The sequence below is a fragment of the Pseudomonas cremoricolorata DSM 17059 = NBRC 16634 genome, assembly GCF_000425745.1.
Taxonomy (GTDB): domain Bacteria; phylum Pseudomonadota; class Gammaproteobacteria; order Pseudomonadales; family Pseudomonadaceae; genus Aquipseudomonas; species Aquipseudomonas cremoricolorata.
On the sequence record NZ_KE384442.1, the window covers coordinates 233,257 to 456,931 of the forward strand.

Consider the following 223,675-nt stretch of genomic DNA (forward strand, 5'->3'; position numbering starts at 1 on the left):
CGATGGCGGATAACGGCAGCCTGCGCGGGCGCCTGCTGGGCAATCTGGCACTGTTGCTGGTGGTGCTGATGCTCGCCAGCGGCCTGAGCGCCTACTGGAACGGTCGCGAGGCGGCCGACACCGCCTACGACCGCACCTTGCTGGCCTCGGCGCGGACCATCGCCGCCGGCCTGTCGCAGCGCGACGGCACCCTCAGCGCCGATGTGCCCTACGTGGCGCTGGACACGTTCGCCTACGACAGCGCCGGGCGTATCTACTACCAGGTGCTGGACATCAACCAACGCTTGATCTCGGGCTACGAGCATCTGCCGCCACCGCCACCCGATACTCCGCGCACCGACGACTACCCGGCTCTGGCGCGGTTCTACAACGCCACCTACCAGGGCCAGGACGTGCGCGTGGTGAGCCTGCTGCGGGCCGTCAGCGAGCCGAACATGAACGGCATGGCCGAGATTCGCGTGGCCGAAACCGAAGAGGCGCGGGTCAGCATGGCCCGCGCCCTGGCCGGCGACACCTTGCTGCGCCTGGGCATGCTGGCGCTCGGCGCGCTGCTGATGGTGTGGTTCGCCGTCAGTGCGGCGCTGCGCCCGCTCGAGCGTCTGCGCAGCGCCGTCGAAGAGCGTCAGCCCGATGACTTGCGGCCACTGCCGTTGGTGCAGGTGCAGCGCGAACTGGAGCCGCTGGTGCGCGGCCTCAACCACTTCACCGAGCGCCTGCGCGGACAGTTCGAGCGCCAGGCGCAGTTCATCGCCGAGGCCGCCCACGAGCTGCGCACCCCGCTGGCAGTGCTCAAGGCACGGGTCGAGCTGGGCCTGCGCTCGCACGAGCCGCAGCAGTGGCGCCAGACCCTGACCGAGGCCGCCCAGGGCACTGATCGGCTGACCCACCTGGCCAATCAGTTGTTGTCGCTGGCGCGCATCGAAAATGGCGCGCGGGCGATTGCCGAAGGCGGCGCCCAGCCTCTGGACCTCACTCAACTGGCCCGCGAGCTAGGCATGGCCATGGCGCCGCTGGCCCATGCCCGCGGCGTGGCCCTGGCGCTCGAGGCGGAGGCTCCGGTGTGGCTCAAGGGCGAGCCGACCCTGCTCAACGAGCTGCTCAGCAACCTGATGGACAACGCCTTGGCGCACACGCCGGTGGGCGGCAATGTGATTCTTCGCGTGCTGGCGCCAGCGGTGCTGGAGGTGGAAGACGACGGCCCGGGGATTCCTGCGGACGAACGCGAAATGGTCTTCGAGCGCTTCTACCGACGCAGCGCCCAGGGCACCGGGCTGGGCCTGGCCATCGTCGGCGAGATCTGCCGCGCTCACCTGGCGCAGATCAGCCTGCACGAAGGCCACAGCGGCGGCTTGCGCGTGCGCGTCAGCTTCAACGCCGATACGCCGCTGGGCGGCGCCTGAAGCTAGCGCAGCAGGTTGCGCGCTTCGAGCAACTGCACCGCATCCAACTCGCTGCCGGGCGGCAGTTTCAAATGACGCCAGGCCGGCAGCGCCTGCAGGGTCGGCATGTCGTCGCGGCGCTGCAGGCCACGGGCGATCTGCACCACATCGACATAGTCGGCGCGCGCGGTTTGGCGCTGCAGGTCGTCGATCTGGCTCGGCAGGCTGGCCAACTGGTCGGGGAAATCCCAGGCGCTGAGCAGTTTGTCGCCAAGCACCGGCTGGATCTGCTCGATCACATACTGCAGGCACACCGGGTCGGACAGCAGTTCGTCGTGTTCCTGGGCGTAAATCAGCACCGGCAGGGCGCCGATCTGATGCACCAGGCCGCCGAGTGCGGCTTGGTCGGGTTTGAGGTCGGTGTAGCGGCGGCACAAGGCATAGCTGATGCCGGCCACCTCCAAGCTGCTCTGCCAGACCTCACGCAGGGTCTGTTCCACCGCCGGCGAGCGGGCGTGGAAAATCTGTTCGATGACCAGCCCGATGGCCAGGTTGCAGCTGTAGTTGATGCCCAGGCGGGTAATTGCCGTGTGCAGCTCGGTGACCTCCACCGAGGCGCGCAGCAAAGGGCTGTTGACCACTTTGATCAGCCGCGCGGCCAGTGCCGCGTCCTGGCCGATCACCCGGCTCAGGGCGGCCACGCTGATCTCGCTGTCTTCAGCGGCCTCGCGGATGCTCAAGGCCACCTCGGGCAGGGTCGGCAGCACGAGGTCGTCGTTATCGATGGCAGCAAGCAACTGCGCTTGCACCGTCCTGGCCAGCTTGTTCATCAGGAATCTCTACCGCGGTGAGGGAGCAGCCCCGCACGGGTGGCGGGGCTGGTTGATCAGCGTTGGATTTCCCGATCGCGGTCCAGTTCATAGGGAAGTGTCAGCAGCTCCAGACGCGGTCCGTCAGGCGCGCCCAAGTGCAGGTTGTCATCGGCCACCGAGTCGGCGCTGAGCACCGCCAGCAGCTCGGCGCCGGCGCCATTGCCGGCAGCCAGCACCACTTCGCCGACCGACGAGGCATGGGTGGGAGAGAACACTTCGGTGCCTGCCGCAGGCGCCTCGCCGCAGGCCAGCGCCAGACGGTACTGGCGCCGCTTGAGCTTGCCCAGGTACTGCATGCGCGCGACGATTTCCTGGCCGGTGTAGCAGCCCTTCTTGAAGCTCACGCCGCCGATGGCCTGCAGGTTGATCATCTGGGGAATGAACAGCTCGCGGGTGGCGCCGAAGACCTGGCCGATACCGGCGCGAACCTGGCCCAGCAGCCAGTCGTTGAGAATACCCTGGTTCAGGCTCGCGGCGAGTTGGTCGTGCACCTGGCTGGCCTGTTCGGTGACCACCCACAGCTCGGCGCGGCCGGGGCTGACGCGGGTGGCGATCAGGCCGGGCTGACGCACGGTGGCGCCAGCTTCATCCGGCAGGTCCAGGCCCAGTGCCTGCAAGGGCGCCTGCGCATCGTGCAGACCGAAACGCGACCACAGGGCGCTGTCGTCGCTCAGCACGGCCTTGGAAAACACCGCGTATTTTTTCAGGTCGGCCAGCTGCGCTTCCAGCAACTCGCTGGCCATTGCCAGGAGATAGCCGTTGCTTTCCGGCAGGATGCGAAAGCTCGACTGCATCCTGCCCTTGACCATGCAGCGGGCGCCGAGGCTTGCGTGTGCATCGTCGAGGTAGTTGAGGTTGCAGGTCAGTTGACCCTGCAGGAATTTGCCGGCGTCCGAGCCGCGGACGGCAAGCACGCCCTCGTGGCTGAGGGGGCAGTAGAAAGCGGTATCGGCCATGGGTCATCGCGGTAGCTGGAAAGTCTGGCGGCCATCATAGAACGGTGCTGCGCAAATAGGTAGGCGCGTGGCCTGGGTGGTAACAGTGTGCGACCAATGCCGAGTGTCGCGCTGTCGCGCAGGCTGTATACTGCCCGGCCATTCGAGGAGGGCCCCATGGTCGAACAAACTGAACTCAATCGCCTGTTCTGGCACAGCCGCCGCGGCATGCTCGAGCTCGACGTGCTGCTGGTGCCGTTCACTCAGGAGGTCTACGCGACCCTGGGCGAGAGCGACCGCGCGCTGTACCGGCGCCTGCTCGAATGCGAGGACCAGGACATGTTCGGCTGGTTCATGGAGCGCAACGAGTCGCAGGACCCAGAGCTGCAACGCATGGTCCGCATCATCCTGGACCGTGTCCAGCCCAAGTGACACCTTCGAGTGCCGTTGGCACGGCTCACGCCGCCTGCTGACGGCTTACCTGGCGTGCCAGGCACTGGCCGCGTGCGCCCTGGCGCTGAGCGCAGCGCCGGGCTGGCTGCTGGCGCTGGCCGTCGTGCTCGGCGCAGCGCACGCCTGCTGGGTCATCCCGCGTCGTATTCTGCTCACCCATCCCACCGCCATCACCGCTTTGCGCCGCAGTCCGCGTGGCTGGCAGTTGTTCAGCCGGCGCCATGGCTGGCAGCCGGTGCGCCTGTGCCGTGACAGCGTGGCGGTGCCCGGCCTTGTAGTGCTGCGCTATGTGCGCCAGGGCCGCAGGCTGAGCGAAAGCCAGTGTGTGATGGGCGACGCGCTGTGCCACGAACAGCACCGCCGCCTGCGCGTGAGGCTGACCTTCAGCCGGCGACGCTGGCAGGCACCCTGAGCGGTCAGTGCCGGCTGACGGTGGGGTCGAGCACCGTGTCGCGGGCGTCACTGAGCGGCTGCGGATAATCCAGGGTGTAGTGCAGGCCGCGTGATTCCTTGCGCTGCATCGCCGAGCGAATCATCAACTCGGCCACCAGGGCCAGGTTGCGCAGTTCGATCAGGTCGCGGCTGACCTTGTAGTTGCTGTAGAACTCATCGATCTCATCGAGCAGCATGCGCACGCGGTGGGCGGCACGTTGCAGGCGCTTGCTGGTGCGCACGATGCCTACGTAGTCCCACATGAAGCGCCGCAGTTCGTCCCAGTTGTGGGCAATGATCACGTCTTCGTCGGAATCGGTGACCTGGCTGGCGTCCCAGCACGGCAGGGTGCTCGGCATGCCGATCTGCTGCAGTTGGGCGATGATGTCGGCGGCGGCGGCGCGACCATAGACGAAGCATTCGAGCAGCGAGTTGCTGGCCATGCGATTGGCCCCGTGCAGGCCGGTGAAGCTGGTCTCGCCGATGGCGTACAGGCCGGGTACATCGGTGTGGCCCTGTTCGTCGACCATCACCCCGCCACAGGTGTAGTGCGCCGCCGGTACTACCGGAATCGGCTGGCGGGTGATGTCGATGCCGAAGCCCAGGCAGCGCTCGTAGACGGTGGGGAAGTGCGTCTTGATGAACTCGGCCGGCTTGTGGGTGATGTCCAGGTACACACAGTCGATGCCCAGGCGCTTCATCTCGTGGTCGATGGCGCGAGCGACGATGTCCCGTGGGGCCAGTTCTTCACGTTCGTCGAAGCGCGGCATGAAGCGCTCGCCATTGGGCAGGCGCAGCAGCGCGCCTTCCCCGCGCAGGGCTTCGGTGATGAGGAAGCTCTTGGCCTGGGGGTGGTACAGGCAGGTGGGGTGGAACTGGTTGAATTCCAGGTTGGCGACCCGGCAACCCGCGCGCCAGGCCATGGCGATGCCGTCACCGCAGGCGCCATCGGGGTTGCTGGTATAGAGGTAGACCTTGGCCGCGCCGCCGGTGGCGAGCACGGTGAAACGGGCGCCGAAGGTGTCGACTTCGCCGCTGTTGCGATCGAGCACGTAGGCGCCGAGGCAGCGTTGGCCGTTCAGGCCCAGGCGCCGCTCGGTGATCAGGTCGACCGCCACCCGCTGCTCGAGCAATTCGATGTTCGGGCGGCGCCGCGCCTGCTCCAGCAGGGCGGTGAAAATGGCCGCTCCGGTAGCATCGGCCGCGTGGATGATGCGCCGGTGGCTGTGGCCGCCCTCACGGGTGAGGTGGAACTCGAAGCCGCTGTCATCGCCGTTGGCCTGCTCGTCGCGGGTAAACGGCACGCCTTGCTCGATCAGCCACTCGATGGCTTCGCGGCTGTGCTCGACGGTGAAGCGTACGGCATCTTCATGGCACAGGCCGCCACCGGCATTGAGGGTGTCCTCGACGTGGGACTGCACGGTGTCGGTGTCGTCCAGTACGGCAGCGACGCCGCCCTGGGCCCAGAAGGTCGAGCCATTGGCCAGTTCGCCCTTGCTCAGCACCGCTACGCGCAGGTGCGCGGGCAAATTCAGCGCCAGGCTCAAGCCAGCGGCGCCACTGCCGATCACCAGGACATCATGTTGGAATTGTTGGCTCATGTCGGGACACTAGTAATCTGGGGAAGGGGAACGGCACAATAGTCATGCGTAGGTGGCATTGTGAAACTATCGTGAATCGTCACCGGGAAGCCTTTATAGCAGTCCCAGGTAGCTGATTTCCAACGGCGCTTGCGCTGGCGGAGGAATCTCTGTGGGAACTTTCCTACCTCTTGGGAAATCTCATGAAGGCTGCCCGCACGTCACAATTGCTGCGGCGACGCAGGGCAGCTGCTCTTATCGGGCGAAATCCTGCGTATTCAAGATCTAATGGCGATGCAGTCAGCGGTGCCCGACTGCCTCGCTCGTGCGCGCCGACCAAGGGCCGCAGGAAACTTGCTTGGAGGGGAGAACTTTTGCCTAAAGCCCGAGTCTATGTTTGCAAGCCTGAGCGATGGCTTTTGCAACACTCCTTCGAGTTCACTGAGGAGTGTTCATGCTAACCCAGGAAGAGGATCAGCAGCTTGTCGAGCGTGTTCAGCGCGGCGACAGGCGAGCGTTCGATCTGTTGGTGCTGAAGTATCAGCACAAGATTCTCGGGTTGATCGTGCGTTTCGTCCACGACACCCATGAAGCCCAGGATGTGGCGCAAGAGGCTTTCATCAAGGCCTATCGTGCCTTAGGAAACTTTCGCGGCGACAGTGCGTTCTATACGTGGCTGTACCGCATCGCCATCAACACGGCGAAGAACTATCTGGTGTCGCGAGGAAGGCGGCCTCCAGACAGCGATGTGAGTTCCGAGGATGCGGAATTCTACGACGGCGATCATGGCCTCAAGGATCTCGAGTCCCCAGAGCGCTCGTTGTTGCGGGATGAGATCGAAGGCACCGTCCATCGGACCATCCAGCAACTGCCGGAAGATTTGCGCACGGCCCTGACTTTACGCGAATTCGATGGTCTGAGTTACGAAGACATTGCGAGTGTCATGCAATGTCCGGTGGGTACCGTGCGCTCCCGAATCTTTCGCGCCCGGGAGGCCATTGATAAAGCCCTGCAACCGCTGTTGCAGGAATCCTGAGACAGCGGCGCTAGCCAAGAGAGGAACCGCCATGAGTCGTGAAGCTTTGCAGGAATCGCTGTCCGCTGTACTGGACAACGAAGCGGATGAACTGGAACTGCGTCGGGTGCTCAGCGCCCTCGATGATCAGGACACCCGCGCGACCTGGTCGCGTTACCAGGTCGCTCGTGCAGCCATGCACAAAGAGTTGCTGATGCCCAATCTGGACATCGCCTCGGCGGTTTCCGCGGCATTGGCTGAAGAGGCCGCGCCGGCTAAGGTCAAGCAGGGTCCATGGCGCAGCATCGGTCGTCTGGCCGTTGCCGCTTCGGTGACCGTCGCTGTCCTGGCGGGTGTGCGTCTGTACAACCAGGATGACATCACCGGTGTCGAACTGGCCGCTCAGCAACCTGCCCAGCAGACCTTGAGCGCACCTCAGGCGCAAGGCCCTGCGGTTCTGGCCGGCTACAGCGAAAGCAGCGAGCAGCCTACTGGCCCGATGGCCAATGGCGTCTTGCAGAACCAGGCCGGTTGGGATCAGCGTCTGCCCAATTACCTGCGCCAGCACGCCCAGGATTCGGCGTTGAAGGGTTCTGAAACCGCTCTGCCTTATGCCCGCGCTGCCAGCATGGAAGACGCCAAGTAAGCAGGCCCATGCGCGCGATATCCCTTCTGTCGTTGTTTATCGGCAGTTGCCTCGCAGTGCCAGCACTGGCTGCCAATTCCTCGCCACAAGCGAACGAATGGTTGCACAGGCTGGCACAGGCCGAGCGTCAGCAGAGCTATCAAGGCTCTTTCATCTACGAACGCAACGGCAGTTTCTCTTCCCACGAAATCTGGCACCGAGTCGCCGACGGTCACGTCAGCGAGCGCCTTTCGCAGCTCGATGGCGACGGCCAGGAGATTCTCCGGGTCAACGGCAAGGTCACCTGCGCCACAAGCGATCTGCTCGATGGAGCCGGCGCCCGCGCCGACACTGCCCACCGTACCCTCGATCCCCTGAAACTGATGAGCTGGTACGACCTCAAGGTCGCCGGCAAATCGCGCGTGGCCGGTCGCGAGGCGGTGATCATCAGTGTTATCCCACGTGACCAGCACCGTTATGGCTTCGACCTCGATCTCGACACGCGTACCGCTTTGCCACTGCGCTCGCTGATGGTCAACGAAAAGGGCCAGTTGCTCGAGCGCTACCAGATGATTGCACTCGATACCGATCGACCGCCAGGCGACAGCGATCTGCGTCCTCGCCCTGGCTGCAAACCCCTGACACCTGCAGTTGCGAAAAACACGGCTGCGCGGATTGGCTGGCGTTCCGACTGGCTGCCGCCGGGATTTGAGCTGATTGGCAGCAGTGCCCAGGTTCAAGGTGACGACAAAGGCGCGGGTAGCAGTCTGTTGTACGACGATGGTTTGTCGCGTTTCTCGGTGTTTCTGGAGCCGATCAAAGATGCCAACGAGTCGGATATTCGCACCCAGTTGGGCCCCACTGCCGCGGTATCGCGGCATCTGGTGACAGCCAAGGGTGCAATCAGGGTCACTGTGGTTGGGGAAATTCCGCTGGGCACCGCAGAGCGCGTGGCCCTGTCCATGAGGGCTCAGGATATCCAGGCCAGCCAGTGAAACAGGCCGGCCAGCGGTGCTGCGTGGCCATGCGCTGAAACGAAATTAAAGCAATGTCATTTGCAATCCATGGGCAAATTTCTTATAGGTCTGTCTTTCCATGCAGCTGGCCTGCCCATGGCCTGGCAAACCCTAACTGCCAACTGCGCTCGTTGTGACGGGAGTCGTATGTCGATACCACGCTTGAAACCCTATCTGTCGATGTTTGCTGCCGTGCTGATGCTCGGGCAGGCGCTCGTGGCCCAGGCCCAGGAAGCGCTGCCTGACTTCACCACCCTGGTCGAGCAGGCATCCCCAGCCGTCGTCAACATCAGCACCAAGCAAAAGCTGCCCGACCGGCGCATCGCCCAGGGGCAGATGCCGGATCTGGAAGGTCTGCCACCGATGTTCCGCGAGTTCTTCGAGCGCAGCCTGCCGCAGCAGCCGCGCTCGCCGCGTGGCGACCGTCAGCGTGAAGCGCAGTCGCTGGGTTCTGGCTTCATCATTTCCGCCGATGGCTACGTGCTGACCAACAATCACGTGGTAGCCGACGCCGACGAGATCATCGTGCGCTTGTCTGACCGCAGCGAGCTGCAGGCCAAGCTGGTCGGCACCGATCCGCGTACCGACGTGGCGCTGCTCAAGGTCGAAGGCAAGAACCTGCCCATCGTCAAGCTGGGCGACTCGCAGAAGCTCAAGGTCGGTGAGTGGGTGCTGGCCATCGGTTCGCCGTTCGGATTCGATCACTCGGTGACCAAAGGTATCGTCAGTGCCAAGGGCCGTACCTTGCCCAACGACAGCTACGTACCGTTCATCCAGACCGACGTGGCGATCAACCCGGGCAACTCCGGTGGGCCGCTGTTCAACATGGATGGCGAGGTGGTAGGCATCAATTCGCAGATCTTCACCCGCTCCGGTGGCTTCATGGGCCTGTCGTTCGCCATCCCGATCGATGTCGCCCTGGACGTTTCCAACCAGTTGAAGAAAGACGGCAAGGTCAGCCGCGGCTGGCTGGGCGTGGTGATTCAGGAGGTCAACAAGGACCTCGCCGAATCCTTCGGCCTCGACAAGCCTGCCGGTGCCCTGGTGGCGCAGGTGCTCGACGACGGCCCGGCGGCTAAGGGTGGCTTGCAGGTCGGCGACGTGATTCTCAGCATGAATGGCAAGCCCATCGTCATGTCCGCCGACCTGCCGCATCTGGTCGGCAGCCTCAAGGACGGCGACAAGGCCAAGCTTGAAATCATCCGCAACGGCAAGCGGCAGAACCTCGACATCGCCGTGGGTGCGCTGCCTGACGATGATGCCGACCTGACGCCAGGCGCGAAGAAAGACGGCGTCGAGCGCAGCAGCAATCGTCTGGGTGTGTCGGTCGCCGAACTGACCGCCGAGCAGAAGAAGTCGCTGGAGCTCAAGGGCGGTGTGATGATCAAGGAAGTGCAGGACGGGCCTGCGGCCCTGATCGGCCTGCGTCCGGGCGATGTCATCAGTCACCTGAACAACCAGGCCATCCTGTCGACCAAGCAGTTCACCGAGATTGCCAAGGAGCTACCGAAGAACCGTTCGGTGTCGATGCGGGTGTTGCGCCAGGGGCGCGCCAGCTTCATCACCTTCAAGCTGGCCGACTGACCGGCAATCAATCGACAAGGGCAGCCAAGGCTGCCCTTGTCGTATCTCCGGACATCCAGTGCCCCGGCCGATAGCCTGCTTCGGCGCTTTTGCGTAACAGCGGGTTGCCGGTTAACTGATCGGGAATCTCCCATAACCCTGCGGCTTGGGGTACAATTCCCGGCTATTTTTGGCGGGCGTCCGGCTCGCAGCCTTTTCGAGTGTTGACCCGTGAGTGATTTGAGTCATATCCGCAATTTCTCCATCATCGCCCACATCGACCATGGCAAGTCGACGCTGGCCGACCGTTTCATTCAGCTGTGCGGCGGCCTCACGGCACGCGAGATGGAAGCCCAGGTACTGGACTCCATGGACCTCGAGCGCGAGCGCGGCATCACCATCAAGGCCCACAGCGTCACGCTCCATTACAAGGCGCAGGACGGCAAGACCTACCAGCTGAACTTCATCGATACCCCCGGCCACGTCGACTTCACCTATGAAGTCAGCCGCTCTCTGGCCGCCTGCGAAGGCGCCCTGCTGGTGGTCGATGCCGGTCAGGGCGTCGAGGCGCAGTCGGTCGCCAACTGCTACACCGCCATCGAGCAGGGCCTGGAGGTCATGCCGGTGCTGAACAAGATGGACCTGCCCCAGGCCGATCCGGACCGCGTCAAGGACGAAATCGAGAAAATCATCGGCATCGACGCCACCGACGCCGTGGCCTGCTCGGCCAAGAGCGGCATGGGCGTCGACGAGGTGCTCGAGCGTCTGGTGCACACCATTCCTGCCCCCACCGGTGAAATCGACGCGCCGCTGCAGGCGCTGATCATTGACTCGTGGTTCGACAACTACCTGGGCGTCGTCTCGCTGGTGCGTGTGCGCCAGGGTCGGGTGAAGAAGGGCGACAAGATTCTGGTCAAGTCCACCGGCAAGGTGCACCTGGTCGACAGCGTGGGCGTGTTCAACCCCAAGCACACCCAGACTGCCGATCTCAAGGCCGGCGAAGTCGGCTTCATCATCGGCAGCATCAAGGACATCCACGGCGCGCCGGTCGGTGACACCCTGACCCTGGCCGCCACTCCGGACGTCGCAGTGCTGCCCGGCTTCAAGAAGATCCAGCCGCAGGTGTACGCCGGCCTGTTCCCGGTCAGCTCCGATGACTTCGAAGATTTCCGCGACGCCCTGCAAAAGCTGACGCTCAACGACTCGTCGCTGCAATACATGCCGGAAAGCTCCGATGCGCTGGGCTTTGGCTTCCGCTGCGGTTTCCTCGGCATGCTGCACATGGAAATCATCCAGGAGCGCCTCGAGCGCGAGTACGACCTGGACCTGATCACCACGGCGCCAAGCGTGATCTACGAGCTGGAACTGAAGACCGGTGAAACCATCATCGTCGACAACCCGTCCAAGCTTCCGGATGTCTCGGCGGTCACCGATTTCCGCGAGCCGATCGTCACTGCCACCATCCTGGTGCCGCAGGAGCACTTGGGTAACGTCATTACTCTGTGCATCGAGAAACGCGGCGTGCAGCGCGACATGCAGTTCCTCGGCAGTCAGGTGCAGGTGCGCTACGACATGCCGATGAACGAAGTGGTGCTCGACTTCTTCGACCGTCTGAAATCGACCAGCCGTGGCTACGCCTCGCTGGACTATCATTTCGACCGTTACCAGTCGGCCAACCTGGTCAAGCTGGACGTGCTGATCAACGGCGACAAGGTCGATGCCCTGGCGCTGATCGTGCACCGCGACAACGCGGCCTACAAAGGCCGTGCGCTGACCGAGAAGATGAAGGAACTGATCCCGCGGCAGATGTTCGACGTAGCGATCCAGGCAGCCATCGGCGGCCAGATCATTGCCCGAACGACCGTCAAGGCGCTCAGAAAGAACGTACTGGCCAAGTGTTACGGCGGCGACGTCAGCCGTAAGAAAAAACTGCTGGAGAAGCAGAAGGCCGGTAAGAAACGCATGAAACAGGTCGGCAACGTGGAAATTCCACAAGAAGCCTTCCTCGCCGTGCTCAGGTTGGATAGCTAGGTCCTATGTCGCTAAATTTCCCGCTGTTGCTCGTCATCGCCGTAGCTGTCTGTGGTCTGCTGGGGCTGATCGATCTGCTGTTCCTGGCGCCGCGCCGTCGCGCGGCGATCGCCACCTATCAGGGCAGCGTCAGCCAACCTGATGGCGCGGTGATCGAGCGCCTGGACAAAGAACCGCTGCTGGTCGAATACGGCAAGTCGTTCTTCCCGGTGCTGTTCATCGTGCTGGTATTGCGTTCGTTTCTGGTCGAGCCTTTCCAGATTCCGTCCGGGTCGATGAAGCCAACGCTGGAAGTGGGCGACTTCATTCTGGTGAACAAATTCTCCTATGGCATTCGCCTGCCGGTGATCGACAAGAAAGTCATCGAAGTGGGCGACCCCAAGCGCGGTGATGTGATGGTGTTCCGCTACCCCAGCGATCCGAACGTCAACTACATCAAGCGTGTGGTCGGCCTGCCGGGTGACCAGATTCGCTACACCAACGACAAGCGTCTGTTCGTCAATGGCCAGGCGATTGCCGAGCAACTGGTCGGCACCGAGCCCGGCACGCTGGGCAGCGCGGAGCTGTACAAGGAAAAACTCGGCGAAGCCGAGCACCTGATCCGCAAGGAAATGAGCCGTTACCGCATGCCGCCCGACCAGCAGTGGACGGTGCCCGCCGGGCACTACTTCATGATGGGCGACAACCGCGACAACTCCAACGACAGCCGCTTCTGGGACGATCCGAACATTCCCAAGGAGCTGCATGGCATGGTTCCGGACCGCAATATCGTCGGCAAGGCCTTCGCGGTCTGGATGAGCTGGCCCGAACCCAAGCTCAGCCATCTGCCCAACCTGTCACGGGTCGGCCTGATCCATTGATCCACCACGGCGCTGCCAGCCTGGCAGCGCCGAATGCATTTCTGACATAGGCTGTGTTCTTCAGGATCAGAGAATCCACCGCATCGGACGGTGGTCGCAGCCACGCAGTCTTCAGGACTTTGATTTGAACAACGCGTTGAATGACCCACAGGTGGCCGCATGAGTGCTCCACTTGCCCGCCTCGAGCGCAAGCTCGGCTACACCTTCCGGGATCAGGAGCAAATGCTGCTGGCCCTCACTCACCGAAGCTATGCCGGGCGCAACAACGAGCGACTGGAGTTTCTCGGTGACTCGATCCTCAACTTCGTCGCCGCCGAAGCGCTGTTCGCGCGTTTCCCACAGGCCCGCGAAGGCCAGCTGTCGCGGCTTCGCGCGCGCCTGGTGAAAGGTGAGACGCTGGCCCGACTGGCCCGTGGCTTCGACCTGGGCGACTACCTGCGCCTGGGCTCGGGTGAGTTGAAAAGCGGCGGTTTTCGCCGCGAGTCGATTCTCGCCGATGCCCTCGAAGCGCTGATCGGCGCCATCTACCTCGACTCCGACATGCAGACCGCCCGCGAGCGCATCCTCGCCTGGCTGGCCGGCGAGTTCGAGAGCCTGACCCTGGTCGACACCAACAAAGACCCGAAAACCCGCCTGCAGGAGTTCTTGCAGTCGCGTGCCTGCGAGCTGCCACGTTATGAAGTGGTCGACATCCAGGGCGAACCTCACTGCCGTACCTTCTTCGTCGAATGCGAAGTGGTGCTGCTGAACAACAAGAGCCGCGGCCAGGGCGTCAGCCGGCGTATCGCCGAGCAGGTCGCGGCAGCCTCGGCACTGATCGCCCTGGGCGTGGAGAATGGCAATGACTGAGAACACCCCGACCCGTTGCGGCTATGTGGCCATCGTCGGCCGGCCGAACGTGGGCAAGTCGACCTTGCTCAACCACATCCTCGGGCAGAAGCTGGCGATCACCTCGCGCAAGCCGCAGACCACCCGCCACAACATGCTCGGCATCAAGACCGAGGGTGATGTGCAGGCCATCTACGTCGACACCCCAGGCATGCACAAGGCCAACGACAAGGCCCTGAACCGCTACATGAACCGCAACGCCTCGGCTGCGTTGAAAGATGTCGACGTGGTGATCTTCGTCGTCGACCGCACCCGCTGGACCGACGAAGACCAGCTGGTGCTCGAGCGTGTGCAGTACGTCACCGGCCCGCTGATCATCGCCGTGAACAAGACCGACCGCATGGAAGAGAAGGGCGACTTGATCCCGCACCTGCAGTGGCTGCAGGAGCAACTGCCCAATGCCGAAGTGGTGCCGATCTCGGCCCAGCAAGGGCACAACCTCGATGCCCTCGAAGGCCTGATCGCCAAGCACCTGCCAGAGAACGAGCACTTCTTCCCCGAAGACCAGATCACCGACCGCAGCAGCCGCTTTCTGGCCGCCGAGCTGGTGCGCGAGAAGATCATGCGTCAGCTGGGCGCCGAGCTGCCGTACCAGATCACCGTCGAAATCGAGGAGTTCAAGCAGCAGGGTGCGGTGCTGCACATCCATGCGCTGATTCTGGTCGAGCGCGATGGGCAGAAGAAGATCATCATTGGCGACAAGGGTGAGCGGATCAAGCGCATCGGCTCTGAAGCGCGCAAGGACATGGAACAACTGTTCGACGCCAAGGTGATGCTCAACCTCTGGGTCAAGGTCAAGGGCGGTTGGTCCGACGATGAGCGCGCCCTGCGCTCACTGGGCTACGGCGACCTGTAACCCTTCGATGGCCCGGACTGCTCCGGGCCATTTTCTTCGTGGGTCTCGCTCATGGAACATCCCGTCGGCCAGCCGGCCTATGTACTGCACAGCCGCGCCTACAAGGAAACCAGTGCCCTGGTCGACCTGTTCACTCCGCAGGGGCGACTGCGCGCGGTGTTGCGTCGTGCGCGCGGCAAAGGCGGTAGTCAGATGCGCCCGTTCGTGCTGCTCGAAGTCGAGCTGCGCGGGCGCAGCGAGCTGAAGAACGTCAATCGACTGGACGCCGTAGGCGTGGCCGCCTGGCTGCACGGCGATGGCCTGTTCAGTGGGCTGTACCTCAACGAGCTGCTGATGCGCCTGCTGCCGGCCGAGGCGCCCCACCCGCAGCTGTTCGAGCATTACACCCTGACCTTGCAGGCCCTGGCCGCCGGGCGGCCGCTCGAGCCATTGCTGCGTGCTTTCGAATGGCGCCTGCTGGACGAACTGGGCTACGCGTTTTCCCTGACTCATGACATTAACGACCAGCCCATCGTCGCCGAGGGCCAGTACCGCCTACAGGTCGATGCCGGTTTGCAGCGTGTCGAGCTGGCGCAGCCTGGGCTGTTCACCGGTGTGCAGTTGCAGGCCCTGGCCGAGGCCGACTGGGACGCCCCCGGTGCTCTGCTGGCCGGCAAACGCCTGATGCGCCAGGCCCTGGCCGTGCACCTGGGGAGCAAGCCGCTGGTCAGCCGGGAACTGTTTCGCAAGCGCTGATCCCGACGTATGCTGTGCGGCTCAATCTTCAGGAGAGCCTTTCGTGACTCACAGCAACCGCATGCTTCTGGGCGTCAACATCGATCACGTGGCCACCCTGCGTCAGGCCCGCGGCACCCGCTATCCTGATCCGGTCAAGGCCGCGCTGGATGCTGAAGAGGCCGGTGCCGATGGCATTACCGTGCACCTGCGCGAAGACCGCCGGCATATCCAGGAGCGCGATGTGCTGTTGCTCAAGGACGTCCTGCAGACCCGTATGAATTTCGAGATGGGCGTCACCGAAGAGATGATGGCCTTCGCCGAACGCATTCGCCCAGCGCACATCTGCCTAGTGCCGGAAACCCGCCAGGAGCTGACCACCGAAGGTGGGCTGGATGTCGCCGGCCAGGAAGCGCGCATCAAGGCCGCGGTGGAGCGTCTGGCGCGCACCGGTGCCGAAGTGTCGCTGTTCATCGACGCCGACGAGCGCCAGATCGAAGCCTCGCGCAGGGTCGGTGCGCCGGCCATCGAGCTGCACACCGGCCGCTATGCCGACGCCCACAGCCCCAGCGAAACCGCCGATGAACTGCGCCGCATCGCCGATGGCGTCGCCTTTGGCGTCGCCCAGGGGTTGATCGTCAACGCAGGGCACGGTCTGCACTATCACAACGTCGAGGCCATCGCCGCGATCAAAGGCATCAACGAGCTGAACATCGGTCACGCGCTGGTGGCGCATGCTCTGTTCGTCGGTTTCAAGGCCGCAGTGGCCGAAATGAAGGCGTTGATTCTGGCAGCGTCGCGTTAAGGCCGGAACGCCCGCATGAACACGCCCACGGCGCTGCGCACGTGGGCGTCGGCCTGCTCACCGGTCAGCGCCGGCGCGTAGCCCAGCAGCAACCGGTAATCCGGCGCGCCCTTGACCAGGCAGAAGAAGTGCTCGGCGGCGCGGCGCCGGTCGTCGACACACAACCAGCCGCGCTCGACGAACTTGCCCAGCAACCCCTCCATACCCGCCAGAATCCGCTGCGGCCCGGCTTCGTAGAAGTAGGTGCCGAAACCAGGGTCGTGGTTGCCCACAGCCATGATCAGGCGGCTGAGCTGCACCGATTCGTCATCGCTGATCAGCGCCTGGAAGCTGCGCGCGATGCTCAGTAACACTGCCTCGGGCTCGGCATCTTCCGGCAGTTCGAACAGCAAGTCGGGCAGTTGCGCCTGGCAGGTCGCCATGACTGCGGCCTCGAACAGCGTCTGTTTGTCGGTGAAATGGCTGTACACCGTAAGCTTGGACACCCCGGCGGCGGCGGCGACGGCATCCATGCTGGTGCTGGCGTAGCCCTGGCTGAGAAACAGCTGCTTGGCCGCCTGCAAAATGGCCTCGCGTTTGTTCAGGTCCTTGGGGCGGCCGGGGCCAGTGGGGGATTCGCTGTGCATGGGTATCCGAATTGAAGTTGAGCGCAGACATCTGTTCGCGGGGTCGCGCATCTTAACGGGTTGCTCGGTGCAAGGCTGTAGGCACGTGCGCAAGTGGGTACTGATTTCTCTGTGACGCGGGCTTCCCGGCCAGGGTTCCCTGATTTACTATACCGGCCGGTATAAATATTCGAATCGCCCCGCGCATAAGGACTTGCCCATGTCGTCTCACCCGTTGCGCCTGCTGTTGGCTGTCGTTGCCTGTGTGTCGTTGCTGGGCTGCGGTGAAGACGCCGCGGTCGCCCAGGCGCCGCGCCCGGCGCTGGTCGTGCAACCCTTCGTTGCCGTTGCCGGCAGTGAAAGCTACCCCGGTGAAGTGCGCGCGCGACTCGAGCCGCAGCTGGCCTTTCGCATTCCAGGCAAGGTCAGCAAGCGCCTGGTGGAGGAAGGGCAGCGGGTCAAGGCCAACCAGCCCCTGGCCGAACTCGATCCGCAGGATGTGCGCCTGCAGTTGCAGGCCAACCGCGCGCAGGTGGCCGCCGCCCAGGCGAACCTGGCGCTGGTCGGTGCCGAGCGCGACCGCTATCAGAAACTGCTCGACCGGCAGATGGTCAGCCGCTCGCAGTACGACAACGCCGAGAACCTCTATCGCGCGGGTCAGGCGCGTTTGAGCCAGGCCAACGCGGAATTCGCGGTGGCCGGTAACCAGGCCGACTATGCGGTGCTGCGCGCCCCGCAGGACGGTGTCATTGCCAGGCGTCAGATCGAAGTCGGCCAGGTGGTCGCGGCGGGGCAGACGGTATTCAACCTGGCGGTGGATGGCGAGCGCGAGGTGCAGATCAGCTTGCCCGAGCAGCAGTTCTCGCGTTTTGCCGTGGGCCAGCGGGTGAGCGTGGAGTTGTGGTCGCAGCCCAACGCTCGCTACGAAGGACGTATCCGCGAACTCTCACCTGCGGCCGATGCGCATTCGCGCACCTTCCCGGCGCGTATCGCCTTCACCAGCCAGGCTCCGGCACAGCTGGGCCAGAGCGCACGGGTGTTCATCGACGGCAGCCCCAGCAGCGAGCTGTCGTTGCCGTTGGCCGCCGTCAGTGCCGAGCAGGGCCAAGGCTACGTATGGCGGGTCACGTCGCAGAGCCGGCTGCAGCGGGTCAATGTCAAGCTCGGCGCCTACGGCAGCGACAGCGTGCCGGTGCTCGAAGGCATCGCTGCCGGCGACTGGATTGTCGCCGCAGGTGGCCATGTGCTGCGTGAAGGCCAGCAGGTGCGGCCGGTGGATCGCAGCAACCGCACCGTCGATCTGGCCGGCAAGGAGTAAGCCTGGATGTCGTTCAACCTTTCCGCCTGGGCACTGCGCAATCGCCAGATCGTGGTGTTCCTGATGATCCTGCTGGCCTTGGCCGGCGCGTTGTCCTACACCAAGCTCGGACAGAGCGAAGATCCTCCGTTCACCTTCAAGGCCATGGTCATCCGCACCTTGTGGCCGGGGGCAAGTGCCGAGGAAGTGTCGCGCCAAGTCACCGAGCGCATCGAGAAAAAGCTCATGGAGACTGGCGAGTACGAGAAGATCGTCTCGTATTCGCGTCCCGGTGAGTCGATGGTGACCTTCATGGCCCGCGATTCACTGCATTCGGACGCCATCCCCGAGCTGTGGTATCAGGTGCGCAAGAAGATCAGCGACATCCGCCACACCTTGCCACCCGAGGCACAAGGACCGTTCTTCAACGACGAGTTCGGCACCACCTTCGGCAACATCTACGCGTTGACCGGCACAGGCTTCGACTACGCCGTGCTCAAGGACTACGCCGATCGCATTCAGGTGCAGTTGCAGCGGGTCAAGGACGTCGGCAAGGTCGAGCTGCTGGGGTTGCAGGACGAGCGTATCTGGATCGAGTTGTCCAACCTCAAGCTGGCCACCCTGGGCGTGCCGTTGGCGGCGGTGCAGCGGGCGCTGGAAGAGCAGAACGCGCTGAGCAGCGCTGGCTTTTTCGAAACTCCCAGCGAGCGCGTGCGCTTGCGCGTCAGTGGGCGCTTCGACAGCGTCGAGCAGATCCGCCAGTTCCCCATCCGCGTTGGCGAACGCACCCTGCGTATCGGCGACATCGCCCAAGTGCAGCGCGGTTTCAACGACCCACCCGCGCCGCAGATGCGCTTCATGGGTGAGGATGCCATTGGCCTGGCCGTGTCGATGAAGGACGGCGGCGACATCCTGGTGCTGGGCAAGGCACTGCAAAGCGAATTCGCCCGCCTGGCGCAGAACCTGCCGGCAGGCATGGAGCTGCGCAAGGTGTCGGATCAGCCCGCGGCGGTCAAGGCCGGGGTCGGTGAGTTCGTCAAAGTGCTGGTCGAAGCGCTGGTGATCGTGCTGCTGGTGAGTTTCTTTTCCCTGGGCCTGCGCACCGGCCTGGTGGTCGCCCTGGCCATTCCGCTGGTACTGGCCATGACCTTCGCCGGCATGCAGTTCTTCGGCATCGGCCTGCACAAGATTTCCCTCGGCGCGCTGGTGCTGGCCCTGGGCTTGCTGGTGGACGACGCGATCATTGCCGTGGAAATGATGGCTATCAAGATGGAGCAGGGCTATGACCGTCTCAAGGCCGCCAGCTTCGCCTGGACCAGCACCGCGTTTCCCATGCTCACCGGCACGCTGATCACTGCCGCAGGCTTTTTGCCGATCGCCACGGCTGCATCGAGTACTGGCGAATACACCCGTTCACTGTTCCAAGTGGTGACCCTGGCGCTGCTGGCCTCTTGGGTGGCGGCGGTGCTGTTCGTGCCGTACCTGGGCGATCGCCTACTGCCAGACCTTGCCAAGCGCCACGCGGCGCGGCCTGCGGCGCACGGGCATGATCCTTACGCCACGCCGTTCTACCAGCGCGTGCGGCAGGTGGTGGAGTGGTGCGTGCGGCGACGCAAGACGGTCATCGTACTGACCCTCGCTGCATTCGTCGGCAGCCTGCTGCTGTTTCGCTTCGTGCCGCAGCAGTTCTTCCCGGCCTCGAGCCGTCCCGAGCTGATGGTCGATCTGAAACTTGCCGAAGGCGCTTCGCTGAGCAACACCGCCGAACAGGTCAAGCGCCTGGAGGGCCTGCTCAAAGACCGCGCCGGCATCGACAACTACGTGGCCTACGTCGGTACCGGTTCGCCCCGCTTCTACCTACCGCTCGACCAGCAACTCCCGGCCACCAGCTTCGCCCAGTTCGTGGTGCTGGCCCATTCGCTGGAGGACCGCGAGCAACTGCGCAGTTGGCTGATCGACACCCTGCAAGAGCAGTTTCCGGATCTGCGCTCGCGGGTGACCCGCCTGGAGAATGGTCCACCTGTAGGCTACCCGGTGCAGTTCCGCGTCACCGGCGAGCACATCGAGCAGGTGCGCGCTCTGGCCCGACAGGTGGCCGAGCAGGTACGGCAGAACCCGCATCTGGTCAACGTGCATCTGGACTGGGAGGAACCGAGCAAGAGCGTGTTCCTGCAAGTCGATCAGGATCGCGCGCGGGCGCTGGGGGTGAGCACGGCGCAGTTGTCGCGCTTTTTGCACAACACCTTGACCGGCGGCACGGTGAGCCAGTACCGCGAAGACAACGAGCTGATCGAAATCCAGTTGCGCGGTACCGCCCCCGAGCGTGCCGACCTGGGCAGCCTGGCCAGCCTGGCGATTCCCACCGACAACGGCGCCAGCGTGGCCCTTTCGCAGGTGGCGACCCTCGAATATGGCTTCGAAGAGGGCATCATCTGGCACCGTGAGCGGTTACCGACCGTGACGGTTCGCGGCGACATCTACGATCAACAGCAACCGGCCACGCTTGTCGCGCAGATTCTGCCGAGCCTTGAGCCGATACGCGCGCAATTGCCCGATGGCTATTTGCTGGAAGTGGGCGGCACGCTGGAGGATTCCGAGCGCGGCCAGGCCTCGGTGAACGCCGGTATGCCGCTGTTCATCGTCGTGGTGCTGACTCTGCTGATGCTGCAATTGCGCAGTTTCTCACGCACGCTGATGGTCTTTCTTACCGCGCCTCTGGGCTTGATCGGCGTGACCTTGTTCCTGCTGCTGCTGCGCCAGCCGTTCGGGTTCGTCGCCATGCTCGGCACCATTGCCCTGACCGGGATGATCATGCGCAACTCGGTGATTCTGGTCGACCAGATCGAACAGGACATCGCCGCTGGCCTGGATCGCTGGCAGGCCATCATCGAGGCCACGGTGCGGCGCTTCCGGCCCATCGTGCTCACCGCGCTGGCGGCGGTGCTGGCGATGATCCCGCTGTCGCGCAGTGTGTTTTATGGGCCGATGGCTGTGGCGATCATGGGCGGGCTGATCGTTGCGACGGCGTTGACCCTGCTGTTCCTGCCAGCGTTGTATGCGGCATGGTTCAAGGTCAGGAAGGGGTAGGGGCGAGAGACGCCTCGCCCCTTGCGCTTCAAAGCAGCCCGAAGACTTTCTTGGCCAGGCTGGTAGCGGCCTGGGCAGGATTCTGGCGGATACTTTGTTCCTGCTTGGCGATCATCTCGAACAGGCCATCGAGGGCTTTCTCGGTGACGTAGTTCTCGATGCTGACATTCTTGCCTTTGCCCAGCCCAAGCGCTGCGGCTTGACCTGCGAAGGCGTTGTACTGCTGAACCACGCCGACCTGATCGGTGGCCTGCTTGACGATCGGCAGGAACTTGGCGCGGATCTGCTCGCGGCTGCTGGTATTGAGGTACTGGGTGGCCGAGTCCTGGCCACCTTGCAGAATGCCTTTGGCGTCAGCCACGCTCATCTTCTTCACCGCATCGACGAGAATCGCCTGGGCTTGCGGCACTGCGGCTTCGGCAGCCTTGTTCATGCTGGTTTCCAGCGCTTCGACCTGCTCACCCTTGCCGAACATCTTCATGGCCTTGGCGGCCTTGCCGAGGTTGCCTGGCAGCTCGATGCGCACGTCCGGGTTGTCGTTGAAGCCGCCTGGGGTGCCCAGTTGCTTGACGGCGATCTGCGCGCCCTGGGTCAGGGCATCTTTCAGGCCGCCGGCGGCATCGTTCTGGCTCAGGTCACCGAGCGACAGCGCCAGCGCGCTGGCCGACAGGAGCAGGCCGGCGCACAGGGTGGTCAAGCGAGCAGAGAAACGAATCATGGAAATATCCTTTGCTGGAGAAACGGGAAGTCAGTGGACCTGGTCGAGTTTGATCCGCAGCGGCTGCGGGTCGTGGCCATCGAGCTGGACCGACTGTTGCTGGGTGTTTGTGAACAGCAATTTGCCCTCCAGTTCAATGCGGGCGTTGATTGCATAGCGGTGACCGGGCTTGATCTGGCTGGGGTCGTAGTTCAGCTGGAAGGGCAGCGGTACGTTGCCCTGGACCGGGCCGGCCTGGCGGGCCAGGGTGGTGGCGGGGGCGTCGGCGAGCGACACGTCCTGCAAGCTGACATTGAGCGTCGCAGCCGGGGGCAGGGCGATGCGTTGCAGGTAGAACACTTCACCAGCGAGGCTGGCGGTCGGGGCAGGAGCGTTGCTGGAGCAGGCAGCTAGCAACGAGGCGCAGCACAGCGCGAGGAGCTTTTTCATGGGGTCTCCGAGAGTCCTTGGGGCGGGGTCAGGCCACCCCAGGGACTTTAACGGATAGATGCGACGTCGGCATCAGTCCATGAGGTTGCCACCGTGGATGCCTTGGGTGGCCTGATCGATCAGGTTGCCGCCATGGATACCCGGCGTTGGCGATGGGTTGGCGACCGGCTCGACAATCACCAGGGGGCGGGCATCGACCTGCTCAGGGTCGAAGGCGTGCTGCTGGGTGTTGATGAACAGCAACTCGCCGTTGTGGGTGATCGAAACGCTCAGTGCATAGTCACGCCCCTTGTGCAGCCGGGCTTCGTCGTAGCTCAGGGCCAGGCCCAGGCGTAGCGGCCCGCCGAGCAGCAACTGACTGGTAGCCAGGCTGACTGCGGGTGCATCGGCCAGGCTGACGTCGTCGAGGCTGAGGCTGACCAGCGAGTCGGGGCTGAGCATCGCGGCGCCTTCGCTGCTGGCGATGTCGACCGTGAGGGTCTTGATGAGCTGTGGCTGAATGTTGCAAGGCATGGAAACTCCAGTGCCGATGACCAAGGGGGGGGCGTTAGTGCCAGGTGTCTTCGGCCTGTGGACCATAGAGATCCAGCATCACCGGGTGCACTTGGAAGCCCCACCTGCGCTACTCAACTGATCGCCAGCGTCCCCAACTCTTCCCGATGCGCCGCCACCTGACGGATCGACAGCCGCAGTTCGGCCGACAGGACGCGCTTGGCCACGCCCTCGCTAAGCTCGGCCAGACGCGGGTGATAGCCCAGGCGCCCATTGTCGTCCGGCTGCAGCACGCCTTGCTCGATCAGAGTTTGGATGAAGTGGCGGAACAGTGTCTTGTCGAAGAACTCGGGCGCGTTGAGCCCATGCAGAATCGACAGGCGCTGGGCCATCATCACGCACAGCTCTTCCAGAGCTTCGGCACTGAGGCTGTGCTGGCCGTGGTTGAGCAGCAAGGCGGTGGCCATGTAGAAGCGTTGCAGGGTCTGGGTGATGGCTCGGGCCAGCAAGGTCAGCATGACGAACTGCTGCGAGCTGGGCGCCGGGCGGATGTACACGTCCTGCTCCTGGCGCAGCAGGCCGTGCTCGACCAGCGCCGTCAGCCATTGATCGATGGCCTCGGGCAGTTGCTCGGGCGTCCAGCGCAGGAACAGCTCGGCTTGCAGGAACGGATACAACGCCGCGACATACTGGCCGATCTGTTCGCGGCTGATACGCGAGCTGCTGAGGAAGAAGCTGGCCAGCAGTGCCGGCAGGGCGAAGATGTGCAGCACATTGTTGCGGTAGTAGGTCATCAGCACGGCGTTGGCTTCGTCCAGATACAGAATGCGCCCCAGCGCGTCGTTCTGCTCGGCCAGGAACTGCATGTCCTTGACGTGTTTGATCAGCGCCAGACCGTCGCCTTCCGGCAAGGTCGTGTGCGCCGAATACGGCACCTGGCGCAGCAGCGACAGGTACAGGTCGAGCACACGGCAGAGCGCGGTTTCGTCCAGCGCATGGCGGCTGGTCGAGAGCAGCGCCAGCGCCACCAGGTTCACCGGGTTGATGGCGGCGGCCTCGTTGAGATGACGCGCCACGGTGTCGCCCAGACGGGTGGTGGTCGCGCTCAGCCACTCGGGCCTGAACTGCGGCGCCAGCGACTGCTCGCGCCAGCCCGGTTGCTGCTGGTCGAGGAACTGCGCCAGGCGGATCGGCTCGCCGAAGTTGACGTAGACCTGGCCAAAACGCTGCTTGAGCGCGCCGAACACCTTGAAGATGTCGAAGATCGATTCCTTCTTCTTGCTCGCCCCGCGCAATTCGCCCAGGTAGGTACGGCCTTCCAGAACACGTTCGTATCCGATGTACACCGGCACGAAGGCAATCGGCGTGCGTGACGAGCGCAGGAAGCTGCGCAGGGTGATGGCCAGCATCCCGGTGCGTGGTTGCAGCATGCGCCCGGTGCGCGAGCGTCCGCCCTCGACGAAGTACTCCACCGGAAAGCCCTTGGTGAACAAGGTGTGCAGGTATTCGTTGAACACCGCGGTGTACAGCGGATTGCCCTTGAAGGTGCGGCGCATGAAGAAGGCACCGCCGCGGCGCAGCAGGCCGCCGACCACCGGCATGTTGAGGTTGATGCCGGCCGCCACGTGGGGTGGGGTAAGGCCGTTGCGGAACAGCAGGTACGACAGCAGCAGGTAGTCGATGTGGCTGCGATGGCAGGGCACGTAGATGATTTCGTGATCAGGGGCGATGGCCTGCACCTGCTCGATGTGGTTGACCTTGATGCCGTCGTAGATCTTGTGCCAGAACCAGCTCAGCACCACCTCCAGAAAGCGGATCGCGGTGTAGGTGTAGTCCGAGGCGATCTCGTTGCCATAGCGCAGCGCCTGGGCTTCGGCCTTGGCCGGGGTGATGTGCTGGCGCTCGGCTTCTTCGTCGATGGCCTGACGCACCAGGGGCGCGTGGATCAGGCCTTTGACCAGGTTGCGCCGGTGCGAGACGTCAGGGCCGATGACGGCACTCTTGAGGTTGCGAAAATGCACGCGCATCAGCCGCTGGGCCATGCGTACTGTGCGCTCATGGCCCTTGTTGTGCTGCACCAGCTCGCGCAAGTGGATGGGCGCCGAGAACTGCACACGGGTCTTGCGCCCCAGGATCAGCACCGTCAGCAGCCGGCGCAGGCGTCCGGTGACCGCCCAGCTGTCGGCGAACAGCAGCTTCCACGGGCTCGACTCGCTGTCCGGCGACTGCCCCCAGAACACACTCACCGGAATGATCTGCGCATCTTCCTCGGCATGCTCGCTCAGCACCTGCACCAGGCGCTCCAGGGTCGGCGGCGCGCCGCGTTTGTCCTGGCGGCCCAGCCAGTCGGGGTCGGGGGTCAGGTAGAAGAACGCTGCCGGCTCATGCAGTGGGCCGACCGTGACCGGCAGCACCGGGCGCGGCAGCCCGGCTTTGGTGCATTCGCGGTCGAGCACCGCCAGATCGGTGAGCGCCGGCGAGGGCAGGGCGTAGAACACCGGGCGGCTGCGGTCGAGGTTGAGCGTGGTCGACGACTGGTTGATGGTCTCGGAACGGACCCAAAGGTAGAGAACGCGGCGCAGGGCACTGAAGAGCAGGCGGCGCAGAGGGGAACGTGTCATCGAGAAGGCCCTGGGAGCAGATTTTTCGGAGATGGCGCAGTGGTTTAGTCTGCGGCAAAGGCAGAAGTTCAGCAAAACGCGGGAGGACGCTTTGTCCTGTCATATCTTTCTTCAATACGGATCGGATTATCGGCCTGAGGCTTGCAGGCTTTTTCTGCAAGCCGTGTCGTCAGACTCCACTGATCGTGTGACGACCGGCGTTTTTCACAATAAAAATCCGGAGTATGCAGATGTCGTCTCGTGAGACTGGGAATGTCAAATGGTTCAACGATGCCAAGGGCTTTGGCTTCATCCAGCGTGAAGGCAGCGCTGATGTGTTCGTGCATTACCGAGCGATTCGCGGTGAAGGCCATCGTTCATTGGTCGAGGGACAACGTGTCGAATACGCACTCGTTGAGGGTCAGAAAGGCCTGCAGGCGGAAGACGTCGTAGGCCTGTAACACCCGCCCTTGAGGCATCAGCCTGCCATGTGCAACGCATGGCAGGCTGACCGGCTGGCAGCGTGTTTCAGGACGTGCGCCAGGTGATTTCTTCTTCACCGTCGGCGCTGACCCTGATCCAGCGGTCGGCATCTTCCTCGCCATCGGCTTCGGTCCAGCTGCCCGGCGCGCAACGTACTTCCACAGCCAGTGCGGCGTAGGCTGCCCGCGCGCAGGAGACGTCGTCTTCCCAGGGTGTCTCGTCACTTTCCAACAGCAGGCTGTTCCATTTTCCTACAGCTTTGGGTACCCAAGTGACCGGGATGTTACCGGCTTGGCACTTCCAGGTCTGACCACGTTGTTGCCAGGCACTGCACGGGCCAAGGGCCTGTTGCAGCCACTTGGCGATCAGCGTGTGGTCGACGTCGGCGTCTTTGAGGTAGATCTCGATATCAGGTTGGCGCATTGGAAACTCCAGGGTGTGCTCAGGCTTGGCGCACGAAATAGTCATAGCGCATGGATACCGTGACCTCGAACGGTGCGCTCTGTTCGATGACCCGGGTGCGCCGCTCGGCGCTGGCGCGCCAGCCGTGGGGGGTCATCGCCAGCAGATCGGCGCGTGCCTTGGGCTCGGCCAATTGCAGACGAAACTCGAGCACCTCGCTGTGCTGGTGCTGCATGCCCTGCGGGACCAGCGCCAGGTGCTTGTCGTCGGCGTAGGGGCGTACTTCGTCGTACAGCGCCTCGCGCAGTTCCATCAGGTGGCCTTGGGTCGGGCCGACCCGCATCAGGCCGCCACCGACACTGAGCAGGCGCTTGGCTTCGGCCCAGTCGAGGGGGCTGAACACGCTGGCGATGAACTGGCAACTGGCATCGGCCAGTGGTACCCGGGCCATACTGGCGACCATCCAGGTCAGCGCCGGTGCGCGACGGCAGGCACGTTTGACGGCTTCCCGGGAGATGTCCAGGGCATAGCCGTCGGCCGCTGGCAGCGCCTGAGCGAGCAGGGCGGTGTAATAGCCCTCGCCGCAGCCGATGTCGAGCCAGCGTGCCGGCGCCCGCTCGGCGGCCAGTTGCGCCAGACGCTGGGCCACCGGGGCGTAATGGCCGGCGTCGAGAAAATCTCGCCGGGCTTGGACCATGGCCTGGTTGTCGCCCGGGTCGCGGCTGTTCTTGTGCTGCACCGGCAGCAGGTTCAGGTAGCCCTGGCGGGCGCGGTCGAAGCTGTGTCCGGCTGTGCAGCGCACAGCGTTGTCGAGCCGCGTCAGCGGCGCCTGGCAGAGAGGGCAGGCGAGCATCAGGCGAGCAACCGAACCAGGGTCTGGTAGTAGATCTCGGTCAGCAGATCGAGGTCGCTGGCGAGGATGCGTTCATCCACCTGGTGGATGGTGGCGTTGACTGGCCCAAGCTCGACCACCTGGGTCCCCATGGTGGCGATGAAACGGCCATCGGAGGTGCCGCCGCTGGTGGATGGCTGCGTTTCGCGGTCGGTCACCTGGCGGATGCTCGCAGCCACTGCATCGAGCAGTTCACCGGGTTCGGTCAGGAACGGCAGGCCCGACAACGCCCAGTCGATCGACCAGTCCAGCTGGTGGCGGTCGAGAATTTGTGCCACACGCTGTTGCAGCCCTTCGACGGTCGATTCGGTCGAGAAACGGAAGTTGAACAGCGCGACCAACTCGCCCGGCACCACGTTGGTGGCACCGGTGCCGGCGTTGAGGTTGGAAATCTGGAAGCTGGTCGGCGGGAAGAATGCATTGCCTTCGTCCCAGTGTTCGGCGGCCAGTTCTGCCAGAGCCGCCGCGGCCAGGTGAATCGGGTTGCGTGCCAAGTGCGGGTAGGCCACATGGCCTTGCTTGCCGCGCACGGTGAGGGTAGCGCCGAGCGAGCCGCGGCGGCCGTTCTTCACCACATCGCCGAGCAGGTGAGTGCTCGACGGTTCGCCGACGATGCACCAGTCCAGCCGCTCGTTGCGCGCTTTGAGGCGCTCGACCACCGCCTTGGTACCGTGATGCGCCGGGCCTTCTTCGTCACTGGTGATGAGGAAGGCGACCTTGCCGCGGTGGTTGGGGTAGTCATGCACGAAGCGCTCGCTGGCCACCACCATCGAGGCCAGGCTGCCTTTCATGTCGGCAGCGCCACGGCCGCAGAGCATGCCGTCGGCGTCGATCAGCGCATCGAACGGCTCATGCTGCCACTGCTGCACGGGGCCGGTGGGCACCACGTCGGTATGGCCGGCAAAGCAGAGCACCGGCCCATCCTGGCTGCCGTGGGTGGCCCAGAAGTTGTCGACGTCCTCGATGCGCATGGGCTCGAGCTCAAAGCCCACGGCGCCCAGGCGGTTCATCATCTGCGCCTGGCAGTCGGCGTCGACCGGTGTGACCGAGGGACGGCGGATCAGGTCGCACGCCAGTTGAAGGGTGGGTGAGCGCTCGGCTGGGGCGGTCATGGGGAACTCCGGGGGGCAAGGCTTGGGCGAAAACGGGGGCGTTATCTTATAGCAATATGCCGATTGCCGCCGTAATCGTTATTCGCCCGCCGCCTTCAGGCTGACTCCTTCGGTTTAGGCAGCGACGACAGCAACGCCATCACCAGCGCCGCCAGGTAGGGCAGTGACTGCACCAGCAGCATCGCCACCCAGAAACGCATGTCCGAGCTGGGCAAACCCTGCACCAGGTAGATACCTGCCGCCGCGCCCCACAGCAGCAGCATGATGAACACTTCTTCGCGGGCTTCGGCCAGGGCCTTGAACAGGCCGTGGCTGTCGGCGTGCTTGGGCGTGCGGATGAACGGCATGCTGCTGGTGAAGAAGCCGTACAGCACCGCCTTGGCGATGGTGTGCGACAGCGCAAGCCCGGCCAGCGCCGCGGCGAAGGCATCGCGCAGGTCGACCCCCACCGCACGGCGGTAGAGGAAGACGATCTTGCCGACCTTGAAGAAGAACAGCGCCAGCGGGGGGATGGCGAAGATCATCAGCGGCGGATCGACCCGGTGCGGCACGATGATCATCGCCGCCGACCACAGCAGCGCGCCGACGGTGAAGAAGATGTTCATGCCGTCGGCCACCCAAGGCAGCCAGCCGGCGAGGAAGTGATAGCGCTGGCCGCGGGTCAGCTCGCTGCCCTTGCCGCGCAGCAGCGCCGATGCATGGTGCTTGATGATCTGGATGGCGCCATAGGCCCAGCGGAAACGTTGCTTCTTGAAGTCGATGAAGGTGTCGGGCATCAGCCCTTTGCCGTAGCTGTTGTGCGCATAGGCGGCCGACAGGCCTTTTTCGAACACCCGCAGGCCCAGTTCGGCATCTTCGCAGATGCACCAGTCGGCCCAGCCCAGCTCTTGCAGCACCGAGCGGCGAGTCATGGTCATGGTGCCGTGCTGGATGATCGCGTCGCGGTCGTTGCGGGTCACCATGCCGATGTGGAAGAAGCCTTTGTACTCGCTGTAGCACAGTTTCTTGAAGGTGCTCTCGTGCTGGTCACGGTAGTCCTGCGGCGACTGCACCACGGCGATTTTCGGGTCGGCGAAGTGCGGCACCATGTGCTTGAGCCAGTTGCGGTCGACGCAGTAGTCCGAGTCGATCACCGCGATCACCTCGGCATCCTCGGCGGTGTGCGGCAGCAGGTAGTTGAGCGCGCCGCCCTTGAAACCGGCCAGCGGCGCCACGTGGAAGAACTTGAAGCGCTCGCCCAACGCTTCGCAGTGGGCCTTGAGCGGCTCCCACACGCCTGGGTCCTTGGTGTTGTTGTCGATCACCAGCACCTCAAAGTCGGGGTAATCCAGCGCGGCCAGGGCGTCGAGGGTCTGCTTGACCATTTCCGGCGGCTCGTTGTAGCACGGAACATGCACCGAAACCTTGGGCCGGTAGTGCGAGTCGCCTTCCACCGGCAGGAACTCGCGCCGGCGTTTGTGCGTCCAGACCGCCTCGGCCAGTTCGTGGGCCTCAGTCAGCAAGACAATGAACACACCCAGCGCACCGAGCGCCAGCAGCACCCCCACCGACAGGCTGAACCAGGTGCTGTACTGCTGGCTGTAGTCATAGGCGATCCACACCAGCACCGATCCGCAGAGGAAGGTGATGAAGGTCAGGAAGGTGCGGCCACGCTGGCGCAGCGCCGAGCCGTCGATCAGCAGCACGGTCAGGGCGATCATCGCCAGCACCACCGATGCCACCGCCAGGGCGCGCCATTGGGGAATCGCCACCACCGGCCCTTCGAAGTTGAATTTCTGCTGCCGCGCGGCGTTGAACACGCCCCAGTAAGCGCCCACCGAGCCTTCGTCGCTGGCCTTCCAAGGCTGGTCGTAGGCCTCGATGACGAAGTAGTTGTAACCCTGACGGTTGAGGGTATTGACCAGGGTGCGCAGGTAGATGGCCTGGTCGGCCTGGGTGGCGTCGGCGCCGCCGCGCATGCGCCCGTTGCTCGGCCAGCCGACCTCCGAGAGCAGCAACGGCTTGCGTGGGAATTGCAGCTTGAGGTCGCGCGCGCGGTCGAGCACGAAGGTCACCGACTCGCGCATCGGGATGAACTCCCAGTACGGCAGGATGTGCGCGGCGATCAGGTCGACATGCCCGGCAAGCTCGGGGTTCTCCTTCCAGATGTGCCACTGCTCACTGGTGGTCACCGGCACCTTGACCGCAGCGCGCACGCGATCGAGGTACTGAATCAGCGCCTCGGCGGTGATTTCCTTGCGGAACAGCGCTTCGTTGCCGACCACCACCCGCACCACGCTGCGCGAGGTATTGGCCAGCTCGATGGCCTTGTTGATTTCCCGTTCGTTGCGCTCCTGGTCGGGGCTGATCCACACCCCCAGGGTCACCCGCAGTCCCAGTTCCTCGGCCAGCCGCGGAATATCGGCCTGGGTACCTTCGACGGTGTAGATGCGGATGCTGTCAGTGAGCTTGCTCATCTGCTCCAGGTCCTGGCGCATCTCGTCGTCGGTGGGGTATTGGCCGCGCTGCGGGCTTTCGCCAAGGCGGAACGGCGAGTAGGAGAAGCCCGAGATCTGCTCAGGCCAGGCAGGGGCGGAGACCGGGCGGTTGATCAATGCCCAGAAGCCGGTGAACAGGGCAGCGATGGCCAGGACCACCACCAGGTTGAGGCCGAATTTGCGTGAGGGCATAACGGTTTTAGGGTTCCGAATGAAGCGGGTGGCTGAGTGGACAAGCACCTGCATACCTGACAAAAAGAGCCGGTATCCCGCTTTGCTGTCGTCCATGTCTTATTTCAATGAGGCATTAAAGCAGGGTTCGTGCCGTCTTTCCTAACCGGCGACGCTCGGCACCGCCTTGTGGTGGGTGTCTCGCAGGCGTGGCTGCCCTATACTGCGCGGCGTTTTTTGCAGAGGTGAGCCATGAGCACAGAAGATCCCCGCTTTGCCGGCGTTGCCCGGCTGTATGGCGATGACGGCCTGCAGCGCTTGCGTGAGGCCCACGTCGGTGTGGTCGGCATCGGCGGCGTCGGCTCGTGGGTCGCCGAGGCCCTGGCGCGCAGTGGCGTGGGCGAGATCAGCCTGTTCGACCTCGACGATGTCTGCCTGAGCAACACCAACCGCCAGGCCCACGCCCTGCAGGGGCAGATCGGCCGGGCCAAGGTCGACTCCACCGCCGAGCGGTTGCGGGCCATCAACCCCGACTGCCGGGTGCATGCCGTGGCCGATTTCGTCACCCGCGAAAGCATGGCCGAGCACATCACCGAGCACATGGACTGCGTGATCGACTGCATCGACAGCGTAATGGCCAAGGCCGCGCTGATCGCCTGGTGCCGGCGGCGCAAGATCGCCATCGTCACCACCGGCGGCGCAGGCGGGCAGATCGACCCTACGCAGATACAGATCGCCGACCTGAACAAGACCTTCAATGATCCACTGGCCTCGCGGGTGCGCTCGACCCTGCGCCGCGACTACAACTTCTCGCGCAACCAGAGCCGCAACTACGGCGTGCCCTGCGTGTTTTCCAGCGAACAGCTGCGCTACCCGAAAGGCGATGGCAGCGTGTGCCTGCAAAAGAGCTTCGTCGGCGAAGGTGTGCGCCTGGACTGCTCGGGCGGTTTTGGTGCGGTGATGATGGTCACCGCCACCTTCGGCATGGTGGCGGCGAGCAAGGCGGTGGAAAAACTGGTGGCCGGCGCCCGCCGCCGATCCGAGCGGGCCAAGCCATCGGCGTAGGTGCCGCCGCGCTTACGCAGTGGCCTGCGACATCCTTTGCAGCACCGCATGCAGGCCATTGCTGCGCGAAGGCGAGAGCTGACGCTCAAGGCCCAGCTCAGTGAACCAGGCGCGCAGATCCACCTGCGCCAGCTCCTCGTGAGTCAGCCCCTGCACCCTGACCAGCAGCAGCGCCAGCAGCCCACGCAGCAGCCGCGCTTCACTGCCGGCCTTGAAGTGCCAGTGCTTTGCACGGGGCTCGGTTACCAGCCAGACCACACTTTCGCAGCCGTGCACGCGGTTGGCCTCGACCTTTTCCGCCTCGCTCAGTGGCTCCAGCGTGTCGCCCATCTGCATCAGCAGGCGCGCACGCTGTTCCCAGCCCTGTGCCTCGGCGAAGCGCAGCAACGCTTCGGCGGCTTCAAGCGGCAGGCTCATCGCAATAGCTCCAGGCCCTGATCGAGCGCATCGAAGAAACGCTGCAAGTCGTCACTGTCGTTGTACAGGCCCAGCGATACGCGGATCGCGCCGTCCAGCCCCAGGTGCTGGAGCAGCGGCATGGCGCAATGATGCCCGGCGCGCACGGCGATACCCTGCTCGGTCAGGACATGGGCGATATCGGCGTTGTGCACGCCTTCGACGACGAAGCTGACCAACGCAGTTTGCGGTGCACCGAGCACGCGGATGCCTTGGCGTTCCTGCAGACCGCCCAGCAGCAGGGCGTGCAGGCGTGCTTCGTGGCTGGCGACCGCCTTTGCGTCCAGACTGGCCAGGTAATCGAGGGTCGCGCCCAGGCCGATGACCCCGGCGATCGGCGGGGTGCCGGCTTCCAGCCCCAACGGCGCAGGGCGGAAACTCGCCTGCTGATACTCGGCCAGGTGCACCATCTCGCCGCCGAACTGCCAATGGCGTACGTGCGCCAGTGCCTGGCTGCGACCGTACAGCACGCCGACGCCGTCGGGCCCATACAGCTTGTGGCTCGACATCACGTAGAAATCGCAACCCAGTTGCTGCAGGTCGGGGCGAGCGTGCACCACCCCTTGGGCGCCGTCGACCACGCTCAGCGCGCCTTGCGCGCGGGCATGGGCGAGCAGTGGCCCGAGTGGTTGCCAGGTGCCGAGCACGTTGGACAACTGGCTGACGGCCAGTAAACGCGTACGCGGGCCGATCAGTTGCATGGCCGCATCGAGGTCGAGCTGGCCTTGCTCATCGATTGGCAAAATCACCAGGCGCAGGCCGCGACGACGCGCCAACTGCTGCCAGGGCAGCAAGTTGGCGTGGTGTTCCAAGGCGCTAACGGCAATTTCATCTCCCGCCTCGAAGCCATGTTCCAGACCGTAAGCCAGCAGGTTCAGCGCCGAGGTGGCGCCGTGGGTGAAGACGATCTGTTCGGCGCTGCCGGCGTTGAGCCAGGCGGCAAGCTTGGCGCGGCAGTTTTCGAACGCCTGGGTCGCCAGGGCGCCGGGCACATGCTGGGCGCGGTGGACATTGGCCGCGCCATGGCCGTAGTAGTGGGCGAGGGCGTCCAGCAGGGCCTGGGGCTTCTGACTGGTGGCGGCGCTGTCCAGGTAGGTCTGCTGCTGGCGATGCAGGGCGGCGATGGCAGGAAAATCGTCGCGCCAGGGGGAGGGCTGGAACATGGTCGCGGGGCCTGGAAAGAAAAACGGGTCTGGCATTACGCCAGACCCGACCTTCGCACTGCAACCGCGGGTGCAACCGCGCGACGGTTTCAGTTGTGCGCGTGCAGCGCCTCGTTCAGCTCGATGGCCGACTTGTGGGTCTTGCATTCCACCGCGCCAGACTCTGAATTGCGGCGGAACAGCAGGTCGGTCTGCCCGGCCAGCTCACGCGCCTTGACCACCTTGACCAGTTGGTTCTGTTCATCGAGCAGTTGCACCTTGGTGCCGGCGGTGACGTACAGGCCCGATTCCACGGTGTTGCGGTCACCCAGCGGAATGCCGATGCCGGCGTTGGCGCCGATCAGGCAGCCTTCGCCGACGGTAATGACGATGTTGCCGCCGCCCGACAGGGTGCCCATGGTCGAGCAGCCGCCGCCCAGATCCGAGCCTTTGCCGACGAATACACCGGCCGAAACACGGCCTTCGATCATGCCAGGGCCTGCGGTGCCGGCGTTAAAGTTGACGAAGCCTTCGTGCATGATCGTGGTGCCTTCGCCGATGTAGGCACCCAGGCGCACACGGGCGGTGTCGGCGATGCGCACGCCGGCCGGTACCACGTAGTCGGTCATTTTCGGGAATTTATCGACCGAGAACACTTCCAGCAGCTCGCCCTTGAGACGCGCTTCGAGTTGCCGCTCGGCCAGCTCGCCCAGATCGATCGCGCCCTGGTTGGTCCAGGCGACGTTCGGCAGCAGCGGGAAGATGCCGGCCAGGGACAGGCCGTGAGGCTTGACCAGACGATGCGACAGCAGGTGCAGCTTGAGGTAGGCCTCAGGGGTCGAGGTCAGCGCGCTGTCTTCACCGAGCAGGGTGGCGACCAGCGGCTTGTGGCTTTCGGCCAGGCGGGTCAGCAGGGCGCCTTGCGCGGCGTCGATCGGCTTGACCACTTCAGCCAGTTGCGCGGCTTGCGCAGTGCTGAAAGCGATGGCCTGGTTGCCGCCCTCGTAGCCGAGGATCGGCGCGATGGCATCGATCAGCTCGGCACTAGGGTTGAGCAATGGTTGGGCGTAGAAGACTTCCAGCCAGTTTTCCTGACGGTTCTGGGTGCCGACGCCGAAGGCCAGGCTGAACAGGGTAGTGGACATGCAGTTACCTCATGCGAAAGGGGGTGGGCGGGTGGCGCTCAGGCCAGTGCCGCGGCGTAGGTTTCAGGCTTGAAACCGACCAGGGTGCGGTCACCGAGGTCTAGCACCGGGCGCTTGATCATCGAAGGTTGGGCAAGCATCAGCTCGACGGCTTTGGCCTGGTCGAGGTCGGCCTTGCTGGCCTCGTCGAGCTTGCGGAATGTGGTGCCGGCACGGTTGAGCACCACTTGCCAGCCGTGCTCGTCGCACCAGCGCTCGAGGCGGGCACGGTCGATGCCTTGGGTCTTGTAGTCATGGAAGCTGTACGCTACCGGCTTCTGGTCGAGCCAGGTGCGGGCTTTCTTCATGGTGTCGCAGGCTTTGATGCCGTAGAGGGTGTAGGCCATTGAATGCTGAGGGCAGTGCCAGACGGACCAGCGCTTACCCGCGATCTCCGGAAAAAATGAATCGGGCGATTATGCGGCAATGGGGTGGCGAGCGCCACGGGGCAGGGGAGCCCATGTCGCTCGCCTCTACAGGCTCCGGCCGTCGCCCGAGCCTGCGTCCACGTCACTGGCGGTATGTGCCGGCTCCGCCAACGTGTCAGCGTCTTGATCGGTATGAAGACCCAGCTTCATGCAGTCTGCCCATGCATGATGCGTAACGTGCTTACTCCTGAACTTTGGATGCAACAACAGCGTGGGCAGCTTGAACCCTTCCGAAACCCTTTACTGCTGCGACGACCAGTAAAGCGCCGGCAAAGGTAACCCACGTCACCCTGTTTCCGAATACGAGATAATCAAGCAGCATCGTGAGCACTGGCGTTATATAAAACAGCACGCCGACCTTGCTTGCTGAATGCTTCGCGAGCATGCGAAACAACAGCAGTGTGGCCAAGGTGGATACCACGACGACCATCCAGGCAGCGGATGCCAGAAAAGTGGGTGTAATCTTTAACTCTACGTCGGTAAGCGGAAGCACTGCCAGGAAAATACAGGAAGCGGTCATGGCTTGATAGAACGCCGATGTCACAGGATCAATCACACATTTCTTCTGCATCACTGAGCCTGCACTTATCGCAATCACCGAGGCCAGGCCGCAGAGTACTCCGGCTGCGGTGATGGCTCCCAGTTCACGAGCGCCAACGACCGCAATGGTCAACCCGGCCAAACCCAGGATCAGATAAAAATACCCCAGTCGTCCATTTTTTTCGTTTGCAAACAGCGGCGTCAAAATCGGTTGCAGGCCCAAGATTATCGCTAGCACCCCCGGTGTCAATTGGTAGTCGAGCGCCAGAAAATAAGTCGTCTGATAAGCGACCTGCAGCAATATACCGATGGCGATTGCTTTGATCAGCAGGTCTTTCGGCATTCGTAGTCGCGCCCTGAGCCCCTGGTGGCGGGCAATCCATAAGGAGACGAGCATCAGCGCGAGGCTGGCGCCCACTGAGCGTACCGTCAAGAAAACCGAGGCGGAAGCATCCTCGAGCCCGAGCTTCACGAATATCGCTCCGCTACTCCACATCAAGAGGAATAGCAGAGGTGAATATTTTTCAAGTGTATTCATCGTTATGTCACGCGTTCCAGTAATGGGTCATACAACGCTCACTCATCCTTCATGTTTCGACAAATTGCCGATGCATACACCTAGTCGCTGCGCAGGCCTTGGAATTTGTCTGAATGTTTTACTGCTCGAATCAGTCAGTTGACCATGTTCTTGGTGTCAACCCTTATGGGGTGATTGAATCTGATGTTTTCATAAGTTGCTAAGAGCTTAATGCCTGAGCGAAGGTCTTGATCGTTGGCATTGATATGTCCAATAATGATTGATCGCCAGGTGCTTTTTGTGCGTCAAGTTTTGATACTAATTCACAAGTTGACCAGGCGCGCGCCAATAATTATGATGCGGCCTATCTCAATGTGTGATAGCGAACTTTAAAATGGCTCTGAATCTTGATATGAATCAGTTGCGCGCCTTCGTCACCGTTGCCGAGCTAGGGAGCTTTTCAAAAGCGTCGCAAAAACTCTGTCGCGTGCAGTCCGCCGTCAGTCAGCAAGTTCAAAAACTTGAGGTTAATTTAGGCTCCGCGCTTTTTGCAAGAGGGCCGCGAGCACTGGAGTTGACCGCTCAAGGTGAGCGCATGCTCGCTTACGCTATTAATATTCTTGATATTAATGATCAGGCGGTCGCAAGGATGACCGACACATCCTGCAAGGGCGTGGTGAAGGTCGGTACTTCCGACACGTACGCTTCCAACTATTTTCCGGGCATCTTGAAGCGTTGCGCCGACCGTTTTCCGGATATCGAAATCGAAGTGCATTGCGGATACAGTGTTCAGCTGTGGCAGCGTTATGAGGCGGGTGAGTTGGATGTCGTGCTGACCCAGGGATGCCCGCCCAGCATATCGTCGGAGCTTCTGCATTCAGAATCTCTGCAATGGGTGTGCGCTTGTGAAAGCACGATTGTTGACAAGAGTCCTCTCCCGCTCGCGCTGTTTACCCAAGGCTGTGCAGACAGGAATTTGATATTGAATGCGTTGAATAGAGTGAATAAGGCGTATCGTGTTAGTTACCACAGCACCAGCCATGCGGGGATTCTGGCGGCCTTCTCCTCGGGTTGCTTTGTCTCTGCCGTATTGTTGAGTACGGCCCAGGGAGGACTTCGTATCCTGGATCACTCTGAAGGCTTTCCTGTGATAGGCAACTTGGATATCTCGCTTGCTTATCATGATAAAGCGAAAGATTCACCCTCCCATCGCTTTGCTGATACAGCAAGAGTCTATTTCCAATCATTGAGCGCTGTGGGAAGGGAACCGAACCTGTGAGACTAGCCTCTACACGCTTCGACCGCTGTTACCCGCACGCGTATACGACGAAGGTGCAGCAGTGTCGGATGTGCCCCCAGCGCTAGGCTTCGATGCGCAGGCATTGATCGGCGTCGTTCAGTCACGCCGCTCTACCAACCGTGTTACCCGTAAGGAACTCCGTACCCATGCAGTCCGCTTACACCGTCCTGATCCTGCTGACGCTGGTGAGCCTGTCGAAACTGCTCGGGCGCATGATTCCGTTGCCTGTGCCGTTGCCGCTGGTGCAGATCGCCGCGGGGGCGCTGCTAGCGTGGCCGACGTTGGGTCTGCATGTGGCGCTCGATCCGGAGCTGTTTCTGTTTCTGTTCCTGCCGCCGCTGCTGTTCGTCGACGCCTACACCCCATTTGGGGTGACAAAATGGACACCATTTAATCCATATAAATCAATAGGTTAGGATTTTGAGTGGTGTCCATTTTTTTTCAAATTAAAATGGACACCGATGGACTGCAGAGCATGGAGCGAGGGCAGGCAGGGTTCATTCTGGGTTTTTCGACCTCACTGTTCATCTAGATTTGCACGCATAGGCGAGCATGCTCCAGAAAAAAAGCATGCCCTAAACCCCAGTCAATCTTCGAAACGTGGTGGAACGAGCTTTTCTCCATCTCGCCATTCTTCGGCCAGGCTCACGCCTTCAATGCCTCCCCAGACTTCGCTGCCGGCGTGGTCGAGTACGATGATCTGCAAGTGACCCTTAGCGCGCTTCACGCCTCTTGCCAGGACGCTGAAGACCTTCCGAACGGCGTCACGGTCTTCGTCATCCAGAATGGGTTCAACCTCTTCTGCCCCTTCATCATTGCCCTTCCTCACAGCGCTTTTCACAGGGAAGTAGACTTGGCTCGGCTGGTCGAAGATAAGCAGGTGAGGAACTGAGTGATCTGGTTTTTTCAGGAAATAGAGTTGGAGCGCTAGCAGCGTTGCGATGTGATAAGCCAGCCAGTTGGCTCCACTGCCGATTTCCCAAAGGAAATCCTCTCGACCATCGTGCTTCACCTTGATCGCCAGATCTGGAATCGACAGGGTAATTTTTGCCTCTGCCCACTCGGCATCGAGATGGGGAGTGATCAGCGCGCAGATGTCGCTAATTTCCTGCAGACTGTTCGTGGTCTTCAGCTTAACCGCCGCGTCAGAGACCTGTGGCTCCAATGCCTTGATCCGGGCTTCTAGAGCCTTTACACGCTCTGTGAGCTCCGAATCTGAGCGGGCTTCGGTGTAGGTCTTGATGGACTGCTGCATGCTACCGAGGAAGCGGTCAATCTCGGTCATCCGCAGTGCATGTTTGGCGCTGAGCTCATCCTTTGCCTCAATGCCCTTGATCTCGGTGCGGATGGCGGCCAGTGTTTCGCTGTCCTGCCGGATAAGGTTGCGAATCCGTACGATCTCTCCTTCCACTGAAGCCGATACTTTAGGCGCTGATCGGGCTACCCGCTCGATGTCTTCCAGTGCGTTGCACAACTCGGAGAGCTGTGACGATGGGTCGACTGTTGGAAAGGCCAAGGGATTTACGCTGTGGTTATTTTCGGCTAGCTCTCTGAGCCACTTCGAAAGAGAAAGACGCTCTTCCATCTTCACCAGAGATGATGAGTAGTTTGTCGCTTCGTCCTTGATCTCCTTGAGGTCATCAAGTTTTAACTTAGCTATGAGGATGTTCTCCGCAATCAATGTTTCGCGATTACGCAGCGCAATCAACACCTCTGTTGATGATTCGATAGCCATGGGAGTGACAACTGCGTCACGCGAAGATTTATAAGCTATTCCTCTAAGCTGTTCCAGCAAATGCAACCACTCACTGTGTGGCTGGGTATCCTCCGCAGTCAGGCCGTATTCGCGGGAGCGGTAGAACCACACGTTGGCCTCGGCTTTCCACTGTTTCGACACAGCGTCAATTGCTGTGAGTTCGCTTTGAAGGATCTTAAGTTGCTTTCTCAGCTCCTTCAGCTCCCAGACGATCTGTAGCGTTTTCGATTCAATAGCGCCGAGAATGAATGGGAATATACTTTTAAGCTTTTCTCGATTCCCGTAGCTATCTGCTTTATAAAAAAGCACATCGGGGTTTGCTACGATATTTTGTGGCTGAAAAGTAAATGCCATTAAATCTCGGAAGCTTGGGCGGTTTTTGAAACCAAATTCGGACATGTCATCACCAAACCCAATGTTAGGCAGGCCTGACAGCCTGTTGAGTATCTCCTTGACATTGTTTCGGTTGGTATTTTTGTGTTCGATTATCTCGGGTATCTCAATTACCTGCCCCTCGATAATAAACATATCGTCGGTAGAGCGCTGGCTGCCAGGTTCAATCCGAGCTATGAGCTTTTGCCCTTCGTCAGTCTCTACCAATATCCCAAACCATTTGCAGGTCTTGCGTATCGTACCAACTGGGATTGCGCAAAGCTCGGAGCATAGGCAGTAATCAATAATAGGGATTACGGCTGATTTGCCAGCCTTGGATGAGCCACTGATGACGTTTACGTTACCTGGCTTGAACTCCAGTTCTCTGTATTTTCCGCCGTTTTTAGGCCAGAGAATTAGTTTTCGGATCTGTAGTTTCATCAGAGCTTAATCCTTAAAATTGCTTGGACTTCCTGTAGGGTCAACGTCTTGCACCAGTGGCCCAGCTTTTGTGCGGCCTTCATCATGTCTGCTGTCTTTTTTTGCAGGTCTGCGGGAGCTTTAGGTCGTAGACTCTCAACATGCGCATCAGATGTATTCAGGGATATCAAATTGCTTTGTATGGCGATCGATATTGATGCCAGGCTAACATCCCTTAGTTTGAGCATTCGCCCCTGAATGCCAAATAAGATTTCTTGTTCCGATTTAAACTTTCCAGCAAATACGCGCAGCCCAGACGAAGGGTTGGTTGTTATGGCTGCATTTCGAAGCTGCTCGTGAAATAGAATGGGTAGTACGATGAACAACAGTAGCATGGTTGGTAGTTGACCTTGCCCTTTTGGAGCGTAGCCTTCAGTGAATCTCCATATAAGTGCTGCTCCTATTGCCGGATTTTGCATCAGATAGATTTCGCGAAAATCCTGCTTGGGTCTAATAATCTCTTCCATGGATTAATCATCTTTTGAATTTGTATGGTTAGTCTAAGCCTGATATTTCGGCAGAAGCGATCTATAGGAGGGATGCCAACCGATGACTTGTTCGTCTGCCAAATATTGGAAGGTGCCCCTGGACATATATTCTGGGGTCGCCTTTCCGTTAATTTGAGGGGTCAGGTTGTAGCATCGTAAGTATACGGACTCACCCTGTTCTTCGGGGGTGAGATTTGCAGAGTTTCCTTTGATGTCCAGGAAATTTGATCTCCACAAATTTTCAAGGGTATCTATGAAGTCTTCAAACTGTGATTCGACTACAAAACCAATCTCACCCCAACGCGTCTTGCCTGTTTTTGAACGCATGAAGTTGGCCATTGCCTTGATCTTGTCACGTTCGCCGCGCCCAATTAGTTCGAGCTGACGCATCATTATCGGATGCTTCAGGATATTGGCCGCTACCTCAAGTGGGTCGGGTTCTGGTACGGAGTAAGTTAGGAGGTAATCGTATGATAACTTAGAACAATGCGTAGATAGCCAATCTGCAAATTCATCCTTGTGAATAGTTGCAAGCTTGCGTGCTCCGATTAGTTCGTCAGATCGAATCTTGATCCAACCAATCACTGATCGGCATACATCGTCTAAGGCTGGCTCGGCCACGGTGTTGGAAAGAAAATCTTTGATTGGCTTGATGGGGTCGCTGTCGCCACACTCACAGGAGAACTTTATGATCAGCTGGCTGAGTTTCTCAGGGTCGTAGTTGAGAAACTTTTTTAGATATTGCTTGCAGCCGTCCGGCTTTTCCTTGTTGAACCTCTTCCTTATTGTCTTGACTGCTTCGAGCGCAAGCTCTGTTGTGTGAGAGAAATGCAGCAGTTCCGCTAGCTTCCCTGATTTTTGCTGAACAATATGTAGGCGGAAACGGGTTCGACTCAGATCGATGTGACCACTCTCAATGGCGTCGATCCAGTTGGAGAACGTCTTCCATAGATCTATTGACCAGTCTGAAATGGGATTGGTAGCGAGCCCGCTCTTTGCCTGTTCAACTTGGACGTGATTGTCCGGCTGAATCACATCAGTGTCGTCCAATACTTCCAATGACACGACGGATCCGGAAGGCGCCTGGAGGAGGTGGAAGCAGAGCCGTGTCGGCTGGATAGAAAATCCGTAGTACTGTCCAGGTGCCGAGGTAGGGTTCGATGAAAGGTTTTGCATGCCTCAGTGCTCTTCCTTAGCGAGTCGTGCCGTATCTAGGCAGCATTAAGCAGCTCTGATGAAAGCAGCTGTCATCGACATGCATGATATCAGATTGCTACTCTTGGATTCATCCGTGTCCGCTTCACTTATCTTTTGTGAATAGCATGCTGAACGTGCTGAGTCTCGCCAGGCGAGCAAGTCCCCATCCCCTCGGGCTACTCGAAGGAGGTGAGCCCGCTGGGCGTGTTCAGTCTTCCGCAGGCACCGTCCTATCCCACAGGTAGCCGACAGTAGAGCGGGTGAGATTTAGCTGCCTCGCGGTCTCGGCCTTACTCAAACCAGCGCCCCTGCACTCAAGTACTTTTCGCAGCTTCAGGATGTCGGCTGGCCGCGCGGCAGGCCGCTTCTGAATGCTCATGCCCGCCAGGTGCGCCCTGATGTCATCAGTGCTGATCCTACTCTCAAGGACTTTCAAATCTTCGGTAGCTTTGGCGAGAACATCGGCGGCGGTGATCTTGTCGCGGGTCGAGAGAACGAGCGCCATCAGTGCCACAGGGTTCAATCCGAGCGCCTCGGCCAGCTCTGCGAATTTCTCGATGGTCGGATTGGTCTCGGCGTTCTCGATCCTGCTCAGGTATGTCCGCGATGCCGCGTGAGCCAAGCTCTCCTGGGTGAAGCCCAGATTCTCCCGGATCGTCCGAATGACTGCCGCAAGCGCTTGCTTCAACAAGGCGATGTCCCCAAAAAGCGAGGATATAGCCATGTTAGCGTGTACAGTTACACATCATATAATGTATAAAACCGTACTTTGTGGTGTCGGCGGGAACTCTTGCGTTTCCTAGAGCGCCAGCCAATGACGTCTCAAGGCATGACGGGCTTACGCCGCGCAGCCCTGGCTTTGAAGATCGTCATACGGGGCGTGGCTCCGGCTGGAGCTGCACGAGCGGCCCGCTCAATTATTTGCTAAATCGCATCGCGCCCCGTCGGCCTATCGATCGGAGAAGGCGGTGCGGCTAGGTTGCATCCGCAGTGGTTTTGAATTGTCGGGAACGAAGCAGATGTCAAATCGTGAGTGGCCGGAGAGCCTCCAGAGGGGCGAAAAACGGCAGAGCGCCTATCAAGGTTTGCCCTGTGAGGTCGTTCGGGCCCAGGCCGTCAATTGGTCAGTACATGTCGACGCTTACCTTTTCAGCGCGGCAAGAGTAGGGGAGCGATACGTCGCGCTCGTTTACAACGACCAATCGAGGAAGTCGGAGGACGGAATGACAGTTGCCACGCCCCCCGTTTGGTGTGTTGAAGAGAGGGAGGGCTTCAAGCTGGTGCGTACCGCCGGAGGAGATCATTACGTGATCTCCAGCGAGCAGAGCTCGTGACAGCCTTTTACCCAGGTAGTCCTCGTGGCAATGGGAGGCGATTCCAGTGGCCGGTCGCCCCAGTCTCAGCCAGTGCCCCGTGAGCACGCCACCTGGCTGCTCATGATGGTTTGTACAAAAAAGTCGCGCCTGCCTAAAACTAATGCCTTAAGGACGAAAAATGGCTGACCTCGAAAAAATAACGGTGATTATCAAAAATTATGACGTACAAGCACTTAGCGATCTTGATGCGCTTTATAATCGCGTGAGACTTGAAGATGAGCAAGGCAATACATTCTATTTTAAACAAGTGGTAGTTCCAAAGTACCTAAAAAATCATGGTGCCATGGCAACTGAAACTCCACGAACCTGGTATTTTAAGAGGCTCTCGAAAAAGACCATCGTTGTTTTGGCTTTTGAAAACAAAAATGGGAAAGTCGAATACGACCTGGATGACATCCGTTTGATTGCAAGATCAACAGTGTTAAAAGGTGTAGTATTTTCGCTTGCTTCAGTTCCAGCAGCTATTATTGCCGCTACGGCCACGTTTGGCATAGGGTTAGTGCTGCTCCCTATGGGCCTTTGGTATGGATACAGGAACGTCTTCAAGCTACCCGCCATGTTGAGTCGCAAGACACTCTTAAGCGACTTCGCGCAGCATGGAATCGTAGTTCGCTAAATTTACGCTGATGGCTTTTCTTAAGGCATGGGTGCGGCCTTTACAGGCCGCTGACTTTTTGATTGATTACTCATCCTCAAGCGCCGCACGGTGCTGCTCCACATGTGCGAGATCGCGTTGCCAGGCGTCGAGAAAATCAATCCAATCCTGTAGGTAAAATCCCTCCTCGACCCTGCCTGCGGGGCCGAGCGCAATGACAAAGCGGGATTTCCATGGTTCTGGGATGTCGCCTTCTCGCACGACCCAACAGCCTACGGGATGAGCTTCCCTAGGCAGCTCTGCCAGTTGATCCGGATCGAGATGGCATTCGCTCAGTGGGGCGTCATGATCGAGTCGCTCAAGCTCTTCCAGCCTCTTCAAGACTGCCTGAGCGCCCCGGTCACCAGGCATCAGATCAGCCAGTTGCCAGAGGGCCTTCCTTCTTTCTTGTTCTCGCAACCAGATGTCGTTCATGAGCAAGTCCATGAGGAGTACAAATGTATCCCTAGTGATTGGAGAGGGATGCTGGTCATAGGATACCCATGCTTGAAGCTGTGAATCCAGGCTGCATAATCCATGCGCAGATCAGAGGGGGTTGGGGAGTGTCCCGCGACGCCCTGGCGAGTTTCCAAGGGGGGCGAGATGTGAAGAGGGGGCTACCCGGTTCACAGCGTCCCACTTCGGCCTCTAGTCGTGCCACTTCACTGCGCCGCTCTATTGTGTACCTACTTGCTAAAGAAAAGTGCTTCTCAGCACCCATGATCACCAGCGCAGCGAATAGGCAGTCGATTTTTAAATGCTAAAATTATAAATTATCCGTCGTTGCCTTCAATGCTGTCCCAGTACATCGATACATCCATAAGTCCATGCCCAATAGACTTGGTCTCTGGGTCATAGAAAGCCTGGTAAAAGTTAAATGTTTTCCTTTTTGCGTTTTCGCAATGACCTTTGATTATTCGTATAGCTTTCAATCTGTCCTTTAACGGCGTCTTTATGCCAAATATCAACCCATCTAGGTTTTTGAATCTGTACTTTAACAGCCTATCCTTAACAGCGGACAAATTTATGTGAGACTTGAGTAGGATTCTGTATTCTTGCTCAGCATGCCACTGGTTGATTTTTGTGGTGAGCGCTCTATCGAATGTTTTCCAGTAACGTTCTCTATGATGGTGGTCATCGGACAAAAACCACTTGGCTGAGCTGCTAAACTCCCCATCAAGGCCTTGATACCAAAAGGTACTTTTCTCAGGGTTGATATTGCCAAGTGAAGTAAAGAAGTTGGTCTCAACATGCTCTCGATTATAGTGCACTTTCTCAAGGGGCATTCCCTGGAAGGACTGTGCGATGCCCTTTCGATCAAGGCCGACCGGTTTGTATAACTCTAAGTGCATGTTGTCCTGAGCGCCAGAAACTCTGTACTTCAGGCAGATTCCCGTATGATTTTCCCCATAAGTTCCCCAGATAGATGAGTTGCTGGCGTCGTCCATGAAGCACGCTACATACCAATCAGGGTACATCAGTCGCTCTATGCTTTCGCAGTAGCGCGCAGGAAAGGTGGTAATCAGCTGATTGTACTCTTTGTATCGAGGGTCTCCAATCAGTGAGGAGTTGATACGATACGCTGCAGCTGAAACCGCGATTTTGCAATGAGCTTCAGTCTTCTGGCTTTTTGATAATGGCTTTCCTATATTTTTGAGTATGCCGAGACTAAGCTTGTGCCATTCCTCAACTGTATATGAAGGGTCGGTGGCCGATACAGATGTCAGATCGTGATAATGATTAGTTTCAAATACGATATTCAAAAAGCGCAAGTGAAGCCATTGCAGGTAATTTAGCAGTTCTGGCTTGAAGCACTTTCGTCGTTTCTTTGCTAAAGCCTCTGCAAAGCTGTTAATCATGTAGTCTGATGTGAGCTGCTTATCCATATCATCGAAAGCAATCCTGAACTCTTCTTGAAGATCCTGAGGGCTAACGTGAACATCCAAATCCTCAGGAACTTCCTCTTGATAAAATTCGGCTTCGACCTGCCAGCTCCGAATTGCTAAGGTCAACAGATAGTGGCGGAAAAGGTTCATCCATACAATTTTGTCCCCCGACCAGTACATCTCACGATATCCTTCGAGGGGATCGTTAAGTTGGCTGGGTGGTGAAAAATAAATATGCAGCTTTTCAAGCTCACCAGGTTTAGCTGGATTATCGCCCTCAGCCTCTTGACCCAAAAGTCTTTCGATAGATCGGAATCTGTAAACGAACTTTTCCATGCGCGCTCTCAGAAAGGGCCCCGCAGGGCCCGTTGGCACTCAAACTGACATCATACTGCCGGTACAGCCTGGCCAGCCATCCGAGCTAGCACCAGAGTCATGAAATGCTTCTCGTCCAGAGACAAGATTGCAGCGCGGTCGTGCTCTTCGAGATGCCGGATGTTTTTGGCGGGATCACGTTGGGCTATCACTCTCATCTCATCGGCCTTCGGATCGAAAGCCGCCAGCCGCTCCGGCTCCGGTTAAGATTCACGTGCCAAGTGCAAATGAGCGCTTGGCCATGTGTGCTGTAATTACTCAGACAGCCGGCGTGCTGGGCGTCGTATCAACTAGGAGGGGCAATTATGGAGATGCGCATGGTCGCGTTGGAGCGCCACAACCTACCTGAGCTGGAGATCATCGAGCGCCTGGCAGCGACAGTAGGCCCTGAGGCGTTTGAGGCCGACGTGCGACGCCTATCGGAGCTGCATACTGTCGATCCTGAGTCAGCCATTCAATCAATCAGGCGCCTTACTCACCCCTCCATCATTGGGATGAGCGACACACCCTTTCAAATATTTCAGCGGTTGAGTGACGACCTGGTCATGCGAGCGCCTGCGTTGCTGCAGCGGCCAAGTTATCGGTACCGGCATGGCGATAGCACAGCTGTCCCTTTCGAGCTCTGGTTGTCGATCGTCCGGCATGCCCGATCGCATTTTGACCCTGCGGGGTTGGATGCAGAATTCTTGATCACAAGAATGCGGGAGGGGCTTTCGAGTCAGGAGGCCTTCGATGCTCTTATTGCTTCAAAGCGCCGCAAATGATGCCAGGGATCGATAGAGGGCGGTAAGCCACGCGGACGTTGTCCCGCCACTACTCCATCGCTATGACCCTGAGGTTGGCCAAGAGAGGTCATCTCCCGCGCTGCAATGGCGTGATGACGATGCTCCACAGCGCTTCCGCAGCACCTTCTTGAGACAGCTTCTGGTCGTGACCGGCATAGTGGGACATGCCCAGGGTTTTCAAGTACAGGGCTTGATCATCAGCGTTCACCGAGAGGGACTCGTTGTAGCTGTTGCCAGCAAACGAGTCGCCTTGGCTGTAGTAAATTCCGGCACCCAGCTGACCCCCTGTAAATACCGTCCCCTTGGCAACGTCTTGTCCGTCCTTATAGATCACTGCGGAAAAGCGATTGGCATCGATTCGACGGTACACCCCTTCATAGCCAGGATTGCGGGCTTGAAGCTCATGAAGCGAGTTCTCGAAGTAGCGAGCGATGTACTCGAAGCTGTCGAGCAAGAACTGATCTTTGTCCCGCTGGGTAAAGGTCTTAGCAACTCGTAGGTTACTCGACCGAGGGCCGGCAGGAGTTGACTGGCTTGACGGCTGTGGAATGACTGACGCCACGCGCTCGATTTGCGATGCAGGACTGGGCACAGCCTGGCGGCATCGTTCTGCAGCCTTGCGTACCGCCTGCGCCACCTGCAGGAAAGCTACATCCCGGTCGGGCCAAAGGGTGACCGGTTTACCATCCTCAGGCGTGGCAAGCAGCTTTCCGAAGGGAGCATGGTGCCAATCACACGCGCGCAGAATCACAGGGATGACGATCGCGTCCTTAGCCGCGTGGCGCTCCATGGCACGAGCCATCTCGATGTTGTAGCAATAATCTGAGGCGATGAAGTCCGGGCTCACTAGAAGAAGGATGATTTCGTCACTGTTGATGTGGTTGTCGATGGCCGCATCAATTTCCTGACCTGCACCAATCCGGCGGTCATGCCACGTGTCGATCACGCCCTGACGTTTGAGCATCGAGAGCTGCTTTTCCAGCTGATCACGAAGCGCTTCATCGGCATGGCAGTATGAGAAAAATACGCTCGGCAAGATCGGCACTCCCTGGATTTGTGATGGCTTTAGATCTTAGGGGCTGTCCTATGACGAAGTACAGGCCCTAGCCTCACTGGCGCGTGGGATTAGCAGCACGCCAATGAGCCAGTAGCTCCCCATTCCACTCTGGCCTGCGTAGATAGCGTGCCGTGGCCCCGAGCGAGCGCACTCGGGAGTCAGCTGTGGAGAGCTTTGGTAGAACCCCGCAAACCCCGGCCACCGTCATCCAATTCTGGTCAGTCGGAGTGAAAAGTGTGATGGAGTCGACACTTCCGATCAGCAAGTGGGATTTTTATTCACCCCCCCCCCCCTCTTGAAAATTTTTTGAGGCGAAATTTTTATACGGTGTTGGCCTCGCCGCCTGAGGCTGGATCACGGCGAGGGGTTGAAAGCTGATCTTCGGTTTTGATCTTTCGGTTTTTGAGCCCTTCCAGGCCTTGCCGTGAGGCAAAGGGAGGGGCTGGCAGGGGGATCGTCGTTTCGGCCAAAGGCCGCTGCTTCAGCTTTGGGTACAAAACACAGCGCTGTCGCCAAAATTTTTTGGCCAGGGTTATTCCGCCTTGCATCTTTCCCATGTCAGACAACAACGAGAATGAGTGCCACTGAATGACCTCACCACCATCCGCGCTCTAGCTTTCCAGCGGCCAGTTGATCGTCTGCAGCCACCTTACAGGCAGCCTTCATGAAAAGGCTGCGCGCAACCTAGTGCTCACTGAGCAAAACCAGAGGTTTCGATCGGTGTGTTTTTGGCTCTCGCCATGGCTCTGATTATGATTGGGCGTCAGCTGTCATTAGCGCTTCCACTAATGTGGTCAACGCGTCCATCAAACGTGCATCTTCGCGAGGATCTCCGCTTGCTGGCACATGAGTCTGGCAGTGGCGCAGTAGCGCTTCTGCGTCATTCACATTCAGATCAAATTCGATATGCATTTGCGTCCTTTCTGTGCAGTCAAGGGTGGCCGCCAGGGGGACGATCGCGGCGCGATGTGATAGGTGAGGGTAGGCGTTGCAGGATGAAGTAGAAAGCGGCTGTGGGAACAGGCGTGGCGGGTCTTCGGGGACTCCCTGGGCGTGGTGCTGAGCGAGACCTTAGCTGGGTATAAGCGCAGCGCCGGGTTTGATGAGATGCAGCGCTTGTACCCAAGTACGATTGGTGCCGAGGCTTTTCAGGTTCTTCGGCAAGCGTTAACGCGTCAGTGGCCTACAAGCAACATTGGCGGATCACAATCGTTTATCGAACTGCGCTCCCGTCTCAGAGAGCATCTAAACCAGTCACTGCTTCGCCGACTCGTCCATGAGAACCGCGCGACACCTGCGCTCCGCGATGCCCTGTTCGCTAGGGACTTGGGCGTGTGGCGGGGTGGCGATCATGGGGCTGTTAGTCATCGCCCCAAGGATCGAATGTGTCCTCATACCTTGCCCGTAAGGCGCGATTGCGCTCAATCCTGCTGATCCACGGATCGTAATCCTCGGGCAACGCTGCAAGCCTAGCGCTTATGATCATCTGCACCGCTGCGTCACGCAGCAACCTGCTGGTCAGCTCGCGGCATTCCCCACGCGTAACCGCACCATAGTTGGCGTGGTTGTCTTTGACATAGAGGTCGGTCATTCCCACACGCATATGGCCATATTTATCAACGTCATCGGGGTAGACGTCCTCCAGGCTGAGGTGTCCCATACTGAACTCCTGATTGAAGATGAGCTCGCTGAAGAGCCGTATCTGCGTAAGCGTCCGGTGAACTCACCTTGCGTAAGTCAGGCCGGCACCCACTGATGCGGCAGCAGTTGCCCGATTTCACTGGCTCGCTGCGTCGGCAGCCGCGTCAGCACATCTTTGAGATAGGCATACGGATCATGCCCATTCATGCGTGCCGATTGTGTCAGAGCAGGCGCGAAACGACGACAAACAGACCGGCCTAATGGCCGGCGGTTACAGCATGCTGATCACACCGCCCGAACCGACCCGCTGCTACGGCAGGCTAGGCGCCTGGAGTTGTTCGCTGTCGAGTTCGATTTCGAAGCCATGGCGAATGCCGGGCCAGTGAAGCTTGCTTTGATTCAGGCGCCGCGCGGCAAGCCAGACTTGAGCCCAGCGAGGATCTCTTCGATGAGCAACTACTGCAAGTGCGTCTGCACTTGGTTTATTGAATTGTCTGCTAGTTAGGTGCGGCAGCGCCGATAACTTCAGGCTCAGTTCATAAGCGAGAAGGCTCGATTAGATAGATTCGGCAAGTAGGTTGTGCAACTTTATGTCGCTAATTTGACGCTGATCTACTGTCGGTTTTCAGGCGCTCCTTTCGTTGCGTCATAACTCGTCGCACCGAGAAAATCTCAGACAGATCTGAGTTTGTAACAATTTATTACGCCCTCTTTTCTGTTAAGCCCTTGAAACATCAGGGCTGTGCATCCGTACAGTTGAAAAATGGGATCCAACCGTACATGGGTGCGCAAGCTACTCGTGCGACAGGCACTTGCGGTCGGGCGTTGTTTTGAATATGTTGTAGCTGTACTTTGTGGAAGGCACTAGATGTAGTGTTTTCGGGGCGGCCTCGAAACGGATTTCTTGGGGTTGTGCTAGGTGATATACGGTTGGGCCATGGCTCATCCTAGTCACCGTGGCCAGCGAAGATCGGGTGGTGATGTGCGGTTGAAGTGGCGTCCTAAGCTCGCCGGTTAGGTTGTCCAGGCAGCAGGAAACGAGCATATCAACATCCCCCCCGATTCTCTTGAAATCTGACCTCAGCACGTGTTGCGTAAATATTACTCACCAAAGCGATGAATCATTTGCGTCCCGTTTTATAAACGGCGCGATGGTGCATAAAACATAAACGTTTTTCAGTGAATGGAAGATGACGCTCAGCTATGGCCTGAGGGTTATTTTGCAGATAGCGCATGGAGGTAAGAGTGCCCGCTAAATTTACTTTTTTCCAAGTCGGTAACGGGGATATGACGCTCGTACGCTTGGCAGACTTCAATGTCACAAGCATCTTGATCGATTGCCACATCCGGGGAAAAGCCGACGACCCGAACGATGACACACCCGATGTGGGGCGAGCACTGCGCGAGCGGCTGTTGCGGGATGACAAGGATCGTCCGTACGTTGATGCCTTCATGCTGAGCCATCCGGACAAGGATCACTGCGGCGGGCTGAGCAAGCATTTCTGGCTGGGCCCCCCCGATCAGTATCCGGATGATAAAAAGGATCGCTGGGAAAAGCGCATCATCATTCGCGAGCTCTGGTCTTCGCCTCTGGTCTTTCGGCGTCGGTCGCCAAATCACACGCTGTGTGATGACGCGAGCGCTTTCAACAAAGAGGCGCGTCGGCGCGTCCAGTATTGGCGTGACCACCGCTGGGCAGCTAGCGGTAACCGCATCAAGATCATGGGTGAAGACGTTGATGGCAAGACTGACGATCTGCGCGCGATCCTGGTGAAGTCTGGCGAATGGTTCAGCGACATCAATGGCTCTTCTTCGTCAGTGTTCAGGGCCCAGCTCCTGGCTCCTGCACCTCATGAAGATGATGCTGCGCTGGAGGAAGAGCTGACCAAGAACGAGTCGAGCATCGTCATGAACATGCACATCTCACCGTCTCAATTCAGCTCCAAGCGCACCCGGTTCTTCGTAGGTGGTGATGCTGAAGTTCTCATCTGGGAGCGGATGTGGAAACGCTTTGAGGATGACCCAGAAACGCTCGCTTACGACTTGCTCCTCGCGCCACACCACTGCTCGTGGCACACCCTGTCCTGGGACAGCTGGTCGGGCAAAGGCGAAGACGCCAGGGTTTCCGAGGCAGCGCGCAATGCTCTGGGCCAGGCAAAACAGGGCGCGACGATTGTCTCCAGCAGCAAAAAGATCGTTGACGACTTCAACGATCCACCTTGCATCCGCGCCAAGCGTGAATACAGGTCGATTCTGCGCCCAGTGGATGGGTGGTTCGCCTGCACGGAAGAGAACGGTTCCAAAGGCGTGCTCGAATTGGAGTCGGCCTCTGACGGTACAGTGATCAAGGCTGCGGTAGCGGTTGCCGCAGCTGCGACCTCGGCTGCGGCTGCTGCGGCTCCTCGCGCAGGCGCTCCTAGAAAATGACCGGTTTCTATGCGGTCGGTGACCCAATGGGCGATCAGCCCGAGCCTATTCATGCCTGCACCCGAGCGTTGGTGAAAGCATGCAAGGGGGCCTCGGGCGTCGAGTTCCTGGAGCTTCGGCAGGAAGCTGAGGCAGGCGGGGTAACCGAGTACGTCGTCATCGAGGCGGGCGACGGCACGATTGCCAAGTGTAACCCTGGGGGAATCCACCGTGTAGAGACGTTAGCCATTGCTGTAAATCCACGGCTTCGTGTTCCAGTGACTGTGCATGCGCTTCGCACAGATTTTCCTGCGCTGTCACATCTTCATGGCTCGGCGCCGGGTACGCCGAAGATCCTGTGCCTCTACGATGTGGAGTGGAGTGGCGTTGAGCGCATCTGGACTGCTGAACGGTTTCTTGAGCGTCTGTTCTGGTGGCTGCGTGAGTCATCGGAGCTACGCCTGCACCGTGAAGATCAACCGCTGGAGCAAATGTTCTACGCGAGCCCGTTCCAGCTCATCCTGCCAGCGCTAACTCCGGCGCAGCTGGCGAGTGACGATTGCAAACTGCACGTCCTGATGACAGACAGAAGCGACAAAATAACGCTGCGTGCGGTCATGGATTCCAGTGGAACGACCCAAAGCAATTACCGCTTACTCAATATCATGGTGCCGCCCGTTGAGCCGACGTCGGTGGCCATGTTCCCGTTTAACCTTGGGGAGTTGCATGACCAGTTGGTGGAGTGGGGCAGCGAGCTGTCTACGCAACTTTCAAATGCTGTGCGTGAAGCAGCTTCTGGCGGGCTAAGTCGGGCGGCTCAGAACGACAACCAGGGCATCTTGATCCTGGCTTGGGTACCCAGACTTCGCAATGGCGAAGCGGATCGGATGGATGTCAAAGGCTACATGCTGGAGATCAATCTCTTTGATCTGGCAGCCTCTTTCGAGATGCTGGCCCCGCCGAACGCGGACGGTGTTTGTTATCCCGCCGTGCAGTTGGGAGGTTACACAGGGGAGACATGGAAGGGGCTTGGCCTCAGGCCTGTGGAGGTGCGATCTTCGCTGAGCGCGGCGTTTGCCCGAGACCTCTCTGCTGTCGATCCCGATACTGCAACTTTCAAGGGTGTGTTGGCTGGGGTAGGTGCGCTAGGAGGCATGCTTGCCGACATCTGGGCTCGCTTGGCCTGGGGCACATGGACGTATGTAGACCCGGATCTGCTCCTCCCTCACAACTTGGTCAGGCATGTCGCAAACGACAGATTTGTCGGTTTACGCAAAGCGGATGTGCTTCGGAGGATGGTAGGGCAGATCTATCCGGGCGAACCGGTACCTGCTGCGATCTGCGACGGCATTCTCGCTGACGATCCCCGCATCAATGAGGCCATAGAGGACGCTGAGCTTTTGATCGATGCCACCACGACGCTGGCTGTGCCTCGTGATCTGGCGCGACGGGATCATTCAACACGGATGGCCAGTGTTTTCCTTACTCCATCAGGAATGTCGAATGTCATTCTGCTCGAAGACTCGGCGCGGTTGCAGCGTTTGGATGCCCTTGAAGGGCAGTATTACCGCGCAATCTTGAACAACCCTTGGGGTGAAACCCATCTCGTCAACCACCTTGGCGATCGGTGGGTAGGTGGCGGATGCCGGGATATTTCGTTCCGGATGTCGAATGAAAACATCCATGTCCACGCGGGACTAATTTCCCGGAGGCTGCGCAAGGTCGTAACTGGTGCCGAAGCCAAGATCATGATATCGGCGCTGGATGATGAGTCGGGCAGTGTGGGATCACATGAGGCCCTGGTACATCCCGTCACCTGCGCAACGATTGGAGATTGGTCGGTAACGTATGACAGTGGCCTTATTGACAAGATCAAGGCACAGCGGCTTGCGGCGCTTCCCAACGAAACCGGTGGATCCATTCTCGGTATCACTGACTTGAAGACGAAGACCATCGTCCTGGTCGATACCCTGCCACCTCCACCCGACAGCGAGTCGAGCCCAACCCATTTCATCCGGGGCAAGGAAGGTCAGTTAGAGGCACTGAGGAAGGTGCACGATCTGACTGCTGGCACCGTTGACTATGTCGGGGACTGGCATTCCCATCCGAACGGTTGTTCCGTCAAGCAGAGCGCAGACGACCTTGTCTTGTTTGCCACGCTGGTCAGCCGGATGCAGATAGAGGGTTTACCGGCACTGATGCTGATCGTTTCCGATGCTGATCTCGGCATTTATGTGAGGTGAGCCTTGGGGTAACGGGTTTCACCTTTGGTTAGTTGTTGGCGAGCGGCGAAATTGCGCGATACGCCTAGATGATCGACGTGTGTTTGTTCGATTGATGCCCAAATACCATGCACTGCGTGAGGGGTTGGTATGGATTTCAGCAAGGTTTTTGATGCGTATAAGTACAAGGCCAGGGTAAAGCCTGCTTTGCTGTTGGTGTTGCCGGTAGTCATTTACGTCATGGCTTTCTTCGAAGCTGCGCGATCCTTGAACGGGGTGATCGCAACCTTCCTTGTATCGTTCGGTGTGGTCGCCTTTGCCGCGAGCCAAATGTCCAGCAAAGGCAATAAGCTCCAGGAGAAGCTGTTCAAGGCGTGGGGTGGTGCCCCGACCACCATCGTGCTGAGGCACTCCGACGACACGTTGGAGCGGCCCACGAAAAAACGCTACATGCAGCGCCTGGCGGATCTCATAAAGGATTTCACCGTCGTCACGGAAGAGGAAGAAAAAACTGACCCGAAGGCCGCAGATGATGTGTATCGGTCTGCGGCGAACTTCCTGCGTGAACAGACGAGAGACACGAAAAAGTACGCCATGATCTTTGACGAAAACGTGGAGTATGGATTCGCCCGGAATCTCACGGCTTGCAAGTCGACAGGCATCCTAGTGGCCCTAACCTGCGTCGCGCTCTGCCTGGTGACTCTGTATCACACGATAGGTTTGCCCCTGCAAGAATTGAGCTTCGAGGCGTTAGCGAAACATCCAGTCCTGCTCGCAGCCACAGGAGTCGAACTGGTCATCTTGCTTTGCTGGGTTTTCCTGGTGAACCACGATTGGGTTCGAGTTAGAGGCTTTGCTTACGCACAGCGTCTGTTCGCTAGCTGCGAACAAGTCAGCTAGAGGATGCCGACCTGCAGTCTCCACAGCCAACGTCCAGCCAGGGAGCAGGGCGAGAGCTAGTCGACGGCCAAACACTCAAGGCGTCTTTCGCAAGGTTGGGTTGGCTGCGCCTCTATGATTTAAGATGGATGCCACCGTCTGGTTTTTTGAGGAGTCATCGATGTCCCGTTTAGCTGAGTTTCGCGCTCTTGAACAAAAATTGGCTGCCCAATTGGCTGAATTGGAAACCTTGAAGGGCTCATCGGAGCTGCAGAAAGAAATCGAGTTCGAGAAAAAGCTCCGTGACTTGTTGAGCCACTATGGATTCAGCCTGCGCGACATCATCAACATTCTTGATCCCCAGTCCGGGCAGCGTGCGGCCACGCCTGGTGTCCACGAAAGGAACCAACGTCGAGCCCGTCAGTTGAAGCAGTACAAAAACCCGCACGACGGCACCATCGTTGAAACCAAGGGAGGCAATCACAAGCTTCTTAAGGCGTGGAAGGTCAAATACGGCGCTGAACAAGTTGAATCGTGGTTGGTCAAGTAAACCAGCGGCTTCCTGGTCTAGAGGAGCAGCGAAGCTCGACGCTCAAGCTTTGTTCAGACCTAGACCAGGGAGCGGTACAAGCGCTGGACGTCAAGCGCCTGATTGATCGGTTGATGACGTATCAAAATTGCATCAGCCTTTGAAGCATGGTGTAAGGCACAGCAACGCGATCCATCGACGGAGTAATCTTGTGAAGATCATTGCTCCTTTCCCCACAAGATAGAGCTGTCCTAGCCTGTCTATCTTGGGCCTTTTGCCGGTTTACAGGCCGGTTCAATCCCGATTATAAACGTACCTCCTGTGAGGCCTGGCACTAAGGCGAAATTACCTTGGGCGAGTTAGGGCTTCGCCATCAAGATAGGACGTCAGGGAATGCCCGCAAAGATTCAAGTCTCGGAAGCTTACTGCGTAGAGCTTGGGGAAGTCGTTTCCATTACAGATGCACGCAGGGCCTACTTCTCGCAGCCTGAGCCCAGAGCTCGCTTTACGTTTCAGTGTTCCTACGCGGATTGCATGGCGTTGACCAAGCGGCCCACGATCACGGCAGTGAACTATGCAAGCTTGCCACAGGATACCTATCGGGCAGCGCATTTTCGCGACCCCGGTGTGGGTCATGCGCCTGGTTGCCACTGGCAGGATGAGGAACCCGCCGTAAGCGATCAAGAACAGAGTGGAGAGGCTGCCTATAAGGATCGAGAGGCCAAACGTAAGCTCCATGATTTCATTGATGAGTTCGATCCCACCGCCGTCAAACCGAAGGATGGAGATGGGGTGTCAGGGAGTGCTGGATCAAAGTCAGCCCATGGTCGTGGCCAAGGCAGCAGTGGTGTTGCGAAAGGCAGTTCCTTCTCAACCAGAAACCGCACTAGCAGTTTCGAGCGACTCGTCGAGTACTATCGCAATGCGCACAAGGATCTTCCGAGCACCGAGTTCTTTGGCCTGCAGCTGAAGGTTACCGGTGAAGGGGAGATGCAGCTTATCTCCTACTTTCCAAGCATATCGAAAGCGGCACCCGACTCACCTAATAGGGTTATCCATGGCGGGGCTCGGCTGGAACCCCGCAAGGGTAGTGGGTTCATGTTTTGGTTCATCGATCGTGTCGATGGGAAGGGCGTTTACCTGAAGGTCACCAAGCAGGAAATGGATGCTTACCGGTTCCGAGGCTTCTTTAACGACATCCTCGCCGAAGATGACGCTGACTATTTCCGCGTGTTCGGTCTGGGTCGCCTGGTGCTTTCTGAGACCAAGAAAAGCTACAGGCTTGAGATCGAAGACCTCAACCGTCTGACGATTTTTGCGGTCAAGAAAAAGCAGCTTGCGTAATTTTTGACGGGCGGGATCGCTGGTAGTCGGCTGATAACCTAAGCGTTGTGTTTGGCGGGTAGCGTGATGTCTGTGGGTTGTGGCATACAGGCAGTCGGCGCTTACCGTTGGGCTCTGTCACTCATGAATACGCCAGGGACGAAATGGAAGATATTGAACGTCGGATAGCTGAGAAGCACTTCAAGACAGGCGAGGGGTTTCTGCAGATGTATGCTGAAGACCCAGATGGTGAGATGTATGACCTGCTTCTGCGCCAGGGCAGAAAAATGTGCGCTTCACTGCCAGGCGATAAAGTGCGTCTCTACTTTGTCGATGGGGTGAGGTGCCAAGCCGGTGCGGATTCAGAGCTCAAGGTAGTGATGGTATGGAAGGGTATGCTTGATTTGATATTCAAGCTGGCGTCCTTAGTGACCGTTCATGCCAGGCCCATACCTTCAACCTACCAGGCTGCGCCTTTGCCCTGGCGTAACAACGTCAAGGTCTGGCTTAAAGATGGCGTCTTCGACTGGGAGAGCCCGGACTATTGGTGGTTACACGATCCTGAATACCGGGCAACCTTCGAAACATTTACGTTCGCTATCTTCTGTTTCATCGTTCTGCATGAAATCGGTCATTTTCATAACCTCCACGCGGTTCGCCGGATGGAGCGAGGCGCACCACTGGAAGCTGAGTCGGCAGCCGATCGAGACCGGCTGGAGCGGCACGCGAGAGAGGTCATCGCCGATACCTACGCGATGCAGTTCCTGATGGATGAGCTGAAGCAGAGGCTCTTTGCCGACGAAGCGCACTACCATCCTCAGAGACACATTGGGATTACCCACGCGTGCTTCACTTTCGCGCTCATTTCGATATCAGCAACATTCTGGGGCTTCAGCGTAGCCATCCCCATGGGTGAATCGCACCAGGAGAACTTCTATCCTGGCCATGCCTTCAGGCTTCGTGCGATTCAGAGCACAGCGCTGGAGCATGGAATAAATGGGCTCGAACCCAGCCAGGCTTACTTCGTCGTTTCAGAGGCGATGAAGCAGTGTTTTGAGATTATGTCGGTTATCTCTGATGGTGATTTCGTAACGTGGGATCAAGCCCTTCAAAACCCTATCCATGGCGCTCATTATGAAAAGGTGTGCGAAGAGGTCAGAAACTGGTCGAACCCGTTTTACGGCAGCAAAGATTGACTTGCCGCCCTCGACCGTGAACGCCCCGGGGCCGGAGACGTAGCAGGCATTCCCAGATGCCTTGAGCACCTTCGAATTCAACTTCGTTGACGCCTGGTGATGTTGCGACCCACCACAGGTTGCTAAACCTAGCTAGTGAGGCGCGGCGGGTGCGTAATGGCGCCGAGCGACTGCTTCAGCCTTGGGGCGATTGTGTCAGCGATGGAGTAGTAGAAAGATTTGCAGGCTGCTGGTTTGCCTGGTTAGACGCTTGCTTGGCCATGCCCTCCAGGCCTCCCTGCTGCTGGTACATGTTGTACAGCGAGAAGCAGCCGAAAATCAGCAGTGCGACGATGACAGAGGCTAGGCCACTGAGCATGTGATTGCCAAAAGCAGGCCAGAATTTCCATTTCAACCCGTCAACCTTGCTGGTGACAATTGTTTCCAGCGTGGAGGCTTTCGTATGAAGGGCATCATCCAAATCTTGGATCTTGCTGATCACCTCGCCCTCCATGATTGAGCTACGCATCTCAGCTTCCAACTGATCAAGCGAGACGTCGATGAAGCTTTTAGCCATCTGCTCGGCCTGGTAACGGTACATCCCCAGCTGCTGTGGCGTGCACGCGACCTTCTTAAAAGCCTCATGATCGTCATCTGGGTGCGCTTCGATCCACTCAATCTTGTGGCGTTTGTAGAGTGAGTAGGCGAGCAATCCCAGGAAGTCGTCCGGTGACTCGACGAGCTTGCGGAAGACGTCGAAAGGGATCTCTGAACGCAAGGACGCCGACTCGGGTTCAGGCGCCTGGTGAGGCGTGTGACCGTAATCGGCGTCTTGGGTGATTGACCGTTGAGGGGCGTCGCCTAGGGCGCTGGTTTGATGGTGGCTCAAGAGGCGACGATCCGTGGTCAGCGTGACAGGCGATTGAACGCCTTTTTCATCATGTTGTTGATCGTGTCAGATGACAGCTTCGAGGAACGAGCAGCAACGGCCTTCTTTGCAGACGCGGAAAGCATTTTGTTGCTTTCTTTGATCAGCGCAATCGAGACGTTCGACATTATACCTCCTTGTTCAGCGTTGAAACTCCATCCGAAACGAACGGAGCTGTAGCGATTCTTTGATCATTTTTGATCAACGGGCGAATCAGTGTCAAGGAACACCTGGATATTCACGTTGTAGGAAAAGGCCGTCGTTTGCCCGGAAACTATAGTCGATCAGGTGCGAGTCAGCTTCGCAACGTGACGGAATTTTGAAACCGAACCTCGAAGCCAAAAATTCCTTTTCGTCGATGGCAGAATCCAGCAGCGGCGCTGCCCGCAGGAACTCTGGTGCCATGGCTGGCCCGGAGCTTTTATGGGCTCACATTGCGCCCACCGCCAGTGACCCACCTTGATTGCCGTCGTCATGGGATTGACTCGTGGACTGAGCGGCGTAAATGGCGGCCTATTCCCAACCACCATCGGTAGCGCTTCTGCTCGATCTTTTGTCTCGATCACCACAGAATGATGCACCGTCACCGGCGCTCGGTTCTGCCTGAGCACAAAAACCTTCTGCCAGAGTGAAGTGGAAACTCTATGCAATCTGACGACCAACTCAATACCGTAGACGTGCTTGACCCCGCCCAGCTTAAGCGCATCGAGTCTCTGCACAGGGGTTTCCTGTATCAGCACCTGTATGGTGTGGGCTGCTTGTTTTTGGCGCAGGCTGCGGGTGTCAAAGAGGTGTTGGTCGAACTGGATGAAGATATCGAACTCAGCACTGATGCCGGGAAAGTCTATATCCAGGTCAAAACACGTTCTCAGCCGCTGATGCCTGGCGACGTTGCAGGCGCATTGGAGCGCTTCGAGCAGATTCGGCAGTCGCATGGGCCTGAGGGGCGTTCTGGGAATCCAGAGTTCGTGATCGTTGCGAACCAGCCACTCGGCAGAACGCTTCAGGCGGAGGTAGACGAGAAAACGACGCCCTCGGATCTGACCTATATCTATCCCGGATCGAAGGCCCCGCCCCCCGAATACCTTCCGCCTGCGTGGGTGAAATTGGAGGAGGCGGCCCAGTGGTGCGTAGACCTGGCTGAAAAGCTGCAGTTCTCTCTTCTCTCACCTTCCGCGCTGACTTGGAAAATGGCGGGGTTGGTGATGCTGGCGTCCGCAGGCGGCAACGGAAACGCCAAGCACGTATTCCGCACTTCGGACTTGCCGGGCTTGTTCGAGCAACTGATCGTGCAGCTGCAAGATTTTCCTACGCCGCCTGCCTCCTATAGGCCTCAACAGAACGAACCTGTACTCGTATCGGCGGAGCGGGTACGGATCATTTGCGGTTTGTCCGGTGCCGGGAAAACGACTTGGGCAGCCTACGCGGCTCTGCATAGCCCTGAACCATGTGCCTACTACGACGTTGGTGACCTCCCAGGGCCCGCGATTGCGAGCTCGATTGTGCGCGAGCTTGCCTCCAAGTACTCCCAAAAAGACCCCGAAGGTATTCGGAAGATTCTGTTGCCTGGTGCTAGCGGTTACGAAGCCATTCGGGCATTCGACCGATTTTTGGAGCAGGCTCAGGCGCCCTTGGTGGTTGTGATCGACAACGCACACCGCGTTCCAGTCGCCCACCTGCGAGATTTGCTGAACGCGACGCGCCACATCCGTTTCACTCTTCTGTGCCAGCCTCATGAAAACGTCCGTGAACTTGAAGCGGTCATGACGTTGCGGCGTGAGACGCTTCTCGGGTGGGATCTGGATACCGTGGCGCGGGTGGCTAGTGACGCCGGCGCGTTCGGCAGTGCTCAGGCATTTGAGGAGCTCCGAACATATTCCGGTGGGTTGCCGCTATACGTTGACAGCGCCGTTGCGGTTGCCATGTCGGAATATGGCGGCGACATCGAAGCGCTTTGTGTCGATCTCGGCCAGCAATCGAACGTAGTGGAAACGGCCCAGGAGGTCATCCTGGCTCGCGTTTACGATGGTTTCGATGAGGTTACCCAGAACACGTTAGCCATTGTCAGCCTTGCAGATACAGGGCTCACGCATGAGGAAGTCGTCCGTTTGCTATCGGCTACGCTCAAGCTGTCCCAAGGCGGCGCAGCAGCGGCCATCAAAAAAATCCAGGCGACAGGGACAGTTGAGGTGTTTGGCGCCAAGACACTCAAAGTCCATGACGCTGTCCGTACTTTAGGCCTACGTCACCTGGAGCTCATGGGCGAGCCCGTGATTACTGAGGCATTGGTAGCGCTGAAGGAGCTGCTGATCCGAAGCCTGGAAAAGAGTCGTGATGTTTCGCGGTTTTCGCTACTCACGCGTGTTTTCATCAGGCTCCACGATGTGATGACCCTGATCGGCCTCGCAGGCGAGGAACTGTTTTACGAGATGGGGATATCGGTCGACATCACCTCCAGCTTGAAGCGGGCACTTGATGCGGACGAACTCAACCCACATGAGGCGTTCTGGGCGCTTGATGCCCTTGTGTTTTCCTACATGCGAGAAGGGCGCTTTGACGAGGCGGCTGAACCTCTCTCGATGATGCAGCAGCTTCTTGATACTCACGGATTCGAGGCCCGCGAGCAGATCGCATGGGCGATGCGAAAAGTGCTGCTGTCGTCCGACCAGGGCCGTGCGGACGAGGTTGAACAGGCGGTAGCGTACGCCACCCCGAAAATCCCTGACCCCGACTACCGCCGAGTATTCGATTACAACCACGCAGTCGCACTGTGGAAATTGAAGCGCCACAAAGCCGCTGAAGCGATGTGCGAGAAAGTGGTCAATGAATACTTCGAGATCTTGGGGCTGACGCCTAAAGCTGTGATGGGCAAAAATTCGGATGTCCTGTGGGAGGTCATCAAGCGACCACCAAATGTCCATGAACACATCAAGCACCTTGCGGACGCCCTGGAAGTGTACGCCAAAGCTCGCGAAGGCCAGGGATTGAAAGCGCCCTTGCAACGTATCCATGCCATGAAATTTTATGGAATGGTGGAGGGGTACGAGTCGATTGTGCGGGTCGGGCAAGACCTGGCCGATGAGTTTGTGGGGATCAAAGACTTCGTGGGTGCAAAGGAGGTCATGGAACAGCATGTCCTGCCGGTCGTTACTGGGGCAGGTCTTATCGGAAGGCTGGTTCAGGTCAGAAGTCAGTATGCGGTGATACTGGCTCGGTGTGGTGATCACCAAGGTGCAATCTCTGAAATCAGGCGGCTAGACCCCTACCTGGAAGGTGTGGAAGATTGGCAGAAGCAGGAGCTGCATGGCCAAACTCTACTGATTGGCAGCATCATCAGTGAAAGCAGGCGTGTGGCGTTCCGTTCCCAGGTGGGGGCAGTAGGTCGCAACGAGCAGTGTCCGTGTGGGTCAGGGCGGAAGTTTAAAAAGTGCCACGGGACATAAGCCCGTCGAGGACTGATGTGCCCGATAGCTACTCGGGCACGCATCTCTTGCCAAAGTTGGTCAGCTCAGGCTCGCTGACCAGTCGATCCGCAAATGGCGCATTTGGGGCTCCCAGTCCTCTCGCGGTTTTCTGGCAGCCGGCATACATGGAACCCAGCGAGCCAGGCGCTGCTCCGTCAAGGTGTACAAATGGAAAAAAAAATTGATCCTGTCCTTCTAGAGGCCGCAATTCGAGTGTTCGGTAACGAAGCGCTTGCAATGCATTGGCTGATGACCAAAGCACACGCTTTAGCCGACAAAAGGCCGGTGGATGCGACCGTTGAGGATGCATTGGAGTTACTGGCGCGTTTGGAGCATGGTTTGGGCGCTTAACAAATCGAGCCTACGGATACGACAGGTTCTGACCAGGACGCCGATCGATTGACCGACGCCCCGCCGGAACTCGTAAATTCAGGCTTGTTCGCCTGGCCATCAAAGTCGGTAGAAATGATGTAGCGGGCCATGCCCTTTTCCGACCTCCAAGTCTTCGCTAGCTGCGAGAGACCCATCAATTCGGCTCGGTCTTTCATGACCAGGCTCAACTCCCGGCGCAGGAACACCTGGGGGTCGATATTCAGACCCGTTTCCATGTCGAGGATTTCGGTCAGAAGCATCGTGTCGGTAGGCTGTGCCATTTCGTGGGTGTACATGCTGCGTCCTTACAGGGGGTATGTACCCTCAGCATCTTGATTGCGGCTGGGCCTCGCCACCGAACCTCTTACACTTGCTATCACCCACCCGAGTCGACGGCGCAAGGGGAAGTGGTCGTGGAGGTCTCGTCAAAAAGGTACGGGGTCAGCTTCTCTGAGCGCGGCCTCAATCCTGCGCCTGACATCCAATGCAAACTCACTTACGGTGTCGATGGCCTGATCCACCTCTGCTGGTGATAGCTCGATAGGCTTGTCATCGACCGTCTTGCCATTGCGATGGACGATGTCATGTCGCTTGCTACAAATACGGCCAACTCCCGCCAGGTCTAGGTCTTTCATGTGATCGCCAAACATCACGCCCAAGACCTCCTTGATGGTGGCGACGTTGTGAAAGGTTTGCTCGGCCAAAATTCTAAGGACGATGGTTTCCACCACCTTCGGGTTTTCAGCGATCTCCTTCAGAGACACGGAGACAACGTTCACCTTTTTGTAGCCTGCAGCCAGTGACCTCAGCAGGTTTTCATCGCTTACGACAAGCTTGCGTACCACCGAGCTAATCAGCGCTTCCATGAGAGTAACGGTATGCGCATAGACGAGCTTGAAGACAGTATTGGCGTTGGGAGTTTGGGTTGCAGCAGCCAACAGGCTAGCCGTGGCCGCCAGCTCAGTTTCGAATTCTTTGAAGAATTCCTGGTGAGAGTGACGATTCAGCCATTGGATCTCGGCTTTGGCGTCGAGCATGTCTGAATATTCGGCTGCCAGCTTTTCCCATAGCTCTGGTTCTTCGTCCGGGTCGATCTCAAATCCGTATATCTGGCGACCCCATTCAATAAAGGCTTCCTGTTGAACCTCGAAAAAATAGTCCTTGATCGAGCTCACGGCGTGTCCTCTGACGTGTAGGGGAGTGGTGATCGCGGCCACGCAATCATCGGTCATGAGTGGCGAACGAGGTGTTGGTTTGCCGAAGGCGATCAGCGATCATCATCGGCCTCCGCGCAATTGTACTTTGCCACCATTATGCAGAAGGATGACAGAACCGCCATGACAGCCGAGCAATACGTGTGCTTCAAATGCGCCACGGATCCTTTCCTGGCTCGGCAGATTCAACGCAACGGCATATCTGTTACATGCTGTCTCTGTGAAACCAAACGCAAGTCGATCTCGCTACCGAATCTAGTGAGTCGCGTAGAAAAAATTCTTGAGGCCTATGTCTGCCCAGGGGAGCACCATTTCACGTGGAACGATGCTCACGGCTCGTTCCAGCGTCAGTACGGGGAGCTGATCGACGTCTGGGTGGGCGAAATTTTCGGTTGTGACAATATCGACCCTGTCGTAGAGCTCGTCTGCCGAAACCTGACCCAATACAGCGACGACGTGAACTACGCTCACTTGCCCTATTTGCCTAGCGACTTCAGATACCAGTGGGGCGAATTCCAAGAGGGACTGGCACACGGGAACCGCTTCTTCAATGAAAGCGCGAAATCGTTCCTGGACTGGCTGTTCAAGGATCTGGCGAAGTATTCCGCCTCATCAAGCGACCATGCTGTGGTGCGGATTCTGTCGCCGGAAGAAGCCCCTTCGATCTATCGCGCCCGTTCATGCGCAACCGCCGGAGACGTCAGCAAGATCAGTGCTGACCCCGCGTGCAATCTATCGGCGCCGCCCAAGGAAGTCGCGGGTGAAGGGCGGATGAACCCTGCCGGCGTGCCGGCTTTCTATGGCGCGTTTGAGCGCAAAACCTGCGTTGCTGAGTTACGCCCTCCAGTGGGTGGTACAGTTGTCAGTGGTGAGTTCAAACTGACCGGCTCGATCAAGGTTTTGGATTTTGGCCGGTTCGAGAGCGCTGACCTAGGGCCAGAGCCTAGTTTTTTCGAGTCCAACTACTTCGAAAAGCGTGGCCGTCGTCAATTCCTGAAATACCTTCATAACCTGATCACAGTCCCGGTGCTTCCAGGCTCCGAGCGCAACTACCTGACATCACAAGCCGTCGCCGAATACCTCGCCACGCACTGCAAACCTCGCATCGACGGTCTCATTTTCAAATCTGTTCAGGCACCGATGGGCAACAACATCGTTCTTTTCTCCCATGTGGCATGTGCACCAACGCCAACGTTCTGGAGTGTGGATGGCGCAATGGGAGTGATGGGAGCCAAGCCATTCAGCGGGTCTTGCATTGAGTACGTAGCTGACAGTCTTGTCTACCATGACGTGCGCTGCGTGGCATACGAAACGATTGATGAGCCATTGTCGGAAGATAAGCCAAAGAGAAAACCCGAGCCTGTTTTCGAGTTCTGACACAGTAGATGAGATGCTGGTGTCGGAGCCAAACCAGGCTAAGCCTGTTCCCATCTAAGAGCTGTAAACTGTTCCAACCTTTTTGACTTCAGAGGTGGCGAGATCCTATGGCGCGCGATGACTTCAAATTGAGCACCATCAAAAAGCTTCGAGATAGGGTCGCACATCGGTGCTCGAACCCGAGCTGCAGAGTCGCCACATCAGCCCCACAGGATGAGGAGGGGGTGACCAATGTCGGTAAAGCGGCGCACATATGTGCCGCCTCGCCTGGCGGTGCCCGGTTCGACGCTGGCATGACCAGTAACGAGAGGAAAGCCTTTTCAAATGGCATTTGGCTCTGCGCGAATCATGCAGATGAAATCGACCGGGACGTCAACACCTACACGGTCGAGTTGCTCAAAGCGTGGAAGAAACAAGCCGAAGCCACTGCTAAGGCCGAGCTCGGCAAACGCCAGCCCTCAGCTCAAGACGCACCCGATCTCTTGGCCATGACTCTGACGGGATTGCCAAAAAGCTTCTTGCCCACTGCGATTCAGAATGCCCATACAGCGACTGCACAAGTCCTGTCACAGACTGATCCTCGCTTCGATGTCATCACCAAGTACGATCCTCATCACGGTACCGTCTTCCAAGTGAATGCGAAGGAAAACGTGCAGCTTGCTATGACGGTAGGGGGAAAAGATGCCCCAGTGGCTGCTACAGGTTTCAACGCGCTGTTTGAGCATGGCCAAAGCCTAGAGCTGGACATGACCAACGTCGCCATCCAGGGATCGCCACTGTTCGACGCGATCGTGGACATGACCAAAGGCGCGGGGGGAAAGATGCAGTTTTTTCGCCCTCCTACCCGTGTGATTCAGAAGATCATTCTGACGGATCCGGACACCCTAGAACCGCTGGTGTTGGACGATATGCCTGGAGAAATCGTGTGGGGCACCAAGTCGTTCCGCCTCAGGGGGGAATCCATGGCAGGGATGCTCAAGCTCGTTGCCGAGGTCGACGATGGGGGCGCGGTTTCCAATGTGAACTTCAACATCAGCGTTGAATGCTGGCAGTCGCGCCCGGTCAACCAACTGCCCTGGTTCTCGAAAATCGCGCAATTTGCTGAAGCTGCGCTCAACGGATGGAAGGTCTCCCTCATAGTTGAGCTCGATGGTGAGCGACTTTACGTCATGTCGATCAATTTGCGGCCTGAAGGCTTCAAGCGACTGACGACTTTGATGACCTATTTACAGTGGGCGAGGCGCCTCACGGAGTTTCTGGGTATATCGATCAATGTTGACCTGACCTCTGGTCTCACAGATGAAGACTACGTTGAGCTGAAAGACAGCGTTTATGCCATTGATGGGTTCTACAAGCCGCTGGAGAGCATCAAATTCCCTATTCGAAGCGCGACGAGAATGGGTGAAGACGAGGCCAGCCAGTTCCAAAACCAGCGATATCGCTTCAAAGAATTCGACGCCTCGGAGCAGAAAGACATCAACGTATTTGGCCAGGCGGTTTCTTTACCCCCGGTTCACATCATGATCAGGAACGGGCTCTTGGAGCTGGTGAGGTACGAGAATACGATCGCCAGCTTTCATATCTATCCACTGGAGGACTTCGACGCGTACTGCCGGTTTGCACAGAAGCCATGAGAGGCGGCTCAGGGCTTGCTGATGCTTGGTCAGTCACCAAGGGCAGGAAGCAGACGAAATCTTGAATCGGCCTGTGCTTGCGAGCTGGAGGCTTTATTTACGGAGCCGTTCGCAAGCAGCTCGCGGCTGGAAGTGCTTGGTAGCCCATTACAATCTGAAAGCCTTTAGCACCATGCTCTCGACAAAGGCATGAACCGCATCATCACCCTCTTGCCGATCCAAAAGGTAGTTGGTGCTAACGTCGATTTCCTCAAAGGCGCAGGCGTAATCGGGCTTCAGTGCTCGACGACCCTCCGGCACTTCGTACTCCACGCGAATGATGACTTTCTGGTCGTTAGACAGATTCCAGAACTCAGAGAATGTCTGGGCTCGCGACTCGAACCAGAAGCGCACCCAGTTCGCGCGCAAAGGTTTTTTGCCTTTGCCTGCTACCGGTTGGAAGTCGCTGATCAGCATCAAGACGATGATGACCTCGTGCTCTTGGAGTGCGCGGTAGCGCCACACGTGTTCCTTATCGGCCACCTTACCTGCCGGTCAAGGCGTACCCGTGCGCTGGTCAAATCCGATGCAAATGGCTGGTCAAGTCGAATGCAAACAGGTGGTCAAGTGGGATGAAAACGCTTGGTCAAGCCAGGTGCAATTTCTCATCCTTGGAACGATCTGGAAACTCAAGGCGCATAGGTGGCTGTCAGCCCTATGATAGAGCTGTTGGTGACCCAAGCCGAAGGTCGCTGCTCAGGAGTAGCCTCAGCCGCGTCACTTTCTTCCTCAGCTTACGTGCTGGCGGTGCAGTTAGGCCTACGCTTTCGTATCTGGATTCGCTTGAGACCAAAGCACACATCACCAGCACAGAGCAGCTCTGCAATAAATGGTTACAGATCCCGATTGCAGCTGCGACCATGGTGCAGCGGCCAAGCCGGGGCATCCGACTTAACATATTGTTTCAAATGGCGATCCGACCTATTCGATCTCGCCGAGTTGTACTGGATTCAGAGGAAAATGCCGTATGCAGTCAGCCTACACCGTCCTAATCCTGCTGACGCTCGTGAGCGTCTCAAAGCTAGCTGGTCGGCTGCTCCCCATTCCGTTGCCACTGGTGCAGATCGGGGCAGGTGCTCTGCTGGCTTGGCCTAATCTGGGCCTACATGTCGCCCTCAACCCAGAACTTTTCCTTTTTTTATTCCTACCTCCGCTCCTTTTCGTCGATGGCTGGCGAATGCCGAAACGTGAGCTCTGGCGGTTGCGGGGCCCCGTTCTGACCCTCGCCGTGGGATTGGTGTTGTTCACCGTAATCGGGGCGGGCTACTTCATTCACTGGATCCTTCCAACTATCCCTTTGCCAGTGGTGTTCGCCCTGGCAGCTGTGCTCTCACCCACAGATGCGGTGGCCGTATCGGCTATTACTCAAGGCAGGCTGCCCAAGCCCTTGATGCATATGCTGCAGGGCGAAGCGCTCCTCAATGATGCGTCGGGCCTGGTAACCTTCAAGTTCGCCTTAGCCGCAGCCATTACCGGCGTGTTCTCCCTTACCGATGCAAGTATCACGTTCTTCCTTGTCGCGTTGGGCGGCCTGGCGGTGGGCGTCGCACTGAGCTGGCTGCTTGGGCGCCTGCGTATGTGGATGATTGCCCGTGGATGGGATGACCCGGCGACCCACGTGGTGTTCATGCTTCTGCTGCCATTCGCCGCCTATGTGCTGGCTGAGCGCTTGGGTGTTTCGGGCATTCTCTCGGCAGTGGCTGCCGGCATGATGCAGAGCTGGCTCGATCTATTGCCAAGACAGACCAGCACCCGGTTGCTCAACCGTAGCGTTTGGTCACTTCTCGAATTTGCTTTTAACGGGCTCATATTTTTACTGTTGGGCTTGCAATTGCCCGACATCATCAAGGCCGTGGTCAGCCACGAATCATCGCTGTGGCCCACGCTTGCATATCGCTGCCTGGACGTAATCGCGATATTTGCGGTGCTGGTATTGCTGCGCTTCGTTTGGGTGCAAAGCACCTGGCGGGGTGTCGGTAAGATCCGTCGCTGGAGCGGGAAGCCCGAACTGGCGTTGTTACCAACAGCGCGTTCTTGCTGGCTACTGACTTTGGGTGGTGTGCGTGGGGCCGTAACCCTGGCGGGCGTTATGTCGGTACCGCTGCTCATTTCTCCTGGCGCGTCATTCCCCGAGCGCGATCTGCTGATTTTCATCGCTGCTGGCGTGATCCTGATGTCGCTGGTCTCGGCCTGCAGTGCGCTGCCTTGGTTGCTCCGTGGGGTAGACAGAGGCCCGGATGAGGCCCTGGAGCAGGAAGTGCAGGAAACTTGGAAACTCACTGCTGAAGCTGCCATCCACGCATTGGAGGCAGAAGACGTAGCTGTGCCAGGCGCAGCCCCAGATGCCGCTCAGGCTGCCATGGCTGCAGAGCTGAAAGGGCGCTTGATGGCTGAATACCGGGAAGAGCTGGAGAGCTACAACGACACTGCAGAGGCGCGCGCCTTGGCTCAACAAATGGATCAGCTTGAGCGCCGCCTGAGGTTGACGGCGTTGCGGGCGCAGCGCTTGGAGCTCTATAGCCTCCATCGTAAGCACCTGGTCGGGGATGACGTGGTGCGCAAGGTACTGGGCGAGCTGGACATGAGTGAGGCGAATCTAGGGCAGGGTTGATGATTATCGGATACCTCGCAAGGTCAGAGTGACACTGGACAGCCTCCAGATGTCACTCAGGCATATCACGACTTACCGCCTTTATCATTGCGAGTAGGTAGTCGGACAATTTTGGACGATTTGTATAGCTGCAACTCAGCCTCAAGCTCGTGGAGCTTGTTGTGGAGCATTATCTCACGGCCAATTGAAGCTTCTAGTAATGCGCGTTGATGTTCTGCTTCAGATTTGTAGTCCTTTTTCACTGCAGGCTTAGTTTTTTTTAAGGTGCTCGCCTGGATTGCACGGGCCTCATCAATGGCTTGGATCAACAGGGTGTTGGACTCTCTGCCGCTTTTTATTGCACCAGGCTTACGTCCTGCCTCGACGGCAACGGAGTCATTGTTTATCACAGTACCTTTAGGCACAACTATAGTGGTGTTGCTAAGCATTCGGCTTATTGCTTGGTAGTAGTGGCCATGCTTTCTAGTGTTCTCGATCACTGGGTGACCTCTGCGTAGATTCGCTCTAAGTCGTTAAGTTGTGCGATCTCTGAGCGATACTCTAAAGAGGTTACGTCCAGAACAGAAATGAGTTTCTGTTGCTGAGTCATAACAGATTTTATCTTGTCAGGAAGTATCGCAGCGTCGGGGCATCCATTGCCCGACACGCATCGTGTTAGGGTAGGGTGTGCTACCATTTCACAACCATTGATACTCGTACACCCGCCTGTAAAAGTCGGGCGCCACGCTTTCCTACCATTTTTGAATTCAGATAGAGTCTTTTCTTTGTCCGAGAGCGTGATCAGGATCGGCGCCCCATAACCTTCTGCGTGTAACACCTTAGCGTGTCCTCCTTTGACCTCATCATGACGCATAAGAACATCCCTGATGTACATGATAGAGTCCAGCTCCGCCAGGTTGTCTTTTGAAAAGTCGTGCATGATATGGTCAGGCGACGGGTTAAAAACGCTACGCACCCTGGACGAGCCGCGAGCATAATAAAGAGACATTTCTACCGAGAGGTGCTTGAGCTGCCTTCTGAGTGAGGAGTGCCGTACCAAGCCACTTTTAGCAGCGTAAACTGCTAGGGAGCGCCGTAGCTGGTGCAACGTAAATGGCCAGGGTTGCCCGACTGCAAAGTTTCCACCAATGTCCCAGTCCTGGAATGGTGCAACCTCTTTCAATTCGTCCAGATCGGCTTGCTGAATGATGATTGGCGGTAGATCTGAATCGTGGTCGATTGAGTTGAGCTTGGAGACTTTGTAGTCCCCAACAATGGATTGCTCAGATCGCGAATTGAGTGTACTGAAATTCAGATAACTCCTGCTAATAAACAGGGGTAGGTCATCGAGATCTGAGTCTTCGATATAAAGCGCTCGTGCTGCGAGCCGGCAAATAGACTGACTGGCCTTAATCGCTGGAACCACGTGTTTGCAGGTGATCCAAGAGGTTAAGAAGCGATGTCGTGTTAACTTCGTACTGATCCCGATTAGGTGCCGGATTCTTCCATAGGGACGCTTCTTAACCCTCAAGCAATTATACTTCAAGCTCTGGGCTTCGCCTCGGCGCATACCGGAATATGCCATTACCTGGAGTGACGCGCAGTACTGTACCAGGCCGAGGAAACCGCTTAGGCTGGCGGCAGAATTAATATTGTATTTTTCTGTCAGTTCAGTTAGCCCGAGTTCAATGGCGACACGCTGAAAGTTAGTTGCAGATTTCACCATTGTGTCCGGCACATCGTAATGCCACTCATAGCCGGTGAGGTAGGAATGACAAAGAAGTGAGATGTTATTGACGCGAACAATCGCTTCTTCGTTTCGAAGGTAGTCGTCAATTACCTCTTGAATGGAGGTCAGCTTTTCGAAAAGTATTCGTGATGGAATGACGGGGTGTTGAAAACCTTCTTGCTTCGGAGATTTCAGATATGGGATGACTTGTCCGGCATTAAAATAATGGCCGAAATTCTCTATGGTGGCCCCACTGAGCCTAGTCAGAATGCCTCGGAGTGTTGCGAGATCGCCGGCATATAATCCTTTAGTGATCTTGGTAAGCACGCTTGCGTCGGACAGTACCTCGTACAAGTTGAGACCTGATTCGAAGCAACGCTTCTTCAAACGGTTCAAAACACCATTTGCTGTATGCATGTAGGCGGCGGACAGGTGCTCGTGCCATGGCGAGAATTTCGATAACTGGATTGCGGCCAATATTGTCTTCTGCTGGTGGGTCAGGGCATCCCACTCTAGAGATTTTGGTGATTCTGGCCTTTGAAACCAGCAATTATTGGGGCCGTTAGCAGTAGGGGAGTAAGCCGCGTAGCTCCAGTAGTTATTAACGAATCTGGATAGCGGCTGACCCTCTCTGTCATAAGTCATTACGAAGTCAGGGTCAGGGTTGAAAAAATCAAACCCCTCGGCAGACGCATATACCAGCGACGCCCCAGTCAGTTCGGTCTTGCGTTTGGTATTTGCCCTGCTCACTGTATGACCTCCATCTGGACAAGCATATCGAGTTTGAACTGCCAGTATTCCGTAATCGCCTCGTGCTGAAAAACGTCATGCCGGATATCTTGGACAAGTTTATTCCGGGCTTCGTCGATCGAAGATATTTCTGTGAGTATCCAGTCGACTTTGCGTAGCAGCCCGGAGAAAGCGTAATCGAAGCTCTCTTTTGACTTGGCTGCTGGTTCGGAAGCAAGAATCACATATTGCATGCTGATAATTTTACGGATGTCCTCGGCGTCTGCATGCAGCGAAAACTTATCACAGTTCAGACACCCTTCGAAATGTAAGCAGTCCGGTTGAAGAGATACTGTCGGTATTAACGACTTCGGGTCGTTTTCAGCGTTACAATGGCCAATTGGGATGGCTTTCTTTTTGAACTTTCTGAATTCTTTCGAGAAGGCGTTGAAGTATTCCGAAAAATCCTTCTCCCAGTTTTCAAAGGTTCCCTTCGAATAGCTTCTGATGACGCTCCTTGGCGAATTTTGAAGTATGGTCGAAGCGGTTTCGGCGCCAACAGCATCGAAGGCGGTACTTCCGTTAATCGCTCGCCACTCGCGGTAATCAATGCCTACAAAATCTGGATAAAGCTGGGCCTGGATGCGCCGGTAGTGCCGGCGTAAAGCATTAACGGGAAGGCGCCGGACTTCGTTGTTCCGATACAGAGAAAGAAAAAGATATTTGTGCTCTCTTCCGTTGAGCAAAAACTTTCGTAGCTCCAGAAATTTTTCAAATGAGCTAAGAGTCTTGGCTCTGATTTCAAAGGAAACCTCTTTGCCATGGGCCCGATACTTTATGGTGCGTAGCTTAGGGGTCTTCCTGTAAATGCAATCCTTGAGTAGTAGGGAGTCGTCCCAAGTAAATGATATAATGGATTCTTCGTTGGCCGAGGTGTTTGCCGTAAACACTGTTAGGTAGGCATCATGCGCCCATTGAGCCAGGGTCACCCGTTGCCAGCAGGAAAAGTCACTATTGGCTTCTTTGAGCTTGAGGCTCTCTTTCTCTAACTTCCCAATGCACCGATCTGTTGGTCGTTCCGAAGAGGTGAATGCCCATTGGGTAGCCTCCTCTAACGAATAGATTTGTCCCGTCTTGTAATTCCAGAATTTGCTCTTTCCCCATTCGGGAAGATTCGCGAACATGCACTCCGTGGCGCCCCAAGATTTGTTGGGTAAAACCCAGACTTTTTCCCTGGGTAACGTAATCTGATGCGGAAATGATCTTTTATTTATGAGAAAGTCGGTGAGCTGATCAAACAGCTTTATGTTTAGAGCGTAGGATTCCTTTATGTCATGATAAGAGGGTGGCTCGGTGATTGAGTCAAGGTTCTTTCTGGATCGTTTGATGCGTTTGACGCCCTCCTGAAAATATGACATGGGCAAATCAAATATCCAGGAACCTCCCATCATGCAGTGAGTTGTTTCAGTGGCCACCGTATGCTCACCTAATTTCCCATTCAGCAGTTCTTTGCGCAGGTGGCTCACCCGGCTGTCAACCGCATTTTTGTAGGAAGTTGCGTTTGACATTAGGTCAGGAAGATTATTGTTGTCAGCCCATCTTACTAGGTTGCAGAGATTGGAGACGATACCGGGTAATGACTTAGGCCTGTGGGCGCCTGTCAGAAACGATATGGAAATTGAAACCAGTAGTCTTCTTACTGCGTTGAATCTAGAGGGGCTCGAAGGCCTTTGATTGTCCGCAGCCTCAAAAGCGAAAAGGTAGGTGGGCAGCTTGACATCTTCAAATACTAGGTATGATTTTGTGAGGTTAAGGGTGTTGATTAAATCCTCAATGTCCGCTAGCCCATGATGGGCTGGGCTGAATTCAATTAGTTTTTTGTAATAAGTTTGCTTGGCCATCTAGAATGATTCCATCAGCGTGGTTTCAATGGCCTCGTAGCCGGCGTTCAAATCTGCAGAAGTAATTCGGTAATTCAGGTATAGTAGAGTTGTCTCAATTTTTGAGTGCCCCATTCTGTCCTTAAGATTATTTAAGGCGCTAATAAAGCTCAATTCGTCCTTATTGATTCTCGCCCAGAGATCCTCTGCGTAGTTCATTCCAAAGGTGGCTCTCAGATCGTGGAAGCGAAATTTAAAGGGAGTGGGGCACTGATCGAGAAGGGGCTGAAGCTCTCGGCGTATGGTTTGTCTAAGCGCATCACCTTTGGGTATGTTCGTATAATCAGCCGTCGCGGCATCATCTTTCGCTGAATAATATGGGATGCCGTCATTGGTGATAAAAATATAATCGTTCTCTTGGACGCTAGCCGACGCCTTGTTTTTTCGCATTAGGTATCTAGGCGAATCGATGTATACAGCAAGTCGATAATGTAACCACTCAGGAATGTAGAGTACATGTCTCTTGCTTTTCTTTGTGTCAATACCAGTCCCCCGCCCTACTGGCAGTGCAAATTTCCTAGTGCCGTTTTCCTTTGCGTCTCGACGAATATGGTGGGTTCTCAGCGTCAAAACGGTCTGAATTCGTCCACCACTAATGAGGCTAATTACGCACATCAACTGTAGTTCAGTATTGCCTGTCTGAAGAAGGCAGTTAATGAGGTTCAGCTGTTCCTCTCGGGTGTGTGGTCGCAGAACTCCACCATCGTTAATAGTTCCGTCCTCGGAGGATTTTGCAATTGTCGACTTGGAGCCTCTTAGGCTGTTTTTTGTTATGACTTTTTGATGCTCAAAACCTTTGTCATCCAGATAGCTAACTATCTTCGTGGTTTCGTCCCAGAGCGAGTTTTCTGGTGAGAAGTCGTGCTGTCTACGAAGCCAAGTGTAGAATCCAAAAACGCATCCTAATTTCTTTTCTTTGGTGGACTCCCCCATCTCTCCCGCGTCAACTTTCCTGTTCAGTAAGGCGGCGTAATAGTAAGTCGGTCTTCTGAGTTTGCGAGTCGGGAACTCAAGGTAATTTAGCCCTGCGTCGTTCATTTCGGCCATGAATAGGCGTAGTTCGCGAGCGATGGTCATCAGCGTCTGGGCGTCCACCGTGCCGTTGTGATGGCTCGCTTCGATTTTGCTGAGGAGATACAAATTTCCGTGATGCCAAGGAGCGCCATTGCTCATCAGGAGGGCAGGGTAATGGGTGTACTCCGGTAGCTCTTCTCCTAGCCAGCTCGCGAAGGGAAAAGGCTCTCCAGCTGTCCTGGGAAGCGGGTGCCCGTCAGCATCACGCGTCATCGCTGTGCTTAGCGCTAGTCGCCGTAGCTTGAGGATATTGAGCTGGATGGGTTCGACGGACATTTTGGCTCCTCCTGAGGTGTCCATAATGGCAGCACAGAATGGAGTACGATTCAAGGCCTCCTAAACTGGGGTGTGGCTGGCGCATGCCCAAGCGCGAGCTGTGGCGCCTGCGCGGTCCGGTGGTGGCGTTGGCGGTAGGGCTGGTGCTGTTCACCGTGGTCGGTGCCGGTTACTTCATTCACTGGATTCTGCCGAGCATTCCCTTGCCGGTGGCCTTCGCCCTGGCCGCGGTGCTGTCGCCGACCGATGCGGTGGCAGTTTCAGCGATCACCCAGGGGCGGCTGCCGACGCCCCTGATGCACATGTTGCAGGGCGAGGCCTTGCTCAACGACGCATCGGGCCTGGTGACGTTCAAATTCGCCCTGGCCGCGGCCATCACCGGTGTGTTTTCCCTTACTGAGGCGAGCCTGACCTTCGTGCTGGTGGCCTTGGGCGGCCTGGCGGTGGGTGTGGCGCTGAGCTGGTTGGTGGGCCGTCTGCGCAGGTGGATGATCGCCCGCGGCTGGGACGATCCGGCCACCCACGTGGTGTTCATGCTGCTGCTGCCGTTCGCCGCCTATGTGCTGGCCGAGCGCCTCGGTGCCTCGGGCATTCTCTCGGCGGTGGCAGCGGGCATGATGCAGAGCTGGCTCGACCTGCTGCCGCGCCAGACCAGCACGCGCCTGCTCAACCGCAGCGTCTGGTCGCTGCTGGAATTCGCTTTCAATGGCCTGATCTTCCTGCTGTTGGGCTTGCAACTGCCGGATATCGTCAAGGCCGCAGTCAGTCATGAAACCACCTTGTGGCCAACCCTGGCCTACCGCTGCCTCGACGTGCTGGCGATCTTTGCGGTGCTGATCCTGCTGCGCTTCATCTGGGTGCAAAGCATCTGGCGGGCCATCGGCGTGATCCGTCGCTGGCGTGGCAAGCCTGAGCTGGTGCTGCTGCCCACGGCGCGCTCCTGCTGGCTGCTGACGCTGGGCGGGGTGCGCGGCGCAGTGACCCTGGCCGGTGTGATGTCGGTGCCGTTACTGATTGGCGCGGGTACCGCGTTCCCCGAGCGCGACCTGCTGATCTTCATCGCCGCCGGAGTGATTCTGCTGTCGCTGGTATCGGCTTGTGTGTCGTTGCCGCTGTTGCTGCGTGGGGTCAGCCAGAGCGCCGACGAAACCCTGCAGCGCGAGGTGCAGCAAGCCTGGAAACTCACTGCAGAAGCGGCCATTCATGCCTTGGAAGCCGAGGATGTGGTAGACGCCGAGGCGCCTCAGGATGCGGCGCAGGCGGCGATGGCCACCGAGCTGAAAGGGCGCTTGATGGCCGAGTACCGCAATGAGCTGGAAAGCTACGATGACACCGCCGAGGCGCGGGCGCTGGCCGAGCAGATGGAGCTGCTCGAACGGCGGCTGCGGCTCAAGGCGCTACGGGCGCAGCGCCTTGAACTGTACCGCCTGCACCGCAAGCACCTGATCGGCGATGACGTGGTGCGCAAGGTCTTGAGCGAGCTGGACATGAGCGAAGCCAACCTCGGGGCGGTTGGCTGAACCCACGGCGGCGTTGGCTATCGGGGCCTGCCGCGTAGGGCAGGCCCGCAGCGCTGCTCAGCGCTGGCTGAGGAAGTGACGAATGCGCTCGGCCGCCTCGATGCACTCGGCCAGCGGCGCAACCAGGGCCATGCGCACACGGCCAGCACCTGGATTGACCCCGTCGACCTCGCGCGACAGGTACGAGCCCGGCACCACGGTAACGTGCTCGGCTGCGAACAGATCACGGGTGAACTCGGCATCGCAGCCCGGCACCTTGGCCCACAGGTAGAAGCTGCCGTCTGGGCGCTGCACGTCCATCACCGGTTGCAAAATCTGCAGCACAGCGTCGTACTTGGCGCGGTATTGGTCGCGGTTGTCGCGTACGTGGGCTTCGTCCTGCCAGGCGGCGATGCTCGCCAGTTGCGTCTGCACCGGCATCGCGCAGCCGTGGTAGGTGCGGTAGAGCAGGAATGGCTTGATGATCTCGGCGTCGCCTGCGACGAAGCCTGAGCGCAGCCCCGGCAGGTTGGAGCGCTTGGACAGGCTGTGGAACACCACGCAGCGTTTGAAATCACTGCGACCCAGTTCTGCGCAGGCGCTGAGCAGGCCCGGCGGCGGTGCATCTTCGTCGAAGTACAGCTCGCTGTAGCATTCGTCTGCGGCGATGACGAAATCGTATTGGTCAGCCAGGGCGATCAGCGTTTTCAACGTCTCCAGCGGCACCAGTGCGCCTGTGGGGTTGCCCGGTGAGCAGAGGAACAGAATCTGGCAGCGCTGCCAGACCTCGGCCGGTACGGCCGCGAAATCCGGGTTGAAGCCGTTGTCTTCAAGGCATGGCAGGTAGTGCGGGGTGGCACCGGCGAGCAGGGCTGCGCCTTCGTAGATCTGATAGAACGGATTGGGGCTGACCACCAGGCCATCGGCGCTGCGGTCGACCACTGCCTGGGTGAAGGCGAACAGCGCTTCACGGGTGCCATTGACCGGCAGGATGTGCTGGTCGGCCTGCAGCCAGCCGGCCGGCACACCGAAGCGCCGCTCGCACCACTGGCCGATGCTCTGGCGTAGCGCCGGCAGGCCGAGGGTGCTGGGGTACACCGCCAGCTTGTCGAGGTTGTCGCTCATGGCCTGGGCGACGAACGCGGGCGATGCGTGTTTCGGCTCGCCGATCGACAGGGCGATGGCGCGCTTGTCGGCGGCAGGCGTGACGCTGCCGAGCAGGGCACGCAGTTTCTCGAACGGGTAGGGCTGGAGCTGGGTCAACGCTGGGTTCATCGGCGCAAGGTCTCGGCAATCGTTAGAAGTTCACCCGGGCAGGGCTGGCGTCGCTGGCCTGGCCGGCCTGCAACTGCTGAATGATGGCTTCCTGCAAGCGCAGGCATAGCTGCGGATCGGACAGCGGCTGGTTGTCGGCGTCGGTGACGAAGAACACGTCTTCGACGCGCTCGCCCAGCGTGGCGATCTTGGCGTTTTGCAGTGAAAGGTCGAACTCCAGGAAAATCCGCCCCAGCCGCGCGAGCAGGCCCGGGCGGTCGGGAGCAGTGATTTCGAGGATGGTCACCGGCCGCTGGGCATCATTGTGGATGGTCACCTGCGGCGCGAAGGTAAAGTGCTTGAGCTGGCGCGGCACGCGGCGCTGGATGATCGTCGGATAGTCCTCTGGGGTGCGCAGCGCCTCGCTCAGGCCGTCGCGAATCTGCCGCACGCGCTGCGGGTTGTCGCCGATCGAGCCGCCGTCGTTGTCCAGCACGATGTAGGTGTCGAGGGTGAACTGGCTGCTCGAGGTGATGATGCGCGCGTCATGGATGTTCAGGTTGAGCTGGGCCATGGCGGCCACCGTCACTGCGAAGAAGTCGTGCTGGTCGGGTGCATAGATGAAGATCTGCGTGCCGCCCTCGAATTCGCGCTGGGTGGTTTCCTTGATAAGCACCAGCGGGCCGCCATCGGCCGGCTGCTGCAGGATCGCATCGGTGTGCCAGGCGACATCGGCTGCGGTATGGCGCAGGAAGTAATCGTCGCCCAGTTGCGACCACAACTGCTCGACGTCATCGGGGTCGGTGCCTTCGCGAATCAGAATGTCCAGCGCCGAGCTTTGCGTCTGGCGAATCAGTTCTTCACGGTCGAGCGGGTTTTCCAGGCCGCGGCGCAGGGCGCGCTTGGTCTCGCTGTAGAGCTGGCGCAGCAGGCTGGCGCGCCAGGAGTTCCACAGGCTCGGGTTGGTGGCGTTGATGTCGGCCACGGTCAGCACATAGAGGTAATCGAGGCGCGTCTCGTCGCCCACCAGCAGGGCGAAGTCGTTGATCACCTGCGGGTCGGAGAGGTCCTTGCGCTGGGCGGTGGTGGACATCATCAGATGGTTCTGCACCAGCCAGACGATCAGCCGGGTGTCCCAGGTCGGCAGTTGGTGGCGTTCGGCGAAGGCCTGTGCGTCTATCGCGCCCAGATCGGAGTGATCGCCCTGACGGCCCTTGCCGATGTCGTGATACAGCCCGGCCAGATAGATCAGCTCAGGCTTGGGCAAACGCCCCATGAGTTTGCTGGCCAGCGGGAATTTCTCGGAGACCGGGGTATAGCTGAGCTTGCGCAGGTGCTTGATCAGATTGAGCGTGTGCGCATCGACCGTATAGATGTGGAACAGGTCGTGCTGCATTTGCCCCACGATGAAGCCGAACTCCGGCAGGTAGCGGCCGAGGATGCCGTAACGGTTCATGCGCCGCAGGTTGCGGTGGATGCCCACCTCGCACTTGAACAGCTCGATGAACAGGCTGGTGTTGCGGATGTCGCTGCGGAAACTGTCGTCGATCAGGTGCCGGCTTTCGCGTAGCAGGCGCACGGTGTCGGCGCGTACCCCTTTGATTTCCGGGTGCTGGGCCATCAGCACGAAGATTTCCAGCATGGCGAACGGTGTACGCTTGAACACGTTGGCGTGGGCGGCTTCGATATAGCCATCGTGCAGGCGGAAGCGCGCGTTCAGCGGTTGCGTGGTGCCGCTGTCTTCGTCGGCGAGGATGACTTCTTCGAAGTGCTGGATGATCAGGTCGCACAGCTGGCTAATGCTCATCACCACCCGGTAGTACTGCTGCATGAACTGCTCGATGGCCTGCTTGGGGCTCTCGTCGCTGTAGCCGAGCAGCGCGGCGACGCTGCGCTGGTGATCGAACAGCAAACGGTCTTCGGCGCGCCCGGCGAGCATGTGCAGGGCGTAACGCACCTTCCACAGAAACGCTTGGGACGAGGCCAGCAGCTCGTTCTCGCTCTCCAGCAGAAACCCTTCGCCGGCCAGTGCGTGCAGGTTGAGCGTGCCGTACTGACGACGCGCCACCCACAGCACGGTCTGGATATCGCGCAGACCGCCGGGCGAGCCCTTGACGTTGGGTTCGAGGTTGTATTCGGTGTCGTTGTACTTGTGGTGACGAGCCTGCAGCTCGGCGCGCTTGGCCAGGAAGAAGGCCTTGCTCGGCCACAGGTGCTCAGTACTGGTGGCCTCGAGCATGCGCCGGCGCAGAGCCTCGGGGCCAGCGATGGTGCGGCTTTCCATCAGGTTGGTGATGATCGTGAGGTCGGCCTCGGCCTGTTCGGCGCATTCTTCGATGCTGCGCACGCTTTGCCCGACTTCCAGGCCGATATCCCACAGCAGGGTCAGGAAGCGCTCGATGGCCTCGCGGTACTGCTCGTGGTGCGCGCCGCCAAGCAGAATCAGCAGGTCGATGTCGGAGTGCGGATGCAGTTCGCCACGGCCATAACCGCCGACCGCCACCAGTGCGATGCCGCTGGTCTCTCCCCAGTCGAACTGCAGCCAGGCCTGCTGCAACACGTTGTCTACCAGCCAGGCGCGGTCTTCGATCAGCCGGCGAATGTCGCGGCCTTCGCGAAAGCGCCGGTCGAGCACCTCACTGGCCTGGCGAATAGCCTTCTTGAAAGCCGCGATGGGGCTTGTCTTGAGCGCCAGCTCCGCCTGGAACTGGCCACGGTCGAACAGCTCGGGGTCCACCTGGGGCATCGAATCGCGTTCCTGTGCTGGAAGGGCCTGGCCGGGGTCAGGCGGAGGTGCGAGGAATGGTGTCGTCCTTGCGCAGGGTGAAGATCTCGTAGCCGGTCGCGGTCACCACCAGGGTGTGCTCCCACTGCGCCGAGAGCTTGCGGTCCTTGGTGATGGCGGTCCAGCCATCGCCGAGCACCTTGGTGTCGGCCTTGCCCTGGTTGATCATCGGTTCGATGGTGAAGGTCATGCCTTCGCGCAGCGCCATGCCTTCGCCGGCCTTGCCGTAGTGGACGATCTGCGGCTCTTCATGGAACACCTTGCCGATGCCATGGCCGCAGAAATCGCGGACCACCGAGAAGCCGTTCTTCTCGGCATGTTTCTGGATCACTTCGCCGATGTCGCCCAGGGTGCAGCCAGGTTTGACCAGCTCGATGGCCTTGTACAGGCATTCCTGGGTGACCTGCGACAGGCGCTCGGCCCACGGCGCGACGGTGCCGACATGGAACATGCGGCTGGTATCGCCGTGGTAGCCATCCTTGATGACGGTGACATCGATGTTCAGGGTGTCGCCGTTCTTCAGCGGCTTGTCGGCCGGAATGCCGTGGCACACCACGTGGTTGATCGAGGTGCAGATGGACTTGGGAAAGCCTTTGTAATTGAGCGGTGCCGGGATGGCCTGCTGCACGTTGACGATGTAGTCGTGGCAGAGACGGTCGAGCTCTTCGGTGGTGACACCGGGCTTGACGTGCGGCTCGATCATTTCCAGCACGTCGGCGGCCAGGCGGCCAGCGACGCGCATCTTTTCGATGTCTTCTGCGGTTTTGATGGTGACGGTCATTACAGGCTCTCTACGGCGCGGGCTGGGCGCAGGCGAACGGGAAAGGGGCGATTCTACCAGAGCGGCAGGGCGTGGTTGCGATGAAACGGAAACAGCCACTGGTGGCGTATTTTGCGACTTCACTGCCGGCTCTGCAAAACGTCCTGACGGGCGCGTCAGGTTGTGTGTTCCGTTTGCGCGAGGCCTGTGGTATAACATGCGCCGCTTTCGGGGGCGTCCCCGCGAGCATAAACCCACACACGTGTCGACACGATGGCCTGGGTGCCCGGAATCCGCAGGATTCTCGGGTTGGTCATTGGGATACGTGGAGGCCCAACCCGACTTATCAAGGAACTATCATGTCCCAAGTCAACATGCGCGATATGCTGAAGGCCGGTGTGCACTTCGGCCACCAGACCCGTTACTGGAACCCGAAAATGGGCAAGTACATTTTCGGCGCGCGCAACAAGATCCACATCATCAACCTGGAAAAAACCCTGCCAATGTTCAACGAAGCTCTGGCTTTCGTAGAGCGTCTGGCTCAGGGCAAGAACAAGATCATGTTCGTCGGCACCAAGCGTTCCGCCGGCAAGATCGTCGCCGAGCAAGCTGCTCGTGCCGGTTCGCCCTACGTTGATCACCGCTGGTTGGGCGGCATGCTGACCAACTACAAAACCATCCGTGCTTCGATCAAGCGTCTGCGCGACCTGGAAACCCAGGCCGAAGATGGCACCTTTGCCAAGCTGACCAAGAAAGAAGCCCTGATGCGCTCGCGTGATCTGGAAAAGCTGGACCGCAGCCTGGGTGGTATCAAGGACATGGGCGGCCTGCCTGATGCCCTGTTCGTGATCGACGTCGACCACGAGCGCATCGCTATCACCGAAGCCAACAAGCTGGGCATCCCGGTCATCGGCGTTGTCGATACCAACAGCAGCCCGGAAGGTGTTGATTACATCATCCCAGGCAACGACGACGCCATCCGCGCCATCGAGCTGTACATGACTTCGATGGCTGACGCCATCATCCGCGGCCGCAACAACGTTGCTGGCGGCACCGAAGTCTACGCTGAAGAAGCGGCTGCACCTGCTGCTGAGTAAGTGACGCGTCGCGTCTGACTTGGCACGCAAAAAGGGGGCTCTGCCCCCTTTTTGCCACCTTGAAATCCTGCTGTCAGCATGTCCCGCGCATCATCGGCGTGCTGAACCAACACAGCGGATGAGCAGAATTGAACGCCCGTGATGAGCGGGTGGAATGGTTGAAAAACTTTCCAAGAGGATTTTGAAATGGCAGAAATTACTGCAGCGCTGGTCAAAGAACTGCGCGAGCGTACCGGCGAAGGCATGATGGATTGCAAGAAAGCCCTGACCAAGGCTGGCGGCGACATCGAAAAAGCCATTGATGACATGCGTGCTTCGGGCGCCATCAAGGCTGCCAAGAAAGCAGGCAACGTCGCTGCTGAAGGCGCCATCGCGGTCAAGACCGACGGTAAAGCCGCCGTTCTGCTGGAAGTGAACTCGCAGACCGACTTCCTCGCCCTGCAAGACGACTTCAAGAACTTCGTCGCTGAAAGCCTCGAAGAAGCCTTCGCCCAGAAGCTGACCGACGCCGCGCCGCTGATCGCTTCGCGCGAAGCTGCTCGTGAAGCCCTGGTCGCCAAGTGCGGCGAAAACGTCAACATTCGTCGCCTGGCGCGCGTCGAAGGCGACGTGGTCGGTGCCTACCTGCACGGCAACAAGATCGGCGCTGTCGTCGTTCTGCAAGGCGGTGACGTCGAGCTGGCGAAAAACATCGCCATGCACGTTGCAGCGTCCAACCCCGAGTTCCTGGATTCGTCGGAAATCTCCGCCGAGGCCATCGAGCGCGAGAAGAGCGTGTTCCTGCAACTGAACGCCGACAAGATCGCCGGCAAGCCGGAAAACATCGTTGAAAACATGATCAACGGCCGCATCACCAAGTTCAAGGCTGAAGCCTCGCTGAAAGAGCAGGCCTTCGTCATGAACCCGGAAGTCAAAGTCGGCGAACTGGCCAAGAAAGCTGGCGCTGAAATCGTTTCCTTCACCTACTTCAAGGTCGGTGAAGGCATCGAGAAGCCGGTCGACGACTTCGCTGCCGAAGTTGCCGCACAGGTCGCTGCTGCCAAGCAGTAAGACAGAGACATCTGTCGCCCCGAAGAGGCTGCCCGCTCACGCGCGCAGCCTCTTTGTCAAAGCGGGCAGGGGTTTATCCAATCCCGAGCCGCTGGCGCCCAAACGGCGCCGCGCTAAAGTAAGCAGGCCGGCAACGGCCCGCACGAATTTCTAGAAAACGCCGCAGGAGAGACACGCAATGGCTCAGCAGGTGAGTGGTCGCCAACCTCGCTATAAACGCATTTTGCTCAAACTTAGCGGCGAGGCCCTGATGGGCTCCGAAGACTTCGGCATCGATCCGAAGGTGCTCGATCGCATGGCTCTGGAAGTAGGGCAATTGGTGGGTATCGGTGTGCAGGTGGGCCTGGTGATCGGCGGCGGCAACCTGTTCCGCGGCGCAGCGCTGAGTGCCGCTGGCATGGACCGCGTCACCGGTGACCACATGGGCATGCTGGCAACGGTCATGAACGGCCTGGCCATGCGCGATGCCCTCGAGCGTTCGAACATCCCGGCGCTGGTGATGTCGGCCATTTCCATGGTCGGTGTCACCGATCATTACGATCGCCGCAAAGCTATTCGCCACCTCAACTCGGGGGATGTGGTAATTTTCTCCGCCGGTACCGGCAACCCGTTCTTCACCACCGATTCCGCAGCCTGTCTGCGTGGCATCGAAATCGATGCAGATGTGGTGCTGAAGGCGACCAAGGTCGACGGTGTGTACACCGCCGATCCGTTCAAGGATCCATTGGCCGAGAAGTTCGATCACCTCACTTATGACGAAGTGCTGGATCGCAAGCTCGGTGTCATGGACCTGACCGCAATCTGTCTGTGCCGCGACCACAAGATGCCATTGCGCGTATTCAACATGAACAAGCCAGGCTCGCTGCTCAACATAGTGGTAGGTGGCGCCGAAGGCACCTTGATCGAGGAAGGCCAAGCATGATCAACGAAATCAAGAAAGATGCTCAGGAACGCATGAGCAAGTCGCTGGATTCGCTTCAGCACGCATTCAGCCGTATCCGTACCGGCGTAGCGCACCCAAGTATTCTGGAAGGCGTGATGGTGCCTTACTACGGCGCCGATACGCCGATCAAGCAGGTGGCGAACATCACCGTCAAGGATTCGCGCACACTGCAGGTCGTTGCGTTCGAGCGCAACATGCTCAATGCCGTCGACAAGGCCATCGGCAGTGCAGGTCTCAATCTGAACCCCACCAACCTGGGCGAGCTGCTGTTGATCACGATGCCTGCGCTGACTGAAGAAACGCGCAGAGGCTTCACCAAGCAGGCACGTGATGCGGCGGAAGATGGTCGAGTGGCTGTGCGCAACATTCGTCGCGATGCCATGAGTCAGCTCAAGGATCTGGTCAAAGAGAAAGAGATCAGCGAAGACGAAGAGCGCCGCGCTGCGGATGATATTCAAAAGCTGACCGACAAGTTCGTCGCGGATATCGAGGTTGCAGTCAAAGCCAAGGAAAAGGACCTCATGGCTGTCTGAGGCCGAGGCTCTTCAATGGAAAAGACCAAGCTGGCGGCACCGTCTTCGGTGCCGCGACACGTTGCGATCATCATGGATGGCAACAACCGTTGGGCGAAGAAGCGCTTGTTGCCCGGGGTTGCCGGGCACAAGGCCGGCGTCGATGCGGTCCGTGCGGTGATCGAGGTCTGCGCCGAGGCCAAGGTCGAAGTGCTGACCTTGTTCGCCTTCTCCAGCGAGAACTGGCAGCGTCCGGCCGAAGAGGTCGGCGCGTTGATGGAGCTGTTCTTCTCGGCCTTGCGCCGAGAGGCCAGACGCCTCAACGAGAACCATATCTGCCTGCGCATCATCGGTGACCGATCGCGTTTTCATCCCGAATTGCAAGCCGCCATGCGCGAAGCCGAAGCGCTGACCGCGGGCAACCGTCGTTTCATTCTGCAAGTCGCCGCCAACTACGGTGGTCAGTGGGACATTGCCCAGGCTGCGCAGCGTCTGGCGCGCGAGGTTCAGGCCGGACATCTGCGCCCCGACGACATCAGTCCCGAGCTGTTGCAGACCTGTCTGTCGACTGGCGATCAACCATTGCCCGACCTGTGCATCCGCACTGGCGGCGAGCATCGCATCAGCAATTTCCTGCTGTGGCAGCTGGCTTACGCCGAGTTGTACTTCTCCGACCTGTACTGGCCGGACTTCAAACACGAGGCCATGCGTAGTGCGCTGGCCGATTTCGCCTCGCGCCAGCGCCGCTTCGGTAAGACCAGCGAGCAGGTCGAAGCTGGAGCCCGTGCCTAATGCTTAAGCAACGCATCATCACTGCATTGATCCTGCTGCCGGTCGCCCTGTGCGGCTTCTTCCTGCTCGACGGCGCGGCGTTTGCCCTGTTCATCGGTCTGGTAGTGACCCTGGGCGCCTGGGAATGGGCGCGCCTGGCCGGCCTGATCGCCCAGCCGCTGCGCATCGCCTACGCCGCCGTAGTGGCTGGGGCGCTGATGCTGCTCTACCTCATGCAGGACCTCGCGCCCTGGGTGCTGGGCGCTTCGGTGATCTGGTGGGCCCTGGCCACCTGGCTGGTGCTGACCTACCCGCGCAGCAGCGAGCTGTGGGCCAGCGCTGCATGCCGCTTGCTCATCGGCCTGCTGGTGCTACTGCCAGCCTGGCAGGGGTTGCTGCTACTCAAGCATTGGCCTGAAGGCAACTGGCTGATCCTGGCAGTGATGCTGCTGGTATGGGCGGCCGACATCGGTGCGTATTTTTCCGGGCGCGCCTTCGGCAAGCGCAAGCTGGCGCCGCAGGTCAGCCCTGGGAAAAGCTGGGAGGGCGTGTATGGCGGTCTGGCCGTCAGCCTGCTGATCACCCTGGGCGTGGCCCTGTACCGCGACTGGAGTGTCGGCAGCCTGCTGCTCGGCCTGCTGGGTGCGGCGGTGGTGGTGATGGCCTCGGTGGTGGGTGACCTTACCGAAAGCATGTTCAAGCGCCGCGAAGGCATCAAGGACAGCAGCAACCTGCTGCCGGGCCATGGTGGCGTACTGGATCGAATCGACAGCCTGACCGCCGCGATCCCGATGTTCGCAGTACTGCTGTGGGCCGCCGAATGGGGTGTCATGTGAGTGGTGTGCAACAGGTCACCGTGCTGGGGGCCACCGGTTCGATCGGTCTGAGTACTCTCGATGTCATCGCCCGGCATGCCGAGCAGTATCAGGTGTTCGCGCTCAGTGGCTATTCGCGCCTCGAACAACTGCTCGAACTGTGCGTGCGTCATCGCCCACGCTTCGCGGCGGTTCCCACTGCCGCTGCTGCCGCGCAACTGCGCGCCGGCCTGCGCGAGCACGCTTGCAGTACCGAGGTGCTGGAGGGCGAGGCGGGCCTGAGCGCGATCGCCAGCGCTGCCGAGGTCGACGTGGTGATGGCGGCCATCGTCGGCGCCGCGGGTCTCAAGCCGACCTTGGCCGCCGTCGAGGCAGGCAAGAAGGTGTTGCTGGCCAACAAGGAGGCGCTGGTGATGTCCGGCGCATTGTTCATGGATGCCGTGCGTCGCAGTGGTGCGGTGCTGCTGCCCATCGACAGCGAACACAATGCGATTTTCCAGTGTCTGCCCGGCAACTACGCCCATGGTCTTGAGGCGGTCGGTGTGCGGCGCATTCTGCTCACCGCATCCGGTGGGCCATTCCGGCAGACGCCGCTGGCGCAGTTGGCTGAGGTCACCCCGGAGCAGGCCTGCGCGCACCCCAACTGGTCGATGGGGCGCAAGATTTCGGTCGATTCGGCGAGCATGATGAACAAGGGGCTGGAGTTGATCGAGGCCTGCTGGTTATTCGACGCAGCCCCGTCCCAGGTCGAGGTGGTGGTACACCCACAGAGCGTCATTCATTCGCTGGTCGACTACGTCGATGGCTCGGTGCTGGCGCAACTGGGCAACCCGGACATGCGCACCCCCATCGCCAACGCTCTGGCCTGGCCGCGGCGTATCGATTCCGGTGTGGCGCCGCTCGACCTGTTCGCCATCGCCCGGCTCGACTTCGAAGCCCCCGATGAACAGCGTTTCCCCTGTTTGCGCATCGCTCGGCAGGCGGCCGAGGCGGGCGACAGCGCGCCGGCTGTGCTCAACGCTGCCAACGAGGTCGCTGTGGAGGCGTTTCTGGCCGGCCGTATCCGCTTCCCGGAGATCGCGAGTATGATCGAGCGCGTTCTCGATCAGCAGCCTGTGGTGCAGGTCGCGTCACTCGACGCGGTGTTCGCCGCCGACCAGCGTGCCCGTCAGCTGGCAGGCGAGTGGCTGAGTCGCCACGACCGCTAGCCGGTCGTCGGCGCGAACGGTTTTTCGGAGAAGTCTATGTCTGCGCTTTACATGATTGTCGGCACGTTGATCGCGCTTGGGGTGCTGGTCACCTTCCATGAGTTCGGTCACTTCTGGGTCGCACGTCGCTGCGGCGTCAAGGTGCTGCGCTTTTCGGTAGGCTTCGGTACACCGCTGATTCGCTGGCATGACCGCCACGGCACCGAGTTCGTGGTCGCGGCCATTCCGCTTGGCGGCTACGTGAAGATGCTCGATGAGCGTGAAGGCGATGTGCCGCCGGCTTTGGCGGAGCAATCATTCAATCGCAAGTCGGTGCGCCAGCGCATCGCCATCGTCGCAGCTGGCCCTATCGCCAACTTCCTGCTGGCGATCGTGTTCTTCTGGCTGGTGGCAATGCTTGGCAGTCAGCAGATTCGTCCGGTCATCGGCGCGATCGAGCCAGGCAGCCTGGCTGCCCAGGCCGGCCTTGCGGTGGGCCAGGAAATCGTCTCCATCGATGGCAAACCGACCAACGGTTGGTCGGCGGTCAATCTGCAACTGGTGCGCCGTCTGGGCGAGACCGGCACGCTGCGAATTGGCGTGCAGGATGAAGGCGCGAGTGTCGAGCGCAGCCATGAGGTCAGTCTCGACCAATGGCTCAAGGGCGCCGATGAGCCTGATCCGATCCAGTCCCTGGGGCTGCGCCCATGGCGTCCGCAGATCGCCCCGGTGCTGGCCGAGCTCGATCCCAAGGGTCCGGCTGCAGCTGCCGGGTTGAAAAGTGGCGACCGCCTGATTGCACTGGATGACGTAGCGCTGGCTGATTGGCAGCAGGTCGTCGACGCGGTGCGCGGGCGTGCCGACAGCAAGGTGCAACTGCGCATCGAGCGCGAGGGCAAGCTCATCGAACTGCCTGTCACCTTGGGTCATCGCGGGGAGGGCGCCAGTGCTGGCGGCTATCTCGGGGCTGGGGTGAAAGCCGGTGAATGGCCTGCCAACATGGTCCGTGAAGTCAGCTATGGCCCGCTTGAGGGCTTTGCCGAAGGGCTCGCACGGACCTGGAACATGAGTGTCCTGACCCTCGAGTCGCTGAAGAAAATGTTGTTCGGGGAGCTCTCGGTAAAAAACTTGAGCGGACCGATAACCATTGCTAAAGTGGCGGGCGCTTCAGCCCAGTCCGGCTTGGGAGATTTTCTGAACTTCCTCGCCTACCTGAGCATTAGCCTGGGGGTTCTGAACCTGCTGCCCATTCCTGTACTGGATGGGGGGCATTTGCTGTTCTATCTGATCGAGTGGGCGCGCGGTCGTCCGCTATCTGATCGGGTGCAAGGTTGGGGGGCTCAGATCGGTATCAGTCTGGTCATCGGCGTGATGTTGCTCGCCTTGATCAACGATTTGGGTCGACTTTAACGCTTAGCTCAATTGCGAACCTGCCGCCCCGTGCGGCAGGTTGTTTATTGCCAGTTGGAATAAAAGGACTTCATGAAACGTCTGCTGCTAACTGCGGTGCTTTGCGCACTGATGACCACTGAAGTTCACGCCGAGTCCTTCACTATCTCCGATATTCGTGTCAACGGCCTGCAGCGGGTGTCCGCTGGCAGCGTGTTTGGCGCGTTGCCGCTCAATGTCGGCGATCAGGCTGATGATCGGCGTCTGGTCGAATCGACCCGCTCGCTGTTCAAGACCGGCTTCTTCCAGGACATCGAGCTGGACCGCGACGTCAATGTCCTGATCATCAACGTGGTCGAGCGCCCGTCGGTGTCGAGCATTGCCATTGAGGGCAACAAGGCCATCAGCACCGACGACCTGATGAAAGGGCTCAAGCAGTCCGGCCTGGCCGAGGGCGAGATCTTCCAGCGTGCGACCCTCGAAGGTGTGCGCAACGAGCTGCAACGCCAGTACGTCGCCCAGGGCCGCTACTCGGCCGAGGTCGATGCAGAGGTGGTGCCCGAGCCGCGCAACCGCGTTGGCCTGAAGATCAAGATCAACGAAGGCACCGTGGCGGCTATCCAGCACATCAACGTGGTCGGCAATACCGTGTTCGACGACGACGAGCTGAACAGCCTGTTCGAGCTCAAGACCACCAACTGGCTTTCGTTCTTCAAGAACGACGACAAGTACGCCCGCGAAAAACTGTCCGGTGACCTCGAGCGCCTGCGCTCCTACTACCTGGACCGCGGCTACATCAACATGGACATCGCTTCCACCCAGGTGTCCATCACGCCAGACAAGAAACACGTGTACATCACCGTCAACATCAACGAAGGCGAGAAGTACACCGTTCGCGACGTCAAGCTTTCGGGCGACCTCAAGGTGCCGGAAGACCAGATCAAGTCGCTGCTGCTGGTGCAGCCTGGCCAGGTGTTCTCGCGCAAGGTGATGACCAGCACGTCCGATCTGATCACCCGTCGCCTGGGCAACGAAGGCTACACCTTCGCCAACGTCAACGGCGTGCCCCAGCCGCACGATGAAGACCACACCGTCGACATCATGTTCGTGGTCGATCCGGGCAAGCGCGCCTACGTCAACCGCATCAACTATCGCGGCAACACCAAGACCGAAGACGAAGTGCTGCGTCGCGAAATGCGTCAGATGGAAGGTGGCTGGGCCTCGACCTACCTGATCGATCAGTCCAAGACCCGTCTTGAGCGTCTGGGCTTCTTCAAGGAAGCGACCGTCGAAACCCCACCGGTGCCGGGCACCGATGACCAGGTCGACGTCAACTACGCGGTTGAAGAACAGGCCTCGGGTTCGATCACCGCCAGCGTCGGTTTCGCCCAGAGCGCCGGTCTGATCCTCGGTGGTGCGATCAGCCAGAGCAACTTCCTCGGTACCGGTAACAAGGTGTCCGTGGGCCTGACCCGTTCGGAATACCAGACCCGCTACAACTTCGGCTTCGTTGACCCCTACTTCACTGCCGATGGCGTGAGCCTGGGCTACAACGCTTTCTACCGCAGCACCAACTACGACGACCTCGACGTCGACGTGGCCAGCTATGCGGTAGATAGCCTGGGTGCCGGCGTCAGCCTCGGCTACCCGATCAGCGAGACCTCGCGCCTGACCTACGGCCTGACCGTGCAGAAGGACGAGATCAAGACTGGCAGGTACACCGTCGATGAAATCTTCGATTTCCTCGACAAAGAGGGTGATAACTTCCTCAACTTCAAGGGCTCGATCGGCTGGTCGGAATCGACACTCAACAAAGGTGTGCTGGCCACCCGTGGTCACTCGCAAAGCCTGACCCTGGAAACCACACTGCCAGGCAGCGACCTGTCGTTCTACAAGGTCGACTACCGTGCCCAGCTGTTCAAGCCAATCACCACCGACTACACCCTGCGTCTGCACACTGAACTGGGTTATGGCGACGGCTTCGGCGGCACCTCTGGCCTGCCGTTCTACGAGAACTACTACGCTGGTGGCTTCAACTCGGTACGTGGCTTCAAGGACAGCAGCCTCGGTCCACGCAGTACGCCAAGCCGTGGTGAGGGTAACCCAGGTGGACGTCCCACCACCGAGCGAGACCCGGACCAGGATCCACTGCCATTCGGTGGCAACATCCTTGTACAGGGCGGCGTGGAGCTGCTGTTCCCCCTGCCGTTCGTCAAGGATCAGCGCTCCCTGCGTACCTCGGTCTTCTGGGATGTGGGTAACGTCTTCGATAGCAATTGCGAATCCAAGTTGACGGCCGATGGCAAGAAGGTTCCATGCGCCAAGCTCGGCTTCTCCGACATGGCCAGCTCGGTCGGTCTGGGCGTAACGTGGGTCACGGCACTGGGTCCGCTGAGCTTCAGCCTGGCGATGCCAGTCAAGAAGCCTGACGATGCCGACACTCAGGTGTTCCAATTCTCTCTGGGCCAGACCTTCTAAGGTCGGCCCGTGCTCAACGACAACGGTTTATCCAGGAGTGCATCGTGCGTAAGTTGACCCAACTGGCCTTCGTGGCTGCGGCGCTGGTCGCCACCCCCGCTTTCGCCGAAATGAAAGTGGCCGTACTGAACTATCAGATGGCCCTGCTCGAATCCGACGCCGCCAAGCGCTACGCCGTGGATGCCGAGAAGAAGTTCGGCCCGCAACTGACCAAGCTGAAAAGCCTGGAAAGCAGCGCCAAGGGTATTCAGGACCGTCTGATCAAGGGCGGCGACAAAATGGCCCAGCCTGAGCGCGAGCGTCTCGAGCTCGAGTTCAAGCAAAAGGCCCGTGATTTCCAGTTCCAGTCCAAGGAACTCAACGAAGCCAAGGCCGTTGCCGATCGCGACATGCTCAAGACCCTCAAGCCCAAGCTCGATGGCGCCGTGGAAGAAGTCATCAAGAAAGGCGGCTTCGATCTGGTACTCGAGCGTGGCGCGGTCATCGATGTCAAGCCGCAGTACGACATCACCCGCCAGGTCATCGAGCGCATGAACCAAGCGCGTTGATATGACCCAGTCCATGACCCTCGGCCAGTTGGCCGAGACGCTCGGCGCCACGCTGCAAGGCGCCGCAGCGCAGCCCATCACCGGCCTCGCCACCCTGCAGGAAGCGGGGCCGGGGCAGTTGAGCTTTCTGGCCAACCCGCAATACCGCAAGTACCTGGAGACTACCCAGGCCGGCGCGGTGCTGCTCAAGGCCGCTGATGCCCAGGGCTTTTCCGGAAACGCCCTGATCGTCGCCGACCCGTACCTGGCCTACGCGCGCATCTCGCACCTGTTCGATCCCAAGCCCAAGGCTGTAGCGGGTGTTCATCCCAGCGCCGTTGTGGCAGACGATGCCGACGTGGATGCGAGTGCCAGTGTGGGTCCGTTCGCGGTGATCGAAAGCGGTGCGCGGATTGGCCCGGGTGTGACGGTTGGCGCGCATTGCTTCATCGGTGCGCGCAGCGTGGTGGGCGAGGGTGGTTGGCTGGCGCCGCGGGTCACGTTGTATCACGACGTGATCATCGGCAAGCGCGTGGTGATTCAGTCAGGCGCGGTCATCGGTGGCGAAGGCTTTGGTTTCGCCAACGAAAAAGGTGTATGGCGCAAGATCGCGCAGATTGGTGGTGTGACCGTCGGCGATGACGTCGAGATTGGCGTCAATACCGCAGTCGACCGCGGTGCGTTGTCAGATACGCGTATCGATGACGGTGCCAAGCTCGACAACCAGATCCAGATTGCCCACAACGTACACGTCGGCGCCCATACGGCAATGGCGGCCTGTGTGGGCATTTCCGGCAGCACCCGTATCGGCAAGCATTGCACCATCGCCGGCGGTGTCGGCATGGTGGGTCACATCGATGTCTGCGACAACGTCTTCGTCTCCGGCATGACCATGGTGACCCGCTCCATTACCGAGCCGGGCGCCTACTCATCCGGTACGGCGATGCAGCCGCTGGGCGACTGGCGCAAAAGTGCGGCACGCATTCGTCAACTCGACGACATGGCCAAGCGCTTGCAACAGCTGGAAAAACGGGTCGATACCGTGACCTCGGAAGGCCAGCCGGCATCAGATGGCTGACAGCAACTTCTGAGCAAGCATGATTCGTCGCTAGCTGGCTCCTCTTTGGATGGCAAAAGGAGCGTGTGGTCAGCGCCTACGCTCCCTATTCTTATTACAGGCTTCCCCCCGAAATGATGGACATCAACGAGATTCGCGAATACCTGCCTCACCGCTACCCGTTCCTGCTGGTGGATCGGGTGACGGATCTGGACTACGAGGCCCAGAGCATTCGTGCCTACAAGAATGTCAGCATCAACGAGCCCTTCTTCAACGGCCACTTCCCGGCGCACCCGATCATGCCTGGCGTGCTGATCATCGAGGCCATGGCCCAGGCCGCCGGGATTCTTGGCTTCAAGATGCTTGACGCCAAACCTGCCGACGGCACCCTGTACTACTTCGTCGGCTCCGACAAGCTGCGCTTCCGTCAGCCGGTTCTGCCGGGCGACCAGTTGGTGCTGGAAGCTACTTTCCTCAGTCGCAAAAGCATGATCTGGAAATTCGAATGCCGCGCGCTGGTCGACGGCAAGCCTGTATGCTCGGCTCAGATCACCTGCGCGGAACGCTCCCTATGAATTCGATTGATCCACGGGCCATCATCGACCCGTCGGCCAGGTTGGCCGACGGCGTCGAAGTGGGCCCATGGTCGATCATTGGCCCTGACGTCGAGATCGGGGAGGGCACGGTCGTCGGCCCACATGTGGTGCTCAAGGGGCCGACGCGCATCGGCAAGCACAACCGTATTTTCCAGTTCTCCTCGATCGGCGAAGACACGCCGGACCTCAAGTATCGAGGCGAACCCACGCGTCTGGTGATCGGCGACCACAACGTTATCCGCGAAGGCGTGACGATTCACCGTGGCACCATTCAGGACCGCGCGGAAACCACCGTGGGTGACCACAACCTGATCATGGCCTACGCCCATATCGGGCATGACAGCGTTATCGGCAGCCACTGCATTCTGGTCAACAACACTGCCCTGGCCGGGCATGTTCACGTTGGCGACTGGGCGATTCTTTCCGGCTTCACCCTGGTCCACCAGTACTGCCACATCGGCGCTCACGCGTTTTCCGGTATGGGCACGGCGATTGGCAAGGACGTTCCAGCCTTCGTTACCGTGTTCGGCAGCCCTGCCGAAGCGCGCAGCATGAATTTTGAAGGCATGCGCCGTCGTGGCTTCAGCACTGAAGTGATCCACGCACTGCGCCGCGCCTACAAGACCGTCTACCGTCAGGGGCTGACCGTCGAAGTGGCGATCGCCGAACTGGCCGAGATGGCCGGCAAGTACGCTGAAGTCGAACTGTTCCGTCAGTCCATCGTGACCTCAGCCCGCGGCATCACCCGCTGATATGGCCCAGCTCTGCATAGCCCTGGTCGCGGGTGAGGCCAGCGGCGACATCCTCGGTTCCGGTCTGATGCGTGCGCTCAAGGCGCGCCACCCCGATGTACGCTTCATCGGTGTTGGTGGCCCGCTGATGGAAGCCGAAGGTATGCAGTCGTACTTTCCCATGGAGCGCCTGGCGGTCATGGGTCTGGTGGAAGTGCTGGGCCGTCTGCGCGAACTGCTCAAGCGCCGCAAGGAGCTGATCGCCACACTGGTCGACGAAAAGCCCGATGTGTTCATCGGCATCGACGCGCCCGATTTCACCCTCAATATCGAACTGAAGCTGCGTCAGGCCGGCATCAAGACCGTGCATTACGTCAGCCCCTCGGTGTGGGCTTGGCGGCAGAAGCGCGTGCTGAAGATTCGTCAGGGCTGCGACCTGATGCTGACCCTGCTGCCGTTCGAGGCGCGCTTTTACGAAGAGCAAGGTGTGCCGGTGCGCTTCGTTGGCCATCCGTTGGCAGACACCATCCCGCTGCACGCCGATCGCGACGCCGCACGGCAGAGCCTGGGGTTGCCCGTCGGTCCAGTGGTAGCGCTGATGCCGGGCAGTCGCGGCGGCGAAGTCGGGCGGCTTGGGGCGCTGTTCCTGGATGCGGCTGAGCGGCTGCGCCAGCAAGTGCCGGGTGTGCGCTTCGTGCTGCCCTGCGCCAACGATGCACGCCGCGCCCAGGTCGAACAGATGCTCGAAGGCCGTGAGCTGCCGTTGACCCTGCTCGACGGCCAGTCGCACCTGGCCCTTGCTGCCTGCGATGCTGTGCTGATCGCATCCGGCACCGCCACCCTCGAAGCCTTGCTGTACAAGCGGCCGATGGTGGTGGCGTATCGTCTGGCGCCGCTGACCTTCTGGATTCTCAAGCGCATGGTCAAGAGCCCGTACTTGTCGCTGCCCAACCTGCTGGCCCAGCGTCTGCTGGTGCCCGAGTTGTTGCAGGACGATGCGACCAGCGAGGCCCTGGCCGCGACTCTGGCACCCTTGCTCAAGGATGGCGCGGTGCAAACCGAGCCCTTCGATCAGATTCACCGAACCCTGCGCCGCGATGCCTCCAATCAGGCAGCCGATGCGGTGCTCGCCTTGCTGGAGCCACGCTGATGCAAATGGGCCTGGATTTCACCCTGGTCGAGGAACTGGTCGCGGGCGTCGATGAGGTCGGCCGCGGCCCGCTGTGCGGCGACGTGGTCACCGCGGCGGTGATCCTCGATCCGCATCGGCCCATTCTCGGCCTCAACGACTCCAAGAAACTCACCCAGGCCAAGCGTGAAGCGCTGTTCGATGAAATCTGCGAAAAGGCCCTGAGTTTTTGCATCGCCCGCGCCGAGGTTGCGGAAATCGACCGCCTGAACATCCTCCACGCCACCATGCTGGCCATGCAGCGCGCAGTCGAAGGGTTGCAGGTCACGCCCAGGCTGGCGCTGATCGACGGCAATCGCTGCCCGACCCTGTCGGTGCCCTCGGCAGCGGTGGTGCAGGGTGACAGCAAGGTCCCGGCCATCGCCGCGGCCTCGATACTGGCCAAGGTCACCCGTGACCGCGAAATGAGCGCGTTCGAGGCGCTGTATCCGGGGTATGGCATCGGCGCACACAAAGGCTACCCGACCCCTGTGCACCTGGAAGCGCTGGCCCGCCTGGGTCCAACGCCGATTCACCGCCGCTCGTTCGCACCCGTTCGGGTCGCCTACGAGCGGCAGTCGAGTACCCTCGCCACGTTGTTGTAAGCCAACCCCAGCACAGCGTCCCTGGCTCAGGTCGGTCACCCGGCATGGCACGCTCGTCCTCGTGCGCGGCATCGGCCTGACCGTTGCGCTACAATCGCGCCCTCGTGTTTCACACTGCTACAGGAACATCCATGCCGGTCTCTTTCGTTCACCTGCGCGTTCACTCCGAATTCTCTCTGGTCGATGGCCTGGTGCGGGTCAAGCCGCTGGCTAAGGCGCTGAGCGGGATGAACATGCCGGCGGTGGCGATAACCGACCAGAGCAACATGTGTTCGCTGGTCAAGTTCTACAAATCGGCCATGGGCGCCGGGATCAAGCCAATCTGTGGCGCCGACCTTTGGCTGGCCGGCAGCACGGCGGATGCGCCGCTGTCGCGCATCTGCCTGCTGGCGATGAATCCCGAGGGCTATCGCAACCTCACCGAGCTGATTTCCCGCGGTTGGGTCGAGGGGCAGCGCAATGGCCTGGTGATCATCCAGCGCGATTGGATCGCGCCGGCCAGCGCCGGCCTGATCGGCCTGTCGGCCGCGCGTGAGGGCGATATCGGCATGGCCCTGCTGGCCGGGCGCCAGGCTGAGGCCGAGTCGTTGCTGCGCGACTGGATGCAGATGCTGCCTGAACGTTTCTACGTCGAGGTGCAGCGCACCGGGCGTCCGAACGAGGAAGAGTACCTGCACGCTGCGGTCGCTTTGGCCGATCAGATGGGCGCTCCGTTGGTGGCCACCAACGACGTGCGCTTTCTCAAGCAGTCCGACTTCGACGCCCATGAAACTCGCGTCTGCATCGGCGAGGGGTGGACCCTCGACGATCCGCGCCGGCCTCGCCACTACAGCGACGAGCAGTACCTCAAGAGCGCCGAGCAGATGGCCGAGCTGTTCAGCGACCTGCCCGATGCCATCGCCAACACGGTCGAGATCGCCAAGCGCTGCAACATCCAGGTGCAGTTGGGCAAGGCGTTTCTGCCGGACTTCCCTACGCCCAACGGCATGGGCATCGACGATTACCTGCGCCATGTGTCCCACGAAGGTCTGGAAGAGCGCCTGGCGGTACTGTGGCCCAAGGACAGCACGCCCAACTATGAAGAAAAGCGGCAGGTCTACCTCGACCGACTGAAGTTCGAGCTGGACATCATCATCCAGATGGGCTTCCCGGGTTACTTCCTGATCGTCATGGACTTCATCAAGTGGGCCAAGAACAACGGCGTGCCGGTCGGCCCCGGTCGAGGCTCGGGTGCCGGCTCGCTGGTCGCCTACGTGCTGAAGATCACCGACCTCGACCCGCTGGCCTACGACCTGCTGTTCGAGCGCTTTCTCAACCCTGAACGGGTCTCGATGCCCGACTTCGACGTCGACTTCTGCATGGACGGTCGTGACCGGGTCATCGAATATGTCGCCGACGCCTATGGGCGCAACGCCGTCAGCCAGATCATCACCTTCGGCACCATGGCCGCCAAGGCGGTGGTACGTGACGTGGCGCGGGTGCAGGGCAAGTCCTACGGCCTGGCCGATCGCCTGTCGAAGATGATTCCCTTCGAAGTGGGCATGACCCTGGAGAAGGCCTTCGAGCAGGAAGAGATTCTCCGTGACTTCCTCAAGAGCGATGAGGAGGCCAAGGAAATCTGGGACATGGCCCTCAAGCTCGAGGGCGTCACCCGCGGCACCGGCAAGCACGCCGGTGGTGTGGTCATCGCGCCGACCAAGCTCACCGACTTCTCGCCAGTGGCCTGCGATGAAGAAGGCGGTGGCCTGGTCACTCAGTTCGACAAAGACGACGTCGAGGCCGCTGGCCTGGTCAAGTTCGACTTCCTTGGCCTGCGTACCCTGACCATCATCAAGTGGGCGATGGAGACCATCAACCGCGAGCAAGCCAAGGCCGGCTTGCCCGACCTGAACATCGACTTCATCCCGCTGGACGACCGCAAGACCTACGAACTGCTGCAGAAGGCCGAGACCACCGCGGTATTCCAGCTCGAATCGCGTGGCATGAAGGAGCTGATCAAGAAGCTCAAGCCCGACTGCCTGGAAGACCTCATCGCCTTGGTGGCGTTGTTCCGGCCGGGTCCGTTGCAGTCCGGCATGGTCGATGACTTCATCAACCGCAAGCACGGTCGTGCCGAGCTGGCCTACCCGCACCCCGATTACCAGTACGACGGTCTGCAACCGGTGCTGGCGCCGACCTACGGCATCATTCTGTACCAGGAACAGGTGATGCAGATCGCCCAGGTCATGGCCGGCTACACCCTGGGTGAGGCGGACATGCTGCGCCGCGCCATGGGCAAGAAGAAGCCCGAGGAAATGGCCAAGCAACGCGGCGGTTTCATCGACGGTTGCAGCAGGAATAACATCGAAGCGGATCTTGCGGGGAACATCTTCGACCTGGTAGAAAAATTCGCAGGTTACGGCTTCAACAAGTCGCACTCGGCAGCGTACGGGCTGGTGTCGTACCAGACCGCCTGGCTCAAGACTCACCACCCGGCACCGTTCATGGCCGCGGTGCTGTCGGCGGACATGCACAACACCGACAAGGTCGTGGTGCTGATCGAAGAGGTGCGCAGCATGAAGCTGCGCCTCGATGCGCCGGATGTGAACAGTTCGGAGTTCAAGTTCACCGTCAATGACGATGGCCGCATCGTCTATGGCCTGGGCGCCATCAAAGGGGTGGGCGAGGGGCCGGTGGAGGCCATCGTCGAAGCTCGCGCAGAGGGTGGCCCATTCAAGGACCTGTTCGATTTCTGCGAGCGTGTCGACCTCAAGCGCATCAACAAACGCACCCTCGACGCGCTGATTCGAAGCGGCGCGCTGGATCGTCTGGGGCCGCACTTCCACGACGAGATCAAGGCCTACCACGCCAGTATCGACATCAATCGTGCGGTGCTGGTGTCGGCGCTGGAAGAGGCGATCAAGTCGGCCGAGCAGACCGCCCGCACCGCGCAGAGCGGCCATGTCGACCTGTTCGGCGGGGTGTTCGTCGAGCAGGATGCTGACGTTTATGCCAATCACCGCAAGGCCCGAGAGCTGACGCTCAAGGAGCGTCTGCGCGGCGAGAAGGACACGCTCGGCCTGTACCTGACCGGTCACCCGATCGATGAGTACGAGAGCGAGATCCGCCGTTTCGCGCGCCAGCGCATCATCGACCTCAAGCCCTCGCGTGAGGTGCAGACCGTGGCCGGGATGATCATTGCCCTGCGCGTGATGAAGAACAAGAAAGGCGACAAGATGGGCTTCGTCACCCTCGACGACCGTTCCGGACGTATCGAAGCCTCGTTGTTCGCCGATGCCTTCATGGCTGCGCAGGCCCTGTTGCAGACCGACGCCATGGTGGTGATCGAAGGCGAGGTCAGCCACGATGACTTTTCCGGCGGCCTGCGCTTGCGGGTCAAGCAAGTGATGACCATGGAAGATGCGCGCACCCGGCTCGCTGAAAGCCTGCGCCTGAAAATCACCCATGACGCGCTCAAGGGCGACCGTCTGAGCTGGCTGGGTGAGCTGATCACCCGTCATCGTGGCGGTTGCCCGATCACCCTGGAGTACACCGGAAGCGACGCCAGGGCCATGTTGCAGTTCGGCGAGCAGTGGTGCATCGACCCGGCAGATGGGCTGATCCAGACGCTGCGTGACCAGTTCGGACGTGAGAACGTCTTCCTGCAATATCGTTGAACCGACCAATTAAACTCGACCTCAACGCGCCTGATCCCTTAAGGTATGGCGCCAAACGGATCAACCGGCCGGCCGCCTGGCCGTAGACCCAAGACGGATGCTTATGAACCCGAATTTCCTTGATTTCGAACAGCCGATTGCCGACCTGCAAGCCAAGATCGAAGGCCTGCGCCTAGTTGGCAACGACAATTCGCTGAACATCAGCGATGAAATTGCCCGTCTGGAAGACAAGAGCAACAGTCTCACCGAAAGCATCTTCGGTAATCTGACCAGCTGGCAGATCGCGCGTCTGGCGCGTCATCCACGTCGTCCCTACACCCTCGACTACCTCGAGCACATCTTCACCGAATTCGAAGAACTGCACGGCGACCGGCACTTCTCCGATGACGCTGCCATCGTCGGCGGCACCGCGCGCCTGGATGGCAAGCCGGTGATGGTCATCGGTCATCAGAAAGGCCGTGAAGTGCGTGAGAAGGTGCGTCGCAACTTCGGCATGCCGCGTCCCGAGGGCTACCGCAAGGCGTGCCGCCTGATGGAAATGGCCGAGCGCTTCAAGATGCCGATCCTGACCTTCATCGACACCCCGGGTGCCTACCCAGGTATCGACGCCGAAGAGCGCAACCAGAGTGAAGCCATCGCCTGGAACCTGCGGGTCATGGCGCGTCTGAAGACGCCGATCATCGCCACCGTGATTGGCGAAGGCGGCTCGGGCGGTGCACTGGCGATCGGCGTGTGCGATCAGCTGAACATGCTGCAGTACTCCACCTACTCGGTAATTTCCCCGGAAGGCTGCGCGTCGATCCTGTGGAAAACCGCCGACAAGGCAGCCGATGCGGCCGAAGCCATGGGCATCACCGCCGAGCGCCTGAAGAGCCTGAACATCGTCGACAAGGTCATCACTGAACCGCTGGGCGGCGCTCATCGCGACCCAGCCCTGATGGCCGAGCGCGTACGCCAGAGCCTGGTCGAGCAGCTCGATGAGCTGAGCACCTTCGATCACGACGCGCTGCTCGCGCGCCGCTACGAGCGCTTGATGAGCTACGGTCTGTAATCGCCGTCTCACTCGGCAGAGGCTGCACCGCCACGGCGGTGCAGCCTCTGCAAGCAGGGCACCATGTTCGATCTTCCTTCCCTGTTCAGCCCCTGGCTGAATGCCCGTCGCTGGTACGTCGCCCTGTCGGGCGGGCTTGATTCCAGCGTTCTGCTGCACCTGCTGCACACCCTCTCGCACAGCCATCCCACGCCGCCGCTTTACGCCGTGCATGTCCATCACGGCCTGCAATCGATCGCCGATACCTGGCCGCAGCATTGCCGGGCGTTTTGCGCGTCGCTGGGCGTCGAGTTGCGGGTGGTCGAGGTGCAGGTGCCGGCCGGCGCCAGCGTCGAGCAGGCGGCGCGCAACGCGCGCTACGCTGCGTTCGCCGCGTTGCTGGAGGAGGGCGACGTGCTGTTCACCGGCCAGCATCAGGATGACCAGGCGGAAACCTTGCTGTTGCGCTTGCTGCGTGGCGCAGGGCTGCGCGGGCTTACCGCCATGCCGGTGCAGCGCTCGCTGGGGCAGGGGCAGGTGGTTCGGCCATTGCTCTCGATGTCGCGAAGGCAGTTGCTGGTCTACGCCCAGGGCCATGGCCTGCAGTGGGTCGAGGACCCATCCAACCAAGACCCGCAGTTCGCACGCAATTATCTGCGCGGGGCGGTGATGCCGCTGCTGCAGCAGCGCTGGCCGCAGAGCAGCCTGAGCCTGGCGCGTAGCGCGGTGCATCTGCGCGAGGCGCTGGGCCTGCTCGATGAGGTGGCGGGTGACGATCTGCACGCCGCTCGTGGTGAAGCGGCTTTCCCGTGGCTCAAGCTCGATTCATTGGATGTGCAGGCGCTCGGTCGCCTGTCACCGGCGCGCCAGCGCAATGCCTTGCAGCACTGGCTGAGCACGCGCACCCGCCTGCCGGACACCCGGCACTGGGCCGGCTGGGACGCTCTGCGTGACGCCGGCGCCGATGCCCAGCCCGTGTGGCGGCTGACCGATGGCCTGTTGCAACGCAGCCAGGGCCGGGTCTGGTGGCTGAGCGGCGAGTGGTTGCAGCAGCCGGCCGGCGCGCAGGCATGGGAAGCGCCGACGCAGCCATTGCCATTGCTCGGCAACGGTCAGCTGAGGGTTGTCGGACGGTGCCCACCCGGCCCGCTGCGGGTGTCTTATCGTCAGGGTGGCGAAGTGCTCGATCTGCCGGGGCGTGGCCATCGCGATCTCAAGCGCTTGCTAAACGAAAGCCATCTGCCGCACTTCGTTCGCCAGCGCCTGCCCCTGCTGTGGCAGGGTGATCGACTGCTGGCGGTGGCCAATCTGCCGGCACTTGGCACAAGCGACCTGCAACTGCTGTGGCAGCCGCCGACCTGCGCGCAAGGTTTGAGCTGATGTGGACATTCCGGTAGACTACCCTCCCTTCTCTGATACAACTTCTGTGGCTTCTTCGAAAACGCAGCAGTTGCCGATTACCAAGCAGTTTTTTGCTGAGCTGATTTCTGAAAATGACAAGCGAGCTCCATGCCGGGGTTACCCCGGTCTGTACAGACGCGGCAGTTTTTCGAGATGCACTGTGATTGACGCAGGTGATCGGGGGCTTCGGCCTTCCTTCGCTTTCTCCGGCGGCGCTGGCCGCTTTAACGCAGACTTCTAGGGTTTTTCATGACGCGCTACATATTCGTCACGGGCGGTGTTGTTTCTTCATTGGGGAAAGGCATTGCCTCGGCTTCCCTGGCGGCCATCCTGGAAGCGCGGGGACTCAAGGTCACCATGCTCAAGCTGGACCCGTACATCAACGTCGATCCAGGCACCATGAGCCCGTTCCAGCATGGTGAAGTGTTCGTCACCCAGGATGGCGCCGAGACCGACCTCGACCTGGGTCACTACGAGCGGTTCATCCGCACCACCATGACCCAGAACAACAACTTCACCACCGGCCGTGTCTACGAGCACGTGCTGCGCAAAGAGCGCCGTGGTGATTACCTGGGCGCGACCATCCAGGTCATTCCGCACATCACCGACGAAATCAAGCGGCGCATCATCAAGGGTGCCGGCGATGCCGACGTGGCCCTGGTGGAAATCGGCGGTACGGTCGGTGATATCGAGTCGCAACCGTTCCTCGAGGCAATCCGCCAGTTGCGCGTCGAAGTCGGCTCCAAGCGCGCCATGCTCATGCACCTGACGCTTGTGCCGTACATCGCCACTGCCGGCGAAACCAAGACCAAGCCTACCCAGCACTCGGTCAAGGAACTGCGCTCCATCGGCCTGCAGCCTGACGTGCTGATCTGCCGTTCCGACCACCCGGTCGATGCTTCGTCGCGGCGCAAGATCGCCCTGTTCACCAACGTTGAAGAGCGTGCGGTGATTTCCCTGGAAGACGTCGACACCATCTACAAGATTCCGGGTGTGCTGCATGCACAGGGTCTGGATGACTTCGTCACCGAGCGCTTCGGCCTGCAGTGCAACAGCGCCGACCTGTCCGAGTGGGACAAAGTGGTCGACGCCAAGCTCAACCCCGAGCGCGAAGTCACCATCGCCATGGTCGGCAAGTACATGGAGCTGCTCGATGCCTACAAGTCGCTGATCGAAGCGATGAGCCATGCCGGCATCCAGAACCGCACCAAGGTCAACCTGCGCTACATCGACTCCGAAGACATCGAGAACCAGGGCACCAGCCTGCTGGAAGGCGCTGATGCCATCCTGGTGCCGGGTGGCTTCGGTCTGCGCGGCGTGGAAGGCAAGATCCAGGCGGTGCAGTTCGCCCGTGAAAACAAGGTTCCGTACCTGGGCATCTGCCTGGGCATGCAGGTGGCGGTCATCGAGTTCGCCCGCAACGTGCTGGGCTGGAAAGATGCCAACTCCACCGAGTTCGACCGCAACAGCGGCCACCCGGTAGTCGGTCTGATCACCGAGTGGGCCGACAACACCGGCGCAGTCGAAACCCGCACCGAAACCTCCGACCTGGGCGGCACCATGCGCCTGGGCGCCCAAGAGTGCCAGCTGGTGTCCAGCTCCAAGGTTCACGACTGCTATGGCAAGGACGTGATCGTCGAGCGTCACCGTCACCGCTATGAGGTCAACAACGTTCTGTTGCCTCAGATGGTCGAAGCTGGCCTGGTGATTTCCGGTCGCTCCGGCGATGGTGCACTGGTCGAAGTGGTCGAGTCCAAGGACCATCCGTGGTTCGTCGCCTGCCAGTTCCACCCCGAGTTCACCTCCACCCCGCGCGACGGTCACCCGCTGTTCAGCGGTTTCGTCAAGGCGGCACTGGCGCAGAAAGACAGGGCCTGAGCCAATTCGGTGGGCGCGGCGCTGCGCTGCTCCCACCGGGCTAGCCTTGCTGTCACCCGCTTATCGGTTGGCGCGGGTGAAAGTTTTCCGACGGTAGAAACCACATGCCGCGGGTTTCTCCGGTAAAGTACCGCCCGTTCTTGCGCTGACCCTTCGGTCAGTGGATTGCCGGCGCCAGGCCTGCCGCTGCATCACCCGCCTGGCCCATGGCCGAAATTTCCTAGCTGCGTTGTTTTCGTCAATTCTGGAGTGCTTAGAACAATGGCAAAAATCGTCGACATCAAAGGTCGTGAAGTTCTCGATTCTCGTGGCAACCCCACCGTGGAAGCCGATGTACTGCTCGACAACGGCATCATCGGCAGCGCCTGCGCGCCGTCCGGTGCTTCCACCGGCTCGCGCGAAGCGCTGGAGCTGCGTGATGGCGACAAGAGCCGTTACCTGGGCAAAGGTGTATTGAAGGCCGTCGCCAACATCAACGGCCCGATCCGCGAGCTGCTGCTGGGCAAGGACCCGTCCGACCAGAAAGCCCTCGACCGCGCCATGATCGAACTGGACGGCACCGAGAACAAGGCATCGCTGGGCGCCAACGCCATCCTCGCGGTTTCCCTGGCCGCGGCCAAGGCCGCTGCCCAAGACCAGGACCTGCCGCTGTACGCGCACATCGCCAACCTCAATGGCACCCCAGGCCAGTACTCCATGCCGGTTCCGATGATGAACATCATCAACGGCGGCGAGCACGCTGATAACAACGTCGACATCCAGGAATTCATGGTGCAGCCAGTCGGCGCCAAGACCTTCTCCGATGGCCTGCGCATGGGCACCGAAATCTTCCATCACCTCAAGGCGGTTCTGAAGGCTCGCGGCCTGAACACCGCAGTGGGCGATGAAGGTGGCTTCGCGCCGAACCTGGCCTCCAACGAAGACGCCCTGGGCGCCATCGCCGAAGCCGTGGAAAAAGCTGGCTACAAACTGGGCACCGACGTCACCCTGGCGTTGGACTGCGCGGCGTCCGAATTCTATGAAGACGGCAAGTACAACCTCTCGGGTGAAGGCAAGTCGTTCGACGCCGAAGGCTTCGCCGACTACCTCAAGGGCCTGACCGAGCGTTTCCCGATCATCTCCATCGAAGACGGTCTGGACGAATCCGACTGGGCCGGCTGGAAGATCCTCACCGACAAGATCGGCGAGAAGGTGCAACTGGTCGGCGACGACCTGTTCGTCACCAACACCAAGATCCTCAAGGAAGGCATCGACAAGGGCATCGGTAACTCGATCCTGATCAAGTTCAACCAGATCGGCTCGCTGACCGAAACCCTGGAAGCCATCCAGATGGCCAAGGCTGCCGGCTACACCGCGGTGATCTCGCACCGTTCCGGTGAAACCGAAGACTCGACCATCGCTGACCTGGCCGTCGGTACCGCTGCTGGCCAGATCAAGACCGGCTCGCTGTGCCGTTCCGATCGCGTGTCCAAGTACAACCAACTGCTGCGCATCGAAGAGCAACTGGGTGCCAAAGCGGTTTACCGCGGTCGCGACGAGTTTCGCGGTTGAGCAAGAAGTGGTAAAAGAGGCGGCAACCGAGCGTGCCTGACGTTTTTTCAAGCGATCAGGCACTCATACGGGTTTCTGTCAACGAAGCCTGGCCTTGGCCAGGCTTCGTGCTATCTGAAGCATGCGTCCGCAGCCTTTCGAATCCCTGGATACCTTGATGCGCAGTCCTTACTGGTTGTTCCTCGTTCTGCTCCTGCTGCTGGCCGGCCTGCAGTACCGCCTGTGGGTGGGTAACGGCAGCCTCGCCCAGGTCGCCGAGCTCAAGCAGCAGATCGACGACCAGCACGCCGAGAACGAGCGGCTGCTCGAGCGAAACCGCGTTCTGGACGCTGAAGTGCTGGAACTGAAAAAGGGCATGGAGACCGTCGAAGAGCGCGCTCGGCATGAGCTGGGGATGGTCAAGGAGGGTGAAACCCTCTACCAGTTGCCGCAGAAATGAGCACTCCGATGCCGACCTTCTGGGCCGTGATTCCGGCTGCGGGCGTGGGCGCGCGGATGGCTGCCGACAGGCCCAAGCAGTACCTGCCGCTAGGCACCCGCACACTGATCGAACATACCCTCGACTGCTTCCTCGACCACCCCCTGCTCAAGGGGGTGGTGGTCAGCGTTGCCGAAGACGACCCATTCTGGCCAAGCCTGGGCTGCGCCCGCGACCCGCGCGTGCAGCGCGCCAAGGGCGGACAGGAACGCGCCGATTCGGTGCTCAACGCCCTGTTGCTGCTGCATGCTCAAGGCGCCGCAGACGACGACTGGGTGCTGGTCCACGATGCCGCACGGCCAAACCTTGCCCGCGATGACCTGGACAAATTACTGACCGAGCTGGCCGACGATGCGGTCGGCGGGCTGCTTGCAGTGCCGGCCAAAGACACACTCAAGCGCGCTGACGCGCACGGACGGGTGAGTGCCACGGTAGATCGCAGCACCATCTGGCAGGCCTACACCCCGCAGATGTTCCGCCTCGGCATGCTGCACCGGGCACTGGCCGAGTGCCTGGTGTCGGAGGTGAAGGTGACCGATGAGTCGTCTGCCATCGAATGGGCCGGGCATGCGCCACGGCTGGTCGAGGGGCGCAGCGACAACCTCAAGGTGACCCGGCCCGAGGATCTGGAATGGCTGCGCCAACGCTGGGCTGGCCGGCGCTGATCCATTCTCGGGCGATGGCTCAGCCTTGGCGATACTCTGGCAGCTCCGCCAGACCTTCTTTCAGGTAATCCACCAGACGCCGTACCTTCGGTGACAAGTGCCGTTGCTGTGGGTATAGCGCCCACACCGCGGTATTGGGCGGCTGATGGGCGTGCAGCAGCGATACCAGCGCGCCACTGCGCAGGTGTTCCAGCACGTAATAATCAGGTAGCTGGGCCAGCCCCATGCCCTGCAATGCAGCGTCGAGCACCGCCTGGCCGCTGTTGCAGCGCCAGTTGCCTTGCACGCGCTGACTCAGTTCGCGACCCTCCTGTTGCAACACCCAGATGTCCGAGCTGCCGATCAGGCAGTTATGCCTGGCCAGCTCAGACAGGCTGTGCGGCCGTCCGTAGCGCTCCAGGTACGCGGGTGACGCGCAAACGTACATGCGCCGCGGCGCCAGACGGCTGGCCACCAGCCGTGAGTCCTGCAGGCGACCCAGGCGAATGGCCAGGTCCATGCCTTCGTGCAGCAGGTCGAGTGTGCTGTTGCTCAGTTCCACCTCGATGCGTAGCTGCGGATAGTGCGCCATGAAGCGGGTCACCAGCGGCACGATGAAGCGCTCGCCATAGGCCACCGCGCAGGTCATGCGCAGCAGACCCTTGGGCTCGCTGGCCAGATCGCCCATCGCCCGCAGCGCTTCCTCGCGACCGTCCTGCAGACGCTGGCAATGATGCAGAAACGTCTGCCCGGCCTCGCTCAGCGTGACCCGACGGGTGCTGCGATACAGCAGGCGCGTCTGCAAGCGTTCCTCGAGCCGGGCGATCTGCCGACTCACATGCGATGACGACACGCCAAGGCGCTCGGCAGCGGCGGTGAATTGCCCGGACTCGGCTACCGCCACGAATTCGTCGATGCCTTCCCAGCGACTGCTCATGGATTATCCCTGTACAGCAAGAATGTTTTGTTTGTGGCCGGATTATTCATCAAAGCCAGGTGAATTACACTCCGAGGCTGAACTGACCCCTCCCTGGAGAGCTTTTTGATGATCAAGTCCCGCGCTGCCGTAGCCTTCGAAGCCAAGAAACCCCTGGAGATCGTCGAAGTCGACGTGGCCATGCCCAAGGCTGGCGAAGTGCTGTTGCGGGTGGTCGCCAGCGGCGTCTGCCATACCGATGCCTACACCCTCTCGGGCGCTGACCCGGAAGGTATCTTCCCCTCCATCCTCGGCCACGAAGGCGGCGCCATCGTTGAAGCCATTGGCGAGGGCGTGACCTCGGTGGCCGTCGGCGACCACGTCATCCCGCTGTACACCCCTGAATGTGGCCAGTGCAAATTCTGCCGCTCGGGCAAGACCAACCTGTGCCAGGCCATTCGCGCCACCCAGGGCAAGGGTCTGATGCCGGACGGCACCACGCGTTTCTCGTACAAAGGCCAGCAGTTGTTCCATTACATGGGCACCTCGACGTTCTCCGAGTACACCGTGCTGCCGGAAATCTCCGTGGCCAAGATTCAGAAAGAAGCGCCGCTTGAGAAAGTCTGCCTGCTCGGCTGCGGTGTCACCACCGGCATTGGCGCGGTCCTCAACACCGCCAAGGTCAAGCCCGGTGACACCGTTGCCGTGTTCGGCCTGGGCGGCATTGGCCTGTCGGCGATCATCGGCGCGGTCAAGGCCAAGGCCTCGCGCATCATCGCCATCGACATCAACCCGGCCAAGTTCGAAATCGCCAAGCAGCTCGGCGCTACCGACTGCATCAACCCCAAGGAATACGACCGCCCGATCCAGGAAGTCATCGTCGACCTCACCGACGGCGGTGTGGACTTCTCCTTCGAGTGCATCGGCAACGTGCAACTGATGCGTGCGGCGCTGGAGTGCTGCCACAAGGGCTGGGGTGAGTCGGTGATCATTGGCGTGGCCGGTGCCGGCCAGGAAATCGCCACCCGTCCGTTCCAGCTGGTGACCGGTCGCGTCTGGCGCGGTTCGGCGTTCGGTGGCGTGCGTGGTCGCAGCGAGCTGCCAAGCTACGTCGAGATGTCCGAGAAGGGCGAGATTCCGCTGGATACCTTCATCACCCACACCATGGGTCTGGAAGACATCAACAAGGCTTTTGACCTGATGCACGAAGGCAAGAGCATCCGCAGCGTGATCCACTTCTGAGGTCTGCCATGAGCCTGGAAAATATCTCCTGTCAGAAAAGTTTCGGTGGCTGGCACAAGCGTTACCGGCACAGCTCCAAGGTGCTCGGCTGCGACATGGTGTTCGCGGTCTATCTGCCGCCACAGGCCGAGCAGGGCGAGAAACTGCCCGTGCTGTACTGGCTCAGCGGCCTGACCTGCACCGACGAAAACTTCATGCAGAAGGCCGGCGCCCAGCGCCTGGCTGCCGAGCTGGGCCTGATCATCGTCGCACCGGACACCAGTCCGCGTGGCGATCAGGTGCCTGATGATCCGGACAACGCCTGGGACTTCGGCAAAGGCGCAGGTTTCTACGTCAATGCCACCCAGCAGCCGTGGGCACAGCACTACCGCATGCACGATTACGTGGTCGATGAGCTGCCAGCGTTGATCGAGGCGCACTTCCCGGCCTCGCAACAGCGCAGTATCAGCGGCCATTCCATGGGCGGACACGGGGCGTTGGTCTGCGCCTTGCGCAACCCGGGGCGTTATCAGTCGGTGTCGGCGTTCTCGCCGATCAGCAACCCGATGGATTGCCCGTGGGGCGAGAAGGCGCTGTCGCGCTATCTGGGTGAAGACCGTGCACGCTGGCGTGAGTGGGATGCCAGTGTGTTGCTGGCCGAGACCCCGTCCGGGCAGTGTCCGGCGCTTCTGGTCGACCAGGGCGATCGCGATGATTTCCTCGACAACCAGCTCAAGCCCCATGCCCTGGAGCAGGCCGCGCGTAAAGGCGGCCATAGCCTGACCTTGCGTCTGCAACCTGGCTATGACCACAGCTACTTCTTCATCGCCAGCTTCATCGACGAGCACCTGCGCCACCATGCCGTGGCCCTGGGCCGCGTCTGAGCACAGGTGTGCTGCTAGACCCACACCGCTGCAAAGCGGGTAGAATCACGCCCTGACTTAATCGGGGCGTTTTTCTATGCGTATTGGCCATGGCTACGATGTGCACCGTTTCACCGACGGCGACTTCATTACCTTGGGTGGGGTGAAGATCGCCCACCGCTTCGGATTGCTGGCGCACTCGGACGGTGATGTGCTGTTGCACGCGCTGAGCGACGCCTTGCTCGGCGCGGCTGCACTGGGCGATATCGGCAAGCATTTCCCTGACACCGACCCACAGTTCAAGGGTGCCGACAGCCGTGTGCTGTTGCGCCATGTGCTGAAGATCGTGCACGCCAAGGGCTGGAAGGTCGGCAATGTCGACGCCACCATCGTTGCCCAGGCCCCGAAGATGGCGCCGCACATCGAGGCCATGCGCCAATGCATCGCCGCTGATCTGCAGGTCGAGCTGGACCAGGTCAACGTCAAGGCCACCACCTCTGAAAAACTGGGCTTCACTGGCCGTGAGGAGGGCATCGCCGTGCACGCGGTCGCCCTGTTGCTGTCGGCATGACCGAACTCGAACTGCTGGGCCCGCGCGCAACCGGCGAGGCTCTCGGCACGGCGGTGCTCAAGGCCGTGGCCGAGGATTTCCAGGTCGACGAGGTACTCGACATTCCGCTTTCGGGGCAGGGCGAGCATCTGTGGCTGTGGGTGGAAAAACGCGACCTCAACACCGAAGAAGCCGCTCGCCGGCTGGCCCGCGCCGCAGGCGTGCCGGTCAGGTCGATCAGCTACGCCGGCCTCAAGGACCGCCAGGCGCTGACCCGTCAGTGGTTCAGCCTGCACTTGCCGGGCAAGGCCGATCCCGACCTTTCGCGCGCGCAAGACCAGACCCTGCGCATCCTCAAGCAGACCCGCCATCAGCGGAAGTTGCAGCGCGGCGCCCACGCGGCCAATGGTTTTACCTTGCGCCTGACCGCACTTCAGGCCGATCGCCAGGCCCTCGATGCCCGCCTGGAGCTGCTCAAGGCGCAAGGCGTGCCGAACTACTTCGGCGCCCAGCGCTTCGGCTTCGCCGGCGGCAACGTGCACGACGCCCTGGATTGGGCGCAGCGTCAGGCTTTGCCTGAACAGCGCAACACCCGCTCGCGGCTGCTCTCGGCGGCACGCAGCTACCTGTTCAACCAGGTGCTCGCCGCGCGCGTGGCCGACGGCACCTGGCAACAGGCCCAGGTCGGTGACCTGCTGGCCTTCACCGACAGCCGCAGCTTCTTCATGGCCGGCGAGGCTGAATGCGTCGATCCGCGCCTGGCGATTCTCGACCTGCATCCCACCGGCCCGTTGTGGGGCATGGGCGAAACACCGGCAGGCGGAGCCGCTGCAGCACTCGAGCGCGCCACGGCCGACGCGCACGCGGCGTTGTGCCAGTGGCTGGCGCGTGCGGGCATGGATCACGAACGGCGTATCCTGCGGCTCCCTATTGGCCGCCTGACGTGGCATTATCCCGAGCCTGATCTCCTGCAACTGGAATTCGTCCTGCCGGCCGGATGCTTCGCCACCGTGGTGGTGCGTGAACTTGTCGATCTGGTGCCAGCGGGGCAGACGGACAGCCCATGCGTATTCTGATTTCCAACGACGACGGTGTAACAGCACCGGGCCTGGCGGCGCTGCACGCTGCGCTGGCCGATTACGCCGAATGCGCGGTGATCGCCCCTGAGCAAGATAAAAGCGGCGCCGGCAGCTCGCTGACCCTCGACCGGCCGCTGCACCCGCAGCGCCTGGCCAATGGCTTCATCAGCCTCAATGGCACTCCGACCGACTGCGTGCACCTGGGTCTGAACGGGCTGCTCGAACAGACGCCGGACATGGTCGTCTCGGGCATCAACCTGGGCGCCAACCTGGGCGATGACGTGCTGTATTCCGGCACTGTCGCAGCGGCCCTGGAGGGGCGCTTCCTCGGCGGCACCTCGCTGGCGTTCTCGTTGCTGTCGCGCCAGCCCGACAACCTGCCGTGCGCCGCCTACATCGCTCGGCGTCTGGTCGAGGCGCAGGCACGCCTGAGCCTGCCTGCGCGTACCGTACTCAACGTCAACATTCCCAACCTGCCGCTCGATCACATCCGCGGCATCCGCCTGACCCGCCTGGGCCATCGGGCGCGGGCCGCGGCACCGACCAAGGTGGTCAACCCGCGCGGCAAGGAAGGCTACTGGATCGCGGTGGCCGGCGACGCCGAGGATGGCGGGCCCGGCACCGACTTCCATGCCGTGATGCAGGGCTACGTGTCGATCACGCCGTTGCAGCTCGATCGCACCTTCAGCGATGCCTTCGAGCCGCTGCAAGGCTGGTTGGAGGGCGTGCTCTGATGCGTGAGCAGGACGATCTGATGCGCCGTGGAATCGGCATGACTTCCCAGCGCACCCGTGAGCGCTTGATCCAGCGTTTGAGCGAGGAGGGGGTCAGCAACCCCAAGGTGCTCGAAGTGATTCGCCGCACGCCTCGTCACCTGTTCGTCGACGAGGCCCTGGCGCATCGCGCCTATGAAGACACCGCGCTGCCCATCGGCCATAACCAGACCATCTCGCAGCCGTATATGGTCGCGCACATGAGCGAGGTATTGCTGCAGGACGGTCCGCTCGACAAAGTCATGGAAATCGGCACCGGTTCGGGCTACCAGACGGCGATTCTCGCGCAGCTGGTCGAGCGTGTGTTTTCGGTCGAGCGCATCAAGAGCCTGCAGGATCGAGCCAAGGAACGCCTGGTCGAGCTGAACCTGCGCAATGTGGTGTTTCGCTGGGGCGATGGCTGTGAGGGCTGGCCGGCACTGGCACCTTACAACGGCATCATCGTCACGGCGGTCGCCAGTGAAGTGCCGCAGGCGCTGCTCGATCAGCTGGCGCCAGGTGGGCGCCTGGTGATTCCGGTAGGGCCGGCAGGCGAGGTGCAGCAACTGCTGTTGATCGTGCGTGAAGAGCATGGCTTCTCACGCACGGTACTCGGCACCGTGCGCTTCGTGCCGCTGGTCAATGGCCCGATAGCCTGAGCCCGGCGACAGGATTTTTTCCCGCGAAGGCGAATTCTCGACGGGCCACCCTGTCTATCTGGCGTGTAGCTGCCAGACTACGGTCCGACGTGGCCCACGTTTCAGCCTCAGGGCTCGGCTGGGCAGAGATACAATCACAACATCATTGCCTGTGTTTTGGCATTTCATTTTGGCAGGGTGAGGGGAGCGGCGGGTGGTTCACACAGTCATGCGGCAGCGCAGGGAACGGGCGGGATTCAAACTTCTGGTGATTGCGCTGGCCATGGGGACGTTGCTCGCCGGTTGTTCCAGCACCAGCTCCAACAGTGCGCGCGTGGTCGACCGCAACAGCGCTGCCGCAGCCAAGCGCCCCGCCGTTACTTCCGGTCAATATGTCGTCAAGCCTGGCGACACGCTGTTCTCCATCGCCTTCCGCTACGGCTGGGACTACAAAGAGCTGGCCGCGCGCAACGGCATCGCTGCGCCCTATACCATCCGCCCGGGGCAGGCCATACGCTTCAGCAGCGGTTCGGGTGCCACCACTGTGGTGACGAGCCCGTCGTCTTCCAGCAAAACCACTGTCACTCGCCGCCCGGCAGGCGCCGCAGCCCCCGCGCCGACTGTCACCAAAACGACATCTACGCCATCTTCGAGCACGACCACGACAGTCACTCAGGTGCCTGCTGCAGAGCGCACCGCAGGCGGCTGGATGTGGCCGGCCAATGGCGTGGTGATCGGTAAATTCGCTTCAAACGGTAGTTTGAATAAAGGCATTGATATCGCCGGTGATTTGGGACAGCCTGTTTTTGCTGCGTCGAGCGGTTCGGTCGTTTACGCCGGTAGTGGTCTGCGCGGTTACGGCGAACTGATCATCATCAAGCACAGCGACACCTACGTCAGCGCCTACGGACATAACCGCAGGCTTTTGGTTCGGGAAGGGCAGCAGGTCAAGGCGGGGCAGACGATTGCTGAAATGGGCTCTACGGGTACCGACCGTGTGAAACTGCATTTTGAAATTCGCCGTCAGGGTAAACCCGTCGATCCGCTACAATTCTTGCCACGCCGTTGATTGTTGTACCTGGCCTGTTCCTTGGAGATCAAATGGGGACAGGCTCCAGTACTACCAGGGATAGAGGTGGTGCTCGAGTCTGAGTTCGAACTCAGCAAAGGACTATAACAATGGCTCTCAGTAAAGAAGTGCCTAGGTTTGACATCGACGATGACGTACTCCTGATGGAGACCGGCATCGTTTTGGAAACGGATGTGGTGTCAGACGAACCTGCTGTATCTTCGGTTCGGACCAAGTCGAAACAGAGCGCTACGCTCAAGCAACACAAGTACATCGATTACAGTCGGGCGCTCGACGCTACCCAGCTGTACCTCAATGAAATCGGTTTTTCTCCGCTGCTCACCCCCGAGGAAGAAGTCCATTTTGCGCGTTTGTCGCAAAAGGGTGATCCGGCTGGGCGCAAGCGCATGATCGAAAGCAACCTGCGGCTGGTGGTCAAGATCGCCAGGCGTTACGTCAATCGCGGGCTGTCGCTGCTCGACCTGATCGAAGAAGGCAACCTGGGCCTGATCCGCGCCGTCGAAAAATTCGACCCCGAACGCGGCTTCCGCTTTTCGACCTACGCCACCTGGTGGATTCGTCAGACCATCGAACGGGCGATCATGAATCAGACACGTACGATTCGTTTGCCGATTCACGTGGTCAAAGAGCTCAACGTCTACCTCAGGGCCGCTCGCGAGCTGACCCAGAAACTCGATCACGAACCCTCCGCTGAAGAAATCGCCACGTTGCTGGAAAAGCCGGTGGCTGAAGTCAAGCGCATGCTCGGTCTCAACGAGCGCGTTTCCTCCGTCGATGTGTCGCTCGGCCCTGATTCAGACAAGACCCTGCTCGACACCCTCACCGACGACCGTCCAACCGACCCGTGCGATCTGCTACAGGACGACGACCTGTCGCGCAGCATCGATCAGTGGTTGGGCGAGCTGACCGAGAAACAACGGGAAGTGGTGATCCGCCGCTTCGGCCTGCGCGGCCATGAAAGCAGCACCCTCGAGGACGTTGGCCTGGAGATTGGCCTGACCCGAGAGCGTGTGCGGCAGATTCAGGTCGAGGGGCTCAAGCGTCTGCGTGAGATCCTTGAAAAGAATGGGCTCTCCAGCGAGTCGCTGTTCCAGTAAACGTACATGGGTAGGCCACAAGCCCCGATCCGTTCGGGGCTTTTTATTGGCCAGTGAAAAATCCTGCACTGCATCCGCTTACTGGCGCTGCGTGTAAGCATTTTCCTAGTCGTTCTGTAAGTCGTTGAACGCTCCACGGGTAAATTACAGCGCCATACAGCTGGGGATTTTTCCTAAGTCTATGAAAAATATAGATTTTTAAGGTGTTTGTTTCTGTGTCAGCTGTATTGTTTTGAGAGACATGCCGATTGTGCAGACGCTGGGAAACGTTACTATCTGCACTGTGTCTACGGACAGGCACAGGCCCTTAGGGAAAAGAGCCAAGGACGTCGCGGGATGCGACTCATCAGGATGATGATAGGAATACAGGGAAAATGGAGAAAATGTGGGCGGGTAACTCCGCCCCTTTTTTTTGCCCGGTAAAAACTGAAAAAGGCCCTTGCGGGCCTTTTTCATGTCGACATGGGCGTGTCAGCGTTCAAGATCGCTAACTTTGCCAGTCTTGCCATCCCACTCGGCGGCATCAGGCAGAGCGTCTTTCTTCTCGGTGATGTTGGGCCAGATTTCCGCCAGCTCGGCATTCAGCTCGATGAAGTTCTCCATGCCGGCAGGAATTTCATCTTCCGAGAAGATGGCCTGCGCGGGGCACTCGGGCTCGCACAGCGCACAGTCAATGCACTCGTCGGGGTGAATGACCAGGAAGTTCGGGCCTTCGTAAAAGCAGTCCACCGGGCAGACTTCTACGCAGTCGGTGTACTTGCACTTGATGCAGTTGTCGGTGACGACGAAGGACATTTCTAATTCTCTCCTCAGGCGACGGCAGCTTGCCCTTCCTTATCGGGGCAGCACGGTTCACGAAATATGGCCGCAGGCCAGGCCAGGCCCCATACGAAAAACCTTGATACTCGTTCATGCTGCGTTGAAAACAGCCTCGCAATGCTCATGTACACCCGTACACTGCGCTTGCTCGGCTGTTTTCGCCTTGCCTGACCTTCGTCTCAAGACTTTTCATACGGCGCCTAATAACCTGCGGCACTCGCAAACCGCGCCGGATTCTACCAGCTTGCGCGGCGCGGCGTTATAACAGGTTTTTAAGTTGATATAGCATTTCGATAGCTTGACGCGGGGTGGTGTTGTCCAGATCCAGCTTGCCCAGTTTGTCGATAGCCGGGTGCGGCAGGCTGGCGAACAGATCGCTCTGGTGCGGCGTCTGTGGCTTGGCCGTTCGCGAAGCGACAGGTGCCTCCTGTGGCAGGCTGGCGGTTTCCAGTCGGCCCAGGTGTTCCCGCGCCCGCTGGATGACCTGGCCGGGAACCCCAGCCAACTGGGCTACCGCCAGCCCGTAGCTCTGGCTCGCCGGGCCTGGCAGCACATGGTGCAGGAAGACGATCCGTTCGTTGTGCTCGGTGGCGTTCAGGTGCACGTTGGCCACCAGCGGCTCGCTTTCCGGCAGTACCGTCAGCTCGAAGTAGTGGGTGGCGAACAGGGTATAGGCGCGCAACTGGGCCAGGCGCTCGGCAGCCGCCCAGGCCAGCGACAGACCGTCGAAGGTGCTGGTTCCGCGACCCACTTCGTCCATCAGCACCAGGCTGCGGTCGGTGGCGTTGTGCAGAATATTGGCGGTTTCGCTCATCTCCACCATGAAGGTGGAGCGTCCGCCGGCCAAGTCATCGCTCGAGCCGATGCGGGTGAAAATGCGGTCTACCAGGGACAGCTCACAGCTGGCCGCTGGAACGAAGCTGCCGATATGCGCCATCAGCACGATCAGCGCGGTCTGGCGCATGTAGGTCGACTTACCGCCCATGTTCGGGCCGGTGATGATCAGCATGCGTGTGCTGTCGTCAAGGCTCAGGTCGTTGGCCACGAAGGGGGTGGTCAGGACCTGTTCGACCACCGGGTGGCGGCCTTGCTCGATGCGCAGGCACGGCTCGTCGACGAAGCTCGGGCAGTTCAGGTCGAGGTTCAGTGCGCGCTCGGCCAGGTTGCTCAGCACATCCACTTCAGCCAGGGCCGCAGCGCTGTCCTGCAAGGGCGCGAGGTGTTCGATCAGGGTTTCCAGCAGCGCTTCATACAGCTGCTTTTCCCGCGCCAGCGCGCGGCTCTTGGCCGACAGCGCCTTGTCTTCGAAGGCTTTGAGCTCCGGGGTGATGAAGCGCTCGGCACCCTTGAGGGTCTGCCTGCGGATGTAATCGCCAGGGGCCTGCTCGGCCTGCTTGCTGGGCAGCTCGATGAAATAGCCGTGTACTCGGTTGTAGCCGACCTTGAGGTTGGCCAGGCCCGTACGGGCTTTCTCTCGTGCCTCCAGATCGATCAGGAACTGACCGGCGTTTTCGCTGATGGCCAGCAGGTCGTCCAGTTCGCTGTCGTAACCCACCTTCAACACGCCACCGTCGCGGATAACCGCCGGTGGGTTATCAATGATTGCCCGCTCCAGCAGGCTTGCCAGCTCAGGGTAGGTGCCGGTGATGGCGGCCAGCCGCGCCAGGTGCGGCGCTTCCAGTTCAGACAAGGCATTTTGCAATTCTGGCAGTGCGCCCAGGGCATCGCGCAGGCGCGCCAGGTCGCGCGGCCGCGCATTGCGCAGGCCGATCCGCGCCAGGATGCGCTCGATGTCGCCGATTTCCTTGAGCTGCGGCTGCAGCTTTTCAAAGCGGAAGCCGTCGAGCAGGCAGCGGATCGACTCTTGCCGAGCCTTGAGTACTTTGGGGTCGCGCAATGGGCGGTTCAGCCAGCGCGACAGCAGGCGGCTGGCCATGGCCGTCTGGCAGCGGTCGATCACCGACTGCAGCGTGTTGTCACGGCCACCTGCCAGGTTGATGTCCAGCTCCAGGTTGCGCCGGCTGGCACCATCGAGAATGACCGTGTCGTCCAGGCGCTCATGGCGCAGGCTGCGCAAGTGCGGCAGGGTGGTGCGCTGGGTTTCCTTGGCGTAGGTCAGCAGGCAGCCGGCAGCACCGATGGCCAGGGTCAGCTTGTCGCAGCCAAAGCCCTTGAGGTCTTTGGTCGCGAACTGCTGGCACAAGCTCTTGCGCGCCGAGTCCCGGTCAAAATCCCACGGCGCCCGGCGCCGAGCGCCGCGGCGTTTCTCTGCCGGCAAGCCCTGCGGCCAGTCGTCCGGAAACAGCAGCTCCACCGGGTTGATGCGCTCGAGCTCGGCGAGCAGGTTTTCCCAGCCCTTGATCTCCTGCACCGAGAAACTGCCGCTGGTGATGTCCAGCACCGCCAGGCCAAACAGCCGTTCATCGCCCAGCAGCGCGGCAATGAGGTTGTCGCGTCGCTCGTCGAGCAACGCTTCGTCGCTGACCGTACCTGGGGTGATGATGCGCACCACCTGGCGTTCCACCGGGCCCTTGCTGGTCGCAGGGTCACCGATCTGCTCGCAGATCACCACCGACTCGCCCAGCTTGACCAGCTTGGCCAGATACCCTTCTACCGAGTGGAAGGGAATGCCGCACATGGGAATCGACTGACCCGCTGACTGCCCACGCGCTGTCAGCGTGATGTCCAGCAATTTGGCGGCCTTCTTCGCATCTTCGTAGAAGATCTCGTAGAAGTCGCCCATGCGATAGAACATCAGCTGGTCCGGGTGCTGATTCTTCAGTCTCCAGTACTGCTGCATCATGGGGGTGTGTGCGGTGAGGTCGGACATTCAAGGGCCTTACAGCGGTGATTCGGTGGGCTTGGATGAAGGTCGCGAATGTTACAGACTTTTCGCGCCGGCTGCAGGGACGTGGCGCTGCTAGATGCGCGCCGGCAGCGACTGCAACCAAGCCCGGTAGCGCTTGTCTGAGCAGGCAGGAGTGATAGGGTAGCCCGATTCCCTTCAGGAGCATTGGCCGTGGATGCCATCACGTTACTGAGCACGCGTCTGGGTGAGCACCTGCAGCGCTTGAAGGCTCAGGTCGCAACCGCCGAATCCTGCACCGGTGGCGGTATCGCCGAGGCGATCACCCGCGTACCTGGCAGTTCTGCATGGTTCGAAGCCGGTTACGTCACCTATTCCAACCAGCAGAAAACCCGTCAGTTGGGCGTACCCGCGGCGTTGTTCGAGCAGGTCGGTGCGGTCAGCCAGGAGGTCGTCGAAGCCATGGTGCGCGGCGCCCAGGCCGCCAGTGGTGCGCGCTTCGCGGTGGCGGTGAGTGGTGTGGCCGGCCCCGGCGGCGGTTCGCCGAGCAAGCCGGTGGGTACGGTGTGGCTGGCCTGGGGCGATGGCGCTCGGGTGCACACTCAACGACACCAGTTCGACGGTGACCGCGACGCTGTGCGCGAGCAGTCGGTGCGTGCAGCGCTAGACGGCTTGTTACAGCTTGGCGTCGAGTAAATCACGGGCGGGGGTATGCGGAACTGCATCCCTGTGAAATAATACTGGCTACTTATACAGTGTATGGCCATCAGGGCCAGTCGATCACGTGAGGATTTCAATGGACGACAACAAGAAGCGCGCCTTGGCTGCGGCCCTGGGTCAAATCGAACGTCAGTTTGGCAAAGGCGCAGTCATGCGCATGGGCGACCATGAGCGTCAGCGTATTCCCGCCATTTCCACCGGCTCGCTGGGCCTGGACATCGCGCTGGGCATCGGCGGCCTGCCAAAGGGCCGTATCGTCGAGATCTACGGTCCGGAGTCGTCGGGTAAAACCACGCTGACCCTGTCGGTCATCGCCGAAGCACAACGCGCTGGCGCCACCTGCGCCTTCGTCGATGCCGAACACGCGCTTGATCCGGAATATGCCGGCAAGCTGGGCGTCAATGTCGACGATCTGCTGGTCTCGCAGCCTGACACCGGTGAGCAGGCGCTGGAAATTACCGACATGCTGGTGCGTTCCAACGCGGTCGATGTGATCATCGTCGACTCCGTGGCGGCACTGGTGCCCAAGGCCGAGATCGAAGGCGAGATGGGCGACATGCACGTGGGTCTGCAAGCGCGCCTGATGTCTCAGGCTCTGCGCAAGATCACCGGTAACATCAAGAACGCCAACTGCCTGGTGATTTTCATCAACCAGATCCGTATGAAGATCGGCGTCATGTTCGGCAGCCCGGAAACCACCACCGGTGGTAACGCGTTGAAGTTCTACGCGTCGGTACGTCTGGACATTCGCCGAACGGGCGCGGTCAAGGAAGGCGACGAGGTCGTGGGCAGTGAAACCCGTGTCAAGGTCGTCAAGAACAAGGTTTCTCCGCCGTTCCGTCAGGCCGAGTTCCAGATTCTCTACGGCAAAGGCATCTACCGGAACGGCGAGATCATCGACCTGGGTGTCTCTCAAGGCCTGGTCGAGAAGTCCGGTGCCTGGTACAGCTACCAGGGCAACAAGATTGGCCAGGGCAAGGCCAACGCTGCCAAGTACCTGGCCGAGAATCCGGCCATCGGCTCGGAAATCGAGAAGCAGATCCGTGACAAACTGCTCAATGTCGGCGCAGTCGCTGAAGCAGGCAAGGCTGCAGCGCAAACCGCGGATGCCAGCGATGTGGCTGATGCCGAGGCAGGTCACTGAGTCAACGTATGACTGTTGTGCTGGACACTCCTGTCGCCGTACGGCGCACCGCCATGGACCTGCTTGCACGCAGAGAGCATGGCCGGGTCGAGCTGACGCGCAAGCTGCGTCAGCGGGGGGCCAGCGATGAGCTGATCGAGCTCGCACTCGATCGGCTCGCCGAAGAGGGGCTTCTCAGCGAAGCCCGTTATTTGGAGAGCTTCATCCGCTACAAGTCCAACGCCGGTTATGGTCCTGCACGCATTCGTGAGGATCTCGGCCAGCGCGGCCTGGACCGAGCCGATGTCGAGCAGGCGTTACGAGAATCTGGGGTGCACTGGTCAGAGAAGCTGCGGGAGGTATGGCAGCGTAAATTCTCTGGGCAACTGCCTGAAGATGCACGTAGCCGCGCCCAGCAAACTCGGTTTCTCGCCTACCGCGGCTTCTCGATGGGAATGATCGGCCGTTTGCTCAACGGCCGTGATCTGGACGACTGAACGTCAGCGGGTTCTCAGTACTTCCTGAGCATCATCCTGTAGGACTGGGGCAGCAGGCTGTTCCCAGTTTTCCGCCGTGTTGACGAAGTCGATCAATGCGCGCAGACGCCCTTGATTGCGACCGCCAAAGGCGAAGGTCAGGCGGGTCAACTCCTGGTACTCCTCTGGCTCATTGGCGATGCGGCTATCAGCCGTCTGGCTGAAGCTGCCACTGAGGCGCAGGTCGGCGAACTGTTCCTCGAGTTCACGCAGTGCGTTGTCACTCAATGGGCGGCGCAGGCGAATCATGAACTCGTGTTGCATCCAGCGACTTGAATGGTAGTTGCTGTAAAACTGCTCGATTTCTTCGACCGCCTCTTCGGCGCTGTACACCAGGCGCATCAGTTTTAGGTCGTCGGGCAGGATGTAGTGGTTGTCTTCCAGTTGGCGTTGCAGGAACGCCAGGCAATCCTTCCAGAACGTACCTTGCGGCGAATCCAGCAGCACTACCGGCACCAAGGGGCTCTTGCCAGTCTGAATCAGGGTCAGCACTTCGAGCGCTTCATCCAGTGTGCCGAAGCCGCCGGGGCAAAGCACCAGGGCATCGGCCTCCTTGACGAAGAACAGCTTGCGGATGAAGAAGAAGTGGAATGGCAACAGTTTGTCCGTGCCGTCGACGGTGGCGTTGGCGTGTTGCTCGAAGGGCAGAGTGATGTTGAAGCCCAGGGCGTGGTCACTGCCTGCCCCTTCATGGGCGGCCGCCATGATCCCGCCCCCGGCGCCGGTGATGACCATCATCTCGGAACGGGCGAGCTCGGCACCCAACTCGCGAGCCAGGCTGTACAGCGGATGCTCCAGCGGCGTACGCGCCGAGCCGAACACGGTCACTTTGCGCCTGCCCTTGTAGCGCTGCAGGCTACGAAACGCCTGGTCCAGCTCGCGCAGGGTCTGCAGGGTGATCTTGGCATTCCAGCGGTCGCGGTCGTCATGGGCCATGCGCAGAATGGTCAGCATCATGTCGCGGTACAGCGGCAGGTTGGGGCTGTCCGGGGCGACCTGCTGCAGCTGCAGGTCGAGGCTGCTCAGGTCGATGCCATTGTCGCGGAAATGGCTGAGCAGGTGGTCATTGGGCTGGTAGGGCATTCAAGGTCTCCTTCTGCAGCGGGCAGTGCGGTGCAAGACGAGTCGCTGGAGCTCACTCGCTCAAGGCCGCGTGCCTTCACGATAAGCGCTCTAGTATGCATGCCGAAGGTTGCTGCGGGGAGGTAAGCGTGTGCCGGCTTGCCTGAGAAAGTGGCCTCTGAGCATCGTCGGACGACGTGCATCGAGCGGATTCAAGGCGCTAGCGCAGTGCAGCGCGCCGGGCGCGCCGCACAAAGGCCGGTGGGCGAAGCAGGCTTACTTCTTGCCGGCCATGCCGCAGCTGGCTGCATTGAAGGCCTGGTCGCCGATCTGGCGGTTGGTCTTGTATTCGCTGAAGCGATAGACCATGACCGCGCCCTTTTTCATCAGTTGGCGATAGCCACTGTTGTTGCAAACGCTGGCGCCCAATTGGTCACGGACTTTTTCCGGGCTCATGGCCATTTCCCGAGCCTGACCCTCACGCACGCTGAGGTGGTTGATCAACGCCCGACCCTCGACCGTGTAGCCTTGGTCGAGGATGTCTTCGTTGATGGCGCGAGGCGTGCCTTTGCTGCTTTCCTTGGCGACCTTCTGCAGCTCCTGGTTGAGCTCGTAGTCCTGCTTGGAGGCAGCCTGGGCAGCCAGGGGCAAGGCGAGCAGCAGGCTCAGGGTCGGGACGATAAAACGCAGCATGGGGTTCTCCTGATTCGATGACTGGTCGGTTGGACCCGTGTGAAAGTAGGGCGTTCCCTGAGCCCGAGCCGCAAAGGGCAAGCAGGGAGGGTAGGTGGCGCTGATTATAGAGGGCGGCGGGCGCAGGCCACACGGCAAATCCATCGGCCTCTGGTAAACTCCGCGGCTTTTCTGCAAGCGAGTGGCTTCCGTGTTCGTTTCTCTATCCTGTCGCGGGCTGCAACCATGAGCCACGCCGTCGCGCGCCTGCGCGCCGAGCGCCTGGCGCGCAGCAACAAGCCCTTCGTCGCCCGCGGTTCGCGGGCCGTGCGCTGCGCGAGCTGCCGGGTCATCGCCAGCCACTGCCTGTGCGCCTTGAGGCCGCAGGTCGAGGCGGGCGCAGGCATGTGCCTGATCATGCATGACACCGAGCCGTTGAAGCCGACCAACACGGGCTGGCTGATCGCCGACCTGATCAAAGATACGTTCGCTTTCGGCTGGCAGCGCAAGGAGGTCGACGCGACATTGCTGGAATTGCTGGCGCAGCCCGATTGGCAGCCATACCTGGTGTTTCCAGGTGAGTTCGTTGCGCAGGAGCGGGTGGTCAGTGAAGTGCTGCCGGCGCCGGGCAAGCGGCCGTTGTTCATTCTGCTGGACGCGACCTGGACCGAGGCGCGCAAGATGTTTCGCAAGAGTCCTTACCTAGACCGGTTTCCGGTACTGAGCCTGCAACCAGAACAGATGTCGCGCTATCGGCTGCGCCGTTCCAAACGCGACGATCATTTCTGTACTGCGGAAGTTGCTGCCATGTGCCTTGAACTGGCTGGCGACCGCCAGGCGGCGCAGGCCCTGGATGCCTACCTGGATGTGTTCAGCCTGCACTATCTCAGCGCCAAGCGGCATCTGCCGCTGGACCTGGACGATGCCGTGCATCGACAGCTCAAGACCTTCCTTTAGTACAAAGGGCATCGTTCACGAATTGATTCATACTAGGCGGGCTGGCGGGCGAGGGGGTTAATTGGCTTGACCACCTGTACCGTGCTCGGCATCCTTGGCGCCGTTTCTGGGCCAGCCTGGCCCTGGCGATGCTTTGCGTCAGATGCCCCCGCCATTCATGCCGTGAGTTGCCCGCCAGGCGACGTGATAGCTGCCCTGCATACCTGGCACAGAACAGGATCAACAGATCGATGGCCACATACGAAGTCCTGATAGCCGATGACCACCCGCTGTTTCGAAGCGCCTTGCGCCAAGCCATTACCCTGGGGCTGGGCGAGGGTGTGCGGATCGTTGAGGTGGCGACCATCGCCGAGCTGGAAACCCGCCTTGCCGAAAAGGCCGATTGGGATCTGGTGCTGCTGGACCTGAACATGCCAGGTGCCTACGGCTTCTCCGGCCTGGTCCTGCTGCGCGGGCAGTATCCGCAGATTCCGGTGGTGATGGTTTCGGCACAGGAGGAAGCCGCGGTAGTGGTGAAGTCCCGCGAGTTCGGCGCCAGTGGTTTCATCCCCAAGTCCAGCCCGCTGGAAACCTTGCAGGATGCGGTGCGCAAAGTGCTCGACGGCGAGGTCTGGTGGCCGCCCCAGGCGTTCGACAAGGTCGATGTCTCGGCAGAAGCCAAGGCTGCCAGCGAAGGCCTGGCGAGCTTGACGCCGCAACAGTTCCGGGTCTTGACCATGGTCTGTGAGGGCCTGTTGAACAAGCAGATCGCCTATGAGTTGAGTGTTTCCGAAGCCACCATCAAGGCCCATGTAACGGCCATCTTCCGCAAGCTCGGCGTGCGTACCCGCACCCAGGCAGCCTTGCTGCTGCAACAATTGGAGTCAGTGGCTGGCAGCTGATTGGCCACCGTTGCACTCCTGACTTTTCTGCCCGCATGGGCGTATATCCATGAAGTGATCGTCATGTCGCCATTCAAGGGCCAGACCGGCCTGAAACGTATTTTCAACGCAGCCAGCTATTCGCTCGACGGCCTGCGCGCGGCCTTCAAAGGTGAGGCCGCATTCCGCCAGTTGGTGCTGCTCAACGTGATTCTGATTCCGCTGGCCTGCTGGTTGTCGGTCAGCCGTGCCGAGCGAGCCGTGCTCATCGCCGTATGCCTGCTGGGGCTGATCGTCGAGTTGCTCAACTCGGCCGTAGAGGCGGCCATCGACCGTATTTCCCTTGATCGTCACCCGTTGTCGAAGAATGCCAAGGACATGGGCAGCGCGGCGCAGTTGGTGGCGCTGAGCATGGTCGCGGTGGTCTGGGGTGTGGTTCTGCTGTAACGCTCAGGCGATGCTGGGCAGCACGATTTCATCGCTGCGCGTCACCCCACGGGTGAAACTGCGGCACAGCTCGAGGAATTCGCGCATTGCTGAAGTCTGGTATTTCTGTTTGTGCCAGATGAAATAGAACTGCCGGCGCAGGTCGAGTTGTGGCGTCTCAAGCGCCACCAGGCTGCCACGACGAAACGCGTCGCGCAGCGCCAGGCGCGAAATACAACCGATGCCCAGGCCTGACTCAACGGCCCGTTTTATGGCTTCGGTGTGTTCCAGTTCGAGCCGTACGTTGAGCGTTGAGCGGTGATGGCGCATGGCCTGATCGAACGTCAGTCGAGTGCCGGAGCCTTGCTCGCGCAAGATCCACGCTTCATTGGCCAGGGCGGGCAATTCAGCTCGGCCGACTCTGGCCAGCGGGTGTTGCGGTGCGCAGAACACCACCAGTTCGTCTTCGACCCATGGCTGGATTTCCAGGTCGGGGTGGATGCAGTCGCCTTCGATCAGGCCCAGATCAATTTCATGGTGCGCCACTTGTTGCACGATATGCGCGGTGTTCTGCACGTGCAATTTGACCTGGCTTTCCGGGTGCTGCTGCATGAAACTGCCGATCAGCAAGGTGGCCAGATAGTTGCCAATGGTCAGTGTGGCGCCCACCGAAAGCGAGCCGAAGCCGGACTTGCCATGCAGCAGGTCTTCGATTTCCTTGGCCTGGTCGAGCAGGGCCACAGCCTGGGGCAGCAGTTGCTGGCCGAGCGCGTTGAGCGACAGGCGTTTGCCGGAGCGGTCGAACAGCTGGCAGCTGGACTGGCGCTCCAGTTCGGTGATGGAGGTGCTGGCGGCCGACTGCGACAGCGCCAGCACACCCGCTGCGCGGGATACACTTTGCTGTTGGGCGACTGCCACGAACACCTGAAGTTGACGAAGAGTAAATCGCATATCGATATAACCGATAACACATATCTTGATAATTCAGTTAACAGATATTCTCTCTGCCAATACACTATCGCGCAACTATGCGCTCAGTCCGCGCTGCGTCTTTTTTCAGGAGCCCCACTCGATGAGCAACATGAACCACGAACGTGTCCTCAGTGTTCACCACTGGAACGACACCCTGTTCAGCTTCAAGTGCACCCGTGACCCGGGTCTGCGCTTCGAGAACGGTCAGTTCGTGATGATCGGCCTGCAACAGCCCAACGGCCGTCCGCTCATGCGAGCCTACTCCATCGCCTCGCCCAACTGGGAAGAGCACCTGGAGTTCTTCAGCATCAAGGTTCCGGATGGTCCGCTGACCTCGCAGCTGCAGCATTTGAAGGAAGGTGACGAAGTCATCATCAGCAAGAAGCCCACCGGCACCCTGGTGCTCGATGACCTGAATCCGGGCAAGCACCTCTACCTGCTGAGCACCGGTACTGGCCTGGCGCCGTTCATGAGCGTCATCCAGGACCCGGAAACCTACGAGCGTTTCGAGAAAGTCATTCTGGTGCACGGCGTGCGTTACGTGAACGAGGTGGCCTACCGCGAGTTCATCACCGAGCACCTGCCGCAGAACGAGTTCTTCGGTGATGCCGTGCGCGAGAAGCTCATCTACTACCCCACCGTGACCCGTGAGCCGTTCGAAAACCAGGGCCGTCTGACCGACCTGATGCGCAGCGGCAAGCTGTTCAGCGACATCGGCCTGCCGCCGATCAACCCGCAGGACGACCGCGCGATGATCTGCGGCAGCCCGAGCATGCTCGATGAAACCAGCCAGGTGCTCGACAGCTTCGGTCTGAAAATCTCGGCCCGTATGCGCGAGCCAGGCGACTACCTGATCGAGCGCGCATTCGTCGAAAAGTAATCGTTGCCGGTATGAAAAAACGCAGACGTTGTCTGCGTTTTTTTTTGCTCTGTGGTCAGCGCTCCAGCGCCACTTCGATCACCCGAATGCTTTCGGGAGTCGGGTATTGCCAGCGCACCTGCACGTCCCAGAACCTGACGCCGTAGACGCGCTCGGCGGGTGGCACCTGGTACGCCGGGCGCGGGTCTTGCGCCAGGCATTGCTCGATCAGCGCCACCAGCGGTTCACCGAGGCGCAGGCCATTGGCGCGGGCCTGCTCCAGCGCAGGCTCCTGCCAGCTCACCTCGATCAGGGCGGGCGCGGCACTGGCCATGCCGTTCACGGCTTCAGGCACGCTGTCGGCATAGGGCACGTAGGGTTTGATGTCGAGCACCGGGGTGCCATCGAGCAAGTCGATGCCAGAGAGCAGCAAGCGCCCAGGCTCGACCCCTTCAAGGCGCACCACTGACTGACCGATACCGTTGGGTCGATGGGTGGCGCGGGTGGCGAACACGCCCACGCTCTTGTTGCCACCCAGGCGCGGTGGACGCACCTTGAGCCGCGGTTTGTCTTCCAGTGCCTGGTGGAACAGGAACAGCAGCCAGACATGACTGACCTGTTCCAGCCCCGCTACCGCTTCGCCGGTATCGAACGGTGGCAGCAGCTCCAACACGCCCCGCGCAGCCGGTGCCAGCTGCGGCTGCCTTGGGATGGCGAACTTCTCTTTGAAGCAGGAGCGGACGATACCCACCGGCGCGACGCTGTGCTGCATATCAGCCGCGCACGCGCTGGGTCAGGCCCTTGAGGAAGTTACGCAGCAACTGATCGCCGCACGGGCGGTAGTTGTCGTGGCCGACCTTGCGGAACAAGGCGCTCAGTTCGGGTTTGGAGACGGGGAAGTTCACCGCCTTGAGCAGCGCATGCATATCGTCTTCCTTGAGCTCGAAGGCAACGCGCAGCTTCTTCAGGACGGTGTTGTTGGTCACCGGCAGTTCCACCGGCTGTGGCGGACGGCTGTCATCGCGGCCGCGACGGTGAATCACCAGACCGTCGAGAAAATGCGCCATCACCTCTTGCGGGCACAGCACGAAGCCGGCTTCGTCCTCCTTCTTGACGTAGTTGGCAATCGCCGCCGGCGACACGCTGAAACCTGCCAGGCCAGCGATCTCGGCCATCTTGGCGTCGTTGGCCTTGAGCAGGTAACGCAGGCTGCGCAGAACATCGTTGTGAGTCATGGGTGAAATGATCCTGTCAGGAGCCGGGCGATGCGGCTCAAAAGCTTAGAAACGTTCAGTGCCGGCCACGTAGCGCCATTGGCCGAGCGGCAACTTGCCCATCGACACACCGCCCAGGCGAATGCGACGCATGCTGACCACCTCCAGCTTCACCGCAGCACACAGCTGCCCGATCAGCCCAGGGTAGGGGTTCTTCAAGGCCAGGCGCAGGTGGTTCTCGTTCTGCCAGCTGGCCTTGGCTTTGGGCAGCTCACGGTCGTTGCGGGTGATGCCGCGGGCCAGGCGCTCGAGGGCGGTGCTCGATGCCTGGCCGCGCACTTCGATGATGTATTCCTGTTCGAGCTTGCGCATGTCGGCTTCGATCTTGCGCGTTACTCGCCAGTCCTGGGTGAACACCTGGAGGCCGCTGGCGCCGTTTTCGAGCGGAGCCACACATGACAGCCGGGTGAAGTGACCATGCAGGGCGCGAACCTGGCCACGTTGCGCTTCGCTGAGGCTGGCCATGGCGATGCTGGTGCGGGCTTCTTCGCTGTCTTGATTGGCGGGCTGATTGAGCAGCAGGGTAACCGGTTCGAGCGGCGCGGCGCGGGCACCTGGGAGCAATTCGACGCGCTGCTCGGCGACCTTGAATTGCGGCTGCTCGATGACTACGCCGTCGACGGTGACCCAGCCACCCTCGATGTACAGCTCGGCATCGCGGCGGGAGCAGCCAAGTTGCTCGATCAGGCGTTTGGAAAGGCGGACGGGTTCAGACATGGGGTGTGTTTCGCAAGACGGATTTGAGCGCCATTGTACCCGCCCTGGCAAGGCCAGGGCGGGGAATCTGCCGTCCGTTGCCACCGATGGACAAACCGTCGCAGCTACTTCGAAGCGCTCAGGCGCAGATGCAGCAGCGGGTACGGCTGTCCCAGCCCGTCGGTCTCGGAGCGCCCGATCACCTCGAAGCCTTGGTGCTGATAGAAGGCCAGGGCTTGCGGGTTCTGCTCGTTGACGTCGAGCCGCTCGGCGCCCAGCACCTCGATCGCGTGCTGCAGCAGGCGCTTGCCGACCCCGCGCCCGCGCTGTTCATCGGCAACGAACAACATGTGCACATCCTGGTTGGCGACACCGACGAAGCCGCAGATGCGCTGGCGTTCGTCCTTGCAGCAGACCAGGGTCACTTCCGGCAGGTACTGCGGCAACAGCTTGTCGCGCAAGACCACCAGGTAGTGCTCGGGCAGAAAATCATGGGTGGCCCGCACCGACGACTCCCAGACGCGGATCAGTTCCGGGTATTCATCGACGCTGGGGGTCAGCAGTTTCAGCGTGGGTTGCATGATAGCTCCTTGCATGAAAGCTCCTTGCATGACATCAGGCGACCCGCGGTAAACGTGGCATTCGCCAGGCAAAAAAATGCCCCGCCCAGCGGCGAGGCAGTTCAGTGACGCGTAGATCAGACAGGCTCGGCCCAGAGGTCGTATTCGTCCGCATCGACCACCCGGCAGCGAACCTTGTCGCCTGGCTTGAAACCATGATCGCCATCGATGAACACGCTGCCATCGATTTCCGGGGCATCGAAGAAGCTGCGGCCCACCGAACCTTGCTCTTCCACTTCGTCGATCAGCACCTCGATTTCCTTGCCGATGCGCAATTGCAGGCGTGCACTGCTGATGGCCTGCTGGTGCGCCATGAAGCGGTCCCAGCGCGCTTGCTTGACGTCGTCCGGCACCTCGGCCAGGCCCAGATCATTGGCCGGTGCGCCTTCGACCGGCGAGTACTGGAAGCAGCCGACGCGATCGAGCTGAGCTTCGGTCAGCCAGTCGAGCAGGTACTGGAAGTCTTCTTCGGTTTCGCCGGGGAAGCCGACGATGAAGGTCGAGCGGATGATCAGCTCGGGGCACTGCTCGCGCCAGTTCTTGATGCGCGCCAGGGTGCGGTCTTCGAAGGCCGGGCGCTTCATCGACTTGAGCACCTTGGGGCTGGCGTGCTGGAACGGGATGTCCAGGTACGGCAGGATCTTGCCGGCGGCCATCAACGGAATCACGTCATCGACGTTCGGGTAGGGGTAGACGTAATGCAGGCGTACCCAGGCGCCGAGGCTGCTCAAGGCTTCGCACAGTTCCAGCATGCGCGTCTTGACCGGGCGGCCATTCCAGAAGTCGGTCTTGTACTTGACGTCCACACCGTAGGCGCTGGTGTCCTGGGAGATCACCAGGATTTCCTTGACCCCGGCCTTGACCAGCCGCTCGGCCTCGCTCAGCACTTCGCCCACCGGACGGCTGACCAGCTTGCCGCGCATCGACGGAATGATGCAGAAGCTGCAACTGTGGTTGCAGCCTTCGGAAATCTTCAGGTAGGCGTAGTGGCGCGGGGTCAGCTTGACGCCCTGCGGCGGCACCAGGTCGATCAACGGGTTGTGGTCGGTACGCGGTGGCACCACCTCGTGCACCGCGTTAACCACCTGCTCGTACTGCTGCGGACCGCTGACCGACAACACGCTAGGGTGCACGTCACGGATATTGCCTTCCTCGACGCCCATGCAGCCGGTGACGATGACCTTGCCGTTTTCCTTGATCGCTTCGCCGATCACTTCCAGCGATTCGGCCTTGGCGCTGTCGATGAAGCCGCAGGTGTTGACCACCACCACGTCGGCGTCCTCGTAAGTCGGCACGACTTCATAGCCTTCCATGCGCAGCTGAGTGAGGATGCGCTCGGAATCGACCAGGGCCTTGGGGCAGCCCAGGGAAACGAAGCCGACCTTGGGCGTGGTGGTCGCGGGGGTGGTGGACATGACTAACCTCGGTATTGAAGACAGGTGCGCCGCTGGCAGCGGGCATTCCCGGCGGGCGCTGAGGCGCCTCTGATCAAAAAGTGCGCAATTCTAGCGGCAGCCGCCGCCCTTGACCAGAAAAAAAGCGTGTCGCCCGACGTGCTGAACAGGCGGCGTTTGCAGGCGTGAAAAGCGTCGTCAAGGCAGATTTGCCGACAGGCTCCAGCAGAAAATCCGTCGACGCTGCGCTATGCTTCGCGGCGTTTCGCCTGGGGCTGGAAAAGTCCTCGGTGCGGCGTGGTCCGGGCGTTGCCTGCCTGGTGCGTAGTCTGTCGGCCGAGTGGTCGAATGCGGGAGTGGTGAATGGTTCAGGCGAGCAGTCACGCCGAGAGCGGGCAGGGGGCGACGCGGTCGATGGGCCTGCTGATCGCCGCGGTCGGGGTGGTCTATGGCGATATCGGTACCAGCCCGTTGTACACCCTCAAGGAAGTGTTTTCCGGGGCCTATGGGGTTCCGCTCAATCACGACGGGGTGCTGGGCATTCTCTCGCTGATTCTGTGGTCGCTGCTGTGGGTGGTGTCGTTCAAGTACGTGATGTTCATCCTGCGCGCCGACAACCAGGGCGAGGGCGGCACCATGGCCCTGACCGCACTGGCGCGCCGCGCCGCGGCGCCGTATCCCCTGCTGCGCAAGGCGATCATCGCCTGTGGCCTGATCGGCGCATCGCTGTTCTATGGCGACAGCATGATCACGCCTGCGGTGTCGGTACTGTCGGCGGTCGAGGGCATGGGCCTGGCGTTCGACGGGATCGACCATTGGGTGGTGCCGATTTCCCTGGTGGTGCTGGTAGCGCTGTTCGTGGTGCAGAAGCACGGCACCGAGAAGATCGGCAAGTTGTTCGGCCCGGTGATGGTGACCTGGTTCGTGGTGCTGGCCGCCCTCGGGGTGCATGGCATCAGCCAGAGCCCGGAAGTGCTCAAGGCCTTCAACCCGGCCTGGGCGGTACGCTTTTTCGTGGTCCATCCGGGTATCGGCGTGGCCGTGCTTGGCGCTGTGGTGCTGGCCCTGACCGGCGCCGAGGCGCTTTACGCCGACATGGGCCATTTCGGGCGCAAGCCGATCGCCCGTGCCTGGTTCGCCCTGGTGCTGCCGGCGCTGGTGCTCAACTACTTTGGCCAGGGGGCGCTGCTGCTGCAAAACCCGGAAGCGGCGCGCAACCCGTTCTACCTGCTGGCGCCCAGCTGGGCGCTGTTGCCGCTGGTGGCGCTGGCCACCCTGGCGACGGTGATCGCCTCGCAGGCGGTGATTTCCGGTGCGTTCTCCCTGACCCGGCAAGCGATTCAGCTGGGTTACATCCCGCGTATGCACATTCAGCACACCTCCAGCGACGAGCAGGGGCAGATCTATATCAGTGCCGTGAACTGGGCGCTGATGGTCGGGGTGGTGCTGCTGGTGCTAGGCTTCGAGTCTTCGAGCGCGCTGGCTGCGGCCTACGGCGTTGCGGTGACCGGCACCATGCTGATGACCACCTTGCTGGTGGCGGTGGTGATGCTGTTGCTGTGGAAGTGGCCGCCGCTGCTGGCGGTGCCGATTCTGCTGGGCTTCTTGCTGGTCGACGGGCTGTTCTTCGCCGCCAACCTGCCCAAGGTCTTGCAGGGCGGGGCATTTCCAGTGCTGGCGGCGATTGTCCTGTTCGCCTTGATGAGCACCTGGAAGCGCGGCAAGCAGATTCTGGTCGAACGCATCGACGAGGCCGCGCTGCCATTGCCGATCTTCATCGCCAGCATCGGCGTGCAACCGCCGCATCGGGTGGAAGGTACTGCGGTCTTTCTCACCGCCCGTCCAGATGCCGTGCCCCATGCGTTGCTGCACAACCTGTTGCACAACCAGGTTTTGCACAAGCAGGTGGTGCTGCTCACGGTAGTCAGTGAGGACCGTCCGCGGGTGCCGACCCATGAGCGTTTCGAGGTTGAGGATTACGGCGATGGCTTCTTCCGCGTGCTGCTGCACTACGGCTTCATGGACGAACCGGACGTGCCCCAAGCATTGACCCTGTGCCCGTTGCAGAATCTGGACTTCAGCCCGATGCGCACCACCTATTTCCTCAGCCGGGAAACGGTGATCGCCTCACGCCTGGAGGGGATGATGCGTTGGCGTAGCAACCTGTTCGCCTTCATGCTGAAAAACGCCAACGGCAATCTGCGCTTCTTCAACCTGCCGCTGAACCGGGTGATCGAGCTGGGTACTCAGGTAGAAATCTGACCCACATTCGGCCAGCGCCCGTCGCAGCGATGCTGCGTGGGCGCTGGCTGAGGTTCAGGGCTGGGTCGCGACGCTCGACTTGCCCTGGCGCACCTCGATGGCATCGATCAGGCGCTTGGCCAGGGCCGGGTAGTTTTCGTCGAAATGGTGCCCGCCGGGCAGCTTCATGCGTTCACCCACGGCGCTGGCCTCGGTGCAGCCGCTCTCGTCGGTTTCCTCGACGCCATAGATGCACACCACTTTGTCTGCCGGCAGCTTGGCCATTTCCGGTCCGGTCGGCGCTTCCTGACCTTCCTTGCCCAACCAGCCCTCGACTTCGATCTCGAAACTGCCGCTGCGGGCGAAGGCCAGCAGGATGACGGCATCGATCCGCTGCTGGTCTTCGCTGGACAGGCGGTTGAAGATGGCCGGCAGCACGTCGGCGCCGAACGAATAGCCGGTCAGCACGAAGCGCTTGGTGCCCCATTTCTGACGATAGTGATGCATCAGTTCAGACAGGTCGGCAGCGCTTTGCTCGGGGGTCTTGTGTTGCCAGTAGTAACGCAGGGTATCGATGCCGACCACCGGGTAACCCAGCTTGGCCATCTCGCCGGCCACGTCGCGGTCCAGATCACGCCAGCCACCATCACCGGAGAGGAACAGCGTGACCGTGTCGGTGGCCTGGCCTGCCGGCACTTCCACCACAGGTATGCTCAGCGCAGTGCCATCCTGGCCGACCAGCACCTGGGTCAGCTGCGACTTCAATACCTGCGGCAGATGGATGTCGTAATCGGCGATGCTGGTTTCGGCATTGGCCTGATCGCGCACGAAGCCCGCGCTGGCGTCGTCCGGGTTGTCGTTCCAGGCCACGTTCCAATGGCCGTGGGCTGCAGATTTGGGCAGCGGTGAGCTGCAGCCGGGCTGCTCCAGAGTGAAGTCGACCGAAATGGCCCGGGCCTTGTCGTCGTTCTGCGTGGCCAGCCAGCGCCAGGCCTGCGCCGCACCTGGGCCGATACCGGCAACCACGGTGGGCGCGCCGGGCAGTTGCGCGATGGCCTGGGTCATCGCCTGTTGCTGCTGGGTGCAGTCGCCGGCAGGCAGAATCACCTGCACCAACTGCGCTTCGCCGGCCTGGCTCAGGTCGAGCAGTTGCTTGTCGCTGAGCGCCTGCTCCTGCGGTACACCGATGGCTACCAGGGCCTTGGCGTGAACGCCAGGGGTGGCGCGCACCGCGCTGCTGCCATCGCTCAAGGTGAGGTGCTCGGCATGGGCTTCGGGAGCCGGACGAGTCCACAGCCAGAACGCCAGGCTCGCCGCCGCAGCGGCCACGGCCAAGGCAATGACCAGGTACAACCAGTAACGTCGAATCATCAGCGTTTCACCAATCCAGTCAGGCCGCCTGCAATCAGGGCAGCGGTATCAGCCAGTGCCACCAGCGGATCGAGTCCGGCGGGCACTGCCATGTAGCGGGGTTCCCAGTCGGGCTGGAACTTGTCCTTGAAGCGTCGCAACCCCTGGAAGTTGTAGAGCTGCTCACCGCGCTGGAACACCATTGAACCCAGGCGCTGGGTCAGCGGTGCACCGCGGCGTGGCTGCAGTCCGGACAGCGGCACCATGCCCAGGCTGAAGCGCCCGTAGTCATGGCTTTTGTAGTGCAGGATCAGGCCGATCATCATGAACTCCATGGTCGACTTGGGCGCGTCGGGATGCGCGCGCATCAGGTCCAGACTGGCCAGTTCGTTGCTGTGGGTTTCCAGCAGGTTGGCGAAGGCCACCGGACGGCCCTGGAAACGGATCAGGGCGATGCGGAAATACTTGAGGTACTCGGCGCTGAAGCGCCCGAGCGAGAAGCCTTTCTCACGCACGTTCTTGCCGCTGAGCCAGGCGTCGGAGATTTCCTTGAGCGCCTCCATCGGCGCCTGACCCGGCTCGTGCACCTCCAGCGTCAGGCCATCACGCCCGCCGCGGTTCCAGGTGTAGCGCAGGTCTTTCATCTCCTTGCCCTTGGCTTCGAGGTCGAAGCGGCGCAGATCGACGCGTGCCTCTTCGCCCAGCTTGATCGCGGTCAGGCCGATGTCCATGTAGAACGGCAGGTTCTCGGCGCGTACCTGGTAGAACACCGGGCGGGCGTGGTGCAGGTCGCACAGGTCACGGAACTGCCAGATCATCTCGGCGCGTTCCTGCGCCGGGCCGATCGGGTCGTACAGCGCCACCAGGCTGCGACCGCGGCGGGCGTACATGAGGAAAGCGTCGTCATCAGGATGGAACAACAACGCCTTGTCGCCGGTGAGCGCCAGGCCGCCATCAGGCTGATCGGAGGCCATCAGGATGTTGCTGGCGCGTTGCAGTTCGGCCTGGTCAGGCAAGTGGATGACCGGGCGCGCGGTGCGCAGCAGCCAGGTCAGCGCGACGATCACCAGCAACACCGCGCTGCCCATGGCCGCCCGCAGCGCCCGCGGGGCATCGGCGTCGAGGGTGAACTGCCACCACAATTGCGAGTTGTAGGGCACGTCCTGATAGGCGAACAGCAACAGCCAGATCGAAGCACCGACCGCGCAGGCGCTGGCCACCAGGTACACCGGTGAGAACGGCAGCTCGAGCAACCGGCTGGGGCGATAGAACGAGCGGCGGAACAACGCCAGCAGGGCGGCGGTGGCGATCAGGATGCAGGCTTCTTCCCAGTCGAAACCTTTGAGCAGCGACAGCAGTGCGCCCATCAGCAGCAGCACGGTGGTCAGCAGCCAGGCCGCCGACAGGCGTCGGCGCAGGCCCTGGGCGAGCAGCAGGCAGAGCACGCCGATCAGGCTGGCGCCGAAGTGCGAAGCGTCGATCAGCCGGTGCGGTACCAGAAAGCCCATGTGCTCCAGGCGGGTGTCGATCTCAGGCGTGGCACCGGAGAACAGCAGCACCACCCCGGACAGAAACACCAGAATCGCCAGTACCGGCGCGGCCAGGCCGGACGCTGCCCGAATCGCGTGCTGGGCGAACAACAAGCGGCGAGCTTCGTTGATCAGCAGCGCCACGCAGGCCAGCAGCAACGGCAGCACGACGTAGATCAGGCGATACAGCAGCAACGCTGCGGCCAGCGGTGCGGCGCCCAGTTGATTGGCGAAGGCGGCCAGCAGGATGGCTTCGAACACACCCACGCCGCCAGGTACATGGCTGAGCACGCCGGCGGCCAGAGCCAGCAGGTAGACCATCAGGAAGGCGCCGAAGGGCGGTGCTTCTGGCAGTAGCAGGTAAAGGACGGTGGCCGCAGCCGCGACATCCAGCGCAGTGATGAGCAACTGCAGCACTGCCAGACGGCCGCTGGGCAGGCGCAAGGTGCGCCGGCCCAGGGCCACCAGCAGATTATCTTTCGACGGTTGCTCGGCCAGGCGGCGGCGATACAGGCCCACCACCAGCACCACGCTGAGCAGCAACACAGCCGTTGCGATGCTGCCCAGCAACACCGGTGAAAGCCGCAGCGCAGCCGACGCCGCGCCCAGGTCACTGAGGGTCGCCAGTGCTGCCAGAGGCGGTAGCGCACCACCGAGCGAAAGGCTGGCGAATACCGTCATCCGCGCCACTTCCGCAGCCCCCAGGCCATGGCGGGCATACAGCCGATAACGCACCGATCCGCCCGAGAGCATCGACAGGCCGATGGCATTGCCGATGGCGAACGCGCTCAAGCCGCCCATCACCAGCGTACGCGCAGGCAGTGCGCAGCCGGCATAGCGTGCAGCTGACCATTCATAACCGAGCAAGATGATGAAGCCCGCCACCGTCGCCAGCAGTGCACCGGTCAGTGCACTGCCGGGCACGCTAAGCATGGCGTCATGCAGCGCGTAGATATCCAGCTCGCTGAGCAGGTGCCGGCAAGCGACCAGGGCCATGGCGAACAACACCAGGGTCAGCGCCAGGCCAAGCGGTTGGCGGTATTTGCTCATGCGCTCCAGCCACGGCAAACGCTGGGCAGCGGCCGGTAGTGCCGCAGTCAGCGGCGTCGGCGATTCTGGGGTAGGGGAGGTCATGAATAGCCTCGTGCTAAGCGCGCGAGTGGGGGGCATGGTGCGGCCAAGTGAAAGTCCCTTTGAAAAAGTATCCAGATACTACTCCGGCTCTAAGTCGGCAGCGTTAAAGATAGTTCATTCATCCAAAGGATGGTGCTGCGTGCTGGTTATGGCCCCGTAAAGCGGCCACAACGAAAAGCCCCGCACTGTCTTGCGACAGGCGGGGCTTGTTCTGACGAATATGGTTGCGGGAGCCGGATTTGAACCGACGACCTTCGGGTTATGAGCCCGACGAGCTACCAGACTGCTCCATCCCGCGTCAGAGGGGCGAATTCTACGGATTCTTGTGCGCTTGTCAAACGCTTTCCTCGCAGATGCTATCAAGTGGTGCTATGGACAGCTGCCTACCCACAAAAGAAAAGGCCACTGCATGTGCAGTGGCCTTTCTATATTTGGTTGCGGGAGCCGGATTTGAACCGACGACCTTCGGGTTATGAGCCCGACGAGCTACCAGACTGCTCCATCCCGCGTCTGTGGGGCGCATTCTACAGGTGTGCGACGCTGTGGCAAGAGTTATTTGCTTGATTTATCAAGACTTTTTCGCCAAGCCAATAAAAAAGGCCACTGCATGTGCAGTGGCCTTTTCTTGAATCTGGTTGCGGGAGCCGGATTTGAACCGACGACCTTCGGGTTATGAGCCCGACGAGCTACCAGGCTGCTCCATCCCGCGCCTGTGAGATCGAATTTTACGGATATCTTTCCCTGTGTCAAGCAATATCGCTTGAAAACTCTTTCTCCGTCAGTCTGTTAGCGATCCTGCCTAACAGTGCCCGGGCGTGCGGGGGCTGCCCAGGCGCGCTTGTGCAGGTGACTGAAGCGCTGGTGTGGCAAATGGCCCCTGAGCTAGTATCTGTATGAATTTACAGTGTCGGTTGTCATCCATGTCTCTGCGCAAGATCATCCACGTCGATTGCGACTGCTTCTATGCAGCCATCGAGATGCGTGACGATCCCAAGCTCGCCGGTCGCCCCATGGCGGTCGGTGGCTCGGCCGATCGGCGTGGGGTGATCGCCACCTGCAACTACGAGGCAAGGGCCTACGGCGTGCGCTCGGCCATGTCGTCCCGGCATGCGCACAAGCTGTGCCCCGATCTGATCATCGTCAAGCCGCGCTTCGGGGCCTATCGCGAGGCATCCCGCGAGATCCAGCAGATTTTCCGCGACTACACCGAGCTCATCGAGCCATTGTCGCTGGACGAAGCCTATCTGGATGTCACCGACAGCCAGTGGTTCGCCGGCAGTGCCACACGCATTGCCGAAGACATCCGCAGGCGCGTCTCGCAGACCTTGCATATCACGGTGTCCGCAGGCGTTGCGCCGAACAAGTTCCTGGCCAAGATCGCCAGTGACTGGCGCAAGCCCAACGGACTGTTCGTGATCACCCCGGGCGAAGTCGAGGCGTTCGTGGCGGCGCTGCCGGTGGCGCGTCTGCACGGGGTCGGCAAGGTAACGGCCGATAAACTCAGCCGCCTGGGCATCGATACCTGTTCGGACTTGCGCGAGTGGACGCGTCTGGCGCTGGTGCGCGAATTCGGCAGTTTCGGCGAGCGGCTTTGGGGGTTGGCGCGGGGAATCGACGACCGCGTCGTGCACAGCGACAGTCGGCGCCAGTCAGTCAGTGTGGAAAATACCTACGACACCGACCTGCCGGACCTTGCCAGCTGCCTGGCGCGCTTGCCTGAACTGCTCGAAAGCCTCAACGAGCGCATCGCGCGCATGGACAGCAGCTACCGGCCGAGCAAGCCGTTCGTCAAAGTCAAGTTCCATGACTTCAGCCAGACCACCCTGGAGCAAGCCAATGCCGGTCGCGACTTGCACAGTTATCAGCAGTTGCTCAGCCAGGCCTTCGCCCGCGGCTCGAAGCCGGTGCGCCTGTTGGGGGTGGGGGTGAGGTTGCAGGACTTGCGCGGTGCCCATGAACAGCTGGATCTGTTCACCGACCTTACATAAGAAAGCGAGGGCTGCATCGCAGCAACCCTGCTTGCAATCTAGCTACTGCGCGCCTGGATCGGCGACCAGGCGACCTGTCTGTTTTGCCAGTGTGCGGACGAATTCGCTCTGCAGTTCAGGATCGTTGCGGGTCAGCTCGATCAGGCTCTGCTCCAGCTCGCTGGCTTCTTCTTCCAGGCCAAGCTCGGAAAGCCGCTTGACCCGGTGTACCCACTGGCCAACGTCATCGTCTTCGAGGTCGTCGAAAATCAGTTCGTGAGCCTCTCGCAGTTTGCCGCGCAGGCCGCTGCTGACCAGCAAGCTGGCATCGCCGCGCACGCCGTTGTCTTCGTCGAATACCTGCAGATGCAAGGTGCCGACCTTATTCAGGTTCTGCTCCGAGAACGGGCTGTCCAGCAGGTTCAGGCGCAGGATGCCTGCACGGTCGGTGGTCAGGGCGTGGGTCGTCCTGCCTGCCTTGACGTCCACCAGGCGCTCGCTCCAGGGCAGGCGGGTGAACTCCTCGCGCTGATCCTTGCGCACCTCGCTGATACCGGCCAGGTTCTGCTGCGCGCGGCCGTTGGACTGCACGTTCATGAACGGATTGACGCCAGCGATGCCGTACTCGAGCCAGTCGTGGGTCACGCTTTCGGGCAGGTTGCCCAAGGCGATCACGTTGACGACGTTGGCCCCGACCCCGGCCACGATGGCCACCGCGCCCAGCGGAATCTCATAGAGTTCGCGCCAGGGTTGGTAGGGCGTGTAGCGGTCATAGCGGCGGGTCACCTCGAACTCGGTGACTTCGAAGCGTTTCTGCTCGCTGACGCGCACCCGTCGCTGAGGCAGTTCCAGCACCTTGGGTTCGCCTACATCGATCTGCAGGCTGTGCTCGAGCAGTTTGCGCTCGACACGTTCCTCGTGTTCGCTGCGCTGCGACATCTGATTGGCGCAGCCGCTGAGCAGCAGCGCACCGCTGAGCGCGGCGCCGCCAACGGCGGCCCGGCTCAGCTTGAAGGTACTTCGCTTGAACATGTTCACTCGAGCATTGGTTATCAGCGGCGGATGCGCGCTTGCAGGAAGGTCAGCACTTCGTTGACGGCCAGCGGTTGGGCATCCTGTTCGGTACGGTGCTTGTACTCCAGGTTGCCTTCGGCCAGCGAGCGATCGCTGATGACGATGCGGTGCGGAATGCCGATCAGCTCCATGTCGGCGAACTTGATGCCGGGGCTGGTCTTCTTGTCGCGGTCGTCGAGCAGAACCTCGAAACCGGCGGCGGTCAGCTCGGCATAGAGCTTGTCGGTGGCTTCGCGAACGGCTTCGGTTTCATAGCGCAGTGGTACCAGGGCGATCTGGAAGGGTGCCAGGGCATCGTTCCAGATGATGCCTTTGTCATCATGGCTCTGTTCGATGGCGGCCGCGACCACTCGCGATACACCGATACCGTAGCAGCCCATGGACAGCACCACCGGCTTGCCGTTTTCACCCAGCACCTGGCACTTGAGCGATTCGCTGTACTTGGTGCCGAGTTGGAAGATATGCCCCACCTCGATGCCACGCTTGATGACCAGAGTGCCCTGGCCATCCGGGCTTGGGTCGCCTTCGACCACGTTGCGCAGGTCAGCTACCTGGGGCACCGGAAGGTCACGCTCCCAGTTGACGCCGAAGTAGTGCTTGTCGTCGATGTTGGCGCCCACGCCAAAATCGCTCATCAGCGCTACCGAACGGTCGATGACGCACTCGAGCGGCAGGTTCAGCGGGCCCAGCGAACCGGCACCGGCACCGATGGCCTGGCGCAGATCGTCTTCGGTGGCCATGACCAGTGGCTCGGCGACTTGCTCGAGCTTGACGGCCTTGATTTCGTTCAGCTCGTGGTCGCCACGGATCACCAGAGCGATCAGCTTGCCTTCTTCGGCGCCGCGCACGATGAGGGTCTTGACCGTCTTCTCGATCGGCAGGCCGTGTTGCTCGACCAGTTGCGCGATGGTCTTGGCGTTCGGCGTGTCGACCAGACGCAGCTCTTCGGTCGGCGCCGGGCGCACGCTTTCACGTGGAATGGCTTCGGCTTTCTCGATGTTGGCCGCGTAATCGGAGCTGTCACTGAAGATGACATCGTCTTCGCCGGAAGAGGCGAGGACGTGGAATTCGTGGGAGTAACTGCCACCGATCGAACCGGTGTCGGCTTGCACGGGGCGGAAATCCAGGCCCAAGCGGGTAAAGACGTTGGTGTACGCCTGGTGCATGCGGTCGTAGGTTTCCTGCAGGGAAGCCTGGTCGGCATGGAAGGAATAGGCATCCTTCATGATGAACTCGCGACCGCGCATCAGGCCGAAGCGCGGACGGATTTCGTCGCGGAATTTGGTCTGGATCTGGTACAGGTTCAGCGGCAACTGCTTGTAGCTGGACAGCTCGTTGCGGGCGAGGTCGGTAATGACCTCTTCGTGGGTCGGGCCCACGCAGAATTCACGGTTGTGGCGGTCTTTGATGCGCAGCAGCTCGGGGCCGTATTGCTCCCAGCGGCCGGACTCCTGCCACAGCTCGGCTGGCTGGATGCTGGGCATCAGCACTTCCAGAGCGCCGGCGGCATTCATTTCCTCGCGCACCACGTTCTCGACCTTGCGCATTACCCGCAGGCCCATCGGCAGCCAGGTGTACAGGCCGGAGGCCAGCTTGCGGATCATGCCGGCACGCAGCATGAGCTGATGGCTGATGACCACCGCGTCGGCAGGGGTTTCTTTCTGGGTGGCGAGCAAATAGTGACTGGTGCGCATGGGGAGCCGTGTCGATTGCCTGAGGGATTGAGATGACCCGCTAGTGTACGGGGTCGAGGGGAAGGCGTACAGGATGCCCCATGGGGGCGGGCTTTGTCAGCCCAAGAAAAAGCCCGGCGAGTGCCGGGCCCTTTCGACTGAACGATGCAAGCGCTGGCTTACAGGATGCTCAGTGGGTACTCGACGATCAGGCGCAGTTCGTCGATCGAAGCCGAACCGTAGTAGACGCCATCGGACGAGCGATAGGTGGCCTGACGGACACGGAAGCTGAGGTCCTTGGCCGGGCCTTCCTGCAGGACATACTTGATGTCCACGTCGCGTTCCCATTCCTTGCCTTTGCTGCTGTCTGCGACGTGAGCGTCGTAGCCATAGACGTAGCGAGTCATGAAGGTCAGGCCTGGAACGCCGAACTGAGCGAAGTTCAGGTCGTAGCGAGCTTGCCAGGATTTCTCGTTCTCGGCGTTGAAGTCCGAGCGTGCCACGGAGTTGGACAGGAAGATGGTGCCGCCACCGTCTACGCCGTAAGCGTAGTCGCCGTCACCTTTGACGCGTTGGTGCGCCAGGGTGAAGGTGTGCGGGCCCACTTTATAGGCTGCCGACAGGCTCATGGCGGTGTTGTTGAGCTTGTCGCCGTCGTAGGCGCGAACTTCGTTGGCGCCTTCGCCGCGGGTGTTGTAGATGTTGAAGTCGAACACCAGGCCCTGGTCGTCGGAGATCGGCAGTGCCCAGTTCAGGTTGCCGTACCATTTACGCCAGTAGTCTTCGACCTTGGAGTAGTAGACGCTGGCGCTGAGTGCGTCGTTGATGGCATAGGTGCCACCGAGGACGTCGGCTTCTTTCAGGTTCAGGCTGTCGTGACCAGTGCGGTTTTGCGCGTTCAGGCCGGTGAAGCGACCTGCGTGCAGGGTCAGGCCCTTGATTTCGCTGCTGGTGATCAATGCGCCTTCAGCGACTTCAGGCAGCAGGCGGCTGTCGTCGGTAGCGAAGACCGGCAGTGCGGTGAACTGGTTGCCGACTTTCAGTACGGTGTCGGATACGCGGAACTTGATGGCAGCGCCGCCCTCGGAGAACTCATCCTGCGAACGTCCGTCGGAGCCGGTAGGGAACTGGCCAGTGCCTGCGCGGCCCTTGCCGCTGTCCAGTTTCAGGCCAAGCATGCCGATGGCATCGACGCCGACACCGATGGTACCTTGGGTGAAGCCCGACTCGTAGGTGCCAAGGAAGCCCAGGCCGGTTTCTTCAACGCGGCTTTTGCCGGAATCGTTGTTCCGGAAGTCGCGGCTGAAATACAGCATGCGGGTCTTGACGTTGAGCTTGCTGTCTTCGATGAAACCCTTGGATTCGTCTTGGGCAGAGGCGAACGCCATCTGCGAGGTCCCCGCCGAAACGGCCAGGGCGATCATGCTCCACTTCATCACGCGCATCGTGATTTGCTCCTTTGGTTTTAGGAAGAGTACCGCTGCACCCGGGTTTTTAGTTATTGGGGCAGCTCTTTCTTGTTATGTCGGCGTGGAGGTATAGCACGCCGACTTGTACTTGGCGATACGGCTAAATCAACCTTTTTGTAGCTGAATTCGGTTGTCGCTCACGGTGTTGCGGTACTGCAAATCGCCGCGACTTTTCGCGGTGCAAAACTGACATTGAGACTTGTGGTGGTGACGCATTCAATGCCTGCAGCGACGTCACACCTCACCCCCACGAATCAGCCGACGCGTTGCCCCGATGTTCGAAGCAGCAACCTGGGCAGTCTGGTTTCAAGGCAATGCAACAAGCGTGCTCATTTTCACGTTTTGTTGATGTATTTTTCACATCTGCCCGGCAGGAGGGCCGTAAGCGCCGTGGTTACTGGTGTCGCGCGGTCTTCTGGTGTACCAGGATTTCCCCGCACGGCCGTCGGGCACGTGCCTTGGAAAGTCAGTGTGTTACCTGTGGTTATTGAAGTTGAGTAGTTTGTGCTCCGTCATCGCCAAGCGGTGACTCTCGGCGCGCCATCGTGGTGCGAAAAGTAGCGCTGTGTTACTGGCACGTGATCATCGGCACGTTTTCGTGCGCTCGCAGGGTGCGCAGGTCGACTGCGCGATGTTTAGGCGATGCCATCGCGCAGTCGTCGCGGTATCCTTCGCGCTTCATCACCCCGCGTGGCGGGCATCATTGAGGAGAGTGCCGTGTTTGTCATGGATTCGCGCCTGCAGCAGGATTCCATCGAGCTGGGTCGGCTCACGCTGTGCAGCGTCTTGCTGAGCAAGGACGCTAACTACCCCTGGTTCATTCTGGTGCCGCAGCGCGCCGAGGTCAGCGAGATCTTCGATCTTGACGAAGCTGATCAGCAGCAGCTCTGGGCCGAGACCAAATACCTGGCCGAAGCACTCAAGCGCGCCTACGGCGCTGACAAGATGAACGTCGCGACCCTGGGTAACGTCGTCAGCCAGTTGCACATGCACGTCATCGTGCGCATGCGTGATGACGCTGCCTGGCCTGCGCCGGTGTGGGGCCGTGTTCCGGCCAAGGCCTATGAAGCCGAGGAGCTGGCGCAGGTGCGCGCGCGCTTGCGCGAAGCGCTGGGCAGTCAGTTCACCGAGGTTGCCCATGACGCTTGAAACGCAGTTGGTCGAGCTCGAAAGCCGTCAGGCGTTTCAGGACGACACGCTGCAATCGCTCAATGAAGTGGTGTTCGAGCAGGGTCGGCAGATCGAGCGCCTGCAAGCGCAGATGCTGCAGTTGCTCAAGCGCTATGACGAGTTGGTAGGGCAGGTGGGCGGTGAGGAAGATGAGGCGCCGCCGCCTCATTATTGAGCAAGGTAGTGAAAGGGCGCAGATCACGAATGCTCTGCGCCCAGCCTGATACTGCCGGTCAGCGCCGGTTGATGGCGACCACGTCTTCAGCCTGCAGGCCTTTGTCGCGGTGCATCACCGAGAACTCCACGCGCTGGCCCTCGACCAGTACCCGGTGGCCTTCGCCGCGGATCGCACGGAAGTGCACGAAGATGTCATCGCCCGAATCGCGGGAAATGAAGCCAAAGCCCTTGGACGTGTTGAACCACTTCACCGTGCCAGTATCGCGAGTGCTGTCGGCGCTGGCCGCCGACTGAGGGTGGTGTGAGGTGCGTGGGGTGCGGGCCAATGCTGCTGCCAGGTGCACGACCACCGCCAGGGCGGCGCACAGCAAGGCGGGCAGGGTGCCCAGGTCTGGGCGGGCAAGCAAGGTAACGGTCTGCAGGATCACTGCAATCACCAGCAGGGCGCTGGCTAGACGTTGCAGCTGTTGCCGCCCTGCGCGGTAGTACAGCGGCACGACCGGGGCGAGGAGCAGGTTGAGCAGGCCCAGCAGGGCCAGGTAGACGGCTTCGGGAAGTTGCAGGAAGGGAATCGCCTCGGTTCTGAGGCTTGGGATCGAGGCGAGTAGCAAAGCTGCAACGCCCGTCACCAGATGGACGATCTTGAACATGGGTTGGCTCACATAGATAAGGTCAATCACAGGAAGAGCTGGTGACGCGGTGCGCAGGTGTAGGCGCGATCACGTGACGGTCCAGCCTATGCACCCGGCATTTACAGTCCGCACGGGTGACACGCTGCCTATTTAACAGTAAAGGCGCAGGCTTCTCAAACCAGCCAGGCCGACTCACCGCATGCGTTGCGCAGCCCGGCACGGCCGTGCAAGTCTTGATACAGTGTGCGTCGCCTGCTTGATCATCAAGCTTTCATGCAAAAGGGGAGATTCATGGCAATTGATATCGGCATCAGTGAAGAAGATCGCAAGTCCATCGTCGATGGTCTGTCGCGTCTGCTGTCCGACACCTACGTGCTGTACCTGAAAACCCATAATTTCCACTGGAACGTCACAGGGCCGGCTTTCCGTACCCTGCACCTGATGTTCGAGGAGCAATACAACGAACTGGCCCTGGCGGTCGACGCGATCGCCGAGCGCATCCGCGCGCTGGGCTTCCCGGCGCCGGGTTCCTACGCGTTCTACGCTCGCCATTCCTCGATCAACGAAGAAGAGGGCGTACCTTCAGCTGACGAGATGATTCGCCAGTTGGTGCAAGGCCAGGAGGCCGTCACGCGCACCGCGCGTAGCGTCTTCCCGGTGGTCGAGAAAGTCAGCGACGAGCCGACTGCCGACCTGCTCACCCAGCGTATGCAGGTTCACGAGAAAACCGCCTGGATGCTGCGCGCGCTGCTCGAAGGCAAGTAATTCCAGATAGCACTGCAAGTGCCCGGCCTGAGCGATCAGGTCGGGCACTGTCGTATCTGGCGCAAGCGCTTCCCGCTGCATTGCCAGACGGCTTGAAGGCCTCATGGAGGGACGCCCGCGTTTGCCGCGGGCTTCTTGACTATGGAGGTAGGCGATGGAGGCAAGGGTTGGAATCCCCCGTCCGGCAGCGTTGCAGCGCAATTGGCCTGGCAAGCAGTGCATCGATCCGTTCACCACGGATTTCGACATGCAGCGTGCCTGTCCGGTCTCACGCTCGGTAAGACTCAACGGCTTTTCCACCTGCTTGAGGCTGGAACGTGTGTATTGGCATATCCTTGAGCGGATCGCCGAGGCCAACCGCTGCTCGGTCAGCGCGGTACTCTCGTATCTGGACCGTGAGGTGCATTTGCGCCACGGTGGCGTGCGCAACTTCAGCGGGCTGGTGCGCGTGGTGTGCGTGGCCTGGTTGCTGGACCCACCCAATACACCTTGATCGGCGGGCTGCACTGCTCTCTCTAACCATATATAATCGCGGTTTTTGGCTGCTTCGGCAGCCGGCGTTGTGGTTGACGAGAGACATCGATGCCCCTTTATGACTATCAATGCGCCGCCTGCGGTCATCGACTGGAGGCGCTGCAGAAAATCAGCGCAGCGCCACTGACCGACTGCCCGGTCTGCCAGGCGCCCGAACTCAAGAAGCAACTGTCGGTACCGGGTTTCCGCCTGGGCGGAGCCGGTTGGTACGAAACCGACTTCAAGACCGGGGCGAAGAAGAATCTTGCCAGCGGCGACACGTCCGACTGAGCTCAATTGGCAGTGACCTGGTCTCGCAGTACCGGCCTTCGGCCTGAGACCTCACCGAATACACGATCACGAGAAGCGAACCACCATCATGATGCGCAGCCACTATTGCGGCCTACTGAACGAGAGCCTGGACGGCCAGGAAGTCACCCTTTGCGGCTGGGTCCATCGTCGCCGCGACCACGGCGGGGTGATCTTCCTCGATATCCGTGACCGTGAAGGCCTGGCCCAGGTCGTCTTCGACCCTGATCGCGCCGATACCTTCGCCGCAGCCGACCGCGTTCGCAGCGAATACGTCGTGCAGATCACCGGCAAGGTGCGCCTGCGTCCGGCCGGCGCCGTCAACGCCAACATGACCTCCGGTGCCATCGAGGTGCTGGGTTATGAACTGAAGGTGTTGAACGAGGCGGAAACCCCGCCGTTCCCGCTCAACGAATACTCCGACGTGGGCGAAGAAACTCGCCTGCGCTATCGCTTCATCGATCTGCGTCGCCCCGAGATGGCGGAAAAGCTGCGCCTGCGTTCGCGTATCACCACCAGCATCCGCCGCTTCCTCGACGACAACGGCTTCCTCGACGTCGAAACGCCGATCCTGACCCGCGCAACGCCGGAAGGCGCTCGCGACTATCTGGTGCCGAGCCGCACCCACGCCGGCAGCTTCTTCGCATTGCCGCAGTCGCCGCAGTTGTTCAAGCAACTGCTGATGGTCGCCGGCTTCGACCGCTACTACCAGATCGCCAAGTGCTTCCGTGACGAAGACCTGCGTGCTGACCGCCAGCCGGAATTCACCCAGATCGACATCGAGACCAGCTTCCTCGGCGAAGACGAGATCATGGGCCTCACCGAGAGCATGATCCGCAAGCTGTTCAAGGAAGTGCTCGACCTGGAGTTCGGCGAATTCCCGCACATGACCTTCGAAGAGGCCATGCGTCGTTACGGTTCCGACAAGCCTGACCTGCGTAACCCGCTGGAACTGGTGGATGTCGCCGACCAGCTCAAGGACGTCGACTTCAAGGTCTTCGCGGGCCCGGCCAACGATCCCAAGTGCCGTGTCACGGCCCTGCGCGTGCCTGGCGGCGCGGCCATGCCACGCAGCAAGATCGACGAGTACACCAAGTTCGTCGGCATCTACGGTGCCCGTGGCCTGGCGTACATCAAGGTCAACGAGCGTGCCAAGGGCGTCGAAGGCCTGCAGTCGCCAATCGTCAAGAACATCCCTGAGGCCAACCTCAACGTGATCCTCGATCGCGTCGGTGCGGTCGATGGCGACATCGTGTTCTTCGGCGCCGACAAGTTCAAAGTGGTCAGCGAGGCCCTGGGCGCACTGCGTATTCGCCTGGGTCACGATTTCGAGCTGCTGACCTGCGAATGGGCGCCGATGTGGGTGGTCGACTTCCCGATGTTCGAAGAGAACGAAGACGGCAGCTTCACCGCGCTGCACCACCCGTTCACCGCGCCCAAGTGCTCGCCAGAGGAGCTCGAAGCCAACCCTGCCGGCGCACTGTCGCGCGCCTACGACATGGTCCTGAACGGCACCGAACTGGGCGGCGGCTCGATTCGTATCCACCGCAAGGAAATGCAACAGGCGGTGTTCCGTCTGCTGGGTATCGAGGCGGCCGAACAGGAAGAGAAATTCGGCTTCCTGCTCGACGCCCTGAAGTTCGGCGCACCGCCGCATGGCGGCCTGGCGTTCGGTCTTGATCGTCTGGTGATGCTGATGACCGGCGCTCAGTCGATCCGCGAAGTGATCGCCTTCCCGAAAACCCAGAGCGCCGCGTGTGTCATGACCCAGGCGCCTGGGTTGGTGGACGCCAAGGCCCTGCGTGAATTGCACATCCGTCTGCGTGAGCAGACCAAAGTCGAGTAAGCGTGGCGACAGGGGCGCGTGCCTGGCAGGCGCTCCGTGCAATCTCGCAGGTTTCCCGTACCGCCCCGTCAAGGGGCGGGACTGTTTCTGTATGAAGGATTTGGAGTCGTTATGGCTGGTCATTCCAAGTGGGCGAACATCAAGCACCGCAAAGAGCGCCAGGATGCCAAGAGAGGCAAGGTCTTCACCAAGTGGATTCGTGAGCTGACCGTCGCGGCCAAGCAAGGCGGCGGCGATCCGGCCTCCAACCCGCGCTTGCGCCTGGCGCTGGACAAGGCGCTGGGCGCGAACATGAGCCGCGACATCATCGACCGCGCGGTTGCTCGCGGTGCCGGAACCAACGAAAGCGACAACGTCGAAGAGCTCAGCTACGAAGGCTACGGCCCTGGCGGCGTGGCGATCATGGTCGAAGCCATGACCGACAACCGCAACCGTACCGCCGCCGCCGTGCGCCACGCGTTTTCCAAATGTGGCGGCAACCTGGGCACCGACGGCTCGGTGGCCTACCTGTTCGAGCGCAAGGGCCAGATCAGCTTCGCAGCAGGCGTCGATGAAGATGCGCTGATGGAAGCGGCCATGGAGGCCGATGCCGACGACGTGGTCGCCAACGACGACGGCTCGTTCGATGTCTTCGCTTCGTTCAACAGCTTTTACGCCGTGCGCAACACCCTGGAAGAAGCAGGCTTCAAGGCCGCCGACGCGGAAATCGTCATGCTGCCGACCACCAGCGCCGAGCTGGACCAGGACGGCGCGGAAAAAGTCCTCAAGCTGATCGACATGCTCGAAGACCTCGACGACGTGCAGAACGTCTATTCCAACGCGCAGATCTCCGATGAGGTCATGGCGCAGCTAGGCTGATCCCACTGCCAGATGCGGTGTATGCCCAGCGCCTCGGTCGGCGCCGGTCACTGCAACGCCTCTGGCAGCCTTTACCTTTGCCTGGCGCACCCTCGCGCCGATCTCGCATTGCAGGCGCTATGACTCTGATTCTTGGTATCGACCCCGGCTCGCGGATTACCGGCTACGGTGTGGTCCTCCAGACCGCGCGTGGCTGCGAATACGTAGCCTCGGGGTGCATTCGCACAGGCTCTGGTGAATTGCCTGAGCGACTGCAGGTTGTGTTTCGCAGTGTCAGCGAGGTAATTCGCCAACACGGGCCGGTGACCATGGGCATCGAACGGGTGTTCATGGCGCGCAACCCCGACTCGGCGCTCAAGCTCGGGCAGGCCAGGGGGGCGGCGATCGTCGCCGCCGCTGAAGCGGGGCTGGAAGTGGCTGAATACAGTCCGACACAAATCAAGCAGGCGGTGGCCGGCACCGGAGGCGCCAACAAGGAACAGGTGCAGTTGATGGTCATGCACCTGCTCAAGCTGACCCAGAAGCCACAGATCGACGCTTCCGATGCGCTGGCCATCGCGCTTTGCCACGCCCATACCCGCTCCAGCCTGGTACCCCATGGCCTGAGTACGGCGCGGCGGCGCGGCGGGCGCTTGCGCCTGTAATGGCTTAATGCGCTGATACATATTTTGTGTCCAGGGAACGCTTACCCTGGGCATTTGCTGATAGGGTGAGGCGTCGCACAGTCGCCCCCACGATTGAAGGAATGACACGTGATTGGACGTTTGCGCGGCACCTTGGCGGAAAAGCAGCCGCCGCACCTGATTATCGACGTCAATGGCCTGGGCTATGAGCTGGAGGTGCCGATGACCACGCTCTATCGACTGCCCAAGCTCGGCGAAACCGTAACGCTGCACACCCACCAGGTGGTGCGTGAAGATGCTCACCTGCTGTACGGCTTTTTCGAAAAGCGCGAGCGCGAGCTGTTCCGCGAGCTGGTCCGCCTCAATGGCGTCGGGCCGAAGCTGGCCTTGGCGTTGATGTCCGGGCTCGAAGTGGATGAACTGGTTCGCTGCGTGCAGGCACAGGATGCGTCGGTGCTGGTGCGGGTGCCTGGGGTCGGCAAGAAAACCGCCGAGCGTCTGCTGGTCGAACTCAAGGACCGTTTCAAGGCCTGGGAAACCTCGCCGGCCATGTTCACGCTGGTCTCCGACGGGCCATTGCCGGCAGCAGCCGACTCTAGCGCCGAGGCCGACGCGGTCAGCGCGCTGGTCTCGCTGGGCTACAAACCTCAGGAAGCGAGCAAGGCCATCGCTGCCATCAAGGACAAATCCGGCCTGAGCAGCGAAGAGCTGATTCGCCGTAGCCTCAAGGGGATGATCGTCAAGTGATCGAAGCCGACCGACTCATCGCCGCCAGTGGCCGCGACCGCGAAGAGGTGCAGGATCGAGCGATCCGTCCGCTGCGGCTGGACGACTACATCGGCCAGCCCGTGGTGCGCGACCAGATGGGGCTGTTCATTCAGGCAGCGCGAGGGCGCAACGAGTCACTCGATCACACCTTGATCTTCGGTCCTCCGGGGCTGGGCAAGACCACCCTGGCCAACATCATCGCCAACGAGATGGGTGTATCGGTAAAGAGCACTTCGGGGCCTATCCTCGAGCGGCCGGGCGACCTGGCGGCAATGCTCACCAACCTCGAACCCCACGATGTACTGTTCATCGATGAGATCCACCGGCTTTCACCGGTGGTCGAGGAGGTGCTGTATCCGGCCATGGAAGACTTCCAGCTCGACATCATGATCGGCGAAGGCCCTGCGGCACGCTCGATCAAGCTCGATCTGCCACCGTTCACCCTGGTCGGCGCCACCACCCGTGCCGGCATGCTGACCAACCCACTGCGCGACCGCTTCGGTATCGTTCAGCGCCTGGAGTTCTACGGCAACAAAGACCTCACCACGATCGTCAGCCGTTCGGCCGGCATCCTCGGGCTGCCGATCGACACCGAGGGCGCCTTCGAAATCGCCCGCCGCGCCCGCGGTACGCCGCGCATCGCCAACCGCCTGTTACGGCGGGTACGCGACTTCGCCCAGGTGCGCGGCAAAGGCCATATCACCAAGGCTATCGCCGACATGGCGCTGAACCTGCTGGATGTCGACGAGCGTGGTTTCGACCATTCCGACCGGCGCCTGCTGCTGACCATGATCGAGAAGTTCGACGGGGGTCCGGTCGGGGTCGACAACCTGGCCGCAGCGATCAGCGAAGAGCGTCACACCATCGAAGATGTGTTGGAGCCGTACCTGATCCAGCAGGGCTACATCATGCGTACACCGCGCGGTCGGGTCGTGACCCGTCACGCCTACCTGCACTTTGGTCTGAACATTCCCGGGCGCTTCGCCGAGGGGGGAGAGTTTTCCGATCCTGAAGACCAATGACTGATCAAAACGCTTTTTTCGTGGTCCTACCGCTGGCAGTGCGAGGCGGGGCTGGCAATCCGACATGATCGGCGAAAAAACAGTTGTCTCGCCGGATTGGCAAGCTGAGGAGTAAGCACTAGAGTATGCGCGCGCAAAATGAGCTGACACCGTTCGCACACCGCTGTCGCGTCTATTACGAAGATACTGATGCCGGCGGAGTGGTGTATTACGTCAATTACCTCAAGTTCATGGAGCGTGCGCGCACCGAGCGGCTGCGTCATCTTGGTTTTTCCCAATCACAACTGGCAGAACAGGATCTTCTGTTCGTGGTCCATTCGAGCGAGGCGCGCTATCTTGCGCCGGCGCGACTGGACGACGAATTGCGGGTAACTGCGCACGTGTCGGAGCTAGGCCGGGCCAGTCTGCGTTTCACTCAGCAGGTGTGGCGTGAGTCAGATCAGACGCTGCTGTGCGAAGGGCAATTTCTGATAGCGGCCGTGCGCGCCGAAACTTTCAAACCCCGGGCCATCCCCCCAGTGCTGCGTGATGCCTTTGTGGCAGACGTCTCGGGTAATCAATCGAACGCAGGAGAATAAGCGTGGAAGCAAACGTCGTCGACCATACCTCCATGTGGAGCCTGGTCGCCAATGCCAGTGTCGTGGTGCAGCTGGTCATGCTGACCCTGGTGGCCGCCTCGGTGACCTCGTGGATCATGATTTTCCAGCGCAGCAACATGCTGCGCGCCGGTCGTCGTGCGCTGGACGCGTTCGAAGAGCGCTTCTGGTCTGGCATCGACCTGTCCAAGCTGTACCGTCAGGCTGGCAGCAATCCTGACCCGGATTCGGGTGTCGAGCAGGTATTCCGCGCCGGCTTCAAGGAGTTTTCCCGTCTGCGCCAGCAGCCAGGCGTCGATCCCGATGCGGTCATGGAAGGTGTAGGCCGGGCCATGCGTGTGGCCATCTCCCGTGAAGAAGAAAAGCTCGAACAAGGCCTGCCGTTCCTGGCTACCGTCGGCTCCACCAGTCCCTACATCGGCCTGTTCGGTACCGTCTGGGGCATCATGAACTCGTTCCGCGGTCTGGCCAGCGCCCAGCAGGCGACCCTCGCCACCGTGGCGCCGGGTATCGCCGAAGCCCTGATCGCCACGGCGATCGGTCTGTTCGCAGCCATTCCAGCGGTCATCGCCTACAACCGTTTCGCTGCGCGCAGCGAGACGCTGATCGGTCGTTACTACACGTTCGCCGACGAGTTCCAGGCCATCCTGCACCGCAAAGTACACACCAGCGAAGAGTAATCAGGTAGAAACCCATGGCCCGAGTTCGCCACAAACGCAAGCCGGTCGCCGAGATGAATGTGGTGCCCTACATCGATGTGATGCTGGTGCTGCTGGTCATCTTCATGGTGACTGCCCCCATGCTCAACCAGGGCGTGAAGGTAGACCTGCCGAAAGTATCCAGTGAGGCTCTGCCTCAGGACAACAACGTGCAGATCCTGACCATCTCGATCAAGGCCGACAAGACCTACTACTGGAACCTTGGCAGCGAGGTCGACACCGACAAGCAGATGGATCGGGCGATGACCCTGCCCGACATGACCAATGCCGTGACCAAGATCATTGCCGCCGGCCGTGATCAGGGCAAGCAGACGCAGGTGTTCATCCGTGGCGACAAGGCCGTTGACTATGGCTCGGTAATGGGTGCCATGGGCGGGCTGCAGAAAGCCGGTGTCGGTAACGTTGGCTTGATTACCGAGGCCCCCTGATGCAGCAGCGAGAGCCCTCCGCCTCGGAAAGCTACTTCTGGCCCAGCGTCTGGGCCATTGGTCTGCACGTGCTGGTGTTCGGCATGCTGTTCGTCAGCTTTGCCATGACGCCTGAATTGCCGCCGTCCAAACCCATCGTTCAGGCTACGCTCTATCAGCTCAAGTCCAAGAGCCAGGCCACCACTCAGACCAATCAGAAGATTGCCGGGGAGGCCAAGAAGACTGCCTCGCGCCAGACCGAGGTCGAGCAGCTCGAGCAGAAGAAGGTCGAGCAGGAGGCCGTGAAGGCCGCGGAACAAAAGAAAGCCGACGCTGCTCAAAAAGCCGAAGAAGCCGCCAAGGCTGCTGAAGCGAAGAAGGCCGAAGAGGCTGCCAAGGCCGCCGAGGCCAAGAAAGCGGCCGAGGCCAAGAAGGCCGATGACGCCAAGAAGGCCGACGAGGCGAAGAAGGCCGCGGAAAAACAGCAGGCCGACATCGCCAAGAAAAAGGCTGAGGAAGAGGCCAAGAAAAAAGCCGAAGAGGAGGCCAAGAAACAGGCCGCCGAAGAGGCGAAGAAGAAGGCTGCAGAGGACGCCAAGAAACAGGCGGCCGAAGACGCCAAGAAGAAAGCTGCAGAGGACGCCAAGAAGAAAGCGGCGGCCGAAGACGCGAAGAAAAAAGCAGCTGAAGAGGCCAAGAAAAAGGCCGCTGCAGATGCGCAGAAGAAAAAGGCCCAGGACGCGGCACGCAAGTCGGCTGAAGAAAAGAAGGCGCAGGCTCTGGCCGAGCTGCTGTCCGATAACACCGAGCGCCAGCAGGCTCTGGCTGACGAGCAGGGTGATCAGGTTGCAGGTGATTTCGACGATCTGATTCGTATGCGAGCGGCAGAAGGGTGGGCTCGACCACCGTCGGCGCGCAAAGGCATGACGGTCGTTCTGCAGATCAACATGCTGCCTGATGGTACGGTAACCGGCGTCAAGGTGTTGAAGTCCAGCGGCGATGGTCCGTTCGACAGCTCTGCCGTGGCGGCCGTCAAGAACATTGGTCGTCTGACCGAAATGCAAGGCTTGAAGCCGAACGAGTTCAACCCGTATCGGTCATTCAAGATGACATTTACACCTGAGGATCTTGCGTTGTGATTAAACGTCTGAGAGGACTGCTTGTCTTGCTCTGCTGCGTAGCAGGCATGGCAGTGGCAGATGAAAAGAACATCCTGGTCACCAGCGGTAGCGACCGGGCCACTCCTATCGCAGTCGTGCCGTTCGGTCTGCAGGGCGGCAGCGTGTTGCCTGAAGACATGGCCGAGATCATCGGCAATGACCTGCGCAACTCGGGCTACTACGCGCCGATTCCACGGCAGAACATGATCAGCCAGCCGAGCCAGGCAAGCGAAGTCATTTTCCGTGACTGGAAAGCGCTCGGTGCACAGTACGTCATGGTCGGCAGCATCACCCCGTCGGGTGGTCGTCTGCAGGTCCAGTACGCGCTGTTCAACGTCGCCACCGAGCAGCAGGTCATGACCGGCAGCGTCTCCGGCACCGTCGATCAGCTGCGCGACATGTCGCACTACATTGCCGACCAGTCGTTCGAAAAGCTCACCGGCATCAAGGGTGCGTTCTCTACCCGCATGCTGTACGTGACCGCCGAACGCTTCTCGGCCAACAACACCCGCTACACCCTGCAACGTTCGGACTACGACGGTGCCCGCGCAGTGACCCTGCTGCAGTCGCGTGAACCGATCCTGTCGCCGCGTTTCGCGCCCGATGGCAAGCGCATCGCCTATGTCTCGTTCGAGCAGAAGCGTCCGCGCATCTTCGTTCAGCACATCGACACCGGCCGCCGCGAGCAGATCACCAACTTCGAAGGCCTCAATGGTGCTCCGGCCTGGTCGCCTGATGGTTCGCGCCTGGCGTTCGTGCTGTCCAAGGACGGTAACCCGGACATCTACGTGATGAACATGGGTTCGCGTCAGATCAGCCGTGTCACCGCAGGTCCTGGCATCAATACCGAACCGTTCTGGGGCAAGGATGGCAACACCATCTACTTCACCTCCGACCGTGGTGGCAAACCGCAGATCTACAAGAGTTCGGTTTCCGGTGGTGGCGCCGAGCGTGTCACTTTCGTGGGTAACTACAACGCCAACCCGAAACTTTCCGCCGATGAAAAAACCCTGGTAATGATCCATCGCCAGCAAGGTTTCACCAACTTCAAGGTGGCGGCACAAGACTTGCAGCGCGGAAGTGTAAAGATTCTCTCCGAGACCAGTCTTGATGAGTCGCCTACTGTTGCGCCCAACGGCACCATGCTAATCTACGCCACCCGCCAGCAGGGCCGGGGAGTCTTGATGCTCGTGTCCCTAAACGGACGCACGAGGCTCCCGCTTCCTACCGCTCAAGGCGAAGTCAGAGAACCGTCCTGGTCCCCTTACCTGAACTGATTGCGGCGTAATACTTTTGCTTAACACACTGGGGTTTCATTAGGAGTTTCACGATGGAAATGCTGAAGTTTGGTAAATTCGCTGCGCTGGCTCTGGCCATGGCCGTAGCTGTAGGTTGCTCCTCCAAGGGCGGTGACAACGCAGGTGAAGGCGGCGCTGCTGTTGATCCTAACGCTGGCTACGGTGCCAACACTGGCGCGGTCGACGGCAGCCTGAGCGAAGAAGCTGCTCTGCGCGCAATCACCACCTTCTACTTCGAATACGACAGCTCGGACCTGAAGCCAGAAGCCATGCGCGCTCTGGACGTTCACGCCAAGGACCTGAAAGCCAACGGCAACCGTGTCGTTCTGGAAGGTAACACCGACGAGCGCGGTACCCGTGAGTACAACATGGCTCTGGGCGAGCGTCGTGCCAAGGCCGTTCAGCGTTACCTGGTACTGCAGGGCGTTTCCCCTGCTCAGCTGGAGCTGGTTTCCTACGGCGAAGAGCGTCCAGTTGCTACCGGCAACGACGAGCAGAGCTGGGCCCAGAACCGTCGCGTAGAACTGCGTAAGTAAGTTCCTATGCGTAAGTGCCGCCTTGCTCTAACCGTCCTCGCCCTCAGCCTGCCGCTTTCTGCGCTGGCTGCGGTTCCTATCGTTGATGACAACGCCGGTGGCTATCCACCTGCGGGTTATGGCACGAGCGGCGCTTATGCCGGCGCAGGGGCTTCGACCCCTGCTTCGGCACAAGGGCAGCTGTTCATGCAGTTGCAACAGATGCAAGACCAGATCTCTCGCCAGCAGGGCATCATCGAAGAGCTGCAGAACGATGTTGCACGCATGAAGCAAGAGGGTCTGGAGCGTTATCAGGATCTGGATCGACGCATCAGCAGCGCACCCGCGCCTGCGGCGGCATCCGATAATTCTTCTGCCGGCGGCGCTGCCGCGGGCTCGGCGAGTGGTGACTCGGGCACCAACGCCAAACCGTCTGCCTCCAGCAATGAGGCCGGCGATCCTGCGAAAGAGAAGCTGTATTACGACGCTGCTTTCGATCTGATCAAACAAAAGGATTTCGACAAAGCCAGTCAGGCTTTTGGCGCTTTCCTGCGCAAGTACCCAAGCAGCCAATATGCCGGCAACGCGCAATATTGGTTGGGTGAAGTGAATCTGGCCAAAGGTGATCTGCAAGGCGCCAGCCAGGCTTTCGCCAAGGTCGCCCAGGCCTATCCGAAACACAGCAAGGTGCCTGACTCGCTGTACAAACTGGCCGACGTCGAGCGACGTCTGGGCCACACCGACAAGGTCAAAGGCATTCTGCAGCAAGTGGTCAACCAGTACCCCGGCACTTCCGCCGCGCAACTGGCGCAACGCGACCTGCAGCGTCTGTAAGCAGTACCGTTGGAAAGAAACCCGCGCCTGTCGCGGGTTTTTTCGTTAGACTCTGCGCCCTTTTTAACCACCACGCTGCTGCGGATAACGCGATGTCGAGTCCGCGACAGTGCCTTATGGAGGCGGGCAGCCTGTGTAGCTGTCTTGCCCTAGGCGGACCATGCAAGACACATTACGTATCACCGAAGTCTTTTATTCGCTTCAGGGCGAAACACGCACCGCAGGCCTGCCAACGGTTTTCATTCGGCTGACCGGCTGCCCGTTGCGTTGCCAATACTGCGATAGCGCCTACGCATTCACCGGTGGCACGCAGCGTACTCTCGATTCGCTGATGGAACAGGTGGCTGCCTTCAAGCCTCGCCATGTGTGCGTAACGGGCGGTGAGCCCCTCGCCCAGCCAAACGCGCTGCCGTTGCTGCAACGGCTTTGCGATGCGGGCTATGAGGTCAACCTGGAGACCAGTGGCGCGTTGGATATTTCTGCCACCGACGTAAGAGTCAGCCGAGTGGTTGACCTGAAAACGCCGGGTTCGCTGGAGTGTCATCGCAATCGCTATGAAAACATCGAGCACCTCACCGGCAATGATCAGGTCAAGTTCGTCATCTGCTCGCGTGAGGACTACGACTGGGCGGTGTCGAAACTGATCGAGTTCGATCTTGCCCAGCGTGCCGGTGAAGTGCTGTTTTCGCCAAGCCATGGACAGGTCAATGCGCGTGAGCTGGCTGACTGGATCGTAGCCGACAACCTTCCCGTGCGTTTCCAACTGCAACTGCACAAGTTGCTGTGGAATGACGAACCCGGCCGTTGATAGAGGATTACCTGATGAACACTGAAAAACGCGCAGTCATTCTGCTTTCCGGTGGTCTGGACTCGGCGACCGTGGTGGCCATGGCCCAGGCGCAAGGCTACAGCTGCTACACCATGAGCTTCGATTACGGCCAGCGTCACCGCGCCGAACTGAACGCCGCTGCGCGGGTTGCCCGCGACATGGGTGTGGTCGAGCACAAAGTGATTGGTCTGGATCTGAATGGCATGGGTGGCTCGGCACTTACCGACAGCAGCATCGAGGTGCCTGAGTCGCCCACCGAAGGTATTCCGGTGACCTATGTACCAGCACGCAACACTGTGTTTCTGTCGCTGGCTTTGGGCTGGGCAGAAGTGCTGCAGGCACGCGATATCTTCATCGGCGTCAATGCGGTGGACTATTCAGGCTACCCAGACTGCCGTCCGGAGTTCGTCGAGGCTTTCGAAACCATGGCCAACCTTGCTACCAAAGCCGGTGTGGAAGGGCAGGGCTTTCGCATTCGCGCGCCACTGCAGAACATGAGCAAGGCGCAAATCATCCAGGCAGGCATCGAGCGCGGGGTGAATTACGCCCTGACCGTATCGTGCTATCAGGCTGATGATCAGGGGCATGCCTGCGGCAAGTGCGACAGCTGCCGCCTCCGTGCCGAAGGCTTCCGCGCTGCTGGGGTAGAAGACCCAACACCTTATTTTTGATTTTTTGCGCGTAGGGTATTGATTTAGCTCTGAAATTCTATATTATACGCGCCATCCAACGGGTCGTTAGCTCAGTTGGTAGAGCAGTTGGCTTTTAACCAATTGGTCGTAGGTTCGAATCCTACACGACCCACCATATCTGCAACGGCTGACGGAATGCGTTCAACGCTGAAGCATCCCGCAAGCCTGTGAAACGGCAGTCAATGTCGCTTCTCTGCACAGAAAGCCCGCCTTGATGGCGGGCTTTTTTTGTGCCCGCCGTTTTGACCGTAATCGATACGAAGCGGCCTACGTCAGAGGACGTCGACCTTGTGCCGATCCAGACGCAGTGCGCGATATGTCGCCTTGGGTAATAGCGGCTGCGCCTTCAGTCTCTCGAGAAACTGCTCGGGGTGCGCGCCATCCAGGGTCGTCAGCATGGCGCTTTGCAGCGTCCACCACTCGCTGGCAAGCAGCCGCTCGATCAACTCGGGCGAGTGGCGAAACCTGATGACCCTTGCAGGATTGCCGGCAACGATGGCATACGGCGGCACGTCTTTGGTTACCACTGCTCGGGTCGCGACGATTGCGCCGGTGGCGACGTTGACCCCAGCGAGAATGGTCGCGCCTTCACCGATCCACACATCATGGCCAATGGTGCACGGGACTTCTTCAGGCCTGTACGCCTGCGCCTGCACCCCTTCGTACTGGAAGGGGTGGGTGCTGACCCAGTCAGTGGGGTGGGTGTGTTTTTCCTGGCCGATCACACAGTCGCTGCCGATGGAGCAGAAACGTCCAATGGATGAAACGACGTCCAGGCGGCAGCGACTGCGAATGTAGGTATGGGCCCCGATGGTCAGATGCTCGGCGCGGATACGCACATGCCCAAGCTCGACGAAAGCTTCGAGGGTGGCGCTAGCCTGGCCTTTGAATGCGCCAGGCCCGGCCGCCAGTTTGCCGCCGTGAGCGCGGATGGCGCGCTGGTAGCGACGCTGTTTGAATGACTGCAGCAGTTTGATCATGAGTAGGCCCTGGAGCGGTGGTATCGTCGCTTCGCTAAGGGGCCTTATCATGTGCAAATATCTGCGTTCGTCTGTAGGAAAGCTCTGTAGCTGCTTCGCCGGTGCTGCTCGGCACGGCGCAGGCTTTTCGTTCGTCTTGCCCTCGGACCTGACCCATGCTCCCCGATAGACTGCACCCCACAACCTCACCGCGCGCCCGCCTTCGCCGAATCAACGGCCGTGTCGGCCTGGGCCTGGTGGCGGCGTTGTCGTTTCTTGCCGGGATGACCGATGCCGTGGGTTTTCTCGCCACCGGCGATTTTGTGTCGTTCATGAGTGGCAACACCACACGTCTGGCCGTGGCGGTCAGCGTCGGCGACGCGACGGCGCTGGCGCGTCTGGCGTTGGCAATCGTCTGCTTCGTGGTCGGCAATGCGCTGGGCGTCATGCTGGCGCGCAGCCTGCGTCGGCGCGCAGCACCGTTGCTGCTGCTGATCACGGCCATGCTGGCCATCGCAGCGCTGCCTGGAATGTGGACGGCACTGGCGTTGGCGCTGGCGATCATCGCCATGGGCATGCTCAATGCAGTGGTCGAACAAGTGAACGGCCTGCCGATTGGCCTGACCTACGTGACCGGTGCGCTGTCACGCTTCGGTCGTGGCCTGGGGCGCTGGCTGATGGGCGAGCGGCGCAGCGGCTGGCGCGTCCAGTTGGTGCCGTGGGCCGGCATGCTGTTGGGCGCAGTGCTTGGCGCCTGGTTGCAGGCGCGGCTGGGTATCGCTGCGTTGGCCGGGTGCGCCGGGCTGACTCTGGTGCTGGCCTGCGTGACGCTGTTCATTCCGCGGGCCTGGCAGCGCGGTTACATGCCGCGTTAGGGGGGCTGGTTATCACGCCCCTGTACTTCGGTGCCTCTGAAGTTACACATGCACTTGGATTTTGCCACCGTGCCCGCAACGGGCGATGCGCCGTAAGCGCTGAGTTCGAAGAGAATGTAAGCGCAGCGGCTCCACGGAAAGTATATGCCGATGCCGTGGACATGGATAAACCGCTCATCGCCCTAGATAAAATGCCTGCGAACCTGCTTTTTAAACGATGATGATTTAGCTGCATTGTGGTCGATTGGATGAATAAAATCGTCAAATTCTGATTTCAGTGAAAGCTCGTGAGAACCCGTTATGAAATCAATTTCCTTACAGTCCCTACATGATGCCGAAATCGTAAGGGTAGACTCGGCGGCCGCTCCGGAGCGCTTGGAAATATGCGTTAGAGATTATGAAGGCACGTTCATCATACTTGCGTTTGAGCATTGCCGAGGCTATCGGGTAAATGATTTTATCGGTCAGAACGTTATATCTCGAGTGCTCGTATTTGACGATGCGGCGGGCACAGACGCCTCGATAGGGGAAATCCTCGAGTGGCTAACCAGTCTGACTGACTCCACCTCTTATTTGAGCGATGCTCGGTGCACGGAGCTGATTCGTTTGGTTCGCGCTGGAGACTTGAGGTTGTTTTATTTTGAGCCGAGTTGGGGAGCGGAAATAGCGATATTGTGCGAAGACTTCAAAATGTCAGTGCTTTCTGAGGCTGAGCTTTCCAGCTAGGTACTCTTCGGCCAAGTCAGCCTAGGCCGCCCGGGCTTTACTGCTCCATGATTCGGCCATGCAGGCACCACATCCAGGAGAGCAGCGATCCATAGCCTGGCGGAGTGCCGTCGTCGGTTACCGGGCTGACCCTGATGCTGGCGTGCGCGACGCTGTTCATCGCGCACGCCTTGCAGTGCGGATGTATCCAGAATCAGGTAAGCGCAGCGTACCGATATGCCTGAGCCGCTTGCCAGGCCGGCGCGATGCATGCAGATTTGACCCTTTCTCAATGACGGGCCCTGCTGCATCAGGCCCTTAGGACCCTGCACGATGAGTCAGTCTTCGCAGTTCAGCCTGCTCGGCACCCGGCGTTTTCTGCCGTTCTTCATTACCCAGTCGCTGGGTGCGTTCAACGACAACCTGTTCAAGCAGTCGCTGATCCTGGCGATTCTCTACAAGATCAGCCTGGAGGGCGACCGCTCGATCTGGGTCAACCTCTGCGCGCTGCTGTTCATTCTGCCGTTCTTCCTGTTCTCGGCGCTGGCCGGGCAGTTCGGCGAGAAGTTCGCCAAGGACAAGCTGATTCGTGTGATCAAGCTGGCGGAAATCGTCATCATGGCCATCGGTGCCACCGGCTTCGTCACCAGTCACCTGGAGCTGATGCTGTTGGCGTTGTTCGCTATGGGCACGCATTCGGCGCTGTTCGGCCCGGTGAAGTATTCGATTTTGCCGCAGACGTTGCGCGACGAAGAGCTGGTCGGCGGCAACGGGCTGGTGGAAATGGGCACCTTCCTGGCGATTCTGGCCGGCACCATTGGCGCCGGGATCATGATGTCGTCGGGCAGCTATGCCGTGGCCGTGGCGATCGGGGTGGTCGGCACTGCCGTGCTGGGTTACCTGGCCAGCCGCTGGATCCCCCATGCGGCGGCGGCTGCGCCGCAGATGAAACTGGACTGGAACATCTTCAAGCAATCGTGGCTGACCCTGCGTCTGGGGCTGGGGCAGACCCCTGCAGTGTCGCGCTCGATCGTCGGCAACTCCTGGTTCTGGTTCGTCGGCGCTATCTACCTGACGCAGATTCCGGCCTACGCCAAGGACTGGCTGCACGGTGATGAAACCGTAGTGACGCTGGTGCTGACCCTGTTCTCGGTGGGTATTGCCCTGGGCTCGCTGCTGTGCGAACGGCTCAGCGGACGCAAGGTCGAGATCGGCCTGGTGCCGTTCGGCTCGTTCGGCCTGACCCTGTTCGGCTTGCTGTGGTGGTGGCATTCGGGCGATGTGCCGAACACCGAGGTGCCGTACGACTGGCTGGCGCTGCTGGGCCTGAGCAAGGCCTGGTGGATCATGCTGTCGATCGTCGGTCTGGGCGTGTTTGGCGGTTTCTACATCGTGCCGCTGTATGCGTTGATTCAGGCACGCACGCCGGTCGAGCAACGGGCGCGGGTGATCGCTGCCAACAACATCCTCAACGCGCTGTTCATGGTGGCCTCGGCGCAGGTCACCATCGCTCTGTTGAGCCTGGCCGATTTGAGCATCCCGCAGCTGTTCCTGGTAGTGTCGCTGCTCAACATCGCAGTCAACGCCTACATCTTCCGCATCGTGCCCGAGTTCACCATGCGCTTTCTCATCTGGCTGCTCAGCCACTCGATGTATCGCGTCGAGCACCGTGATCTGGAGCGCATTCCGGATGAAGGGGCGGCGCTACTGGTGTGCAATCACGTGTCGTTCGTCGACGCGCTGTTGCTCAGCGGTGCGATCCGTCGACCGATCCGTTTCGTCATGTACTACAAGATCTATCGCATTCCGCTGCTCAACTTCGTCTTCCGCACGGCCGGGGCGATTCCGATTGCCGGGCGTGGCGAAGACGCGGCCACCTACGAGCAGGCCTTCGCGCGGATCGCCCAGTGCCTGCAGCAGGGCGAGCTGGTGTGCATCTTCCCCGAGGGCAAGCTGACCGGTGATGGCGAGATCGATGTGTTCAAAAGTGGCGTGAAGCGCATCCTGCGGGAAACCCCGGTGCCGGTGATTCCGCTGGCGCTGCAAGGCCTGTGGGGGAGTTTCTTCAGCCGTGACCCGAACAAGGGCGTGTTTCGCCGGTTGTGGTCGCGGGTGACGGTGGTGGCTGGCGCCGCCATCGAGGTGGAGGCGGCGCAGCCTGAGCTGTTGCGTGAGCGGGTCAGCGCCTTGCGCGGCGACCGCCGTTGAAACCAGGTGAAGGCCTGAAGGTCAGCTGGCGCTGACCTTCAGGCCAATCAACCCGGCCACGATCAGCGCGACGCTGACCAGGCGAATCACCGCCATCGACTCACCGAACAGAATGATGCCGGCGATCACCGTACCGACCGCACCGACGCCAGTCCATACGGCATAGGCCGTGCCCAGTGGCAGTTCCTTCACCGCCATGCCCAACAGGCCGATGCTGATGACCATGGCGCCGATGGTCAGCGCCGTGGGCAACGGCCGGGTGAAGCCGTCGGTGTACTTCAGGCCGACCGCCCAGCCAATTTCGAACAGGCCCGCGCACAACAGAATGAACCAGGACATAAAACACCTCCATCGATAAGCCAATGATGGGGCCGTCCCCGGATGATCACGCAGTGCGTCGTGAGGTCGTCCTCAACTGTGGTTGCCTATCCTGCCGATGCTCGGCGGCGACGGCAACCCCTGCCTTCACTCCGCGCGCGGTTGTGCCTGCGCAGTGTCAGCCGGATCTTCGAGCTTGCGGAACCAAGTCGAGAGCAGCGCGCCGGAAATGTTGTGCCATACGCTGAACAACGCGCTGGGCACTGCCGCCAATGGCGAGAAATGTGCCGCTGCCAGCGCTGCGCCGAGCCCTGAGTTCTGCATGCCCACTTCCAGCGCCAGCGACTTGCGTTGGGCCAGCGGCAGCTTGCACAGCTTGCCGGTGAGGTAGCCGAGGAGGAAACCGAAGCCGTTGTGCAGCACCACCACCGCCATGATCAGCAGGCCGGATTCGGCGATCTTGGCCTGGCTGGCCGCCACCACCGCGCAGACGATCAGCACGATGCTCACCACCGACACCAGTGGCAGCACCTGCACCGCCGCCTGAACCTTGCTGCCCAGCAGGCGCTGCGCCAGCACACCGAGCACGATGGGCAGCATCACCAACTGCAGGATCGACCAGAACATGTCCATGAACGAGACCGGCAGCCAGGCCGAGGCGAGCATCCAGATCAGCGCCGGGGTCAGCAGCGGTGCGAGCAGTGTGGTGACCCCGGCGATGGCAACGGCCAACGCCAGATCGCCCTTGGACAGCCAGACCATCACGTTCGACGAGGTGCCGCTCGGGCAGCAGCCGACCAGAATCACCCCAACGGCGATTTCCGGCGGCAGGTGAAACACCTGGCACAGCAGCCAGGCCATGCCCGGCATGATCACGAAGTGCGCGACCACACCCAGCATCACCCGCCAGGGCTGGCGGGCGAGGGCGGCGAAATCGTCGAGCTTGAGGGTCAGGCCCATGCCGAACATCACCAGCCCCAGCAGCGGCACGATGGCCACCTTCAGGCCGACGAACCATTGCGGTTGCAGGAACGCCAGGCAGGCGAACAGCAGCACCCACAGGGCGAAAGTATTGCCGACGAAGCGGCTCAGAGCAGCCAGTGCACGCATGGCGGATTCCTTGTTGTTATGGGGCGGGGCGCCTTGTCGCGGCGCTTGCGCAGTCGGGGCAGGGCGGGCCAGGCGCAGAACGCTGGCCCGCAGCCTTCAAGGCCGGGTCAGACGCCTTGCGGAATGTCTTCGCCGCCCAGGGCTTCGAACAGGGCCGGGAGGAACTCGGTGAAGGTCATCATCATCAGCTGGAAGCTGGCATCGAACTGCTGAGCCGCTTCTTCGCCGCCGTTCTGTTCAGCCTCCTCTTGCAGCAGCTCTTCGAACTTCAGGCGTTTGATGACGGTTTTGTCGTCGAGCACGAACGACAGTTTGTCCTGCCAGCCCAGTGCCAGTTGCGTGACCACCTTGCCGGTGCTCAGGTGCAGCTGGATTTCTTCGCTGGCCAGGTCCTGGCGCTTGCAGCGCACGGTGCCGCCGTCTTCATGGGTGTCGCGCAGTTCGCATTCATCCTGGATATGGAAGTCGGCGACCGGCTGTTGCGACTTGACCCACTCGGTGAGGGTGGCGCTTGGGGCGATCTTGACCGTGACCGGGCGTACCGGCAGCGAGCCCATCACTTCACGCAGGGTCGACAGCAGATCTTCGGCACGCTTGGCGCTGGCCGAGTTGACCAGCACCAGGCCCAGGCGCGGGGCGATGGCGGCGAAGATCATCGAGCGGCGAATGAACGCGCGGGGCAGGAAGGCCTGGATGATCTCGTCTTTGATCTGCTCGCGCTCTTTCTTATAGACCTTGCGCATCTGCTCGTTTTCGATCTCTTCGATCTTTTCCTTCACGGCATCGTTGACCACGCTGCTGGGCAGGATGCGTTCTTCCTTGCGCGCAGCGATCAGCAGGAACTCGCCGCTGACGTGGACCAACGGGGCATCTTCGCCCTTGCCGAAGGGCGCGACGAAGCCATAGGTGGTCAGCTCCTGGCTGGCGCAGGGCCGGGCCGGTTTGCTGGCAAGTGCCGCTTCCAGCGTTTCAGGCTCGAATGCAACGTCCTGGGTCAGGCGATAGGTCAGCAGGTTCTTGAACCACATGAGCGGGTGTCTCTCCTTTAATACATAAGCCGGGCATTATTCTCCGAGGGGCGATCTCGCACCAGCCCTGTCACCGAGCCATCAGCGGTAACTGCGCGACATAAATAGGTGCTCCGCTAGGTCATTGAAAAGGATCGAAAATTTTTTTAAAAAAGTGCTTGCCAGGGTAGAGCCTCCTCCGTAGAATGCGCGCCACACCGAGACGAAAGGGTGATTAGCTCAGCCGGGAGAGCATCTGCCTTACAAGCAGAGGGTCGGCGGTTCGATCCCGTCATCACCCACCACTCTCTGAGATGTTCCTGAATCTGCCGTCACCTTCGGGTGGTCGTCAGTAGAGAGGGGCACATGCGCAGCGGTAGTTCAGTCGGTTAGAATACCGGCCTGTCACGCCGGGGGTCGCGGGTTCGAGTCCCGTCCGCTGCGCCATATTGAGCTTCAAGGGCCCACTGAACACCCTTGAAGCAACAGAGAAAGCGACCTTAGGGTCGCTTTTTTTGTGCCCGAAAATTCCCAGCGCTGCAGGGTTTGCTGGCGAAACCGCGCCAACTGTCAGCGCCATCTGTGCGCGATGCCTTCACCTGCTGTTGTCATTGCGTCACAATCGACCGGGTTCGCCGGTCGCGCCCGTCGTCACCGGCCTCTCACCGCAAGCCAGAGACCGACTCATGCAGGATGCCAGTACCCCCGACACACCGACCTCCACGCCCGCCACGCCACTGCTGGGCATCGACCTGGGCACCACCAACAGCCTGATCGCCATCTGGCAGGACGGCAAGGCGCAGTTGATCGCCAACGCCCTGGGCGAGGTGCTGACGCCCTCGGTGGTCAGCGTCGACGATGACGGCAGCATCCTGGTGGGCAAGGCTGCGCGGGCGCGATTGACCACTCACCCCGAGCGCACGGCTGCTGCGTTCAAGCGTTTTATGGGCAGTGACAAGCATTTCCAGCTGGGCGACCAACGCTTCACTCCAGAAGAGCTGTCCGCGCTGGTACTCGGCGCCTTGAAGCAGGACGCCGAGGCGCACCTGGGCTGTAGCGTCAGTGAGGCGGTCATTTCGGTGCCGGCCTATTTCAGCGACGAGCAGCGCAAGCGCACCGTCTTCGCCGCCGAGCTGGCAGGGTTAAAGGTTCAGCGCCTGATCAACGAACCGACCGCCGCGGCCATGGCCTACGGCCTGCACGAGCAGAAGTTCGAGCGCACGCTGGTGTTCGACCTGGGCGGCGGCACCTTCGATGTGACGGTTCTCGAATACGCCCTGCCGTTGATCGAGGTGCATGCTTCCACCGGCGACAACTACCTGGGCGGGGAAGACTTCACCGACGCTTTGCTGAAAGCCTGCCTGCGTGAATGGGGCCTGAGCCTGGAAACTCTGTCGCCGCAGGCGCTGGCCAGCCTGCATGACGCCATCGAGCAGTTCAAATGCCAGGCGGGCGAGGGCAGCCGCGTGCTGCACTGGAACGGCGACGGCCAGGCGCATGAGTGGCAGGTCGACGACAGCACGCTGCAGAGTATCTGGGCGCCGTTGCTGGCGCGGGTGCGCACACCGATCGAGCAAGCCTTGCGCGATGCCCGGCTGAGCCCGCGTGAACTCGACAGCCTGGTGCTGGTGGGCGGTGCCACGCGCATGCCGCAGGTGCAACAACTGGTGGCCAAGTTGTTTGGCAAGCTACCGTACCGCCACCTCGACCCGGATACCATCGTCGCCCTCGGCGCCGCCAGCCAGGCGGCCTGCAGGGCGCGCGACGCGGCCATCGATGAGCTGATCCTCACCGATGTCTGCCCGTACACCTTGGGTGTGGCCTCGCAGCGGGGCGAAGATGCGCCGGGCGCGTTCTCGCCGATCATCGAACGCAACACCATCATTCCCACCTCCAAGGTGCAGCGCTTCTACAGCGCTCATCCCGAGCAGAAGAGCGTTCGCATCGCGGTGTACCAGGGCGAACGACCCTGGGTGCGTGACAACATTCTGGTCGACAGCTTCGATATTCCGTTGCAGCCGACCGGGGAAGTGCAGTCGCTGGACGTGCGCTTCAGTTACGACATCAACGGCCTGCTGGAGGTGGACGTCACCTTCATCGAAACCGGCCTCAAGCACAGCCACAGCATCGACCGCAGCCCCACCGGCCTAGACTCCGAAGCGCGTCAGGCCAGTCATGAGCGTTTGTCGGGGCTGAAAATCCACCCGCGCGATACCTTGCCCAACCGCACCTTGCTGGCGCGCCTGGAGCGCGCCTGGATGCAGGCGCTGGGTGATGAGCGGGAGTTGATCGGCAGTTGGCTGGATACCTTCAACGGGGTGCTGGCCGGGCAGCAAAGCAGCGAGATCACTCGCCAGCGCCAGGCCCTGAGCCAGGCGCTGGACGAACTGCGCTACTGACCGTTGAGCCGGCGCAGGGCGGCTTGCAGGCCGTCCTTCAACGGCTCGGGGTCGCCCGGCGGCGGGCCGTACTGGTTCGGCAGTCTGTCGCCAGGAATCGCCATGACCACTAGCGCCAGGAAAGGTAACAGACGGCTGAGCGCCAGTACCCCAAGCATCGCCCACACGCCCTGGCCAAGGTCGCGCATCCTGCGCAGCAAGGCGCTGATCAGCAGCAATACGATCAGCACTCTGCCGGCATCACCGAGCATTACCGGTATGCCAAGCTCAGGGACAAAGCCCGGTGCCAAGGCGCCGACGATGACCGCCGCAAGGCTCAACGCATAGCCTTTGCGATCGAGCCGACTGCGCAGCTTCCACGCCTGCCAGGCTGGCACCGCAGGTTGTTGCGCGCAGTTGCGCAGCATGCGCTCCGACCAGCTCAGAATCGCCATCAGCGCACAGCGCATACCGGGGTTCTGATGCTCGTCGTCCTTGGCTTTCTGCAACGCACGTAACATGCGTGTCGAAGGCGGCTTGCCGTGGTTGATCAAATGATCGAGCGCTTCCAGAGTCTGTTTCAATAGTTGGGCACTGACGCCCACTGCAGCGATATCCTGAGCCTTCGGCGCTTTCGGCTTGCCGTCGATCAGACTCTGGCGGAACCCGTCGAACCAGGCGCCGAGCATGTAGACCCCTTGCATCCGATCGCGCAGCTTGCCGCGCTGCTCGCTGTCCAGCGACAGATCGTGCATCAGCACCGCGCACAACAGCACATAGCCCAAGGGGTAATCATTGATCAGCACGGTGTCCTGTTGCAGGCAGGCGTAAAGCTGCGCAGTGCTGGGCAGGCGCGCCAGCTCCAGGGCGTTGCCGAAATGCAGCAGACGCCCAGCGACCATTTCCTGAACCGGATCGTTGTGATCGAGCCATTGCAGCAGGCCGCCCTCGGCGTGGGCCTGGGCGCTGATCAGTTGTTGGTGCAGGCCATGGAACGGGTGTTCGGGCGGGTAGTGGAGCTGCTGCGAGACCTGCGCCGAGACCAGTTCCATCCAGCGCGCTGGCTGATCGAGCATGGCCAGCATGAACAACTGCTGGCGGTGCCAGTCCCATAGCGCTTCGCCGCTGGGCATCGGTGGCAGGACGATGTCGCGCTCAGCCAATTGCCCCTGCAAGGCCATGGCGAAGGGCACGGTGAACATCTGGCGCATCTGGAACTGGCGGTTCAGGCCAAGCAGTGCAGGTGCCGAATAGACGCGCATGCGCCGCAGCCATTCACGGCAGGCGGGGTGCACTTCGAGGGTCAGCAGGCTGCCTGGCAGATCGAGGCTGGCGTCGTCGCGGTCGCTGTACTCGGTCAGGGTCGCGGCGACCTCTGACTGATACAGCCAGTGCAATTGCTGATTGGCCTGACGCTGGAAGCCTTCGAGGATCAGTGCATCCAGTACGTCATCGGTCGGCGTGGCGCTGATGATCTGTTGCAGCAGCCCGGCTTCGCCACGCTGCAAGGCCCAGGCCTGCCAGTAGCGGCGTTGCAGCAGGGCGTCGTCCTGGTCCTCGAGCAGCCAGGCAAGCAGCGGCAGTTCATCGTCGCCGTCCAGACGCCAGTCGATGAAGGTCGCGGCAATACCACCCAGACCTTCGCGGGAGGCTTCCGACCAGCGCGCCAGCGTCTGCGGGTTCTGCGCCGGAATGCCCAGCAGCGGGTCGGTCAGTTCGGTCGGCCAGGTGTCGGGCAATACTTGCTGATCGAGCGACTGGATCAGCAACGGCAGCCATTGCGGCTGATGGCGTGCACAGTATTCGAGCAGCCAACGCTCGGCCTGGGGGTAGTCATGTTCACGCAGCAGGCGCAGGTTGCATGTGAGCGCCTGCGCCTGGTCGCCGAGCAGTTCGGCCTGGCGGCCGACCAGGTAAAGCAGGTCCGGATCGTCCGGACTGGCCTCCAGCTCTGCCTGCCAGTGCGCATGCACCGACGGGCTGGCGATACCGGCCATGCTCAGTTGCATGTACAGGCGTTCGATCAGGGACGGGTCGTTGGGCATCGCTACGCAGGTGTGTTGTTCGACGAACTGCTCGAACTCGAACAGCGGCCGGCTCTGGAAGATGAATTCCAGACTGCGGAAATACCACAGTGCCTCCATCTGCAACATAGGCGGCCAGTCGCGCATCAGTGCGGTGTCGAACGGGTCGGGTGTTTGCAGGCGTTGCAGCAGGGCTTCGGTTTCCTGCGGATTTTCCATGCGCAGCAACTGATCGGCCCAGCCCAGGCGGGTGGCCAGCAGGCCCACGCAGCGGTGCGAGATCGGCCCGCAGTCGCGCAGGCCGGCGAGTATCTGCCAGCTGACGTCGTCCAGTTGCTCCAGGGGCAGTTCGTCTAGCTGGTCGATCAGCTGCTGCCAGGCCTGTGGGTCGAAGCGCAGGCTCGGCTCTTCGAGCAGGTGATGGAAGGCTTGCAGGGTCGGATGCAACGCCTCGCCAGTAGGGCTTGCATCGTCGACCGGTGCATCCGTATTAAACGCCTCGTGCTCGCGGGCCAGGCGCAGGGCCTCTTCGTAGGCACTGCGCAGCGCCTGGAAACCCTCCGGATCGGTCTCGGGGTGGTGCGACGGCAGCTGCGTGCGATAGGCCAGGCGAATGGCGTCGAGGTCTTGAGTGGGTTCCAGACCCAGGCGAATCCAGCAACTCATGACCAGCAATCCTCTTCCAGGGAACTAGGGCGGTACGGCTCGGGCAGGGGCATGTCCCAAGGGATGTCAGCCAGCAGTTGCTGAGCACTCAGGCGCAGATTGAGCGCGATGCAGCGGTTCCAGTGCTCATTGCCCTGGCGCTGCAACTCGGCCGCCAGTTGCTCGTCGGGACAGTCGGAAGCATTCCACAGCGCCTTGCCGAACAGGTAACCGGCGATGTAGGCGTCCCAGTGGTTGTAGTAATGCCGCGCACGCAAGGCCAGGCGGTAGTGCAGCCACAGGCTTTCTTCGTAGGTGATCCAGGCTTTCTTCACGCCATTGCGCAGCAGAAAGCTCATGCGCCCCAGATCCCAGGCGCGGGTGCCACCGGGTCCGCATTCGGGAAAGGTGCGCGCGGCGTACTGATACTTGACGCGCTCGCGCAGCGGCAATTCGGCCAGGCGCCGTTGCCATTGCTGCGGCAGGCAGCGTTGGAACTGCCAGTAGGCATCGGCCAGTTCCAGGGCGTGGCCGTTGTCGGCCATGCTGAGGATATCGAGCAGTTGGGCGCGGTTGCTGATGCCCCACCAGCGCTCCAGGTCGGTCTTGTCTTCGCCTTCGTGGTAGTCGGGGGCGGTCAGGCTGGCACCGTTGAGGGCGGCCATGGGGGCGGACAGCAGGTGCAGCCAGTGCTGCGCGGATTCGTCCATGAGCGGGCTCCAGGCGAGGCTAAAACATAAGGCAACGGAAAACAGGGATGGCGCCAGGCCAGCAAGGCCATGGCACCTCGGTCAGACCGTCGCAGGCCGACTTGGTGCCGTGGCCGCGTGGGTTTCAACCGGTGATGGGCAGCACGTCACGTTCTTCTTCGCGCCAGGTCAGCACCTCGAAGCCGCTGTCGGTCACGGCCACGGTGTGTTCCCACTGCGCTGAAAGTGCGCCATCACGGGTGACCACTGTCCAGCCGTCACGCAGGGTGCGCGTGCCGCGCTTGCCCTGGTTGATCATCGGCTCGATGGTGAACACCATGCCCGGTTTCAGGCGCATGCCCATGCCAGGCTGGCCGTAGTGCAGCACCTGCGGGGCTTCGTGCATCTGTTTGCCGATACCGTGCCCGCAATATTCACGCACCACGCTGTAGCCTGCAGCTTCGGCATGGCTCTGGATGGCATGGCCGATGTCCCCCAGGGTGGCGCCGGGGCGCACCTGTTCGATGCCTTTGCGCAGGGCCTGGTAAGTGGTGTCGACCAGACGCCGCGCCTCGCTGCCGATCTTGCCGATGCAGTACATCTTCGACGAATCGGCGATGTAGCCGCCTTGCTCGAGGGTGATGTCGACATTGATGATCGAGCCTTCGAGCAGCACTTCATCGAGCTTGGGCATGCCATGGCAGACCACGTTGTCCACCGAGGTATTGAGCGCATAGGGAAAGCCATACTGACCCTTGCTCGCCGGTCGTGCCTTGAGCTGCTCGGTGATGAACGCTTCGGCGCGGTCGTTGATTTGCAGGGTGGTGACGCCTGGGCGGATGAAGGTGTCGAGGTCAGCGAAGACGTGCGCCAGCAGGCGCCCGGCGTGGCGCATCAGCGCCAGTTGCGCGGCATCTTTGACGATCACGTTGCTCATTGCAGCAATTCCTTGAGGTTGGCCTGTTCCTCGCGCAGCAACTGGCGCAGCAGTTGCTGGTAGGTGCAGTCGGGGTGCAGCTCGGCCAGCATGCCCAAGCGAATCCAATGTTCGGCCTGGGCGTTGATCGAGCGTGACAGGGCGGTGCTTGCCACGCGCAGGTCCTGGTGCAGCGCGTCGCAGATCTTGACGATGCCCATCGAAGTGCTCTCCCGGTATATGAAACGTATGCGAAGCATATAGCCTGGGATGCCTGACACGCCACTGCCGGTTGACTGGCGGCCGTTCCCATGAAGAAGCCTTCACCCGAGGAACTTCGTGGCTGCAAGCGGCTCTCATGCCGGTAGCCATTGGTCATGACCGCCTGCTAAGCTCGCGGCTTTACCTGATTTGCCCCTCTGGCGCATGAACAAGGAATCAGCATGAAACAACATCGTCTGGCGGCTGCGGTTGCCCTGGTAGGTCTGGTGCTTGCAGGTTGCGACGCGAAGACCAGCGACGTCGAGCTCAAGACGCCTTCGCAGAAAGCCTCGTACGGCATCGGCCTGAACATGGGCAAGAGCCTGGCTCAGGAAGGCATGGATGATCTGGACTCCAAAGCGGTAGCGCTCGGCATCGAAGATGCGGTCGGCAAGAAAGACCAGCGCCTCAAGGACGAAGAGTTGGTAGAAGCGTTCACCGCCCTGCAAAAGCGCGCCGAAGAACGTCTGGCCAAGGCCAGCGAAGAGGCCGCCAGCGCTGGCAAGAAATTCCTCGAAGAAAATGGCAAGAAGCAGGGTGTCGTCACCACCGCTTCCGGTCTGCAGTATGAAGTGATCAAGAAAGCCGATGGCCCACAGCCCAAGCCGACTGACGTGGTCACCGTTCACTACGAAGGCAAACTCACCGACGGTAAGGTCTTCGACAGCTCGGTCGAGCGCGGCAGCCCTATCGATCTGCCGGTCAGCGGTGTGATTCCAGGCTGGGTCGAAGGCCTGCAACTGATGCACGTTGGCGAGAAGTACAAGCTGTACATCCCGGCTGAACTGGCCTACGGCGCGCAAAGCCCAAGCCCGCAGATTCCGGCCAACTCGGTACTGGTGTTCGACCTCGAACTGCTCGGTATCAAGGACCCGGCCCAGGCTCAGGAGCAGGCGCCAGACGCGCCGACTGCCGAGCCAGCCGCTCCGGCTCAGTAAGACCAACGCTTCAGCGCAACGCCCCGTTCCGACGGGGCGTTTGCATATGGGGGTCACATCAGTTGTGGCGAACCCTGCTCGCCAGGCACTGTCCCACACAGTGCAGCCAGCTCGCTGGCGTTGACGGTCGGTCGCAAAAGCTTTGCGCGGCTGAAATCACTGTGTAAAAAATACCCGATCTAAGCGCGGCCCTTGTTCTGTGGGCGCATCGCACGCAAAACGCCCCCCTGTTCACAAGGTTATCCACAATAAATGTGGATAACCTTCCTGCCTACCGGAGGCCCCATGAGCGCACCGTGGAATTTCGCCCGTTTTCTGCCGTTGGCTGAACGTCTGCTCAGCCGTGGACGCTTGCCGGCTCTGCTCTTCGCCGTCGCGCGCAAGGGCCCCAAGCTTGGCAAGATGCGCGACGACCTGCGCCTGATGCAGTCGCTGTGCCTGGCCTGGTGGCGCGGTGAATACCGTGCGATCAGCACCAAGGCCCTGGTGACCATCGTTGCCGGCCTTCTGTATTTCGTCAGTCCCATCGACGCCATTCCCGACTGGATCCTGGGCGTCGGCTTTCTCGATGACATCGCCGTGCTCGGTTGGGTGATGAAAACCGTGGCCGACGAACTGGCGCGCTTCAAGGCCTGGCGCGACAGCCAGAGCCCGGAGCGCCTGCGCAAGGTCGAGCGCCTTCCAGCCAGTCCTGAAGCGTTGCGCCTGGAAAGATCCGCACCTTGATTCACCGGCGCTGCGCACATCCTCGCCCATGCACTTATACTTGCCAGCACGATCATGTCGATGGATTGCATGCTGTGATCCTGCCAAGAGGATGAAGCAATGGGTATTCAGGTCATCAACCGGGACGGTCAACCCGAGTACGCCGTCGTGCCCTGGGAGCAATACCAGGCGTTGTTGAAGGCCGCAGGCCAGGCTCCGGCAAGTACCGCCGAGCAGCCCGCACAGGCGTCGCAGGCGGCGCCCAAGCAGGCGGTATTGCCGGCACTGAGCGAGCTGGCGCATTTGCGTGTGACCAAAGGCATCGCCCCTGAGGCGCTGGCGCGCAATGTCGGTATCAGCCCGGCCTATCTGGCAATGATAGAGGCAGGCGAGCGTGAGCCGGGTGATGCCATCTTGCGCGCGCTGGCGTGGCATCTGGGTGTTCCCGGTTGGAGTCAGCCGTCATGAGCCAGGTGCGGATCAGTCGCCAGCACTGGCATAGCCTGCTGGGCGAACTCGATCTGGCTCGTCGACAACGCCATCTGCTGACCTACCGTGCGCTGATCGAGCGTCTGCAACTGCCCACGCCGGCCATGCAGACCCTGACCGCAGCGCTGGAGTACCTGGCGGTACTCGATGCGCGGGCCGAACAGCCCTTGCGCAGCTCGCTGGTGATCAGCCAGGGCGCCAGTCGCCTGCCGCGTACCGGCTTCTTTGCCTGCGTCGAGCGTCTGGGGCGTTTCAGCGGCCCGGTCGATGGCCTGGAGGCGGCTTCCTGGCATGCGTCCGAGGTGGTGCGGGTGTTCGAGTACAGCTACCCCGAGGAACGCTCAGCGGACTGTTGATCTTCAGCACGAAGCAAAAGGGCCGAACGTCTTCACGTTCGGCCCTTTGTTTTTGCCTGTAGCGTCAGCGTTTGGCGCCACTGAGGCTGAGGTAGTCGAGCAGGATGCGCCCGGTCTCAGCCAGGTAGGCATCGTCCTCGGGCTTGGTGTCGTCCGGCTCGGTCGGCAGCGCGTCCTCGTCCTCTTTCTTCAGCTCCTTGAGCGGCTCCTCGCCCTTGGCCTTGCGACGAATGTTTTCAAGTGCCAGTTGCTTGGCGTCGATCTCGTCGTGGCGGGTGCGACGCTCCTGTTCGTTGAGGCTGACGGTCTTCTCGTTCATCAGCTTCTGGGTCAGGGCCAGGCGATCACGGATGTAGGCGAACTCCGCGTCCTTCAGGCTACGCGCCTCGTGGCGCTCCTTGAGCTGGGCCAGATACGGCTTGAACGGGTCGACCGCCGGGCGCACCACGGGGCGAATGGTGTCCCAGGGCATAGCTTCGGGCAGCGCGCTTTCACCGATTTCCTTGGTGTCGATGATCGACGGGTAATCGATGTCCGGCAGCACGCCCTGATGCTGGGTGCTCTGCCCGGAGACCCGATAGAACTTGGCCAGGGTCAGCTTCAGTTCGCCGTGGTTGAGCGGCTGGATGGTCTGCACGGTGCCCTTGCCGAAGGTCTGCCCGCCGATGATCAGCGCGCGGTGATAGTCCTGCATGGCGCCGGCGAAAATCTCCGAAGCCGAAGCCGAAAGACGGTTCACCAGCAAAGTCAGCGGCCCTTTGTAGAACGCGCCGGGGTTTTCGTCTTCGAGCACGTCGACGCGGCCGTCGCTGTTACGCACCAGCACGGTCGGGCCCTTGTCGATGAACAGGCTGGTCAGCTCGGTGGCTTCCTGCAGCGAACCACCGCCGTTGTTGCGCAAGTCGATGACCACCCCGTCGACTTTCTCTTTCTGCAACTCGGTGAGCAGCTTCTTCACGTCGCGCGTGGTGCTCTTGTAGTCCGGGTCGCCCGCGCGGTAGGCCTTGAAGTCGAGGTAGAAGGCCGGAATCTCGATGATTCCCAGCTTGTAGTCGCGGCCGTCCTGCTTGAGTTTGAGCACCGACTTCTTCGCCGCCTGCTCTTCGAGCTTGACCGCCTCACGGGTGATCGAGACGATCTTGCTGGTCTGATCGTTCGGCGCATTGTTGGCCGGAATCACTTCCAGGCGCACCACCGAGCCTTTCGGGCCGCGGATCAGCTTGACCACTTCATCCAGGCGCCAGCCGACCACATCGACCATCTCCTTGTTGCCCTGGGCGACGCCGATGATCTTGTCGGCAGGCGCCACCTGCTTGGTCTTGGCCGCAGGGCCCGCGGGCACCAGGCGCACGATCTTGACCTGATCGTTGTCGCTCTGCAGCACCGCGCCGATGCCTTCCAGCGACAGGCTCATGTTGATGTCGAAGTTTTCCGCGCTGTCAGGCGAGAGGTAATTGGTGTGCGGGTCGTAGGACTGCGCGAAGGTGTTGATGTAGGCCTGGAAGATGTCTTCGGCGCGGGTCTGGTCGAGGCGGGCGAGCTGATTCTTGTAGCGCTTGGTCAGGGTTTCCTGGATCTGCTTCAAGTCCTTGCCGGCGATCTTCTGGCGCAGCACTTCATCCTTGACCCGTTTGCGCCACAGGTCGTCGAGTTCGGCATCGTTCTTCAGCCAGGGGGCGTCCTTGCGATCGACCAGCAAGGTTTCGTGGGTGGTGAAGTCGATCTTGTCGACACCCTTGTTCAACTCGGCCAGGGCGAAGTCCAGGCGTGCCTTGACCCGGTTCAGGTAGCGCTTGTAGATGGTGAAACCGGGGTCGAGGTTGCCGTTCTTGAGGAAATCGTCGAATTGCGTTTTCCACTTGTCGAACTCGGCGATGTCGGCCGCGGTGAAATAGCTGCGCGAGGGATCGAGCAGCTTGATGTAGCTGTCGTAGATGATGACCGAGCGTGCATCGTCCAGGGGCGGCTTGCTGTAGTGATGCCGCTTGAGCAACTCGACCACGTTGAGGCTGGCGACCACCTCGTCGCGGTCCGGTTGCAGGGAATCCCACTTGTTGGCAGCCGAGGCAGTACTGCCCAGCGCAAGAGTACCCAGGCCGATGACCAGGGCGAGTGCGGTGCGGGGCAGGAAGTGCTTCATGCTGATTCGACGTGGGTGCAATTGATCACGCATAGTAGGCCGTCTTTTCCGTTCACCGGTTCCATTGAGCCGGTCTGAAACTGCAAAAAGCCCGGGCATGGTTTCCCGGGCTCAGTCATGAATCAACTATGGAGGCACTGTGAAGGCATTGCAAGGCGTTGACGGACATGTGGCCTGGGTCGACGCACCGCGTCTGGCCTGTGATGCGGGGCAGGTACGCATCCGCGTGGCGGCGGCCGGATTGAACCGTGCCGACCTCATGCAGCGTGCCGGCCTGTACCCGCCGCCGCCCGGCGCCAGTCCTTATCTGGGCCTGGAATGCTCGGGGGTGATCGAAGAGGTCGGTGCAGGTGCCGACTGGCGTGTCGGTGAGCGGGTCTGCGCGCTGCTCGCAGGCGGCGGCGTCGCTGAAGAGGTGGTAGTGGACGCTCGTCACGTGATGCCGGTGCCCGACGGCCTGAGCCTGCACGAGGCGGCCGCAGTGCCTGAGGTGTATGCCACCGCCTGGCTGAATATCTTCCAGCTCGGCGGCTTGCAGGCGGGCGAGAAGGTGCTGGTGCATGCCGGTGCCAGTGGTGTGGGTTCGGCCGCCATTCAATTGTGCAAGGCGTTCGGCAACCCGGTCTGGGTCAGCGTCGGCTCGCAGGAACGGCTGGCCCACTGCCAGGCGCTGGGCGCCAGCGGCGGGGTGGTGCGCAACGACAACCTCGCCGAGCTGGAGCGACTGGGGCCGTTCGATGTGGTGCTCGACCCGGTCGGTGCGGGCTACGTCGACCTCAACCTGAGCCTGCTGGCCCGCGACGGGCGCTGGGTCATCATTGGCCTGATGAGCGGGCGCAAGAGCGAAATCGATCTGGCCCAGGTGCTGAGCAAGCGCTTGCAGATCACCGGTTCCACCCTGCGTAACCGCAGCGATGAGTTCAAGGCGCAGTTGCTCAGCGACCTGCGCCAGCACATCTGGCCGTTGTTCGGCGAAGGCCGGCTCAGCGCGCAACTGGTCGACACCTACCCGGTGGAATTCGCCGAAGCTGCCTACGCCGAGCTTGCGAGCAACCAGGTGTCGGGCAAGCTGGTGCTGGTGGTCGACTCGAGCCTGAGCTGATCGCGCAGCACAGATCCCACCCGGCAGCCTGCCGGGTGGGGTTCGAACCCCATCATTTCCAGTCCAGAATCGTCCAGCCATTGCGCTCGGCATGCTCGCGCAGCACGGCGTCGGGGTTCACCACCCGTGGGTGATCGACCCGCAGCAGCAGCGGCAGATCATTGCGCGAGTCGGAATAGAAGCTGGCGCCCTCGAGATTTTCCTGTTCCTGATCGAGCCATTCCAGCAGCCGGGTGACCTTGCCATCGCGGTAGGTGAGCACTCCGCGGGTGTTGCCGGTGTACACGCCATGGGCGGTTTCCAGATCGATCGCCAGGTATTCCTCGACCCCCAGGCGCGCGGCGATCGGCCCGACCAGATGGGCACTCGACGCGGAAATGATCAGCACCCGGTCGCCGGCCTGGCGGTGTTCGGCGATGCAGCGGCAGGCATCGCCGAAGATGATCGGCTCGATGACGTTCTCCACCCACGGCTCCACCAGATGATCGACTTCCTCAAGGGTACGCCCGGCGATCGGCTCCAGGCTGAAGGCCATGTACTCCTCCATGCGCAGGTGGCCTTTGCCGTAGGCCTGCATCAGCTCGGCGTCGCGGCGCAGGAACGACTCGCCGTCGACCCAGCCCAGCCGCGCCATCTGCGCGCACCAGAGCGATGAGCAATCGCCATGAATGAGCGTTTCGTCCAGATCGAAGATTGCCAGTGCCATGTCGCTGAAACTCCTAAGCCACTTCCCGTAGCGCTGTTGGATCGATCGCCAAGGATACCCGCTTGCCCGCTTCATGCAGATCGGCCGGCGAGCGGTTGAGCACATCCACCACCAGCTCGACCCCGCGCACCTCGACCCGGTAGCGGATCACGTTGCCCAACAGGCTGTGGCTGCGGATCACCGCATCCAGCTCGCCATCGAGGCCCAGGCTGATGGCTTCAGGGCGAATCGCCAGGCGCTGGCTGACCGGCTGTTGCAGCAGACGGCTGGCGCTGTCGGCGTCGAGCAGGTTGTAGTTGCCGATAAAGCCTGCGGCGAACAGATCGACCGGGGCGGTGTACAGGGTTTCGGCATCGCCGCTTTGCACGATGCGCCCTTGGTTCATCAGGAAGATGCGGTCGGACATCGTCAGCGCCTCTTCCTGATCGTGGGTGACGAAGATCGTGGTCAGGCCCAGTTCACGCTGGATCGCGCGGATCTGTTCGCGCAGGTGCTTGCGAATGCGCGCATCCAGCGCCGACAGCGGCTCATCGAGCAGCAGCAGGCGGGGTCGGGTCACCAGCGAGCGGGCCAAGGCTACGCGCTGACACTGGCCACCGGACAACTGGTGCGGATAGCGCTCGGCGAAGGCCCCCAGTTCGACCAGCTCCAATGCCTCTTGAACCCGCTGGCGACTCTGCTCGGCAGGCACTTTCTGCATGCGCAGGCCGAAGGCGACGTTCTGCTGCACGGTCATGTTGGGGAACAGCGCGTAGCTCTGGAACACCATGCCGATGCCACGCTTCTGCGGGCTCAGCGGCACCAGGTCGTGGCCATCGAGCAGGATCTGCCCGCCATCGACCGGCGTCAGCCCGGCAATGCAGCGCAGCAGGGTCGATTTGCCGCAGCCAGAGGGGCCAAGCAGGGTGACGAATTCGCCGCGGGCGATCTGGCAGTCGATGTTTTCGAACACCGTGCTGCTTGCGTAGCGCTTGCGCAGGTTCTTTACGCTGACGTAGCTCATTTCAGGTCTTGTCCTTGTTCAGGCGGTTGGCGACCCAGGTCAGTACCAGCACGAAGGTGAAATACGAAATCACCAGTGCGCTGTTGAAGTGGCCACTGCTGTTACGCATGTTGTTCAGGTACACCTGCAGGGTCTCGTAGCGGGTGCCGACCAGCAGGTTGGCGAAGACGAATTCGCCGAACAGGAACGAGAACGACAGCAGCAGCGCCACCATCAGCCCCTTGCGCAGGTTGGGCAACACCACCTGCAGCGCGGCCTGCCAGGGGCTGGCGCCGAGCAGTTGGGCCGCGTCCATCAGGTCGCGCAGATTGATCGCCTGCAGGTTGTTGGTGATCGCCCGGTACATGAATGGCAGAACGACGGTGAAGTAGCAGCCGATCAGAATCCACGGCGTGCCGACCATGGCCATCGGCCCGCTGCCATACAGTTGCAACAGGCCCACCGAGGACACCACTGGAGGCACTGCGAACGGCAGCAAGATGAGGATGTTCATCAGCGCATCCAGGCGCGGGAAGTGGTAGTGCACCACGAACAGCAGCGGCAGAATCAGCACCACCGACAGCAGCAGCGCACCGACGCAGACCAGCAAAGACTGCCCGAATGCAGCCAGAAAGCGTGGCTCGCTCCATAGCGCCACATACCACTTCAGGGTCAGGCCACTGGGCAGCAGGCTCGCCGACCAGCTGGTCGACAGCGAGTAAAGCAAGGTGCCGGCCAGCGGCAGCAGCAGAATGAGGAACAGCAGGTACACCACCAGACGGTGATACCAGCCGCCCTTGCCGGGTTCAGCGCGCATGGTAGCTCCTTCGCAACAGCCATTGATGAACCACCGTGACCACGGTCATCAGCCCCACCAGCACCATCGCCAGGGCGCTGGCCAGGTTCGGGTCGAGGCTGATATCGCCCGCCACCAGGCCGGCGATGCGAATCGGCAGTACGTTGAAATTGCCGGTGGTCAGCGCGTAGACAGTGGCGTAGGCACCCAGCGCATTGGCCAGGAGGATGACGAAGGTGCCCAGCAGCGCCGGGGTCAGCACCGGCAGGCCGATGTGCCGCCAGTAATGCCAGCCGTTGGCGCCGAGCAGGGCGGCCGATTCGCGCCAGTCTTCGCGCAGGGCATCGAAGGCCGGGTACAACAGCAACACCCCGAGGGGGATCTGGAAGTAGGTGTACACCAGAATCAGCCCGCTCTTGGAATAGATGCTGAAATCCCCGAGCAGGCCCACCTGCTTGAGCAATAGCGTCAGCGCGCCATTGAAACCGAGCAGGATGATGAAGGCGAACGCCAGCGGCACGCCGGAGAAGTTGCTGGTCATGTTGGCGAAGGCGCTGACGAAATCGCGCAGACGCGAGTCGACCTGACGCAGCGAGTAGGCCCCGAGAATGGCGATGACGATGCCGAACAGGCTCGACCAGAAACTGATTTCCAGGCTGCGCTGCAGGGCCTGCAGGTAGAACTTCGAGCTGAACACCTTGATGAAGTTGTCCAGCCCCCAGCCGCTTTCGCTCTGCAGGCTGTTGACCGCCACCCACGCCAGTGGAGCGATCTGGAACACCAGGAAGAACAGCGCAAAGGGCAACAGCCACAGCAACGCCAGGTAGCGCCCGCGTGGTCGCGCGCTCATTTGAGCAGCTCCCGGCACACGCTCTTGTCGTGCGCTGCACCGAGCAGCTCGCAGATCGTGCCGCACAGTTGGGTCTGCAAGGGCTTGGCGTTGAGGTCGAGGCTGAAGCCCTCGCCGAACACGAACAATGGCACCTCGCGCTCTTCGGCGAGCAGGCCATTGTGCGAACGGTCGTTGTTCATGCCGTGGTCGGCGGTGACCAGCACCTGATAACCCTCTTCAAGCCAGCGCGGCAGGTAGTCGGCCAGCAGGATGTCGAGGCTGCGTGCGGCGTTGCGGTACTGGCTGCTGTCCAGGCCATGGTGATGGCCGGCATCGTCGATGCTCATCGGGTGCACCAGGAGAAAATTCGGCGCATGCCGGCGGCGCAGGTATTCGGCGTCGGCCAGCAGGTGGGAATCGGGGTAGTGATCGGCGTAATAGAACAGGCCGTGCTGGATCGGCAGCTTCGGCGCATGGGTGTGGCGGTCACGCTGGGGGTCGAAGGGCGAGCGGTTGTACAGCTCGCTCATCCAGTGGTACGCCGCTGCCGCGGTGCCCAGATTGGCTTCGCGGGCGTAGTGGAAGACGCTGCGCTGGTTGGACAGGCGATTGACGTTGTTGTGCACGATGCCACTGTCGATGGGCGCGGTGCCGGTGAGGATGCATTCGTACAACGGCCGCGACAGCGACGGCAGTTCGCATTCCACGCGGTACAAGGCGGCGCGCTCGGCTTCGACGTAGGCATGCAGATGCCCCATGGCGTGCCGGGCCACGTGAAAGTTGAGGCCGTCGAGCAAGACCAGGATGACGTTGTGTTTCATTCGGGGGCTCCGAACCGGGAAGAGGTGGGGGCGCCAGGCGCCCCCGGTCGAGCGAGGGGTGTTACTCCATTTCGATGATGACCTGCTCTTGCCACTTCTGCGGCAGGGCTTTGGAGGTGCGCTCCCAGGCGTCGGCGTTCTTGATCGGCTGGGCCGGCGCGTACTGCTCGTTGGGCAGCAGTTTGGCCTGGACCTCGGCAGGCAGTTTCAGGTGCTCGGCGCGGATCGGCCGGGCGTGGCCGTTGGCCAGGTTGATCTGCCCGGCATCGCTGAAGATGTACTCGCGGGTCAGCTTGGCAGCGTTGGGGTGCTTGGCGTACTTGTTGATCAGCGTGGTGTAGCCGGAGGTGATCGAGCCGTCGGAAGGAATCAGCACTTCGAAGCGCTTCGGATCGATCTGCTCGCGGTAGCTCAGGCCGTTGAAGTCCCATACCACGCCGACTTCCACCTCGCCTTTTTCCAGGGTCTGGATGGTTGGGTTGGCCAGTGACAGGCGCTTTTGCTGAGCCAGCTTGGTGAACAGTTGCAGGCCCGGCTCGACGTTGCTCTCGTCACCCTTGTAGGCGATGGCAGCAGCCAGGACGCCGTTGGCGGCCTGGGCGGCGGTGCCGACGTCGCCGATGGCGACCTTGTACTTGCCACGCTCCAGGTCATGCCAGGTCTTGGGCCGGTCTTCTTCCTTGACCAGGTCCTTGTTGATGATGAAGGCGATGGTGCCGGTGTAGGCCAGGGCCCAGTGACCGTCTTGGTCCTTGGCCCAGGTCGGGATCTGTTCCCAGGTGCTTGGCTTGTAGGGCTGGGTCACGCCCTTGGCCAGGGCGATGGGGCCGAATGCCGCCCCGACGTCACCGATATCGGCGCTGGCGTTGTCTTTCTCGGCTTCGAACTTGGCGATTTCCTGGGCCGAGCTCATGTCGGTGTCGCTGTGCTTGAGACCGTACTTCTGCGCCAGGTCGTTCCAGGTGCCTTTCCAGTTGGCCCAGGCATCGGGCATGCCCACGCTGTTGATGACGCCTTCCTTGCGGGCCGCGTCCTCCAGGGTTTTCAAATCGGTATCAGCGGCCATCGCCGAAGTACACAGGGCGATGCTCGCGCCCAGCAGTGAGGCCATGAAGAACTGTTTCATCCGAAGCTCCTTTATAGGGATGCCGTGCATTCGATTGGGTAAAGGAAAGCGTGCTTGCGAACAGGTTGGTCTAGGTCAGCAACTCCCGAGCCAAGGTAGGCCGCTTGCGTGACAATTTGATGTAGCCGGAGGGGGCGGTGTGCTCCACCGCTGCCCTGGGGTTAGAGCGTAGACCAAGCGGCGCTGGGCAATGGCGGCTCGGCAGGCACGCACGTGCGCATGGCAAGCAGGACTGTCACAGCACGGTCATGGCCGCTGCTTAGGCTGCTGGCTTGAGCCGGTGCCCTGTTCAGGTGCGTTGGACTAGTCCAGAAAGGTAACCTGTCATGCAGTCGACGCCACCGCGCGCGGTAACAGCCATCTGCCACGCCCTGCAGGAGCAGATCGAACACGGCCTGCTGGCGCCGGGCAGTCGATTGCCCGGCGAGCGCACCCTCAGTGAGGTGTTCGCCACCACGCGGATCACCCTGCGTGAAGCGCTGGTGCAACTGGAAGCCCTGGGCCTGATCTATCGGGAAGAGCGTCGTGGCTGGTTCGTCTCGCCGGCGCGGCTGACCTACGACCTGATCGAGCGCAGCCATTTCCACGCGATGGTTTGTGCGCAAGGGCGCAGCCCGGCCACGCAACTGCTTTCAGCCTGCCTGCAGCCGGCCTCGGCGCTGATCTGCGCGCACCTGCAATTGCCGGCGCTGTCCAGCGTGGTGCGTATCTGCCGGGTGCGGCGCATCGATGGTCGCGCGGTGCTGTACGCCGAGCACTACCTCAACCCGCGTTATTTTCCAGGCATTCTGCAACTGGACCTCAGTCAGTCGCTGACCCGCCTGTACGCCAGCGAGTACGGCATTTTCTATGGTCAGGTCGGCTTTGAAATCCTGCCCACCGCCTTGCCCGCCGCAGCTGCCAGCGCCCTGCGCGTGTCCAGCGGCAGCGCCGGGCTGCACGTGCTGCGCAGCAACAGTGACCAGCACGGGCGCCTGATCGACTGTGACTTGGAGTACTGGCGGCACGATGCGATTCGCATCCGCGCCGAGGTCACTCCGTCGCGGCTGCCGGCATTGGCTCGGACGGCTTGCCGCCCGCCGCCGTGACCACCTGCACGGAAAGGCGCGGCGTGGCGAGGTCCAGGCCTTGTTCGTCGAGCTGGCGCTTGAGCGCCAGGTTGAATGCGCGTGACACTTCCCACTGCTTGATCGGCGCGGTCTTGAAGCGCGCACGCAGCACCGCCGCCCCCGACTCGAAACTCTCCACACCCTGGAATTCCAGCGGCGACCAGATATTGCGGCGCATCAACGGGTCGTTGCGCATCTTCTGTCCGACTTCACGGATCAGCGTCATCGCTGCGTCGATGCTCATGCTGTGGGGGATGGCGATGCGGAAAATCGCGTAGCCGAATTCGCGCGAGTAGTTCTTGATGCTCTTGATCTCGCTGAACGGAATGGTATGCACGATGCCGTCGATGTCGCGCAGGCGCACGGTGCGGATAGTCAGGCCTTCGACCGTACCGAGGTGACCGCCGACATCCACGTAGTCGTCGATCGCCAGCGAGTCCTCGATGATGATGAACAGACCGGTGATCAGGTCGGCCACCAGCGATTGCGCACCGAAACCGATCGCCAGGCCGATGACACCGGCACCGGCGAGCAGCGGGGTGACGTTCATGCCCATGTTGGCCAGGGCGACGATCAGCGCGATGATGGCGATGGCCACGAACAGCACGTTGCGGATCAGCGGCATCATCGTCTGCGCGCGGGCGTTGGCCATGCCGCGGCGCGAGCGCACCAGGGCGTGGTGCACGGCGGTGTCGGCAAGAATCCAGACCAGCCAGGCGACGACCAAGGTGCTGATCAGGCCCAGCAGGCGCATGCTGATGTCGTGGCCATCGCCTTCTGCGAAGCGAATCATCGACAGGCCCCAGACGCGCAGACCCAGTTCGATGAACAACAGCCAGATGAACAGGTGCGCCAGGGCATAGCCGAAGTTCTGCAGGCGCTCGGCGTAGGCCGCGTGACGCCGCGCGTTGAGTGCGGTTTTCGCCGCGTGGCGACGCACCAGGCCGTTGAGCACCATGCACACCACCACCAGCACCGTGCACATCAGCGACTGGCGCAGCGCGGTGCTGGTGTCGCCGGCTGAGACGAAGGTGGCGAACAGCGAAATCGCCACCAGCACCAGCGCCGGCACATACCAGAAACTGCCCAGCACCTCGATGGTGTCGCTCAGTGTGCGCCGGGTCAGGCGCCGCGACAGCGGCTGGTTGCGGATCAGGTGAGCGATCGGGCGGCGGAAGCGCAGGATGAACAGCCCTGTGCACAATGCCGCGAGGACATTGGCCACCGTGGCGATGGAGTGCGCCAGGTGCACGCCCAGGGCGCTGGTCAGGCGTGGATCGCTCATGGCCTCGCCGAACGCGGCGAAGCTGCCGATCAGCCACAGCGGGTTGAAGGCGCGATGACGCAGGATGTGCAGCGCGCGGTGGCGGTGCGGGCCGTCGAGCAGGGAGAAGGCGATCACGCAGATCGCCGAGAAGCAGGTGCCGACCACCAGCGCATAGGCCAGCACCATCGCCAGCGACTTGCCCAGTGATGGCGGCAAGACGAAACTCAGGTAAACCGTGAAGATCAGCGCCACCAGCCACGGACCGAGCTTGCGCAGGGCAAAACGCACCAGGTCCCAGGTGCGTGGGTGCTGGGGCAGTTCCTCGCTCAGGCCAAAGCGCAGGCGCACGCGGTGGCTGATCCAGTTGAAGGCGAACGCCAGCAAGCTCCACACCGCGATCACTGCGGCGAAGCCAAACAGAATGGCCGGCCATTGCTGCACCGGTACCACCCGGTCGATCAGCTCGCCCTTGGCCTGGCGGAATTCTTCCGACCAGCGCACGAAGGGGCTGGAGTCGCCGCTGAACTGCTCTTCGAAATCATGCAGCGCGCCCGAGATCAGCCCCAGCACGCCTTGCTCGACGGTAGGCTGCGACTGGCGCGACGCATCGCGTAGCTTCTTCAGGTCAGCCAGCAGCTTGGCCCGTTGCTGGTCGTTCTCAAGGTTCTTGATCACCTCGTCGAGGGACTTGCCCAAAGGCTCGCTGGCCTCGGGTTGCTGCGAGCTGCTGCTCGACCCCAGCAGGCCAGGCAACCCGGCCGCCTGGGCCGGAACGACGAACAGCAACAGCAGCAGGGTCAGGCAACGCAGAAGAGCTGGCACTGGAAAAACGACCTCGGGATGAACGACTGCCCGAGTGTAGAGATTTTTCAGGCCAGTTTCTCGAGGATCTTCCAGCAGGCCGTGCCGAACACTGCAATGGTGCCGATCCACATCATCAGCACGCCGCTGTTGCGCTCGCGCAGACTGAAGCCGAGGGTCAGCAGCAGCAGACCGGCGACGATGGGCAATAGATCGATCATGAAGGGTGACATCGGTAACTTCCTTGTGTGAAACGTCCCTGAAATCAAGCCGGCGTCTGCATGCGCCGGCTTGTCGTGGCAACTCAGAACGGGGCAGGGCACTCGAAGCGCAGCCGCTCACCGCTGCGCGGATGCGTGAAACTGAGCATGCTGGCGTGCAGGCACAGCCGCTCATGGGCGGCCAGCGCTTCGGGGTTCGCATACAGGCGGTCGCCCAGCAGCGGGTGGCCGATAGAGAGCATATGGACACGCAATTGGTGCGAGCGACCGGTGATCGGGGTCAGCTCTACCCGGCAGTGGTCGCCACAGCGCTCGAGGATGCGCCAGAAGGTCAGGGCATGCTTGCCCTGCTCGTGATCGACCACATGGCGTGGTTTGGTCGGCGGGTCGTAGCGCAGCGGCAGGTCGATGCTGCCGCTGTCTAGGCTCGGTTGCCCCCAGCACAGCGCGGTGTAGGCCTTTTCGGTTTCGCGATCATGAAACTGTCGGGACAGTTCGCGGTGGCTATCGGCGTCGCGCGCCAGCAGGATGATGCCGGAAGTCTCCCAGTCCAGCCGATGCACGATCAGCGCATCGGGATAGCCATTTTCCTGCAGGCGGGTGATCAGGCAGTCCTTGTTGTCATCGGCACGCCCTGGCACCGACAGCAGCAACGTGGGCTTGTTGATCACCAGGATGGCGGCATCCTGGTAAAGGATCTGGACATTCGACAGCGGCATTGCAGACTCTCGGCAGGGGCCAGCCGCATGGGCAGGCGGGCACGAACGAAAAAGAGCGGCACCGCGCCGCTCCGACAGCTCGCCACTATACCTGCTCGCGTGCCACTGTCGGCACCGGGTTCAGGAAAGTGGGCTGCGGAGCGGCGCGGTGCCGCTCTTCAGGGGCCGATCAACGATCAGGCAGGGTGATGTTCAATTCCAGAATCGAGCAACTGCCCTGGTTCTCCAGAGCCACCTGCACATCATCGTTGCCGATGTTGACGTATTTGCGGATCACTTCCAGCAGCTCTTGCTGCATGGCAGGCAAGTAATCCGGGGTGCTGCGCTGGCCACGCTCGTGCGCCACGATGATCTGTAGACGCTCTTTCGCTACCGACGCGCTGGCGGTTTTCTGTCTGCCACGAAAGAAGTCAAAAAGGTTCATGGTCTATTTGCCTCCAAACAGGCGCGCGAAGAATCCTTGCTTCTGCGCTTCGATGAACCGCAAAGGCTTTTCTTTGCCCAGCAGACGGTCGACGGTATCGCTATAGGCCTGGCCGGCATCGCTCTGGTCGTCGAGGATGACCGGGTTGCCGCTGTTGGAAGCCTTGAGCACGGCCTGGGATTCAGGAATCACGCCCTTGAGCTTGATCGAGAGGATTTCCTCGACGTCCGCGACGCTGAGCATTTCGCCCTTTTCCACGCGCTCGGGGTGGTAGCGGGTGATCAGCAGGTGTTCCTTGATCGGATCTTCGCCGTTTTCCGAGCGGCGCGACTTGCTCGAGAGCAGGCCGAGCATGCGGTCGGAGTCGCGTACCGAAGAGACTTCCGGGTTGGTCACCACGATGGCTTCGTCGGCGAAATACATCGCCAGGTGCGCACCCTTTTCGATACCGGCCGGGGAGTCGCAGATGACGTAGTCGAAGGTGTTCTTCAACTCGTTGAGCACACGCTCGACGCCTTCCTGGGTCAGGGCATCCTTGTCGCGGGTCTGGCTCGCGGCGAGGATGAACAGGTTTTCAAGGCGTTTGTCCTTGATCAGTGCCTGCTGCAGGTTGGCTTCGTTGTTGACGACGTTGACGAAGTCGTACACCACGCGGCGCTCGCAGCCCATGATCAGGTCGAGGTTACGCAGGCCGACGTCGAAGTCGACGATGACGGTCTTGAATCCACGCATCGCGAGGCCGGTACCGATGGCGGCGCTGGTGGTGGTCTTGCCCACACCCCCTTTGCCGGAAGTCACCACGATAATTTTGGACAAGGTATCTCACCCCTAAATAAACGGGACAGGTGTCCCAGCAAATACACAAAAATGGCAACCATGAAATAAGTTGCTATATAGATTGTTCGTTGAAAATGCCGGCAAGTATCAATCAAAGTCGTGTGATGTTCAACACATCTCCAGACAAGCTGACTTGCACCCCGGAGCCCCACAATGGATCGCGGCGCAAGTCTTCGCTGACTTTGTATTGGCCGGCGATGGAGACCATTTCGGCAGTCATTTGCTGGCAGAAGATTCGCGCGCGGGTATTGCCCTTGATGCCGGCCAGCGCACGGCCACGCATGGCGCCATACACATGGATGTTGCCGTCGGCGAGCAGTTCGGCGCCTGGGCTGACCGAGGTGGTCACCACCAGGTCGCCGCCCTGGGCGTAGATTTGCTGGCCGCCGCGCACCGGCGCGGTGATGATCCGCGTCGGGCGGATCTCAGGCTCGGCGGGTGGCAGCGGTGCCGGCTCGGGCTTTTTCACTTCCGGCTCGGGCTCGATGGGCCGTTCGCGGGCCCCCGAGGGTGGCAGCACCGGCAGGTCGATGGCGATGGCCGCGGCGATGTCTTCGATGCGGCTGGCGCGCAGGGCCAGGGTGCGCAGGCCATGATGACGGCAGATACGCATCAATGCCGGCAAATCCAGAACGCCTGCGGTGGCCGGTAATTTATCCAGGGCCAATACCAGTGGCGTATTACTGAAGAAGTTCGGCGCCAGGGCTACCTTTGCCGCCAATTGCCGGTCAAGTTCATCCAAGTCATTGCGCGCCAGTTCCAGCACAGTAATGGCAAGCATGCTGCCTTTTAGCTGGAATACGGTGGAGGTGTCGTGGGGCGGGTTCGGGCTCATGGTCTGCATAGACGGCTTGTTGCGGAAAAAGTGCCCTGACTTATAGCGAGAAACTGCGATGGCCCGCAACCTGCGGCCAAAGGTTGTAGAATGCCCGGCCTTTGTCTTGCCGGAGTTTCAATGGAACGCCCGCGTTTTCGTAAAGCCTTTCTTCATCCGCGCTTCTGGGCCCTGTGGCTGGGGTTGGGCGTGCTGTGGCTGGTCGTGCAGTTGCCGTATCGCACCCTGCTGAGTCTGGGCCGTGGCCTGGGCGCCATCATGTATCGCCTGGCTGGCGACCGTCGCCGCGTCGCTGAACGCAATCTGGAGCTGTGCTTCCCACAGTTGTCCGCCGACGAACGGCAGCATTTGCTCAAAGAGAACTTCGCCTCCACCGGTATCGCTTTCTTCGAGATGGCCATGAGCTGGTGGTGGCCCAAGGCACGTCTGGCGCGACTGGCGCACATCGAGGGGCTGGAGCATTTGCAGGCCGCTCAGCGCGATGGCCAGGGCGCGATCCTCATGGCGGTGCACTTCACCACCCTGGAAATCGGCGCAGCCTTGCTCGGTCAGGCGCACACCATCGACGGCATGTACCGCGAGCACAACAATGCCGTGTTCGACTTCATCCAGCGCCGTGGCCGCGAGCGGCACAACCTCGATGCGCTTGCGGTAGAGCGCGAAGACGTACGCGGCATGCTCAAGCTGCTGCGTGCCGGCCGGGCGATCTGGTACGCGCCCGATCAGGACTACGGCGCCAAGCAGAGTCTGTTCGTACCGCTGTTCGGTATTCCTGCCGCCACCGTCACTGCCACCACCAAGTTCGCGCGTCTGGGCAAGGCGCGGGTCATTCCCTTCACCCAGCGTCGTCTGGCCGATGGCAGTGGCTATCGACTGGTGGTGCATCCGCCGCTCGAGGGTTTTCCGGGCGAGAGTGAAGAGGCCGACTGCCTGCGCATCAACCAGTGGGTGGAAGGGGTGTTGAGCGAGTGTCCGGAGCAGTACCTGTGGGCCCATCGGCGCTTCAAGTCACGTCCCGAAGGGGCAGCGCCGCTGTACGACAAGCGCCGCCGCTGAACAGGCTGGACCGCGACGCGAACCCGGGCGGTTGGCGTCGCGGCAGGGCAGGCGATTACTCGGCGATCTGCAGTTTGCGCGACTGGGTGTAGACGTAGCGCACCTTCTCGTACTCGAACGGCGAGTTCAGCTGGCCGTAGCGGAAGTTGGTGGTGTAGCGCTTGTCCAGAGCGCGCAATGCGAAGATTTCCGGATGACGGCTGCTGGCGTCGGCAACGTTGAGGTAGTTGACCGATTGCTCGCCGACATAGTCCACCACTCGCCCGGTGGTATCGCGCAGGTTCGACGGGCCGAACAGCGGCAGCATGATGTACGGGCCTTCCGGCACGCCGTAGAAGCCCAGGGTCTGGCCGAAATCTTCGTTCTGGCGGGCCAGGCCCATCTTGCTCGCCGGGTCCCACAGGCCGCCGACGCCAATGATGGTGTTGAACAGCAGGCGTGCGGTGATCTGCCCGGCGCGTTCACCCTTGAGCTGCAGCACGCTGTTGAACAGGTTCGACACGTCACCTAGGTTTTCGAAGAAGTGCGTCACGCCGCTGCGAATGAAGCGCGGGGTGACGTAGCGGTAGCCATCGACCGCAGGCAGCAGCACCCATTGGTCGAGGCGATAGTTGAAGTGGTAGACGCGCCGGTTGATCGACTCCCAAGGGTCGTAGACGTTGAGCGCGGTCAGGGTCGAGCGCTCGAACTCGCGCTGATCCAGGCCTGGGTTGAATTTCAGTTCGCGCAGCGGGTTGAGGAAACCATCCGGGCCGGCGGTGGGCTGCGGCTCGGGCGCGTCGAACACGTCGGCTTCGACCACGCTGGTACGCGGTGCGACTTCCGCTGCCTGGACGGTGCCTGCCAGCAACAGGGCGGTGATGATCAGCAGTCGATTAGCCACGGAAGAACTCCAGCATGTCGTTGGCATTGACACGGTAGTTGAGGTTGCCGCAATGGCCGCCGTGTGGGTAGAGGGTCAGGCGGTCGCCGAACACCTGGCGCAGGAAGCCCAGGTCGCCCGGGCCTAGGATGACGTCGTCGGCGTTGTGCATCACGGCGATCTTCGGCGAGTCGTGCAGGTAGTCTTTCAGGGCGTACAGGCTGACCTGGTCGACCAGTTGCAGCAGGCTGTTGCCATCGGTTCGCGCACGCCACATGGGCAGTACCTGCTCGTTCAGGTAACACTCGAAATCGCACTGCAGGGCGCGCTTGAAGAACGGCGTGAGGCTGCTGCCTTCGGTGATCGGGTACTTGGGTGGAATGATCAGGCCACGGCGGTTGATCAGGTCGGAGGTGAAGGTGATGTCGGCGGCCGAGAAGCGGAACGAGGTGCCGATGAGCATCGCCATCTGTTCGTTGGTCAGGTGCTGACGCGACTTTTGGAAGTCGTAGATCAAGGCTTCGTTGAGGTCGACGTAGCCCTTGTCCTGGAAGTAGCGGGTGAGCTTTTCCAGCATCAGTTCATAGAAGGTGGTGCTGCGGTCGATGCCCTTGACGCTGGTCTGCACCAGTTTGTCGAGGTTGTTCACCGAGGTGTAGAGGTTCACCGGCGGGTTGAGCAGCAGCACTTTCTTGAAGTTGAAGCTGCGCCGGGTCTCGTCGAGCTTGCTGACGAAGGCCGCATCCAGCGCGCCGAGGCTGTAGCCGGTGAGGTAGAAATCGCTGATCGGCAGGCGCGCATGCTGGGCGCGTACCGCCTGCATGACCCGGTACAGGTCTTCGGCGTCTTCCTGGCTCACCCCGGGGGTTGCGAAGCGCGAGGCGGCGCTCATGAAGTCCCAGCTGGTCGGCGAAGACAACTGCACCACGTGGTAGCCGGCTTGGTAATAGAGCTTCTTCAGGTATTCGTTGATGCTCGAGGAATACGGCGCGCCGGTGCCGGCGATGATGAAGATCAGCGGCGCGGCGTGGTCCTGGCGGGCCATGCGGTACTTGAGCTTTTTCACCGGCCAGAAGTTGTCCGGCAGGGTGAAGGCGCGCTCTGGGCGCATGGTCAGGCTGTAGTCTTTCTGATTGATGTCATCGTCGCTGGGCAGCGTCGGACGGTGTTCAGGTGGTGTTGTGGCGATGGTCGCCTCGAACGGGTTGGTCAGCGGAAAGCCGTAGCTGGCCGCGTCGATGTCCCGCGCCGAGGCGGCCGCAGCCAGGAGCGAACCGCACAGCACGGCGGCAAGGCGCAATGATCGAAGCATCAGGTGTCCCCAGGGAAGAGCAGCAAGGCGTTGCGTTGTTAGAGTGTGCAGGAAATGTGTCTGGGCGCCGGCAAGGCGGGCAAAACGGACAGGGGCCGTCTGCAAGATGGTCCAGTGCTGGGCGATACCCGCACGTCGCGAGCTTCGCGGCGACCTCTCTGGCCCCTCTGGCTGCCTGCAACTACATTTCGTACACGTCTAGGACCGCTGCGGCCTGGGCAAAGTTGCCAGCCCGCGCAGCTGTTTATCGCCCAAAAGATTGCCGTGCGGATCAATCGCACGGCAAGCGGCTTTTCATGCAACATAGCCGGCTGCTGGCGCTGTGTCTGTAGCAATGTTGTAAATGGCCACTATCGATGTCGAACCTTGCGCTGCCCGGAGGGCACGGATGACCCGGACCACTGCTGTATTGAGCATCGTACTCGCCCTGGGCCTGCTGTTGGCGGCCAGCTATGGCGTGCGCTATGGGCTGATGGAAGATGCCCGCTGGGTCGGCCTTTGCAGCACCCCTGACGCCTACTGGCAGTGCCAGGCGCGGTCATGGCTGGGCTTGACCATTCATTTCCAGACCCTCGGCTGGCTGGCACTGGGCAGTGGCGTACTGGCGCAGCTGATCAGGGGGCGTGGTGGGCGCTTGCTCGGTGGCCTGGCGCTGCTGCTGGGGATTCCGGCACTGGTGCTGTACACCGCCAGCCTGGCGGTGTTTGCGGTGGTGCTGGGCGGCCTGCGCCTGGTTCGCGCCCCGCGTTAAGCAGCCTTGGCGCAGTGTTTGCGGGTGAGCTGCAGGCAGCGCATCAGGGCCATGACCATCAGTCCGCTGACCACCGCCCAGATCAGCGCCTGCCGGCTTTGCAGCCCTTCCTGATACAGCTGCGGGACGATGCCGACGCCGATGATGCTCGCCAGCAACGCCACTTCGCGCCGCGGCGCAGGCAGCGGGCGCAAGCACAGCAGCAGCGCAGGCAAGGCCAGCGCGGCACTGGGGAAACTGCGATAGCGAGCATCGAAGACCAGCCCGAGCATGCTCACGGCTGCCGCGAAACCTGCCGCCAGCACCAGCCAGCCGCCATACCGCTGCCCGATCAGCCACAGCCGTTGTCGCCAGGTGGCGCGCTGGCTGAAGGCCAATGCGGCATACGCCAGAAACGCCAGGTTGAGCAGCCCCAGGGCGATTCCCCACAACCACTCGGCGGCAAAGCGCGCATCGGTGCGTAGCAATTCCCCCCACAGTCCCAGGCAGCCGGCACCGAGCGCTGCCAGCAGCGCCAGGCCGACGGCAGACAGTGCATCGCGCGGGCGCCCGGCAAGCAACAGCGTCAGCAGCATCAGCACGCTGCTCGACAGCGCCCATTGCGGCCACAGCGGCAGGTTGCTGACCGGGCCTTCGAGCACGCCTTTGTCCTGGCGGTCGGCGTCGTACAGGCCCCAGTAACCGCCCACCGCGCCCTCGCTGGCGCGCTTCCACGGTTGGTCGAAAGCTTCTATGAGGTTGTAGTTCCAGCCTTGTGCCTCGGCCTGGGTGACGAAGCCGCGGATGAAGCGCGCCTCGTTGACCCGGCTCGGCACCGCGGTTTCGCGCTGGCGACCTTCACTGGGCCAGCCGGTCTCGCCGATCATGATCGGCTTGGGCGCGAAGCGTTTGACGAAACGCTGATGCACTTGGGCAACGTGTGCCAAGGCAGCGTCGATGTCGCGCGGTTGATCTTCCCAGTAAGGCAGCAGGTGAATGGTCAGAAAGTCTACCGCCGGGGCGATTTCCGGGTGTTGCAGCCAGAACTCCCAGACATCGGCATAGGTGACCGGCACCGTCACTCCAGCCTTGACCCGGGTGATCGCCTCGGCCAGCGCGCGGCCGGTGATTTCCTTGCGCAGCAGCGCCTCGTTGCCGACGATCACCGCGCTGACTACGTCGCTGTTGGCGTTGGCCGAGGCGATCAGCAGGTCGATTTCCCGCGCGGTGTCCTGGGCGTTGGCGTTGACCCAGGCGCCGAGCATGACTTTCAGGCCATGCTTGCGCGCCAGGGCCGGAATTGCCTCCAGACCGGTCATGGAATAGGTGCGGATGCACTGAAATCGTTCGGCGAGCAGGGCCAGGTCGGCATCCATGCGCGCCGGGCGCAGTTGAAAGGGTTGATCGAACGGCGACTGGTCCTTGTCGAAGGGCGTGTACGAGGCGCATTGCAACTTGTGCGTTGGGCTGGCGGCGTCGGCCAGGCGCACGGGCTGACCCAGTGCGTACCACAGGCCCCACAGCCCGAGCAGGGCGACGATGCTGGCGAATGCATATAGAGGCAGAAGCAGGCGGGTGGAGCGGGGCATCGGGCGTTCCGTCGTCAAGTGCGCAGGGCAGGGGGCGGTCAGGCGAAGACGCCGGACGCGCTGATTCGAGATGACGTGCAGCGTCGAAGCTGCACGCCGAGTGATAGTAGCCCGTCGTCAATCCTTTGGCATGCAAGGATCGCGCAGACCCGTGTGAGCAAATGGCGCTAATGGCGAAGTGCTGTCGCATATGGCGGTTGTGCAGGTCGCAGTTGGAGCAGGTCTGTGCTCGTCGCAGGTTGATGATGGAACCTCAATAAGACCTGACGCGGGGATGCTTTGATGAAAATGCGACGTTTACTGGGTGTGGGAACGGCCCTGGTACTGGCCATGAGCACTGCGCAAGCAATGGCCAAGGAAGTGAGCATTGGCTACGTAGATGGTTGGTCCGACAGTGTCGCGACCTCCAACGTGGCCGCCGAAGTGATCAAGCAAAAGCTGGGCTATGACGTAAAACTCCAGGCTGTCGCCGCAGGCATCATGTGGCAGGGCGTGGCGACCGGCAAACTCGACGCGACGCTGTCGGCCTGGCTGCCAGTCACCCACGGTGAGTACTGGACCAAGAACAAGGACAAGGTGGTTGATTACGGTCCTAACTTCAAGGACGCCAAGATCGGCCTGATCGTGCCTGACTACGTCAAGGCCAACAGCATCGCCGACCTCAAGACCGACAGCAGCTTCAAGCAGAAGATCGTCGGCATCGACGCAGGTGCCGGTGTGATGATCAAGGCCGACCAGGCGATCAAGGACTACGACCTGACCGGCTACAAGCTGGTAGCCAGTTCCGGCGCGGCGATGACCACCGAGCTGGGCAAGGCCTACGAGAAGAAAGAATCCATCGCCGTGACCGGCTGGGTGCCGCACTGGATGTTCGCCAAGTGGCAACTGAAATTCCTCGAAGATCCGAAGAAAGTCTTCGGTGAAGCCGAAACCGTCAACAACATCGGCAGCAAGCAACTGGCGACCAAAGCGCCGGAAGTGGCCGAGTTCCTGAAGAAGTTCTCCTGGCAGTCCAAGGATGAGATCGGCGAAGTGATGCTGGCCATCCAGAATGGTGCCAAGCCTGATGCCGCTGCCAAAGACTGGGTTGCCAAACACCCAGAGCGCGTCAAGGAGTGGACTGGCAAGTAAGCTGCCAGCCATTGCCGATGGGGCTGCCCTCCAGCCCCGTCAGCGACGGGCGTCGAATACCGCGTGCAGGTGCGCGCGGTAGCTGTCGAACGCTGCGATCGCCCCCTGCTGAGCCTGCAACTCTTCCTGCTCGGTCAGTTGCAAAGCATCGATCTGTTCAACGAACGCACGCCAGTGCAGCGCCCGACCCTCGGGATGCGCAGCCAGGTGCCGAGCGCCGTGTGAAGCATCCAGCCCCAGTTGCTGACTGTGCTTGAACAGAAACGCCGCGCCCAGATTCGATCCCTCACTGCAATACAGCCAGCCCAGCGCGTGGGCGGAACCTGCCTGCACGGCTGCCGGTGTCTCTGGCAACGCCAGACCCAAGTCGTTGAAATCCTCGCGCACCGCAGCGAAACGCGACAGCTCGGCGAGCCCGGGCAGTAGCCGGTTGAGTTCGGCGTCGTGGTAGAGGCCGAGCAAACTGCCATGAAAACGGTGTTGTACCTGTAGGAAGCAGGCATAGCGTTGCAGGTCGGCAAAGGGCCGCGCCGCCATGACCTGCGCATCGACGCTGTCGTGGTCGCGGCTGCTGGCCGCCTTCAGGCGCTTGCAGCGGCCTGGCTCTGCCAGGCAAGGGGCGGGTGCACTCATCAGAAGATCCGTGGAGAAATCGCAGGCGGGCATGATGGCGGGTGCGCAGGCTGCTGACTAGCGGCAGCGAACCAGCGGCAGCGCGAACGGTCCATGATGCTGGCTGTGCAGGGCTGACTCGATGGCGTGAAGCGGGTCGCTTGTACCGTCCACTCACGGTGATATCCTTCCCGTCCACGCGGCCGTCCGCGTCGCCCCTATGGACAGCATTCGGTTCTATTCATGAAGAAATCAGTAGGTATTCTCTGCGGTCTGGCCGTTGCCATCGCCGCCATCACTACCGCCGGCGCCTGGTTCACCGGCAAGCAGATTCCGGGCGAGCTGGAGCACGCGGTCACCCGTGCCAACGCCGAGTTGAAGAACGCTGTTGCCGGCACCGGCGGCAGCATGACGATGGAGCTGGTGTCGCTCGAGCAACACTGGTTCACCAGTGATGCGCGCTACCGCATCGTCATCAAGGATGTGCAGATCGGTCAGGGCGAGCCGCTCAACTTCGAACTGGGTGCCACCGATCATATCGAGCACGGGCCTTTCCCCTGGACCCGGGTCAAGTCGCTCAAGCTGTTGCCGGTCATGGCGGTCAGCAACAGCGAGCTGGTGAAGTCCGATCAGCTCGCGCCGCTGTTCGAGGCAGCGGGCGGCAAGATGCCGGTCAGCGCTACGGGCACGCTGGGGTACGGCGGCAGCATCGACACCGAAACGCACGTCGCCCCGCTGAAGTTCACCCAGGATGATGGCGGCCTGTTCGATTTCGCCGGCATGACCCTGAACGTCGATGGCGATCGCGATGGCAACGCCATGAAGATCCACGGCAACTTCGACCGGCTGGAAGTGAAGGTCGTCGGTGATCGTCCACCGGCAACCTTCGTGCTCGAAGGCTTCAAGGTCGGTGGCGACCTGAGCAAGACCGACTACGAGAAAATCTACGTCGGCAAGCTCGACCTGTTCCTCGATCAACTGCAGGCGACCCTTGGGCCCAAGCAGGACGTGCTGGTTGCCAAGGGCATCGAGCAGAACAACCTGTACAACCTGGAGGGCAAGGACCGTCTGGGCGGGCGCCTGGAGTACAAGGTCTCCGACATCACCTATGCCAACCGTGCGGTCGGCAGCGGGCAGGCGGTCATGACCTTCCGCTCGCTCGACATTCCCTCGACCCTGGCGTTGAGTGAGTGGTATCAGAGCAAGATGCCGCAGATTCAGGCCGCAGCAGCCGAAGGCCAGGCGATGCCTGAGATTCAGATGACCGATGCCGAGCGCGCTCAAGTGCACGGCGATCTGCAGAAGTTGCTGGCGGCCAAGCCCACCGCGTCGATCGAAGACCTGTCGTTCAAGACCGCGCGTGGCACCAGCCACTTCAAGCTCGATGTCGATTTCGCCAATCCGGCGTCCTTCGACCTGCCGGCCGACCAGCTGACCCGGCAGATCATCGCCAAGCTCAGTGGCAAGCTGTCGGTGTCCAAGCCCATGGTAGGTGACCTGGCCACCCTGCAGGCACTGCTCGGCGGCGAGACCGACGCCCAGGCGATTGCCCAGCAGTCCAACCAGGCCGGCGAAATGCTCGGCATGATGGCCGTGCAGAGCGGGCTGGCCACGGTGCAGGGTGATGATGTGGTCTCGAGCCTCGACTACGCGGCCGGCCAGGTCGACTTCAACGGCAAGCAGATGACCGTCGAAGAGTTCCTGATGATGCTCCAGGCGCTGGTTCCACAGCGCTGATCCGCCTGCGCGCACGGTGCCTGCCAAGGCCCGTGCGTAGCGTCTGCCGACGCCCCCGGCCAGTGCGCTGCGGGGTGTCCGGCTCCCTGGAAAAATCGCTTTTGAATTGATCCGATTGTCTGTAGCCTTCGGCGTCCGATAACAATCCGCGCCCGCAGGTGGGCCGCGACGGCCCGCCGTCCGGCACCTTTAGCCGATCTGCCAGGACGCGGTGCTACTCTCGATCGATGCGCACGAGCGCTCGCAGGTCCCGTGATCATGACCCAGATTTCCGAACGTCTCCTGGTTCAAGCCCACCTTGATGCCAAGCAGCCCCAGCCGTTGACGGCCGAGCAGGAAGCCGACTACCGCGCGGCCATCGCCGCCGAGCTCAAGGCGCAAAATGCTGTACTGGTGGCGCACTTCTATTGCGATCCGGTGATCCAGGCCCTGGCCGAGGAAACCGGTGGCTGCGTTTCCGACTCGCTGGAAATGGCCCGTTTCGGCAAGCAGCACGAGGCCGACACGGTCGTGGTGGCCGGGGTTCGCTTCATGGGCGAAACAGCGAAGATTCTCACCCCGCACAAGCGCATTCTCATGCCGACCCTGGAAGCCACCTGCTCGCTCGACCTGGGCTGCCCGGTGGAAGCGTTCTCGGCCTTCTGCGACCAGCACCCCGAGCGCACCGTGGTGGTGTATGCCAACACCTCGGCGGCAGTCAAGGCGCGGGCTGACTGGGTGGTGACCTCCAGCTGCGCGCTGGAAATCGTCGAGAGCCTGATGGACAACGGTGAGACCTTCATCTGGGGCCCCGACCAGCACCTGGGACGCTACATCCAGAAGCAGACCGGCGCCGACATGCTGCTGTGGGACGGTGCCTGCATCGTTCACGAAGAATTCAAATCGCGGCAATTGGCCGACATGAAGGCGCTGTACCCGGATGCTGCAGTGCTGGTGCACCCGGAATCGCCGGAATCGGTCATCGAACTGGCCGATGCGGTGGGCTCCACCAGCCAGCTGATCAAGGCGGCGCAGACCCTGCCGAACAGCACCTTCATCGTCGCCACCGACCGCGGCATCTTCTACAAGATGCAGCAACTGTGCCCCGACAAGACCTTCATCGAAGCCCCCACTGCCGGCAACGGCGCTGCGTGCCGCAGCTGCGCGCACTGCCCGTGGATGGCGATGAATACCCTCGAACGCACCCTCGACTGCCTGCGCACCGGCAGCAACGAAATCAGCGTAGACCCGGCGCTGATTCCGCGGGCGGTCAAGCCGTTGCAGCGGATGCTGGACTTCACCCAGGCGGCGCGCCTGAAGCTCTCGGGCAATGCCTGAACGGGCGCTGGGTTGGCTGTCTGACAGCCGATGAGTCAGCAGTCATTCGAGGTTGAAAGGGGCCGGTTGAACGCGGCCCCCGATAGGCTCACTAGCGACCCATCATGTCCCTGACCATGCGCTGTTGGTCCATGATCTCGCGCTGACGCTGGTCGATCTGCGCGGCCAGCGGGAAGTTGCTGCCGGCGCGGCGCTTGGCAAAATCCAGTTGCTGAATCGCCTGGTCGAAATCGCCGACCAGGGTAAAGTACTCGGCCCGCGCCCGGTGCAGGCCGATGGTATTGCCTGACAACCCCCGCACTTCAGCCACTTCGTACCAGACGTCCGGGTCCTGCGGGCGATTCTTCAGCAGCCCATCGAGCACCCGTTCCGCTTCGGCTGGCTTGCCCTGCTTGATCAGCAGGTCGGCACGCACCTGATTCAACGGGTAGTTGCCGGGGTACAGGCTCTGCAGGCGGTCCACTATCTGCTGGGCCTCGGCCAGGCGGTTGTTGGTGATCTCCAGGTCGATCTGCGCCAGGTTGTAGGTGATGTCGCTCGGCGCCTTGGCCAGCAGCGGCTTGAGGTTGGCGCGCGCTTCGTTGAGGCGGCCGCCCTTGATCTGCGCCAGAGCCAGGCCATAGCGCGCAGCGTCCAGGGTCGGGTCTTCATCGAGCTGGGCCTGGAAGCGCTTGGCGGCCAGGCCCGGAGTGCCCTCGTAGGTGAGTGCCACGCGCGCGCGAATCAGTTGATAGCGCAGGCTGTCTTCCACGCCGCCTTTGGGCGCCTGATCGGCGCGGTTGCGGGTGTCGGCGATCCGAGATTCGGTCACCGGGTGAGTCAGGAGGAACTCCGGCGGCTTGCCGTCGTAGCGATACTGGCGCGCCAGGCGCTCGAACATGGTGGGCATGTTGCGCGGGTCGTAGCCGGCTTTTTCCAGGTTCTGGATGCCAATGCGGTCAGCCTCTTGCTCATTCTGCCGCGAGAAGCGCCGCTGCTCCTGAATCGCCGCAGCCTGGGTGCCGGCGATCAGGCCGATACCGGCGTCGCCACCGCCGCCTGCGGCCAACACGATACCGGCCAGCAGCGCGGCCATCATCGGCAATTGCATGCGCTGTTGAGCCTCGACGCCGCGGGCGAAATGGCGCTGCGACAAGTGCGCCAGTTCGTGGGCCAGCACCGAGGCGTACTCGCCTTCGGTCTGGGCGTTGAGGAACAGCCCGCCATTGACCCCGACGATGCCGCCGGGCGCGGCGAAGGCGTTGAGTTCACGGCTGTCGATCAGCACGAACTCCAGGCGACGGTCCTGCAACTGGCTGGTTTCGGCCAGACGGTACACGCTGGTCTCGACGTAATCCTTGAGCTGCGGGTCGTTCAGCTGTTTGACGTTGCCCCGCAACAAGCTCAGCCAGGCGCGGCCGAGATCATGTTCCTGCTTGGGCGAGACGATCGAGGAACTGGCATCGCCCAGCGACGGCAGATCGTCGGCCTGGCCGGGCGCCGCCAGCAGACAGGCCAGCGCCAGCAGGGTGGGGCGCAGTAGATTCATGCAGTAGGCTCGCGTGGAGTGAAAGATTCCTACTGTAGCCGCCTCGCACCCTGCCGACCAGTGGCGCTATCCTAGGCGGCCCCTCTGTCCTGCCCCTGTGGAGAACCCCGTGAGCGAATCCCTGACCTACGCTGCCGAACTCGATGCCAGCGGGCTGAACTGCCCGCTGCCGCTGCTCAAGGCGAAGATGGCCCTCAATGGCCTGGCCAGCGGCGCGGTGCTCAAGGTAATTGCCACCGATGCCGGCTCCCAGCGTGACTTTCATACCTTTGCCCGCCTCTCAGGTCATAGCCTGGTCGACGAGCAGGTCGACGCTGGCGTCTACACCTACTGGCTGCGCAAGGCCTGAGTTCTCCAAGGATCTGTAATGTTCAACGTGCTTCGCGGCTGGGTGCAGCGCTACTTCTCTGACGAGCAGGCGGTGGTGCTGGCGGTACTGCTGTTTCTTGCCTTCACCGTGGTGCTGACCTTTGGCGGCATGCTCGCGCCGGTGCTGGCGGGCATGGTGCTGGCCTTCCTCATGCAAGGCCTGGTCAACGCCCTGGAGCGTTTCAGAGTGCCGAGCGGGGTGGCCGTCGCAGTGGTCTTCACCCTGTTCATGGGCGCGCTGGCGGTATTCCTGCTGGTGCTGGTGCCGCTGCTCTGGCATCAGTTGATCACCCTGTTCAACGAACTGCCGGGCATGCTCGGCAAGTGGCAGTCGCTGTTGCTGTTGCTGCCTGAGCGCTACCCGCACCTGGTGTCGGACGAGCAGGTGCTGCGCGCCATCGAGTCGGTGCGCGGCGAAATCGGCAAGTTCGGCCAGTGGGCGCTGGGGTTTTCCCTGTCGAGCCTGCCGCTGCTGGTCAGCGCCATGATCTACCTGGTGCTGGTGCCGATTCTGGTGTTCTTCTTCCTCAAGGACCGTGAGCTGATCGCGCGCTGGGTGGTCGGCTATCTGCCCCGTGAACGCACCTTGCTCAACCGCGTCGGCGACGAGATGAACCGGCAGATCGCCAATTACATCCGCGGCAAGGGCATCGAAATTCTGATTTGCGGTATCGCTACCTACATCGCCTTCATCAGCCTGGGCCTGAACTACGCCGCCTTGCTAGCCCTGCTGGTGGGCCTGTCGGTGGTGGTGCCGTATGTCGGCGCGGTGGTGGTGACGGTGCCGGTGACCCTGATCGCGCTGTTCCAGTGGGGCTGGGGCGATCAATTCATCTACCTGATGGTGACCTACGCGATCATCCAGGCGCTCGACGGCAACGTGCTGGTGCCGCTGCTGTTTTCCGAGGCGGTGAGCCTGCACCCGGTGGCGATCATCTGCGCCGTGCTGCTGTTTGGCGGGTTGTGGGGGTTCTGGGGGATCTTCTTCGCCATTCCCCTGGCGACGCTGTTCAAGGCGGTGCTCGATGCCTGGCCGCGGCAGGAGCGAAGTGTGGCGCCGCTGCTGTAGCTGCGGCGCCCCAGGCGGCGGTCAGGCCTTGTTCAGCGCCTCGGCCGCGGCCAGCACGGCATCGACATGGCCGGGCACTTTCACGCCACGCCATTGCTGACGCAGCACGCCGTCGCTGTCGATCAGGAAGGTGCTGCGATCGACGCCCAGGTATTCCTTGCCATAGAGCTTCTTGAGCTTGATCACATCGAACAGCTGGCACAGGGCTTCGTCCTTGTCGCTGATCAGCTCGAAGGTGAAGCCCTGCTTGGCCTTGAAGTTTTCATGGGATTTCAAGCCGTCGCGCGAGACGCCGAACACCACGGTGTTGGCCGCCGCGAAGGCTGCGGCCTGGTCACGGAAGCCCTGGCCCTGGGTGGTGCAGCCCGGAGTGCTGTCCTTGGGGTAGAAATACAGCACCACCTGCTGGCCCTTGAGCTCGGCGAGGTGGACGTTCTGGCCGCTGGTGGCCTGGGCCTGGAAATCAGGCACGGCCTGGTCGATGGCAACGCTCATGGGGCTTTCCTCAAACAGGGTTCTGTGGACGCCACGGTTCGATCAGTGCATCCAGGTTCAGGGCGTCGGCGAAGTCCAGGAACTGGTCGCGCAGCCAGCTGATCTGCGTGCCGGCCGGCAGGATCACGGTGAACTGGGCGTTGAGCATGCTGCTGCCGGTCTGCGGCGCCAGGTAGGTGTCGCAGGTCATGGCGTCGAGCTCGACACGGTGGTCGAGGAAGAACTGGCACAGCTCGTTGATGATGTCCGGGCGGTAGGCGGCGCTGACGTAGGCGACGTAGGGCAGGGCCTGGGGGCGTACCTCCTGCTCGGCGCTGCGCACCACATCGATGGTCATGCCATGTTTCTTCGCCAGGCCCGGCAGGGTGGTTTCCAGGCGCGCCAGGGCGTCCCAGTTGCCGCCGACCTGCAGCACCAGCGCGCTGGTTTCGCCATGCCGGCTCAGGCGCGAGGTGACCACCGCGCAGCGATTGTCGAAGGCGGCGCGGCTCAGAATGTTGGCCAGCTCCATCGGGTTGGGGCCCAGGGCGCTGATGACGAGAAATTGTTCACGGACGGTTGGGGTGGACATGCAACATTCCTAAAGCGATGAGTGGTCGGCACGAAACGTGCGCGAGGCCGGGCTGCGGCATCGAACCGAGCCCTTGCGGCTGGCGCAGAACAGGGTCGGCGGCCTGTCGGGCCGCGTGCTACCGAGCAAAGGAGGAAGGGTAGCGAAATCCGGGCTGCAGGGGAATGCTCCACCCGCCAGCTTCGCTTGTGCAAGGTCGATGGCGCCAGTACCATTACCGCTCTCTTTTTCCGGCAGGAGCAGCTTAATGATCTCGGGCAGTATGGTGGCATTGGTCACGCCCATGGATGCACAAGGGCGCGTCGACTGGCTCAGCCTCGACAAACTGGTCGATTTCCACCTGGAAAAAGGCACCCACGCCATCGTCGCGGTCGGCACCACCGGCGAATCCGCCACGCTCGACGTCGAAGAGCACATCCTGGTCATCAAGCATGTGGTCGAGCGGGTCAAGCGCAGCGCTCGGCGCATCCCGGTCATCGCCGGTACCGGCGCCAACTCTACCGCCGAGGCGGTGCACCTCACGCAGAATGCCAAAAGCGCCGGAGCCGATGCCTGCCTGCTGGTGGTGCCGTACTACAACCGCCCTACCCAGGAAGGCCTGTACCAGCACTTCAAACTCATCGCAGAGTCGGTCGACATCCCGCAGATCCTCTACAACGTGCCCGGTCGCACCTCCTGCGACATGCAGGCCGACACCGTGATCCGTCTGTCGACCATCCCCAACATCATCGGTATCAAGGAAGCCACCGGCGACCTCGACCGGGCCAAGGCCATCATCGATGGCGTCGACAAAGAGTTCCTGGTCCTGTCCGGCGATGATCCGACGGCGGTCGAACTGATCCTGCTGGGCGGCAAAGGCAATATTTCCGTCACCGCCAACGTCGCCCCGCGCGAAATGGCCGACCTGTGCGAAGCCGCCCTTGCCGGCGATGCCGAAAAGGCCCGCGCGATCAACGACGCGCTCATGCCGCTGCACAAGAATCTGTTCTGCGAGGCCAACCCGATCCCGGTGAAATGGGCATTGGTGGAGATGGGCCTGATGCAGCAAGGCATTCGCCTGCCCCTGACCTGGCTGAGCGAAGGCTGTCACGAACGAGTCCGTACTGCCTTGCGCCAGTCCGGCGTACTGGTTTAATCGAGGAAGTACACCGCATGAAGCGACTGGCAGGTTTATCCGCCCTGGCATTGATCATCTCCAGCACCAGCGGTTGTGGCTGGTTGTGGGGCGACGAAGGTTATTTCCGTGATCGCGGCAGCGACTACCTGCAGGCGCAGACCACTGCGCCCATGCAGGTTCCGCAGGACGCCACCCACGTCAAGCGTCTCGATCCGCTGTTGCCGATTCCGCGTAACGTCGCCGACGACAACGTCAGTGGCGAATTCGAAGTGCCACGTCCGCAGCCGCTCAACGCCGCTGCCGACACCGCCGACTACAGCCTGCAACGCAGCGGCAGCAGCCGTTGGGTGCTGGCCCAGCACTCGCCCGCCGAAGTCTGGCCGGTGGCCCGCCAGTTCTTCGAAGACAACGGCTTCCGTATCGCTGAAGAGCGTCCGCAGACCGGCGAATTCAACACCACCTGGCAGCGTTTCGACGAACTGTCCGCCTCGCTCGGCCAGCGCCTGGCCAGCTCGGCCAGCAGCGGCGACAGCGAAGTTCGCGTGCGCGTGCGCATGGAACCTGGCGTGCAGCGCAACACCAGTGAGGTGTATATCGTCAGCGTCGAACGTCCGGCTGGCAGCACCGCCGACCCGGCATTCCCCTCCACCTCGCGCAACGCCGGCGTCGATGCCCTGCTGGTCGATGAAATGCTCGCCAGCATGAACCGCAGCGCCGAGAAGGGCGGTTCGGTCTCGCTGCTCGCCGAACGCGACTTCGATACCCCAAGCCGGGTCAGCCTGAGCGAAGACGGCAGCGGCAACCCGGTGCTTTACATGGGTTCCGATCTGGATCGTGCCTGGTCGGGTGTCGGTCGTGCGCTCGAGCAGGGTCAATGGCGCGTCGAGGACATCAACCGCAGCCTGGGCCTGTACTACATCAACCTGTCGGAAAAACCTGAAAGCAAGCAGAGCGAGCCTGGCTTCTTCGGCCGCATGTTCGGCAGCAAGCCGACCGAGCAGGAGCGTGAAGCCCGTGCCGAGCGCTATCAGGTACGCCTGAGCAAGGTCGGTGAGAACGTACAGGTCACGGTCGAGAAGAACATCAACACCGTCGCCCCGGCAGATGTCGCGCGCCGCGTGCTGAGCCTCATCCAGGACCACCTGGGTTAAGTGCGCTTCGCGGTATTGGGAAGCGGTAGCCAGGGAAACGGCACGCTGATCGCCAGCGGTGACACGTTCATCCTGGTCGATTGCGGGTTCTCGTTGCGTGAAACCGAGCGGCGCCTGGCGCTGCTCGGCGTATCGGCCAGTGACCTCAGCGCAGTGCTGGTCACCCATGAACACGCCGATCATGTGCATGGCGTAGGGTTGCTGGCGCGGCGCTACAATGTGCCGGTGTACCTCAGTCAGGGCACCTTGCGCGGCATGCGCAAGCCGGTGGAGGTCGCTGGGTTTCTCGAGTGCGGCACCACGCTGGGTATCGGTAGCCTGCAGGTCAGTGCCGCCCGCGTCGAACACGATGCACTCGAGCCGTTGCAGTACGTGATCAGCGACGGCAGCCGACGCTTCGGCATGCTTACCGACCTGGGCAGCTACGACGCCCGGCTGCTGGAGCGCTACCGCGATCTCGATGCACTGTTGATCGAAGCCAATCACTGCCGCGATCTGCTCGCCCGAGGCCATTACCCGCGTTTTCTCAAGCTGCGGGTCGGCGGTAATCAGGGCCATTTGAACAACCACCAGGCCGCCAGCCTGGTGGCCGAGCTGGGCTGGAATACTTTGCAGCACCTGGTGCTGGCCCACCTCAGCAGCAAGAACAACCTGCCACATCTGGCCCGCCAGTGCTTCGTCGACACCCTTGGGTGCGACCCAGACTGGCTCCAGGTGGCCAACCAGGATACTGGGCTCGACTGGCGCCACATCGCCTAGCCCACCCACACTGCAAGCGGAGCCCATCATGGAAAAACGCGACGAACTGTACCGCGGCAAGGCCAAATCGGTTTACCAGACCGACGACGCCGACCGCTTGATCCTGCTGTTCCGCAACGACACCTCGGCATTCGACGGCAAGCGCATCGAACAGCTGGACCGTAAAGGCATGGTGAACAACAAGTTCAACGCCTTCATCATGCAGAAGCTCGAAGAAGCCGGCGTGCCGACCCAGTTCGACAAGCTGCTGGGCGACAACGAATGCCTGGTCAAGAAGCTCGACATGATTCCGGTCGAGTGCGTGGTGCGCAACTACGCTGCTGGCAGCCTGGTCAAGCGCCTGGGCGTGGAAGAGGGCATCAAGCTCGAGCCGTCCACCTTCGAGCTGTTCCTCAAGAACGACGAGAAGGGTGATCCGTTCATCAACGAATCCCACGTGGTCGCGTTCGGCTGGGGCACCGCCGAGCAACTGGTCGAGATGAAGAAACTGTCGCTCAAGGTCAACGAAGTGCTGAACAAGCTGTTCGACGACGCGGGCTTGCTGCTGGTCGACTTCAAGCTCGAGTTCGGCGTATTCCACGGGCAGATCGTGCTGGGCGACGAATTCAGCCCCGACGGCTGCCGCCTGTGGGACAAGGAAACCCGCAAGAAAATGGACAAGGACCGCTTCCGCCAGGGTCTGGGCGACGTCATCGAAGCCTACGAAGAAGTCGCCAAGCGCCTCGGCGTGCCGCTGTAACCTGCACTGGCACGCAAGCGCCTGATACCACGTGAGTTTTTTCAACAAAAGGTTTGCCTTCTGAGAAAACGCTGGTATCATGCGCGCCACTGGAGAGATGCCGGAGTGGTCGAACGGGACGGATTCGAAATCCGTTGTACTGGCAACAGTACCTAGGGTTCAAATCCCTATCTCTCCGCCATACGCGAAGTAGCCGAAGCCCCCGAAAACGTTGATGTTTTCGGGGGCTTCGTCGTTTCAGAGGTTTGGATTGGGGCATATGCTTACCCCATCAGGCCGTAGCAGGCTGGAGCGATACGTCGAGGACGGCTACCTGCTGCAGGACAACAATGCCGCTGAACGCGCGATCCGCCCGTTTGTGATCGGAAGAGAGAACTCGCTGCTTAGTGGCGTGCCCAAGGGTGCGACGGTCAGTGCCCAACTTTGCAGCCTGATCGAAACCGCTAAAGCCAACGGCCATGGGCCCTATGCGTGGTTGCGCTAAGTATTGGAACGCCTGCCAACGGCGATACGAGATCGGTGCGGATTCATAGAGCGCCTACGCTTAATTGACGTCCACTCCGGGATAGAGCTCGGGCGCTGGTTGGTAGTTAGGATCTTCGAATTGGCTGTTGGTGTAGAAGGTCTTGGCAGTCGGTCCGCGGTATTTGTAGGTCACCTCCTTGTTGGGGACCAGACGCCACTTTGCGCTGGTTTCGTCACGCTCGATCAGGGTGGGGTATAGCGTGCACGTGCCAGTGGAACCTGACGTCAGGCGAAACTGATAATAGCGTCCGGCTTCTGGAGTGAATGTCGCGGTGACGAAACACGTTCTGGTGCGCGAGCCCTCCCACGCCATATAGACGCTCGTCTCGAGGCCCGGCCGAATCGTTGATTCGTAGTAGTCCCAAGTCAGATTCTGCCCCGCTTTGGGCATTCCGATGTCTTGGGTATGGATAAATGGGAGAGGTCCGGTGCGGACAACACCACCCGTCTTTACACCGTCTGCCAATTGGTAGATCGCCGCATGTTGGGTGAAGTTGACGATACGAATCCAGGCCGGATTCGGCTCATTGGCTGGAGCGACAAAGTAATCGGTGTGCGGAAGGTACTGGCAGCCTGCGAACATCGGTAACAGCAGCAAACAGAATGTCGAGCGTGTGGACATGAGGCGCTTCTTTCCATCCCAGAATTGTTGCTGTGACCAAATCGAGGGGGATTGATTCGACACCCGGTCTGTTTTCTTGTCGGGGTGGGGCGAAGCGTCCCAGGCTCATTCCACAGCCGAATGCTCAGCACGGCCCGTGGTGGCTTTCATTCCGCATCAGGCCGAGCCCCAACTCCAGTGCCGCCAGCAGCGCCAGGGCATAGACGAACCCCGTCTTGCCCACCGTGACCAGCAACCAGCCGCCCAGTGGCGGGAAGCCGAAGATGCCGATGAAGTAGGCCAGCACGAACCACGTCAGGGCGCCGTGGCGGTCGCCAGGGTGCGAGGCATTGACCGCCCAGGTCTGGATGACCGGATACAGCAGGCCATAGCCTGCGCCGGTGAGGGCGGCTGCGGCGATGTGAAAGCCTGCGTGTACGGGCAGGCCTAGCAAGCACAGCAGGCCGCCCATCAGGCACAGCAGCAACGTCGTCATCAGGGGTGTTCGCGGCCAGCTCGACAGGTGTTTGGCCAGCAGCAGGCGCGTGATCACTGCGGTGAGGGCGTGGATGGCGAAGAAGGTGCTGGGCTGGCTGGTGGTGCCTGTGGTCAGGGAGCTTTGAAACGCCATCATTCCTGAAAACACTGCGCCGCCGAGCCCGGCCATGATGATCGGGCGGATGGCTACCGTGCGCGACAGGCGGCTGATGCTGCGCAACCAAGGTCGCAGCGCTGCGGCGGTGCTGGGCTGTGGCGACCTGTGAGCGAAGCAGGTCAGCAATAGGCTGGCGAGCAGGGCGATGATCGATACGCCAAGAAACACGCTGTTTAGCGACATTGAGCTGTGCGCCATGGCCAATGCCAGCAGCACAGGTCCGCCGCAAATCCCGCTCATCTGGAAGGCGCTGAAACGGGTGAAGACCGGACCGCGCTGGTGGTCATCGATGCGTTCTGACAATGCCATGGGCGCGCCAAGGTAGAACATGCCCCAGCCCAGACCGATCAGTGCGCAAGCGAGGCTTGGCAGTAGCGAGCTGGCGTGCGGCAGGGCTGTGAATACGGCGTATCCACCGGCGATGACCAATGCGCCACAGGCGGCCAGGCGCGCAGCGTCGACCTTGCCGGCGAACCAGCCGACCAGTGGAACGCCCAGCAGGGTGCCGAACAGCGCCATGCCCAAGGTCCGCCCCGCCAGCAGCTCACTGGCACCCTGGCTGTCAAACCACGCGGCGATGAGGAACGTGGCGCCATAGCCTGAAGCCGTTAGCAGGGTGCCAATGAAGATAAGCGGTGTGGGGAGTGTTCGCATGCTGGCAGGCCGGGCTCACGGAGCTGGGGGAGTGGTTGGCGTCGGGAGGGCCGGCGGGGCCATCGAGCGCAGCAGGCATACGGTGGTGATCAGGCGCTGGGCCAGGGCGTCGACCTCAGGCTGAGTATTGAATCGCCCGATGCCGATTCTAACGCTCGCCTGGATCTGCTCGTCGCTGCGGCCCATCGCTCGCAGCACATGGGAAGGGGTTTGCCGTGCCGAGGAACAGGCCGAGCCGGCCGAAAGCGCAAAATCCGGCATTTCCAGCATCAACGACCCGGCATCGATACCGGCGAAACACACATTGAGCAGTCCCGGCAGACACTCGGCAGCATGGCCGTTGAGTTGGGTGTCGGGTAGCGCCTGGAGCAGGCTGTCGCGCAGGCTGTCGCGCATCTGGCGCAACCGTGTGCGTTCCTCGGCCATGCCGTGCAGGGCCAGTTCGGCAGCACGGGCGAAGCCGACGATGCCCGGGACATTCAGCGTGCCAGAGCGAAGCCCTTGCTCGTGCCCGCCGCCCACCACTAAGGGGCGCAGGTTCAGGCGCGGATCGCTGCGGTTGAGATAGAGCGCGCCGACGCCCTTGGGTCCATACAGTTTGTGCGCCGAGATCGAGGCCATGCTGACGTTGCTGCGCTGCACGTCAAACGGCAGCTTGCCGAATATCTGGGTGGCATCGGTGTGCAGCACGATGCCGTGTGCCTGGCACAGCGCGCCGATGGCATCGATGTTCTGCACGGTGCCGGTCTCGTTGTTGGCCGCCATGATCGACACCAGATAGGTGTCGGCACGGATGGCTTGGCGCAGGGTGTCCGGGCTGATGTGGCCGTGGCAGTCAGGCGCCAGGTAGGTGATGTGCACACCGCGCTCGGCCAGCCTGGCGCAGGCGCCGAGCACTGCCTTGTGCTCGATCTGCGAGGGGATCACATGCCCCGCGCCTTCGGTTTGGTATGGCAACAGGCAGGTGATGGCCTGGTTGATGGCCTCGGTGGCACCTGAGGTGAAGACGATATCGCTGGGTTGGCCGGCATTGATCGCCAGGGCCAGGACTGCTCGGGCGCGCTCGACCGCGCGGCGCGCCTCCCAGCCGAATACGTGGCTGCTGCTGGCTGCATTGCCGTAGCAACCGGTGAGGTAAGGCATCATTGCCTGCAGCACCGCAGGGTCGAGTGCAGTGGTGGCACTGTTGTCGAAATAGCTGGGTCGGGGTGAGTGTTGCATTGGGTTTCCTTATCCGCAGTGCAGCGAGTACGCGGGAGTTTCAGCCGCGCGGGGCTATGGCTTCGCCGCAGTGCACCTCGCCGCAGGCGCTGACCAGGTTCAAGCGGATGGTGGCGTTGACGCCAAGCAGGTGGCTGAGTTGCAGGCCGCGTACGTAGGCCAGTCGCGCCGACCAGGCGTCTTCCTCGAAGAACACTTCAAGCTGCGCGTCGCCGGCTGCCGGACCGCCCAGCGCGCGCTCGAAATACTCCTTGGTGATGGCCGCGCAGCTCAGTTTGGCGGTGTCGTGGTCGGCGGCCACCAGCACTTTGCGCAGCAAGGCTTCGGGCAGGTCGCGGCTGGCCAGGGTGTGGCTCAGGTGCTGGCGTGCGGAGTCTTCGTGGATGGCCCAGATGTCGCTCAGGGCGATGCCATGGTGGTCGGCGATCGGTTGAAAGATGTCCCGGATCACTGGGTGCAGCTGGCTCAGCCGTGGCCTGCGTTTTTGCGCGTTCGACAAGCCCTCATCGAGAAACTGCAGGCGGAAGATGCCGCAGTGGTCGAAGGCGACCGAGAGTCGCGGTGACTCTTGGTACCGAGCGAGATGTGCGCACGCCAGGCGCAGGGCAGCGTCGAACGCGTGCAACTGCGGTTGAACGGAGATGACGCCCTGCGCGTCGCGAAACACGCGGGAATTGCCGGCGAGAATGCTCAGTGCGCACGATGCGCGAGTCTCGGCGCCTGTCGCCTGGCTCGGGCGCACACAGGTCTGAGCGCTGGGTGATTCGGTCATGCTCTGTCTCCTGCGCAGCGGACGACGGCCACCTGTGCCCGCGCCATCCGATGGCGGCAAGGTGAGGGGTGAGAGGCTGCAGGTGGCCTTCAGAGGAAGCGCTACCTGTCGGGAGAGGAGTCTAGAAAAGGCACGCAGGGTGGCGGGTAGGAAGCGGCGCCTGGAAAAGTAGGAAAAATCCTAAATGCTCAAGAGGTGACGAAAACCAGGGTGCGCAGCGGTCGCCAGGCGAGCGGCACTGCCGGCAGCGCGGAGCGACCGGGCGTAGAGAAAAGCGCCCGGTCAGCCTGGGTCATTGCTGAAACACCTGCTTGAAGAAGCGTTGCATGTCGGCCCATGAGCGCTCATCGGCAGCCTTGTTGTAACCAATGTCCGGCCCGCCGTGCTCGCCGTGGCCAAGGCGGTCGGCATCCGGGTTGCTGAAGCCGTGCTTGGCACCGGGCAGGCTGACGAACTCGAAGCTGGCGTTGGCGTTTTGCATTTCCTGCTTGAAGTCGGCCACCTGTTGCGGCGTCACCATACTGTCGTCGGCGCCATGTTCGACGAGAATCTTGGCCCTGACCGCACCGGGCTGCGCAGGAGTCTGGGTGACCAGTGCACCATGGAAGCTGACCACGCCATCGAGCCTGGCGCCGCGCCGGGCGGCGTCGAGCACCACCTTGCCACCGAAGCAGTAACCGATGGCGCCGAGGCGATGCTTGTCGGTGCCGGGTTGAATCTTCAGCAGGTCGAGCCCGGCATCGAAGCGCCGTGCGGCCGCGGCGGGGTCTTTCATCGCCTGGGCCATGAAGGCCTGGGCGTCGGCCGGGTGTTCGGTGTGCTTGCCGTCGCCGTACATGTCGATGGCCAGCGCGTTGTAGCCCAGGGCGGCAAGGTCACGGGCGCGGCGCTTGGCGTAGTTGTCCAGGCCCCACCATTCATGCACCACCACCACGCCTGGGCGTTTGCCGGTAAGCGCATCGTCGTAGGCGTAGTAGCCGATCAGGCGATTGCCGTCGGCGTCCTGATAAGGAATTTCGCGGGTCTGCACCGCTGCCTGGGTGAAGGCAGCGCTGCACATCAATGCCACGGCAAGCGCAACGCGCATGGTCGGTACTCCCTATCAAGGTCAAGGTCAGGTTCGTTCAGCCCAGGTTCAGCCAGGGTTCAGCGGCGGTTCAGGCGCCGCTCACTACTCTAGCCCGCAGAGACACTCAGCGCATCCAAACTGGAGTACCTACCCATGAAAACACTCAACAGTCTGCTCGCCGCCATGGCTGTCTGCGCCGCTGGCCTGGCCACTTCCGCCCAGGCCGACGACACCTTCGCCAGCCTCACCTATGGCCAGACAAGCGACAAGGTTCGCAAGTCCGGCCTGCTGCAGCGCAATACCGAGAACCTCAACACCGACGGCATCATCGGCAAGGATGGCACCTGGGGGGTGCGTCTGGGTCAGATCAACGACCAGGCTCGCTACTACATGACCTACGACAATGTCTCGGGTGATCACAGCGGCCTCAAGCTGCGCCAGGAAAACCTGCTGGGCAGCTACGACCTGTTCTACCCGGTCGGTGACACCACCAAGCTGTTCGGCGGTGCCAGCCTGGGCATGACCAAGCTGACCCAGGAGTCTTCCGGCGTCAGCCGCGATACCGACTACGGCTACGCGGTCGGCCTGCAGGGCGGGGTGATTCAGCAAGTCACCGACAACGCCTCGGTGGAGCTGGGCTACCGTTACCTGCGCAGCAATGCCAGCGTGGAAGTCTCGCCCCATGGCGAACCCAAGGCCGGCGCCCTGCGCCTGACCAGCAGCGCGCAGACTTATCTGTCGGCCAACTACCGCTTCTAGGGTCGCGTTCGGCTGATATCCTGTGCCGGCCGCCGCACCAACGCCGGCGCAGCCTTCGAGGAGAGATGCATGAAACTGCTGGTGGTCGAGGACGAAGCGCTGTTGCGTCATCACCTCCTCACGCGCCTGGGCGAGAGCGGCCATGTGGTGCAGGCCGTGGCCAACGCCGAAGAGGCGTTGTATCAGGCTGGCGAGTTCAGCTACGACCTGGCGGTGATCGATCTCGGTCTGCCCGGCATGAGCGGCCTGGAATTGATCGGCGAGCTGCGCCGCCAGGGCAAGACTTTCCCGATCCTGATTCTCACTGCCCGTGGCAACTGGCAGGACAAGGTCGAAGGCCTGGCGGCCGGGGCCGACGATTACGTGGTCAAGCCGTTCCAGTTCGAGGAGCTCGAAGCCAGGCTCAACGCCTTGTTGCGCCGCTCCAGCGGTTTCATTCAGTCGACCATCGAAGCCGGTCCACTGCTGCTCGACATCAATCGCAAACAGGCCAGCCTCGACCAGCAACCGCTGGCGCTCACCGCTTATGAATACCGCATCCTGGAATACCTCATGCGCCATCATCAGCAGGTGGTCGCCAAGGAGCGGCTGATGGAGCAGCTGTATGCCGACGATGACGAGCGCGACCCGAACGTCATCGAAGTGCTGGTCGGCCGCCTGCGCCGCAAGCTCGAGGCGGCTGGCGGGTTCAAACCCATCGATACCGTGCGCGGCCTGGGTTACCTGTTCAACGAGCGCTGCCGGTGATTCGCTCGCTGCGCGTACGGCTGATGCTGGCCGCCGCAGTGCTGGCGGTGCTGTTCATGCTGGCGCTGCTGCCGGCGTTGCAAAAGGCCTTCAGCCTGGCCTTGCAGGAGTCCATCGAGCAACGCCTGGCTTCGGATGTGACCACGCTGATCTCCGCCGCTCGGGTCGAGCGCGGGCAACTGAAGATGCCCGCGCTGCTGCCCGACGAGCGCTTCAATTTGCCCGAAAGCGGCCTGCTCGGGTACATCTTCGACCGCGAAGGGACGTTGGTCTGGCGTTCGCGCGCCACCCGTGACCAGCACATCGATTACCGCCCGCGTTACGACGGCCGTGGTAACGAATTCGCCCGTGCTCGGCAGAGTGATGGCGAGGAATTCTTCGTCTACGACGTGGAAATCAAACTGCTCGGTGGCAAGACTGCGGCATACAGCATCGTCGCGTTGCAACCGGTGCGTGAGTATCAGCACACCCTCGACGGCCTGCGGGAAAAACTCTACCTGGGCTTCGGCGCCGCCCTGCTGGCGTTATTGGTGCTGCTCTGGGCGGGCCTGACCTGGGGCCTGCGCTCGTTGCGCCACCTCAGCCGCGAGCTGGACCAGGTCGAGTCCGGCGCCCGTGAAGGGCTGAGCCGTGAGCACCCGCGCGAGCTGCTGCGCCTGACCGGCTCGCTGAACCGTCTGCTGCAGGGTGAGCGTGAACAGCGCCAGCGCTACCGCGATTCGCTGGATGACCTGGCGCATAGCCTCAAGACCCCGCTGGCGGTACTGCAGGGCGTGGGCGAGAGCATGGGCAAGGGCGGCGATCAGCGCGAGCAGGCGCGCATCCTGCAAAGCCAGATCGAGCGCATGAGCCAGCAGATCGACTACCAGTTGCAGCGCGCCAGCCTGCGCAAGAGTGGTCTGGTGCGCCATCAAGTCGAGCTGACGCCGCTGCTCGAAAGCCTGTGCAACACCCTGGCCAAGGTCTACCGCGACAAGCGGGTGCAGGTCAGCTTCGACGTGCCTGAGCGGGCCCTGGTGCCAATGGAGCAGGGCGCCTTGCTCGAGCTGCTCGGCAACCTGCTGGAAAATGCCTATCGGTTGTGCCTGGAACAGGTCCGCGTGAGTTTGCGAGGCGGTCCGGGACAACTGCAGTTGTGCATCGAAGACGACGGCCTGGGCATACCGCCCGATCAGCGTCAGCGCATCCTCCAGCGCGGTGAGCGCCTGGATCGCCAGCATCCCGGGCAAGGCATCGGTCTGGCGGTGGTCAAGGACATCGTCGACAGCTACGACGCGCAGCTGCATCTGGATGATTCGCCGCTGGGCGGGGCGGCGTTTCGCGTGGTCTTCGCCCTCGACTGAGGTCGGCGCGGGCGGATTCCCGCCACCGCCCCTGTTCAATTCCCGCCACCGGGCGGAATTCCGCCATGTCTGTAGGCGCTTTCTGCGCCATTGCAGCGCATCGAGCCCGCATGAATGCACGCTTTGCACCGTGCCTGGGCATCTTGGCATTGCCCTTGCTAATCAGCTTGCAGAGGCCTGCGCCACGCAGCTCGAACACAACGACAAATCCCTCCATGTGCAGGAGGGTTAGCGATTCAGGTGCCCCATCGCCCTGGGAAGGGTGAAGCCGGCACACTCGAGGAAATTCAAGCCATGACGAAACGTCAGCCGCTGTACAAGTCCCTGTATATCCAGGTGTTGGTCGCCATCACCATCGGTATCCTGCTCGGTCACTTCTATCCTGAAACCGGTGTTGCCCTCAAACCGTTGGGCGACGGCTTCGTCAAACTGATCAAGATGGTCATCGCGCCCATCATCTTCTGCACCGTGGTCAGCGGTATCGCCGGCATGCAAAGCATGAAGTCGGTCGGCAAGACCGGCGGCTATGCGCTGCTGTACTTCGAAATCGTGTCCACCATCGCCCTGATCATCGGCCTGGTCGTGGTCAACGTGGTCAAGCCCGGCGCGGGCATGCACATCGACGTCAGCACCCTGAATGCCAGCAGCGTGGCCGCCTATGCCGCCGCCGGCGCGCAGCAGACCACCGTCGGCTTCCTGCTCAACATCATCCCCAACACCGTGGTCGGCGCCTTCGCCAACGGCGACATCCTGCAAGTGCTGATGTTCTCGGTGATCTTCGGCTTCGCCCTGCATCGCCTGGGCAGCTATGGCAAGCCAGTGCTCGACCTGATCGATCGCTTCGCCCATGTCATGTTCAACATCATCAACATGATCATGAAGCTGGCCCCGGTCGGTGCCTTCGGTGCCATGGCCTTCACCATCGGCCAGTACGGTGTTGGCTCGCTGGTGCAACTGGGCTACCTGATGGCCTGCTTCTACGTCACCTGCCTGCTGTTCGTGCTGGTGGTGCTCGGTGGTATCTGCCGCGCCCACGGCTTCAGCGTACTCAAGCTGATTCGCTACATCCGTGAAGAGCTGATGATCGTACTGGGTACTTCCTCGTCGGAGTCGGCCCTGCCGCGCATGCTGGCGAAGATGGAGCGTCTGGGCGCGAAGAAGTCGGTGGTTGGCCTGGTCATCCCGACCGGTTACTCGTTCAACCTCGACGGCACCTCGATCTACCTGACCATGGCTGCGGTGTTCATCGCTCAGGCCACTGACACCACCATGGACATCACCCACCAGATCACCCTGTTGCTGGTGCTGCTGGTGGCTTCCAAAGGTGCTGCAGGGGTCACCGGTTCCGGCTTCATCGTCCTCGCCGCGACCCTGTCGGCTGTCGGCCACCTGCCGGTTGCCGGTCTGGCGCTGATCCTCGGCATCGACCGCTTCATGTCCGAAGCCCGCGCCCTGACCAACCTGGTCGGTAACGCAGTGGCCACCGTGGTCGTGGCCAAGTGGGTCAAGGAGCTGGACGAGAACAAGCTGCAGTCCGAGCTGGCTTCCGGTGGCGCGCCGCTGGAAGACACCCGTCCGACCGACGACCTGGGCGTTGCCGAAGGTCCGGCTCGCTAAGTTCGCAGTCGCGGTAAGAAAAAGCCTGTCTTTGGACAGGCTTTTTCGTTTGTGCGGCGCGCGGATGGCGGGGCGTCAGGGCGGCTTGCGCCTTACTCGCGACGGGTCTGACCGCTGTATTTCAGCACTTGCCGACAACGCTTGCACAGGTAGCGGCGGCCCTGGCGAACCAGCGTGTGACGCTGCGCGGTGAAAGGGAAGTCGCTGTCCGGACAGGGGCAGCGGTAGATATAGCGGGTCACCTCACGGCGCTGCACCGCATAGCTGTGGCAGCGCAGCGGCGGCAGTTCGTAGACCCCGCGCATGATCAGTTGCCATTCCTCGCCGTGGGCCTGGATGCCAGCCCCGAACAGCTGATGGGCAACCAGGTGCGCCACTTCGTGCGGCACGGTCTGGCGCAGGAAGTCTTCGCGGTTGGCCTGGTACAGCTGCAGATTGAAACGCAGCAGGTTGTCGTACAGATGGGCAACGCCGGCCTTCTGCCCGCGCAGCTTGAAGCTGACTTCGGGTCGCGTGAAGGGCCGTTTGAAAAAGGCTTCGGCCTGCGCATAGCAAGCTTCCACCCGTTGTCTGAGCAGCTCGGGCATGGGGTGGCGGGTCTCCTGGCCGGGCATTATGCCGTACGCTCGAAGCCTGCGCCGAAACCATTGGTCAGCACGCGCCTAGCTGATGTACATCGGGCCCACACCCATGCCCCAAATCACCACCGTGGCAGCCATGATCGCCACCAGCACTACCAGTCCGACTGCCAAAACGGAACTCGAAAACAGAAACCCTTCATCGTCCGGAATGCCCATGAACGTCGGCAGGCCGACGTACAGCAGATACACCGTGTAGGCAACCGCCGCGATGCCGATCAGCAGGCCCAGCCAGACATGCGGATACAGCGCCGCCAACCCGCCGATGAACAGCGGCGTGGCGGTGTAGGTGGCGAAGGCGATGCACCGCGCCATGGACGGCGTGGCGTCGTAGGTGCGCGCCATCCAGTGAATGAACGCACCCATGATCGCCACCCCGAGCAGCATGGCGATATACGACATCACGCTCATCCAGAGCGCGCTCGGTACCGTCAGCATCACCGCCGCCCGCCCGCCGATCACCCAGCCGAACTGGGTGGTGCCGATGAACGCCGAGATGGCGGGAAGCGCGGCCAGGATCAAGGTGTGCGTGAGGTACATGTGGCTGATGGACTCGTCCTCACCGCGGATGTGCTTCCACTCCTGGTCAGGATGGGTGAACAACCCCAGAACGTGATGAATCATGCCGGTGCCTCCTCTGCTCATGGGCAGGTGGCCTGGGCGGCGCACCTGTGGCCGGCGGCCAGGATGCCGCAGGGGCAGGGTGGCCATACATCGCAGTATAGAAAGCCGATCCCACCACGAACGGCGCTGTTTAGAGCAAATCGCGCTGTGCCGCGGCGAAACGATTCCCTTGCAGTCTTTGTCGGATGGGCTACGCCTCGGCAGGCTTTGCCGGTAAACTAGCCGGCTTTTGTCACACCTCGCGGATTCAAGCGCTATGGGCACCCTCTCGGTCAACCAGAACAAACTGCAAAAACGCCTGCGTCGTCTCGCCGGCGAAGCGATCACCGACTTCAACATGATCGAAGAGGGCGACAAGGTCATGGTCTGCCTGTCCGGTGGCAAGGACAGCTACACCATGCTCGACGTGCTGATGCACCTGCAAAAGGTGGCACCGATCAAATTCGACATCGTCGCGGTGAACATGGACCAGAAGCAGCCAGGCTTTCCCGAGCATGTGCTGCCGGCCTACCTCGAAGCGCTGGGCGTCGAGTATCACATCGTCGAAAAAGACACCTACTCGGTGGTCAAGGAACTGATCCCCGAAGGCAAGACCACCTGTTCGCTGTGCTCGCGCCTGCGTCGCGGCACGCTGTACACCTTCGCCGACGAAATCGGCGCGACCAAGATGGCCCTCGGTCACCACCGCGACGATATCGTCGAGACCTTCTTCCTCAACATGTTCTTCAACGGCGCGCTCAAGGGCATGCCGCCCAAGCTGCGTGCCGACGATGGCCGCAACGTGGTGATCCGCCCGCTGGCCTACTGCAACGAGAAGGATATCCAGGCCTATTCGGACATGAAGCAGTTCCCGATCATCCCGTGCAACCTCTGTGGCTCGCAGGAAAACCTGCAGCGCCAGGTGGTCAAGGACATGCTGACCGACTGGGAGCGCAAGCACCCCGGCCGCAGCGAAAGCATTTTTCGCGCGATGCAGAATGTCGCCCCCTCGCAACTGGCCGACCGCAGCCTGTTCGACTTCACCAGCCTGAGCATCGACCAGAGCGCCACACCGCGCTTTCTCGATGTCGTGAACCTCTGACCGATGCGCGACTATCGCTGGCTGCATGAGTTCTGCCTGAACCGTTTCGGTTCGGCCAAGGCCCTCGAAGCGCAATTGCCGCAACCGCGCACGCCTGCGCAACTGCGCGCCATGCCAATCGACCGCTACCTGTCGACACTGGCGTTGCGCGTGTTTCGCGCAGGTTTGAAGCACAGCCTGGTCGACGCCAAGTGGCCGGCTTTCGAACAGGTGTTTTTCGGTTTCGATCCGGAAAAAGTGGTGCTGATGAGCGCCGAGCATCTCGAGCGACTGATGCAGGACACCCGTATCATCCGCCACTTGGGCAAGCTCAAGAGCGTGTCACGCAACGCACAGATGCTGCTGGATATAGAGAAGAGCCACGGCAGCGTTGGCGCCTTCATCGCCGACTGGCCGGTGACCGATATCGTCAACCTGTGGAAGTACCTGACCAAGCACGGTAACCAGTTGGGCGGGTTATCGGCGCCGCGCTTCCTGCGCATGGTGGGCAAGGACACCTTTGTGCCGACCCAGGACACCTCAGCGGCGTTGATCGCGCAGAAGGTCATCGACAAGGCGCCGACCAGCCAGCGCGATCTGGCTGCGGTGCAGGAAGCCTTCAACCAGTGGCACGCCGAAAGCGGCCGGCCGATGTGCCAGCTGTCGGTGATGTTGGCGCATACGGTCAATCACTGAGGCGCACTGGGCGACCTGTGCGGGTCGCCCAGGCACCACTCACCCGCAGCACCCATCCAGCCAACTCCTCTTCGATCGCCGCCGCGTTGCTTGACGTGGCGAGTGCTGTGTTGCCTGAAAAAACCCTAAATCTGCAAGAAAGGAAACTTCCCACAGCTCACTCAGACGGCGTCTGAATCCTGCGGAAGCGGTTCCTCGGTATGGTCTTTTGCGCGCCCCTCGACGCCTTCGTCAGGGATGCCAGCGCACGCACCTAGCCGAACGACCCCGCAGCCGGAGGCCCCCATGAGCAACGCGCAGGACGTGCGCTTCACCTTCAGCACCCCGGTTGAGGCGAGGCCGACATGACGCCAGCCCCGCGCGCCGCCGAAACCGCCATCGCCCCCATCACCGACATCGCCCTCGAAGACATCACCGAGGCCGCCAACAACGTCGACCTCTGGTTGCGGCAACTGAGCGACAACCACCTGACCCTGGCCACGCTCAAGCAGGCCGCCGAATACGTCCTCATCGCCAACAACATCATGGCGGCGGTGGATGCCGTCAGCGACATCATCGCCCTGGCCGAGAGCGAGCAGAGCGACCCGCTCGATTGGGTCAGCCTGGCCATCAACCTGATCGGCATCATCCCCATCCCGCCGGCCCTGGCCTTTGCCCGCAAGAGCTTGAGGCCCACCCTGCACCTGGTCCGCCAGCAACTCAAGGCCAACCCCAGGGCGCCTCTTGGCAATGCCCTGGTCACCGTGCTGGCCGGGCACATGAACGCCACGATCCTTGGCGAGCTCGAGAACTTCGTCACCCAGGCCCAGGCGCGCCTGCCCGGGTTGCTCGAAGACTGCGCGCAGAGCGGCACGGCGATCATCCTGGCGCTCGCAGGCGGTATCGAAGATTTTCTGAGCGGGCAGTTGCAGCCCAGCCCGGCGATCCAGGACGAGCACGCGTCCCTGCTCGACACCCTGGTCAGACACGCGACGCTGCCGCTGGAAGTGGCCACCGTGGCCAGCCTCAATCGCCTGTCCACACTGCTTCCGGCGTCTACCCGGGCCCTAGGCCTGACCTATGCCCAGCGCCTGCGCCGACTGGCGACCGAGGTGGCGCCGAACCTGCGCAGGCTGGCCAACGCAGACATCCCGCACAGCATTGGCCACTTGTTGTCCATGCTGGCGCAGGCAGCCAAGCACAAGCGCACCCACCTCTCGATCAACATTCCACCGACCGGCACCAAGCAGGTCAGGCACGTCACCCGCCAGCAGCAACTGGGCGCCATCGGCAGGCAGCGCCCGGCGCGGCAGGACCCAGGCGCTGCCAAGAACGGCGCCTGTTCAGGCACCTGCCACTCGATCAGCTTTGCCCGCGGCTCCGAGCAACTGGTGCATACCGACTTCGCCCTGCCAGGGCCGTTTCCCGTGACCTGGAGCCGCAACTACCGCTCCAGCCAGGCGGCCCTGGACGACGGCCCGCTGGGCGCGCGCTGGATCACCCCCTTCACCGTATTCTTCCAAGGCATCGAAAACACCCTGCGCCACCAGGCCGCCGATGGCCGCAGCCATGACTACCCGCTGCCCAAGGTGGGCAAGTTCCACCATGACCCGGTCGAGGACATCGTCCTGGTGCGCACCGGCGAGCGCACGCTGTCACTGGCCCGGGGCTACCGGCTCGAAGAATGTTACGAGCAGGTCGGTGATCGCTTCCGCCTCTGGGCCATCCGCCAGCGCGGCGGCGCGTGTATCGCGCTGCATTACGAGCACAGCCATCAGGGCGTGCAGGTGCTCTCTGACCTGCTCACCTACCAGGACGAGCGCCTGCACCAGCATATCCACACGCGCCTCGATGCCAGCGGCCGCATC

Annotated in this window: 208 protein-coding genes, 7 tRNA genes and 5 pseudogenes (1 of these 220 cut by a window edge); 124 read left to right on the forward strand and 96 right to left on the reverse strand. The window is 61.2% G+C overall.

The window, feature by feature from the left end:
- Positions 1–13, forward strand: the end of a protein-coding gene (locus H618_RS0119915) for a response regulator (protein ID WP_028696737.1). The gene continues 662 nt to the left of window position 1, outside the view; only the last 13 of its 675 coding nucleotides appear in the window; its start codon lies off the left edge, out of view; its stop codon occupies positions 11–13.
- Positions 3–1,400, forward strand: coding sequence for a sensor histidine kinase (locus H618_RS0119920; protein WP_028696738.1), 1,398 nt, complete (start codon positions 3–5; stop codon positions 1,398–1,400). Before H618_RS0119915 ends, H618_RS0119920 begins: the two co-directional genes overlap by 11 nt.
- A gap of 2 nt (positions 1,401–1,402) precedes the next feature.
- Here the strand turns inward: H618_RS0119920 and H618_RS0119925 are convergent, their stop codons facing one another.
- Positions 1,403–2,209 (reverse strand): HDOD domain-containing protein, encoded by an 807-nt coding sequence (locus tag H618_RS0119925; RefSeq protein ID WP_028696739.1) that lies wholly within the window; start codon positions 2,207–2,209, stop codon positions 1,403–1,405.
- A 56-nt stretch (positions 2,210–2,265) separates the two neighbouring features.
- Positions 2,266–3,207 (reverse strand): CAF17-like 4Fe-4S cluster assembly/insertion protein YgfZ, encoded by a 942-nt coding sequence (gene ygfZ / locus H618_RS0119930; RefSeq protein ID WP_028696740.1) that lies wholly within the window; start codon positions 3,205–3,207, stop codon positions 2,266–2,268.
- Positions 3,208–3,363: 156 nt separating this feature from the next.
- Here ygfZ and H618_RS0119935 point away from each other — a divergent pair, with 156 nt between their 5' ends.
- Positions 3,364–3,618, forward strand: a complete 255-nt coding sequence (locus H618_RS0119935) for an FAD assembly factor SdhE (RefSeq protein WP_028696741.1) — start codon at positions 3,364–3,366, stop codon at positions 3,616–3,618.
- Entirely contained in the window at positions 3,602–4,051 is a 450-nt protein-coding gene (locus tag H618_RS0119940; RefSeq protein WP_028696742.1) for a protein YgfX, read from the forward strand. Before H618_RS0119935 ends, H618_RS0119940 begins: the two co-directional genes overlap by 17 nt.
- 4 nt (positions 4,052–4,055) lie before the next feature.
- Here the strand turns inward: H618_RS0119940 and nadB are convergent, their stop codons facing one another.
- Positions 4,056–5,672 (reverse strand): L-aspartate oxidase, encoded by a 1,617-nt coding sequence (nadB, locus tag H618_RS0119945; RefSeq protein WP_028696743.1) that lies wholly within the window; start codon positions 5,670–5,672, stop codon positions 4,056–4,058.
- Between the two features lie 433 nt (positions 5,673–6,105).
- On the opposite strand from nadB, the gene rpoE reads away from it, so the two are divergent.
- From rpoE to pdxJ, 10 genes are all read left to right on the forward strand, one after another.
- Complete coding sequence (gene rpoE, locus H618_RS0119950; protein WP_011535354.1) at positions 6,106–6,687, forward strand: RNA polymerase sigma factor RpoE/AlgU; 582 nt, start codon at positions 6,106–6,108, stop codon at positions 6,685–6,687.
- A gap of 31 nt (positions 6,688–6,718) precedes the next feature.
- Positions 6,719–7,312, forward strand: a complete 594-nt coding sequence (locus H618_RS0119955) for an RseA family anti-sigma factor (RefSeq protein WP_028696744.1) — start codon at positions 6,719–6,721, stop codon at positions 7,310–7,312.
- Between the two features lie 8 nt (positions 7,313–7,320).
- Positions 7,321–8,286, forward strand: a complete 966-nt coding sequence (locus tag H618_RS0119960; RefSeq protein WP_028696745.1) for a MucB/RseB C-terminal domain-containing protein — start codon at positions 7,321–7,323, stop codon at positions 8,284–8,286.
- Between the two features lie 174 nt (positions 8,287–8,460).
- A complete protein-coding gene (locus H618_RS0119965; RefSeq protein WP_425414211.1) occupies positions 8,461–9,891 on the forward strand; it encodes a DegQ family serine endoprotease in 1,431 nt (476 codons plus the stop codon).
- A 210-nt stretch (positions 9,892–10,101) separates the two neighbouring features.
- Entirely contained in the window at positions 10,102–11,901 is a 1,800-nt protein-coding gene (gene lepA / locus H618_RS0119970) for a translation elongation factor 4 (protein ID WP_028696747.1), read from the forward strand.
- Between the two features lie 5 nt (positions 11,902–11,906).
- Entirely contained in the window at positions 11,907–12,761 is an 855-nt protein-coding gene (gene lepB / locus H618_RS0119975) for a signal peptidase I (protein ID WP_028696748.1), read from the forward strand.
- A gap of 159 nt (positions 12,762–12,920) precedes the next feature.
- Complete coding sequence (rnc, locus tag H618_RS0119980) at positions 12,921–13,610, forward strand: ribonuclease III (RefSeq protein ID WP_028696749.1); 690 nt, start codon at positions 12,921–12,923, stop codon at positions 13,608–13,610.
- Positions 13,603–14,505: a GTPase Era gene (gene era, locus H618_RS0119985; protein ID WP_028696750.1), complete on the forward strand. Its 903-nt coding sequence runs from the start codon at positions 13,603–13,605 to the stop codon at positions 14,503–14,505. The genes rnc and era overlap by 8 nt, the downstream gene beginning before the upstream one ends.
- 51 nt (positions 14,506–14,556) lie before the next feature.
- The gene (gene recO, locus H618_RS0119990; protein ID WP_028696751.1) at positions 14,557–15,240 is read left to right on the forward strand and encodes a DNA repair protein RecO; all 684 of its coding nucleotides are present in this window, start codon (positions 14,557–14,559) and stop codon (positions 15,238–15,240) included.
- A 61-nt stretch (positions 15,241–15,301) separates the two neighbouring features.
- Entirely contained in the window at positions 15,302–16,024 is a 723-nt protein-coding gene (gene pdxJ, locus H618_RS0119995) for a pyridoxine 5'-phosphate synthase (RefSeq protein WP_425414212.1), read from the forward strand.
- Here the strand turns inward: pdxJ and H618_RS0120000 are convergent.
- Positions 16,021–16,650, reverse strand: coding sequence for a TetR/AcrR family transcriptional regulator (locus H618_RS0120000; protein ID WP_211232373.1), 630 nt, complete (start codon positions 16,648–16,650; stop codon positions 16,021–16,023). The genes pdxJ and H618_RS0120000 overlap by 4 nt on opposite strands.
- 199 nt (positions 16,651–16,849) lie before the next feature.
- Between H618_RS0120000 and H618_RS0120005 the strand changes: the two genes are divergently transcribed.
- Positions 16,850–17,947: an efflux RND transporter periplasmic adaptor subunit gene (locus tag H618_RS0120005; protein ID WP_028696754.1), complete on the forward strand. Its 1,098-nt coding sequence runs from the start codon at positions 16,850–16,852 to the stop codon at positions 17,945–17,947.
- A 6-nt stretch (positions 17,948–17,953) separates the two neighbouring features.
- Positions 17,954–21,013 carry an efflux RND transporter permease subunit gene (locus tag H618_RS0120010; protein ID WP_028696755.1) on the forward strand — a complete coding sequence of 1,020 codons (3,060 nt, stop codon included), beginning with the start codon at positions 17,954–17,956 and terminating at the stop codon, positions 21,011–21,013.
- A 28-nt stretch (positions 21,014–21,041) separates the two neighbouring features.
- Here H618_RS0120010 and H618_RS0120015 read toward each other — a convergent pair whose 3' ends face one another.
- The 4 genes from H618_RS0120015 to plsB all read right to left on the reverse strand — a co-directional run bounded on the left by H618_RS0120015 (position 21,042) and on the right by plsB (position 25,273).
- Positions 21,042–21,731 carry a DUF4197 domain-containing protein gene (locus tag H618_RS0120015; protein ID WP_028696756.1) on the reverse strand — a complete coding sequence of 230 codons (690 nt, stop codon included), beginning with the start codon at positions 21,729–21,731 and terminating at the stop codon, positions 21,042–21,044.
- A gap of 30 nt (positions 21,732–21,761) precedes the next feature.
- Complete coding sequence (locus tag H618_RS0120020; RefSeq protein ID WP_028696757.1) at positions 21,762–22,160, reverse strand: YbaY family lipoprotein; 399 nt, start codon at positions 22,158–22,160, stop codon at positions 21,762–21,764.
- A gap of 72 nt (positions 22,161–22,232) precedes the next feature.
- Positions 22,233–22,673: a YbaY family lipoprotein gene (locus H618_RS21990; RefSeq protein ID WP_050577368.1), complete on the reverse strand. Its 441-nt coding sequence runs from the start codon at positions 22,671–22,673 to the stop codon at positions 22,233–22,235.
- A 113-nt stretch (positions 22,674–22,786) separates the two neighbouring features.
- Positions 22,787–25,273: a glycerol-3-phosphate 1-O-acyltransferase PlsB gene (gene plsB, locus H618_RS0120030; RefSeq protein WP_028696758.1), complete on the reverse strand. Its 2,487-nt coding sequence runs from the start codon at positions 25,271–25,273 to the stop codon at positions 22,787–22,789.
- Positions 25,274–25,503: 230 nt separating this feature from the next.
- Between plsB and H618_RS0120035 the strand changes: the two genes are divergently transcribed.
- Positions 25,504–25,713, forward strand: coding sequence for a cold-shock protein (locus H618_RS0120035; protein ID WP_028696759.1), 210 nt, complete (start codon positions 25,504–25,506; stop codon positions 25,711–25,713).
- 67 nt (positions 25,714–25,780) lie between these two features.
- On the opposite strand, the gene H618_RS0120040 is transcribed toward H618_RS0120035, so the two are convergent.
- The 4 genes from H618_RS0120040 to H618_RS0120055 all read right to left on the reverse strand — a co-directional run bounded on the left by H618_RS0120040 (position 25,781) and on the right by H618_RS0120055 (position 30,810).
- Positions 25,781–26,158 (reverse strand): hypothetical protein, encoded by a 378-nt coding sequence (locus H618_RS0120040; protein ID WP_028696760.1) that lies wholly within the window; start codon positions 26,156–26,158, stop codon positions 25,781–25,783.
- Between the two features lie 19 nt (positions 26,159–26,177).
- Positions 26,178–26,990 (reverse strand): putative RNA methyltransferase, encoded by an 813-nt coding sequence (locus tag H618_RS0120045; protein WP_028696761.1) that lies wholly within the window; start codon positions 26,988–26,990, stop codon positions 26,178–26,180.
- The gene (gene dapE, locus H618_RS0120050; RefSeq protein ID WP_028696762.1) at positions 26,990–28,141 is read right to left on the reverse strand and encodes a succinyl-diaminopimelate desuccinylase; all 1,152 of its coding nucleotides are present in this window, start codon (positions 28,139–28,141) and stop codon (positions 26,990–26,992) included. Before dapE ends, H618_RS0120045 begins: the two co-directional genes overlap by 1 nt.
- Positions 28,142–28,236: 95 nt before the next feature.
- A complete protein-coding gene (locus H618_RS0120055) occupies positions 28,237–30,810 on the reverse strand; it encodes a glycosyltransferase (RefSeq protein WP_028696763.1) in 2,574 nt (857 codons plus the stop codon).
- Positions 30,811–31,041: 231 nt separating this feature from the next.
- Here H618_RS0120055 and tcdA point away from each other — a divergent pair, with 231 nt between their 5' ends.
- Entirely contained in the window at positions 31,042–31,854 is an 813-nt protein-coding gene (gene tcdA / locus H618_RS0120060) for a tRNA cyclic N6-threonylcarbamoyladenosine(37) synthase TcdA (protein WP_028696764.1), read from the forward strand.
- 12 nt (positions 31,855–31,866) lie between these two features.
- On the opposite strand, the gene H618_RS0120065 is transcribed toward tcdA, so the two are convergent.
- The 5 genes from H618_RS0120065 to H618_RS0120090 all read right to left on the reverse strand — a co-directional run bounded on the left by H618_RS0120065 (position 31,867) and on the right by H618_RS0120090 (position 36,142).
- Entirely contained in the window at positions 31,867–32,271 is a 405-nt protein-coding gene (locus H618_RS0120065; protein ID WP_028696765.1) for a SufE family protein, read from the reverse strand.
- Positions 32,268–33,473, reverse strand: coding sequence for an aminotransferase class V-fold PLP-dependent enzyme (locus tag H618_RS0120070; protein WP_028696766.1), 1,206 nt, complete (start codon positions 33,471–33,473; stop codon positions 32,268–32,270). The genes H618_RS0120065 and H618_RS0120070 overlap by 4 nt, the downstream gene beginning before the upstream one ends.
- An 89-nt stretch (positions 33,474–33,562) precedes the next feature.
- Positions 33,563–34,597 carry a 2,3,4,5-tetrahydropyridine-2,6-dicarboxylate N-succinyltransferase gene (dapD, locus tag H618_RS0120075; RefSeq protein WP_028696767.1) on the reverse strand — a complete coding sequence of 345 codons (1,035 nt, stop codon included), beginning with the start codon at positions 34,595–34,597 and terminating at the stop codon, positions 33,563–33,565.
- 38 nt (positions 34,598–34,635) lie between these two features.
- Positions 34,636–34,983: an ArsC family reductase gene (locus H618_RS0120080; RefSeq protein ID WP_028696768.1), complete on the reverse strand. Its 348-nt coding sequence runs from the start codon at positions 34,981–34,983 to the stop codon at positions 34,636–34,638.
- A 262-nt stretch (positions 34,984–35,245) separates the two neighbouring features.
- Positions 35,246–36,142, reverse strand: coding sequence for a DMT family transporter (locus H618_RS0120090; RefSeq protein WP_028696769.1), 897 nt, complete (start codon positions 36,140–36,142; stop codon positions 35,246–35,248).
- A gap of 373 nt (positions 36,143–36,515) precedes the next feature.
- Here H618_RS0120090 and H618_RS21995 point away from each other — a divergent pair, with 373 nt between their 5' ends.
- Both H618_RS21995 and H618_RS0120100 read left to right on the forward strand, forming a co-directional pair.
- Positions 36,516–37,400, forward strand: a complete 885-nt coding sequence (locus H618_RS21995; protein ID WP_028696770.1) for a LysR substrate-binding domain-containing protein — start codon at positions 36,516–36,518, stop codon at positions 37,398–37,400.
- 167 nt (positions 37,401–37,567) lie between these two features.
- Positions 37,568–37,780, forward strand: a pseudogene (locus H618_RS0120100) (cation:proton antiporter domain-containing protein); the annotation flags it as partial.
- A 227-nt stretch (positions 37,781–38,007) separates the two neighbouring features.
- Here H618_RS0120100 and H618_RS0120110 read toward each other — a convergent pair.
- From H618_RS0120110 to H618_RS0120125, 4 genes are all read right to left on the reverse strand, one after another.
- Positions 38,008–39,990: a DUF3732 domain-containing protein gene (locus H618_RS0120110; protein ID WP_028696772.1), complete on the reverse strand. Its 1,983-nt coding sequence runs from the start codon at positions 39,988–39,990 to the stop codon at positions 38,008–38,010.
- On the reverse strand, positions 39,990–40,496 hold the full coding sequence (locus H618_RS22860; RefSeq protein WP_154660695.1) for a three component ABC system middle component: 507 nt from the start codon (positions 40,494–40,496) through the stop codon (positions 39,990–39,992). The genes H618_RS0120110 and H618_RS22860 overlap by 1 nt, the downstream gene beginning before the upstream one ends.
- A 33-nt stretch (positions 40,497–40,529) precedes the next feature.
- Positions 40,530–41,582 (reverse strand): ABC-three component system protein, encoded by a 1,053-nt coding sequence (locus tag H618_RS0120120; protein WP_154660696.1) that lies wholly within the window; start codon positions 41,580–41,582, stop codon positions 40,530–40,532.
- A 340-nt stretch (positions 41,583–41,922) separates the two neighbouring features.
- Positions 41,923–42,405: a helix-turn-helix domain-containing protein gene (locus H618_RS0120125; protein ID WP_245586798.1), complete on the reverse strand. Its 483-nt coding sequence runs from the start codon at positions 42,403–42,405 to the stop codon at positions 41,923–41,925.
- 803 nt (positions 42,406–43,208) lie between these two features.
- Here H618_RS0120125 and H618_RS0120135 point away from each other — a divergent pair.
- A complete protein-coding gene (locus H618_RS0120135; RefSeq protein ID WP_028696776.1) occupies positions 43,209–43,706 on the forward strand; it encodes a hypothetical protein in 498 nt (165 codons plus the stop codon).
- 66 nt (positions 43,707–43,772) lie between these two features.
- Here the strand turns inward: H618_RS0120135 and H618_RS22000 are convergent, their stop codons facing one another.
- Both H618_RS22000 and H618_RS0120145 read right to left on the reverse strand, forming a co-directional pair.
- A complete protein-coding gene (locus H618_RS22000) occupies positions 43,773–44,159 on the reverse strand; it encodes a hypothetical protein (RefSeq protein WP_081673829.1) in 387 nt (128 codons plus the stop codon).
- Positions 44,160–44,497: 338 nt separating this feature from the next.
- Positions 44,498–45,946, reverse strand: coding sequence for a DUF2971 domain-containing protein (locus H618_RS0120145; RefSeq protein WP_081673830.1), 1,449 nt, complete (start codon positions 45,944–45,946; stop codon positions 44,498–44,500).
- Positions 45,947–46,290: 344 nt separating this feature from the next.
- On the opposite strand from H618_RS0120145, the gene H618_RS0120155 reads away from it, so the two are divergent.
- Positions 46,291–46,749: a hypothetical protein gene (locus tag H618_RS0120155; RefSeq protein WP_028696779.1), complete on the forward strand. Its 459-nt coding sequence runs from the start codon at positions 46,291–46,293 to the stop codon at positions 46,747–46,749.
- An 88-nt stretch (positions 46,750–46,837) separates the two neighbouring features.
- On the opposite strand, the gene H618_RS0120160 is transcribed toward H618_RS0120155, so the two are convergent.
- The 3 genes and pseudogenes from H618_RS0120160 to H618_RS0120170 form a co-directional block, all read right to left on the reverse strand.
- Entirely contained in the window at positions 46,838–47,806 is a 969-nt protein-coding gene (locus H618_RS0120160; RefSeq protein ID WP_028696780.1) for a toll/interleukin-1 receptor domain-containing protein, read from the reverse strand.
- A gap of 1,381 nt (positions 47,807–49,187) precedes the next feature.
- The gene (locus H618_RS0120165) at positions 49,188–49,487 is read right to left on the reverse strand and encodes a hypothetical protein (RefSeq protein ID WP_028696781.1); all 300 of its coding nucleotides are present in this window, start codon (positions 49,485–49,487) and stop codon (positions 49,188–49,190) included.
- Positions 49,488–49,564: 77 nt separating this feature from the next.
- A pseudogene (locus tag H618_RS0120170) lies at positions 49,565–49,696 on the reverse strand (transposase domain-containing protein); the annotation flags it as partial.
- Between the two features lie 1,017 nt (positions 49,697–50,713).
- Here H618_RS0120170 and H618_RS0120175 point away from each other — a divergent pair.
- The 6 genes from H618_RS0120175 to H618_RS0120200 all read left to right on the forward strand — a co-directional run bounded on the left by H618_RS0120175 (position 50,714) and on the right by H618_RS0120200 (position 58,023).
- On the forward strand, positions 50,714–51,895 hold the full coding sequence (locus H618_RS0120175; protein ID WP_028696783.1) for an anti-phage 6A-MBL system MBL-fold protein: 1,182 nt from the start codon (positions 50,714–50,716) through the stop codon (positions 51,893–51,895).
- The gene (locus H618_RS0120180; RefSeq protein ID WP_028696784.1) at positions 51,892–54,117 is read left to right on the forward strand and encodes an anti-phage 6A-MBL system cap2_3 protein; all 2,226 of its coding nucleotides are present in this window, start codon (positions 51,892–51,894) and stop codon (positions 54,115–54,117) included. Before H618_RS0120175 ends, H618_RS0120180 begins: the two co-directional genes overlap by 4 nt.
- Positions 54,118–54,246: 129 nt before the next feature.
- Positions 54,247–54,996: a hypothetical protein gene (locus H618_RS0120185; RefSeq protein ID WP_028696785.1), complete on the forward strand. Its 750-nt coding sequence runs from the start codon at positions 54,247–54,249 to the stop codon at positions 54,994–54,996.
- A gap of 160 nt (positions 54,997–55,156) precedes the next feature.
- Entirely contained in the window at positions 55,157–55,525 is a 369-nt protein-coding gene (locus H618_RS0120190) for a histone-like nucleoid-structuring protein, MvaT/MvaU family (RefSeq protein WP_028696786.1), read from the forward strand.
- 513 nt (positions 55,526–56,038) lie between these two features.
- Positions 56,039–56,848, forward strand: coding sequence for an ATPase (locus H618_RS0120195; RefSeq protein WP_245586799.1), 810 nt, complete (start codon positions 56,039–56,041; stop codon positions 56,846–56,848).
- 143 nt (positions 56,849–56,991) lie between these two features.
- Positions 56,992–58,023, forward strand: coding sequence for a hypothetical protein (locus H618_RS0120200; protein WP_028696788.1), 1,032 nt, complete (start codon positions 56,992–56,994; stop codon positions 58,021–58,023).
- 175 nt (positions 58,024–58,198) lie between these two features.
- On the opposite strand, the gene H618_RS22145 is transcribed toward H618_RS0120200, so the two are convergent.
- The 3 genes from H618_RS22145 to H618_RS22870 form a co-directional block, all read right to left on the reverse strand.
- Complete coding sequence (locus H618_RS22145; RefSeq protein WP_050577369.1) at positions 58,199–58,891, reverse strand: hypothetical protein; 693 nt, start codon at positions 58,889–58,891, stop codon at positions 58,199–58,201.
- A gap of 17 nt (positions 58,892–58,908) precedes the next feature.
- Positions 58,909–59,058, reverse strand: coding sequence for a hypothetical protein (locus H618_RS22865; RefSeq protein WP_154660697.1), 150 nt, complete (start codon positions 59,056–59,058; stop codon positions 58,909–58,911).
- Between the two features lie 91 nt (positions 59,059–59,149).
- A complete protein-coding gene (locus tag H618_RS22870; RefSeq protein ID WP_154660698.1) occupies positions 59,150–59,335 on the reverse strand; it encodes a hypothetical protein in 186 nt (61 codons plus the stop codon).
- A gap of 239 nt (positions 59,336–59,574) precedes the next feature.
- Between H618_RS22870 and H618_RS0120215 the strand changes: the two genes are divergently transcribed.
- Both H618_RS0120215 and H618_RS22010 read left to right on the forward strand, forming a co-directional pair.
- Entirely contained in the window at positions 59,575–62,373 is a 2,799-nt protein-coding gene (locus H618_RS0120215) for an SEC-C metal-binding domain-containing protein (protein ID WP_028696789.1), read from the forward strand.
- A 189-nt stretch (positions 62,374–62,562) separates the two neighbouring features.
- Positions 62,563–62,745, forward strand: a complete 183-nt coding sequence (locus tag H618_RS22010) for an MbcA/ParS/Xre antitoxin family protein (protein ID WP_033727816.1) — start codon at positions 62,563–62,565, stop codon at positions 62,743–62,745.
- Here the strand turns inward: H618_RS22010 and H618_RS22975 are convergent.
- Positions 62,742–63,062 (reverse strand): hypothetical protein, encoded by a 321-nt coding sequence (locus H618_RS22975; protein WP_028696790.1) that lies wholly within the window; start codon positions 63,060–63,062, stop codon positions 62,742–62,744. The genes H618_RS22010 and H618_RS22975 overlap by 4 nt on opposite strands.
- 129 nt (positions 63,063–63,191) lie before the next feature.
- Positions 63,192–63,941: a hypothetical protein gene (locus H618_RS0120230; protein WP_028696791.1), complete on the reverse strand. Its 750-nt coding sequence runs from the start codon at positions 63,939–63,941 to the stop codon at positions 63,192–63,194.
- 138 nt (positions 63,942–64,079) lie between these two features.
- On the opposite strand from H618_RS0120230, the gene H618_RS0120235 reads away from it, so the two are divergent.
- Both H618_RS0120235 and H618_RS0120240 read left to right on the forward strand, forming a co-directional pair.
- Positions 64,080–65,357, forward strand: coding sequence for an RES family NAD+ phosphorylase (locus H618_RS0120235; RefSeq protein WP_028696792.1), 1,278 nt, complete (start codon positions 64,080–64,082; stop codon positions 65,355–65,357).
- Between the two features lie 224 nt (positions 65,358–65,581).
- On the forward strand, positions 65,582–66,991 hold the full coding sequence (locus tag H618_RS0120240; RefSeq protein ID WP_028696793.1) for a hypothetical protein: 1,410 nt from the start codon (positions 65,582–65,584) through the stop codon (positions 66,989–66,991).
- Positions 66,992–67,138: 147 nt separating this feature from the next.
- Here the strand turns inward: H618_RS0120240 and H618_RS0120245 are convergent, their stop codons facing one another.
- Entirely contained in the window at positions 67,139–67,513 is a 375-nt protein-coding gene (locus H618_RS0120245) for a hypothetical protein (RefSeq protein WP_154660699.1), read from the reverse strand.
- A gap of 484 nt (positions 67,514–67,997) precedes the next feature.
- Between H618_RS0120245 and H618_RS0120250 the strand changes: the two genes are divergently transcribed.
- A complete protein-coding gene (locus H618_RS0120250) occupies positions 67,998–69,641 on the forward strand; it encodes a Na+/H+ antiporter (RefSeq protein ID WP_028696795.1) in 1,644 nt (547 codons plus the stop codon).
- A gap of 65 nt (positions 69,642–69,706) precedes the next feature.
- On the opposite strand, the gene H618_RS22875 is transcribed toward H618_RS0120250, so the two are convergent.
- The 4 genes from H618_RS22875 to H618_RS0120265 are packed head-to-tail and all read right to left on the reverse strand — an operon-like array spanning position 69,707 to position 75,368.
- The gene (locus H618_RS22875; RefSeq protein WP_154660700.1) at positions 69,707–70,069 is read right to left on the reverse strand and encodes a hypothetical protein; all 363 of its coding nucleotides are present in this window, start codon (positions 70,067–70,069) and stop codon (positions 69,707–69,709) included.
- A gap of 47 nt (positions 70,070–70,116) precedes the next feature.
- Positions 70,117–72,099, reverse strand: a complete 1,983-nt coding sequence (locus tag H618_RS0120255) for a hypothetical protein (RefSeq protein ID WP_028696796.1) — start codon at positions 72,097–72,099, stop codon at positions 70,117–70,119.
- A complete protein-coding gene (locus tag H618_RS0120260) occupies positions 72,096–73,979 on the reverse strand; it encodes a hypothetical protein (RefSeq protein WP_154660701.1) in 1,884 nt (627 codons plus the stop codon). The genes H618_RS0120255 and H618_RS0120260 overlap by 4 nt, the downstream gene beginning before the upstream one ends.
- Entirely contained in the window at positions 73,980–75,368 is a 1,389-nt protein-coding gene (locus H618_RS0120265) for a site-specific integrase (protein WP_028696798.1), read from the reverse strand.
- A 56-nt stretch (positions 75,369–75,424) separates the two neighbouring features.
- Between H618_RS0120265 and H618_RS22015 the strand changes: the two are divergent.
- A pseudogene (locus tag H618_RS22015) lies at positions 75,425–76,888 on the forward strand (Na+/H+ antiporter); the annotation flags it as partial.
- 57 nt (positions 76,889–76,945) lie between these two features.
- Here H618_RS22015 and dapC read toward each other — a convergent pair.
- The 3 genes from dapC to map (H618_RS0120285) are packed head-to-tail and all read right to left on the reverse strand — an operon-like array spanning position 76,946 to position 81,687.
- The gene (gene dapC, locus H618_RS0120275; RefSeq protein WP_028696799.1) at positions 76,946–78,142 is read right to left on the reverse strand and encodes a succinyldiaminopimelate transaminase; all 1,197 of its coding nucleotides are present in this window, start codon (positions 78,140–78,142) and stop codon (positions 76,946–76,948) included.
- Between the two features lie 22 nt (positions 78,143–78,164).
- Positions 78,165–80,867 carry a [protein-PII] uridylyltransferase gene (locus H618_RS0120280; protein WP_028696800.1) on the reverse strand — a complete coding sequence of 901 codons (2,703 nt, stop codon included), beginning with the start codon at positions 80,865–80,867 and terminating at the stop codon, positions 78,165–78,167.
- A gap of 37 nt (positions 80,868–80,904) precedes the next feature.
- Positions 80,905–81,687, reverse strand: coding sequence for a type I methionyl aminopeptidase (gene map, locus H618_RS0120285; RefSeq protein ID WP_028696801.1), 783 nt, complete (start codon positions 81,685–81,687; stop codon positions 80,905–80,907).
- A gap of 338 nt (positions 81,688–82,025) precedes the next feature.
- Between map (H618_RS0120285) and rpsB the strand changes: the two genes are divergently transcribed.
- From rpsB to ispD, 22 genes are all read left to right on the forward strand, one after another.
- Complete coding sequence (gene rpsB / locus H618_RS0120290) at positions 82,026–82,763, forward strand: 30S ribosomal protein S2 (RefSeq protein WP_027595792.1); 738 nt, start codon at positions 82,026–82,028, stop codon at positions 82,761–82,763.
- Between the two features lie 186 nt (positions 82,764–82,949).
- Entirely contained in the window at positions 82,950–83,813 is an 864-nt protein-coding gene (tsf, locus tag H618_RS0120295; protein ID WP_028696802.1) for a translation elongation factor Ts, read from the forward strand.
- Positions 83,814–83,991: 178 nt separating this feature from the next.
- On the forward strand, positions 83,992–84,735 hold the full coding sequence (pyrH, locus tag H618_RS0120300; protein ID WP_028696803.1) for a UMP kinase: 744 nt from the start codon (positions 83,992–83,994) through the stop codon (positions 84,733–84,735).
- Positions 84,732–85,289, forward strand: coding sequence for a ribosome recycling factor (gene frr, locus H618_RS0120305; RefSeq protein ID WP_028696804.1), 558 nt, complete (start codon positions 84,732–84,734; stop codon positions 85,287–85,289). Before pyrH ends, frr begins: the two co-directional genes overlap by 4 nt.
- A 15-nt stretch (positions 85,290–85,304) precedes the next feature.
- Entirely contained in the window at positions 85,305–86,060 is a 756-nt protein-coding gene (gene uppS, locus H618_RS0120310) for a polyprenyl diphosphate synthase (RefSeq protein WP_028696805.1), read from the forward strand.
- Positions 86,060–86,875, forward strand: coding sequence for a phosphatidate cytidylyltransferase (locus H618_RS0120315; RefSeq protein ID WP_028696806.1), 816 nt, complete (start codon positions 86,060–86,062; stop codon positions 86,873–86,875). The genes uppS and H618_RS0120315 overlap by 1 nt, the downstream gene beginning before the upstream one ends.
- Entirely contained in the window at positions 86,860–88,062 is a 1,203-nt protein-coding gene (gene ispC, locus H618_RS0120320) for a 1-deoxy-D-xylulose-5-phosphate reductoisomerase (protein WP_425414208.1), read from the forward strand. Before H618_RS0120315 ends, ispC begins: the two co-directional genes overlap by 16 nt.
- Positions 88,063–88,098: 36 nt before the next feature.
- Positions 88,099–89,451: an RIP metalloprotease RseP gene (gene rseP, locus H618_RS0120325; protein ID WP_028696808.1), complete on the forward strand. Its 1,353-nt coding sequence runs from the start codon at positions 88,099–88,101 to the stop codon at positions 89,449–89,451.
- Positions 89,452–89,523: 72 nt separating this feature from the next.
- Positions 89,524–91,908, forward strand: a complete 2,385-nt coding sequence (gene bamA, locus H618_RS0120330) for an outer membrane protein assembly factor BamA (protein ID WP_028696809.1) — start codon at positions 89,524–89,526, stop codon at positions 91,906–91,908.
- A gap of 44 nt (positions 91,909–91,952) precedes the next feature.
- Entirely contained in the window at positions 91,953–92,456 is a 504-nt protein-coding gene (locus H618_RS0120335) for an OmpH/Skp family outer membrane protein (protein WP_028696810.1), read from the forward strand.
- 1 nt (position 92,457) lies between these two features.
- A complete protein-coding gene (lpxD, locus tag H618_RS0120340; RefSeq protein WP_028696811.1) occupies positions 92,458–93,513 on the forward strand; it encodes a UDP-3-O-(3-hydroxymyristoyl)glucosamine N-acyltransferase in 1,056 nt (351 codons plus the stop codon).
- 113 nt (positions 93,514–93,626) lie between these two features.
- On the forward strand, positions 93,627–94,067 hold the full coding sequence (gene fabZ, locus H618_RS0120345) for a 3-hydroxyacyl-ACP dehydratase FabZ (protein WP_028696812.1): 441 nt from the start codon (positions 93,627–93,629) through the stop codon (positions 94,065–94,067).
- The gene (lpxA, locus tag H618_RS0120350; RefSeq protein ID WP_028696813.1) at positions 94,064–94,840 is read left to right on the forward strand and encodes an acyl-ACP--UDP-N-acetylglucosamine O-acyltransferase; all 777 of its coding nucleotides are present in this window, start codon (positions 94,064–94,066) and stop codon (positions 94,838–94,840) included. The genes fabZ and lpxA overlap by 4 nt, the downstream gene beginning before the upstream one ends.
- Position 94,841: 1 nt before the next feature.
- Positions 94,842–95,969, forward strand: a complete 1,128-nt coding sequence (gene lpxB, locus H618_RS0120355) for a lipid-A-disaccharide synthase (protein WP_028696814.1) — start codon at positions 94,842–94,844, stop codon at positions 95,967–95,969.
- Positions 95,969–96,592, forward strand: coding sequence for a ribonuclease HII (gene rnhB, locus H618_RS0120360; RefSeq protein WP_028696815.1), 624 nt, complete (start codon positions 95,969–95,971; stop codon positions 96,590–96,592). The genes lpxB and rnhB overlap by 1 nt, the downstream gene beginning before the upstream one ends.
- Before the next feature lie 131 nt (positions 96,593–96,723).
- Positions 96,724–100,248 (forward strand): DNA polymerase III subunit alpha, encoded by a 3,525-nt coding sequence (gene dnaE, locus H618_RS0120365; RefSeq protein ID WP_028696816.1) that lies wholly within the window; start codon positions 96,724–96,726, stop codon positions 100,246–100,248.
- Positions 100,249–100,351: 103 nt separating this feature from the next.
- A complete protein-coding gene (locus H618_RS0120370; RefSeq protein ID WP_028696817.1) occupies positions 100,352–101,299 on the forward strand; it encodes an acetyl-CoA carboxylase carboxyltransferase subunit alpha in 948 nt (315 codons plus the stop codon).
- A 63-nt stretch (positions 101,300–101,362) separates the two neighbouring features.
- Positions 101,363–102,658: a tRNA lysidine(34) synthetase TilS gene (gene tilS, locus H618_RS0120375; protein WP_028696818.1), complete on the forward strand. Its 1,296-nt coding sequence runs from the start codon at positions 101,363–101,365 to the stop codon at positions 102,656–102,658.
- A gap of 270 nt (positions 102,659–102,928) precedes the next feature.
- Complete coding sequence (locus H618_RS0120380; protein WP_028696819.1) at positions 102,929–104,557, forward strand: CTP synthase; 1,629 nt, start codon at positions 102,929–102,931, stop codon at positions 104,555–104,557.
- Between the two features lie 261 nt (positions 104,558–104,818).
- On the forward strand, positions 104,819–106,108 hold the full coding sequence (eno, locus tag H618_RS0120385) for a phosphopyruvate hydratase (protein ID WP_028696820.1): 1,290 nt from the start codon (positions 104,819–104,821) through the stop codon (positions 106,106–106,108).
- Positions 106,109–106,265: 157 nt separating this feature from the next.
- On the forward strand, positions 106,266–106,547 hold the full coding sequence (gene ftsB / locus H618_RS0120390) for a cell division protein FtsB (RefSeq protein ID WP_028696821.1): 282 nt from the start codon (positions 106,266–106,268) through the stop codon (positions 106,545–106,547).
- Positions 106,544–107,251, forward strand: a complete 708-nt coding sequence (gene ispD, locus H618_RS0120395) for a 2-C-methyl-D-erythritol 4-phosphate cytidylyltransferase (RefSeq protein WP_028696822.1) — start codon at positions 106,544–106,546, stop codon at positions 107,249–107,251. The genes ftsB and ispD overlap by 4 nt, the downstream gene beginning before the upstream one ends.
- A gap of 19 nt (positions 107,252–107,270) precedes the next feature.
- Here the strand turns inward: ispD and H618_RS0120400 are convergent, their stop codons facing one another.
- Positions 107,271–108,167 (reverse strand): LysR substrate-binding domain-containing protein, encoded by an 897-nt coding sequence (locus H618_RS0120400; protein ID WP_028696823.1) that lies wholly within the window; start codon positions 108,165–108,167, stop codon positions 107,271–107,273.
- Between the two features lie 108 nt (positions 108,168–108,275).
- Here H618_RS0120400 and H618_RS0120405 point away from each other — a divergent pair, with 108 nt between their 5' ends.
- The 8 genes from H618_RS0120405 to rpoS all read left to right on the forward strand — a co-directional run bounded on the left by H618_RS0120405 (position 108,276) and on the right by rpoS (position 115,436).
- Positions 108,276–109,388 carry an S-(hydroxymethyl)glutathione dehydrogenase/class III alcohol dehydrogenase gene (locus H618_RS0120405; protein WP_028696824.1) on the forward strand — a complete coding sequence of 371 codons (1,113 nt, stop codon included), beginning with the start codon at positions 108,276–108,278 and terminating at the stop codon, positions 109,386–109,388.
- A gap of 8 nt (positions 109,389–109,396) precedes the next feature.
- Entirely contained in the window at positions 109,397–110,251 is an 855-nt protein-coding gene (gene fghA, locus H618_RS0120410; protein ID WP_028696825.1) for an S-formylglutathione hydrolase, read from the forward strand.
- A 76-nt stretch (positions 110,252–110,327) separates the two neighbouring features.
- Positions 110,328–110,801, forward strand: coding sequence for a 2-C-methyl-D-erythritol 2,4-cyclodiphosphate synthase (gene ispF, locus H618_RS0120415; RefSeq protein ID WP_028696826.1), 474 nt, complete (start codon positions 110,328–110,330; stop codon positions 110,799–110,801).
- On the forward strand, positions 110,798–111,856 hold the full coding sequence (gene truD / locus H618_RS0120420) for a tRNA pseudouridine(13) synthase TruD (protein ID WP_028696827.1): 1,059 nt from the start codon (positions 110,798–110,800) through the stop codon (positions 111,854–111,856). The genes ispF and truD overlap by 4 nt, the downstream gene beginning before the upstream one ends.
- Complete coding sequence (gene surE, locus H618_RS0120425) at positions 111,844–112,593, forward strand: 5'/3'-nucleotidase SurE (RefSeq protein WP_028696828.1); 750 nt, start codon at positions 111,844–111,846, stop codon at positions 112,591–112,593. Before truD ends, surE begins: the two co-directional genes overlap by 13 nt.
- A 38-nt stretch (positions 112,594–112,631) precedes the next feature.
- Positions 112,632–113,270: a protein-L-isoaspartate(D-aspartate) O-methyltransferase gene (locus H618_RS0120430; protein ID WP_161628459.1), complete on the forward strand. Its 639-nt coding sequence runs from the start codon at positions 112,632–112,634 to the stop codon at positions 113,268–113,270.
- 193 nt (positions 113,271–113,463) lie between these two features.
- Positions 113,464–114,318 (forward strand): peptidoglycan DD-metalloendopeptidase family protein, encoded by an 855-nt coding sequence (locus H618_RS0120435; RefSeq protein WP_028696829.1) that lies wholly within the window; start codon positions 113,464–113,466, stop codon positions 114,316–114,318.
- A 110-nt stretch (positions 114,319–114,428) separates the two neighbouring features.
- Entirely contained in the window at positions 114,429–115,436 is a 1,008-nt protein-coding gene (gene rpoS, locus H618_RS0120440) for an RNA polymerase sigma factor RpoS (RefSeq protein WP_028696830.1), read from the forward strand.
- 471 nt (positions 115,437–115,907) lie between these two features.
- Here the strand turns inward: rpoS and fdxA are convergent, their stop codons facing one another.
- Positions 115,908–116,231 (reverse strand): ferredoxin FdxA, encoded by a 324-nt coding sequence (gene fdxA, locus H618_RS0120445; protein WP_028696831.1) that lies wholly within the window; start codon positions 116,229–116,231, stop codon positions 115,908–115,910.
- 283 nt (positions 116,232–116,514) lie between these two features.
- A complete protein-coding gene (gene mutS / locus H618_RS0120450) occupies positions 116,515–119,085 on the reverse strand; it encodes a DNA mismatch repair protein MutS (protein ID WP_028696832.1) in 2,571 nt (856 codons plus the stop codon).
- A gap of 189 nt (positions 119,086–119,274) precedes the next feature.
- Between mutS and H618_RS0120455 the strand changes: the two genes are divergently transcribed.
- The 3 genes from H618_RS0120455 (at position 119,275) to recX (ending at position 121,401) form a co-directional block, all read left to right on the forward strand.
- Positions 119,275–119,757 carry a CinA family protein gene (locus tag H618_RS0120455; RefSeq protein ID WP_028696833.1) on the forward strand — a complete coding sequence of 161 codons (483 nt, stop codon included), beginning with the start codon at positions 119,275–119,277 and terminating at the stop codon, positions 119,755–119,757.
- A 100-nt stretch (positions 119,758–119,857) separates the two neighbouring features.
- A complete protein-coding gene (recA, locus tag H618_RS0120460; RefSeq protein WP_028696834.1) occupies positions 119,858–120,925 on the forward strand; it encodes a recombinase RecA in 1,068 nt (355 codons plus the stop codon).
- Between the two features lie 8 nt (positions 120,926–120,933).
- Positions 120,934–121,401 (forward strand): recombination regulator RecX, encoded by a 468-nt coding sequence (recX, locus tag H618_RS0120465; RefSeq protein WP_028696835.1) that lies wholly within the window; start codon positions 120,934–120,936, stop codon positions 121,399–121,401.
- A 3-nt stretch (positions 121,402–121,404) separates the two neighbouring features.
- Here the strand turns inward: recX and H618_RS22020 are convergent, their stop codons facing one another.
- Entirely contained in the window at positions 121,405–122,523 is a 1,119-nt protein-coding gene (locus H618_RS22020) for an LOG family protein (RefSeq protein ID WP_050577370.1), read from the reverse strand.
- Positions 122,524–122,778: 255 nt separating this feature from the next.
- Positions 122,779–123,195, reverse strand: a complete 417-nt coding sequence (locus H618_RS0120475) for a PA3611 family quorum-sensing-regulated virulence factor (protein ID WP_028696836.1) — start codon at positions 123,193–123,195, stop codon at positions 122,779–122,781.
- Positions 123,196–123,420: 225 nt separating this feature from the next.
- Between H618_RS0120475 and H618_RS0120480 the strand changes: the two genes are divergently transcribed.
- The 3 genes from H618_RS0120480 to H618_RS0120490 all read left to right on the forward strand — a co-directional run bounded on the left by H618_RS0120480 (position 123,421) and on the right by H618_RS0120490 (position 125,438).
- Positions 123,421–124,131: a tRNA-uridine aminocarboxypropyltransferase gene (locus H618_RS0120480; RefSeq protein WP_028696837.1), complete on the forward strand. Its 711-nt coding sequence runs from the start codon at positions 123,421–123,423 to the stop codon at positions 124,129–124,131.
- Positions 124,132–124,361: 230 nt separating this feature from the next.
- The gene (erdR, locus tag H618_RS0120485; protein WP_028696838.1) at positions 124,362–125,012 is read left to right on the forward strand and encodes a response regulator transcription factor ErdR; all 651 of its coding nucleotides are present in this window, start codon (positions 124,362–124,364) and stop codon (positions 125,010–125,012) included.
- Between the two features lie 63 nt (positions 125,013–125,075).
- On the forward strand, positions 125,076–125,438 hold the full coding sequence (locus H618_RS0120490; RefSeq protein WP_028696839.1) for a diacylglycerol kinase: 363 nt from the start codon (positions 125,076–125,078) through the stop codon (positions 125,436–125,438).
- Positions 125,439–125,441: 3 nt separating this feature from the next.
- On the opposite strand, the gene H618_RS0120495 is transcribed toward H618_RS0120490, so the two are convergent.
- Positions 125,442–126,368 carry a LysR family transcriptional regulator gene (locus H618_RS0120495; RefSeq protein WP_028696840.1) on the reverse strand — a complete coding sequence of 309 codons (927 nt, stop codon included), beginning with the start codon at positions 126,366–126,368 and terminating at the stop codon, positions 125,442–125,444.
- Positions 126,369–126,489: 121 nt separating this feature from the next.
- Between H618_RS0120495 and fpr the strand changes: the two genes are divergently transcribed.
- Entirely contained in the window at positions 126,490–127,269 is a 780-nt protein-coding gene (gene fpr / locus H618_RS0120500; protein WP_028696841.1) for a ferredoxin-NADP reductase, read from the forward strand.
- A 55-nt stretch (positions 127,270–127,324) separates the two neighbouring features.
- Here fpr and tsaA read toward each other — a convergent pair whose 3' ends face one another.
- From tsaA to rimO, 5 genes are all read right to left on the reverse strand, one after another.
- Positions 127,325–128,020, reverse strand: a complete 696-nt coding sequence (gene tsaA / locus H618_RS0120505; RefSeq protein WP_028696842.1) for a tRNA (N6-threonylcarbamoyladenosine(37)-N6)-methyltransferase TrmO — start codon at positions 128,018–128,020, stop codon at positions 127,325–127,327.
- Position 128,021: 1 nt separating this feature from the next.
- On the reverse strand, positions 128,022–128,483 hold the full coding sequence (locus H618_RS0120510; RefSeq protein ID WP_028696843.1) for a YehS family protein: 462 nt from the start codon (positions 128,481–128,483) through the stop codon (positions 128,022–128,024).
- A gap of 45 nt (positions 128,484–128,528) precedes the next feature.
- A complete protein-coding gene (locus tag H618_RS0120515) occupies positions 128,529–129,239 on the reverse strand; it encodes an rRNA pseudouridine synthase (RefSeq protein ID WP_028696844.1) in 711 nt (236 codons plus the stop codon).
- Between the two features lie 104 nt (positions 129,240–129,343).
- A complete protein-coding gene (locus H618_RS0120520) occupies positions 129,344–129,799 on the reverse strand; it encodes a GNAT family N-acetyltransferase (RefSeq protein ID WP_028696845.1) in 456 nt (151 codons plus the stop codon).
- A gap of 116 nt (positions 129,800–129,915) precedes the next feature.
- Positions 129,916–131,253 carry a 30S ribosomal protein S12 methylthiotransferase RimO gene (rimO, locus tag H618_RS0120525; protein WP_028696846.1) on the reverse strand — a complete coding sequence of 446 codons (1,338 nt, stop codon included), beginning with the start codon at positions 131,251–131,253 and terminating at the stop codon, positions 129,916–129,918.
- 342 nt (positions 131,254–131,595) lie between these two features.
- Here rimO and H618_RS0120530 point away from each other — a divergent pair, with 342 nt between their 5' ends.
- On the forward strand, positions 131,596–133,494 hold the full coding sequence (locus H618_RS0120530; RefSeq protein ID WP_028696847.1) for a potassium transporter Kup: 1,899 nt from the start codon (positions 131,596–131,598) through the stop codon (positions 133,492–133,494).
- A 54-nt stretch (positions 133,495–133,548) separates the two neighbouring features.
- Here H618_RS0120530 and H618_RS0120535 read toward each other — a convergent pair whose 3' ends face one another.
- The 5 genes from H618_RS0120535 to H618_RS0120555 all read right to left on the reverse strand — a co-directional run bounded on the left by H618_RS0120535 (position 133,549) and on the right by H618_RS0120555 (position 138,195).
- Entirely contained in the window at positions 133,549–134,844 is a 1,296-nt protein-coding gene (locus H618_RS0120535; protein ID WP_028696848.1) for a virulence factor family protein, read from the reverse strand.
- Positions 134,844–137,486 carry a bifunctional lysylphosphatidylglycerol flippase/synthetase MprF gene (mprF, locus tag H618_RS0120540; protein WP_028696849.1) on the reverse strand — a complete coding sequence of 881 codons (2,643 nt, stop codon included), beginning with the start codon at positions 137,484–137,486 and terminating at the stop codon, positions 134,844–134,846. The genes H618_RS0120535 and mprF overlap by 1 nt, the downstream gene beginning before the upstream one ends.
- Positions 137,487–137,707: 221 nt before the next feature.
- Positions 137,708–137,784, reverse strand: a tRNA-Met gene (locus H618_RS0120545).
- 134 nt (positions 137,785–137,918) lie between these two features.
- A tRNA-Met gene (locus H618_RS0120550) sits at positions 137,919–137,995 on the reverse strand.
- Between the two features lie 123 nt (positions 137,996–138,118).
- Positions 138,119–138,195 (reverse strand) — tRNA-Met (locus tag H618_RS0120555).
- A gap of 217 nt (positions 138,196–138,412) precedes the next feature.
- Between H618_RS0120555 and dinB the strand changes: the two genes are divergently transcribed.
- On the forward strand, positions 138,413–139,474 hold the full coding sequence (gene dinB, locus H618_RS0120560; protein ID WP_425414213.1) for a DNA polymerase IV: 1,062 nt from the start codon (positions 138,413–138,415) through the stop codon (positions 139,472–139,474).
- A 42-nt stretch (positions 139,475–139,516) separates the two neighbouring features.
- Here dinB and H618_RS0120565 read toward each other — a convergent pair whose 3' ends face one another.
- The 3 genes from H618_RS0120565 to H618_RS0120575 form a co-directional block, all read right to left on the reverse strand.
- Positions 139,517–140,485: a hypothetical protein gene (locus tag H618_RS0120565; protein WP_028696851.1), complete on the reverse strand. Its 969-nt coding sequence runs from the start codon at positions 140,483–140,485 to the stop codon at positions 139,517–139,519.
- Positions 140,486–140,505: 20 nt separating this feature from the next.
- The gene (locus H618_RS0120570; RefSeq protein ID WP_028696852.1) at positions 140,506–142,221 is read right to left on the reverse strand and encodes a proline--tRNA ligase; all 1,716 of its coding nucleotides are present in this window, start codon (positions 142,219–142,221) and stop codon (positions 140,506–140,508) included.
- A gap of 158 nt (positions 142,222–142,379) precedes the next feature.
- A complete protein-coding gene (locus tag H618_RS0120575; RefSeq protein WP_028696853.1) occupies positions 142,380–143,645 on the reverse strand; it encodes an OprD family porin in 1,266 nt (421 codons plus the stop codon).
- 741 nt (positions 143,646–144,386) lie between these two features.
- Between H618_RS0120575 and H618_RS0120585 the strand changes: the two genes are divergently transcribed.
- Positions 144,387–144,818 (forward strand): HIT domain-containing protein, encoded by a 432-nt coding sequence (locus H618_RS0120585; RefSeq protein WP_028696854.1) that lies wholly within the window; start codon positions 144,387–144,389, stop codon positions 144,816–144,818.
- A complete protein-coding gene (locus H618_RS0120590; RefSeq protein ID WP_028696855.1) occupies positions 144,808–145,014 on the forward strand; it encodes a SlyX family protein in 207 nt (68 codons plus the stop codon). The genes H618_RS0120585 and H618_RS0120590 overlap by 11 nt, the downstream gene beginning before the upstream one ends.
- A 58-nt stretch (positions 145,015–145,072) precedes the next feature.
- Here the strand turns inward: H618_RS0120590 and H618_RS23510 are convergent, their stop codons facing one another.
- Both H618_RS23510 and H618_RS23515 read right to left on the reverse strand, forming a co-directional pair.
- Complete coding sequence (locus H618_RS23510; RefSeq protein WP_245586801.1) at positions 145,073–145,267, reverse strand: cold shock domain-containing protein; 195 nt, start codon at positions 145,265–145,267, stop codon at positions 145,073–145,075.
- Positions 145,268–145,408: 141 nt separating this feature from the next.
- Positions 145,409–145,666 (reverse strand): annotated as a pseudogene (locus H618_RS23515) (cold shock domain-containing protein membrane protein); the annotation flags it as partial.
- A gap of 273 nt (positions 145,667–145,939) precedes the next feature.
- Between H618_RS23515 and H618_RS0120600 the strand changes: the two are divergent.
- The 18 genes from H618_RS0120600 to H618_RS0120685 all read left to right on the forward strand — a co-directional run bounded on the left by H618_RS0120600 (position 145,940) and on the right by H618_RS0120685 (position 159,517).
- On the forward strand, positions 145,940–146,413 hold the full coding sequence (locus H618_RS0120600; RefSeq protein ID WP_028696857.1) for a Dps family protein: 474 nt from the start codon (positions 145,940–145,942) through the stop codon (positions 146,411–146,413).
- A 154-nt stretch (positions 146,414–146,567) separates the two neighbouring features.
- Positions 146,568–146,906 carry a ribbon-helix-helix domain-containing protein gene (locus H618_RS0120605; RefSeq protein WP_033727818.1) on the forward strand — a complete coding sequence of 113 codons (339 nt, stop codon included), beginning with the start codon at positions 146,568–146,570 and terminating at the stop codon, positions 146,904–146,906.
- Positions 146,907–146,995: 89 nt separating this feature from the next.
- Entirely contained in the window at positions 146,996–147,217 is a 222-nt protein-coding gene (locus H618_RS0120610) for an FmdB family zinc ribbon protein (RefSeq protein WP_028696859.1), read from the forward strand.
- Between the two features lie 88 nt (positions 147,218–147,305).
- Complete coding sequence (aspS, locus tag H618_RS0120615; RefSeq protein ID WP_028696860.1) at positions 147,306–149,081, forward strand: aspartate--tRNA ligase; 1,776 nt, start codon at positions 147,306–147,308, stop codon at positions 149,079–149,081.
- 111 nt (positions 149,082–149,192) lie between these two features.
- Positions 149,193–149,939: a YebC/PmpR family DNA-binding transcriptional regulator gene (locus tag H618_RS0120620; RefSeq protein WP_028696861.1), complete on the forward strand. Its 747-nt coding sequence runs from the start codon at positions 149,193–149,195 to the stop codon at positions 149,937–149,939.
- Positions 149,940–150,058: 119 nt separating this feature from the next.
- Positions 150,059–150,583 carry a crossover junction endodeoxyribonuclease RuvC gene (gene ruvC, locus H618_RS0120625; protein WP_028696862.1) on the forward strand — a complete coding sequence of 175 codons (525 nt, stop codon included), beginning with the start codon at positions 150,059–150,061 and terminating at the stop codon, positions 150,581–150,583.
- 108 nt (positions 150,584–150,691) lie between these two features.
- Entirely contained in the window at positions 150,692–151,309 is a 618-nt protein-coding gene (gene ruvA / locus H618_RS0120630) for a Holliday junction branch migration protein RuvA (RefSeq protein ID WP_028696863.1), read from the forward strand.
- Entirely contained in the window at positions 151,306–152,352 is a 1,047-nt protein-coding gene (gene ruvB, locus H618_RS0120635; RefSeq protein WP_028696864.1) for a Holliday junction branch migration DNA helicase RuvB, read from the forward strand. The genes ruvA and ruvB overlap by 4 nt, the downstream gene beginning before the upstream one ends.
- Positions 152,353–152,477: 125 nt before the next feature.
- Positions 152,478–152,930, forward strand: coding sequence for a tol-pal system-associated acyl-CoA thioesterase (gene ybgC / locus H618_RS0120640; protein ID WP_028696865.1), 453 nt, complete (start codon positions 152,478–152,480; stop codon positions 152,928–152,930).
- A gap of 2 nt (positions 152,931–152,932) precedes the next feature.
- Entirely contained in the window at positions 152,933–153,628 is a 696-nt protein-coding gene (gene tolQ / locus H618_RS0120645; protein WP_028696866.1) for a protein TolQ, read from the forward strand.
- Positions 153,629–153,642: 14 nt separating this feature from the next.
- On the forward strand, positions 153,643–154,095 hold the full coding sequence (tolR, locus tag H618_RS0120650; protein ID WP_028696867.1) for a protein TolR: 453 nt from the start codon (positions 153,643–153,645) through the stop codon (positions 154,093–154,095).
- Positions 154,095–155,213, forward strand: a complete 1,119-nt coding sequence (gene tolA / locus H618_RS0120655) for a cell envelope integrity protein TolA (RefSeq protein ID WP_033727819.1) — start codon at positions 154,095–154,097, stop codon at positions 155,211–155,213. The genes tolR and tolA overlap by 1 nt, the downstream gene beginning before the upstream one ends.
- A 47-nt stretch (positions 155,214–155,260) precedes the next feature.
- Entirely contained in the window at positions 155,261–156,511 is a 1,251-nt protein-coding gene (gene tolB, locus H618_RS0120660) for a Tol-Pal system beta propeller repeat protein TolB (protein WP_049870471.1), read from the forward strand.
- A 53-nt stretch (positions 156,512–156,564) separates the two neighbouring features.
- Positions 156,565–157,068: a peptidoglycan-associated lipoprotein Pal gene (gene pal, locus H618_RS0120665; RefSeq protein WP_028696870.1), complete on the forward strand. Its 504-nt coding sequence runs from the start codon at positions 156,565–156,567 to the stop codon at positions 157,066–157,068.
- Positions 157,069–157,074: 6 nt separating this feature from the next.
- The gene (gene ybgF, locus H618_RS0120670; RefSeq protein ID WP_028696871.1) at positions 157,075–157,881 is read left to right on the forward strand and encodes a tol-pal system protein YbgF; all 807 of its coding nucleotides are present in this window, start codon (positions 157,075–157,077) and stop codon (positions 157,879–157,881) included.
- Between the two features lie 160 nt (positions 157,882–158,041).
- Positions 158,042–158,689, forward strand: coding sequence for a 7-carboxy-7-deazaguanine synthase QueE (gene queE, locus H618_RS0120675; RefSeq protein WP_028696872.1), 648 nt, complete (start codon positions 158,042–158,044; stop codon positions 158,687–158,689).
- A 14-nt stretch (positions 158,690–158,703) separates the two neighbouring features.
- On the forward strand, positions 158,704–159,381 hold the full coding sequence (gene queC, locus H618_RS0120680; RefSeq protein ID WP_033727820.1) for a 7-cyano-7-deazaguanine synthase QueC: 678 nt from the start codon (positions 158,704–158,706) through the stop codon (positions 159,379–159,381).
- Positions 159,382–159,441: 60 nt separating this feature from the next.
- Positions 159,442–159,517: transfer RNA gene (locus H618_RS0120685), tRNA-Lys, on the forward strand.
- 157 nt (positions 159,518–159,674) lie between these two features.
- Here H618_RS0120685 and H618_RS0120690 read toward each other — a convergent pair.
- Positions 159,675–160,382 (reverse strand): CatB-related O-acetyltransferase, encoded by a 708-nt coding sequence (locus H618_RS0120690; RefSeq protein WP_050577371.1) that lies wholly within the window; start codon positions 160,380–160,382, stop codon positions 159,675–159,677.
- Positions 160,383–160,537: 155 nt separating this feature from the next.
- On the opposite strand from H618_RS0120690, the gene H618_RS0120695 reads away from it, so the two are divergent.
- Positions 160,538–161,236 (forward strand): YoaK family protein, encoded by a 699-nt coding sequence (locus H618_RS0120695; RefSeq protein WP_028696875.1) that lies wholly within the window; start codon positions 160,538–160,540, stop codon positions 161,234–161,236.
- Positions 161,237–161,999: 763 nt separating this feature from the next.
- On the opposite strand, the gene H618_RS23305 is transcribed toward H618_RS0120695, so the two are convergent.
- Positions 162,000–162,122, reverse strand: coding sequence for a hypothetical protein (locus H618_RS23305; protein WP_281169486.1), 123 nt, complete (start codon positions 162,120–162,122; stop codon positions 162,000–162,002).
- 152 nt (positions 162,123–162,274) lie between these two features.
- Between H618_RS23305 and H618_RS0120710 the strand changes: the two genes are divergently transcribed.
- Positions 162,275–164,149, forward strand: a complete 1,875-nt coding sequence (locus H618_RS0120710) for an MFS transporter (RefSeq protein WP_028696876.1) — start codon at positions 162,275–162,277, stop codon at positions 164,147–164,149.
- A 21-nt stretch (positions 164,150–164,170) separates the two neighbouring features.
- Here H618_RS0120710 and sugE read toward each other — a convergent pair whose 3' ends face one another.
- The 3 genes from sugE to rdgC form a co-directional block, all read right to left on the reverse strand.
- Positions 164,171–164,488 (reverse strand): quaternary ammonium compound efflux SMR transporter SugE, encoded by a 318-nt coding sequence (sugE, locus tag H618_RS0120715; RefSeq protein WP_028696877.1) that lies wholly within the window; start codon positions 164,486–164,488, stop codon positions 164,171–164,173.
- A gap of 126 nt (positions 164,489–164,614) precedes the next feature.
- Positions 164,615–165,577, reverse strand: a complete 963-nt coding sequence (locus H618_RS0120720; protein WP_028696878.1) for a bile acid:sodium symporter family protein — start codon at positions 165,575–165,577, stop codon at positions 164,615–164,617.
- Positions 165,578–165,684: 107 nt separating this feature from the next.
- Positions 165,685–166,605, reverse strand: coding sequence for a recombination-associated protein RdgC (gene rdgC / locus H618_RS0120725; RefSeq protein ID WP_028696879.1), 921 nt, complete (start codon positions 166,603–166,605; stop codon positions 165,685–165,687).
- Positions 166,606–166,813: 208 nt separating this feature from the next.
- On the opposite strand from rdgC, the gene H618_RS0120730 reads away from it, so the two are divergent.
- From H618_RS0120730 to H618_RS0120740, 3 genes are all read left to right on the forward strand, one after another.
- Positions 166,814–166,889, forward strand: a tRNA-Val gene (locus tag H618_RS0120730).
- A gap of 65 nt (positions 166,890–166,954) precedes the next feature.
- A tRNA-Asp gene (locus H618_RS0120735) sits at positions 166,955–167,031 on the forward strand.
- A 239-nt stretch (positions 167,032–167,270) separates the two neighbouring features.
- Entirely contained in the window at positions 167,271–168,983 is a 1,713-nt protein-coding gene (locus H618_RS0120740; RefSeq protein ID WP_028696880.1) for a molecular chaperone HscC, read from the forward strand.
- On the opposite strand, the gene H618_RS0120745 is transcribed toward H618_RS0120740, so the two are convergent.
- The 4 genes from H618_RS0120745 to H618_RS0120760 form a co-directional block, all read right to left on the reverse strand.
- Positions 168,977–171,652, reverse strand: coding sequence for a DUF805 domain-containing protein (locus tag H618_RS0120745; protein ID WP_028696881.1), 2,676 nt, complete (start codon positions 171,650–171,652; stop codon positions 168,977–168,979). The two genes, H618_RS0120740 and H618_RS0120745, sit on opposite strands and share 7 nt — an antisense overlap.
- Positions 171,649–172,341 carry a DUF1266 domain-containing protein gene (locus H618_RS0120750; RefSeq protein WP_028696882.1) on the reverse strand — a complete coding sequence of 231 codons (693 nt, stop codon included), beginning with the start codon at positions 172,339–172,341 and terminating at the stop codon, positions 171,649–171,651. Before H618_RS0120750 ends, H618_RS0120745 begins: the two co-directional genes overlap by 4 nt.
- Before the next feature lie 124 nt (positions 172,342–172,465).
- The gene (map, locus tag H618_RS0120755; RefSeq protein WP_028696883.1) at positions 172,466–173,257 is read right to left on the reverse strand and encodes a type I methionyl aminopeptidase; all 792 of its coding nucleotides are present in this window, start codon (positions 173,255–173,257) and stop codon (positions 172,466–172,468) included.
- Positions 173,254–173,457 carry a ParD-like family protein gene (locus H618_RS0120760; RefSeq protein ID WP_028696884.1) on the reverse strand — a complete coding sequence of 68 codons (204 nt, stop codon included), beginning with the start codon at positions 173,455–173,457 and terminating at the stop codon, positions 173,254–173,256. Before H618_RS0120760 ends, map (H618_RS0120755) begins: the two co-directional genes overlap by 4 nt.
- Positions 173,458–173,679: 222 nt before the next feature.
- Between H618_RS0120760 and bamJ the strand changes: the two genes are divergently transcribed.
- From bamJ to H618_RS0120780, 4 genes are all read left to right on the forward strand, one after another.
- Positions 173,680–174,435: a BamJ family beta-barrel-assembly machinery protein gene (gene bamJ / locus H618_RS0120765; RefSeq protein ID WP_028696885.1), complete on the forward strand. Its 756-nt coding sequence runs from the start codon at positions 173,680–173,682 to the stop codon at positions 174,433–174,435.
- 285 nt (positions 174,436–174,720) lie between these two features.
- The gene (locus H618_RS0120770) at positions 174,721–175,161 is read left to right on the forward strand and encodes a YkvA family protein (RefSeq protein ID WP_028696886.1); all 441 of its coding nucleotides are present in this window, start codon (positions 174,721–174,723) and stop codon (positions 175,159–175,161) included.
- Between the two features lie 99 nt (positions 175,162–175,260).
- Complete coding sequence (locus H618_RS0120775) at positions 175,261–175,608, forward strand: helix-turn-helix domain-containing protein (RefSeq protein WP_028696887.1); 348 nt, start codon at positions 175,261–175,263, stop codon at positions 175,606–175,608.
- Positions 175,605–175,985, forward strand: coding sequence for a hypothetical protein (locus H618_RS0120780; protein WP_028696888.1), 381 nt, complete (start codon positions 175,605–175,607; stop codon positions 175,983–175,985). Before H618_RS0120775 ends, H618_RS0120780 begins: the two co-directional genes overlap by 4 nt.
- A 64-nt stretch (positions 175,986–176,049) precedes the next feature.
- On the opposite strand, the gene H618_RS0120785 is transcribed toward H618_RS0120780, so the two are convergent.
- Positions 176,050–178,125, reverse strand: a complete 2,076-nt coding sequence (locus tag H618_RS0120785; protein WP_169338843.1) for a carboxy terminal-processing peptidase — start codon at positions 178,123–178,125, stop codon at positions 176,050–176,052.
- 139 nt (positions 178,126–178,264) lie between these two features.
- On the opposite strand from H618_RS0120785, the gene H618_RS0120790 reads away from it, so the two are divergent.
- Positions 178,265–179,227: an NAD(P)H-quinone oxidoreductase gene (locus H618_RS0120790; RefSeq protein ID WP_028696890.1), complete on the forward strand. Its 963-nt coding sequence runs from the start codon at positions 178,265–178,267 to the stop codon at positions 179,225–179,227.
- 52 nt (positions 179,228–179,279) lie between these two features.
- Here the strand turns inward: H618_RS0120790 and H618_RS0120795 are convergent, their stop codons facing one another.
- From H618_RS0120795 to H618_RS0120820, 6 genes are all read right to left on the reverse strand, one after another.
- Positions 179,280–179,933 carry an HAD family hydrolase gene (locus tag H618_RS0120795; protein ID WP_028696891.1) on the reverse strand — a complete coding sequence of 218 codons (654 nt, stop codon included), beginning with the start codon at positions 179,931–179,933 and terminating at the stop codon, positions 179,280–179,282.
- Positions 179,934–179,946: 13 nt separating this feature from the next.
- On the reverse strand, positions 179,947–180,936 hold the full coding sequence (locus H618_RS0120800) for an ABC transporter ATP-binding protein (RefSeq protein ID WP_028696892.1): 990 nt from the start codon (positions 180,934–180,936) through the stop codon (positions 179,947–179,949).
- Between the two features lies 1 nt (position 180,937).
- The gene (locus H618_RS0120805; protein WP_028696893.1) at positions 180,938–181,732 is read right to left on the reverse strand and encodes an ABC transporter permease; all 795 of its coding nucleotides are present in this window, start codon (positions 181,730–181,732) and stop codon (positions 180,938–180,940) included.
- Complete coding sequence (locus tag H618_RS0120810; RefSeq protein WP_028696894.1) at positions 181,722–182,561, reverse strand: ABC transporter permease; 840 nt, start codon at positions 182,559–182,561, stop codon at positions 181,722–181,724. The genes H618_RS0120805 and H618_RS0120810 overlap by 11 nt, the downstream gene beginning before the upstream one ends.
- Positions 182,558–183,364, reverse strand: coding sequence for an alkaline phosphatase family protein (locus H618_RS0120815; protein ID WP_028696895.1), 807 nt, complete (start codon positions 183,362–183,364; stop codon positions 182,558–182,560). Before H618_RS0120815 ends, H618_RS0120810 begins: the two co-directional genes overlap by 4 nt.
- Before the next feature lie 61 nt (positions 183,365–183,425).
- Complete coding sequence (locus tag H618_RS0120820; RefSeq protein WP_028696896.1) at positions 183,426–184,490, reverse strand: ABC transporter substrate-binding protein; 1,065 nt, start codon at positions 184,488–184,490, stop codon at positions 183,426–183,428.
- 326 nt (positions 184,491–184,816) lie between these two features.
- On the opposite strand from H618_RS0120820, the gene H618_RS22030 reads away from it, so the two are divergent.
- A complete protein-coding gene (locus H618_RS22030) occupies positions 184,817–185,578 on the forward strand; it encodes a UTRA domain-containing protein (protein ID WP_050577374.1) in 762 nt (253 codons plus the stop codon).
- Here the strand turns inward: H618_RS22030 and H618_RS0120830 are convergent.
- The 6 genes from H618_RS0120830 to minC all read right to left on the reverse strand — a co-directional run bounded on the left by H618_RS0120830 (position 185,523) and on the right by minC (position 190,712).
- Positions 185,523–187,688 carry a mechanosensitive ion channel family protein gene (locus H618_RS0120830; RefSeq protein ID WP_028696897.1) on the reverse strand — a complete coding sequence of 722 codons (2,166 nt, stop codon included), beginning with the start codon at positions 187,686–187,688 and terminating at the stop codon, positions 185,523–185,525. The genes H618_RS22030 and H618_RS0120830 overlap by 56 nt on opposite strands.
- A gap of 47 nt (positions 187,689–187,735) precedes the next feature.
- Entirely contained in the window at positions 187,736–187,900 is a 165-nt protein-coding gene (locus H618_RS22980) for a hypothetical protein (protein WP_169338842.1), read from the reverse strand.
- Positions 187,901–187,971: 71 nt separating this feature from the next.
- The gene (locus tag H618_RS0120840) at positions 187,972–188,607 is read right to left on the reverse strand and encodes an RluA family pseudouridine synthase (RefSeq protein WP_028696898.1); all 636 of its coding nucleotides are present in this window, start codon (positions 188,605–188,607) and stop codon (positions 187,972–187,974) included.
- 169 nt (positions 188,608–188,776) lie between these two features.
- The gene (gene minE, locus H618_RS0120845) at positions 188,777–189,031 is read right to left on the reverse strand and encodes a cell division topological specificity factor MinE (protein ID WP_028696899.1); all 255 of its coding nucleotides are present in this window, start codon (positions 189,029–189,031) and stop codon (positions 188,777–188,779) included.
- Positions 189,032–189,034: 3 nt separating this feature from the next.
- A complete protein-coding gene (gene minD / locus H618_RS0120850) occupies positions 189,035–189,847 on the reverse strand; it encodes a septum site-determining protein MinD (protein ID WP_028696900.1) in 813 nt (270 codons plus the stop codon).
- Positions 189,848–189,959: 112 nt separating this feature from the next.
- On the reverse strand, positions 189,960–190,712 hold the full coding sequence (minC, locus tag H618_RS0120855) for a septum site-determining protein MinC (RefSeq protein ID WP_028696901.1): 753 nt from the start codon (positions 190,710–190,712) through the stop codon (positions 189,960–189,962).
- Between the two features lie 111 nt (positions 190,713–190,823).
- Between minC and H618_RS0120860 the strand changes: the two genes are divergently transcribed.
- Entirely contained in the window at positions 190,824–191,759 is a 936-nt protein-coding gene (locus tag H618_RS0120860; RefSeq protein ID WP_028696902.1) for a lipid A biosynthesis lauroyl acyltransferase, read from the forward strand.
- 55 nt (positions 191,760–191,814) lie between these two features.
- Here the strand turns inward: H618_RS0120860 and H618_RS0120865 are convergent, their stop codons facing one another.
- Both H618_RS0120865 and H618_RS0120870 read right to left on the reverse strand, forming a co-directional pair.
- The gene (locus H618_RS0120865) at positions 191,815–192,642 is read right to left on the reverse strand and encodes an MlaA family lipoprotein (RefSeq protein WP_028696903.1); all 828 of its coding nucleotides are present in this window, start codon (positions 192,640–192,642) and stop codon (positions 191,815–191,817) included.
- The gene (locus H618_RS0120870; RefSeq protein ID WP_028696904.1) at positions 192,635–193,933 is read right to left on the reverse strand and encodes a serine/threonine protein kinase; all 1,299 of its coding nucleotides are present in this window, start codon (positions 193,931–193,933) and stop codon (positions 192,635–192,637) included. The genes H618_RS0120865 and H618_RS0120870 overlap by 8 nt, the downstream gene beginning before the upstream one ends.
- A 388-nt stretch (positions 193,934–194,321) precedes the next feature.
- Here H618_RS0120870 and H618_RS0120875 point away from each other — a divergent pair, with 388 nt between their 5' ends.
- Positions 194,322–194,684, forward strand: coding sequence for a hypothetical protein (locus tag H618_RS0120875; RefSeq protein WP_028696905.1), 363 nt, complete (start codon positions 194,322–194,324; stop codon positions 194,682–194,684).
- On the opposite strand, the gene H618_RS0120880 is transcribed toward H618_RS0120875, so the two are convergent.
- A complete protein-coding gene (locus tag H618_RS0120880) occupies positions 194,681–196,252 on the reverse strand; it encodes a glycoside hydrolase family 17 protein (RefSeq protein WP_028696906.1) in 1,572 nt (523 codons plus the stop codon). The genes H618_RS0120875 and H618_RS0120880 overlap by 4 nt on opposite strands.
- A gap of 282 nt (positions 196,253–196,534) precedes the next feature.
- On the opposite strand from H618_RS0120880, the gene H618_RS0120885 reads away from it, so the two are divergent.
- Complete coding sequence (locus tag H618_RS0120885) at positions 196,535–197,383, forward strand: glycine betaine ABC transporter substrate-binding protein (protein ID WP_028696907.1); 849 nt, start codon at positions 196,535–196,537, stop codon at positions 197,381–197,383.
- A 39-nt stretch (positions 197,384–197,422) separates the two neighbouring features.
- Here H618_RS0120885 and H618_RS0120890 read toward each other — a convergent pair whose 3' ends face one another.
- On the reverse strand, positions 197,423–198,016 hold the full coding sequence (locus H618_RS0120890; protein ID WP_028696908.1) for a biliverdin-producing heme oxygenase: 594 nt from the start codon (positions 198,014–198,016) through the stop codon (positions 197,423–197,425).
- A 222-nt stretch (positions 198,017–198,238) separates the two neighbouring features.
- Between H618_RS0120890 and H618_RS0120895 the strand changes: the two genes are divergently transcribed.
- On the forward strand, positions 198,239–199,732 hold the full coding sequence (locus tag H618_RS0120895) for a YdgA family protein (protein ID WP_028696909.1): 1,494 nt from the start codon (positions 198,239–198,241) through the stop codon (positions 199,730–199,732).
- Between the two features lie 258 nt (positions 199,733–199,990).
- On the forward strand, positions 199,991–201,049 hold the full coding sequence (gene nadA, locus H618_RS0120900) for a quinolinate synthase NadA (protein WP_028696910.1): 1,059 nt from the start codon (positions 199,991–199,993) through the stop codon (positions 201,047–201,049).
- Between the two features lie 91 nt (positions 201,050–201,140).
- On the opposite strand, the gene H618_RS0120905 is transcribed toward nadA, so the two are convergent.
- Positions 201,141–202,577: a M48 family metalloprotease gene (locus H618_RS0120905; RefSeq protein WP_028696911.1), complete on the reverse strand. Its 1,437-nt coding sequence runs from the start codon at positions 202,575–202,577 to the stop codon at positions 201,141–201,143.
- Between the two features lie 109 nt (positions 202,578–202,686).
- Here H618_RS0120905 and H618_RS0120910 point away from each other — a divergent pair, with 109 nt between their 5' ends.
- Together H618_RS0120910 and H618_RS0120915 are read left to right on the forward strand one after the other, a co-directional pair.
- Positions 202,687–202,926, forward strand: coding sequence for a sulfurtransferase TusA family protein (locus tag H618_RS0120910; RefSeq protein WP_028696912.1), 240 nt, complete (start codon positions 202,687–202,689; stop codon positions 202,924–202,926).
- Positions 202,927–202,944: 18 nt separating this feature from the next.
- Positions 202,945–204,015, forward strand: coding sequence for an AI-2E family transporter (locus tag H618_RS0120915; protein WP_028696913.1), 1,071 nt, complete (start codon positions 202,945–202,947; stop codon positions 204,013–204,015).
- 21 nt (positions 204,016–204,036) lie between these two features.
- On the opposite strand, the gene H618_RS0120920 is transcribed toward H618_RS0120915, so the two are convergent.
- Together H618_RS0120920 and H618_RS0120925 are read right to left on the reverse strand one after the other, a co-directional pair.
- Complete coding sequence (locus H618_RS0120920; RefSeq protein ID WP_028696914.1) at positions 204,037–204,510, reverse strand: peroxiredoxin; 474 nt, start codon at positions 204,508–204,510, stop codon at positions 204,037–204,039.
- Between the two features lie 10 nt (positions 204,511–204,520).
- Complete coding sequence (locus H618_RS0120925; protein ID WP_028696915.1) at positions 204,521–205,081, reverse strand: glycine cleavage system transcriptional repressor; 561 nt, start codon at positions 205,079–205,081, stop codon at positions 204,521–204,523.
- Between the two features lie 247 nt (positions 205,082–205,328).
- Here H618_RS0120925 and dapA point away from each other — a divergent pair, with 247 nt between their 5' ends.
- The 6 genes and pseudogenes from dapA to H618_RS0120955 form a co-directional block, all read left to right on the forward strand.
- Complete coding sequence (gene dapA, locus H618_RS0120930) at positions 205,329–206,216, forward strand: 4-hydroxy-tetrahydrodipicolinate synthase (RefSeq protein WP_028696916.1); 888 nt, start codon at positions 205,329–205,331, stop codon at positions 206,214–206,216.
- A gap of 17 nt (positions 206,217–206,233) precedes the next feature.
- Positions 206,234–207,349 carry an outer membrane protein assembly factor BamC gene (bamC, locus tag H618_RS0120935; RefSeq protein WP_028696917.1) on the forward strand — a complete coding sequence of 372 codons (1,116 nt, stop codon included), beginning with the start codon at positions 206,234–206,236 and terminating at the stop codon, positions 207,347–207,349.
- Positions 207,350–208,108, forward strand: coding sequence for an MBL fold metallo-hydrolase (locus H618_RS0120940; protein ID WP_028696918.1), 759 nt, complete (start codon positions 207,350–207,352; stop codon positions 208,106–208,108).
- Positions 208,109–208,136: 28 nt separating this feature from the next.
- A complete protein-coding gene (gene purC / locus H618_RS0120945) occupies positions 208,137–208,847 on the forward strand; it encodes a phosphoribosylaminoimidazolesuccinocarboxamide synthase (RefSeq protein WP_028696919.1) in 711 nt (236 codons plus the stop codon).
- Between the two features lie 91 nt (positions 208,848–208,938).
- Positions 208,939–209,028: transfer RNA gene (locus H618_RS0120950), tRNA-Ser, on the forward strand.
- A gap of 99 nt (positions 209,029–209,127) precedes the next feature.
- A pseudogene (locus tag H618_RS0120955) lies at positions 209,128–209,328 on the forward strand (IS66 family transposase); the annotation flags it as partial.
- Positions 209,329–209,391: 63 nt separating this feature from the next.
- On the opposite strand, the gene H618_RS0120960 reads toward H618_RS0120955, so the two are convergent.
- The 5 genes from H618_RS0120960 to H618_RS0120980 all read right to left on the reverse strand — a co-directional run bounded on the left by H618_RS0120960 (position 209,392) and on the right by H618_RS0120980 (position 214,362).
- Positions 209,392–209,994 carry a hypothetical protein gene (locus H618_RS0120960; RefSeq protein ID WP_028696921.1) on the reverse strand — a complete coding sequence of 201 codons (603 nt, stop codon included), beginning with the start codon at positions 209,992–209,994 and terminating at the stop codon, positions 209,392–209,394.
- 124 nt (positions 209,995–210,118) lie between these two features.
- Positions 210,119–211,282, reverse strand: coding sequence for an MFS transporter (locus H618_RS0120965; RefSeq protein WP_028696922.1), 1,164 nt, complete (start codon positions 211,280–211,282; stop codon positions 210,119–210,121).
- 15 nt (positions 211,283–211,297) lie between these two features.
- Entirely contained in the window at positions 211,298–212,503 is a 1,206-nt protein-coding gene (locus H618_RS0120970) for a cysteine desulfurase family protein (RefSeq protein WP_028696923.1), read from the reverse strand.
- Positions 212,504–212,543: 40 nt separating this feature from the next.
- Positions 212,544–213,275, reverse strand: coding sequence for a hypothetical protein (locus H618_RS0120975; RefSeq protein ID WP_211232374.1), 732 nt, complete (start codon positions 213,273–213,275; stop codon positions 212,544–212,546).
- 292 nt (positions 213,276–213,567) lie between these two features.
- Entirely contained in the window at positions 213,568–214,362 is a 795-nt protein-coding gene (locus H618_RS0120980) for a dienelactone hydrolase family protein (RefSeq protein ID WP_028696925.1), read from the reverse strand.
- 135 nt (positions 214,363–214,497) lie between these two features.
- On the opposite strand from H618_RS0120980, the gene H618_RS0120985 reads away from it, so the two are divergent.
- The 4 genes from H618_RS0120985 (at position 214,498) to H618_RS0121000 (ending at position 218,810) form a co-directional block, all read left to right on the forward strand.
- Complete coding sequence (locus H618_RS0120985; protein ID WP_028696926.1) at positions 214,498–215,103, forward strand: outer membrane protein; 606 nt, start codon at positions 214,498–214,500, stop codon at positions 215,101–215,103.
- A gap of 69 nt (positions 215,104–215,172) precedes the next feature.
- Positions 215,173–215,850 carry a response regulator transcription factor gene (locus H618_RS0120990; protein WP_028696927.1) on the forward strand — a complete coding sequence of 226 codons (678 nt, stop codon included), beginning with the start codon at positions 215,173–215,175 and terminating at the stop codon, positions 215,848–215,850.
- Positions 215,847–217,193, forward strand: coding sequence for an ATP-binding protein (locus tag H618_RS0120995; protein WP_028696928.1), 1,347 nt, complete (start codon positions 215,847–215,849; stop codon positions 217,191–217,193). Before H618_RS0120990 ends, H618_RS0120995 begins: the two co-directional genes overlap by 4 nt.
- 294 nt (positions 217,194–217,487) lie before the next feature.
- Positions 217,488–218,810, forward strand: a complete 1,323-nt coding sequence (locus H618_RS0121000) for a dicarboxylate/amino acid:cation symporter (RefSeq protein WP_028696929.1) — start codon at positions 217,488–217,490, stop codon at positions 218,808–218,810.
- Between the two features lie 92 nt (positions 218,811–218,902).
- On the opposite strand, the gene H618_RS0121005 is transcribed toward H618_RS0121000, so the two are convergent.
- Together H618_RS0121005 and H618_RS0121010 are read right to left on the reverse strand one after the other, a co-directional pair.
- Entirely contained in the window at positions 218,903–219,397 is a 495-nt protein-coding gene (locus H618_RS0121005; RefSeq protein ID WP_028696930.1) for a SprT family zinc-dependent metalloprotease, read from the reverse strand.
- A gap of 75 nt (positions 219,398–219,472) precedes the next feature.
- Complete coding sequence (locus tag H618_RS0121010; protein ID WP_028696931.1) at positions 219,473–220,072, reverse strand: Yip1 family protein; 600 nt, start codon at positions 220,070–220,072, stop codon at positions 219,473–219,475.
- Between the two features lie 256 nt (positions 220,073–220,328).
- Here H618_RS0121010 and ttcA point away from each other — a divergent pair, with 256 nt between their 5' ends.
- The 3 genes from ttcA to H618_RS0121025 all read left to right on the forward strand — a co-directional run.
- Entirely contained in the window at positions 220,329–221,153 is an 825-nt protein-coding gene (gene ttcA / locus H618_RS0121015; RefSeq protein ID WP_028696932.1) for a tRNA 2-thiocytidine(32) synthetase TtcA, read from the forward strand.
- Positions 221,154–221,156: 3 nt separating this feature from the next.
- Positions 221,157–221,828 carry a DNA-3-methyladenine glycosylase I gene (locus H618_RS0121020; RefSeq protein WP_028696933.1) on the forward strand — a complete coding sequence of 224 codons (672 nt, stop codon included), beginning with the start codon at positions 221,157–221,159 and terminating at the stop codon, positions 221,826–221,828.
- 344 nt (positions 221,829–222,172) lie between these two features.
- Positions 222,173–223,675 (forward strand): DUF6531 domain-containing protein (locus H618_RS0121025; protein ID WP_028696934.1); only part of this gene is annotated, 1,503 nt, incomplete at its 3' end.

Excerpts from the sequence above, each read along its gene's own strand:
- H618_RS0119920 (WP_028696738.1), top strand. The coding sequence starts at position 3 with ATGGCGGATAACGGCAGCCTGCGCGGGCGCCTGCTGGGCAATCTGGCA.
- H618_RS0119925 (WP_028696739.1), bottom strand. The coding sequence starts at position 2,209 with ATGAACAAGCTGGCCAGGACGGTGCAAGCGCAGTTGCTTGCTGCCATC.
- ygfZ (WP_028696740.1), bottom strand. The coding sequence starts at position 3,207 with ATGGCCGATACCGCTTTCTACTGCCCCCTCAGCCACGAGGGCGTGCTT.
- H618_RS0119935 (WP_028696741.1), top strand. The coding sequence starts at position 3,364 with ATGGTCGAACAAACTGAACTCAATCGCCTGTTCTGGCACAGCCGCCGC.
- nadB (WP_028696743.1), bottom strand. The coding sequence starts at position 5,672 with ATGAGCCAACAATTCCAACATGATGTCCTGGTGATCGGCAGTGGCGCC.
- rpoE (WP_011535354.1), top strand. The coding sequence starts at position 6,106 with ATGCTAACCCAGGAAGAGGATCAGCAGCTTGTCGAGCGTGTTCAGCGC.
- H618_RS0119955 (WP_028696744.1), top strand. The coding sequence starts at position 6,719 with ATGAGTCGTGAAGCTTTGCAGGAATCGCTGTCCGCTGTACTGGACAAC.
- H618_RS0119960 (WP_028696745.1), top strand. The coding sequence starts at position 7,321 with ATGCGCGCGATATCCCTTCTGTCGTTGTTTATCGGCAGTTGCCTCGCA.
- lepB (WP_028696748.1), top strand. The coding sequence starts at position 11,907 with ATGTCGCTAAATTTCCCGCTGTTGCTCGTCATCGCCGTAGCTGTCTGT.
- rnc (WP_028696749.1), top strand. The coding sequence starts at position 12,921 with ATGAGTGCTCCACTTGCCCGCCTCGAGCGCAAGCTCGGCTACACCTTC.
- era (WP_028696750.1), top strand. The coding sequence starts at position 13,603 with ATGACTGAGAACACCCCGACCCGTTGCGGCTATGTGGCCATCGTCGGC.
- recO (WP_028696751.1), top strand. The coding sequence starts at position 14,557 with ATGGAACATCCCGTCGGCCAGCCGGCCTATGTACTGCACAGCCGCGCC.
- pdxJ (WP_425414212.1), top strand. The coding sequence starts at position 15,302 with ATGCTTCTGGGCGTCAACATCGATCACGTGGCCACCCTGCGTCAGGCC.
- H618_RS0120000 (WP_211232373.1), bottom strand. The coding sequence starts at position 16,650 with ATGCACAGCGAATCCCCCACTGGCCCCGGCCGCCCCAAGGACCTGAAC.
- H618_RS0120005 (WP_028696754.1), top strand. The coding sequence starts at position 16,850 with ATGTCGTCTCACCCGTTGCGCCTGCTGTTGGCTGTCGTTGCCTGTGTG.
- H618_RS0120010 (WP_028696755.1), top strand. The coding sequence starts at position 17,954 with ATGTCGTTCAACCTTTCCGCCTGGGCACTGCGCAATCGCCAGATCGTG.
- H618_RS0120015 (WP_028696756.1), bottom strand. The coding sequence starts at position 21,731 with ATGATTCGTTTCTCTGCTCGCTTGACCACCCTGTGCGCCGGCCTGCTC.
- H618_RS0120020 (WP_028696757.1), bottom strand. The coding sequence starts at position 22,160 with ATGAAAAAGCTCCTCGCGCTGTGCTGCGCCTCGTTGCTAGCTGCCTGC.
- H618_RS21990 (WP_050577368.1), bottom strand. The coding sequence starts at position 22,673 with ATGCCTTGCAACATTCAGCCACAGCTCATCAAGACCCTCACGGTCGAC.
- plsB (WP_028696758.1), bottom strand. The coding sequence starts at position 25,273 with ATGACACGTTCCCCTCTGCGCCGCCTGCTCTTCAGTGCCCTGCGCCGC.
- H618_RS0120035 (WP_028696759.1), top strand. The coding sequence starts at position 25,504 with ATGTCGTCTCGTGAGACTGGGAATGTCAAATGGTTCAACGATGCCAAG.
- H618_RS0120040 (WP_028696760.1), bottom strand. The coding sequence starts at position 26,158 with ATGCGCCAACCTGATATCGAGATCTACCTCAAAGACGCCGACGTCGAC.
- H618_RS0120045 (WP_028696761.1), bottom strand. The coding sequence starts at position 26,990 with ATGCTCGCCTGCCCTCTCTGCCAGGCGCCGCTGACGCGGCTCGACAAC.
- dapE (WP_028696762.1), bottom strand. The coding sequence starts at position 28,141 with ATGACCGCCCCAGCCGAGCGCTCACCCACCCTTCAACTGGCGTGCGAC.
- H618_RS0120055 (WP_028696763.1), bottom strand. The coding sequence starts at position 30,810 with ATGCCCTCACGCAAATTCGGCCTCAACCTGGTGGTGGTCCTGGCCATC.
- tcdA (WP_028696764.1), top strand. The coding sequence starts at position 31,042 with ATGAGCACAGAAGATCCCCGCTTTGCCGGCGTTGCCCGGCTGTATGGC.
- H618_RS0120065 (WP_028696765.1), bottom strand. The coding sequence starts at position 32,271 with ATGAGCCTGCCGCTTGAAGCCGCCGAAGCGTTGCTGCGCTTCGCCGAG.
- H618_RS0120070 (WP_028696766.1), bottom strand. The coding sequence starts at position 33,473 with ATGTTCCAGCCCTCCCCCTGGCGCGACGATTTTCCTGCCATCGCCGCC.
- dapD (WP_028696767.1), bottom strand. The coding sequence starts at position 34,597 with ATGTCCACTACCCTGTTCAGCCTGGCCTTCGGCGTCGGCACCCAGAAC.
- H618_RS0120080 (WP_028696768.1), bottom strand. The coding sequence starts at position 34,983 with ATGGCCTACACCCTCTACGGCATCAAAGCCTGCGACACCATGAAGAAA.
- H618_RS0120090 (WP_028696769.1), bottom strand. The coding sequence starts at position 36,142 with ATGAATACACTTGAAAAATATTCACCTCTGCTATTCCTCTTGATGTGG.
- H618_RS21995 (WP_028696770.1), top strand. The coding sequence starts at position 36,516 with ATGGCTCTGAATCTTGATATGAATCAGTTGCGCGCCTTCGTCACCGTT.
- H618_RS0120110 (WP_028696772.1), bottom strand. The coding sequence starts at position 39,990 with ATGAAACTACAGATCCGAAAACTAATTCTCTGGCCTAAAAACGGCGGA.
- H618_RS22860 (WP_154660695.1), bottom strand. The coding sequence starts at position 40,496 with ATGGAAGAGATTATTAGACCCAAGCAGGATTTTCGCGAAATCTATCTG.
- H618_RS0120135 (WP_028696776.1), top strand. The coding sequence starts at position 43,209 with ATGGCTGACCTCGAAAAAATAACGGTGATTATCAAAAATTATGACGTA.
- H618_RS22000 (WP_081673829.1), bottom strand. The coding sequence starts at position 44,159 with ATGAACGACATCTGGTTGCGAGAACAAGAAAGAAGGAAGGCCCTCTGG.
- H618_RS0120145 (WP_081673830.1), bottom strand. The coding sequence starts at position 45,946 with ATGGAAAAGTTCGTTTACAGATTCCGATCTATCGAAAGACTTTTGGGT.
- H618_RS0120155 (WP_028696779.1), top strand. The coding sequence starts at position 46,291 with ATGGAGATGCGCATGGTCGCGTTGGAGCGCCACAACCTACCTGAGCTG.
- H618_RS0120165 (WP_028696781.1), bottom strand. The coding sequence starts at position 49,487 with ATGGGACACCTCAGCCTGGAGGACGTCTACCCCGATGACGTTGATAAA.
- H618_RS0120180 (WP_028696784.1), top strand. The coding sequence starts at position 51,892 with ATGACCGGTTTCTATGCGGTCGGTGACCCAATGGGCGATCAGCCCGAG.
- H618_RS0120185 (WP_028696785.1), top strand. The coding sequence starts at position 54,247 with ATGGATTTCAGCAAGGTTTTTGATGCGTATAAGTACAAGGCCAGGGTA.
- H618_RS0120190 (WP_028696786.1), top strand. The coding sequence starts at position 55,157 with ATGTCCCGTTTAGCTGAGTTTCGCGCTCTTGAACAAAAATTGGCTGCC.
- H618_RS0120195 (WP_245586799.1), top strand. The coding sequence starts at position 56,039 with ATGGCGTTGACCAAGCGGCCCACGATCACGGCAGTGAACTATGCAAGC.
- H618_RS0120200 (WP_028696788.1), top strand. The coding sequence starts at position 56,992 with ATGGAAGATATTGAACGTCGGATAGCTGAGAAGCACTTCAAGACAGGC.
- H618_RS22865 (WP_154660697.1), bottom strand. The coding sequence starts at position 59,058 with ATGTCGAACGTCTCGATTGCGCTGATCAAAGAAAGCAACAAAATGCTT.
- H618_RS22870 (WP_154660698.1), bottom strand. The coding sequence starts at position 59,335 with ATGGCACCAGAGTTCCTGCGGGCAGCGCCGCTGCTGGATTCTGCCATC.
- H618_RS0120215 (WP_028696789.1), top strand. The coding sequence starts at position 59,575 with ATGCAATCTGACGACCAACTCAATACCGTAGACGTGCTTGACCCCGCC.
- H618_RS22010 (WP_033727816.1), top strand. The coding sequence starts at position 62,563 with ATGGAAAAAAAAATTGATCCTGTCCTTCTAGAGGCCGCAATTCGAGTG.
- H618_RS22975 (WP_028696790.1), bottom strand. The coding sequence starts at position 63,062 with ATGTACACCCACGAAATGGCACAGCCTACCGACACGATGCTTCTGACC.
- H618_RS0120235 (WP_028696792.1), top strand. The coding sequence starts at position 64,080 with ATGCAGAAGGATGACAGAACCGCCATGACAGCCGAGCAATACGTGTGC.
- H618_RS0120250 (WP_028696795.1), top strand. The coding sequence starts at position 67,998 with ATGCAGTCAGCCTACACCGTCCTAATCCTGCTGACGCTCGTGAGCGTC.
- H618_RS22875 (WP_154660700.1), bottom strand. The coding sequence starts at position 70,069 with ATGCTTAGCAACACCACTATAGTTGTGCCTAAAGGTACTGTGATAAAC.
- H618_RS0120260 (WP_154660701.1), bottom strand. The coding sequence starts at position 73,979 with ATGGCCAAGCAAACTTATTACAAAAAACTAATTGAATTCAGCCCAGCC.
- H618_RS0120265 (WP_028696798.1), bottom strand. The coding sequence starts at position 75,368 with ATGTCCGTCGAACCCATCCAGCTCAATATCCTCAAGCTACGGCGACTA.
- dapC (WP_028696799.1), bottom strand. The coding sequence starts at position 78,142 with ATGAACCCAGCGTTGACCCAGCTCCAGCCCTACCCGTTCGAGAAACTG.
- H618_RS0120280 (WP_028696800.1), bottom strand. The coding sequence starts at position 80,867 with ATGCCCCAGGTGGACCCCGAGCTGTTCGACCGTGGCCAGTTCCAGGCG.
- map (WP_028696801.1), bottom strand. The coding sequence starts at position 81,687 with ATGACCGTCACCATCAAAACCGCAGAAGACATCGAAAAGATGCGCGTC.
- rpsB (WP_027595792.1), top strand. The coding sequence starts at position 82,026 with ATGTCCCAAGTCAACATGCGCGATATGCTGAAGGCCGGTGTGCACTTC.
- tsf (WP_028696802.1), top strand. The coding sequence starts at position 82,950 with ATGGCAGAAATTACTGCAGCGCTGGTCAAAGAACTGCGCGAGCGTACC.
- pyrH (WP_028696803.1), top strand. The coding sequence starts at position 83,992 with ATGGCTCAGCAGGTGAGTGGTCGCCAACCTCGCTATAAACGCATTTTG.
- frr (WP_028696804.1), top strand. The coding sequence starts at position 84,732 with ATGATCAACGAAATCAAGAAAGATGCTCAGGAACGCATGAGCAAGTCG.
- uppS (WP_028696805.1), top strand. The coding sequence starts at position 85,305 with ATGGAAAAGACCAAGCTGGCGGCACCGTCTTCGGTGCCGCGACACGTT.
- H618_RS0120315 (WP_028696806.1), top strand. The coding sequence starts at position 86,060 with ATGCTTAAGCAACGCATCATCACTGCATTGATCCTGCTGCCGGTCGCC.
- ispC (WP_425414208.1), top strand. The coding sequence starts at position 86,860 with ATGGGGTGTCATGTGAGTGGTGTGCAACAGGTCACCGTGCTGGGGGCC.
- rseP (WP_028696808.1), top strand. The coding sequence starts at position 88,099 with ATGTCTGCGCTTTACATGATTGTCGGCACGTTGATCGCGCTTGGGGTG.
- bamA (WP_028696809.1), top strand. The coding sequence starts at position 89,524 with ATGAAACGTCTGCTGCTAACTGCGGTGCTTTGCGCACTGATGACCACT.
- lpxD (WP_028696811.1), top strand. The coding sequence starts at position 92,458 with ATGACCCAGTCCATGACCCTCGGCCAGTTGGCCGAGACGCTCGGCGCC.
- fabZ (WP_028696812.1), top strand. The coding sequence starts at position 93,627 with ATGATGGACATCAACGAGATTCGCGAATACCTGCCTCACCGCTACCCG.
- lpxA (WP_028696813.1), top strand. The coding sequence starts at position 94,064 with ATGAATTCGATTGATCCACGGGCCATCATCGACCCGTCGGCCAGGTTG.
- lpxB (WP_028696814.1), top strand. The coding sequence starts at position 94,842 with ATGGCCCAGCTCTGCATAGCCCTGGTCGCGGGTGAGGCCAGCGGCGAC.
- rnhB (WP_028696815.1), top strand. The coding sequence starts at position 95,969 with ATGCAAATGGGCCTGGATTTCACCCTGGTCGAGGAACTGGTCGCGGGC.
- dnaE (WP_028696816.1), top strand. The coding sequence starts at position 96,724 with ATGCCGGTCTCTTTCGTTCACCTGCGCGTTCACTCCGAATTCTCTCTG.
- H618_RS0120370 (WP_028696817.1), top strand. The coding sequence starts at position 100,352 with ATGAACCCGAATTTCCTTGATTTCGAACAGCCGATTGCCGACCTGCAA.
- tilS (WP_028696818.1), top strand. The coding sequence starts at position 101,363 with ATGTTCGATCTTCCTTCCCTGTTCAGCCCCTGGCTGAATGCCCGTCGC.
- H618_RS0120380 (WP_028696819.1), top strand. The coding sequence starts at position 102,929 with ATGACGCGCTACATATTCGTCACGGGCGGTGTTGTTTCTTCATTGGGG.
- eno (WP_028696820.1), top strand. The coding sequence starts at position 104,819 with ATGGCAAAAATCGTCGACATCAAAGGTCGTGAAGTTCTCGATTCTCGT.
- ftsB (WP_028696821.1), top strand. The coding sequence starts at position 106,266 with ATGCGCAGTCCTTACTGGTTGTTCCTCGTTCTGCTCCTGCTGCTGGCC.
- ispD (WP_028696822.1), top strand. The coding sequence starts at position 106,544 with ATGAGCACTCCGATGCCGACCTTCTGGGCCGTGATTCCGGCTGCGGGC.
- H618_RS0120400 (WP_028696823.1), bottom strand. The coding sequence starts at position 108,167 with ATGAGCAGTCGCTGGGAAGGCATCGACGAATTCGTGGCGGTAGCCGAG.
- H618_RS0120405 (WP_028696824.1), top strand. The coding sequence starts at position 108,276 with ATGATCAAGTCCCGCGCTGCCGTAGCCTTCGAAGCCAAGAAACCCCTG.
- fghA (WP_028696825.1), top strand. The coding sequence starts at position 109,397 with ATGAGCCTGGAAAATATCTCCTGTCAGAAAAGTTTCGGTGGCTGGCAC.
- ispF (WP_028696826.1), top strand. The coding sequence starts at position 110,328 with ATGCGTATTGGCCATGGCTACGATGTGCACCGTTTCACCGACGGCGAC.
- truD (WP_028696827.1), top strand. The coding sequence starts at position 110,798 with ATGACCGAACTCGAACTGCTGGGCCCGCGCGCAACCGGCGAGGCTCTC.
- surE (WP_028696828.1), top strand. The coding sequence starts at position 111,844 with ATGCGTATTCTGATTTCCAACGACGACGGTGTAACAGCACCGGGCCTG.
- H618_RS0120430 (WP_161628459.1), top strand. The coding sequence starts at position 112,632 with ATGACTTCCCAGCGCACCCGTGAGCGCTTGATCCAGCGTTTGAGCGAG.
- rpoS (WP_028696830.1), top strand. The coding sequence starts at position 114,429 with ATGGCTCTCAGTAAAGAAGTGCCTAGGTTTGACATCGACGATGACGTA.
- fdxA (WP_028696831.1), bottom strand. The coding sequence starts at position 116,231 with ATGTCCTTCGTCGTCACCGACAACTGCATCAAGTGCAAGTACACCGAC.
- mutS (WP_028696832.1), bottom strand. The coding sequence starts at position 119,085 with ATGTCCGACCTCACCGCACACACCCCCATGATGCAGCAGTACTGGAGA.
- recA (WP_028696834.1), top strand. The coding sequence starts at position 119,858 with ATGGACGACAACAAGAAGCGCGCCTTGGCTGCGGCCCTGGGTCAAATC.
- recX (WP_028696835.1), top strand. The coding sequence starts at position 120,934 with ATGACTGTTGTGCTGGACACTCCTGTCGCCGTACGGCGCACCGCCATG.
- H618_RS22020 (WP_050577370.1), bottom strand. The coding sequence starts at position 122,523 with ATGCCCTACCAGCCCAATGACCACCTGCTCAGCCATTTCCGCGACAAT.
- H618_RS0120475 (WP_028696836.1), bottom strand. The coding sequence starts at position 123,195 with ATGCTGCGTTTTATCGTCCCGACCCTGAGCCTGCTGCTCGCCTTGCCC.
- H618_RS0120480 (WP_028696837.1), top strand. The coding sequence starts at position 123,421 with ATGAGCCACGCCGTCGCGCGCCTGCGCGCCGAGCGCCTGGCGCGCAGC.
- erdR (WP_028696838.1), top strand. The coding sequence starts at position 124,362 with ATGGCCACATACGAAGTCCTGATAGCCGATGACCACCCGCTGTTTCGA.
- H618_RS0120490 (WP_028696839.1), top strand. The coding sequence starts at position 125,076 with ATGTCGCCATTCAAGGGCCAGACCGGCCTGAAACGTATTTTCAACGCA.
- H618_RS0120495 (WP_028696840.1), bottom strand. The coding sequence starts at position 126,368 with ATGCGATTTACTCTTCGTCAACTTCAGGTGTTCGTGGCAGTCGCCCAA.
- fpr (WP_028696841.1), top strand. The coding sequence starts at position 126,490 with ATGAGCAACATGAACCACGAACGTGTCCTCAGTGTTCACCACTGGAAC.
- tsaA (WP_028696842.1), bottom strand. The coding sequence starts at position 128,020 with ATGCAGCACAGCGTCGCGCCGGTGGGTATCGTCCGCTCCTGCTTCAAA.
- H618_RS0120510 (WP_028696843.1), bottom strand. The coding sequence starts at position 128,483 with ATGACTCACAACGATGTTCTGCGCAGCCTGCGTTACCTGCTCAAGGCC.
- H618_RS0120515 (WP_028696844.1), bottom strand. The coding sequence starts at position 129,239 with ATGTCTGAACCCGTCCGCCTTTCCAAACGCCTGATCGAGCAACTTGGC.
- H618_RS0120520 (WP_028696845.1), bottom strand. The coding sequence starts at position 129,799 with ATGCAACCCACGCTGAAACTGCTGACCCCCAGCGTCGATGAATACCCG.
- rimO (WP_028696846.1), bottom strand. The coding sequence starts at position 131,253 with ATGTCCACCACCCCCGCGACCACCACGCCCAAGGTCGGCTTCGTTTCC.
- H618_RS0120530 (WP_028696847.1), top strand. The coding sequence starts at position 131,596 with ATGGTTCAGGCGAGCAGTCACGCCGAGAGCGGGCAGGGGGCGACGCGG.
- H618_RS0120535 (WP_028696848.1), bottom strand. The coding sequence starts at position 134,844 with ATGATTCGACGTTACTGGTTGTACCTGGTCATTGCCTTGGCCGTGGCC.
- mprF (WP_028696849.1), bottom strand. The coding sequence starts at position 137,486 with ATGACCTCCCCTACCCCAGAATCGCCGACGCCGCTGACTGCGGCACTA.
- H618_RS0120565 (WP_028696851.1), bottom strand. The coding sequence starts at position 140,485 with ATGTTCAAGCGAAGTACCTTCAAGCTGAGCCGGGCCGCCGTTGGCGGC.
- H618_RS0120570 (WP_028696852.1), bottom strand. The coding sequence starts at position 142,221 with ATGCGCACCAGTCACTATTTGCTCGCCACCCAGAAAGAAACCCCTGCC.
- H618_RS0120575 (WP_028696853.1), bottom strand. The coding sequence starts at position 143,645 with ATGCGCGTGATGAAGTGGAGCATGATCGCCCTGGCCGTTTCGGCGGGG.
- H618_RS0120590 (WP_028696855.1), top strand. The coding sequence starts at position 144,808 with ATGACGCTTGAAACGCAGTTGGTCGAGCTCGAAAGCCGTCAGGCGTTT.
- H618_RS0120600 (WP_028696857.1), top strand. The coding sequence starts at position 145,940 with ATGGCAATTGATATCGGCATCAGTGAAGAAGATCGCAAGTCCATCGTC.
- H618_RS0120605 (WP_033727818.1), top strand. The coding sequence starts at position 146,568 with ATGGAGGCAAGGGTTGGAATCCCCCGTCCGGCAGCGTTGCAGCGCAAT.
- H618_RS0120610 (WP_028696859.1), top strand. The coding sequence starts at position 146,996 with ATGCCCCTTTATGACTATCAATGCGCCGCCTGCGGTCATCGACTGGAG.
- aspS (WP_028696860.1), top strand. The coding sequence starts at position 147,306 with ATGATGCGCAGCCACTATTGCGGCCTACTGAACGAGAGCCTGGACGGC.
- H618_RS0120620 (WP_028696861.1), top strand. The coding sequence starts at position 149,193 with ATGGCTGGTCATTCCAAGTGGGCGAACATCAAGCACCGCAAAGAGCGC.
- ruvC (WP_028696862.1), top strand. The coding sequence starts at position 150,059 with ATGACTCTGATTCTTGGTATCGACCCCGGCTCGCGGATTACCGGCTAC.
- ybgC (WP_028696865.1), top strand. The coding sequence starts at position 152,478 with ATGCGCGCGCAAAATGAGCTGACACCGTTCGCACACCGCTGTCGCGTC.
- tolR (WP_028696867.1), top strand. The coding sequence starts at position 153,643 with ATGGCCCGAGTTCGCCACAAACGCAAGCCGGTCGCCGAGATGAATGTG.
- tolA (WP_033727819.1), top strand. The coding sequence starts at position 154,095 with ATGCAGCAGCGAGAGCCCTCCGCCTCGGAAAGCTACTTCTGGCCCAGC.
- tolB (WP_049870471.1), top strand. The coding sequence starts at position 155,261 with ATGGCAGTGGCAGATGAAAAGAACATCCTGGTCACCAGCGGTAGCGAC.
- pal (WP_028696870.1), top strand. The coding sequence starts at position 156,565 with ATGGAAATGCTGAAGTTTGGTAAATTCGCTGCGCTGGCTCTGGCCATG.
- ybgF (WP_028696871.1), top strand. The coding sequence starts at position 157,075 with ATGCGTAAGTGCCGCCTTGCTCTAACCGTCCTCGCCCTCAGCCTGCCG.
- queE (WP_028696872.1), top strand. The coding sequence starts at position 158,042 with ATGCAAGACACATTACGTATCACCGAAGTCTTTTATTCGCTTCAGGGC.
- queC (WP_033727820.1), top strand. The coding sequence starts at position 158,704 with ATGAACACTGAAAAACGCGCAGTCATTCTGCTTTCCGGTGGTCTGGAC.
- H618_RS0120690 (WP_050577371.1), bottom strand. The coding sequence starts at position 160,382 with ATGATCAAACTGCTGCAGTCATTCAAACAGCGTCGCTACCAGCGCGCC.
- H618_RS0120695 (WP_028696875.1), top strand. The coding sequence starts at position 160,538 with ATGCTCCCCGATAGACTGCACCCCACAACCTCACCGCGCGCCCGCCTT.
- H618_RS23305 (WP_281169486.1), bottom strand. The coding sequence starts at position 162,122 with ATGAACAGCGTCGCGCACGCCAGCATCAGGGTCAGCCCGGTAACCGAC.
- H618_RS0120710 (WP_028696876.1), top strand. The coding sequence starts at position 162,275 with ATGAGTCAGTCTTCGCAGTTCAGCCTGCTCGGCACCCGGCGTTTTCTG.
- sugE (WP_028696877.1), bottom strand. The coding sequence starts at position 164,488 with ATGTCCTGGTTCATTCTGTTGTGCGCGGGCCTGTTCGAAATTGGCTGG.
- H618_RS0120720 (WP_028696878.1), bottom strand. The coding sequence starts at position 165,577 with ATGCGTGCACTGGCTGCTCTGAGCCGCTTCGTCGGCAATACTTTCGCC.
- rdgC (WP_028696879.1), bottom strand. The coding sequence starts at position 166,605 with ATGTGGTTCAAGAACCTGCTGACCTATCGCCTGACCCAGGACGTTGCA.
- H618_RS0120740 (WP_028696880.1), top strand. The coding sequence starts at position 167,271 with ATGCAGGATGCCAGTACCCCCGACACACCGACCTCCACGCCCGCCACG.
- H618_RS0120745 (WP_028696881.1), bottom strand. The coding sequence starts at position 171,652 with ATGAGTTGCTGGATTCGCCTGGGTCTGGAACCCACTCAAGACCTCGAC.
- H618_RS0120750 (WP_028696882.1), bottom strand. The coding sequence starts at position 172,341 with ATGGACGAATCCGCGCAGCACTGGCTGCACCTGCTGTCCGCCCCCATG.
- map (WP_028696883.1), bottom strand. The coding sequence starts at position 173,257 with ATGAGCAACGTGATCGTCAAAGATGCCGCGCAACTGGCGCTGATGCGC.
- H618_RS0120760 (WP_028696884.1), bottom strand. The coding sequence starts at position 173,457 with ATGGGCATCGTCAAGATCTGCGACGCGCTGCACCAGGACCTGCGCGTG.
- bamJ (WP_028696885.1), top strand. The coding sequence starts at position 173,680 with ATGAAACAACATCGTCTGGCGGCTGCGGTTGCCCTGGTAGGTCTGGTG.
- H618_RS0120770 (WP_028696886.1), top strand. The coding sequence starts at position 174,721 with ATGAGCGCACCGTGGAATTTCGCCCGTTTTCTGCCGTTGGCTGAACGT.
- H618_RS0120775 (WP_028696887.1), top strand. The coding sequence starts at position 175,261 with ATGGGTATTCAGGTCATCAACCGGGACGGTCAACCCGAGTACGCCGTC.
- H618_RS0120780 (WP_028696888.1), top strand. The coding sequence starts at position 175,605 with ATGAGCCAGGTGCGGATCAGTCGCCAGCACTGGCATAGCCTGCTGGGC.
- H618_RS0120785 (WP_169338843.1), bottom strand. The coding sequence starts at position 178,125 with ATGAAGCACTTCCTGCCCCGCACCGCACTCGCCCTGGTCATCGGCCTG.
- H618_RS0120795 (WP_028696891.1), bottom strand. The coding sequence starts at position 179,933 with ATGGCACTGGCAATCTTCGATCTGGACGAAACGCTCATTCATGGCGAT.
- H618_RS0120800 (WP_028696892.1), bottom strand. The coding sequence starts at position 180,936 with ATGAGCTACGTCAGCGTAAAGAACCTGCGCAAGCGCTACGCAAGCAGC.
- H618_RS0120805 (WP_028696893.1), bottom strand. The coding sequence starts at position 181,732 with ATGCGCGCTGAACCCGGCAAGGGCGGCTGGTATCACCGTCTGGTGGTG.
- H618_RS0120810 (WP_028696894.1), bottom strand. The coding sequence starts at position 182,561 with ATGAGCGCGCGACCACGCGGGCGCTACCTGGCGTTGCTGTGGCTGTTG.
- H618_RS0120815 (WP_028696895.1), bottom strand. The coding sequence starts at position 183,364 with ATGAAACACAACGTCATCCTGGTCTTGCTCGACGGCCTCAACTTTCAC.
- H618_RS0120820 (WP_028696896.1), bottom strand. The coding sequence starts at position 184,490 with ATGAAACAGTTCTTCATGGCCTCACTGCTGGGCGCGAGCATCGCCCTG.
- H618_RS22030 (WP_050577374.1), top strand. The coding sequence starts at position 184,817 with ATGCAGTCGACGCCACCGCGCGCGGTAACAGCCATCTGCCACGCCCTG.
- H618_RS22980 (WP_169338842.1), bottom strand. The coding sequence starts at position 187,900 with ATGTCACCCTTCATGATCGATCTATTGCCCATCGTCGCCGGTCTGCTG.
- H618_RS0120840 (WP_028696898.1), bottom strand. The coding sequence starts at position 188,607 with ATGCCGCTGTCGAATGTCCAGATCCTTTACCAGGATGCCGCCATCCTG.
- minE (WP_028696899.1), bottom strand. The coding sequence starts at position 189,031 with ATGAACCTTTTTGACTTCTTTCGTGGCAGACAGAAAACCGCCAGCGCG.
- minC (WP_028696901.1), bottom strand. The coding sequence starts at position 190,712 with ATGCAGACCATGAGCCCGAACCCGCCCCACGACACCTCCACCGTATTC.
- H618_RS0120860 (WP_028696902.1), top strand. The coding sequence starts at position 190,824 with ATGGAACGCCCGCGTTTTCGTAAAGCCTTTCTTCATCCGCGCTTCTGG.
- H618_RS0120870 (WP_028696904.1), bottom strand. The coding sequence starts at position 193,933 with ATGCTTCGATCATTGCGCCTTGCCGCCGTGCTGTGCGGTTCGCTCCTG.
- H618_RS0120875 (WP_028696905.1), top strand. The coding sequence starts at position 194,322 with ATGACCCGGACCACTGCTGTATTGAGCATCGTACTCGCCCTGGGCCTG.
- H618_RS0120880 (WP_028696906.1), bottom strand. The coding sequence starts at position 196,252 with ATGCCCCGCTCCACCCGCCTGCTTCTGCCTCTATATGCATTCGCCAGC.
- H618_RS0120885 (WP_028696907.1), top strand. The coding sequence starts at position 196,535 with ATGAAAATGCGACGTTTACTGGGTGTGGGAACGGCCCTGGTACTGGCC.
- H618_RS0120890 (WP_028696908.1), bottom strand. The coding sequence starts at position 198,016 with ATGAGTGCACCCGCCCCTTGCCTGGCAGAGCCAGGCCGCTGCAAGCGC.
- H618_RS0120895 (WP_028696909.1), top strand. The coding sequence starts at position 198,239 with ATGAAGAAATCAGTAGGTATTCTCTGCGGTCTGGCCGTTGCCATCGCC.
- nadA (WP_028696910.1), top strand. The coding sequence starts at position 199,991 with ATGACCCAGATTTCCGAACGTCTCCTGGTTCAAGCCCACCTTGATGCC.
- H618_RS0120905 (WP_028696911.1), bottom strand. The coding sequence starts at position 202,577 with ATGAATCTACTGCGCCCCACCCTGCTGGCGCTGGCCTGTCTGCTGGCG.
- H618_RS0120915 (WP_028696913.1), top strand. The coding sequence starts at position 202,945 with ATGTTCAACGTGCTTCGCGGCTGGGTGCAGCGCTACTTCTCTGACGAG.
- H618_RS0120920 (WP_028696914.1), bottom strand. The coding sequence starts at position 204,510 with ATGAGCGTTGCCATCGACCAGGCCGTGCCTGATTTCCAGGCCCAGGCC.
- H618_RS0120925 (WP_028696915.1), bottom strand. The coding sequence starts at position 205,081 with ATGTCCACCCCAACCGTCCGTGAACAATTTCTCGTCATCAGCGCCCTG.
- dapA (WP_028696916.1), top strand. The coding sequence starts at position 205,329 with ATGATCTCGGGCAGTATGGTGGCATTGGTCACGCCCATGGATGCACAA.
- bamC (WP_028696917.1), top strand. The coding sequence starts at position 206,234 with ATGAAGCGACTGGCAGGTTTATCCGCCCTGGCATTGATCATCTCCAGC.
- purC (WP_028696919.1), top strand. The coding sequence starts at position 208,137 with ATGGAAAAACGCGACGAACTGTACCGCGGCAAGGCCAAATCGGTTTAC.
- H618_RS0120960 (WP_028696921.1), bottom strand. The coding sequence starts at position 209,994 with ATGTCCACACGCTCGACATTCTGTTTGCTGCTGTTACCGATGTTCGCA.
- H618_RS0120965 (WP_028696922.1), bottom strand. The coding sequence starts at position 211,282 with ATGCGAACACTCCCCACACCGCTTATCTTCATTGGCACCCTGCTAACG.
- H618_RS0120970 (WP_028696923.1), bottom strand. The coding sequence starts at position 212,503 with ATGCAACACTCACCCCGACCCAGCTATTTCGACAACAGTGCCACCACT.
- H618_RS0120975 (WP_211232374.1), bottom strand. The coding sequence starts at position 213,275 with ATGACCGAATCACCCAGCGCTCAGACCTGTGTGCGCCCGAGCCAGGCG.
- H618_RS0120980 (WP_028696925.1), bottom strand. The coding sequence starts at position 214,362 with ATGCGCGTTGCGCTTGCCGTGGCATTGATGTGCAGCGCTGCCTTCACC.
- H618_RS0120985 (WP_028696926.1), top strand. The coding sequence starts at position 214,498 with ATGAAAACACTCAACAGTCTGCTCGCCGCCATGGCTGTCTGCGCCGCT.
- H618_RS0120990 (WP_028696927.1), top strand. The coding sequence starts at position 215,173 with ATGAAACTGCTGGTGGTCGAGGACGAAGCGCTGTTGCGTCATCACCTC.
- H618_RS0121000 (WP_028696929.1), top strand. The coding sequence starts at position 217,488 with ATGACGAAACGTCAGCCGCTGTACAAGTCCCTGTATATCCAGGTGTTG.
- H618_RS0121005 (WP_028696930.1), bottom strand. The coding sequence starts at position 219,397 with ATGCCCGAGCTGCTCAGACAACGGGTGGAAGCTTGCTATGCGCAGGCC.
- H618_RS0121010 (WP_028696931.1), bottom strand. The coding sequence starts at position 220,072 with ATGATTCATCACGTTCTGGGGTTGTTCACCCATCCTGACCAGGAGTGG.
- ttcA (WP_028696932.1), top strand. The coding sequence starts at position 220,329 with ATGGGCACCCTCTCGGTCAACCAGAACAAACTGCAAAAACGCCTGCGT.
- H618_RS0121020 (WP_028696933.1), top strand. The coding sequence starts at position 221,157 with ATGCGCGACTATCGCTGGCTGCATGAGTTCTGCCTGAACCGTTTCGGT.